Raw genomic sequence first — 221,373 nt, forward strand, 5'->3', positions numbered from 1 at the left:
GAGCGCCTCTTTCTCGTTGCCCTACGATGCAAACAACGACCAAAAGGCCGGCTTCGTCTGGCGTTAAATTCTGACTGCGCGACTCGACCATTGCAAACGCACGTGCCGTGATAGCTGACCCGATCAGCCCATCCACATTCCTCGCCTACCAAAGCGAAAATCTACAATGAACAAGCAGCACGATCCGAGCCCCGTCTCCAGGAAACGGATCTTCGCCTCTCGTTTCAAGTTCCCGCTCGCCTGACCACCTTCCTCGGCAATTGCGTGTGACGAACGATCGTCGGACTGATAAGAGTTTCGACCGATTCCATCGTAAGATCAGCTGATATGAAGATTCAAATGCGTTTGCGGCAGGTAGTGGCGATCAGTCTTTCGGTGCTTGTGACTGCATGTAACCAAGCAGAACCCCAACAGAGCGGGAAGGCGGCCAAGAGTGTGCCCAGCGAGGCCATTTCGTTCGATCTTGGCCCGTTCTTCTATGCCGAAACCGCCATGTACGACAACATGAGGTCTGCCATTGGGACCAGTTCAGGCGACAACTGGGTAAGAATGATGATCGCGCACCATGAAGGTGGAGCAGAGATCTCGAGGATTGCCCTTCAGCAAAATCCACCCCTTCGAATCGCTGATCTGGCAAGGAGAACCGTGAAGGCCCAGGAACGGGCTGCCGTCCAACTCGAAAAGCTGCTGCGCGATGGTCCGGTCAACATGGAAAGCGCTTTTATCTTCGTGAGCCCGATACAATCCATGCACGACGCGTCCATGGCTATTGATGGTTCCGATGTTTCCGAAATCTGGTTGCGAAAGATGATCGAGCACCATCGCGGCGCGATAGAAATGTCCAACGTCTTGTTGAGCCAACCCCGTATTCCAAAAAAAACCGTCACTGCCGTCGAAGAACTCAATAACGCGCAGCACGCCGACATGAAAGTGCTGGAGCAAGCACTCGATGATCAAAAATCGCAGGAACATCGCGGATCGCCATAACTCACATATTTCGGCGCCTAGGCGAACCCGAACCTCACGCTTTCAATGCTTCAACTCCCGGTAACGGCCTGCCCTCGAGCCATTCGAGGAACGCTCCGCCGGCAGCCGAAACGTAGCTGAAGCGTTCGGTAACGCCGGCTTGATTGAGAGCTGCAGTTGTGTCCCCTCCCCCCGCGACTGCTCGAAGCCGGCCAGTTTCTGCCAAATCGGCAACCGCGCGCGCGACCGCTATCGTGCCCTGGTCGAAAGGTGAAACTTCGAAGACCCCAAGCGGACCGTTCCAGACGAGAGTACGCACCTCCTGCAATTTGTCTTCAAAGAGAGCCACCGTCGCGGGACCGATGTCGAGAATCAGGTCATTTGCACCGACCTGATCGACCGACACCGTGCGTGTTTCAACTCCCGCGCTTAATTCGTCGGCGACAACCGCGTCGACGGGCAGAAGCACTGCGCAGCCCGCCGCTTTCGCGCGCTGGATCACCTGGCGCGCAGTGCCCAGCATCTCACTTTCGACCAACGATTTTCCGATTGGATGGCCTTGGGCTGCCAGGAAGGTGTTGGCCATCGCACCGCCAATACCGATGACTTGTACTTTGGCTACCAAATTGACGAGAAGATCGAGCTTGGTTGAAACCTTGGCGCCTCCTATGAGCGCGAATACCGGGCGATCCGGATCCTGGAGAACCAGTCCGAGGGCCTCGAGTTCGGCCTGCATAGCGCGCCCTGCCACCGCCGGAAGGATGTGCGCAATGCCTTCGGTTGATGCGTGGGCGCGGTGTGCGGCTGAAAATGCATCATTCACATATACATCGCCGAGGCTCGCGAACTGGGCAGCCAGTTCCGGATCGTTCGTCTCTTCACCCGGATGAAAGCGGGTATTTTCCATAAGCAGCACATCGCCCGGCGCGGTGCCCTCCAGAGCAGCCGAAGCGCGGCCATCGCGCCAGTCCGTCGCAACGAAGCGGACGGGCCTCGCGAGTATTGCAGACAGCGCGCTGGCGACCGGCTCGAGGCTCAAGTCCGGTGCGGCCATTCCCTTTGGTCGCCCCAGGTGAGAAAGAAGAACAACTTTCGCTCCTTTGTCGATCAGTTCGCGAAGCGTGGGAACTATACGCTTAATCCGAGTGACGTCCGTCACCGCCCCGTTCTCAACAGGAACATTCAGATCAACCCTGACCACGGCGGTCTTGCCAGCAACGTCGATGTCATCGAGCGTACGGAAGGATAAAACAGATGAGTCTACCATGGAAATGTTCTTCCTGAGGAATTGCCTATGGCTTCACAATGCGCCTCAGAACCACAAGCGAATGCCAACCACATAGTTTGTCACGCTTGGATCTTCTCCGGCAGCTCTGGCGTAATCGGCGCTCTTGCCCACCTTCCATTCCTGTTCAACACCGATATAGGGCGCAAACTCGCGCACAAACTCATAGCGCAGACGCAGGCCCAGCTCGGCACGGTCGAGGCCAGCACCGATACCGAGCTCAGGTATGTCCTGGGCCGACAGACTGAGTTCTGCGCGAGGCTGGAGGATCAGGCGCTGGGTAATACGCTGGTCCAGCTCACCTTCGATCCGCGCGGTGATGTCGCCCTTGTTTGAGACAAACGCTGCCGCATCAAGTTCGAAGAGATATGGCGCGAGCCCTTGCACGCCTATGACCGCGTGCGTCCGTTCGGGGCCAGTCAAATCCTGTCGAACACCAGCCTGAATATCCCACCTAGGTGCGATCGCATGGCTCCAGAGGGCCTGAACTTCCGCAGATTCCGGTTTCTCGCCGAAGTTGCCCTCGCCCTCACTCTTGAACCAGAACTTGTCGATATCGCCGCCATAGTAGCCCTGTACATCCCAGAGATAACCGTCCTTGCCTTCTCGCGCCCGATACTCGGCTCGATCAGCCTGAAACCAGTAAACAGGCACGCCGCTGACCTCACGCACGACGGACGCGCGCGACGCAGCCATTTTGTCCGCGCCAACAAATTCGTCTGCCGCAAATGCCGGGGCAGAAAAGGCTTCGGGCGGCGGTGGCCCCGCCGGTATCGGTGACTGATCGACCATCGATGCATGGTCCATTTTCGAAGCGTCCATGGGCGCTTCCTGTCTGGGCATGGGCACCGAACCATGATCCATTTGTGAATGAGCCATCGGTTCCTGGTCGACGGGCATATCCATTTTCCCGTGCTCCATTTCGCCGTGTTCCATCGCGGAATGGTCCATGACCTCCTGTTGTGCCGCTGTCGTTGTAGCAGCTGGGTCTGCAGGCTCTACCTGAGCGGCCGTGGCATGGTCATGTTGCTCCGCCCAGCCCGGCGCGGACAACGCAAGCAAGGGGAGCGAGAAGAGGATGGCGCGCTTCATCAGCCTTCTCCTCCATCGAGCGGCCGGACAGTGACGACCTGAAACATGCCGGTGTGCATGTGGTATATGAGGTGGCAGTGGAATGCCCAGTCGCCGGGTTCGTTGGCGGTCAGGTCAAATTGCGCACTACCGCCGGGCTGGACAATCACCGTGTGCTTGCGTGGCTGATGCATGCCGGGCGCCCCATTAACCAATTCAAAGAAATGCCCATGCAGATGGATCGGGTGCGCCATCATCGTATCGTTGACGAGCTTGACCCGGACTCTCTCATTAAAGGCAAAACGAATTGGGTCGTCAGTGACGGCGGAGAACTTCTTGCCGTCGAATGACCACATGTAGCGCTCCATGTTTCCAGTAAGATGAATCTCCTTGAGCCGGGTCGGTTGCCGCATATCCGGATTCATGCGCGCCGCTACGAGCTGCTTGTAGGTCAATACGCGATGCCCAACGTCCTTCAGACCGGTGCCCGGGTCGCCCATCCGGTCAACCGGGTTCATCGCCACCATGTCAATCCCGGGACCCACCTTGACATTGGGCGGAAGCAGGGACGTGTCGCGCATGGACATGGAGCCCATATCCATTGCGCCGCCAGCGGAGGCTTCGCCGTGATCCATGCCAGTCATAGATCCTGCCCCGCCCTGACTCATCCCCATGTCCGCCATGGTCAGAAGGGGCGGATCGCGGAGCGGCGGAACTTGCGCGCGCAGGCCGGGACGACTGGTCAGCATCGCCAGCCCCATGCCCGATCGGTCCATCGCCTCAGCGACAATTGTGAAAGCATCGCCAGCTCCGGGCTCGACGATGACATCATAGGTTTCCGCATTACCGATCTGAAATTCGTCAACCTCGACAGGGCGGACATCCTGACCATCGGCGGCAATGACGGTCATTGCCAGCCCCGGTATACGGACATTGAAAAAGCTCATCGCCGCACCGTTGATGAATCGCAGGCGTACCCGCTCGCCCGGCCGGAAAGCGAACTCCAGCCCGTCCTCGGGCCCGTGGCCATTGAGGAGATAGGTGAAGAGCGGCGCGGATACGTCCGAGATATCGGTCGGCATCATCCGCATGCGCGCCCACATCCGCCGCTCCGCACCGCTCAGTGGATAGTTGTCGGTCGCGGTGGTCTTCTGGAAGTTGAAGGGCGCATCGGCCACCTTCAGTTTTTTCATGATGGTGTGCGGATGCATCGGCGACCAGTCAGACAGCATGACCACATAGTCCCGGTCATAGCTATGGGCCTCCTCCCCGGCCGGATCGATGATGATCGGGCCGTAATGACCCATCGGTTCCTGCAGCGTATGCGCGTGCCACCAATAGGTCCCCGCCTGACGGATCGGGAATTCGTAGCGAAATCGCTCACCCGGCTCGACCGCAGCCATGGTAACGCCCGGCACGCCGTCCATCAGAAAAGGCACCAACAACCCATGCCAATGGATCGAAGTGCCCATCGAACTGTCGTTGACGAGATCGACGACCAGGTTCTGGCCCTCTTTCAGCCGCAATAGCGGTCCAGGAATTGTCCCGTTGACGGTAACGCCGGGTCCGCGACGAGTCCCTGTCGTAAACATGGCGTCCGCGACTGTCATCGTCTGGTAGTCACCTGAAAGGACGTCACTTCCGCGGCGGGCGAGAGTCCCGTCCAGCGTCCCGCGCGCCCAGGCAGGCATTGCGCCCACGAATCCCAGAGCGCCGAGAGAAGCTGTGCCGGCGGTCAAAAACTTTCGTCGATCAATTGATGTCATTTGCTATCTCTGGTCTGGCTGTTCTGGTTAATCTACGAAGGAAAACAGTCCGCCCCTCAAAATTTCTCGAACTTTTCCTTGAGAGAGTTTCGGGCGCGGTAGATGCGGGTTTCTACGGCCTTTTCACTGATGCCGAGAATTTGGGCAGCTTCGGCCTGGCTGTAGGATTCGAGCGCTACGAGCACAAATGGCTCCCTGAACTTTTGGGGAAGGAGGGATATCTCCCGTTTTACCCTCGCGAGCTCCTGACGGCTTACGAGCTCTCTCTCCTGGCCGGGACGATCATCAGGGATAACGTAGTCTTGCTCGCTGCCATCGATATGAAAGAACAATGCGAGCCTCCGCCTGCGCAGGCCATCGCGGCACTTGTTCATCGTGATGGTCGCAAGCCATGGCCCCAGGGGACGCTTCTGATCGAATTGTCGGAGTGCTAACCAAGCCGCCGCCAAAGCATCTTGCACAGCATCTTCGCCATCGGCCGAGTTGCCCATCATCCTCTCGGCCAGGACCAGCAGTCCGGGCGCGTAGTGGCGAGCAAGCTGGTCAAAGGCCGCACGGCCTCCGATCCTGGCTGATGCGACAATCCGCTTTTCATCTTCTAGCGTTTCGCCCCGCACGCCGATTCATTCTCGGGGTTCGCTGGTAAGGGCACTTCCAACCTGTCGGTCGAAGGCTTCCTGCTGCCTGGCGTTCAGCAGTGCCCGCATGTCGAAGACATGGCGGACAGTCGCCTTCTGAAGGTCACCCATTCTTTCGTGGACTGCATCGATCGCGGTACCGACCTTGGGGCCGTAGCGATGTTCATCATCCATCGCAGCAGCAAGCCCGGCATTGGCAGCTTGAAGCGACAACTCCAGGCGCCTCTTCTCAATCGCGAACTGAGCCTCAAGCGCTTCGAGGCGCGCATCCTGCTCGGCTGTCAATTGCAGCTCTTCATGGACGAAAGCGTGCAGACCCGCGCGATCGCTCTCCTCATTGAGCCAATGGTTCGTCGCAACGGCGCCTATGGATCCAGCAAGAATTGCAAGGATGAGGAGCGCGAGGACATAGAGCGGCGACAGTTTCATCGGCTGATATGCAACAAAGCTGCGGGGGACAGGTCGGCTCCTTCAACGATCGCATAGCGATGCTTTTGTGCCGCCGCTGGAACCCCGGTCGTCGCCATGCCCGCCCCAAGCCCGAGAGCAACAATACAAAACGCCGCCATCATTTTGTGCCGCGACTCTCTACCCTGCTGGAGTCGGCCAATCCGCTCCCAGATACCATCGTAAAACTCGGGAACGATGCTCTCCGGCATATTCTCAAGCGCTAGCTTCTGAAGAAGCCTATCGATTTCTCTATCGTCCATGACCCAGATCAATGCCGATTTGTTGCTGGTATTTATCATACGCAGGAATTGCACTGACCCCTCGAAAATTTTTCTTGAGGGATTTGCGCCCGTCATTCGTAGTTGATTCAGAGGCACCTGAAGCTTGAGGCCCAAAACCTCTTGACCTTCTGTGCAAGCAGTCTCTGATCTTCCGTGATTAGACCCATGGAGGATGAGCAAAAGTAGCGGCTTCGGAAAAGGGGTACGGCACCGAATGAGACGAGCAGTAAGAAAATATGCGGCAGGTGTGCTGCTAACCACGTTGGCGGCCTGCACGAATGTTGCGCAGGCGACCAGCTATACCATGCACCGCGATCCGCAATGCGGGTGCTGCGAAGCCTGGGCGGACCATGTCAGCGACAATATGGACGCCCGGGTGGCGACAGTGGACGAACCCGATATGAGCGCCTTCAAAGATGCGCAAAATGTACCGCAAGATTTGCGCTCATGCCACACTATGATCGTGTCGGGTTATGTCATTGAAGGTCATGTTCCCGCCGACGCGATCGCAAAACTACTCCGCGAGCGGCCGCAAGGCGTGGATGGTCTGGCGGTTGCCGGGATGCCACTTGGCTCTCCCGGAATGGAAATGGGCGCACAGCGACAGTCTTATGAGGTCATTGCCTTTGGAGACGCAGGACGCAGGGTCTTTGCAAGATACTAGCTCAACTGCCGCGTGAGGCGTTCCAAGAGGAAAGCCGTTGAAGAGCAACAAACAGCAATAGGCCAGCGGCAGGAACCGGAAAATTCTGAAATCCTGTCCTGTCCGAGTATCCATCGGCAATATTGCCTGGTTGAACCGAAGCAGGAGGAGATAGCATGTCTGAAATATCGATCGGGCGCGGCATCTGGATCTGGGGGTGGACGCTCAGTCTTTTCGTGCTGATCAGCTATCTTCTGTGCGTCGCCTTCGGCCTGCTCGTTCCGGGCCGGTTTCATATGGTGGAAGCCTGGGCTCCGCTCTTGCCAGGCTTCGAATGGCTCACTGTCGAGGGATTTTTAGCCGGTGCAGTCGGAAGCTTCCTTTACGGGTGGTACGCTGCACTTCTACTGGTCCCGCTGCACCACTTTTTCGCTCGAAGGTCCGCGGGACCGGACACATCCCGCGACCGTTGAAACGAGGACGGGAGCAATTAGAAATGGGATCAAGCAACGACGCTACTTTACAATTTCTGGGCGCCACCGGAACGGTGACCGGATCACGCTATCTGGTAGAAAAGGGCGGTCGGAGAATCCTCGTCGATTGCGGACTCTTCCAGGGCTACAAGCAACTCCGGTTGCGCAATTGGAATCCCTTCCCCATCCCGCCGCAATCGATCGACGCGGTGTTGCTCACCCACGCACATCTGGATCACTCGGGCTATCTTCCGGCGCTGGTACGTGATGGGTTCAGGGGAAGGATACATTGTACGCCCGCGACGGCCGAGCTTTGCGGACTTCTGCTTCCCGACAGCGGCCACCTGCAGGAAGAAGAGGCGCGCTATGCCCGCAGGAAGAGCTATTCGAAGCACAAGACCCCTTTGCCGCTTTACACGCAGGACGACGCGAACCGTGCGCTCGAGCAGATCGACGCTGTCGACTTCGGCAACGAGCTGGAGCTGGGAGACGAGCTAGAGGCGCGTTTCATTCGTGCCGGACACTTACTCGGGGCGGCGCAGATCAGATTACAGGCAGGTTCTCGAAGCATCCACTTCAGCGGTGATCTTGGGCGCCAGACCGATCCCATGATGCGTGAGCCAAAAGCATTCGAAGGCGCGGACATTCTCGTCAGCGAATCTACCTACGGCAACCGCAAGCATCCGCACGTGGATGCGGCGCAGGAGCTTGCCGACGTCATAAATCGCGTCTCAAAAAGGGGAGGCGTCATCGTCATTCCCGCTTTCGCGGTGGGTCGGATTCAGGGCGTCATGTTGCAGATCGCGCGGCTGCGCAACAGTGGCGCGATCCCCTACGTACCGGTCTACCTCAACAGCCCGATGGGGATCAGTGCTACCGAAATCTATCATCGCTTTCACGACGAGCATCGCGTTTCCTGGGAAGACTGCAAGGCTATGAACGATGTGGCGGAGAGGGTCCGAACTGTGGAGGAGTCGAAAGAGCTGAACCGCCGCAGCGGGCCGCTTATCGTCGTCTCCGCCAGCGGAATGCTCACCGGCGGCCGCGTCCTGCATCATGTCGCCAGTTTCGGTCCCGATCCCAGGAACGCTATCGTTCTAAGCGGTTTCCAGGCTGGCGGCACCCGCGGCGCCGCGCTCGTGCGGGGCGAGCGCACGCTGCGCATATTCGGGCGTGAACTCGAGATCGAGGCAGAGGTCGTCGAGCTTGGAAGTCTTTCGGGTCACGCCGACGCTGACGAGCTAATCGGCTGGATGCGCAAGGCTCCTCCACCGAAGATGACATACGTGACTCACGGCGAACCAGAAAGTGCGGATGCCCTGCGCTTTCGCATCGAGCACGAACTCGGATGGCGCGCTCGGGTGCCCGAGCATCTCGAGCAAGTCAGCATGCAGAGTCCGGCATGAAGAAGGATGTACACTCGCTTGCCCTGACTAGAGCCGGTATCGACACCTATCGCCAGCCGGTCGTCTACATGCGGGAGGATTGCGACCTGTGCCGCGCAGAAGGTTTCTCGGCGCTGACAAAAGTCGGGATCGTTCTTGGTGAGCGCTCGATCGTCGCTGCACTGAACGTGGTCACCGCCGCCGATTGGCTCTCACGTGAGGACGCAGGCCTGAGTGAGGCTGCATGGCAAGCGTTGAACGCTCAAGACGGCGATCTTGCGACATTCTTCCATCCGGAACCGGCGCAGGCGACCTCTTCCATTCGCGCGAAGGTTTATGGCCAGCGACTTGACGCAGCGGCATGCCAGGCGATCGTTTCGGACACCATTGGCCATCGTTTATCCGATCTCGATCTGGCCGCCTTCATTACCGCGTGCGCCGGCAATCGCCTCGACATCGACGAGACAATCGCTCTGACCCGTGCGATGAAAGAGGCTGGCCAGACTCTCGACTGGGGGCAAGGCCCTGTGCTCGACAAACATTGCGTCGGGGGTCTCCCGGGCAACCGAACGACGCCGATCGTCGTGGCGATTGTCGCGGCGGCAGGCTTTCGTATTCCGAAGACATCGAGCCGGGCAATCACTTCGCCTGCGGGGACGGCCGACACAGTGGAAGTCATGACTCCGGTCGCGCTGGATCTTGCGGCTATGCGCCGCGTCGTCGATTTGGAAGGCGGCTGTCTCGTTTGGGGCGGCAAGCTCGATCTCAGTCCGGCTGATGATCTCTTTGTCAGAATCGAGAGGCCGCTGGACTTCGACAGCGATGGTCAACTCGTGGCCAGCGTTCTGTCCAAGAAAGCGGCCGCCGGTTCGTCGCATGTGCTGATCGACATGCCCGTGGGTCCAACGGCCAAAATCCGCTCGCCCGAAGCGGCCCGTTCTCTCAGCCAACGATTGCTTGCCGTCGGCGATGCGCTCAATCTCAAATTGCTAATCCACCACAGTGACGGATCGGCACCGGTCGGCAGAGGCATCGGCCCGGCGCTCGAAGCGCGCGACCTGCTCGCGGTTCTGCGCCGCGATAAGCATGCGCCTCTCGATCTTCGCGAGCGTGCGCTCGATCTCGCCGGAGCGTTGTTCGACCTGATTGGCGATGACGCTCACCGTGGCCGTTCAAAGGCAGTCGAACTGCTCGATAACGGCGCGGCCGAAAGAAAGTTTTTCGCGATCTGTGATGCGCAAGGCGGATTTTCCGAGCCTGGCGCAGCAGCGCACCGCTTGCCGATCGTTGCGAGTTCCAGCGGCCTGGTTCGCGCCATAGACAACCGCCGCATCGGCAAGATTGCCAAACTGGCCGGTGCGCCGAATCGCAAGTTGGCCGGCGTTCTGCTCATGACCAAACCAGGAGTGCGCGTGGACCAGGGAGAAACCTTGTACGAGATCCACGCAGAAACCCCGGGCGAACTTGCCTGGGCGAAAGATTTTGCCATGGCAGGCCCTGAGCCTGTAATCCTTGAGAACCAGTCGTGAACACTGTGCTTGCCGCTTTTCCACAAATGGTCCCCTTGGGAGCGCAAATCGCCGCTGTTGCGGGTTTGCCATACTTCGAGATTGGCCTTCATCACTTCCCGGACGGAGAAAGCCTCGTCTCTTTTCCAGAGGAAATCGCCGGACGCGATGTGGCGATCCTGGCGACTTTACGCGATCCGGATACGCTCGCCCTTCCCATGCGCTTCGCGGCTGAAACCGCACGTGAACTGGGTGCCCGGCGCGTAGGACTAATCGCCCCTTACCTCGCCTACATGCGGCAGGACAGGCGGTTTGCGCCCGGGCAGGCAGTCAGTGCACCCCTATTTGCCCGTTTTCTCGAGCAAAGCTTCGACTGGCTGGTGACCGTCGATCCGCATTTGCACCGCATCGCCAATCTGCAGAATATTTTCACGATTCCGGCGCGGCGTGTGATCACGGCCCCCATCATTGCCCGCTGGATTGAAGACAATGTTCCCGATGCCATCCTCATCGGACCCGACAGCGAGAGCGAACAGTGGGTTTCTGAAGTAGCTGGTCTCGCTGGGCGCCCCCATGAGGTGCTGGCCAAGCAGCGTCACGGGGACCGCGAGGTCGAAATCAGCATCCCTACCAGCGCTGTGCTTCGCGGCGGGACCCCGGTGATCCTGGACGACATTGCGTCGTCCGGACGGACGATGGCCCAAGCCATCACGCGTCTCCTCGAGGCCGGGACGCGCGCGCCAGTCTGTATCGTAATCCACGCGGTGTTCGCCGGCGAAGCACAAGCAGACATCCGCGCCGCTGGCGCGGCGCGCCTCGTGACGACAAACAGTATTCCACACCCTTCGAATGCGATATCGCTGGCAGGCGCCCTGGCAGAAGCGATGACTACGCTGCTGCCGACTGCCGATTTTCCCCGCCGACGATCAGAAGGACCGGGGGCATGACCAATAAGAATGAGGTAACTGCCATGAACGATCACATTGAGCACGAAACGAAAAACGGCTCCGGCGATGTGGTCTTTACTTGCCCGATGCATCCCGAAGTACGGCAGACCGGCCCCGGCGACTGCCCCAAGTGCGGCATGCATCTGGTACCCGAAGATGCTGTGGAAGAGAGCGGCAAACATGCCTGTCACGGGCACGGTCATAGCGCAACGATTGCGCCTGCCGAGAAAGGTGGGCGCTACGACGAAGTTCCCCGGGACTATTCCGGCCCTGTCTATACCTGCCCGATGCATCCCGAGGTCCGGCAAGTGAAACAGGGATCCTGTCCGATCTGCGGCATGGGTCTTGAGCTCGAATCTGCCACGATGCAGGAAGAGGGGCCCAATCCCGAGCTCATTGATTTCACCAGACGGTTCTGGGTCGGTGCAATTCTGACTGTCCCTCTGCTCGTGCTCGCAATGGCACCGTATGTCGGCCTTTCGAGTATCCGCGCCTTTTTCGGCGATCGCACAGCCATGTGGCTGGAACTCGCGCTCGCCACTCCGGTCATCCTGTGGTCGGGCTGGCCCTTCTTCGAGCGTGGCTGGAACAGTTTCCGGACCTGGAACCTCAACATGTTCAGTCTGATATCGATGGGCGTTGCCGCCGCCTATTTGTTCAGCGTGGTCGCGCTTGTCGCGCCAGGGATCTTCCCGGATGGCTTTAGGGACGAGGAAGGTCACGTCGGGGTCTATTTCGAGGCAGCGGCGGTCATCGTCACGCTGGTTCTGCTTGGCCAGGTGATGGAGCTTCGCGCCCGCGAGGGAACGGGCAAGGCCATCAAGGCGCTCCTCGACATGGCGGCAAAGACCGCTCGAAGGATCCGCGACGATGGAAGCGAGGAAGAGGTGCCGCTTGAGGACGTCGAGGTCGGCGATCGTCTGCGCGTGCGCCCCGGCGACAAGGTCCCCGTCGACGGCATCGTCCTCGATGGCCGCAGCTCTGTCGACGAATCGATGATTTCGGGCGAGCCGGTCCCAGTCGAGAAGGTCTCCGGCGATCCTGTCACCGGCGCGACCATCAACGGAACGGGCAGTCTTGTCATCGAAGCGAGGCGCGTGGGGTCTGACACCATGCTCGCGCAGATCGTCGAGATGGTGGCCAATGCCCAGCGCAGCCGGGCACCGATCCAGAAATACGCCGATCGGGTCGCTGGGCTGTTCGTGCCCGCCGTTATGGGCGTCGCGGTTCTTTCTTTCATAGCCTGGGCCGTCTGGGGGCCTGTGCCTGCGCTTTCCTATGCCCTCGTCTCGGCTGTCGCGGTACTGATCATCGCCTGTCCCTGTGCGCTGGGCCTCGCCACGCCCATGTCGATCATGACCGCAACTGGCAGAGGGGCCCAAGCCGGCGTACTGATCAAAAATGCCGAGGCGCTGGAGCGGTTCGAAAAGATTGATACGCTGATCGTCGACAAGACGGGCACCCTCACCGAAGGCAAGCCCCGGCTCGTGGCCGTTTTGCCCGAAGCAGGCCACGAAGAGGTCCAGGTTCTGCGGCTTGCCGCATCGCTCGAGCGGGGATCGGAGCATCCCCTCGCCGAGGCGATCGTCAGGGGCGCGGAGGAGCGCGGAGTGCAAATGGCCGAGGCTTCGGAATTCGAGGCGGTAACCGGCAAGGGCGTCAGGGGCATGGTCGACGGCCGCCCTGTAGCTTTGGGCAACCTTGCGCTCATTTCAGATATGGGATTGGAGGCCTCGGCCTTTACCGACAAGGCCAATGCCCGCCGCGACGAAGGCGAAACGGTCATGTTTGTCGTGCTCGACGGCGCTGTCGCCGGACTCGTCAGTGTAGCGGACATGGTCAAGGAGACGACGCCGGCAGCCATCGAGGCGCTTCACCGTCTCGGTTTCCGGATCATTATGGCAACCGGCGACAACGAACGAACCGCGCGCGCGGTGGCCGGCCGGATCGGAATCGACGATATCCGCGCCGATGTGCTCCCACAGGACAAAGTCCGCATCATCGAGGAGTTGCAGGCCCAGGGACATAAGGTCGCGATGGCGGGTGACGGCGTGAATGATGCGCCGGCACTGGCGCAGGCTGATGTTGGCATCGCCATGGGGACAGGCGCGGACGTTGCGATCGAAAGCGCGGGCTTTACGCTGGTCAAGGGTGACCTCGACGGCATCGTCAGGGCCCGGCGGCTGTCGCGGGCAACGATGCGCAACATCAGACAGAACCTATTCTTTGCGCTGATCTACAATGGCGCGGGCGTGCCGGTCGCAGCGGGCATTCTCTACCCGTTCTTCGGCATCCTGATCGGTCCGATCTTCGCCGCCTTTGCGATGAGTGCTTCCTCCATCTCCGTCGTACTTAACGCACTGCGGCTGCGCAACTTGCGCTTCTAAGAGAGGACGATCCGATGCAGTCTCAACCGCGCAATCGCAATCTTCCACACCGATCCCGGCCCAGTACCAGCTTCTGGAAGTTGCGCGCAGGCGTGGCCGTCCTGTTCTTCCTTGCGGTTGGCGGACTGCTCCTTGCCTACGAGCACCGCGCGCATCTCTTTTCAGGCAGTAGCCTGCTGATCTTTCTCTTGCTGCTTTGCTCGCTCATGCACCTGTTTTTGCATGGCGGGCATGGTCATGGAGAACACGGGAAATGACCCACTATCCCGCTGCCTACGGCTTGTGGTTTCTGGTGTTCGGCCCGAGGTGCGTGCGCTTCGCGCGAATAGACGAGCAGAAAAGGCGGAATTCCTTTCCTGATGAAATCAGGAAGTACGCCACCCGCTCCCCGGCTCTTTTTCCAGGCCCCCGAGGGGGTTCGAGAGAGCTTTCTCCAGAGCCCATCTGCGGAACGGGGCGCAAATAGTTGGACCATACCGACGCCGATACGCACCAGGGCGGCCAAGCCGGCTATACGCCCGGATCGATTAGTTTGAGCGGTGCCGTCGCAATGGGCACGGGCGTCATGATCGGTGCGGGAATCTTCGCGCTGACAGGGCAGATCGCCGAACTGGCAGGACCGCTGTTCCCACTATCCTTCATCGCAGGCGCCCTGGTAACGGCCTTGGCGGCCTACAGCTACATCAAAATGTCGAACGCCTGGCCCTCATCAGGCGGGATCGCCATGATCTTGCAGAAGGCCTACGGTCCTGGCACCATCGCTGCAGCGGCATCGCTGCTCATGGCCTTGTCGATGGTCATCAACGAGAGCCTGGTCGCCCGAACCTTCGCCACTTATGCGCTGCGCCCCTTCGGTCTTGAACAAAACGGGGTTTTACTGGCCATAGCCGCACTTGCGCTGATCGTGTTTGCCTACCTGGTGAACGCGTCGGGCAATCGCTCGGTCAGCTTGTTCTCGCTGGTAATGTCGGCGATCAAGATCGGCGGGATTGCATTGTTCGCCATCGCCACAATTACATTCAGCGGGTTCGCCTCGGGTGCGTTTTCCGAGACCGCACGTTCAGCCGGCCCCCTCGATTTTGTTGCTTCGGTGGCTTTTTCAATACTCGCCTTCAAGGGCTTCACCACGATCACCAACAGCGGCGGCGAAGTCGTCAACCCCCATCGCAACGTCGGCTGGACCATCATGATCTCCATTGCGATCTGTGTGGTGACTTACCTCTTGGTTGCCGTTGCGGTCGGCTCGAGCCTGACGATCGCGCAAATTGTCGAGGCCCGCGACTATTCGCTTGCTGCCGCGGCCAAGCCCGGCCTGGGCCAGATTGGCTTCTACTTCACCGTTCTGATCGCCCTGACTGCAACAACCTCGGGCGTTATCGCGAGCGTCTTTGCCGTCTCACGGATGCTCACGATGCTGACCGAAATGAAGATGATCCCGCACAGCCACTTCGGCATGAGCGGGGGCATCCGCAGTCACATGCTCATCTACACTGTCGTCATTGCTGGCACCCTCGCCGTATTTTTCGACCTGTCCCGGATCGCCTCGCTCGGTGCGTTCTTCTATCTCGTCACGGATATGCTGGTCCATTGGGGCGTGTTTCGTCATCTGCGGCGTGAAATCGGCGCCAGAGCGTCTGTTCTTCTTTGCGCCCTTGCTGCCGATGCGATCATCTTGATCGCCTTTGCCGGAGTGAAAATCAGAACTGATCCCGCAATCGTGATCCACGCCGCAGCAGGCATGCTCGCCGTGTTTATCGGTGAGCGAGTGTTCCTGCGGGGAAAGAATAGTCCCGGCAATGGGACTGCTTGAATAATGTGCGCGATCAGATCGATTTTTAGACGAAGGCAGTATCTTATTATGATGGCACGGCTCCAGAGCCACGCAATTTCTCTGAGGGTGCTCTGGACGTATCGGGAGCGACTGCTTTTGCCTCGCAGTCAATCGGCCGAACGGCGGGTATGACGCTCGCCCTGCTCCTCGCCACGCTGCTGTTTCTCAGCTCGCTTGCTCTTCACCTTGGGATGATCCGCTGGGCTAAGCGTATTGCGCCACCTGACCAGGCGTGCAGTTTGACGCGCACACTGGCCGGCCAGCTCGTGGTGTTATTGAGCCATCTGTTAGTGGCCGGATTGTTCGCACTGGGTTTTGCTCTCGCTGCATCGATCGGTCTCGGCGGATTTGAGAAAGAAGTCAGCATGACCTCGATGGATTATTTTTATTTTTCGCTGATCAACGTCACAACTCTGGGTCTCGGAGATATTTATCCCACGGGGCACCTGAGGGTGGTCGCAGGCGTTGAGTCGCTAACGGGGTTTTTACTGATCAGTTGCAGCGCCCAGTATGTTTACAAGCTGATGAGCAAACAGGAGACGTAAAATGGCCCAAAGTCACGATCAACATAAGGAAGCTGGGGCTGGTGAAGACTACGCCCGCTTCATGGCGATGATCGCGACGTCAACAGTCGTGATGTTCTTCCTGATGTATGCAAACACCTACAGCGCCGACCACATCTTCTGGAGCGAAACACGTTTTTGGATGGCGTTTGTCATGGGTGCGGCAATGATGGTGATCATGCTGCTGTTCATGTGGTCGATGCACAAAAACAGGACGAAGAACTTTATCATCCTCAGCGTTGCCGCCGTGGTGTTCTCGCTCGCCCTGTGGCTGGTCCGCAGCCAGGAGACGATCGACGACGTCGAATACATGCAGGCAATGATCCCGCACCACTCGATCGCGATCATGACCAGCGAACGCGCGCATATCCGAGATCCACGGACACGAGAGTTGGCGAAGGACATCATCATCGCGCAGCGACGTGAAATCGCCGAGATGAAGTATCTGATTGAAGACATTCAGAAGAATGGTGTGAGAACAGGCAAGCGCATGCCCCGTCCGACTCAAACGCAGGCGGCGGTGCCGATTGTCAATCCGGTAGAGGAGAATTCCCAATGAACCGCCTCGCAACGTCTTGGGTCCTTACCGCAGCCTTCGCTCTCGGGGCCTGCAATCAGAACTCGGCCCCCGGCAATGACAAGGAAGCTAAGCTCGATCCGGCGCTGGCGCCGGCTCAGAAGATGGGCGCTGCCGAAGCGCTGTCCGGAATTGCCACCGGAGCAATCCAGCCCGAGACAATGAGCGACGCCGACGTCGCAAGTCTGGGCGGCTTGGCGGGCAAATGTACGATCCGGCTCACTGCGGTCGGCTTCCCCTCTTTCCTCTATGACGAATCCCAGAGAACCGGCGTAATCAAACTCAATGGTAAACTGATTCCACTTGCCTCGGTGGACGAAGGTGTTTTCCGGGACGGCGACCTCAAGGTCACGCTGCGGGCTGTCGACAAAGACTTTGGAGATGATGGACGGCGCGAAGCAGAGATGATCATCATGCTGCCACAAGCAGAAGATGAACTTGGCTTTCGCGGATATGAGGTCTGTCCCAGAACCTGAATTGCCACTGCTCTTTTCAGGCGCGCGTTTCCGCAAGGAAGCGGCGCACGAAGAGAGCGGTTTGTAGGGTTCCAAAGGGCCCGGATTTGTATTGAACCTGCGGCTCAAAACAGATCGCGGAAGGGAGAGTGACCATGGCACGAAAGACAGCAAGGGAGCATTTACCGAGTCTTACGTTTACGGCAGTTCTGCTCGGCGTATTGCTTCTGGGCGGAGCGGCGTTCGTATATTTCGGCATATACAATATCGCTGCCGACGATCCGCATACTCCATTTGTCTATTCGGTTCTCGATGACGTTCGGGACCGCTCCATCGAATCTCGTGCCGCCGACATCCAGGCTCCGGCTGATCTTTCGTCGGCGGATCGGATTGCGAGAGGCGCTGGCCTTTATCAGGAAATGTGTGTCAGCTGCCATCTTGGACCAGGTGTCGAGCCAAGCGAATTGAGCCAGGGCCTTTATCCCCAGGCGCCGAAATTGGCCGGCCAAACCGATCACTCCCCCGGCGAGCTCTTCTGGATTATCAAGCACGGCGTCAAGCTCACGGCTATGCCAGCCTGGGGCAAGTCCCATTCTGATCCGCTGATCTGGGATATGGTCGCCTTTGTCGGCAAGCTGCCGGGGATGTCGCCGGCTCAGTTCCAGGAGACCATCGCCAGCGCGCCGGCCGGGCACGACGAAATGATGGAGATGGGGTCGGACCACCACACAGAACAACAGGCGATAGAAACCGGCCCTCGGCAAGCGCAAGACGCAGTCGATCACGAAGACGCGGAGGGTTCGGCGCCGCATGGACATTGATGTGGCCCAACCATGAACTCCACTGCGCATGTCGCGGTCATCGGCGGCGCCTCGACAATTGAACGCAGGACGCGAGTTCAGCTCTTTTGTCAGGACCAGAGCTAGCGGATTTCCCTCTCGGCCAACGGCATCATGCCGAAAGGCCGGACGCGCAAGACGCAGCGTGACATGTTACCCAGACGATCATTCCGATCGACAATGAGCTGCCCGACCTTTGCCCAGATTCGGGCTTCGCTCTCGGCGGTCTATGACATGGCCAGCGCTTCGCAGATTCGGATGAAAACTTGTTCGTTCGCGAGCAAGACGGCCCAAACAATCTGAATGACGTTTACGGGGCGGCGGGCTGCGGTGTGATATGTCCGCCCTGCAGTTCGTCGAACCAGCCCAGCCTGCGCATCAGCAGTTTCTCGCATTCCAGAAGAAGCATCATTCCGATCCCCGCGACAATGATTGAGCCGAGTTCGAAGATCGATAGCGGCCTGCTTTGAAAGATGTCGTTCATCACCGGTAGGTAAGTAAAGACCAGTTGAGCCAGGAGCACAATGCCCACGGATATCAGCACCGCTTTAGTGCCCAGTATTCCACGCCAGCTGAAGGAGCTTACATGCAGATAGCGGACGTTGAACAGGTAGAAGATTCCCGCCACTACCAGCATGTTGACCACCATGGTTCGCGCGGTTTCCAGGCTGCGATCCATATCAAGAGCCACAAAGAAGACGCCAAGTGAGAGGCCGGCGAAGAGGAATGAAACCAGAATCACCCGCCACAGCATGAAGGATGAGAGCAGCGGCGCATCGGATCTTCGCGGCCGACGCTCCATCACTCCGCGCTCCGATGGCTCGAAGGCCAATGCCAAGCCCAGTGCGCTATCGGTGACGAGGTTGATCCACAGGATTTGCGTGGCCGTCATCGGCAAGGTGAAACCCACGAGAATCGCAAGGAGCACTGCAACAGATTCGCCGCCATTGGTCGGCAAAGTCCAGGCGATCAGCTTGCGGATATTGTCATAGACCGTACGGCCCTCGTGAACCGCAGAGACAATCGACGCGAAATTGTCGTCGAGCAGCACCATTTTAGCCGCTTCTCTTGAGGCTTCGCTGCCCTTCTGGCCCATGGCTGTGCCGACATCGGCCTGTTTGAGCGAAGGAGCATCGTTAACCCCGTCTCCCGTCATGGCAACAATGTGGCCCTGCGCCTGTAAAGCCTTGACGATGCGCAGCTTGTGCTCGGGGCTGGCCCTGGCGAAAACCGATACCTTGTCTACCGCATTGCGCAGTTCCTCCTCGCTGAGCCGCTCCACTTCGGTGCCGGTCATCGCTTTGGGCTCATCGGCGAGCCGAAGCTGCTTGGCGATCGCCAGCGCCGTGGCGACATGGTCGCCCGTGATCATCTTAACGTCTATTCCCGCTCGCCTACATTCGGCCACCGCATCCTGGGCCTCCTCGCGAGGCGGGTCGATGAAGCCGACAAGGCCGAGTGGTTCGACGCCGACCGTCAGGAGATCCGGGTTGATCGCGTCCTCCGCATCGTCCACCCTCTTCACTGCAAATCCGAGCAAGCGCTCGCCGGTCGCCGCCGCGGCAGAAATGCGCGTCTCCCATTCTTCGTTCAATCCCGGCTTGCCGATCATGCGCAGCACGGCTTCGGGAGCACCCTTAATGAACACGACATGCCCACCCTCCGGCGATCTGTGCAGCGTCGCCATGTAGCGATGCGACGCGTCGAAGGGGATCTCGTCGACTCGCGGCCATTCACCGCGCTCGCGTTCGGGATCAAGTCCCGCCTTCATCGCGAAGGCGATAAGCGCACCTTCCATTGGATCGCCCTCGACCGACCAGCCTTTCTCGCCTTGGTCGAGCCGCGCATCGCCGCACAAAAGACCGCCACGAGCGAGCTCCCGCACGGCTGGGATGGCATCTTCCAGACCGCCCTGGGTGGTACTCAGCTCTCCTTCGGGTGAGTAGCCGGAACCACTGACCTGAAGCTCCGTCTCGCCAGCAAACACCCGGCGGACCATCATTTCGTTGCGCGTGAGTGTTCCAGTTTTGTCGGTGCAGATCACCGACACCGCGCCAAGCGTCTCCACAGCCGGCAGCTTACGGATCACGGCGTGGCGTGCTGCCATCCGCCGCACGCCGATGGCGAGCGTGATGGTAATGACCGCCGGTAGGCCCTCCGGAATCAGGCCTACGGCAAGCGCCACCACCATTATCAGCGCTTCGCTCCATTCGAATTGCCGCATCCAGATCAGGAAGCCGAAAAGCAGGACCGCTCCCACCAGTATTACCCGGGTGAAGCGGGTGGCGAAGCGGTTGATCTGCCGAAGCAGCGGCGTAGAAAGCTCAGTCACTTCCTGCAGCATGCCGCTGATCTTTCCGATCTCGGTCGCCCGGCCCGTGGCGGTCACAACCGCTGTCGCCTGGCCGGTCTTTACCAGAGTGCCCGAAAAGACCATGCTGCTGCGGTCACCCAGCGCGGCCTCGGCCGGCACCGCGGTCGAGGCCTTGTCCGCGGTGAGCGATTCTCCGGTCAGCAGGGCTTCGTCCACCGACAGCGCGCGGGCCCGCACGATCCGCGCGTCGGCTGGCACCTTCTGCCCGGCTTCCAGTATCACAATATCGCCGGGCACAAGTTCCGCCACCTGAACGCTCGTTTGCTGTTCTTCCCGTTTGACTGCCGCCTGGTGCGAGATGAGATGTCCGATGGCGCGCAGGGCCTGCTCGGCCTTGCCTTCCTGAACGAAGCCCACAATGGCGTTGACCAGGACGACCATGGCGATCACCGCGCCATCAATGATGTGCCCGAGCATGAATGAGGCGAGTGCCGCGGCCAAAAGGAAATAGATCAGGCCGCTGTTGAATTGCGCCAGAAAGCGGCGCACCGGACCAATCCTAGTAGGTTCAGGAAGGCTATTGGGTCCCCAGGTCTCAAGTCTGCGCCGCACTTCCTCGCTGCTGAGCCCATCCATCCGGCTTTCAAGACGGGCAAGGCTTTGATCTGGGGAAAGCGCATGCCAATCGGCCGTCTTCGAAGGGGTCGATGAATTGCCGGCAGTGTTCACTTTGACCCCTATCAATGCCCGTACAGGTAGATGGCGTAGGAACTCAGTAGATAAACGGCGAGAAGTGACAGGCTGATCCAGCCAAGGAACCCGAAAAATCGGTTGCCGGGCCTATATAGCAGGCCGACGATGCACAATCCCGCCATGATTGAGGCCGCGAAGGCGGTCACCGCATGGGCCGGCGAGACGACGGCGAAGAACGAGTCCTGCGTATAGGCTAGGTCGTCGAGGGCGATGACCAGTATCGCGAAGAGATTGCTGCCGAGCAAATTGCCAATCGCCATGTCAGCCATTCCCATCCTCAAGGCGCTGATGGTGACGATTAGTTCAGGAAGCGATGTCGCTGCGGCAACGAGCAGAGTGCCGACAAAGCTGGTTTTCCATCCCATGACTTCGGCGATTTCGAGCCCGACGAAAGGTAGCCACGCTCCAGTTGCTCCAATGACGGAAGCTGACAGTATATAACGGATGAGTGCACGCTTCAGCGAAATGCCTACTTCTTCCTTGTCCTGCACTGGAGTGATCCGCTCGGGACGACGCTCATAGAAGAAGGCTGCGCGCATCGCCACGGCGTAGAGCACAAGGAGGAGTGGAGAATATACGCTGACATGACCGATCCGGAAGTTGAGGTCGCTACGAGCAATCAGTACCAGCGCCCCAACAAAGCTGATCAGAATGATCCCGAAGCTCGCGGTAAGGATATGGCCCTGGTCAATGCGCCGCCAGACTGGCGTATCGCGTGACAGAGCGTCGAGCAGCGCTAGCATGACCAGATTAAAGATGCAGCTTCCCAGCGCGTCGCCCATCGCGATGTCCGGCGCATCGGCGATGGTGACGGCGCTGATACCAGTGAACAGTTCTGGCAGGGATGTCGCGGTCGCCAGCATGACCAGCCCAACCCATGAAGCCGACATCCCGGTAAGTTGCGCGATTGCCTGGCCGCTGCGAGTCAGGACCGGTCCGGCCAGTCCGATCGCGAGGAGACAGAGGCCAAATTGGCCCCAAGGGAGAACGAATTGCATCAACAATTCATGGTCGCAAAGATAGCGTCTTGCGGCGCTTCGGTGCGAGCGCGAACAAGCGATCGATGGCTTTGGCAAAGACAAAGTCTGTACCCGGGGTCAGCTCCGCTGCGGAGCCCGCAGCCATTGCCAAGCGGAAGACGTCGACCGTCGGATTCATGGTCAGCGTGGCTATACTCTTCATGCAGATGGTCCATTTCGTCGCGCTGGTGAAGGATTGACATTACGCAATGAGATTTCTCTAAATCATGCGTCAATTCAGTTCCAGAATTGACTCCTCGTTGTAGCATTCGGATCCAAGAGCCGCTTTGCCTCTGGCCGTCGCTCTTGGATCCGGTCACGATCCATCTGTGAGGAAATTGCGCGGTTCGGCGCGGCCGAACGCTTCGATATTCGAAACAGTAGTTTCGATGATCCGCCGGCTAGCGGCTAGGGTATTGTGCGCATTGTGGTGCGTGACAATCACCTTACGGTGGCGAAGATAGGCCATTTTTCGTTGCCGGCGGGCTATACCCGAACGCAGCCGGCCGCCAAACCCAAGCTTGGGTCCACTGCTGCCCGCAATCAATGAGATCCTGGATTCGGACCGGGTGGCGCCGATAAAGCACCGGCATTCAGCGAAGCAGTCTTGAGCGGCTACGCGACGAGCATAGCTTCCGCGGTGGCTACACGGCGGTGAAAGAATATGTTCGGCTGTGGCCGGACGCGCGAGCGGGAGAAGTTCGTGCCGCTGGTGCACCCGCCGGACCACCCGCAGGCCTATTTTGGCGAGGTGATGGGCGTCATGGGCGGGGTGCGCCAAAGGCTCCGCTTCTTCTGCATGGATTTGCCGTAGTCGGATGCTTGCATCGTGAAGGCGAAACCAGCGGAGACGACCGAGGCGATTTCCGTGTGCAGGAGAGCATAATGGGCAAGAAGGAAGCCACCGCGACAATGGCCGAACTAGCATCTAAATGGCAGAAATTTCGCGAATCTGCCTGGCTTGGTGTAAGAAATCTCAGCCGCATGCGTCTGATAATAGTGAGTCCGCAGTGGGGCGTCCGAGCCATGAAATTGAAGCTTCGACAAAGGCATCATCCAATCACGTTGCCGCATATCGAATTGCGGTTGCGTGATCATCGCCACGATCGTCGGCTGTAATGGAACACGAACTTAATTCACTGACGCGCGTTGATCAATAAGGAGGCCCACCATGCAGACGTCCCGCGCCATTCCCCTTCATCCGGATGTCCATAATGGCAGCGGGCCAAGCCGGATCGTTGCCTGCATTGATCATACCGGGATTTCCGATCATATTCTTCCGCACGCCTTCGCCATGGGAGAGGCGCTCGGCGCGCCGGTCACGCTCTTGCAGGTTTTGGAGGCCCGGACGACGCAGGAGTTCCGGCCCGATCCGATAGAATGGGACATCCGCCGCCGCGAGGTGCGCGGTGTGCTAAAAAAACTGGCTGTGGCGCAAGATGAAGGTGCAGCCACCTATAATGTGGAACTGGTCGAAGGCGATTGTGCGGACGAGATCAACCGCTGGACGAAAGGAAAGCCGGAAACCCTGATCGTACTCGGTACGCGGAGTCGATGTGATAAGGCCAAATCGGGGCTCGGCAGCACGGCACGCAATGTGATCGAAGGCGCTACGGGTCCAATTCTTCTCGTTCCCGTTGCATCCAGATATGACCCGGCTCCTCGCTATCGCCGCTTGCTGGTCCCGCTCGACGGTTCATCTTGGGCAGAAAGCGTTGTCCCGCTCGCCGTCCGCATCGCTCGGGCATTTGATGCCGAACTTGTGCTAACTCATGTCGTGTCAGCACCCGAGTTAACCGGAAACAGCCCTCCCGAGCCTGAAGATATGGAACTGCGCGAGGGCATCGTGAGGCGCAACACACGGGCCGCAAACGCCCACCTTGATCGGGTCCGCAGATATATTGCCGACCAGGGCCAACGGGTTCGCGTCGTCTGCGTCCGCGGTGACGATGCACGGGTGAGTCTCGCCCGGTTGGTTCAAAGCGAGGGTGCCGATCTCGTTGTTCTGTCGGCACGTGGTCAGGGAGCACGTCGCGTTTCCGATATGCCCCATGGCACGGTAACCACTTATCTGACAACGCACTCGCCTGTCCCGATGCTCATCTTGCAAGCTGGTGGCCGTTATGAGCCACCGGAGGAGGAGCGTAATGGCCCCTATTCGCGCGAGCCGCAGATGGTATGACGGGTCAGGACGTAGACCCAATAGAGCCGGTAGAAACTGCTGCGCGGGACCTTGCGGAATGCCATTGTCTCGCACAAGCGCAACCGCGCGCAGTGGCTGTTTGGAGCAGGCTGGAGCGGGTGGGCGCATGGCTGCCCGACGTCCTCGCGGCAGCCCGGGACGCTGAGCCGGCAAAGATGCCCGCCGCCGAGTGGTTGCTCGACAATGATTATCATGTGCGCCGAGCAATCCTGCAGATCCGCGAAGATTTGCCTGCCAGCTTTTATCGCCAGTTGCCCAGTCTCGCCTCGGCCGAGGCAGATGGTTTTCCCCGCATCTTCACATTGGCCCATGGCGTATTGAGCGCGTCGCATCTGCAACTCTCCCCCACGACGCTCCTCCAGTTCGTGCTCGCCTACCAAGAAACAGCCCCGCTCACCATGGCGGAGATCTGGGCTTTCCCCACGATGCTGCGGCTCGCTTGTCTGGAAGTTCTCGTCACTGGGGTTTCGCGCGTATTCGACGCACTTGAGGCACCGTTCGAGGTGAGCAGTCTGGCTTCGGCATCGTCATCACTGGATGACACGGAATGCGTTTCACGAGCTCTTGCCAATCTCGCCGTTATCGAAACCATCCAGTGGAAGGACTTCTTTGACCGCACCAGTGTAATCGAAGAAATCCTGGCGCGTGATCCCGCCGGCATCTATTCGCGGATGGATTTCGATACGCGCGATGATTACCGGCATACGATCGAGCGATTGGCTAATCGCAGCCGTCAAGCGGAATGGGAGATCGCCGAGCGGCTGCTGATGCAATGCCGCCTGCAGAGCCCTGAGCGGGCTCGGGACCATGTGGGCTTTTGGCTCATCGGCGAAGGCCGCGCACAATTTGAAGACATGCTCGAGGTTCGCCCCTCTGGATTTGAAGCCCTCGGCCGCAAACTACTTCGTCACCCCACTGCGATCTACGCATCATCCGCTCTCACTGCAGGCTTGGCAGGTCTGATCGTACCGGCGCTCTATCTTGCCTACACCGGGGCAACGCTGCTGTTCTGGATTATCGGCATCGTGCTCAGTGCGCTGCCCGCCTCGATACTCAGTATCACTGTCGTCAACTGGATCGTTACGCTGCTGGTTCCGCCACGCAAATTGCCGAAGCTCGACTTCGAGGACGCGATCTCCCCCGACTGCGCGACGGCCGTAGTGATGCCCGTTCTCGTCGCCAGTGTGAAGGAAGTGCAGGAGCTGATTGAGCGAATCGAAAGCCATCGCTTGGCAAATCCCGATCCGCTCCTGCAGTTCGTTCTCCTGAGTGATCTTGCCGATGCCGATGTGGCCGAACTGCCGGGCGATATTGCGGTTGAACGGGCCTTGGTCGATGGGATCGAAGCGCTCAATCGTCGTTACAGGGCCCGGGATGGCGATGGGCCGTTCCGCCTTATGCACAGACGCCGTCTCCACAATCCCGCGCAAGGCTGCTGGATGGCATGGGAACGCAAACGCGGCAAGATCGAGCAGTTCAATGCGTTCGTATTGCACGGCGATCTAAGCCCCTTTCCAGTCCGGGCCGGTAATATCGACGCTCTCCGCCAGGTGCGTTTCGTAGCACCCATGGACGCGGACACGCGGCTGCCGCCCCGTGCCGTGCACCGACTGGTCGGGACCCTCGCGCACCCACTCAATCATGCCTGCTTCGATGACACCACCAACCGGGTCATCTCCGGATATACAATCCTGCAACCCCGCGTGGAAATCGCGCCCGTTGCCGCAGGCGACTCTAAATTCACACAGATTTTCGCGGGCGACACCGCGATCGACATCTATTCCCGGGCCGTTTCGGATGTCTACCACGATTTGCTCGGCGTCGGCATTTTCGTCGGCAAGGGCCTCTACGAGGTTGCCCCCTTCGAGCGCAGCCTCAAAGGGCTTGTTCAGGAAAACAGTATCCTCAGCCATGACCTAATCGAAGGTCTTCACGGCCGGGTCGGATTGACGAGCGACATCATTGTTTATGAGACATTTCCATCAAGCTATCTTGATTGGGTCCGGCGCTGGCACCGCTGGATACGCGGCGACTGGCAGCTTCTTCCGTGGCTCGGCCGAAAAGTTCGCGGACGCGAAGGCAAACGCATCGCCAATGGACTTTCGGGAATCGATCGCCTCAAGATATTCGACAATCTACGCCGAAGTCTCATTGCTCCAGGCACGCTCGCATTATTGATCGCAGGTTGGTTCTGGCTGCCGGGAAGGCCGTGGGCTTGGACGTTGCTCGCGGTGGCAGCACCCGGCGCCTATGTGTTGACCGACTTCGTCACCGGATTGGTGCGCCATGGCCTGACGCGAGGTTCGCTGCAACGCTTGACTGCCAATAGTAAGCGATGGGCGTTGGTGCTCGTTCTTCTGGTTAGTGACAGCGTGGTGGCGGCAAGCGCGGTTCTGCTCTCGCTCTGGCGACTTGCGTCACGCCGTCATCTGCTTGAATGGACATCGGCGGCCCATGTCAGCGCCAGTCTTGCCGATCAAAATCCACGGAGGGCGGCATGGCGTCAAATGTGGGGTTCACCGCTAGTTGCCGCGCTGGCTGCCGCGGGACTGGTCTTCTTCAATCCCGCCGCGTTGATACCGGCCGCTCCACTTCTTCTCGTTTGGCTTTTCGCGCCCGAAATCGTCTTGTGGACCGGTCGACCCATACGCCCTGCTGTCGAGGAAATCGATCTAGAGGGCAGCGTCTTTCTCCGGCGTCTTGCACGGCGCACCTGGCTCTTCTTCGAGACATTCGTTCGCCCTGAAGACAATTGGTTGCCGCCCGATAATTATCAGGAGCGTCCCGACGAAGACACCGCGCATCGGACATCGCCGACGAACATCGGGATGATGCTGCTGTCTTCGCTGACTGCGTGGAAGCTCGGCCATATCGGCCTCAATGAACTTGCCGCGCGGACGCGCAACACGCTTGCGACGCTCGATCGGCTCGAAACGTATCGAGGACACATTCTGAACTGGTACGAGACCCGCCATTTGGAGCCGCTGGAACCGCGATACGTCTCGACGGTGGATAGCGGCAATCTCGCCGCCAGTCTGATCGTCGTCAGTCAGGGCTGCCGGGAGGCGGTATCGAGTCCAGCGCTGTCGGCCAACATTTGGGACGGTCTGGGTGATACGCTTGATCTGCTCAACGAAGCTCTGGACGCGGCCGCTATTGAATTCGGAGATGAAGCCCGAATGACGCTGGCAAGGATGCGCGATGACACCAGCGCTGCGCGTTCATGCCGCAATTCATGGAACGAGAGTATCGAAGATCTTTCGACCCGCGCCTATCCACTTCTCGAAACCCATGTCCGCGATGCGATCAACCGCAGCAATGGCGTGGAACCTTCGCTGTTGCGTGGGGTGCAAAGCTGGCTCGAGCGGACGCGGCATCATCTTGATAATATGCAGCGTAGCGTAACGGAATTTTCCCCTTGGCAAGATTTTCTAAATCGCGCTCCCTCCCAATATGCCGCTTGGGCGGCGCAGATGAGGGATGCGCTTACCGCTGAATGCTCACTTCTGGAGATAGAGGCAGATTGCCAACAGGCGCGTGATTCACTCAGCCAATTGGCGTCAGGATCGGAAGCGGCAGATTGGATCAGTGGTCTGGATGAGGCGCTCGACCGCACCATTAAAGCGCATCGGCGGCTGCGCGAGGAGCTCGAAAACATCGCCAAACGTGCTGCGGCCTGGGCCTATGGGATGGACTTTCGCTTTCTGTTTGATGGCGGGGCCAGGCTTTTCCATATCGGCTACAATGTCAGCGCTGATCGCATCGACCCCAACCATTATGATCTGATGGCATCGGAAGCTCGGATCGCCAGCTTTTTCGCGATCTCCAAGGGCGATGTTCCGGTCGAGCACTGGTTCTTCCTTGGTCGCCCTATCACAAAACAAGCCTTGGGGCTGTCGCTCGTTTCCTGGAGCGGGTCGATGTTTGAATATCTCATGCCGAACATCTTTCTGCGCAGCGATCCGGCGACCTTGCTCGGACAAAGCGACCGAAGCGCCGTCGATTTTCAGCGCGCCTATGCGAAAACGCATAACGTTCCCTGGGGTATTTCAGAATCGGGCTTTGCCTCGATGGATCCCGAGCGCCACTATCGCTATCAGGCATTCGGTGTACCCGGTCTCGGGCTGCGTCGAGGCCTGACGAACGATCTCGTCATCGCACCTTATGCAACAACGCTAGCGCTCTCGGTGCGGAGCCACGCTGCGCTCGATAATCTGCGGACATTGGTAGGCCTTGGATTGCTCGGGCGCTATGGCTTTTATGAAGCGGCGGATTTTACGCCGGAAAGAGTGCCGACAGGGCGACATTTCAACATCGTCCGGTCCTATATGGCCCATCATCAGGGCATGAGTCTGGCTGCAATCGGGAATGCCCTCTTTTCAGATATCTTCGTGGACTGGTTTCATGCCGAACCCAGTGTTCGCACGTTCGATCTTCTCCTCAATGAACGCGTCCCCTGGGAACTGCCGCCCGCGATCTCCCGTGAGGAAGTTCCGGAGAGTCGCTCCGGCCGCGAGACCGCAATCCCGGCGCTCCATTCATGGGCTCCCAGACGATCGGACGGTCTTGCCCAGTGGCACACGTTGGGGAACGGCAGGCTCAACAGCCGGATCACCGCCAACGGCGCGGGCAGTCTATGGTGGCACGATTACGCGCTAACGCGCTGGAAACCCGGTTATGGAAGCGATCAGGCCGGTCTGTGGCTTTACCTGCGCGACGAAGACGAGGATCATCTGTGGTCGGTAACAGGCACGCCGGTCGATACTCATGACGATGTCCGCGTCGTGTTCCATGGGCATCAAGCTGAGTTCCATAGTCGTCAACATGATGTCGCTGTCGGCATGACGGTTGGCGTGCCTCCCGGCGATGATCTCGAAATCCGCCGAATCACGATAACAAATGAAAGCGACAGAAGACGTGTTCTCGAATTGACCAGCTATGCCGAAGTCATGCTCGCCCCGCCCCGGGATAGCGAACGGCATCCGGCGTTCAGCAAGCTTTTTATCGGCAGCGAAGCGCTTCCCGGTCTCAAATCTCTGCTCTTTACTCGTCGCCCGCGCAATCCGGACGAGCGCCCCCCGGTCCTGCTCCACCGTCTGGTTGCCGATGATCCCAAGGTGGCCGTCAAGGCCTTCGAGACCGACCGACGACGTTTTCTTGGGCGCAATGGACGCGCCGCAAATCCAGCGGCCATCACCAGCGCTGGCCTTTCGGGCACGGCGGGTTGGACGCTCGATCCCGTCATGTCCATACAGGCTCGGATCACGCTCGAACCCTTTGAGCGCTGCGAGCTGGCATTCGTCACAATTATCGCTGGATCACGTGAAACGGCGCTTCAGGTGAGCGAGCGTTATGCAACAGTCGACGCACTTGATTGGGCTATGAACGACGCGGCGCGCGAAATGGCCCTCAAAGCCTCGCGTGCTAGTCTTGGTCCAGATCAGCTGCCCGATGCCCAGGCGCTGCTTTCGGCGGTGTTGCAACCCCATCCCGCGCTGCGTGCGTTACCTGCAGCCGTCGCCTTGAATCGGTTTGGACAAGCGGGTCTCTGGGCGCTGGGGATTTCCGGAGACCATCCGATCCTGGCAGTGCGTGTCGGCGATGCGCAGATAACCGATGCGCTGCGTAGTGTCCTCGCCGCCTGGCTGTTCTGGAGCCGACAGGGGGTGACAATCGATCTCGTCGTGCTCCACATCGGCATTTCGGGCTATATCGAGCCCGTCAGGGATCGGCTGATCGAAGTCTTGCGTGATGGCAACGCGCACGAACTGCTTGGCCGTGATGGCGGTGTCCATCTCGTCGCCGTGGACCCCGCCCAAGCCGATCGGGCCGCGCTTGTGGAAGCGGCTGCCCATGTCCTGTTGGACGAAGCAGCCGGGTCGGTACGCGATCAGCTCGCCACGCTGTACGTTGCGCGGATCGAGAGTCCGAAGTTCGAGCCTGGAGGCCGAGCCAATTTCGATGAATCCCCCAAATCAGAGGGTGTCAGGCGTCCCAATACGTTGCAGTTCGACAATGGCCTGGGGGGATTCAGCGCCGACGGGACCGAATATATAATCCATCTGGAGGCGGGCGAAACGACGCCGGCACCATGGGCAAATGTCCTGGCGAATGACGAATTCGGTTCGATCGTCACTGAGGCCGGTCTGGGATTCAGCTGGGCGATCAATAGCGGTGAAAATCGGCTGACACCGTGGAGTAACGATCCGGTTGCCGATCCACAGACCGAAATCCTCTATTTGCGTGATGAGGAAAGCGCCCGGGTGTGGACACCGACCCCCCAGCCGGCCGGCGCTGATGAAACCTGCCAGATTCGCCACGGAGCGGGGTATACAATATGGACGCAAAACCGAGACGGACTTGAACAGGAATTGTTGGCTTTTGTCCCATCGGACGATCCGGTGAAAATTGTCCGGCTGCGGCTCCACAACAGCCTTCCCCGGCCTCGTCGGATCACCGCAACCTATTACGCCGAATGGCTGTTGGGCTCGATGGAAGCGCAGCCCAATTCGCTCCTTGTGACCGATTACGATGCCGCGGTTCACGCGATCATGGCAACCAACCGATGGAACAGCGAATTTGGTGAGCGGATGGCATTTCTGACGAGCAGCCGTCCACCGCATAGTCTGACGACGTCGCGCTCGGACTTTTTCGGTGACAAGGGCGATCTTGACTGTCCAGAAGCGCTGCGACGGTGGGATCTCGGCGGTCGTCAACAATCGGCTACCGACAGCTGCGGCGCGCTCCAGGTTCACCTCGATCTTACGCCGGGAGAAACCGCAGACGCCGTCTTTGTCCTCGGCCAAGGTAGCAACCGCGCGCATGCCCAAAAACTGGCCCGTCGATGGCAGGATGAAGGTGAAGTGGAGCGTGCGCTCGAGGCCCGCAAGCGCGGTTGGAACGAGCAGTTAGGCGCCGTTGAGGTGAGCACTCCCGACGCCGCCTTCGATCTGATGATCAATCGCTGGCTACCCTATCAGACGGTGAGTTCGCGCCTGTTGGCGCGCGCGGGTTTCTATCAGGCAGGCGGTGCATTCGGATTCCGCGATCAGCTCCAGGACGTGCTCGCGCTGGTTCATTCGGATCCGGCGCGCATCCGAAGCCACATTCTCACAGCGGCCGCACATCAGTTCGAGGAAGGCGACGTCTTGCATTGGTGGCATCCTCCGTTTGATCGAGGGGTGCGGACCCGCTGTTCCGACGACCTGCTCTGGTTGCCCTATGCCACGAGCAGTTATGTGGCCGCCACTAGCGATGAAACGATCCTGTCCGAAGACGTGCCGTTCCTGCAGGCCCCGGCGCTGGCGCCGGAAGAAAAGGACCGGTATGCGCGGTTCGGACAGACAAACTATGGCCGTACTCTGTTCGAACATTGCGAGCGGGCGTTGGAGCGCGGGTTCATCCGCGGCGAGCGCGGCCTGCCGCTGATCGGTTCAGGTGACTGGAATGACGGCATGGACCGTGTCGGCGAGCATGGCCGGGGAGAAAGTATCTGGCTCGCATGGTTTACGATCGCGACGATCGACGGCTTTGTCGGCCTTTGCAAACGGGTCGGGCGTACCGACCTGGTCGAACGATGGGTCGAGCGCGGTGCGGCGCTTAAGCGTGCCGTCGAGGATTCCGGCTGGGATGGCAACTGGTATCTGCGCGCAATCGATGACGAGGGGCGGCCCTGGGGCTCAGCATCCAATGACGAATGTCAGATCGATTCGATCGCTCAATCCTGGGCCGTCTTGTCGGGCGCGGGGGATCCAGAACGGTCGCGGTCAGCTATGATGGCCGCGATGCGCCATTTGGTCCGGGACGATGACCAACTCGTTCGCCTGCTCACGCCGCCCTTCGACCTCACGCCGCGCGACCCTGGCTATATCAAGGCTTATCCCCCGGGGATTCGGGAAAACGGAGGTCAATATACCCATGCTGCGGCATGGCTTGGAATTGCGCAGACAAAACTCAGGAACGGTGACGGCGCGATCGAGATTTTCAATCGAATCAATCCGATCAATCATACTTATTCATCGGACGCCTGCATTCGGTATTTGACCGAACCTTATGCCCTTGCCGGTGATGTTGCTGGCAGCGCACCACATACTGGCCGCGGCGGTTGGAGTTGGTACACAGGTGCTGCAGCGTGGACCTGGCGGCTCGGGGTTGAGCATATCTTGGGCCTGCGGCTCGTCGAGGGTCGTCTGGTCATAGATCCCTGCCTTCCTAAATCGTGGAAATCTTTTTCAGCGACTATCTCCCGGCCGACAGGATCGCTGAACATCACCGTTGAGGATCCCGAAGGTCTTGGCACAGGCAAAGTCTCGATTGAGATGGATGGCGAGCAGTTAACAGTTGAAAGCGTCGCTTTTCCTGACGACGGCTCAATCCATGAAGTTATCGTTCGCATATGGCCTATTCCTCACCAGACGAATCGACCTGATCGGTATGCAAGGACAGATATTACCGATGAAATTAGATGAAATCATAAAAAGCGCACGGCCGGATCGCGATGCCCTGGCGCTGACCGGCCCCCATCGAATATTCAAGTATTGCCTCTTGCAATTTCATCTATCCAGTCGTTGATCTCCGCTTCCACCCACACCGCACACTTCGGACCAAGCGATCGCGATTTTGGAAAGCGGCCTTCGCTCATGCGCTGATAGATGGCCGAACGCCGCAAGCCGACGCGATCCATGACTTCGGGCAGCCGCAAGAGCCGTGCCAGTGGGGGGACTTGCGGTAGCGCCTTGCCTTCAGTCGCGCCGCCATCAGTAAGCTGGGGATGTGCATTCATGTTCGGTCCTGTCGGGTCAATTCTCAGGGGTCCCCTCCGAGGTGAACTGGATCAGCGCGGCAGCGCCATCGAAATGTCGCGGTTGGTAATATCATCGATATGCTTGGCAAGCATGCGGGCGACGAGCTGCGAAGTTCCGTTCGCCCACCGCGGCCGCAAATCTTCCACGCGTCGCCCAAGCGTGCGCTCGAGTTGGCCCGGCAAGGCCGTGAAGAAGTCCTCAAGGAACTCCCCCATTTCGCTGCGCATCCATTCGCAGGCGAGATCCTCCTGACCTGCCAAGGCGAGGATCATGCTGGCGCGGGGAAAGGCGCCGCACACGTCGAGAACGCGCGCGGCCTCATCAAGTCCGATCGGCCGATCGCCGCGCATGACACGAAGCAACGTCTCGCGGTGGATACCCACTTCCCGAGCAATCTGGTGCTTGGGCTTGTCAGACGACTCGATCGCATGGGCAAGAATGTGCGCGAGGCTGGTGTTGGCTTGGCCTCGGAATGGCGCGGGCTGGTGCATCGACAATAACTCCAACTATGAAGAACTGAGTCGTAGCCATATCGCGCGTGATGCATGTAGGAAAATAAAAAGAACATTTACGGAACATATCGTTTCTAGGCGAATCATCCTCTAGCACCGAGTCGCCGACGATCGCCGCCACTCCTGTCGGGATCCGTCGACGCTAACCACCAAATAAACCGCTGTTTCTGCATATTATCGCCGACGCCGTCCATTCGATGCGTCCATATCCGTCCGCTGCATTGGCGCGACAGGCCATCCGACTTTCCTACATCCATTTCCTAGATGCATGTGGAACACACAGCGAACGTAAGAACGCTGAGTTCACCCCTCCAGATGGAGCTCCATATGCAGTCTCTCACCCTCTCCCGGCGTTCCGGCGCCACCGATCAAAGCCCCTCGAAGCTTGGGCGGGCCATGACCTTTGCAGTACCGCTTGCGGTCGCTGCACTGGCCGCCAGCGCCGCCTACGCGGGCGCCGACACGACCTTCACCCCTGCCCTCACGAAATTCACCGATTTCCTCGAAGGCTCGGGCGGCAAGATCATCACCGTCCTCAGCCTTGCAGGCGGCCTCATCGGTCTCGCCTCGGGCCGGTTCTCGCTCGGACAGGTCGCTGTTCCGGTCGGTGTCGGCATCGGCGTCGGCACGGGTGTTCCGATCGTCACCTCGGTCGTCACCGCGGTCATCTGACGCATCGGACGGGAAGGCGCGTCGCCATGGCAGACCCATATATCATCCCGCGTCGGCTCGACGATCCGGAGCTCATCGGCTTCTGGACCATCGACGAGTTCGCCGGGATGCTCATCCCCTTCACCTGGGGGATCCTAAGCCAGCATATCTTTATCGGCATCATCGTTGCCTTCGGCGCCTGGTTCGCGCTGCGAAAGGCAAAAGCAGGACGCGCCAGTTCCTGGGTAGCCCATGCCGCCTATTGGTATCTGCCGGCCGGATTGTTGGGCCTGAAATCGACGCCGCCTTCCCACTGCCGCCTGCTTGCCGGTTGAGGGGAGATATCCATGTTTGCCGACATTTCACACGAGCGTCAGCAATCGTTGCTGCGCCAGCGCAACCTCTTTGCGCTCACCAGCACGGGGCTTGGCATTGCGCTTGTCGTCGCCGTCAGTCTTGCTGCCACCCGCGACCGCGAAGTCGTGCTCCTGCCGACCCTCCCCAAGCAGCTCACTGTCAGCAGCGCGGGGGTCGACGCCGACTATCTCGAACTCGTGACCCGCGATGCCGCGCTCGTTCTCCTCAATCGCAGCCCCGAGGGCCTCGATTACTGGATGGACGAAATCCTGAAGCTCGCCGATCCGGCAAGCTACGGACGCCTCAAGGCCGATCTCGTCCGGATTGTCGAAGAGCAGCGGGGTTCGGACGTCACCCAGGCCTTCGTCATCCGCTCGATGACCGTCGACCCCAAGGGGCTGACGTCCGACGTGACGGGCACGCTCAAGACCTTTGTCGGCGCCCAGGTCATCGCGAGCGACGAACGCCGTTTCCGCTTCAACTGGACCTACCGGGGCCTGCGTCTCGCGCTGTCAGGCTTCAGCCAGTTGCCCCCCAAAGACCCATCGAAGGAGGCCCAGTGATGGCTTACCGACGCAAGACGCGCGCGTGGAGCCTGGCTCTTTGCGCCAGCACCATATTCGCATTTTCAGGGAGCGGCGCCCAGGCCGCCGACCAGTTCAAACAGGCTGCAGACGGAGCGAGCATCGAATGCGCCGTGTCGGCCCGCGAGCTGACGCGCTTCGCGCTCGTCGACGACCAGTTTGCCAGCGTTTCGAAGATCTCGACCGGCACGCCCTACAACGATTTTGCGGTCACCAACGAACCGCTGCGCGGCGACATTTATGTGTCGGTGCCCGAGACCTATGCGGCGCGGTCGATCAGCTTCTTCGCCACGACCAAGAAAGGCTTCGTCTACAAGGTTTCCTGCCAGGTCGAGACTGTCCCGGCAGTGCAGGTCTTCATCACCAACCCGGCGATCGCGACCAACAAGGCATCTGGCTGGGAAAGCGAAACGCCGCTGGAGACGAGCGCAGTGCGGCTCATCCAGGCTATGGCCAATGACCAGACGGTCGATGGCTTCGAAGTCAGGCAGTCCTCCGCCCTTCCGGCACGGGTCGGCGATCTCGAAATCCAGCTCATCGCCGATTACCGCGGCAGCGCGCTTGCCGGAAAGGTCATCCGCCTGGCGAACCGTGGCCGCAAACCGCTGACGCTAGCCGAAGCGGATCTCGCCTCGTCCCGAACCCTTGCGATCTCAATCGCCCAGCCAACTCTCCAATCGGGAGAGAGCACCGTCGCCTTCATCGTCGGCACGAACGGGGAGATCGGTCAATGAGCGACGCAGCCACCCCCTCGACCCCGGTTCAAGCCGATCCCGCATCGCCTTCGCCTGTGACCAGCCTCAACGCCAAGACCGCGCGGCGGCAGAAGCTTCTGCTTGGCTCCTTGGGCGCGCTCGCGCTTGTCGGCGGCAGCTGGTTTATTTTGGGAGGCGACGACGGCGCGAAGAGAGACGATCCCACCGCCGCCCAGACCATCGACACGGCCGGGCTCATCAATCGCGACCTTTCGCAGCGCGAATTCGTCGCAACCTACGGCAACCGTCTCGATGCCGTGACCCGCGAGCAGAAGGCCCTGAAGGACGCGAGCCTCCCGCGTGAGGAAATCGAAGCCCAGCTCGCCGCGCTCAAGGCTGAGAACCAAGCCATGCGGGTCGACGGCCAGGCCGCGATCGATGCGATCTCGGCTGAGAACGCGGATCTCAAGTCGCGCCTCGCCAGCCAGGCCGCCCCGGCAGCCGCAAGCCTGCCGCCACCGGCCTATGGCCCGCAGGCGGGTGGCTATGATGCGCGCGGTCGACCGCTTCAGCCTGCCCCTGCGGGTGCCGCGCTGGGCGCGGGCGAAACCGGCCTGCCCGGTCCCGGTGAGGTCAAACTCATGAGCTTTACCTCCGACAAGGCAGGAGCCAGCGGACTGAGGGCGGCTCGCCCGGAAGCGCCGCCGGTCGTGGTCGAGGACTCGCCGGACTATCTCCCGCCCAATTCCTATGCTCCTGCCAAGGTCATCGTCGGCGTCGATGCGTCGGCGGGGGTCGCGAGCCAGACCGATCCGCTTCCCGTGGTGCTGCGCATTACCGGTCCGGCGCGATCGGTCATGCAGAACGGCAAGGTTCTGACGACGCGGCTTCAGGGCTGCATCGTCAATGGCGCAGCACGCGGCGATCTATCGTCCGAGAAGGTCTATGTGAAGCTGGCGCGGATGACCTGCGACCAGCCCGGTGGGCGCGTTGCGGTGAGCGAGGTCAAAGGCTTCATCAGCTTTGCTGGAAAATCGGGCGTGCGTGGCCGTGTCGTCAGCCGCGAGGGCAGCCTTGTCAGCCAGGCTCTGCTTGCCGGGATTGTCGGCGGGTTCGGGCGCGGCTTTTCGGCGAACGCCAACAGCGTCTTCTCCGGCGTCACGACCAATGCCGATGGCAGCCGCTCGAAGCTCTCTGCCGGCGACATCCTCGGCGGTGGGCTCGGCCAGGGCGCTGCGGATGCCGCCGATACGGTCAGCAAATATCTGATCGAGCGCGCCGAACAATACCAACCCGTCGTCGAGATGCCGACCGGCATCGATGTCGAGATCGTCTTCCTCGACGGCGTCTACGTGAGGAACTCCCAATGACCCCCGCCACAAACGATCCAACCCCGACCAAGCCGCAGCGCTGGCTGCGACCGGTGGCGACCGCTGCTGCCGTCGTCGCCCTGTCAGCCGCAACGGGTTGGGGCGTGGCCAGCCTCGCTTCCCCGGCCCAGGCTCCCGACACGGCAAAGGTGCGCGCCGCGCTCAAGCTGCGCCTCCCGAAGACGCCGATCGACGCCATCACCTGCGATGGCCTTGGCGGCCTGTGCGAAGTCGCCTCGAAATCGACGCTGTTCTACGTCGATCGCGCGGCCAAATATCTGGTGATCGGGCGCATCTACGACATGGAGGCGCGGCAAGACCTGACGGCAGCCCGTCTCCTCGCACTCAACCCAGACTTGCTGGCTGCTGGTGCTGCACGGCGGAGCAATGCCAACGAAGAAAGCCAGCCCGCCCCGCGCGCCACCCCGCAGAAGGTATCGCTCGCTGGCCTGCCCGCGAACGGCGCGATCACCTGGGGACCAGCCAACGGCCCCAAGGTCGTCGTCTTCTCCGATTTCCACTGCGGCTACTGCAAGAAGCTCGAAGCCGAACTGAAGGCGATCGGCGCGCGCGTCGAGGAGCGGCCCATTTCGATCTTCGGGGCCGACAGCCGCCGCGATGCCGAACGGGTGCTGTGCTCGCCGCGCCCTGAGGTGTCCCTGCATATGGCCTATTCGGGTCTCGCCCTCGCCAATCCAAAGCCGTGTGACACGAGCGGGCTCGATGCCAACGAGGCCTTTGCCAAGGCCCATGGCTTCAACGGAACGCCGGTGATCGTACGCCCGTCCGACGGCGCGATCCTTGAAGGGTATCGCCCGGCTTCCGTGCTCCGCGAATTCCTCAAGCCCGCAAAAGCGGTCGCTCTCGCTCCGGCCAAGAAAGGATAATCGTCATGGGAATTTCCTACCGTATTCTCGCCTCTGCCTGCCTTGCCGTGCTGACCAGCGGCTGCGCCACCTTCGGCACCAATATCGAAGGCGATTTCACCTGCCGTGCTCCCAAGGGCGACTGCGCACCCAGCGAGGTGATCGATGCGCGCGCGACCAGGGATTTGTCCGCGACCGGACCGGTACAGGATAGCCTGCGTCCGCCTGTTTCCGTCGCGTCCGGCGATCAGGGCCGCACCTCCGAGCGGACGCTCAGGATCGTCTTTCCGGCGCACATCGATGAAACTGGAACGCTGCACGACGATGCTGTCGCCTGGGCGGTGGTCGAAAATCCGCGCTGGGCCGCAGAACTGCGCCGCAAGGCAGGCGAGGATACCGCCGCGCCGCTGATGCGGCAGCTCAGGCGCCAACTGAAGGCCGCACAGGCCAAGAGCGATCTCCTGAAGGAAACCACTACCCTTCCCCCGGCCGAACAGCCTGACGCCGAGACGTTCGATCTCGGTCAGCCCTTTCAGCCTTCGTCCTCGCTTGAGGACATCCCCTCTGCCTCGCCGCTGGTCCTCCCCTCCACGGCGCGCGAGGCGGTTGCCGGTGCGAGCGCACCGGCGGTCGAGGGGTTCGACATGGCGCAGCCCCCGCATGATCGAACCCCTCGGCCCTCTGCCGACAAAGCCCCGCTGATCTTCCCGACCATCGAGGCAATCGAGGCCGCCAAGAACGCCGCCAAGGCACAGAAGGAGCCCAAGTGATGGCCGAGAAACTCAAGACTATAGTTGACAGGCTCCTTACCGGGCTTCTGGGCGATGCCGAGCACGCTGAACATGACCGGCCTGCCTTGATGCTCGATCTGCTGTCGGACTGGCTCCCTTACCGGGTCTATGATCCGACGAGCCGGCTCTATTTCAACGCGCGCTCGAAAGGCTTCGTGCTTTCGGTTACCCCTCTGATCGGGGCGGACGAACGCACCGGCGAGATCCTCGGGTCCTTCTTCTCCGAGGGGCTTCCGGCAGGCGCTTGCCTCCAGGTCCTGCATCTCGCCTCTCCGCGCATCAGCCGGATCGTCGCACCCTGGTTTGCGCCGCGCTATGTCCAGGGCGGCGTCTACGAGGCGATTGCCCGACACCGTGCGCGTCGGCTCTACGGCCTTGTCTGGGAATCGGGCTCGCAGGATGCGCCCTTCCACGCCCGGCACCATCAGGTCATCGTTTCAGTCGGCGTGCCTGCCGCCAAGGCGGTCAGCAATGAGGATCTCAAGCAGACCCGCGACGGCCTTATTGCCATGCTGAAATCGCTCAATCTGGGCGTGGCCGAAGTCCAGCCCCAGCAACTGATCGCGATCATCGACGACCTGACTTCGCCGACCACCGCGCCGCAGGACGATGCCGTGCCCTATAATCCGAACGACGCGATCGCGGCCCAGGCGATCCGGCACGATATAGAGCTCGTCATCCACGAAGACCGGATGCGGCTCGTCACCGAGCGGTTTCGTGCGACGGGCAAGATCGAAGACGGCGTTCCCGAGATCGGCACAGTCTACCCCGATGCCTTCGACGTGCGGCATTTTTCCTCGCGCAACATGCCCCAGCGCTGGGCGCCGTGGGAATGCGCGCGGCTCATTGGCGACATGTTCACCGACAAGCTGCGCTTCCCCTGTCCGGCGGCGACGATGCTGTGCCTGGTCTATCCCGACCAGGAAGCCGCTTCGGCCAAGGCCGGCTTCAAATTCATGCGCACGACGAGCCTTGCCGGAACGCGCAGCGCGCGTTTCCTGCCCCGCATCGGCGAGCAGGCGGCCGAGTGGCAGCATGTGCAGTCCGAGCTGCAGGAAGGCCGCCGTTTGGTGCGGGTCTTCTATGGCCTGACGACCTACTCCCCGCTCGGCCGCGGGGACCGCGACGAACGCGCGATCAAGTCGATCTACAAGGCGGCGGGCTGGGATCTTGCCGATGAGCGCTATCTGCAGATCCAGGGGCTGCTGGCGGCCATGCCGATGACGCTGGCCGATGGGCTTGGCGCGGACATGGAGCGCCTCAAGCGCTTCAAGACCGTGCTCTCGACGACAGCGGCCAATATTGCTCCCATGCAGGGCGAGTATCTCGGCAGCGTCCATCCGCACCTGCTGTTCGTGGGCCGGCGCGGCCAGCCCTTCTTCTGGTCGCCGTTCGAGAACGATGCGGGCAACCACAATGTCGCGATCTGCGGCAAGTCGGGATCGGGGAAGTCAGTGCTGCTCCAGGAAATGTGCGCGGCGCTGCGCGGCGCTGGCGCGCAGGTCGTGGTCATCGACGACGGGCGCAGCTTCGAGCATTCGGTGAAGCTGCAAGGCGGCCGGTTCGTCGAGTTCACGATGAAGGCGGGCTTCTGCCTCAATCCGTTCTCGATGATCGACGGCGAGCGCGCGGCCGAAGACGAGGATTACCGGCTCGACTGCTTCGGCATGGTCAAGGCCATTGTCGGCCAGATGGCGCGGCACAGCGCAAAGCTCAATGACACCGAGCGCGGCCTGATCGATCGGGCGGTCAACATGGTCTGGAGCGAACGGGGCGTCGATGCCTCTATCACCGGCGTCGGCGAAGCACTGGCCGGTCTCGGCAATGAAGCCGCGAGCGATCTCGCCACCGCGCTTGCTCCATACATGACCGGCGGCACCTATGGCGCGTTCTTCGAAGGCCAGGCGAGCCTCGATCTCGACACCGATTTCACCGTCTTCGAGATGTCGGACCTTGCCACCCGCGAGGAACTGCGCAGCGTCGTTCTCTCAGCGATCATGTTCATGACCAGCCAGGCCATGACCCGCAGCCCGCGCTCGGTGAGGAAGCTGCTCTTGATCGATGAGGCGTGGTCGATGCTCAAGGGCGGCTCGATGGGCGAGTTCGTCGAAACCTATGCCCGCACCTGCCGCAAATATGGCGGGGCGCTGGCAACCGCGACGCAGTCACTCAACGACTATTACAAGTCTGATGGGGCGACCGCTGCGCTGGAAAACAGCGACTGGATGCTGATCCTCCAGCAGAAGCCCGAGACGATCGCCGATTTCAAGGCGTCGAAGCGCCTCGACATGGACGACCGCACCGAGACCCTGATCCGCAGCCTGAAGCGTTCGGGCAGCGATTATTCGGAAGTCTTCATCAAGGGCCCGGAGACCGAAGCCATCGGTCGGCTCGTCCTCGACGACTATTCGGCGACGCTGTTTTCAAGCTCGCCCCAGACCTTTGCCGCGATCGATGCCGAAGTTGCGCGCGGCCATCAGCTTGCCGACGCGATCGAACGGATCGCCTTTGCCAATCGCACCTGACTTCTCCCTCCATCCAAGGACATCCAAAACCGATGCCACTCCATCTCGTCACGCCGATCGACCGGGCCCAGGATGCCCGTGCCGACAGCGACAGCCTCGATCTGCCGGTCAAGGGCTGGCGCTCCCATGCCGCCGACCTTTGCTACATCGTGCTTCGCGGCAGCACCTTCCTCGCCTCGAGCTACCTCATGGCGCTCGGACTTCCGCTGTTCTTCTTCCTTCTGATTTCCGGCGGAGATGCCGGGGTCTTCTTCGCCCATCTCGCCAATATTTCGGACCGTTTTCTCGGCGCCGAGCAAGGCCGCCAGATCGGCTTCCTCGACGAGTTCAAGTTCGTCCTCATCGGTGTCGCAACGCTCGTCGTGGTCTGGCGCCTGCCGCGCTTCATCAACGATCTCGAGCGCGAGCTTTCGGGAGACAAGCTGTGAAGAACATATTGGCAACACATTCCCTGCGCGGCCGCATGGGTGCGGTGAACTGGACCGCCGTCGCGCTCGGTTTGAGCATGGTTGGCTCGGCGCTCTGGGGCGTCTGGGCCACCGACAAGCTGCTCGCGCTCGACAAGCGCGAAGTGGTGACCGTGCAGCTGAGCCGCATCATGGGCGACTTCATCGAAGCCGAAGCGCGCGCAGGCCGACCGCCCGAAGAAACCAAGATGCGCGTCCAGGCCTACCTCCAGGCGGTCGAAGCCTCGGTCGAACATCTGGGCCGCGAGGGCCGCACGGTCCTTGTCGCCGAAGCGGTGGTGGCCGGCAGCACGCCTGATCTCACCGAAGCCGTGCGCGCCGATGTCGCGCGCCGCGTGGGAGCCATTCCCGATGCGCGCCGCTGATCTTGTCCTCCACTCGCCAACCGGGCGGCGCCTCGCGCTGTGGGCAGGGCTTGGCGCGGCAGCGCTTGCGCTCACCTCGCTCGCCGCTTTCTCGAAGGACCATGCCCTGATGATCAACGCCAGTCCGAGCCTGCCTTACTGGGCGATTTGGCTCGATCGCGGCGCGCTGCCGCAGCGCGGCGAGATCATCCTGTTCGATCCGCCCGCCTCGCCGCTGCTCGAAAGGCACTTCGGCAAGAAGCCCAAGCCGTTCGGCAAGAAGGTGAGCGGAATGCCCGGCGACATCGTGACCGAGAAGGAGCGCAGCTTCTTCGTCAATGGCCGCAAGGTTGCGGTAGCCAAGCGCGCAAGCCGTTTCGGCGAGCCGCTGGCGCTCGGTCCGACAGGCGTGGTGCCTCAAGGCTGCTATTTCGTCACCACCGCGCACAAGGACGGCTTCGACAGCCGCTATGCGGCGATCGGGTGGATCTGCGCCAGGCGCATTCTCGGGGTCGGGAGGCCGATCCTGTGACACCGCTGCGCGCCGCCCCATTCCTCGTAGCCGGTCTTCTGATGGCCGCGCCGGCAAGCGCCCGCGACTACGGCCAGCAAGGCACGGTCTGGTCCGTGATCGAGCCTGACCTGCTCGAGCAAATCCATGCGCGTCTCACCCATCTCGAGAAGACCGGCGAGACGGCCAAGCTGGGCGAGGAGCTGAAGCGGCGCACGATCGCGCGGGTCAACCGCCCTGAGCCGGTCGCGGGGATTGATTCGGCGGCGGCGGCGCGCAGCTGGCGTTTCGATCCGACGATCAGCGTCGAGCGCGACATTGCCGACGACAAGGGCCGGGTGATCGTGGCGGCCGGAACACGAGTCAATCCGCTCGACACCGTACCGCTGCGTGTGCCGCTCGTCTTCCTCGACGGCGATGATCCTGAGCAGCTTGCCTGGGCAACCCGGCGCTATGCCAGCACCAGGGCCAAACTCATCCTCGTGCGCGGCGCGCCGCTCGAACTGATGAAGGCCCGCCAGCGCCGCTTCTATTTCGACCAGGGCGGCAACCTCGTGAAGCACTTCGGCATCCGCGCCGTGCCCGCAACCGTCGAGCAGCAGGGCCGCGTGCTCATCATCACCGAGCAGCCGGTTCGACCCAAGGAGCGTGCATCGTCATGAGCAGAAAAAATCGTGTTCTCACATGGATATGCTGCGCGCTCCTTGCCTGCAGTCTCAGCCTTGCTGCGGCTTCGCCAGCGCAGGCATCTGCCGGTCCGGGCCGCTGCACGGGCAAGTTCGTCAATCCGATCACCGACATCTGCTGGTCGTGCCTGTTTCCGATTTCGGTTGGCGGCCTGAAGATCTGGCCGTCGAGCCGTCCCGATACGAGCAATCCGACGCTTCCCGTTTGCCTCTGCGGTTTGCGACCGGGCATCGCCATGGGCTTCTGGGAGCCGGTGCGGCTTGCCGACGTCAGCATGAAGCCCTGGTGCTTCGTCAATCTCGGCGGGATGAAACTCGATCCCGGCTTCGACATCGGGTTCAAGTCGATGGCGGGACCTTCGGCCGTGGGCGGCGCGACGCAGTACAATTCGCAGTGGCATGTCCACTGGTATGCCTATCCGCTGATCTACTGGATGGAAATCGTTGCCGACTTCCTGTGCCTCGAGCAGGGCTCGGTCGACATTCTCTACATCACCGAGATCGATCCGCTCTGGCAGGACAGCGAACTTACCGCGATCATCAATCCCGAAGCGGTTCTCTTCGCCAATCCGCTCGCGCTTGCAGCCTGTGCGGCTGACTGCGTAGCTGCGACGGCAAAGCTCCCGACCGACGAACTCTTCTGGTGCGCGGGATGCCAGGGCAGCATGTATCCTCTGAATGGCAATGTCTCGGCGACGATCGGGCATGTCCAGGCATCGCGGCTCGCCCTCGCGCGCTTCTCCTACAAGCTCCACCGCGAACTCGTTGCCTGGGGCACGATGGGAAGCAAGGGGCTTTGCGGCAAGTATCTGATGCCGGTGATGAGGAAGCAGCAATACCGCTTCCAGGCCACCAATCCCAATCCGCAGACCAAGGGCCGCTACGCCTGCGCGCCCATTGGCGCCTCCACCACCTTCATGTCGGCAGGTCAGGTCTATCCCGCCATCGGCGAGGACATGGGCTATCTGGTCTGGCGCAAACGGAACTGCTGCGCGTGAGCGCCGTGACGGCGCAGAAAGGAAATATGTATGTAATACAACAACATATCCTTTCATCGTCTTGCTGACGAATGACCGGTGGCTGCGATGCCACCCCACCCGGCGGAAGGAGTCGGGGCGGAAGGGGGTCTCCAAGGTTTGCCGCGTTCCGGCGGTCGGCCTCAGAGCAGGAGACCTGAACTGTACCGGATGCGGCCCGTCAGCCGCAGGCCGGGCTACCACAGGATCTATGGTGAGATACAAGCGAATGACGTGTCTGAAGCCTCTTTATTTACAGTTGAACTCCCGATCACCTGACGGGGTGGGGAAATCGCGGTGTGAACCGGTTGGCGTGTTGCGCTGCCTTCTGGTGGGTGCTCGCAGAGCACTCGTGTGCGGGTCGTCCTTTCTTGTCCGCACGCCCGAGCCGCAAGGGGTTAAGCGTCGCACCTACGGGTCCAAGGTTGATCGTCGGAACACGGGAACCATCATCGCCCGCCTGCTTCGGAGCAGGCTATCCGCGGAGACCGGGGATGGGCGCTGGTGGGGCGGAGCCTGCGTAGTAGTCCGAGGGCGGGAAAGCCGTCCACATGGCGAAGGCAGGCAGGAAGCCGGTGGGCTGTCATGACGGAGGAACTACCAGTGGACTCTGGTAATCAGGCCGCACAGGTCTGGCTCCTCGGCGTTCAGCGAAAGCTCTACCAGTGGAGTCGGGAACACCCCGAAGAACCATACTGCGACTTGTGGAATTGGGTAACCGATCCCCGCAATCTGCAGATGGCCTGGAAAACGATTGCCGGTAATCGCGGCAAGCGCACTCCGGGAGTCGACGGGGAGACCGTAGCGAGAATTGCATCCGGTATTGGTGCCATGGAATTTCTGCGGAAGCTTCGCGAGGAGCTTCGGTCGGGCGGCTACCGCCCGTCCCCTGCACGCAGGAAATGGATCGCCAAGCCGGGCAAACCGGGGAAGTTCCGACCCCTCGGTATCCCTACAGTCAAGGATCGCGTGGTGCAGTGCGCGGTCAAGCAAGTACTGGAGCCGATCTTCGAGGCCCGGTTCTGGCCAGTCTCTTACGGGTTCCGGCCCGGACGGGGCAGTCAGGCCTGCCTTGAACATATCCGTGTGACCATCCAGTCGCGGGGCAGACCTGCGGCTGACGGTCGCCGACACAAAGCGCCGTACCAATGGGTAATCGAAGGCGACATTGAGGGCTGCTTCGACAATATCGGACATCACCCGCTGATGGAACGCGTGCGCCACGGCGTCGCGGACCGCAAGGTGAACCGGTTGCTCGTGCAGTTCCTCAAGGCCGGGGTTCTCGAGGATGTTTCGTACAGCCCGACAGACACCGGCACGCCGCAAGGTGGAGTGCTCTCACCGCTGCTGGCCAACATCGCGCTTGGCGTGATCGAGGAACGGTATCGGGACTGGGTAAAACGCCCCGAGGACCCACAGCTGAAATCCGATGGGATAAGGCTGGCGGCAATCAGGCGCGACAAGGATCGCAAGGCCGGGCGACCGGTCTTCTATCCCGTCCGCTATGCCGATGACTTCCTGATCTTCGTGTCGGGAACGGAAGCTGACGCTCTTGCCGAAAAGCAGGCGCTGGCAACCTACCTGCACGAAGCGATGGGTCTGACGCTCTCGCCCGAGAAGACGCGCATCACCGCGCTGACCGAGGGCTGTCGATTCCTTGGATGCCGCGTGAGGCTCAAATGGGACAAGCGGTTCGGGCTGCACGCCCGCATCGAAATCCCGCGCGAGCCGATCAACGGATTCAGGATACGGTAAATCAACTGGCCCGACGGCAGACGCTTCGGCGTTCGCTCAAGGCCATGCTTCAGGAACTCAATCCATACCTTCGCGGGTGGTCTGCCTACTACCGCTACTGCGTGGGGGCGAAGTCGATCTTCGCCAGTCTCGACTGGCATGTGCGGCAACGTCTCTGGCTGTGGCTGCGGGCCAAGCACAAACGTGTCCCCGGGAGGAAAATCGCATCGTGGCGCAGGCCGGGCATCGCCCATCCGGGCAGCAAGGTCTGGGCTGAAGGCAGCACGGAGCAATTCTTGATGAGCTACGTGCCAGTTCGGAGGTTCGATCTCAAATGGATGAAGAAACCCGAGTACGCCAAGGCTTCTGGAGAGCCGGATGCACAACGAAAGGTGCACGTCCGGTTCGGAGAGAAGGCGTGGGAAACTGGGCGTGGAGACACGCCGCAGCGCCCACGTCTTACTCTACTATGAAAATACTCCCTCATCTCCTTGTAATTGCGTCTATCACTTGCGCCGCCGCCATGGCGGGAGCCGCAGCGCAGACGAGCGAGCCAGAGCTCGATCTCGAAGCGATACGCGCCCGCGCCAAGGTCGAGGCGAGCGAAGTCGATGCGCTTGCCGCCAGTGCCCGCGCGCGCGCCGAAGCGGTCCTTAGCCAAGCCAATGCCAGCGCCGCCGAAGCCCAGGCGCACGGCAAGCGCTACACCGAGCAGGCGGCAAGAACCGCGCGGCCAGAAAGCGAGGACGTCTTCGACTTCGACAAGATGGTGGCCGACGCGGGCACCATGGCCAGCGAGGGCTTGGGTGAAGCACCCCGCTTCATCGCCTTCGCTTCGCTCTCGATGCCGCCGGCGGCCTTGCGCACCATGGCGGACGACGTCGCCCGTGCAGGCGGTGTGGTCGTGCTTCGCGGGCTGCCAGGAGGCAGCGCCAAGACCCTGACTGCGGCGCTCGCGAGAGTCGCAGCGGACGGCGGCAAGCTCGACGCGGTCGGCATCGATCCGCGCCTGTTTCGCGCCTTCGGGATCGAGGCGGTCCCCACCTATGTGGTGAGCAGCAGCGATTTCGATCTCTGCGATGGCTTCGAGTGCCGGACCCAGGTTCCGCCCCACGACCGGATGAGCGGCAATGTCAGCGTGTCCTATGCGCTCGAAACCTTCGCGCAAGGCGGTGGTCCCGGCGCCCTCCTCGCCTCCCAGCATCTTGCCCGCCTGCAACGGAGTGACCCATGAAGCGGCTTCTCCTTCCCCTTCTCTATCTCGCCTGCGCCTGTCTGCCGGCAAGCGTCTCGGCCCAAACCACGAGCGATGCCGCCAAGGCAGACGGCAAGGCGTTCGGGCGCGATCAGGCGGCCGCTGCGCAGAGCGCGGCGACGACCGACCCGGATGCAAACCGCGTTCCCAATTTCGGGGGAGTGCCGAACCAGTCGGGCTATTTCGACGATCCCGACCGGATGGCGCGTGAAGCCGCGAGCCAGGCAACGGCGAACACCGGCTACCGGACCATGCGCGATTCGATGGATCGCCGTGCGCAGTTCGCGCCCCAGGACCTCGACGCGGTTGTCGCGCGCAGCAATGTCATCAACGACGATCCGCTCTCCTACACGAGCGGCATGAGCATCAGCGGGAGCCAGGGCCGCTGCGTCCCCCTGCCTCCGGGAACCGGCACCGCAGCGCGCTACATGGCGACCTGCAATGTCGGCTATACCGCAACCCAAGAGACCAGATCCTGCCCGGTGACGCTGAATGCCACGATCGAGCAGCGGCAGGTCTATGGCTACTACTGCGTCGGCGGGAGCGGCGTCGATCCGGCGTCGATCTACAATTGCAATCGCTACCCGGCGCCGCAGTGCACGGTCACGCAGTCCTATCCGATCAATCTGTGCGATCCCTATCTCGGCATCTACTGGGGCTGCAACTCGGGCGACCTGCGCGTCGATCTCGTGAGCTGCACCGCGCCGATCGATGGCGCGACGCCCTACACCGTGACCGGCGAGAACGTCGTCACGACGAGCCGCGATGAAAGCCAGTGCGCGAGCCTTGCTGCGGACAATTCATGCCAGCAGGACACCGAGACCTGCACCGACAGCGATCCCGTCACCCGGATCGTCGATGGCATCGCGGTCACCCAGCCCTGCTGGGCATGGTCAAGCAGCTATACCTGCGCCGAACTTACGCAAGCCCAGGACTGCCAGACGCTGGAAAGCACGCCCGGCTGCTCGCTGGTGCGCGAAGACTGCCTTTCGGGTGAGCCCTGTCGGACCTGGGAGCGGGTCTATGATTGCCCGGTCCCGGACCAGCCTGCCGATACCAGCCAGTTCATCTGCGACGGCGACGTCTATTGCATCGATGGCTCGTGTGAGACGATCGAGCGCGAGGCCAATGACGAGTTCAAGGACGCGGTTGTCGCGCTCAACGCGATGGATCAGGCACGGCGCGAGTTCGATCCCGACACGCTCACCCTGTTTAAGGGCACGCGCAATAGCTGCTCGTCCAAGGTCTTCGGCGTGCTCAATTGCTGCAAGGGCAAGGGTTTCCCGCTCATTCCGGGTATCCAGCTGCTTGTCGCTCTCGGCTGCAGCCGCGAGGAAATGCTGCTTCACCAGCGCGATGCGCAAGGTCTGTGCGCTTATGTCGGGACCTATTGCTCGGACAGCTTCCTGGGCGTCTGCCTCACCAAGAAGAAGGTCTATTGCTGCTTTGAATCCAAGCTCTCGCGGATCCTGCAGGAGCAGGGCCGCCAGCAGCTGAACAAGCCCTGGGGCAAGCCCAAGACCGAGCAGTGCCTTGGCTTTACCATCGACGAGTTTTCGCGGCTCGATCTCTCGAAGATGGATTTTAGCGAGGTCTACGCCGAATTCACCGACGCCGCGCGCCTGCCCGACGAGCTCCAGGCCGCCACCGAAATCCAGCAGAAAATCGAGGACTATTATGCCCGCGCCAGCCAATAAGGCCGCCCGGCGGCTGCTTGCCGCCTTCCTCTCGCTCACCGCTGTTGCGCCCGCGCTCAGTGCTCCGGCACGCGGGCAGGAACCGCCGCTGGTCACGACCAGCGACAGCCAGGACAGCTTCTACTGCGAGGAGCGACGCCTTGGTTACTGGTTCTATTGCACCAGGCCCAAGCCGCCCGAAGGGCAGGAGGAGACATCCGAGCCTGCTCCGAGTGCGACGAGCCAGCTCGATGCCATCACCGCAAATCTGCGCGAACTGAAAGCCAAGGCGATCCTTGAGCCGACGCCGGCCAATGTGACGGCCTATATCCGCTTCCAGCGCGCCCAGCTCGACCGGGCATCGCTATTCAGCGATGTCTGGCAGCGGGCGATCTGGCAGGATCCTGATCTCGACTACACGCTCCAGCGGCCAGTCTCGACGCTTGGCAAGCGCCAGTGGCAGGACTCGCGCAATGCCGAACGCAATGCGGTGATGGCGCAGATCTCTGAACGCTACGGGCTGTTCTACTTCTTCGCCCAGAGCTGCGGCGCCTGCGAAGTCATGTCGCCGATCGTCCAGAGCGTCGCTTCGACCTGGCACATCGCGGTGCGCGCGATTTCGACCGACGGCGGCCCCTCACGCCATTTCCCGAATTACACGGTCGAGACCAATCAGCGCAGCCGCATGGGGCTCGAGCCCAAGGTCACGCCGGCGGTGGTGCTCTGGGATGCCGCCAAGGGCCAGCCCATCCCGATCGGCTACGGCGTGATGAGTGCCGACGAGCTTCAGGACCGCATTTACCTCCTCACATCGAAGGAAGCCGGACGTGACTACTAGGATGAAACGTGCCGTCGCCGCGATCCTCGCGGCCACCCTACCCCTTACGAGTGCATCGGCCGATGTCGGCAGTTCGATGGATTCGTTCCTCAATGATGTTGGCGGCGCCGCCAACGTCAACGGGCCAACCGCGTTCGAGGGTCAGTCGGCAGGCTATTACAGCCTCGGCAACGTCTGGACGCGCTTCCCGCAGAAGACGACCAACATCGCCAATCTGCAATTGCCGCGCGCCCGTGCGGGCTGCGGCGGAATCGACATCTTCGCCGGATCCTTCAGCTTCATCAACGCGAGCGAGATCGTCGCGATGCTGAAGGCTGTCGCCAACAATGCGGTCGGCTTTGCTTTCAGCCTGGCGATCGACACAGTTTGCCCGGAATGCTCGAAGATCATGCAGGAGTTCAGCCAGAAGGCTCAGCTCATGAACAACCTCAACATTAACTCCTGCGAAATGGCGCAGGGGCTGGTGGGCGGCATCTGGCCCAAGGGCGATCTGGCCGACAAGGCCATCTGCGAAGCGATCGGCAATTCGGAAGGCATCTTCACCGACTATGCAGCCGCCAAGCACGGGTGCGGCACCAAGGGCCAGCGGTCGAGCACGACGGCGCAGGGTTCGGGCAAATATGACGACGTCAATCCCGCCGTGGCGAGAAACTACACCTGGACGATCCTCAAGAAGTCCGCGTTCTTCTCGCCGAATGGCACCTTCGACGAGGAACTCGCCGAATATGCAATGACGCTGCTCGGCACGATCATCTATGTCCCGCCCAGGGATGATGAGCCGGGCAAGTTCGTGCCGATCGTCGGGGAAGCGTCCTCGACGCTGGTCACTTCTCTGCTCGATGGGACGAGCAACGGGAACGTCCTGATCTTCGACTGCGACGAGCCGGACAAGTGCCTTGATCCAGGCTTCAAGTCGCTCAGCCTTCCCGCGTCCAAGGCGCTGCGCCCGCGCGTTGCGGCCCTGATTGCCGGCATGATCCAGGCGATCCATGAGGATACCGCGATCACCGATGCACAGAAAGAGCTGCTCCAGGTCGCTTCGATCCCGCTCTACAAGATCCTGACGGTCCAGGCGGCCTATGGCCGCGGCATGCCGACCGACGATCGCGAGACACTGGCGGAGATCGCGAGCGTCGATCTTCTCTTCGCCGTCCTCGACCGGATCGTCAGCGAAGCGGGCCGCTCGATGTCGAGCTTCATCGGCGCGGACGAGGCCAAGATCGCGATGTGGCAGGGCCAGGTGAATGTCGTCAGGCAGGCACTCGCCGACAGGCAGGCGAACACGCATTTGAAGGTCAATGCCATCATGCAGATCATCGAGAAAACCGCGTTCATCGAGAACGTGCTCGCCGCCTCGATGTCGCCGGGCATGGCCGCCTCGCTCGACTGGTCGCGCGGTGTGCAGTCGCGCGCCCTTACCCACTGATCCCTTTCATCGCGCCGAAAGCGGCGGGAGCCCAGCATCATGGTCGAGATTTTCACAGTTGGCGGCGGCGACTACCTGGTCAATGTCTTTCAGGCGGTCGCCGCCTGGACGGGCAGTGGGGGCTACAAGAGCCTCCTGCAGGTCGTCATGGTCATGGGGCTTGGCCTCTCCGCCATTACGCTGGCGTTCAATCAGGACTGGCGGGCCTGGATCAACTGGTTCCTGGGCGCGACGCTGATCTATTCCTGCCTGATGGTGCCGCGGCTCGACGTCCATGTGACCGACCGGCTTAACCCCAGTCTCGCTCCCGCCAATGTCAGCAATGTGCCGCTGGGGCTTGCACTGATGGCGAGCTTCACGAGCCAGGTCGGCGACTACCTGACTGGCTCGGCCGAGGTGGTGTTCGGGCTGCCGGGCGATCTCAACTACTCGAAGAATGGCATGATCTATGGCGCACGGCTCTACGATGCCACGCGCTCCTTGCGCATTTCCGACCCGGAATTTGCGGCCAATCTCGACGAGCACTTCCGGCAATGCGTCTTCTACGACGTGCTGCTTGGCCGCTATTCGATGAAGGAGCTCGCCGAGACCAGCGACATCTGGACGACCATTGCGCCCGGCAGTCAGGCGCGGGCCCAGCGCTTCCTGACCCGCGACACCGGGACCGGTCAGGTGACATCCAATATCATCACCTGCCGCGAAGCCTATGATGCGCTGAACGCGCAGTGGGCCGGTTTGATCGACGGCATGGGGACGGTCTTCGGACGCCAGCTCTATCCCAACCAGACCGCCGCCCTCGCCAAGGCCAAGCTTTTTGCTGACCTGCCGGTGGCTTACCAGTACCTCACCGGGGTCTCGGCCAATGCGACCGAGATCTTCAAGCAGACGCTGACGATCAACGCGATGAGCCAGGCCATGCATTCAATGGCGGCCACGAGCGGCGCGGGCAACATCGACGTCTACGCCCAGACGCGCGCCGATATCCAGACCGAGCGGACCTATGGCTCGATTGCCAGCAACGCGATGAAATGGGTACCGCTCTTGAATGTTGTGCTGACCGTGCTGTTCTACGCCCTGTTTCCGGTCCTCTTCCCGCTGTTCCTGCTGCCCAAGACCGGGCCGCTGGCACTCAAGGGCTATGTGACAGGCTTCTTCTACCTGGCGGCCTGGGGACCACTGTTCGTAATCCTGCACATGATGCTGATGTACAAGGGGGCCTCGGACATGAGCGCGGTTGCTGGAAGCAATGGCCTGAGCCTCGCGAGCTTCACCGGCATGGCCGATGTGAACAGCGATATCGGGCTGCTCGCAGGCTATCTCATCGCCTCGGTGCCGTTTCTGGCCGGCGGCGTGGCCAAGGGCGCCATGGCGATTTCGCACCATGCGACAAGCTATCTCAATCCGAGCCAGAACGCTGCCGAGGAAGCGGCGCGCGAGGCAAGCACAGGCAACGTCTCGCTGGGCAATACGAGCTTTGAGAATTCGAGCGTTCTGACGCGTCAGTTCGCACAAGGGACAATCGCACCAAGCTTCACCTATGGCGCGGCGCAGACCCGCACGTTCAGCGATACGGGCTCGATGACGACGAGTTTCCCCGAAGCCAGCTATGACCAGCTTCCGAACTCGAGCTATCCCTTCACGCCCAGCCTCGGACAGGAGTTCACCTCGCGCCTGTCGACGATGGCATCGCAAGCCCGCTCAAACAGCGAGAGCTATGCGAACATTGCGACGGAATCGACCACCAGCGCGGTCACGAAGTTCCGGGAGCTGCGCAGCCAATTCAGCCGCGGATCGGCTTTCGAGAGCACAACCGGCACATCCAACTCCGACAGCATCCAGACCGCCTTCAACGAGGTCGACCAGGCATCGACAAACCTCCAGCGTCAGTTCGGCCTGTCGCGAAGGGCTGCTGACGACATTTCGACCGCTTGGTTCCTTGGGGGCGAAGCTGGCGCAAATGCTGGCGTTACTAATGGTGTTCTTTCGGCAAACGTAGGAGCGAAAGCTGGCGGTACCCGCACATGGACCGACAGCGATATCGGCATCGCTTCCGAGGACCGCTCACGCATCTTCGGCAGCCTCGCACAGATGTCGGACAGCCGGAACTGGTCGAGCACGCGCGACGGGTTTGTTCGCAGCGTCAGCACCTCGTCGAGTTCCTCGATTTCGTCGACCGCGAGCGGCATGAACGCTTCGCTAACCGAGGCGCAGAGTTACAGCCGCGAAGCGCGGCGGGCTGAAGAACTGGCAAATCGCCTTGAAAGCCAAGCGTCGTTCTTCGAAGGCAACAGCGCCGCAGGCAGCCTCAACCTGTCACAGGCCTACCGCGAATGGGGCTTGGTCGAAATCGAACGCAATCGCGACTTCTACGGCAATGTCCGGTTCGACGACCTGACGTTTCAGCTCAGTCCGGAAGGTCAGGCGCTGCAGGGCAAATTCATCGAAAGCTACGCGGAACAGCTGCGCGACGGGATCGAGGACAGGCTCGTACTGACGTCAGGGCAACCAATCTCTCGCCCGACAGTCTCAGGACCGGGATATGTCCGCAGTCGAGCCCAAATCGGTGGAGGGAGTTCAGGAAGCGTGCCGCAGGTGAACCCAGGCACTATTCACGACGAAGTGCTGCGCGCTCAGGATGCCGGTCGCCAACGGATCCGCGGACCCAGAGGCCGCCTTGATGCGGTTACCAAGGGCGCACAGGGTGCGAGCGCGGAGTCTGCCGATGAAGTGAAGGAATGGTGATCTACAGCCCAATCACCAGAGCCCGAACGAGGCACCTGCCAGGAACAAGAACACCGCCAAGATAACGGTCACACCGACAATTGTGAGCTTCCGCCCCAAGGGTCGGCCCAGGACTTCTTGATCCGATACTCCATCAGGCGATTGTCACGGATCGCTTGATCGAGTTCCGAGAAGCCCTCCCAACATTTTGGGCGCTGTGACTCTGCTGCATCGATATCGAATTTAGTCATGATCGCATTCATCTCGCCTCTCTTGAGAACATAGCAGAAACAGTGTCAGGGGACAGGAAATTCGACAGACGCCGATGGGCTCCTACCATAAGTAGGGCTCTCTCCTCTCGCATGGCGAGTGTTGGGGACGGTCCGGACACTCGACTGGCGTGACGGCCAAGGGCTGGCGCGGTTCACGAGAGCACGGCCCGCAAGGGCGCGGCATTAATCGGCAGGTAGTCGAGGGCGAAACGGGAATTTGCAATGCGGCAATAGTCGGACTGCCACGGGCATCAAGGTTTTCTGATCACCTTGGTCTTGTAGACAGTTTCTTTAACGTCGCCGACTGTGCGTTCGACACCGACCCACATATCTTTGCCGTCGCCATCGTATTTCGCGCTATCAGTGAGCTTCTTATACGAACGCGAGGAAATATAGACGCACCACGGATAGTTCCGCACATCGGAAAGCTTGGCCGAGAATGCCGGTGCTTTTCCTATCCAAATGAGATCGTTATTATTTCTGATGCCAGCGCGAACGGCGCGGGCCACACCCACGTCGATCCCTACGCAGTGGGTGATTTGCAAGTCGTTGTCGCGCACGGATTTAAATTTTTCCCGTGCTTTCGGCGCGATGATCTTTTCAACGACGTAGTCTATCTCTCTCGCGCAGTTCGCAGCGTTGCTGTTTGGCGTGTCTCCGATAAAGACCCCCATCACGCGATCACCGTCGAAGCTGCGAATCTCTCCGCCCCAGGCCCTGATGAGGCGGGTGGCAACGTCAAGATAGGCCCGGATAATCTTCGCCGTCGTTTGCCATTGGCAAACGCGGGCAAGGCGAGACGATCCAGCCAAATCGGCGTAGAGGAACACAGCATCGAGCTTCACGGCACCGTTGCGGAGCGTCACGCTGTCGGAATCCGGCACGGTACGACCCTCGCGCTCATCCCAGGCGACGGAAAAAATGTCATCGACGGAATCGCTCAACGTATCGACGAAAGAAGACATTCGGACCTCACATCAAGCAATCAGCGGGCGCGCCTGTCGGTGAACACGCCTTCCTTTTCAATGTGCTCCTTCGCTTCGATGCAGGCGTTGCGCACCGTGCGCTTCATTTCATCGTCGGAGCCGGTCCGATATCGCAACGTGGTCAAACCTGCGGCATCGCTCGGCAGACGAACGCCGTCATCGGCGCAAACCAGAAGCATTGATCGCCGACGCCCCAGCACACCGAGAGAAATCCCAAATTCGAGATGGACATTGTCACGAGCAACTTGATGGGTTTCGCCTCGCATGGTGAGGGTGTCATCCGCACCGACAACGGCAATCGTGAAGTCGGACGATTCAATCGCGTCCATCAGCGAGCTTATGGGATAATCGGAAATGCCGAATGTCCCTTTATCCCACAGTTGAACTGCAATTTCCTTGGAATCGAGATTTCGCACGATTTCATTCGCGACACCGATCTTCTCAGATGACGAAATCACGAAAATTCTAGGAATGTCATTTGTTTGCCCAATGCCCTTGTTTCGCTCGTCAAGCCGTCCTGCGACCACATCAAGCATCCGCTTCAAATAGGCAGGGCTATCGCGTGTAATCTCATCCAGCACAGTGCGCTTGAGGCGAAGTACTAGCGCCTCGCCGATCGCCGAAACGGTAGCCGTGCGAGGCCGCGCTGGGGATGTACCAGTAAGCTCCCCTACATGCGTACCAGCCTCGCGTACCGTCTGCGGACGCCCGTTGATGGTGATCTGCATCTTTCCGGCAAGAATGAGAAACAGGTCGTCGTCCCAGTCGCCTTGCTTGATGATGACATCGCCATCGGCAATTTCCTGCAACACCCCGGCGGCAACAATCTGTTCGGCAAGGTCCTTGTCATTCGCGACCAAATCCTGGCCGCAAACCGCTTCTATGAGCCTACCTTTTTTTTCGTCTCCACTAAATCTATCCAGCAATGCGCCCATAGTATTCTCCAATCCTTTCAGCGTAATCCGCACAACTTCATTTTACCGCAACAAGTTTCGCCCAAAGCGCGGGCATCCTGCCAGTATTTTTCAAGATGAAACTTCCTCTTCTGCTCACAAGAGACAAGTTCCAGCATTAGCGTCCGCTTCTTGCAATCCTTGCGCACAATCGGCCACTTGCGACGACTTTTGTGCTTGCACCCTCTTGGGCATGGCGCCCGACCGTTGATCGGGTTGCCCTTCTTGTCGAAAAAACGAAGATTGGGATCGGTGATCCATGAGGGCTCGCCCAGATAGGCGGCGGCGTATTCCTCTTCAAAGCCAAGCTCGCGTGCCGCGATGAGCGCCTTTTCGTGCCATTCGCCTGCACCGCCATGGTCGAGCGCGTGCGCTGGCGGCCAGATACCTGTCTTTTCGGCAATCGACTGGCAGCAAAGGTACTGTCTTAGTTGCTCCCACCATTGAATGGCCGTCTCGTCCGATACCACTTCGAGAGTATGCAGGCCCAGACAAAAGGTCTGATCGCGTTGTATGTGGCGTTCGGGACAACGGGCCGGGAATTTTGTGCCGGGAGATTCTTCCCTAACGCTGAGCGTCGAATATCCCTGTATGTGCAATTTGACGCCGGAGCCCGACCAGAGAGTGCCGGGCACATACGCTGTGCCTACAAGAAACAGCGACGACGATGTTTCTATCGAAAACCAGGCGGGGCATTTGCCTTCTAAATGACGGGATGGCATGGCCACTCACAGCTTCGCATGTGCCCTCATTGGCTCGGGTGCGTGCGCGCGCATCGGCTCCGCCTGCACAGACGAAACGTAAGGCGATGCCATTGTTCCCAGAAGCATTGCCGACGCATCATAATCCATGTTGGAAATGACGCGCTCACTCCCAAAGATTTGCCGAACGGCGGCAGGCGCAACCGCATAGGCCTTCTCGCCTATCGCGGTTTCCGTTCCTGTGCACCGGCGCTGTTCGTTCTCCGAAACGCAGGTGGCGCGGCTTGTCGCAGTCCTGACGCTGGCCGCACCGCGAAGCCCGATGCGGCAGATTGGTGTCGGGCCGAAGTCGATGCCGATGGCAAGGCCGAGGCCCGCGATACCTGGCAAGGCCATCTTGCAAAGATCGAAGGAGGAACGAATACCACCTGCCGCGTTCACTGAGGCACGGATGGAATCCATCGCGTTGGTCTCGCGAGAATTTCCCTCTGCGAGAAGTCCGTGCACACAATCGCCGACGAAACGCACTTTGCGGCCCCCAAAATCTTCCCGCAGCACAGCAGCCATCTCGGCGCGGAGCACATGCAGATTGGCAACGGCTTCAGCTACATTTCCGGTCTGGATGGCGTGATCCACATAGGCAGTGAAACCGTCGATGTCTGCGAATATCGAGGCCAGTGGCATGCGTATCGCGTTGCTGGGGGGATGCTCGGCAAACACGATGTCCTTGAGCGGCGGTTCCTTATGGTGAAAGCGGAAGGCTGCATCTGAAGCCTGCTCGGGATATTCGCGGCGCTTCATCTGAGTTTCAAAATCAATATAGGCTTTCGCCAGACGCGTGTCGGCATCGAATGTCTGGCCTCGGGCACTGACGCCCTCTTGCAGAAATCCTGTTTCCACGGCCTTTGCCAGAGCGGTGAAGGAAGTTGGCGCGTTCTGGTCTCTCGCGTGCTGCACACGATTGCTGAGAAAGATGCCTTCTTCGTCTCCGTCAGCGAGCTTGGCCGCATGGTTTGCAGGGCTACCGATGAAAAGGGGGTCGGGCTCGTCACGCTTGCCGCTATCGATTGCCACCGCCGGGCCGCTGTCTATGCCGACCCCCACCGCCGTTTGAAACTCGGGGAAATCGTTGCCGAGGCGTTCGACCATCTGGCGAAATGCCGCTGCAAAAGAGATTGCCTTGCGAATGCGCTCCGGTTCGTTCTCTCGCCCTTCGGGGGTGAGCACGACAGCATGGAGACGTGAGCCGTGGAAATCGACGCGCTGGATTTCGAATTCATCGATAAGGCTGTCGCAGGCACTGTAGTGTGTATGCAGGAATTCCAAAGCGCGCCGATGGCTCGCTTCGGTCTCAATGCCAGCGTCTTCAAGGACACCGTTGAAATCGATGAGGTTCGCATAGATATGCGCACCGTGCGTTGTGATGGCGCGGTTGCGGGGTACACGAAGAATTGCGAGCTTATCGTCGGTAAGCCCGCCGCTCGCCTTCAGAAGTCGCCTTTCACCCAGATACCGGGCAAAATCCTCGACGACAATTTCACCTTGCGGAACGGTCTCTTTGAACCGCTGGATGCGTAGTGCTGCACGTTCCTGATTCCAGGCCATTCTACCTCACTCTCCGCAGCATCACAGGCTGCGCTTCCATTGTTGACCGCAATCAGCCCTTTGGCGGATTGGGATCGTTGCCATGGCTGTCGCTGCTGGCGATGCGGCCATCCTTATTGTGGATGCGGAATTCGGTGCCCTGATTGCGGCTGATCTCGCGACCCCGATCGATAGCTTCCCGCTTGGTGTCCGCATGTACGCTCGCGCGTCCTGCTCCACCCCGTTTCACGTCCCATCCGCCGTTTGGATTTGGTACGACGTGGTGGGACTTTGGCCCTTTGCCCATGAGCTGTGCTCCGTAAAGCTCGCGAGGCACACATTATACCTCTACTCCGAACATGCTTGCACAGTTGCTATTCGGCAGTCAAGCCTATAAAATACCTCTACACCGAACACAGCAAGGCGGGAGAAGCGGTTTTGGCAAATATCCTTGGGGAAAAGATTCGTAAGTTGCGCAAAGAGAAAGGATTGACGCTGGACAAGCTCGCCGATTTAACGGGGTCGAGCAAAAGCTATATATGGGAGCTGGAAAACAAGAACCCTCCAAGGCCGTCTGCAGAAAAACTCGCAAAAATTGCCGAACAACTTGAAACGACAATCGAGTTTTTACTCGACGAAGGTGATGAACTCTCGCAGGAAGATGCGGCCGATGCGCGTTTTTATCGTCAATATCGAAAGATGGATTCCGCGACGAAGGCAAAAGTGCGTCAGATCATAAAGCTTTGGGATGAGGATACATGACCAAGAGCTGGTCGCCGCAACGCTGGGCAAACTCCATCACGACAATGCTCAATGCAGTGTACGGCGATGCACCGGAGCGTTTTCCGGTCAACATTCCACAGCTCGCCAAGGAATATTCAAAGCAGCGTTTCCCTGACGACCCGATCACGCTGGTGAAGGGTGCGTCCTTGCCGGGGTTCGATGGCGCGCTCTACCGCGCCCCATCGCCGAAGAAAGGTTGGGGGATCGTTTACAACGATGCGATCAGGTCGCCAGGCCGGATCAATTTCACGCTGGGACATGAGTTCGGTCACTACCTGCTTCACCGCCTTGCATATCCCGATGGGATGGAATGCGGCGACCAGGACATGGTGCGCTGGGACAGCGAATACGCACAGATCGAGCAACAGGCTAACGAATTTGCCGTCGGCCTGCTTATGCCTCTCGATGATTTCCGCAGACAAATCGACCCAAAAGCGAAACCCACCCTTGATGAGATCGGCGCTTGCGCTGCGAGATACGACGTTTCGCTGATAGCGGCGACGTTACGTTGGCTTCAATTCACCGAGCGCCGGTCCGTGCTCGTCGTTTCGCGAGACGGCTATGTTCTTTGGGCAAGATCGAGTGATCGCGCGCTCAAGACCGGTGCATATTTCAAGACGGTTGGCCGCCCACCGATTGCGGTGCCCGCTCTGTCCCTCGCCGCGCGCTCCGATCCTCTGAATAGCAAGGGCGCAATCGAGCATGGCGCAGACGTATGGTTGGCCGAGCCATGCGAGGAAATCGCCCTCGTCTCCGACCACTACGATTTCACGATCTCGCTGCTGCATCTTGGTCGAGCCGAAAAGCGGACGTGGATGGACGAAGACGAGGTTGAAGATTCCTTCGACCTGATGCGGCGCAAGTTGCGCATTGAGTAGGGGCGTGGGGCACGACAGCTTTGTCCCCAGATCAGGCCGGTCGGTCCACCGTGAGAGCTTGATGAACGAACGGAAGGTTTCGTGAAGCCGATTTGAACGGCTGAACGACGGCCATGGCGGCGGTGTCGGACGATATCCATTTCGCATGGCGCTTTACTGGCCCCATAGCATGGCGTGACATTGGCCAAGTTTGGCTTAGCGTCAGATCGAAATAAAGCGTGCTTGCTCCCGATCATATCTAAGATCAGTCACCGTCCCGTCGCTGATCCGGGCCACGAGTTCGTCGATCGCATTTAGCGGCACGAGAAACCATTCGCGGGGCTGGACGGTCTTGCCGAACCGGTCCCCAGCAGACAGATCAAGCCGCGCTGGAGAAAGAGCGCGGTGAATCAGTCCTTCAAGCTTGCTACGATTGATGTTGTAGAGCTTGTACTCGGCAACGACCTCGACATCGGCGAGTAGGAAGGTCGGGTCATTGCGGGCATTGGCGATCCGGCTTGCGATAGGTTGGCCCGTGACCCCGATCTTGTGGATCAGCTCGCGGTGCTGGTCCACGTAAGGGTGAGCTGACTTGCTCCGCAGGACGTAGATCGTGCCGCTGGCAAGATCATCCGGCTCGGCAGTATCGCCAAACAGAGGCCCAGCACTAAGCTCGGTGATGCGGCGCGCCGTATCGTCCCGGTACAGCGCTTTCTGGAAGGATCGCGACAGAACTGTCGCCTCGGTTCCGTTGTCGTAGATGACGCGGACACGGCGGTCCTTGCGCTCATACTGGGTAACGAAATCCTCGGTCGAGCCGGCGATATAGGCAAGCTGTCCGCCGACGATGAAGAAGTTGCCCGGCTGGATCTCCGCCAGGGTGACCTCGGTCTGATCAAGCACCTTGGCCTGCCGGGCTCCTGCCCTAAGGTCCGCCTGGGCCCGCTCGAACAGTCCCTTGAACTCCGCGAAATCCTTGCAAGGTTCACGGTTGGCGATCTCCTCGGCCGCCCGCTTCTCCGCGCGCGACGATACGTGGCGAAGTTGAGTAATGTCGTTGCCGGAACCGCTCGCGATGCCGAGTTCGGCGAGCAGGGCCTCGTCGTCGAGCGCCGCAGGTGCAGCCACAGGTGTCGCTCCGTCGAGAATGCCGTCGGCATCAAGCGGCGCTAGCAAGTCACGCGCTTCCGGCATGCCGCGAAGTTGGTCGAGACGCACGGCATAGAGCCGCTCAAAGATGTCGCGGTCGTCGCCATGCTGCGGCAACCGGCCATTGTCGGCAACGAAGCGCTGAATGTCCTCGAACCCCGCGACAATCCGCTCTTGCAGCGGCGTGAGCGCGCGCTGCACCTCGGGCGTCATGTCGACGCCAAGTTCCGCCAGCAGTTCGAGGTCGCTCAGTTCAGCCATCAGCGCCGGCCTGTGCAGCATGGCGCTGAAGGAAGGCAATGCCCTCGGCCATCTTGCGCTCCCAGGCGTCCTGCGAGATCAGCGAGGGCAGCCGACCACGCTCACGCTTGAACTCCAGCGCGCGCTCCGCCAGCGCCCGGGCATCCTCGTATGTCAGCTTGTCCTTCTTGGCGTTGATCACCGCCTGCACCTGGAGCAGCGTCTTCTCGTCCATGGCTTTGGCCATCACCGCTATGGTCGCGTCGAACGGATTGACATGATCGATCAAGTCGATGTCGAGGTCAGTGACGCTGAGCGCGAATTTGCGGACGCCGTCGATGAAGGCGGTGTTCGCCTTGATCTCGCCGTCAACGACGTCTCCACCCATCATGGCCTTGGCCTGCTGCGTCACGTTCATCGCCGCGATCGCATGTTGGCGCACGGCCTCTTGGTCTTCGGCGCTCAGTTCGGGATACTTCTCGCGGATGATCTTGCCCATCTTCAGTTGAGACAGTTCCTCGGGCACTACGTCAGGATCGAACATGCCGCGTTCCACCACCGACTTGTCCTGCACGAAGCTGGCAATCACTTCGTTGAGGTCCTCACGGCAGATCCGCGTCGCCTCGATGCTGGTCGGCAGCTTCAGGCCCTTGATCTCGAAATGCATCTGGCCCTGGGCGTTGATGCCGATATTAGTCTCGCCGGGCTTGTAGCCGTCTTCGCCGTAGTCGAACCCTTCCTTCGGCCCGGCATCCTTCGGCGTGAACTCGAACCGGGGCGCGAGCACCTGCTCCATCAGCAGGCTGGCAGCAATCGCCTTGAGGTAGTCGTTGATCGCATCGACCACGAGCGGATCGTCTGCCGCTGGCTCGGCAATCAGGTTGGTGAAGCGCGCCCGCGTCTTGCCGGGAGCGTCGCGGGTTGCGCGGCCGATGATCTGGATGATTTCGGTCAGGCTGGAGCGATAGCCGACGGTCAGCGCATGCTCGCACCAGATCCAGTCAAACCCTTCCTTGGCCATGCCAAGCGCAATGATGATGTCGACGAAGTCCCGGTTGGTCCGGGCTTTGGGCGATTTGAGCGAGGCCACGACCTTGTCGCGCTTGGCCGCGTCGTCGTCGACCAGGTCGGCCACCTTGATCGTACCGCCAGAAGCGGTGCGCACCAAATGGAAGCCTGTATCTGGATCGACGCCATGCCAGTCGCCGAGGTGGTTCATGATGTCCTCGGCCTCGCGGTGCTTGTCCTTGAGGCTCTCGCGCGAATTGACCGACGGAATGTGGACGATGGTCTTCACTGTCGGGTCGAGCAACGCTGAGATCTTGTCCGTGTAGCGGCCGATGTAAAAGCTGTAGCCGATGTCGAGCACCTTCAGGTGCTCATAGCCGTTGAGCTGCTCGTAATAGGTGTAGGTGACGGTCTCGAATTTCGCCTCATCTTCTGGCGCCAGCACGGGGATGGCATCGCCCCGGAAATAGCTGCCGGTCATGGCGACAATGTGGGCCTTGTCGCGCCCGATCAGCTGCGCAAGCTGGGCGCCAAGCCGGTTGCCAGCATCCGCCGAGACATGATGAAATTCGTCGATGGCAATGACAGTATCGTCGAAGGCCTCCACCCCAAGCTCGTCAAATGCGAAGCGGAACGTGGCGTGGGTGCAGACCAGCACCCGATCATCCCCGGCGAGAAACTCGCCGACGGCCTTGACCTTTGACTTGGCCACCTTGGGATCGTCCGCGCCGGGCGTGTTGCACAGGTTCCACTGGGGGGCGACCACCCAGTCGGCCCAAAAGCCGTGCTTGCTGAGCGGTTCGCTTGCAAAGCTCGCACCGATCGAGCGCTCCGGCACGCAGACGATCGCCTTCTTCACGCCCTGGTTTGTCAGCTTGTCGAGCGCGATGAACATGAGAGCGCGGGACTTGCCAGAGGCTGGCGGCGACTTGATCAGCAGGTACTGCTCGCCCCGCTTGTCATAGGCGCGGGCCTGCATCGGCCGCATGCCGAGTTCGTTCGCCCTAGCCGTCGCACCGGTGCCGGCGGGGCGGAAGGTGACCGTGGGAATGATATCGCCGTTTGCCATGCAGTTCAGGCCGCCTTCTTGCCGGTCATCTTGGTATAGAGCTCGAAAAGCTTCTCGAGCCGTTCGGTGTCGTTACGGAACTTCCGTCCAATATAGATCCGCTCCAGCACTTCGTCATTACGCTCATGTGCATGTCGAAGGTTGTCGGGCATCTTCGCGGGATCGTAGAGTTCGGCAATCGTCTTCGGGAAATGGGCCTCTCGCGCGAGAAGGATGTCCTCCGCGCAGCGGGTAAGGTCGGCCTTGCCTTGTTCAGTCAACGTGGTCGGTATCGGGAAAGTGTTCCATCCCATGGTATTGGAGTAGCGGTAACGCGTTTCCAACTTTCCGCAGACGGCGCCGACCCAAACGAGGTGCAGCCGGGAGGCTACAACTGAAAGGTTCCAGAGAGGCGCGTCGTAGATGGCGAGAGCCAGGTTAGATACCCGCACGTCCGGGGGCATCAACCCACACGGCAAATATTCACGACGTTCGGAAGAGACGCTTGGCACCACGATGGTGTGCCTGTTACCGATAATCGTCCGCTCGAACTTGTAGGGAGTGTCTAAACCGGCGCGCCCGCGTTCGCTACCGTTCAGCCGATACTCCCGGATCTTTGAAAGCCGTTCCGCGATCGGAGGAATTGAGAAAGCCAGTTCGGCCTGTTCGTCCGAAATCCAGAGGCAGTATCGCCGCAGGCCGTTAATGAATTCGGCCGAGCCCACGATCGGCCTAATCAGAGGCTTTGACTGCGGGTATTCATTCACAAGCGCTTGCATCTCGTCTGTCGAGAGCAAGAGGTTGCCCTGATCTCGCGGAATATTCCCCCCGAACATCACACCAACCTCTGAAATCGGCTCGGATGCCCTTGCCACGATGACGGTGTCGCCAGGCGACAGGTAGGGGTTGATGTTGGCAACCTCCTTTCGTGCCGCGTCGGAATAGATGAATTTCCGCCGTTCCTGGGCATCGGCGACGCCAACAATAATGCAGGTGACCTGCGCATTGCGGGCGGCGTTGTTGCCCCACATAAAGTTCTCGTGCGCAAAAAAGATGGCCTGTCCGTTGCCGAAAATCTTAGGCCAGATCAGCGGCACTTGAACCCCTTGGCAGATGGAGTTGGTGGATACGAAGGCAAAGCGTCCTCCGTGCCTGATGTAGTCTGACGCCTTCCAAAACCAGCCTGCTATATAGTCGACCGCGCGGACCTCCTGCTTTCCGGACTTAAAGGTCCGGAGATCGTCCTTCTGCTCCTTCGTCTGGTATTTGTCCCCAATATAAGGGGGATTGCCGCAGATGTAGGTCTCGCCGCCTTCATTCTCGAAGTCGATCTCAGACTGATCCAACGGTGTGCCAAACAGGTCATCGGCCTGCATACGGACCCCGGACCCGGCCGGCGGACAAAGTGCCAGCCAATCAAGTCGCAGCGCGTTCCCGTTCGTGATCCAGTTCTGGCTGTCGAGAGGAAGAAAATCGGCCAGAGCCTCCTTCTGCCCTCGATAAATCACGTCGCACTGGAACTCGGCGATAATCAGGGCCAGGCGCGCGATCTCGGCCGGAAAATCACGGAGTTCGATACCCCTGAAGTTGGTCAAGGGGATGGCCGACTTCCGGTTGGCGTCGCCTCGGCGCACGTTGATCTCGGCCTCGATCTCCCGCATCTGCTTGTAGGCAATGACAAGGAAATTTCCCGATCCGCATGCCGGGTCAAACACGCGGATGTGCGCCATGCGGTTGCGCAGATTGAGCAGTTTGCGGCCATTGTCGGCCGCGTCTTCGAGCGCCGCCCGCAGGTCGTCGAGGAACAGCGGGTTCAGCACCTTCAGGATGTTGGGCACGCTGGTGTAATGCATGCCTAGCGCGCCGCGCTCCTCGTCGTCGGCGACCGCCTGGATCATGCTGCCGAAAATGTCGGGATTGATCTTCTTCCAGTTCAGGTTGCCGATCTGGATCAGGTAAGCCCTCGCGATCCGGCTGAAGCGCGGCACATCCGTGTTGCCTGAGAACAGCTGGCCATTGACGTAGGGGAACACGTCCGCCCAGCGCGGCGTACCGGCTGCCTTGCGATAGCGCTCGTCCAGCTTACCTTCGTGCCGCGTGGGGGTGTCCATCGCCTGGAAGATCTGGCTGATGACCTCGTGTGTGTTGCTCGAATCCCGTGCGCTCATCTGCTCAATGGTCCGGGTGAACAATCCCTCACCGTTGAAGATGTCGGTATCCTCGGCGAAGAAGCAGAAGATCAGCCGGGCCATGAAGTGGTTCATGTCGGCCCGGCGCTCGGCCGTCGCCCACTCCGGGTTGTCCTTCAGCAGCTCGACGTAAAGCTTGTTCAGTCGGCTCGTCGCCCGAATGTCGAACGTACTCTCGCGGATCTGCTTGACGGTCGTAATGCCGGCAAGGGGCAGGAACAGGCCGAAGTGGTTGGGGAAGTCGGCAAAGGTACAGGCGACCGTTTCACCGGTATTGAGGTCTTCCGCCTGGAAATCCTCTCCATCGGTGGCAAGAATAAACTTGGCCTTGGCCGCGGCGGTCTTCGGACTTTCGCGCAGCGCCTTGAGCGCCTGGTCAACGGCCCCGACGTCACAGGTGGCGATATGGATGTTGCTACGCTGAAGCACGCCGCCCAGCAGATCGGACGCGTTTGAGGCCCCGCTACGCAGCTTCTTGAGCGTTGTGGCTTTATTTCCAAATGCTTCAAGGAACGCAAACGGGAACTCAGCCCGGTCAAAGGGAAGCTCCGCTAACTCCGAAATTGCCTGTTCGATCTCAACTGCATTCATGCGCCATCACTAGAACGTGAACGGGGGTGAGAACAAGCCGAGACCGCCTACGGTTCGCTTCTCGACGGCACGGTCATGAAGAGCTCTTCTCCATTAGAAATTGCCTCACCCGCTCCTGCGTCTTACGTCTCGGCCGGCGACCTTCGCGAAGATCCTGAACAAACCGTGGGTCCCCGACGGCCTGCCTACCAAACATGCTGGCCTTCGTACCGCTACGCGTCAAATAGCCCTCAATCTGGTCCAGGAGCTCCATCGCCTTCGACTCGCTTTCCGCTTGTGTTCTTGTTATGTTCTTATTAGGAAGGCTTCCTAGAGTCTAGGATCGAATTTCCTAGACGGATGCGATAGGACCCGCAGCGATGGAAGATGCACGCAAAGCCCTGGACGATCTGATCCAGCAACGAGGATGTAATTACTCCTCGATCTCCCGCCTTCTCGGACGCAACGCGGCCTACATCCAGCAATACATCCGCCGTGGCAGTCCCCGGCAACTGGACGAGCAGGACCGCTCCGTGCTCGCCCGCTTCTTCGGAGTAGACGAGAAGATCCTCGGTGCGCCCGAACGGCGATCCGGCCCGGTCGTCGAACTGGTCCATGTCCCGGTTCTCGATGTCGAAGCCTCGGCAGGGCACGGCGCTTTGGCCGAAATGGAATCCAAATGCGCCCAGTTCGGGTTCGACGAGAAGTGGCTGCGCCGTCTGACAGCAAGCAAGGCGACGAGCCTTTCGATCATCGCCGTGCACGGGGACTCGATGGAGCCAACGCTGCATGACGGTGATGAAGTCATGGTCGATCTCAACGATGGGCAGTCGCGGCTGCGCGACGGGATCTATGTGCTGCGCATGGATGACATGCTCAGCGTCAAGCGGGTGGCAATCGAGCCACAAGGCAAACGGGTCTCTGTGCTCAGCGACAATCCGGCCTATCCCAGCTGGCGTGGCCTGGAGAAGCGGACGATCAATATCGTCGGCCGCGTGCTTTGGTTCGGCCGCGCGCTTCGCTAGATAGCTCGCCAATGCTTGCCTTCCTCGCTGCCTCGATCGTCGCCGCCGGCCAGACCTTTACCTGCACGCCCACGCATGTGTGGGATGGCGACGGGCCCATATGGTGCGCCGAAGGCCCCCATGTCCGCATTGCAGGAATCGCCGCACGCGAAATGGACGGGACATGCCGGACCAATCAGCCATGTCCCGACGCGTCGGCTATCGAAGCGCGTGACGCTCTCGTCGATCTTCTTGGCGGCCCTCGCGGGACCATCTCGACAGGGCACGTCGTGGTTCGCGGACCGAGATTGACGTGCCGGTCGGAAGGATCGGCAGGCGGCAACCGGACGGCTGCCTGGTGCCGATTGCGGAACGGAGCCGATCTCTCCTGCTCGATGATCCAGACACGCACAGTGCTGCGTTGGGATCGCTACTGGAAAGGGCCTGCATGCCGCTAGGCCCGGAACTCTGTCTGACAGGCCGTCTTGCCGAAGGCCCCTTCGGACTTGAACTGCATTCGGGCGGCGGGGTGTGGGAGCTCGACACCGGGCGTGGAGCACGTCGGTTGCTCGGACGCGAAGTGGAAGTCTGCGGACGCCGCGCCGGGTTCAACGAGCTCATCTGCGATCAGATCTGGCCAGCAGGACAACCCCGCCCTCCCCGCTCCAAATTCAATATTGAACTTCTCCTGGCGTGCGGTGTCGTGGGCTACGGTTTGATAGCGTTCTTCCTCGGCCTTGTTGGACGTCTCGGCTGATGCTGAGCGATTGGGAACTCTGGGCCTGTGCCAACCAGGTCCTGAAGACCCATGGTGAGAATGCACCGCTTCATGTCGCCGAGCAGATCGGCGCGCTCGCGCTGGCAACGGACGAGGCGGGCATCGCCACTTGGAAAGCCATCGCCAAACGCGTTGCAGAGCTGATGGGGAAGGATCGCCCGACGCGCCTGCAATAAGCCAAAACGGCCTCAGCCAGGTCTCAATGCTGGTCAGCCCATCGGCGAGAGATCGCCCGGAAAGAGAGTGGGCTGAGAGCTCCTGCCTGCATTCGAGTCGCCTTCAATCTCCAAGCCCTGCATGCGCTCGACCAGATGGCGCGCGAGATCGACACGAGCATTACGCTGGGTTCGCGGGTCGTCAGCACCGAGCCCGACAAGCGTTGCTTCGGACGCAACCGCAAGCGCGACCTCGATGTGTGTGAACAGGATCTCATCGGCGATTCGGGACATAATCTGCATGAGAACAAAAACAGAACTCATAGTCAACCGGCGCCATATGGACCCATTCGGATCGCAGCTACGTCAGATCCCGATTTCGAAGGGCTTGGTGAGCGAGCGATCGAGTTCGGGCGGCTCGCGGGCCGGTTCTTGCGAACGATCAGGCGCCTTGCCCTTCGCCTGGCCCATTGCTGCCGCATCCCGCAGCTGATTGACCGTTTCGAGCGCCGAGCGTTTCATTCCCGGATTGCGCTCAACAGCTGCTTCGAGCTTGCCCGCATTGTCGACAAACAGGGTCAGACCATCGCGCAGACGGGTTATCGTCACGAGGAATGTCTGCTGGTTGGCAAGATTGCGTTCGCGGCTGTCCATGACGGCAATCCCGCGGTCGGAGGTCAGGCCCTGCGCCATGTGCGCGTTGAGCGCGTAGGCGAGGTCAAGACGCTCGAGCATGGGGTCGTCCAGCCCCAGCCGGTGTTCGGCGCCAAGGGAGGTTTTCACCATGACGCCCTTCGCATCAACCGCCACGATGCGCGCCTGATCGGCGTTGAGCAGTCCGCGCTTGTGATCCGTCGCCGTCCAGCGAATGCGGTCACCATCGTGGATTTCTAGTGGGCGAACCTCAAACAGACGCAGCGGATCCTGCTCACCTTGCGGTCGCATCTGGCTCGGCCGGAATTCAAAGCGCTTGCCCCGCTCGTTCTGCAGCATCACGCGTTCGCGGGTCGGATCGGTTTCGACCACGTCATAGCGGCCCTTCTGCAGCCCCTGCCCCCTTTGCCGGCGGTCGACTTCGAGCACCATGCCGGCCGCATAGCTGCGCGAATAGCGCATTTCCTCACGCGTCAGATTGACGCGCGACAGCACAGTGAGACCCAAGGAACCCGGTCCCAATTCGCCATTGGCCTTGAGCCCGATCTGGACGGCTTCATTCACCTGTCCGCGCAAGTTGCGACCCGAAGCATAGATAGCGGTCACCTCCCGCTCTGCAGGCGAAAGCGATAGCCAGGCCGCCGCGGCGTCGACGGCAGCTGTATTTCCCGACGCGACGACATGCGGGCCAAGATGGCGCAAGGCCTCGTCGATATGTCCACCTTGCGCTGCATATTGAGCTTCGCGCAGCGCCTTATCGCGGGCCCGGAGATTGGTGTTCATGATGGCGGTTTCGACGCCTGCCCGCTGCATGACGTCAAAGGGTTTGCCCGCATCGACAGCGCCCAATTGCTTCCTGTCCCCGATGCTGGCGAAGCGGTCTAGCTGGAGCAGGTTGGCGAGGCGCACGAGCTTTTCCTTGTCGGCATTGCCGACCATCGAGGCTTCGTCGAGTAGCACCACGGTGCCGCACAAAGACGCGCGTGCCTCGGCAAGCCTCGCCTGGTCTGCTCCTTCCAGAAGGCCCTGATGTTGGCGCAAGAAGCGCGCGACTGTCATCGAGGGAATGCCGGTGTCACGTTCAAGCATCTGCACGAGCGTGTTCTGGACCGCGAGCCCGAGTGCGGACTTGCCTTCCCCGCGCAAGATGTCAGCAACGGGCTTGAGAACGGTACTCTTGCCAGCGCCCGCCACACCCTGAATGGCGACAATTCGGTTGTGCGAGGCGAGAAGCAGGCGCCCTGCCCGCTCCTGCCCAGGGTTCAAGGTCAGGCCGTATTTGAGCTGGGAGAGAGCCTGCAGGCGCTCTCCGGCCACATCGGCTTCGACCACCGCAGTCCCATGTCCCCGCCCGCTTTCGATGGCCGCAATGATGCGCTGCTCGAGCCCAATCGCATCGCGAGTTGTGACAAGATTGCGATCTGCACCCTTGCCTTTTTGCAGGTGGCCTTGACGCAGCAATTGGTCGACGCGGTGTTCGATGTCGGTGAGCGTGGTGGGCAAGGCAAAGCCAAGCGCTGAGCGATAAATCTCGGTCCGCGAGAAGGCCGCCTCGCGCTCGCCCAAATGCCGGATTGCCGATGCGACAGCATGAACGGCCGCGATCTGTTCGGGCGTCCGGCGCCCCAAGTCGCGAGGCACAAGCGGGTCGCCCTGACGTAGCCCCAGACGCTCCGCAAAGGTCGCAGCCAGAAGGCGCGCGCGCTGGCCGATCGATCGGACCGAATTTCCAATTCCGGAGACGGAGCCAATGTCGGTGGCGGCCCGTGCATTGGCCTGTGAAATGACAAGCCTCGGATCAAAGCCCAACTTTGCTGCTGCCTCGCGCCATTGGTTCACGAGAGCCTGGCGGTCTGCCACCGGCCCTTTGTCCGCCCGGGTCATCAGATTGGCCGCGTTGCGCGCCGCGAGGCCCTTGCCTTCCATCGTCGAAAGCTTGTCGAGGATCTCGGCACGGCGCGAACTGAAGGCATCACGAACGGGTTTGGGAACGCCCACCGCTTCGAAATTGCCATGCTTGCCGTATTCGCCAACCTGGTATCCGAGCTTTTCTACCGCCAAGCGGAAGCGCGCCATGGTCATGGCGTTGAGCAGCGTGTTGTGCTCCCAGATCTTGTCATTTCTCAGCGCTCGCCATTTGCCATCGGGTCCCTGGGTGACATTGGCAATCACCGCGTGAAAGTGCGCGTTGGGCTCCTGATTGCGGTTCGTATCGTGCTGGAAAAGCCCGATCACGAGATTGCGCGTCGCGACCACCCGTTCCTTGCCTCGGACCTCCATGCGGGTTTCGGCGAGATTCTTCTCAGCCCAGGCCAGCGTCTCGCGAACGGCAGCGCCATAGGCATCGAGGATACGCCTGTCGCCGCCGACGAGGGCAAGGATGGACCAGCTCTTGGGCATCGAAAATGTGAGATCGGTGCCGGCGCGATGCGCCCGGTTATCGCTCCCGACACGGCTGCCATCGGGCAGCTTGCCCTTGAGTACGGCCTCAAATTGCGAGGCTTCGATTCCGCCTCGCAGTCCAAGATTCTCCGCACCCTTGCCAAGCCAATGACCAGATCTCTCGGCATCAGCGCGGGTATAGTAATTGTCGGCGGCAAAGTAGTTGGCAGCGCCGCCAGCGGTGCGGACATTGGCTACAGAGAGCATCAGGTCTCACTCCGCCAGACGGCGTCTGCCTCGTGCATCACAGTTCAAAATCGCCGAGATCGGGCCCTTCGTGCGATGGCTGATCCTGCTCGGGAACGCCGTCTTCGAGCATGAGCTTGCGGGCTTCTGTCTCTCGCTGGCGCTGGGCTATCCGATCGACGGCTTGCGGCTTGTCCGAGGGCGGATTGGACCGCGGTAAGTCGCTTCGGCGTCCCTCCTTCACGCTATTGGATGGATCCTTCTCATCGGGATGATCGCCTTTGCGGAGCGTCGCATTCGTCGGCAGCAGCGGACGGGAATTGCGCGGCGTTGCCGCGCGCCCTTCGGGCGACGATCGTCGCCGAAGACTGGACTTACCTGACACCTTCCTGGTGTCGTCGAGAACGTCCTTTTCGGCCTGTTTCGCCACCCGCTGGCGTGATTGCTTGGCATCAACATCCACTGCCGACTCTAGTGGAAGAGTACCTTGCTTTGGTACGACGGGCTTGCCCGCCCCGTCATCGTTCGACGAGGGATGTTCGCTCTGACTTGCGGGCGGATTGGCAGCCGTCTCGTCGCCTTCACTCTTGCCCTCGACCTGCCGGATTGGCTCTCGATCCTTGGCCCGACCGACGAAGACATGCGCGATTCTTTCCCGGTCTATCGGCTTCAGACGGACCGGCGCTGCTGGAAAGCCGTCGGGGAATTTGATGAAGCCTGACAGGCGCGGCAGGTTCATCAACTGGTCGGGCAGCAGCAAAGGCTCGATATGCTTGCGCGGCGTCAGGCTGACAGCGTCGCGAGCATTGTTGTAGCCATAGGTGTAGCCTTCTTCCATGTCGCGAACCTGGCGATGCCCGATGAAGTCGGAACACCAGGTGGCGGTCTCGCGGTCTGCCGTACCGAGGATCAATTTGGTCCGGGCAAGCGATGCAAGCGTCATCGCCATGTTCTCACCGTAGACCTCCTTGAGCTTGGCATAGGCATGGATGCCGGTGACGATCGCGCCGCCGAAATTGCGCGCTGTCTGCAGGCCTTTTTCGAGAGCGGGGAGCCGGTGAAGCGCGCCCAGCTCGTCGATGAAGAACCAGCATTTGAGGTCCTTGGTGCGCGGCATCGTCATCAGCGTATTCATTGCCGTATCGAGCCACAGCGTGAGCAGCTGCGCGCATACGCTCATGTCGACGTAGCGCGCGGAGATGAAGACCATCGAGCCACTTCTTTTGGCGTTAGTGCCTTCGTCGTCATGGGCGCCCTCCTCGATCCAGTCGCGGACCGAAAAGCGGTGCCCGGAAGTGGGCAGGAGCTTCAGCGCCTTGGCGTTCACGTTGAACACTGCCCGGATCGATTCCGCCATACGCGCGGCTTCAGGAGCAGTCAGGGGATCGGCGATCGTGCCTCGCATCATGGCGTGGACCCGCGAGAGATCAGCGGTCATCAGCTCGCGGGCAAGCGCAGCATTGGTGCCCCGCCCTTCGGCCACCAGTTTGAGGCAGAATTCGACGAACAGCGCACGCGCTGCGATAACCCAGAACTGCGCCTCCCCGCCCCCATCATGGGGCACGAGGGCTTCCGCTGCCGCCCAGAACTCACCTTCGGTGCGGCATTCGTCAAAGAGACTCCATTGCGGACAGCGCGCGTCGAGCGGGTTCAGAATGATGTCCCGGTCGGCCTGGTAGAAGTGTTCGACAAAAGCGCCGGTGAGGTCGAAGACGACGCAGCGCTGTCCCTTGGCGCGGGCTTCGGCAATCATGTCCGACATGGCGACAGTCTTGCCCATGCCGGTAGTTCCGATGAGCATGGCGTGGCTTTGTTCGAGCCGCCAGGGATAGACAACCGTCGCAAGATGCGAGGGCCGGTATGGAAATGCCGCAGACAATTCCTTGGGCGAACACAGATGCCACTTCCAACCCATGGCGCTCGAAAGCTCTCGGGCGCGCTCGCGCTGGTTGTGCCCGCGCAGCTCGTCGACCAGTTCCGGTAATGTCACGAGCATGGCACCGCGCTCATGCTTGCGCTCTTTCGAACGGCTGCCGAAGCGCGCTGCGAACCAGTAGAACAGCACGAAGGCCGGCACGAGAAGCAAGGCCGAACGCACCAGTGCATCGCCCAGCAAGTCCAGCAGATGATCCCACGCACGGATCACCGGCGGATAGGCATCGAGCATGATGATGGGGAGCTGGACGGTTCCTCCAAACCCTGTTTCGAGTGCAACCTGTTTGGCCGGATCGAACTCCATGAAGCCGTAGATGGCTGCATAAATTCGCATCCATACGAGGTAGGTTTCGTGATCGCTCAGCCCTGCCGAAATGGTCCACCAGCTAGTCCAGGAAATGCCGATGGCGGCGATGATCAGCGGCCCCTTGAGACCTGCTGCAAACATGAAGCTGAAGTGCCCGAGCAGCTGGCTTCCGCGCGTGAAGTTGACGAGGTTACGCTTCATCGGAACCTCCCTCGCCGGCGTTTACGGAGAGCCCCAGTTCCTTGCATTTGCGCGCGTAGGCTTGATGGGCTCGCTCACGCAGACCGTGATCGGCATGCCCTGCGAGAAGGGCATCGACGCCGACCATTGTGAACACTGATTGACGGCTGACGCGGTCCACCGATGTTTCGAGCTTGGATGCAAGATCATCATTTTCGCATGCCTGCGAAAGCAGCGACCGGATCCATTCGCTGACGCTGATATCGCGCCGCTTTGCTGCAGCACGAACCCGCTCAGCGAGCTCGACGGTGACATGTACCTGGAGAGATTTTGGCCGTGTCATGCACGGACTCCTTGTGGTCAGGAGCCCGGAACGCACTGCGAAAGGCGGTTATTGTCTAAATCAGAAACGAGAACATGTCAAGAACATGCGAGATGCGCAGGAATGCGCCATTTCTCACTGCATTCAATCGAATCCGATTGGCGAATTGGCGACCAATCATTTCTGATTGAGAAGCTGCCATTTTTGCAAAAATCCATCAACACGCTGTCTTTACAATCTTTTTTACCGCCTCCCGCTTGCGATTTGTCGCGTACGGTGTGCTCTTCCGTCCCCAGCTTAGAGGGTAGGTTCCAGTGTCATGACCAGCACGGGATCGGCGGTTTTAAAATCCCAAGACCAAGGGATGAATACCATGCCGCTCGATTGCCGATTGTGTTAAAGATTGATCGAGTCCGCCGGCAGGAAGAATGGTGTCGCGGGCATCCCACAGGGAGCATGGCTATGGCGGACGTAACACTGAGCGCGACACCCAAAGGCAATGGTTTCCAGGCAACCGTGACCTATTCCGACGGCGTGTCGATCAGTTCGGCAGAAGCCTTTCCGACGAAGGCCGAGGCCCTTTCAGCAGCGGCCATGAAGGTACTCGACATGCCCGATCGGCTCGAGAAATTCGATGCGTTGCACGCCGAGGGCTGATGCTGCCGGGAATGCTCGCGCGATACCTACGGGAGCGACAATACGGGACCCGAGCAAAAAGAAAGGAGGAAGCCCTGACGGACTTCCTCCTTGTGTGTAGCCTCAGAATTCATCGCTCAGCTTTCCGGGCACAGTGTCGATGACCCGGTCCAGCATGGCCTTGGGCAGTGCGCCGTAATCGCCCTCATCGACCGCGATGTAACCTGCCTCACCATCGGTCAGGACATATTGGGTGAAGTAGCTGTGAAGGGACCGGGCATGAGCCTTGTCGAGTGCGGCAAGAAAAGCTGCCTGATCTGCCTGGAATGAACCCTGCGCGATATTCAGTGAAGCGTACATGATCTTTCCTCCTGATGTTCGATGCGTCGCATCAGGAGCTGCGAGGATGTGGGTGACGGGCCGGGTCAGGGACCGCGCATAGCGCGGCCGCGAAGCGGCGATGGGGGAAACGATTTTTGCCGGGCTTGACCGGTAAAAATGGTGGGGCCCCGTCGTCCTTGACGCGGCCCCAAAGCCCGCATCACACTTGGACTTTCTGCGAGAGAGACCTCTCCAACGTCAGCGTAAAAAGCACTGGCATCGCGGCAAAAACCGTTTTCCTACATGGCTCCACGCTGGCACTGTCGCGCGTGGAGGGGACCAACGGCCAGCGAAAGGACAATCTGATGGCCAGGTCCAAACCGAGCGCGCGTAATGCGCTCAAGAAGCTGCGCGAGCAGCGCGAAGAACTCGACGCACAGGAGGCCAGGCTGCGCGAGGAAGCAGCCGGCGAACTGGGCAAGGTTCTTCTCGAATGCGGAGCCGAGACTATCGAACCTGCGCAACTGAAGCAGCTCATCCGCGCATCGCTCACCATCGGGATCGACGATGCTCTCAAAAGGCTCTCCCCCGCCTGACACTTCAACCGCGGCGGGGTGTGGGCTCGTTGCCCCGCCCCGCCGTTCACGCCTGCGAGCACAAAAAAAAGGCCCCGATGGCGCGAACCATCGGAGCCTTGTCGTTTGCGGGAGGCGCTCAGTCCTCATCGATGTCGGGCGCACCTTCATTGTTCGACGCTCGGCCTTTGGTGAGGAAGTCCACCTTGTCGGCGATGATCTCGCAGCCGTAGCGCTTGGTGCCGTCCTGGTCTTCCCACTGCGTATAGTGGATGCGCCCCTCGACCGTCACGAGCTGGCCCTTGGTGCAGTACTTGGCGACGTTCTGGCCGAGACCGTTGAAGCAGGTCACGCGGTGGAATTCGCTGTCCTTGGCGGTGTAGCCGTTTTCGTCCTTGTAGGTCTTGCCGTCCTTGCGGGCGGGACGGTCGGTGACGACCGAGATCGAGGTGATGTTGGTGCCGCCCTGGGTAGTGCGGGTTTCGGGGTCGCGAGCGATGCGGCCAACGAGGATAACGAGATTGGTCATGGTCTTTCTCCTGATCGAGCATTCCGGGTCCATCCCGGCTGCAAACCCGACTAGGAAGCGGCCACGGCGAAGCGCACCGAAGGGAAACCTCGATCTGGTTCGGGTGGTGCGGGCAGCCGGGCGCAGCCCGGCAACTCGGCCGTACCTGATCGGGGTTGCGCGTCTCGACGGGGATGCTTCAGGAAAGGTTTGCTTACAGGCCGGGTTGGTCCCGAGTGCATTGCACAGGCCAAGCCATGACTTTTCGCGTTAGCGGACTGCGACGTGCCCCCTGACATCGCCTTCCTCGAAGGCGACCTCATATCTCGACTACGAAAGCTCGTCCCGAAGACGACGAATGACCTCCTGAAAACGCACCGCCAGCACCAGTCTCGACAGCGCCAAGCGGCATAGGCTCGTCCAGACGTTGACCCCGCAACATCCAGTCTTGGGGTGTGATGAGGCGCCCCCAATCCGCAAAAGAAGGAATCGTACCCAAGTCCTCGCGGACGTGCTGCTCGCCTACAAGGCGAACGGGCACAACAGGGCTGTCGGCGTTGACGATAGTAGGCCCGAACAGCGTTTCGAGCATGAATATGCCTTCGGCATGGTGCCGAAGGGCCCGGTGCCGCGGATCAGCAAAGATCGCCTTCGACTGGTCAAACCATTGGTGGAGCGGCAGGTAATCTTCCACCACCCCTCCCCATTTCCGAACCGACGATAGGGCGTGATAATAGCAATGAGCCATCGCACTTCTCCTAGAGATCAGTCGAATGGTCGTCGGTCGCCGTGTAACGCAGCTGGCAGTCCAGAACGAAGCTCGGCGTAGCCACGTCGATGATCAGTTCGCCGCAAGCACCATCATTGATTTCCCATCCGGGATGATGGCGTTCGAGAGCAAGGGAGGTCAGTTGTTCGATGGCGGAATTGAGGCTCTGGTCGTCGCCTTCTCCAGCACAGTCGATCGTAACTTCGGGACACGGAACACTCGCCCCGACGGCGTCAGAGAAGACGCATTCTTCGACCGCACCGCTGTCGCCGCACCCATCGAAACGGATTTCTACGCGGGCAATTTCGGCATTCCGCAGCGGGGCAATGATAGCTGCCTTGAGCCGTTGGATTTCACTTTGTGCCTGCGCCGCGCGTTCGGCCTGGCGGACAGTAAAGTCCGCCATGATTGCCTGAAAATCAGTCATGAGATTTCTCCTGCAATGTGCGGGCAAGAACCGATCGTCTTGCCCACGATATCAGGCGATCTCTTTCCTCTGACGGGCTGCGCCAGCGCCGATGGCGCTGGCGCGATGCCGGACGCATCAGTCGGTAGCCTGAGCCGCGCGCTTGGGAGAAGTTCCAAGCGGACCGCGGCGATCGACGACGGTAATCCGACGGGATTTCGCTTCGATGACGAGGCGCTCCAGGACCCCGTTTCCGGGAAAGGCGACGACATAACGGGGGTCAAGCGAGAGCATACGCTCGTTGCGCTTGAAGCCTGCGCGTGCCCCCAGGCGCATGTCGAGAGAGAAGCTGATTTGCGGGATGTTGCGTCGTTCCGCCCATGAAGATGCCAAACGGTCAACGCCCTTGGTATCACCGCCGTGGACAAGAACCATGTCAGGAACCCGGTCGTGAACCTTGTCCAGAGTAGCCCAGACGTTGTTGGCAAAAGTGAGAGCGTCCTGCTCGTTTGGATGGCGTGTGCGGCCACCGGCAAATATCACCGGCGTACCTTCTGGCATGGCGGCGCGGCGCTTGGCTTCGGACCGGGCTCGGACGAACTCGCGCCCCTCGACAAGCGTGGAAGTCAGCATGGCGCTGTGATTGAAGCGCGAACTCGACACGGGCTTCCACGAGGAGCCGAATTCGTTGAGATAGAGGGCAGCGGCCACTTCGCGCATCTCTTCGAGAGCGATCATGGCCCCTTCGGCACACTGCGCACGCTCAACCTGGGTCTCGAGTTCATGGGTATGAATTTCGGATCCATCGGCAGTGGCCAGGAGCGCTCGGACTTCGTCGGTTGCGCGGTCAACTGCGGTCGATTTGCGGGTCGCGGAACGGTGGAAGATGTTGACGAACGCCCAGCCGAGGTCCTCGGCATCGGCCTCCAGCGCAGTCCCAGAGACCATCGCAAATAGATCGGACCAGACCGCTTCGAGCGTCTGGACGACCGCATCGTGGACTGGAAAATCATTGGTGGAAACTGGGGCAGGACCAATCGAAAAACCGGAAAGATCGAGGCCGGCAAGTTGGTCAGAAAATGATGAGTGCATGGGTATTGTCCTCCTGACTGGCGTGAGGCTGACGCACCCGCTCATGGCTGCGCCAGCGAGAGCCCGTCAGGGCCAGCTTGAGGCAGTCTCCGCACCCGACAGGGGAAACCCGCTTGGGCAGGCTGGCGCGGGCAGGCCAACGGCCCACAGGGCCGGGCCAACTCGGGCCTGCGCAAGCCGGGTTGCGGAAGACTGGCGGCTGGCCCAGGGCCTTTCTCGCATGGCTTCAGACCATGAGTGCAAAAGCAAGCTTCGTCAGGGAGGGCAGGCACCTCGCCACGGTCAAAGTGACTGGCGCATTCAGGCCACCCGTTTTGCGTAAACGCCTTCACCGTTCGACATGTGACCGAGGCAGACGTAGTCGCCGAACAACGCATCAAAACGCGGGGCGATCTGGGACAGCCAGCGTTGTGCTCTGGGCGATCTGGCCGTGCGCCAATCGGCATCCCAATAGGCGCCATCGTCACGCTCGACGATCCATACCGCAACCAGGCCGGCGTAAACCGACACGCCGAAATCTGCATAGGCATTGCGCATGAGGATGCGGTCTTCGCGGCCTCGCCAACCGTCGTGCGCGATCAGGGAAGGGAATGCCTGCCCTGCGCGCTCACGCAGATCCTCGCGGAGCCACTCATATTCGAAGTCCCAGTCGTCGTCGTTTTCGACTTCGAGCACAGTGAAGGCGACAATGGCCCCGTTGGGGTAACTGACCGATCGGCCCATGACACCCTCCTTCAGGCGGCCAACGCAGCGTCGGCAGACGCTTCGTCGGTATCATCGGCAGAGATCCGTCCTCCGAGTCTGAGCAAAAGCCTTGATGCTTCCTCAGCCTTCGCGGCAGCGGTGAGAATGGCACGGTCATCCTGCTTCAGGAGCTTGAGCCAGTGCTCGATATAGCTGGCATGGCTATCGAGGTGGGTGACTGGCAGACCGAGTTCAGCGCCAAGCATAGCGCTCGAAAGTTCGGCAATGAGTTCCTCGGCAGCGTAAGCTGCAGAACCAAATCGATTCTTGAGATTGCGGTCGAGGCGACTGGCATGGCCGGTCCAATGCGACAGCTCGTGCGCGAGCGTCGCGTAATAGTGGTCGAAGCCCGAGAAGAGATGCGCGGGCGGCATTGTCACCCGGTCAGCCACTGGCTCATAATAGGCTTCGTCGCCCTGATGCCGCAGCACGGCCGGAATACGGGCAAAGAATGAGTCGAGTTCAGCCTGACGGCCCTCGGGCTCTACCACCTCAAGCGTCGCGGCGGGATGGAAACGTTCCGGCAGACCTTCGACCTGATCAGCATTGAAAACCGGATAGGCCTTCAGCACACGACGATTTTCGTCGGTTTTTTCGCCGGTTTCGGGGGCTTCGACTTCCTTGGTGTAGCTCTTGTAGAAGATGGCGATGGTGGATTTTTCACCCTTGCGCACCTGTGCGCCCAGTTCTTTGGCCTGATTGTAGGTCATCCAGAACGGCGAGGCGTAACCGCACATGTCGGCAACCATCCAGAGCCAGAATACATTCATGCCGCGATAAGGGATGCCGCACGCCCGCAATGGGCGCGAGACTGGCACACCGCGCCATGGCTTGATCCACGGCTTCGTGCCTGACTCGAGGCGTGCGATGATTTCCTGGGTGATACGGGTAGCAGGCGACACTGCGCCGCTTTGTCCCTTGCGATAGGCCATGTTGGATCTCCTGAAATGGCCTGACGACAGTTCCGTCGGTCAGTGCCGGAGATCCCGGAGCCCCCTCCGCTCTCTTTCCATGAAGGAAGCGGCCCCCCGGCATGTGCCGGAGGACCGCTTCACGGTGGCGAGCAGCCGTTCCTGTCAGGAGGAGGTCAGGCGGCCAGCTCGCTCGGAGGCTGATTGTCGTCGTTGGCGACGAAATCCGCGTCGGGACTTTGCGCTTCGTTATCGGCAGGAATTTCCGGCTGGTCGGCAAAACGCATGACTTCAGGCACCCAGGCGAGGGCCCTTTCCCGAACTTCGACCTCGGTGATGTAGGTCCCCGCGAAGACGCGCTCGGCGCTCATCGCAAGATCGCCCTTTTTCACCGATGCGAAGCGTGAGGACAGTTCCAAACCGCCAACATCGGTGAGCGCATCAAGGATGACCTGCTTTGAGACGCGGTCGAAGTAGTTTGCCGCGGTCGGACGCCACCATTGCGCCATGTCAATGCCGATCGTGCTGCCCAGATGATCCTGAAACGTGATCTGACGTTCGCCTGCCATGTTGAGGCTCGCCTCGAGCGTGCGAGCGACGACGAAGCCGAGCCATGCTGCGCGGCTTTCATCGGCGAGTGCCCGAAACATCTTGAAGCGCGACGAAGCGTCTTCGCCAGATCGCCAACTCTCATCGAGACCCGAGCGCAGGTCCGCAAGGGATGCGCTTGCAGGCGCATCCTTCGCTTCGAACCCGACAATCGGACCCGCAGGGACGCCGCCACGCAGGGTCGTGGCCGCGCGTGACCGCCAGTCGTGGGTGTCGGCATCCGCGAGGGTGAAGACCATGATGTCGAGCGAAAGGCCGGGATCCGATGCCACGTGGAGCGCGAGCACGTCCCGACGTTGCATCGCAAGTTCGTCGACCAGACGCTTGGAAAGCGCTGCACGGCGTTTGCCATCACTGCCGACACTCGCCACGACTTCGACGACATCGTCGTCACCAACGACTTCGATATCGCGCTCGCCGTAGAACACCGGCTGGAGGACCGGTGTGCCGTCGCGCGAGAGAACGAGGATCATTCCGGCATCGGCCTTCAGTTCGGGCGCCAGCTCCGGGGGCTTTGCCCGAATGTCCTGGCATTCGCGTTCGATCGCTTCGATCGAAGCCTCGGCCGCGGCAACTGCTTCTTCGGCGCTGTCTTCGTCCTCAAGAATGGCCGCATGCTCGTCGTACGAGGCATCGAGCTCGTCAAGGCGGGCCAGTTCGGCGTCAGTCAACGGAGCCGACTCGGCCGGAAGGCGAATGAGGCCTTCGACGAGATCGTGACTGGCATAGGCGTCAAGCGTCGGCTTGACCCAGGCAAGGCCCTGCTCTGCTGCGAGCGACTTGGCGCGTTTCTCCATCTCCTCCGAGGCGAGGGTTTCCAGAAGCGCGACATCGACCCAGGACTCGCTGTCATCGTCGTCGAAGAGTTCGCGTTCGATCCGGCCACCTGCAGCGATATAGGCGTCGCGGCCAACAAGACGGGCTCGGGCGTCGCTGCCGCGAACCGTGCCAGAGAGCACCATGCGCCGGATGCTGTCGGCGCTGGGCGCATAATAACCCGAAGACGCCTGTTCATAGACGCGAGCCTGAATTTCCCGGTCGGAGGTCGCGCCGAAAGCTTTGGCGAGATCGAGAGTGATTTCACCGGATGCCAGAGCATCGAAGACGACAGGCGCGAGGGTCGCGAGACGCAGCCGGCCTTCGACGAAGCGGACCGTCAGTCCGAACCTGCGCGCGACATCTTCCGTCGAGGCACCAGCGTCAATAAGGGCAGCGAACGCCTGCGCTTCGTCGGCGGGGTTCATCGCGAGGCGATGGAAGTTCTCGGCCAGGCTCGTTTCGACTGCGATTTCCGCATCGTCATCAAGCACGAGGCAGATAACCTCGTAGCCCTTCGGAAGGACTTTCTCTTCGGCAAGCGCCAGCAAGGCGCACCGGCGGCGCTCTCCGGCTTCGACCTCGAATTTGCCACGAGCAGCAGGCCGAACGATGAGGTTCTGCAACAACCCATGGGCTGCGATGCTCGCTTTCAGTTCGGAATCTGCGGCTGGGTCACCGTGACGGCGCACATTGCGAGGGGACTGGACCAACTTGGCCAGCGGGATCGACTTGATCATGGAACATACTCCTGAATATGAGCACGGGCATCGACCTTCGACGCCCATTCGGCTCAAACAGAAGCAAGCCCCCTTCCCTCTCTATGACCGCGGGTGGGCCGATTGCGGTCGGCCCGTAATTGAGAGCGAAATGCCAGAAAGCTCACGTCGACGGGCGTGTGCGTTTCCTCCTTTCACCACGGGAGGTTCGAACTGAGGACGGCTCACAACGACGTGCCGCACGCGGCGACCAGGAAGAACGCGCTTATCCTGCCCACCCGGGCAGACCGGACACGCATGGAATTGCGGGCCGAACGCAGCCGTCTAGCGGATGACCTGCTCGCACTCCTCCGGCGAAAATACGTAAACTGAGACATGGCGAGGGAGAATGAAGGGTAGATGTCAGACAGCTAGTAACGAATTGGCCGCAGCCCCAACTCGTGCCAGCCTTCACATGTAATAGCGAAAGTCGGGCTGATCTCGCTCGGCATAGCTAACGTGCTTCAAAACCCGTCCGACTTCCCGCGCTGCTCGGATGGGGATGGGAAGTGCGTGATCGAATTGGGTCGAGTTCCAATTCATCTTGGTTAAGGCAAGGATTTCGGTAGCTATTTCGTCCAGCGAGGTTTCACATTCATAGGGCCGAAGCTGTAGTGCGTTGGGCATTCGTGCGCCCGGGTAGGTGCCGTAGTATGGGACGCTACCCCGCGTGTAGAGGATGCCGTCGTTTCCAATGCGGACGAAGCTCCCCCTGAGCGCGGGGTAATCACCTTCCCGGAAGAGGGCTACATGGCCACCTTCCGATACCCAAACCATATCAGTCATGGCGACGCGCATCTCTTCGATAGCTTCTGCGAAGCCACGAGATTCGCTATTCTCGAAGCGGGACGTCTTCAGAATGACGATCCGGGCCGGCATCGTGCGGTGATGCTCAAAATAAGTCTCAAGCGAGCGCTTGACGAGATCGCAAGCATCTGCGCGGGCCAGATAGGGGTGCTTTCCTGGCCGATCAGTACGAGCCCTCGCTCCGCGAAGGATCAGCCCTTTACCCCGCTCGTCAAACATCTGAGCGGTGCTTGTCCAAAGCCGATGGCCGTCCAGGTCCCGATAAAATCCGATACCAAGATAGCATGTTTCATATCCGTCGGATTTGGGTAGACGCCACGGCACGCGACCGGCCTTGTAGAAAATCGCGTTGAGCAGGTTCCAAGCCCGCGTAGCTGGGCCTTGCACCTTGCGCTCAGTGGTTTTCATCTTCCTGGAAAGCTTGAAGGCGTCATCCCAGACCGAAGGCCAAGCAATCTGCGTCGGCACGCTAAGGCTCAACGCCTTTGCCTTGAACAGATCACGGAAATTGAGCTCGGTAGGGCCGGCTTCCTCCTCATCATCGTCATCATCATCTTCGGACACGATGCTACGTGCGTTGACCACCTTTTCGATCAGAACTTTCGGTAGGGCGATGACGATCACCTCGGGACGCGAAGTGCCCTCAAGCAAAATGCGCGCCTGCGCGATCAGCAGATCGACAGCGGCGCGAACCGCTTCCTCGTGGTTCCTTATCGCAACAATCCTCTTTATCTCGGATTGAAGAACCGTCTGGCAGGCTTCCCGAGGCACTTCGAAGCGGCAGCGAAAGGGGTTCTGGTTTCCAAGCCCGGGGAAATCTGGATGCAAATTCCCCAGTTTTTCATTGTCGCTCGGGATACCTTGCATCGCGCGGTCGATGTATTTGGCAAACCCATCGACCGTATCAGATGTGCCTACCACTCCGATCCGAATCAGGTCGCCAGGCTTTGGCTGCAGAGGGCCGTGGCGCATCAATCCGACACGCGGGTCGAGGAACAGGCCGCCATCCCCAAATTCGAGATCTGGCTCGGGAATACAGCGAGTTTCGAATGTGAATGTCACACGCCTACTCCCAACTCGCCCTGTGTGGACTCATCGTCCTGAACCTTCATCCGTTTGGCGTTCGGATCTGTTTCGGACCAAGCGTTCTCAGGAACGGCCGCTTCCATGGCTACGGGTTCAACGACGTTGAATGTCAGAACCGGGCTGACTTCCTCGGCTTCTTGAAAAAGATCGAACTTCGCGTGCGGCTGAAGATCAATTCCTGAAAGCAGAAAACGGAACATCATCATCTGTCCGCGTATCGATCCGTTACGATCGAGCCTCTTCTTCCCAGCAAGGAGATCGGAGGCGAACCTATGAGGACGGAAACCGTCTTCGGTGAACACAAAGGTTGGGGAAATCGATAGAAACCAATTGCTTCCGATTTGCTGGAAGCGAGGTGAGAAAGCGTGGTGGCGAAGGTAGTTGACCTGTCCTTTGCGTTTTCCCTTCTTGTAGTCGTAAACTTGGACGACCGTCGCGGATGTCGTTTCGCGCAGGGATCGATAGAAATATCGCCTCTGCTGATACCTCTCTTCGGCCTTGAAATAGAAGAGCCGGGCTTTTCGGTCGAAAGCGAGGATATCCGAGAACTGTTCAGCCATTGTCCGGCGCAGCAGTTCGATCATCATCACCGCATCATCATGATCATCGCTAATCGACACGTCTTCCGTATCGACTTCCTCGACCGTGTCGATATCGACAATCGCTTCGAGCGGTGTACCTTCGGGATTGCGAAAGGACAGAAAACGGCGGCCGCGAATAACCCAATCGAAGTGATGGCCGTCAGCGCGCAATAACTCCGGAACCGCGTCACGGCCCGAGGCAAAAGGACTTTCGCCAACGAAGATCGATGAAGGCAGTCCGACGTGCATCAGATTTAGATGCGCTTGCTCGCCCACTCGAAGCGATGGGAGGAATGTGCCATCCTTACCGCGGCGGACTGCCATTGCAGCCAGGCGCTCGATCGAGCTGGAATCGAGGCGATCTCGATCCTTGCGAAATTTGAGGCGCCGTTCATCCCCTTCCTCTCCAGCCTCAACGTCGCGCCAATAGAGTGATCCGTCTTCCTGTCGGTAGAGGATCAGTGCGACAGGGAGACTGCAACGCTTCCAATAATCGATATCCTGCTGGCGAACGCTGTATTCAAACTCGTCGTCACTTTCGCCGACATATTTGGTGGACTTCGTCGTCTTCACTTGAACTGCGACGGTGAGACCGGTCATGGAGCGCGTAACGGGATCTCGAAATTCGATCGTCCCATCGATGCCCGTTTCCAGGCGCCCACGGCCTTCGAAAACGTGGCCGAGCTCAAGAATCTTGCTTTTGACTACGGTTTCACCCAACTCGCCAGTCAGCTGGTTGTCCGTGAGAGTCTTCATCGAAGGCGCCGCCATGAGAACATATCAAGAATATACGGTGCCGAGGCCTTCGTAGCAAGTTCTTGAAAACGCGTTTCCACCGCTAGGTAGGAGTGACGCCAAGGCCGCTTTCAATGCTGTGACGCGAAACAGAGATCTTAGGTAGGAAAAGGGAACGAGGGCAGAATCAAACAGTTCATTGACTGGTAACCTTCCGCAGAATATATCAACTGACGGAGAAAACCATGCAGCAGGCTTGCTACTACAGCCCGGCGGAACGCCAGCAGGAGAAGGAGCGTCAACGCGCTTCCGACGCCGACGACCTGCGTTCTGGCCGTATTTCGCGCGACGAGATGCGTGCCCGCAATGGTTTTTTCTCCTCGCTGGACATCGTCGAATCGTCGATCATCTGCGAAGAGGCTTTCGCCTGAATCAAGCAGTTCTACCTGCCAAGATCGTCTATGATCTAGCAAGCATCCTGAAATTGAGTGACGATGCCTTCATCGTCGGAGGCCAAGCGCTCAACCTGTGGGCAGAGCGCTACAGCCATGTAGCCGAGCTCGATGCCTACGGGCCCTACACATCCAAAGATATTGACTACTTTGGTCAGCGCGAAGCCGCAGAAAAGCTTGCAAACGCTCTTGGTGGTTCCGTTGCCATCCCCGACGCCGACAACCACACACCGCAGACGGCCATAGTGCATGCTGAGATCGATGGGCACCCGATTGAAATCGATTTTCTCTGGCATGTCATGGGCGTCGATGACGCCAAGCTAAAGAAGCAAGCCATCCAGATAAGAATGAATGTCAGGATGACTGAAGGGACGGCTGAGCTCCATGTCCCAATAATGCATCCCTTTCATTGCCTGCAAAGCCGCCTAGCCAACGTTGTCCAGCTCAAAAGGGAAACCGACCTGGCCCTTAATCAGCTCAACGCTTCACCAATTGTTCTGCGCGAATTTCTTCTCGAGCAATTAGATAATGGCCAAGGCAAGCACGTTACAGGCGTTCTTCAAGCCCTCTATGATTACCTTTCGAGCGACATCGTAGGCCGCAAGGCGCACAAGCACATGCGCAACGATCCTTCAGCGGTCCTCGATACATTCCAAAATGACGAGCGCCTTGACGAACGCTGGCGTGAAAAATCTCTGCATTCCATGCGAGCTTCGTTAGCCAGAAAGCGCACGGCATGGGGCATAATGACCGAGCGAATTAAAGAAGCATTCAACCGAAAGCGCGAGAACGCCCGATCTTGAGCCAATTTGATGTCAGCTTTCAAGGCCAAGTGCAGGTTATTTGATACACCTTTGAGGGGCGCAAAGTTGCCGGAGTCGCCGCAGCGCAAGCCGGATGTTGGATCTTCAGTCAGTGTCCACCACTCGAAACACGGCACCTGTTCCCGCGTCTCGAACCAGATCGACACCCGTTCCATCCCAGTGGTAGTCGAGGTGACGTCCCTGAGTGGGGTCGGATGCACAATCCGGGTAGAACAATCCGACACACTCACCACCCGAATGCCGGATGCTCGGATAGACAACACCTTCGGCCCCGTCCCCTTTGAGCGCAACAGCGAGAGCTTGCGATGCAGCATAGTTGTCGGGATCAAGCGCGGGATCGCCTGCGGCAAGGCTCCTGAGATCGTGAAAATCGGCGCTTACCGAAAGGATGATCTCACGGAACTGTGAGGTCCAGCCTGGCGCTTCTACAGTGCGAGCCATGAAGCGGGCATGGTGATGGATTGTCTCGAACAGCGCAGTTTCGAATGCATCCCCCGCGTATAGGACGCCGTAGGTCCCATCGGTGAAGCGACTAGGCCGGTCAATGCTGACATGCGTGAACGGGGCCATCAGATAGGATGCGCCGTTGCCCCCTACCCGGCGGTCAGCAGGTACTAGATCGAGATTGCCGATCGTCGCCATGATGCGGGGATTGGTTTTTTGCTCGGCAGAGATCAGCAGTGGCCAATCTGCGGGGTCTGCGATATCTTCGAACAGGTCGATCGGTGGAAAGGCACTGCGGATAATCCGTACAGCACCTTTCCACTCGACCTGGGCAACCGGAATCGCCTTGGGATCAATCACCAGGCACCACGTTCGGCATCAAGATAGCGACGCACCCGCATGATATCGGTCAGTTCGCCGCCAAGCATGACGTCGAGCGCACTCGCTCCGGCAAAGGCGGCGTTACCTGCCTTGATCCAGGCGTAGCCACGTTGGGCTTCGGAAAAGATGATCCTCAGCGCCTTGTGGATACCCATCAGGTTGGAGAGCCGCGCCGCTCCATCGCGCGAGACACGGCCCGCACCCTCAGCCTTCCATCGCCGGTAGGAGCGAACCGGCATGTCGAGCAGAGTCGCTGCCTGCTCGTCTGTGAGTTCCCATTTGCCGAACAAGTTCAGCACGGCGCGAAACATCGCCGATGCTTCCTCCTGAGTTATAGGATCGGGCCGGAAGGGGTGGGGGACGGTATCAACGGGTTGCAGTGCCAACATGAGCATTCTCCATATGGCATCATATATCACTTTAGATGCCAATTGGCAATATAGGTGTGCCTCATCCGACAAGTCCCGCCAAGACCGCCACCGCGCTCGTCGTCGGAACGAAAAGCCGCGTCTGATAGCGTATGATCTCGGTGAAGCACCCATGTGCCTTGTACCAGTCGAGGCGCGACGCCGACCAACCAGTCAGTTCGAGCCGCTGCGCGCCATTGACGAGGCTGCGCTTGAGCGTAAGCGCTTCGCGGCTTTTGATTTGCATCGGTCGCCCTGTTGCTAGCACAGCATCGACGATTTGCTCTGCCGAAAAGTCATGTTCGTCTTCGAGCCCAAGCGCCTGGCACAGTTCAGGCACGCAATGGAGCGGAACCTCCCGACCTAATAGCGAGCGTCCGTCTCGCGCCGAGATCCGGCTGACCCGAACATAGTCGGAAGGTAGTTTGTCCCACACCGGAAGCAGTAGGCCGGTTGCAAGATGCAGGCGCTCGCGCTTGTGATTTGATGCGGCGTCATCGACCTCCGCCTGCCACAGGCGCTGAAATTCGGTTGGATCCACCGTTTCCCAGTTGCTCTCCGCGAGTTGATCGGCGGTGATGTGCCCATGCTTCAAGGGACGGACAAGCTCGAAGCGGGCCACCCGCATACCTTCGTCTGTGAGCAGGCTGCGCGCTGGGACAAGCAGCCCGATCCGGCCTGAGCGCGTATTACGCAGAAGCTGCTGACGCGAACCTGAAAAGCCGTAGAGCTCCTCGAGGCGTTCGAGACGCAAAGGCTTGAGCGCGCGAGCGATCTCAAGTTCCAGGAGATGTGTAGTCGCACCCGACAGCGCATCGGTGCGCAGTAGCGTGTCGGTCAGCACCTCGTAATGCTCTACCGCAATGGTCTCGACCCCAATGTCGAGCGTGCCGGCCTGGCGTGCTGCATCTATCCGCGCTTCGACGAGGCCGAGAAACTCGTCAAATATGCCGTTTTGCAGAGCAATCGGCAACGCGAGGATGCGATTGAGCCAGCGCTGGATTGTTGGCAGATCATCTACCATCGCGCCGTCGGGCCCTTCGACCCTGAGCCCGCTCAATTCCTCAAACCGAGAAAGCGTAACGGCTTCCAGCTTGCCTTCGAACAACAGGCCGAACCAGCGGTGAAGCGCCTCCTTGGCGTATGTGCTCTCGAGATTGTCGGCAGGATCGAAGAGGTTCTGCCCACCCGTCTGGCGCTGCCCGCGGGTCAGTGCGCCGAGGCTGTCGAGCCGACGTGCAATGGTCGATATAAACCGACGTTCGCCACGCACATCGGTGGTCACCGGGCGGAACAGAGGGGCCGATGCCTGATTGGTGCGGTTGGTGCGACCAAGGCCCTGGATTGCGGCATCGGCCCGCCAGCCCGGCTCAAGCAGGAAGTGGACCCGGCGCATCTGGTTCTTTGCCGCAAGGTCGGCATGATAACTGCGGCCGGTGCCACCGGCATCGGAGAAAACCAGAATTCGTTTGGTCCCGTCCATAAAATCTCGCGTCTCGGCGACATTGGCGCGCGGAGAGCGCGACTGGAGCACCTGGCGTCCATCGCGTCCGACGATCAGGCGGCGGGTACGACCGGTGACTTCGGCCACCTGATCGACACCGAACCGTTCGATGATCGCATCGAGCGCCGTCGCGATCGGCGGCAAGGCACAGAGCTGTTCGATCATGCGATCGCGCGCGGCAAGCGCCGAACGGCAGAGAACAGGAGCACCGTTCTCATCACTCATCGGTTCGGACCGGGCATTGCCATTCTCGTCCGTGAACACCGCCATCAACCGAACCGGGAAGCTTTTGGTGAGGTAATCGACCACGTATTCTTTGCAGTCGCAGTTTATGTCGAGCGTCGCAGCCGGAGGCGCGGGATTGCGTCGGTTCGTCATGATTTTACTCCAGATAATTACCGGTCCTTCGACCTCAACATGTCGAAGGAACCACCATGCCAACAAGATCATTTGTGTCGTTTCAGCCTGCACCAAGCAGGGTTGGAGAGCCGCCCAGTACTAACGCCCTATTCAGTGCATTCCTCTCCTCTCTGTCGGTTGAAGAGGGAACAGCCTGTGCGGTCCTGTACAGCGCAGCGATCCGCCATTTTCTGTGTTGGCTGGGACTACGCGGGATTGCGCTCGGGACGGTTGATGATCGCATCGTGCGCCGTTTTGAGCAGCATCGATGCCGGTGCCCAAGGTATTCAGCGCAAGCGACAGCCTACAAGGCCGATCTTGCGGCGCGTGTCAGGCGCTTTGTCCGGTTTCTCGAAGACCAGGGTTACATCGACGTAGCCGATGGGATTTACGATCTCGGGCGTCATCTTGCTGACTATTCGCATATGATCGATGGCCTCCAACTCGCGAAGGGGGTGGCGCAAGCCTACCGTTCAGAGGCGGAGCACTTCGCGGCCTGGCTGCGGGTATCGCGATGTCCATGGACCGATGTCGATGACACGGTCACCAAACAGTATGCCGATCACGATTGTCGGTGCCCGGTTTTCCGCAAGCGCGGCAAGCTGACCACTTCCGGCAGGAAGCGACGGCGGCGTTGCACACGGCACTTCGTTGAGTTTCTTCGTGATCGGCGCGCCATCGCTCCGGTCGCGGTGAAGGTGGTCGAAGATCCGCAGGTCGCGGCATATGTCGGTTGGCTCAGGCAGGATCGAGGCGTGACCGACGAGACGATCCGGCGATACCGGGCAGAGATTGAGCGGCTGATGCCCATGCTCGGCGCGCCGGCACAATGGGATGCTGCCACTCTGCGAGATGCGTTCGAGCGTCGCAGCAAGGAGATCCCGGGATCGGCTTCGCTGCTCGCCACGATCATGAGGAGCTATCTTCGGTTTCTTATTGGCCGAGGCCAATGCCGCCCAGCGCTGCTGCACGCAATGCCTTCCGTACGGAGATACCGGCTTTCGGCATTGCCGCGCTACATCGACCCGGCAACGATCGAGAGGATCATTGCAGCCTGCCCGACAGGTCGGCCGGTGGAAGTTCGGGATAAGGCGATCATTCTCCTGCTTGCCAGACTTGGCCTGCGAGCAGGAGATATTCGGGATATGCGTCTCGACGATATCGATTGGCGATCCGGCCATCTGAAGGTCAAGGGCAAGACGCGTCGACCGGATCGTTTGCCATTGCCACAGGGTGTTGGCGACGCGATCTTGGCATATCTTGCTGCGGCCCGCCCGACGGCCATCGAAGCGCACCTGTTCTTGCGTTCGCAAGCCCCGTTCCGGCCATTCAGTTCGTCAGCCGAGATCGCCGGCATCGTTGCACGCACACTCGAGCGCGGCGGGATCGAAGGTCTGCCGACCGGATCGCACATATTCCGGCATTCGCTTGCAACCAACATGCTGCGCTCTGGTGCAGGCCTGGAGTCCATCGGGACCATCCTGCGCCACAGCTCGCCCGAGACCACCGCCATTTACGCCAAGACCGATCTGCCGATGCTCTTGAAGATCGCACAACCCTGGCCCGGAGACCTGTCATGATAAACGCACAGATTTCGCGGTACGTCGCTTTGCATCGCAGCCTCGGTCGCAAATTTTTCGAGCAGGAGCGCCTGCTTCGCAAGTTCGGCACCTACGCGACTGGCTTCGGAGACAGCCACACCCGTATCGACCGCATCTACGACTGGTGCCGAGCGACGACTTCGCAGAACACCGCGCGGACCGGCTTCACTTTCGTGCGCAACTTCTGCTTGTTTGCCCATGCCGAGGATCCAGCCAACCAGGTTCCGCCCGCCGGTGTGTTTGGCCGGGGGAAGCGTCCGCGACCAACGCCGCACATCATCCAACCGGAACAGGTCCGGGCGATCATGAAGGCGGCGCTCGATCTTCCGCCCAAGGGCATGATCAGTCCCTTCACCTATCATTACCTGTTCGGTCTGCTGGCGGCGACCGGTCTGAGGATTTCCGAAGCTCTAGCACTACAGTGCGACGATCTGGTCGAAGACGGTCTGATCGTCCGCGACGGCAAGTTCGGCAAGCAGCGCCTAATCGCCTTGCAGCCATCAATCCGTCAGGCTCTCGAGGCCTATCTCGCAACCCGGGCAAGGCTCGGTGCCACGGGCAACGATCTGTTCGTGACGATCCGGGGAAGAGCACCCCATAAGGTCCGCGCCCACGTCGTGTTCGTCAGGCTGGCGCGACAGCTCGGATATCGTGGACCAACCGGGACTGCAGGTATGCGGCTTCACGATTTGCGGCATACCTTCGCCGTACGCTCGCTCGAGTCCTGCTCGCCGGACCGGGACGCCGTGACGCATCACATGGCCGCGCTCAGTGTCTATCTCGGTCACACCTCGGTCGCCAACACCTACTGGTATCTCGAAGCCACGCCAGTGCTGCTGCGCGACATCGCTGCCGCGAGCGAGGATCTGTATCTGGGAGAAGCGGCATGACGGCGCTTGCTCCCCATCTCACAGCCTTCCTGCGCGAACATCTGCCGCGGGAACGCGCCGTAAGCCCGCATACGGTGAAGACCTATGCCAACTGCTTCGTCCTGCTGGTCCGGTTCGCATCCGATCGGCTGAAGCGTCGACCGACCGATCTCGAGATCGAGGATTTCGGCACCGACATGATCATGGCCTTTCTCGGCCATGTCGAGGTCGAGCGCGGCAGCTGTGTGCGGACCCGCAATGGCAGGCTCGCTGCGATCAGATCCTTCTTCCGGTACATCGAGTATCGGGTTCCGGCGTGTCTTGACCAGGCGCTTCGGGTTCGATCGATCCCCAGCAAGAAGGCAGACAAGACGCTGATCGATTATCTCGACCGGGCCGAGATCAAGGCATTACTCGACGCGCCCGATCCTCGGACACGGCTCGGTACGCGCGATCGCGCTATGCTGCACTTGACCTATGCAGCGGGGCTTCGGGTATCGGAACTCGTGTCGCTGCAACTGCGCGATTTCCCGGATCGATCGCTCTCGACGGTCCACATCATGGGTAAAGGCCGTCGCGAGCGGGTCTTGCCGCTATGGAAAGAGACCCAGTCCGCACTCCGCGCATGGCTTGTCATCCGTCCTGAGACTGAGGTCGCCGAGGTATTTCTCAACGCGAACGGGCAGCCCATCACCCGCGATGGCTTCGCATTCCGTCTCGCCAAACATGTCAACGCGGCAGCAAAGAAGCAGCCGTCGTTGCTGCGCAAACGAGTCACGCCGCATGTATTGCGTCATTCCTGCGCGATGCACACGCTCGCAGCGACAGGCGATATTCGCAAGGTCGCACTATGGCTTGGACATGCCAGCATCCAGAGCACCGAAACATATCTGCGCGCCGATTCAGAGGAGAAGCTGCGGATTTTGGCTGCGCATGGCGGGCCGGAAATCAGCCCTGGACGCTTCAAGCCGCCGTCAGACACTCTGATCGCCATGCTCAACGACGTCCGCAAGCGGGCATAGCCTTCGGCCACGCTGCCCCAACCGCACAATTATCTGGAGTAAAATCATGACGAACCGACGCAATCCCGCGCCTCCGGCTGCGACGCTCGACATAAACTGCGACTGCAAAGAATACGTGTAATGCTGAGCTCAACATTAGACGTATTCGCGAGGGGAGAGATCGATTTCGAGTGCTTCGCGTTCCGCATCGGAGAGATCAGCGAGGCGGCGGTTGAGCATGGCTTCGGCGGTCGAGACGAGTTGCACGACAACCGCGTTGCCGTCCGCAAGTGCCGCGTCGATTGCAGGCAGCAGGCTCGGCAGCTTCATGGATAGAAGGAGCTGCGCGAAGAAGCGCTGCTTGGTGCCTTCAAATACCGAAAGCGCAGCCGATTTGGCACCTGAATTCAGGGTATCGCCACTGTCAGTGTCGACGATCCGGGTTGCCTCGAGAGCCTCTCGCAGGTTGGCATGAATGATTGCTTATCGCGAGGAAGCGGTAATGCGGAGGAACGCGGCGTAGTCCTGCAAAGCTGCGGAACATTTCGCCACGTCCTTCACATTATTCTATAGGGTGTCGAGCCATCCCATCAGATTGGCATCTCGCTTCCACGAAGGTGGCACGTTGCTCGCCGCCGGGGCGCCAACCTGTTCCAGCGCCTTTCGTTTGGTCTCCAGATTGGCCTGAGCATAGTGATTGGTCGTATCGAGACTGACGTGCCCGAGCCAACTGCGGATGACGGTGATATCGACCCCGGCGGCAACGAGGTGGACGGCGGTCGCGTGCCGGAAGCTGTGAGGCGTAACGTGTTTTGACTGGAGGGTCAGCGTCGATTTCGCGGCTTGTTCCACGTAGGCGTTGAGCTTGAACCGCACCCCTGACGCCCCTAGCGGTTCACCGTATCGATTGACGAAGATCCGCTCATCGGGCGCACGCGGCTGTCGCTCCAGTAGCTTCCTGAGCAATGCCACGGTTTCTGGCCAGAGCGGGCAGATGCGTTCCTTGCGCCCCTTGCCGTAAAGACGCACGAAGTTCGGTGCATCGAACCGGATTGCTTCGGGACAGAGGTCAAGCGCCTCTTGGATTCGCGCGCCACTGTTATAGAGGAACGAGAGCAGTACATGGTCGCGCAGCCCTTCGAGTGTCGATCGGTTGGGCTGGGCGAGGATGGCCTCGACCTCCTCGGGCTCGAGGTAGCACGGCGCGGAGGTGGGCTCCCGCTTCAACGGAACAGCCAGGACCTCTGAGCACTGCGCGATGTATTCCGGATTCTTGTCCGCCACGAAGCTGAAGAAGCTGCGGATGGCGGCCAGTCGGCAGTTCCGCGTGCCGATCGTGGTCTTGCGGCCATGCTCGGTATGATGAAGGAACGCGCGCACCTCGCCGGCCGAGACGTCGGTGAGCGTCAGCCGCGCGACCCCGCAGCCTTTTCGCTCCGCGACGAACCGAAGCAGCAGCCGCCAGGTGTCGCGATAAGAGCGGATCGTGTGGATTGACGCGCTGCGCTGCTCGGCCAGCCACTCCTGGAAGAACGCCCGCAACAACGCGGGCAATGGATTGCCTTTCCTCATGGCCGCGCCTCCGTGACAAGGCACGGGGCGCCGAGCGCGCGGAACCGTTCACTGGCTTCCTGCAACAGATCCTGCGTGACGGTGATGTAGACCAGCGTGGAGTGGAGATCCCGGTGCCCCATGTAGGTCGAGAGGAAGTGCAGTTTTTCCTGAGGGTTAATGCCGGACCGGTACCACTGGAGGATGCGGTTCACCACCATCGAGTGACGAAGGTCATGGACCCGCGGCCCGGTCCGGCCCGAAGCGGGCTTGAGCCCAGCACGGCGCATGACGTTGGTAATCATTGTCGTAACCGCCTCGGGCCTGTAGCGGTCATTTAAGTGGGCATGCCAGAACAGCCCTGATTTCGGGTTCTGTGGGCCGCCAGCGCGCCGCCTCGCATCGATGTACGCGCGCAGTTCGACCGCGACACTGTCGGATAGAGGCAAGATCCTGGTCTTGTAGAACTTCGTTTCCCGGATCGTGATCGTGCTTGATTGCAGGTCCACGTCACCAAGATCGAGCCATGCCAGCTCGCTTCGCCGTAGCCCGGCACAATAGGCCAGCATGATCATGGTGTAGAGGGTCAACGGCCGCAGCGGAGCGTCCGGCGACGGATAAGTCCGTGCGGTATCGAGCATACGCCGAACGTCAGCCGGGCTGAAGATATGCGGTTGCCGATGCTCCCGCGCTACTTCCCGCTCTGGCCGGGGATTGAAGCGCTTTGGCGGGATAGTCGGATCGAGGCGGAACCGCGCCTTGGTCAGGATGCGCGCCAGCTTCTGGCATTCAGCCGCGTGGTTGCGGGTCGGCTTGGCAGCCGCCCAGCTCGCAATCATTGCCTCAAGTGGTTGCTCCGCGAGGTCGGGACGGGCCTGAAGGAACCGATCGAACCGCAGCAGCCAGTGAGCCTGCGCTTCATATTGATATCCCCGGCTGCGCATCAGCATGACATGGTCTTGCATGAAGTCACCCAGCACGCTGCCGAAGGGCGCAGGCCGTCGTAACGCGGCCAAGGATTCGTCGGGATTCGGGGAAGCCAAGGCCCGCCAGATCGGCTTGCTTTGCTTGACGTTGTACCGACGGCGAAGTGCAGCAACAGGGTTGTCGGCGATCAGCCCGATTTCGACGAGGTGGTCGAGGAAGCGGTCGACAATGCAGACCTGATTGAGCAGCGTCGACAATCGCCAACGTTTTTGCATCTCCTTCAGCCAGGCGTCGAGCATCTGCCGGTCCACCGCCGGATGCCGGCGGGCAACATCTTCGAAGGTGCAAAGGAACCAGCGATATGTCGGTACGCTTCCCGGCCGGAACTGCGATTTTACCAGGAAGGCGTCGACGACGGTGCGATCGGGATCGTGCCAGGCGCTCATGACAGCACCTCCATTCCAGGCACCTCGAGTGCCACGGCTCGGAGATCATCTGTTGCCAGTTTGAGATAAGTATTGGTGGATTCGGTGGATCGATGCCCGAGCACGTCGCCGATGATCTTTTGCGGGACCGATGCCCGCAGCATTTCGACCGCACGTGCGTGGCGAAAGACATGCGGCCCCCGCTTTCCTGCTGGCACTACGCCTGCGGCGGCCAACCGACCGCGGATCATGCCGTACAGGTTCGTCATTGCGATATAGGGTGCGCAGGATCGGACGAAGATTTCCCGCACTTCAACCTGGGGCCGCCCAAGGCGCAGATAATCCAGCAGCGCTTCACCAACAGTCACCATTAGCGGCATGTACGAGTACGCGTTGGTCTTGGTGTGGCAGATCCGGAGGGATTCTGCGCGCCAGTCCACGTCATCGAGCCGAAGGCGGCATATCTCACCTTCGCGCAGCCCATACGTGGCAAGCAGCTGAAGTATCGCATAATCGCGTAGTCCGCGTGGCGATCTGTCCTCCTGCGTTGTCGCCAGAACCGCGGCGATTTGGCTCCTTTCCAGCGTCGACGGCACATCTTCGTAGGCATAGAGCATGGGGCCGATGATGTGTGGCGTCAGATCGGTCGGGATGCGACCCGTCCGATGCAGATGGCGAACCACCGAACGGAGACGCTCAGCGACATCGGCCAATGATTTGCGCCGTAAACCAGGCGCGCGCATGTCCATGTAGAGATCGATGTCCACGATGCTCAACGTTTCGAGGCTGGCGGCACCGGCCCGGTCGAACTGCCATCGCAGGAAGTTTCGCGCCTCCCACATCAGCGCCGCAATGGACGCGCTTGCCAAACCGCGCTCCTCGCGCAGCCATGCCTCGTATTCGCGGCAAATTTCATGTCGATGCTCGTCATCGGGACCGATCATTTCTGCGTCCGGGGGCCAATTGCCTTGAGCAAGCCGGAGGAGCTTGGCGATCGCGGTGCGGGGCAACATGTGCCAACGCGCACTGGGAGGCCGACCGTACTGGATCTCAAAATCCTGAACGCATAGCCAAAATACTGATCGACCTGCTGCGGCGTCACAGTCTCGACCTGTATATCGCACTCGGCCAGATAATCGAGAAACGCGCGGGCGTAGAGACGGTGGTTCGCCACGACCACGGGATTGTAATTCTGTGTGGTGAGCGAATTCGAGAGTTCGGTGATCAACTCGTCATGCAACTTCAACATGATTGCCTCCTCAGCTGGTCCAGGGACCGCCGAGGTTCGCAACCAATATAATGCGCAGCAACTGCGCACACTATCATGGGAATTCGCCGGTTACGCCGCGCTCCTCCGCATTACCGCTTCCTCGCGATAAGCAATCTTATGCGCAGCTCGCCATAATACCGCCCAGGCGTCTGCATAGGCGTCATAAACCGCTACCTGGTCGGAGGTCAGGCAATGCTCGAGAATCTCGTACTCAACTCCGGCGAATGAAAGTGCCCTCGCCGCGTACAGTCCGAGTGCCTTCAGATCACGGGCGACCAGTTCCATTGCAGCGATACCGCCATCGCGGATATCTGCGACGAAGGCTTCGCGATTGGCAAAAGCCGTCTCGGGACCCCACAGGCCAAGACGGGTGGCATAGGCGAGATTATTGACGTCGGATGCCCCGGTCGCCGATGCGTAGAGCACGCGGGCGCGCGGCAACAGATTCTGGATGCGAACACCGGCAATGCCCTGTTCCGACCCTTTGACCTTACCACGTGAGCCTTCCCCGCCAGCGGCGTTGGCCATCGCATGGGCTTCGTCAAAGACGATGAGCCCGTCGAAGTCCTCCCCTGCCCATTCGAGAATCTGCTCGAGCCGGGTCGCATCGCTGCGGCCCGAGCGTAGTGTCGGATAAGTCACGAAGAGTATGCCCTCGCGCATCCCGATCGGGACACCGAGCTTCCATTGACCAAGGGGCTGAACGTCGATGGGAAGGCCGCCGAGGGCGCTCCAATCGCGGCGGGCATCTTCGAGCAAAGCTTCGTTCTTGGAAATCCAGATGTGGCGCCGTTCACCCCTCACCCACCGGTCGAGGATGACGGAAGCGACTTGCCGGCCTTTGCCTGCACCAGTTCCGTCACCAAGAAAGTAGCCCATGCGGTAGGCGTGCCCCTCGGCGCTCGCCTTCAAGGCGCAGCCCTTGTCGTCGGGCTCAAACCGGCCCGGCAGATCGCGGGCATGAGCGCTTGCGGCATAGATCAGGGTCTCGGCCTGCGCAGCGGATAAGGCGCCTCCAGCAATGATGCTCGAAGGAAGCTGAGGCACCACTTCGGGCACGGGTGCGGTTATCGAACCCATCGCGACAGATTCGACCAGCTGCGTCGGATGCGGGACAGCATCTGCAATCGAGATCCGGCTCGGTCGGTAAGGCAAATAATGCCCAACCTGGCTTTCGATCGGCGCAGGTGCTTCGAGCGGAGTAAATTCAAGCGGCAGGATCGACGCCGCTGCCGCGGCTGGATGGATCTTAAGTGGAACCGGTTTCGTCCTGTTCGCCACCAATCGAAGCGGCAAGGCTGGCTTGGTGCCGATGCTGGGTTCGGCGGGCAGGCTTACCCGGTCAGGCAGCATATCGATCAGCAAATGAAGCTCGACAAAGTTTGCCGGCTGGGCGATGATCGGGCTGTTATCATCCTCAGCCTTGTCGAGAACCACGAGCCGGGTTGAGATAGAGGTGCCCTGCTTGACGAAACCGCGCTCGATCGTCGCGTTGAGACGCAACGAGACGGGACCGGCGATCCCGACAAGAAACTTCGGAAGCTCGAACCATTCGGGCATCACTGCGACCAGGCGGCCACCGGGCAGAAGGCGCTTCCAGGCAGAACGCAAGTGCCGATCGCCAGTGCGACTATCGTGGCCCCTCTCGATACCGTGTGAATAGGGCGGGTTCATCAGCACCACGCTCGGACCCACGTCGGGCGTGAGAAGTTCGTCGATCAGTTCCCCGTCAAATCCCGTGACTGTCGCCTCCGGAAACACGGTGCCCAGGCATTCGCGGCGCAGCGGCGAAATCTCGTTGAGAGCTAGACGCGAAGTTGTCTTTGCTGCCCATACGCCCAGCATCCCGGTCCCGGCCGACGGCTCGAGAACCAGTTCATTGGCAGAAATCGCGCATGCCTTTGCAGCCATCCAGGCCAGACGGGGCGGCGTCGCGAATTGTTGCCACTCGATCTGCTCATCGCTCCGGTTGGACTGGGTCGGGACCAGACCTTCAAGGCGCGTGAAAGCCTCATCGGCAAAGCTGGATGACATTGCAGGTGAGAATTCGGTTGCCTGCGTCAGGAACAGCACCTGCGCCAATTCAAGTGCGGCATGGGCATCACGTACGGACCAGCGTCCTTCGGCGTCGCTACCGCCGAAGTGATCGGCCATTGTTGCATTCACAGTGAGCCGTGAAATTGCTTGATCTGCAGCGAGCCGCGCGGCCAGCGCCCTCGCCGCTGCCAACACTTGCGGCTCGGCGGGATCGGAGAATGCGAAAGCGGTATTTGCGTGTAACATGAGAGACCTCCTGAAGAGGCCCTGGGTTTGTCCGGGTGTCCGTTCGGATGGATCCGCCCGGGGGCCTCACAAGGCCCCAAGCCCGCTTTCCTCTCACCGACATTCAGACCGCAGCTCGGACTGAGCGCTTGAGCACATCATTCCAGTCGTCGCCGGTTAGCTCCGGACGCCTGGTGACAATCAGCCGCCCTTCGCAAGCGTAGGCCTCTCGCGCACGCTCTTCAGCAAGGTGCCCGCCCGCATCATTGTCGACAAAGAGATACAGCTGGCGCACCGATTCCGGGATTGTGGCCAGGCCGAAGCGTTCGTTTCCTAGCGTCGCCCAGCAGGGAACATTGAACATTTGCATCGCTGAGAGGGCCGTTTCGTTTCCTTCTGCGAGGCCAAGGCGTCCCCCATTCGGGTACGCGAAACGCACCGCGCCAGAACCGGGGCTGCCTAACGCACGCCTGGGCTGATCGAAAGAAGCCAAGCTGGTTTTGTCGAGGTCAAGGAAGGAGCGGTGCAGCGCCAGAATTCCGGCATCATTGCGCACGGCCGCCACCATCGCGGGTAGAAACCGGACAGCACCCTTTGGCCCCAGCGGCATATGCGGGTGGAAACGCAGCTCCGGCGAAGAAATCGTGATGCCTCTGGACACGAGGTACTTTTCGGCGGGGCTGCCAGCGATGGTCGACGCCTCACGCCAGAGCCTCAGCGCATTGCGATTGGCGACTTCCTCGCGCGGTTCGGCCACGATCGGACCACTCGTGCCATCGAACAGATCCGCAATTCGTATTCCGAGCCCGGCCATGGCTTCTATCACCGCCTCGTTCGTGCAGCCGGCAAAGCAATGAACAAGAATTGCGCGCTTTCCGAGTGTGATGCTTAGCGAAGGAGTGCGGTCGTTGTGGGCCGGGCAGCAGCACATTCCGCGCGAACGCGACCAGGCACCGCCCAGCTGCTCGACTATCTTGCGGGCGCGGGTTTCCAGTTGCAGACCTTGGAACTGGGATGATCGGTGTTGGTGCATTGGGGCATCTCCATCGTAACGTGCCTCCAACCGCGCAGCCTCCGCTCTGCGTCGCTGACGTTTCATTTTCCTACATCAGCTGTTCTCTATATGTTCTTTCACGATTCGACCACCAAAGGATTCGGGAATGAGACTGAAATGGGCAGTAGTTGCAGGGGCAACGACAGGATTTGGGTCCGTCCTCCCCGCTCACGCGCAGGAGATGGAGCCCCCTCTGATGACCGTTGCCTCGGAGTTGACGACCGACGGCTTCCGCGTTGCAGAAGGGACTGATGGCTTCCTTCTCGTCGAACATGGCATTTGGAGAAAGCCTCCAACGGCCTCGCCCGAGCCGCCGGCTACCGATGCGGGTCGAACCTATCTGCCCTATCGATATCCAAAGCCCCAAGGCAGCGCGCCATCGGGATTCCGTCGGGCAAGCTACCTTCCTCATGTTTACGCTGCTGAGGCTCAATACTCGCTACCAAGCGGCCTTCTCGACGCTCTTGTATGGACGGAATCACGATATAACCCGATGGCCATCAGCAAGGCCGGGGCCGCAGGTTTGGGGCAATTGATGCCAGGGACAGCGCGGGACCTTGGCGTTTCAAATCGCTTCGATCCCAAGGCGAACATCTTGGGTGCGGCCCGATACCTACGCCAGATGCTTGACAAGTTCGGGGTAGTTCATCTGGCCCTCGCTGCCTACAACGCAGGTCCAGGTGCCGTCGAGCGCGCAGGCGGTATTCCTCGCAATGGCGAGACGCCGGCCTATGTGCGCGAAGTGCTGCGCCATTGGCGTTTTTGAACGGGGGGTGTTGTGAGCGCGGGTCGAATACGCGTCTCGGGAATTTTAAGCCGCGGTAGACGCGGGATGTTCCTGACCACGACAGACGAAGTCGTCTGGATCATCGAGAGCGAAGAACCCGAATGCGAATTCGTCGGATCAGCGGTGATTGTCGAGGGGGTTGTTGCAGGTCGAGATCGTTTGCGCGCAGACTGGATTGGACCGGTCTGATCGAAGCCATAGTTATCAGGCTGCGCGCTTCCCTGCCTTCTTGATGTCGATCACCTTCCCGCCGCTCAGATAGTCAGCCCAGTCCTGCATCATCCGGCGCCGAGGAGCCAGGTATTCAGCGGCATTGTAAGCTCCACGCACGTCGTTTTTCTCCGAATGCGCGAGCTGTAGTTCGACCCAATCCTCATGGTATTTCCTGATCCACATGGGCGGCTTACCGAACTCGACCAACTGCTCATTGGCCCAAGTGCTCGCCAAGCCCCGGAAGCCGTGTACGGTTTGGCGGCTGTGGTATCCGAGGCGATAGAGCGCGTAGATCATTGTGTTCTCTGAAAGCGGCTTGTTCGGGCCGTTGCCCGGGAAGAGAAACTCGCCAGGCGCTGCTGCTATCATGGATTTCGCGATGTGCGTTGCCTGCTGCGAGAGGGGTACCAAATGCTCTCGTCCCATCTTCATTCGCTCGGCTGGTATCCTCCAGACAGGTGATTTTCCGCACAGGTCTTCAAACTCGGATTTGGCGGCGAAACGCAGTTCCTTGGTTCGAACCCAAGTCAGGAGCGCAAAGAGAACTGCGTCACGGGTGATCGCGGACCGTCGTTCGCCCTCTTCCTGGTAGGCATGCAGCTTCTCGATGAATCCGGGCAACTCGCTGAGCGGCAGCCGGCTCATATGCTTCACTCTTGGTCGCGGCTTTAGAGCCCCGCGCAAATGCGTCGTCGGATCGTTCGAGGCCAGACCACACGCGATTGCGAACTGGAAGACTTGCCCCACCCCTTGTTTCGCACGCCGGCTGATATCGAGCGCGCCTCTTGCTTCGATCTTGCGGATCATTGCCAGGACGTCGGGTGCCGTGATTTCATTCACGAGTTTCTCGCCGATGACTGGAAAGACGTCCCTTTCCATGCGCGACCAGACGCGTTCGGCGTGCGCGGCATTCAACGCGCTTTTTCGATTTTCATGCCAGCGCTTTGCGACCTCGAAGAAGGTGGCTCCTTCCTGCGAGATCACTTCTCCCTTGGATTTCATTGGATCCTTGCCCTCGGCTAGCAACGCCTTTGCGGCTGTGCGCTTGTCGCGCGCGGCAGCTATCCCGAGATCTGGGTAAGCGCCGAACGAGAGCAACTTCTCCTTGCCCGCGAAGCGGTACTTCATCCGCCATAACTTTGACCCGTTCGGCTGTACGAACAGGAATAAGCCCTCCCCGTCGGCCATCTTGTAGGCGCGCTCGCGTGGCTTGGAATTTCGGGCCTGAATCTCCGTGAGAGGCATTGGGGGTATCGCTCCTTTCCGATACTCCGCGAAAATACCCCCAAAATACCCCCACACCAAATCTGGCTGCATGTGGAAGACCATGGGCGCATGCGGACGCGAATCACCCGCAACCCTCTGCTTTTCTTTCGATTTTTGGAAAAATGCGGAAGCTAGTGGAAGCTTCCGGATCAAGGAATGGTAGCGGAGGAGGGACTCGAACCCCCGACACGCGGATTATGATTCCGCTGCTCTAACCGGCTGAGCTACTCCGCCATACCATATGGCCTGTTCCGGCCGCCCCGGTTTGCCCGGTGCAGGCCGCGTCCTTTAGGGGGGAGGTCGGGATCGGTCAACACCTGAAATGACGAATTATCCGCGAAAAGGAATCGTCCTGATTTCGCGCCACAAGCCGTCTTCCCAGGCATAGAGTCCAAAGCCGCGGAAACGGAAAGCGAAGGGCTGCAATTGGGGGGCCAGTTCGGCTTGCAGGGCCCTCGCCGCTTCGCCCGTAACCTTGTTCTGGATCGTGATGTGAAGACGCAGCGGGCGAGCGTCCTGATGCGTCAGCAGGCCATGCATGCGTTCAGCGATCACGCCGTGCAATTCGACCACCTCGGGAGACTCGAGCGCAAGCGCCGTGCCATGTCCCAGCTTCATCAGGCCGGTCATGCGAGCGCTCGGCGGCGGGCTTGCGGAGAGGTCCTTGAGGACCTGCACAAGTTCCTCCTCCACAGTGGCCGGCAGAGCGTGGAATAGCGTGACATGAGCCCGCAGGCGATTGCGTTCGGGCGGGTAGTGGGCGCGGCGCAGGCCATCGGCCCACGAGAGGACGTCGCCCGGGAGTTCGGCCGTGACCAGCAGGGGCGCGCCGGGCTTGCGCTCGGGACTAAGGGCTTGTCCGGGCAGGTTCGCGCCGATGGTGGCCTCCTTGGGGTGCGCGCCGTCAGCGGCGCGGCCGGCAACCTAGCGCATCAGGCGTCAGAGTTCACCGCGCTGGCGACGGATCGCGAACCACTTCTTCACGTTGTCGTTATGCTCGGCCAAAGTCGCGGCGAAAGCATGGCCCCCGGTACCGTCCGCAACCATGTAGAGCGCATCGGTCCTGGCCGGATGCAACACAGCCTCGATCGAAGCGCGGCCGGGATTGGTGATCGGATGCCTGGGCAGGCCGACCATCGTGTAGGTATTGTAGTCGTTGACCGCCTGGATTTCCGACTGGAGGATGCGGCGGCCCAGCGGCTTGCCCCTGGTGATCGGGTAGATGATCGTCGGGTCCGCCTGCAAGAGCATGCCTTCGCGCAGCCGATTGGAATAGAGGCCGGCCACCATGCGCCGCTCGGAAGCCTTGCCGGTCTCCTTCTCGACGATCGAGGCGAGGATCAGAGCTTCCTCGGGCGTCTTCACCACAAGGTCCTTGCCGCGCTTGCCCCACTCCTCCTTGAGCGTGCGGGTCATCGCGGCCTGCATGCGGCGCAGAACGTCCTCCCGGCTGTCGCCCGACTGGTAGGCATAGCTGTCGGGCAGCACCGAGCCCTCTTCGGGCACCGGCACTTCGCCGGTCAGTTCCGGCGTCGCCATCAGCCGCTCCTGCACCATGATCGAGGGCATGCCCTCGGGGATGGTGACATAGCGGCGGATCACGTCATCGCTGGTGATGATGCCGAGCACCCGCGAGGGGCTGGCATGGGCGGGGATGGCGAACTCGCCGGCCTTGATGGCGCCGCCGCCGCCGAAGATCCGCGCACGCAGCGCGAAGCCGGAAGCGGAGCGGATCACGCCCTGCTCTTCCAGCCTTTCCGCAACTGCCGTCAGGCTGGCGCCCGCAGGCACGATGAAGTTGCGGTCCTTCTCCAGAGGGCCGGAACCGAACCAGCCGCCCAGGAAGCTCCAGAGAGCCAGGAGGACGGCCGCGGCAAGCACCGCGGCCAGAACCCATCCGCGCCGGGACATCATCGGCCCGTCCGCTCCATCGGCTATCGCCTCAGTCGATCTTGCGCATCACCAGGCTGGCGTTGGTACCGCCGAACCCGAAGCTGTTGTTGAGCACGGCGCGCACTTCGCGCTTCTTCGCGGTGTGCGGCACAAGGTCGACGCCCTGGCAGCTCTCGCTCGGGTTATCGAGGTTGAGGGTCGGCGGCACGATCTGGTCGCGCAGTGCGAGGATGCAGAAGATCGATTCCACCGCACCAGCACCGCCAAGCAGGTGCCCGATCGCCGACTTGGTCGAGCTCATCGAGACATCGTTGATGGCATCGCCGAAGAGGCGGCGCACCGCGCCAAGTTCGAGCTCGTCGCCAAGCGGGGTCGAGGTGCCGTGGGCATTGATGTAGTCGATGTCCTTGGGCTCGACGCCTGCCTTGCGCAGCGCCATCGCCATCGAGCGGTATGCGCCCGAGCCTTCGGGATGCGGCGCGGTGACGTGGTAGGCGTCGCCCGAAAGGCCGTAGCCGATCACTTCTGCATAGATCTTGGCACCGCGGGCCTTGGCGTGCTCGTACTCCTCGAGCACGACGACGCCAGCGCCCTCACCCATGACGAAGCCGTCGCGGGCCTGATCGTAAGGGCGGCTGGCCTTGCTCGGATCGTCGTTGAAATTGGTCGAGAGCGCGCGGGCCTGCGCAAAGCCGGCAATGCCGATCGGACAGATGGTGCTTTCCGCGCCGCCCGCCAGCATGATGTTGGCATCGCCGTCCTTGATCATGCGCGCCGCGTCGCCGATCGAATGGGCACCGGTCGAGCAGGCAGTGACGACCGCGTGGTTCGGGCCCATCAGGCCGTACTTGATCGAGACCTGACCCGAGATCAGGTTGATCAGGCGGCCGTGGACGAAGTGCGGCGAGACGCGGCTCGGGCCCTTCTCGGCCAACACGAGCGATTCGCTTTCGATGCCCGGCAGGCCGCCGATGCCCGAACCGATCGAGCAGCCGGCCATGAGGCGGGTTTCCTCATCCATGTCGGCAAGACCGGCGTCTTCGATCGCCTGGCCCGCGGCATCGATGCCGAAGACAATGAAGGGATCGACCTGACGCTGGACCTTGTGGTCGACGCGCTTGCTGGCGTCGAAGCCATATTCATGATCGGCCGGCTTCACTTCGCAGGCGATACGGCATTTCTGGTCCGAGGCATCGAACTTGGTGATCGGCCCAGCGCCGCTCTTGCCGGCGAGGATATTGGCCCAGGTGGTCTCAACATCGGCACCCAGCGGGGTGACAAGACCAAGTCCGGTAACGACGACGCGACGCATTCATGCTCTCCAAAAATGCAGTTGGCCGGTAATGCATCTGGCCAGGGAAATTCAGTTGGCCGAAACGGCAACAGGCCCGCCCCTTAGAGGTCGAGCCTGTCGATATCAATCCGGGTTCCGGTATCCCGCCCCCTGACATCAGTCAGGGAAGCGGCGAAACCGAAGGACTGGCTCAGCCCTTGTTTTCTTCGATGTACTTGATCGCATCGGAAACGGTGCTGATCTTTTCAGCAGCATCGTCCGGGATCTCAACGCCGAACTCTTCTTCGAAGGCCATGACCAGCTCGACGATGTCGAGGCTGTCTGCGCCCAGATCGTCGATGAAGCTTGCTTCTTCGGTCACCTTGTCGGCTTCGACGCCGAGGTGCTCAACGACGATCTTCTTAACCCGATCGGCGGTATCGCTCATTTGAATAGACCCCTTCTCAATCCGGAGGATAAAATCTCGAAAGTCGCCCTAATGACAACGAGTCGAGCTGGCAAGCCTCCCGCTGAACTTAGGAGGATGTCGGCAAGGTGACATACCCCCTGTTATCCACTGTCCAGGCGGGATTCCAGGCAATTTCCCAGGCATGGCCGTCCGGGGTCGGCCTATCCATCTCAGGCGGACGTCAGCCTATCAGCCTGCGTCGGGGGCGACAACGTGGCCCGGCGTGGCAGCGGCGGGCTTCACCGCATCGACGACGCGCAGGTGCAGTTCGCGAAGCTGCTTCAGCTCGGCCGGGGACGGCGCGCCCATCAGCAGGTCTTCGGCGCGCTGGTTCATCGGGAACAGCGTGACTTCGCGCAGGTTCTGCGCGCCACACAGGAGCATGACGATGCGGTCGACACCGGCCGCCATGCCGCCATGCGGCGGCGCGCCATACTGGAATGCACGGTAGAGGCCGCCGAAACGATCCTCGACGTCCTGCTTCGACAGGCCGACCTTCTCGAAAGCCGCAACCATCAGCTCAGGGCTCTGGTTACGGATCGAGCCGGAAGCGATCTCGTAGCCGTTGCACACGAGATCGTACTGGAACGCCTTGATCGTGAGCGGGTCCTGCGAGGTCAGCGCTTCCATGCCGCCCTGCGGCATCGAGAACGGGTTGTGCGCGAAGTCGACCTTCTTGTTGTCCTCGTCCCATTCGAAGAACGGAAAGTCGACGATCCAGCACAGCTCGAAGCGGTCCTTGTCGATCAGGTCAAGCTGCTCGGCGACGCGGGTGCGGGCGAGACCGGCGAGCTTGGCCGCCTGCTCTTCCTTGCCGGCAGCGAAGAACACGCCGTCGTTGGGACCAAGGCCCAGTGCCTCGATCAGCGCCGCGGTCTTGTCCTCGCCATGGTTCTTGGCAATCGGGCCGCCGGGGACGCCGTCCTTGATGTTGATGTAGCCCAGGCCCGAGAAGCCCTCGCCGCGGGCCCAGTTGTTCATCTCGTCGAAGAACTTGCGGCTGCCAGCGCCCGCGCCCGGCGCCGGGACCGCGCGGATCGTACCGCCGTTCTCGACGATGCCCGCGAAGATGCCGAAGCCCGAGCCCTTGAAGTGCTCGGTCACGTCCTTGATGACGATCGGATTGCGCAGGTCCGGTTTGTCCGAACCGTAGTCCAGCATCGCCTGGGCATAGGGAATGCGGCGGAATTCACCCGAGGGGGTGACCGGCTTGCCCTTGGCGAACTCGGCAAAGACGCCCTGGATCACCGGCTCCATCGTTTCCCAGATTTCCTCCTGGGTAACGAAGCTCATCTCGAGGTCGAGCTGATAGAACTCGCCCGGCAGGCGGTCGGCGCGCGGGTCCTCGTCGCGGAAGCACGGCGCGATCTGGAAGTAGCGGTCGAATCCGGCAACCATCAGCAGCTGCTTGTACTGCTGCGGCGCCTGCGGAAGCGCGTAGAACTTGCCGGCGTGAATGCGGCTGGGCACGAGGAAGTCGCGCGCGCCTTCGGGCGAGGACGCAGTGAGGATCGGCGTCGAGTACTCGGTGAAGCCGATGCCTTCCATGCGGCGACGCATGTCCGAGATGATCCTGGTGCGCGTCACGATGTTGGCGTGCAGCGTCTCGCGGCGCAAGTCGAGGAAGCGATACTTGAGGCGGATGTCCTCCGGATACTCCTGCTCACCGGCGACCGGCATCGGCAGTTCCTCGGCCTTCGACAGCACCGTGGCGCTGCGCGCATAGACCTCGATCTCGCCGGTCGGCAGGTTCGGGTTCACCGTTGCCTCGGTGCGCGCCTTCACGTTGCCCTCGATGGTCACGACGCTTTCGAGACGCAGCGAATCGAGAATTTCGAGCGCGGGGCTATCCGCATCGGTCACCACCTGGGTGATGCCGTAGTGGTCGCGCAGGTCCACGAAGAGAACGCCGCCGTGGTCACGCTTGCGATGTACCCAGCCGGACAGGCGGACGGTCTGGCCGACATCGGCCGCAGTCAGGGCGCCGCAAGTGTGGGAGCGATAGGGATGGGTCATGGCGTGGTCGCGCTTCTTCTCAAGAAAACTGGTTGCAAGCGCAGCCCCCTAGAGGACTGCCGCCACGATTTCCAGATGGCGTTTGCCCTGAGCCGATTTCCGCCCTCGCCCGCAGGCCCGCAAGATGCCGGGGCGTTACCCGAAATTAATCTCGTAACCCGAAATAAACGATTGCACTTCTATCTGCGATCCTACGGGTCATCAGGAGAGAATAACATGCTGGCCGAAATCACGATCGACGGAATGGTCGATGAGGAATTCCGCCATGCCATCGAGGTCCTGTTGCGCGAAGGCCAGGCCGAACAGGCGGAAACCTGGCTGCGAAGCCGAATCGCCCTGGTCAGCGGCCCGGGACTTCCTCTGCCCGAACGTTTCCCGCAGATCACCTCCGCAGACCTCCTGATCACGGGATGGGAAGACATCGCCGGACGACTGGCGCACCTGGACGCGCTGGGCGCGCCGATCACCGCCATCGGCATCGACCTCAGCGACCCGGGCCACATCGGCCTCTCGCCCGACCCTTCCGGCCTGATGCCGCCGCACGTCGAGACGCATTACTACAGCGATGACGCCTGGCCTTTCTCGCGCAGCGACCGCGCTTCGCTTCTGGGCGGCTACGTCGGCGCCGCAAGCCGCTGGACGGATCGATTTGTCGAAGTGGACGACACGATCGGCATTGCCGGCATCGACGATCTCTACGGCGCAGTTTTCGCGCTCGAGCAGCGCTGCCGTCCCGGCGGCGACGCCAGCGAAGAGGAACGCCGCGCCTATATGCTGGGCGCCAGCTTCATCGCCGTCCTTGCCCATATCGCCGTCCGCGACACGGCCATGCGCGATGGCCTGCCGCGCCCCATGGCGGTGCTGGTCGGCAGCAACGAATCCTATCCTTTCGTCGCGGCTCCCGCCGTGGCCGCGCCCGATGCCTTCGTCTGCGAGCCGGCACTGCAGCCTGCGCCGATTGCCGGCCCCGCCGCCGATGCGGCTGGTCTCGGCTACGGCAGCTTCGCGCCCGCGACTGGCCAGCCTGCGACCGGCCCTGCGGAACTTTTCGAGGACCACCGCCCGCTCGAGGAAACCGCTGCTCTTCTGGAGCTTCGCGAACTGGCCGATCCCGGCGTCGATCCGGGCCTCGAACCCGAAGGATGGGAACCCCCGGAAGTCCCGGCGCACACCACCGGAACGCAGTTGCGCAGGCGAATCGTCACTCCCGAAAGTATCGCCGAACTCGAAGCCTTGGAAAAACCGAGCCTCTTTCAGAGACTATTTCGTCGCAAATAGTGGGGGAGCCTTCCCCTAAACCTTATCCGAGAGCGTTGATCCTGCGTCCTGTTAGGCGTAACGCCGCTGTTCAATGATCATTCATCCGCTCATAACCCAGACCGAAGATCTCGCTGCCCTGTGTGAACGACTGGCAAAATCCGATTTCGTCAGCGTCGACACCGAATTCATGCGCGAGAACACCTATTGGCCCGAACTCTGCCTCGTGCAGATCGCCAATACGGAGGAAGCTGCCGCGATAGATCCGATGGCCGAAGGCCTCGACCTGTCGCCGCTGCTCGACCTGCTGACCGACAACGAGGAAGTCCTGAAGGTCTTCCACGCCGGCGGCCAGGACGTCGAGATCATCTTCAACGCCACCGGTCGCACCCCGCACCCGATCTTCGACACCCAGATCGCAATGATGGCGATCAGCCAGTCGGAGCAGATCGGCTATTCCAACCTCGTCGAATCCTGGCTCGGCCTGACGATCGACAAGGGCGCGCGCTTCACCGACTGGTCGCGCCGCCCGCTCACCGAGCGGCAGATCGAATATGCCATCGGCGACGTCACCCACCTTTCCAAGATCTTCCCGAAGATCCTCAAGCGCCTGATCAAGACCGGGCGCGGGGCCTGGCTCAATCAGGAAATGGAAAAGCTCGCCGATCCGGACAATTACCGCAACGATCCCACCCAGGCCTGGAAGCGGATCAAGGCGGCAGGGCGCAACCCGACCATGCTCGGCCGCCTCAAGGCGATCGCCGAATGGCGCGAGCATGAAGCGCAGGGCAAGAACATCCCGCGCGGCCGCATCGCCCGCGACGAAACCCTCGCCGACCTGGCCAACCACCCGCCCAAGCAGCAGTCGGACCTCGCCAAGGTGCGCGGTCTGTCGCAAGGCTGGAAGGACAACGAAATCGGCAAGCGCCTGATGGCAACGATCGCCAAGGCCCAGCCGCTTCCCGACGACGAGATGCCGCCGCGCGCACCCCGCGGTGCTCCTCTCGGAAAGGAAGGCGCCCTGGTGGCAGACCTGCTCAAGCTGCTGGTCAAGATCCGCGCGCGCGAGATCGACGTGGCCGCCCGCCTGCTTACGCGCAGCGATGAACTCGAACTGCTCGCAGCCGGCGTGCGCAAGAACCTGCCGATCCTGCAGGGCTGGCGCTACGAGGTCTTCGGCAAGGATGCACTGGACCTGGTAGAGGGCAAGCTGGCCTTCGCGGTCGAGAACGGCAGGCTCAAGATGACCCACGTCGATGACGAGGTGCCGCAGGAAGCGGCCACGGAAACCGGCGAGATGGCGACGGCGGAGGACGAAGGCGGCCAGGCCACCGGATGACCGTTTACCAGCCCACGCTCAAGCAGCTGCAGTATCTCGTGGCCCTGCATGAGCATGGGCACTTCGGACGCGCAGCCGAGGCCTGCTTCGTGTCGCAATCGACGCTTTCGGCAGGCCTGCGCGATCTTGAGACGCTGCTGGACGTGACGCTGGTCGAGCGCACCAAGCGCGCGGTGCGCTTCACTCCGCTGGGCAATGCCGTCGTCGCCAAGGCCCACCGCATCCTGCGAGAGACCGAGGAGCTTTCCGAACTCGTCCAGTCGAGCGGAAAGCCGCTCTCGGGCGAAGTGCGCATGAGCGTGATCCCGACGATAGCGCCCTTTCTCCTGCCCCGGATGCTGCCCCGCCTGCGCCGCGAAAGGCCCAACCTCAAGCTGTTCCTGCGCGAGGAGCCTAGCGCAGCCGCCATCGAATCGCTTCACCACGGCCGGGCCGACTGCGTGCTGCTGGCCCTGCCCTACGCAACCGGCGAAGTGGAGAAGGAGACGATCGAACTCGACGCCTTCTACGTCGCCTTTCCGCACGACGATCCGCGCAATCCGCCAGAAGAAGTCGCTCCCGACGTCATCGACGAGAACCGGCTATTGCTGCTCGAGGACGGGCATTGCCTCAAGGACCATGCGCTGGCTGCCTGCAACCGTCCGGAGCTGCGCGCCAGCGCAACGATGATCGGTACCAGCCTGCACACGCTCGTGCAGATGGTCGATAACGGCCTCGGGCTGACGATGCTGCCGGAGATGGCGCTCGACGCAGGCATCCTCAACGGCACCAACGTCGTGGCCCGCCCTCTCGTCTCGCCCAATGCCAACCGCGAGATCGCGCTAGTCTGGCGCAAGAATTCCCCGCGTTCGGACGAATTCCGGATGCTGGCGGACGAATTGCGGGCGGGATAGTCCTCCCGGACTGCACTTTGCGATAACGCGTATGGCGACGACGGCCTGATCGGCCCGCCGCATCAGTCCATGTGCTTGAGGCCGACGCGCATGTAGTCCCAGCCGGTGATGATCGTCAGCGCCGCAGCCGCCCAGAGCGTCGTCAGGCCCACGGTATGCGGCAGGTTGATCTCGATTCCGGCGAAGGGCACGTTCCACCAGGGCATCGCTCCGCCGAGAATCAGCGCACCGAGCGAAACCATCTGGAAAGTCGTCTTCCACTTGGCGAGCTTGCTGACCGGAACCGAAACCTGAAGCGGCCCGAGGAATTCGCGCAGGCCCGACACCGCGATTTCGCGCACGAGAATGATCAGCCCGGCGATGACGTGCATGTCGCCCACATAGGGTCCGCGCAAGATGCCCTGCGCCGTCAGCACGAGGATGACTGCAGCCACCATGATCTTGTCAGCGATCGGGTCGAGGAAGATCCCCAGCTTCGATACCGTCCCGCTCGAGCGGGCGAGATACCCATCGAAATAATCGGTAATGCCCATGAGGCAGTAGAGCCCGAAGGCAAGGCCATATCCGAACTCCCACTTCGGCCACCACAAGAGAAATGCCAGAAGCGGCACGGCCAGGATGCGGGACAGCGTGAGGAGATTCGGCAATGTGAGCATTCAGGCAATCCCCATAGCCGGGAACGCAGGAAGGAATAAAGTGCCGATCAGGGGTTGTGCCCCTCGCCCACCGCTTTAAGTGTCCGCGCACCAGAATTTGAGGCCGGTTGCAGATCAACAGATGACAACTACGTCAAAACTCATTCGGGCCCGACGTTTCCTTCCGCTGTTCGTCACCCAGCTTCTCGGCGCGTTCAATGACAACCTGTTCAAGAACGCGATGGTCCTCTACGTGGTCTACAGCGTCTACAACTCCGAGGCCGACGAGGCCCGGTTCAGCGCGCTGGCCTCTGCGATCTTCATCATTCCCTTCTTCGCGCTTTCCGCCCTGTCCGGCCAGCTTGCCGACATGCGCGACAAGGCGAAGATCATCCGCATCATCAAGTTCTGCGAAATCCTGATCATGCTGGTGGGCGGCGCCGGACTGGCGCTCGCCTGGCAGGGCATCGGCCTGCACACCATCGCGATTCCGCTGATGCTTCTCGCGCTTTTCGCGATGGGCATACATTCGACGTTCTTCGGCCCGATCAAGTACGCCATCCTGCCGCAGCACCTGCGCGATGGCGAAGTACTCGCCGGCACCGGCCTCGTCGAGGCGGGGACCTACATCGCAGTCCTGGCCGGAACCATCGTCGCCGGCTGGATCAGCGTCGATGCCGCGGCGATCAGCGTCTTCGTGGTCGCCTGCATCGGCTATATCGCCGGGCGGCAGGTCCCGCCCGCACCGCCGATGTGCAAGCCCGAACCGCTCGACTTCCATATCTGGCGCTCCTCTATCCAGCTCGTGCGCACGACGATGCAGGACAAGCGGGTGTTCCTGGCAATCTGCGCGATCAGCTTCTTCTGGGCGATCGGCACTGTCCTGTTCATCCAGTTCCCGCCGCTTGCCAAGAATATCCTGGCTGCCAGCAAGGAAGTCGCCAGCCTGTTCCTCGTGATGTTCTCGGTCGGCGTCGCCATCGGCTCGATTGCGATCAACGCCCTGCTCAAGGGCACGGTCTCGGCCCGTTTCTCACCGCTCTCCGTGATCGGCATGGGCCTGTTCCTCTTCGCATTCGAAACCGTCTGCAGCGTCTGGACGCCCGGCGGCGCACCGGGCGAACTGATGGACGTGGCGACCTTCGTCTCGCAGCCGCTGGCAGTGCCGCTGTTGCTGACGCTGCTCGGCATCGCCGTGTGCGGCGGCATGTTCGTCGTGCCGCTCTATGCCTTCCTGACCACTTTCGTGGACAAGTCGCAGACCGCGCGCACGGTGGCCGCCAACAATATCGTCAATTCCGGCGCAATGGTGATGGGCTCGCTGCTCACCGGCCTGCTGACCCTGCTCGGGCTCGCGATCGTACAGCAATTGCTGGTCGTGGCGCTGTGCTGCGTCGCTTCAGCCTGGCTCGGCTACCTGCTGTTTCGCGCAGAAAAGGCCGCAGAAGCGGCCTGACATCAATCCCTTTCCCGGGAAGATCTGCCCTCAGGCGATAAAGACAAGCATCGCGACGAGCGATGCGCAGTAGGCCTGCAGGAAGCTCTGCCAGTCCCCGCCCGTCATCTTCCAGCGCAACCTGGCAAGGGCATTGTCCTGTTGCACCTCCTGATCCAGCGGCGCCAGGCGCACATGGGCAGGAAGCGAGCGCCGGAACGGATGCCGGGCGGCTTCATCGGTCAGGACAAGGGCGCGTCGCTTCATGGCTTTCATGAAGCGGAAATTAAGACTTTGTATACTTTTGCCGCAAGCAGCTTGTCGCGCCCCTCCCAAAACGGGACGGCTCACGCGAGCGTGTGCAAGCCCGGCACAGCGCATTGGCGTACAACGCAAAAGGGCCGCCTTGCGGCAGCCCTTCAACCGGTTTCCTTGCGGAACCTGCATGCGACCTAGACCTTGTCGCCCAAAGCGCCCTTCACCTTGCCCTTCAGGTTCTGCATCTCGCCCTTCTTTTCTTGGGCCTTGCCTTCGGCTTCGAGTGAAGGATCGTTGCGGGATTGGCCTGCAGCCTGCTTGATGTTGCCGGCTATTTCGTTCGCGAGGCCCTTGGCCTTGTCCTTGAGTTCACCCATCAAATTATCTCCTTGTTTCAGCGGAATAAATTTCCCGCCGTCACAAGGGTAGAACGGGCAGACAGGCCATCCGGTTGCCATCGGCGCGCCCGGCCGTGGCTGAGACGCGACCAATCAACCGGATGCCCGGTCAGCCTCCCGACTTGGCGATGAGGTAGTCCCATTCCTCTGGCGTGATCACCGCAACCGAAAGCCGCGAGAGCTTGACCAGCTCGATCTCCGCCAGTTCGGGATCGGCCTTGATCTCCTTGAGCGTAACCGGGTTCTTCAGCTTGCGAACCGGCTTGACCTTCACGGCCGCCCACTTGCCTTCCGGATCGGTGGGATCGGCAATCCCCGATTTGCTGATCGTGACGATGCCGACAATCTCCTTGCCGATGTTCGAATGGTAGAAGAATGCCTCGTCACCCACTTCCATCGTACGCAGGTTATTCGCCGCACGGTGGTTGCGCACGCCGTCCCAGGTACCTTCGCCCTCTGCGACGAGGTCATCCCAGCTGTATGCGTCGGGTTCTGACTTCATCAGCCAGTAGCGCTTCGCCATCTTTCGCCTTTCCGTTTCGACTAAATCCCAGAAACAAATTAGGTAGGCCGCATAACGATTCACTACGGAATGCACCACCATGGACCTTGCCGAAATCCCCGTCCTCAGTCTCGACACCGACCGCGAAGCCCTGCCCGCGCTCATCGGCGAGAGCTTTCGGACTTTCGGTTTCGCCATGGTGCGCGATCACGGTATCGCCCCGGATCTGATCGAGCGGGCCTGGGACCTGACCCGAGAGTTCTTCGCGCTGCCGGTCGAGACGAAGATGCGCTACTTCAAGGCGGGCCAGGGCGGGGCGCGCGGCTACACGCCGTTTCGCACCGAAGTCGCCAAGGGCGCGACGGAGAAGGACCTTAAAGAGTTCTGGCACATCGGGCGCGACCTGCCGGAAGGCTCCCCGCTCGGGGCAACCATGCCTCCCAACGTCTGGCCCGCTGAAATCGAAGGCTTCCAGGAAACCTTTACCCGCCTTTACGCCGCCTTCGACATTGTCGGCGCCGAACTGCTCTCGGCCATCGCCATCGATCTTGGCCTCGATGCGCGCTGGTTCGACCCGGCCATCAAGGATGGAAACTCGGTCCTGCGCCTGCTGCATTACCCCCCGGTCAGCCATGACGCGGGCGGCGCGATCCGGGCCGGTGCGCATGAGGACATCAACCTCATCACGCTTTTGCTTGGCGCAGAGGAGGCCGGCCTCGAGCTGCTTGGCAAGAATGGCCAGTGGCTCTCGGTGGCGCCGCCCGAAGGGGCGATGGTGGTCAATATCGGCGACATGCTGCAGCGCCTGACCAACCATGTCCTGCCCTCCACCACGCACCGCGTGCGCAATCCCGATGGAGACCGCAGCGCGCACAGCCGCTTCTCGATGCCGTTCTTCCTGCACCTGCGCAGCGATTTTCCCTTCGTCACCCTGCCCCAGTGCATCACTGCGGAAAACCCGGATCGCTATCCGCAAGCGATCACTGCCGACGAGTATCTGCAGGAGCGGCTGCGGGAAATCGGACTTATCGCATGATAACAGGAAGTTGAGAGGCCTTGATCGGGTACGGTGACAAGGCCCCTCCACGACAATAACGGCAGGCTTTACGGAAATTTCAGCTTAATCCCGTAAAAACCCGAGAACATTCCAGTTCAGGGGGATTCTTTCGGTGGTAGCAACCAAGGTGGCAGACATTCAGGACGTCTGCGCCGATCACGCAGAGGACCGTCAGATCGACGTCGTTGCGCTCGGCATTGTCACCGCCGCGATCCTCCTGTTCGTCGCGACCGGGAGCGAAGTCGGCCCTGCCGTCGTGCGCTCGATCCTCGAGCGCGGACCCGGCCCCGACAACTTCATCCTCAATGCCTTCCTGCTCAACATCGCGATCATCATCTTCGGCTGGAGCCGCTATCGCCAGCTGTGCGACGAGATCAAGCTGCGCAAGCGCGCCGAGCGGCAGGCCCGCCTCCTGGCCGAGACCGATCCGCTGACCGGCTATCTCAACCGCCGCAGCTTCAACACCGGCGTCGCCAAGCTCCTGGCCGACAACCAGGCCGAGGATCGCGCGGTCGTGCTGATGATGATCGACCTCGACAACTTCAAGCAGATCAACGACTACAACGGCCACAAGACCGGTGACCTGCTGCTGCAGGAATGCGCACGCCGCATTTCGGCCAGCCTGCCTCAGCAGGCGATCGTCGGAAGGATCGGCGGTGACGAATTCGCCGTCGCCCTCGCCTTCGACAAGGGTCGTGACGAGATCCTCGACCGGGTCGCCGAATCCCTCGTCGACCGGATGAGCCGCCCGATCGCCATCGAGGCGCTGCGGCTCGAAGTGACCGCCTCGGTCGGACTCGCCCGATCCGACCTGCTGGGCATCGACGAGGAATTGCCCGATGCGCGCACGCTGCTCGAGCGCGCCGACATCGCGATGTACCATGCCAAGCGCCGCGGCCGGAACAGCTACTACTGGTTCGAAGCGCAGATGGCCGACGAAATGCGCTTTCGCAGCGAGATCGAACACGGCATCCGCCAGGGCATCCCGCGCCAGGAATTCGTGCCCTTCTACGAACAGCAGATCGACCTGCAGACCGGCAAGCTGATCGGCTTCGAAATGCTCGCACGCTGGGATTCGCCCAAGTTCGGCATCGTCGCACCGGACCTGTTCATTCCCATCGCCGAAGAGATCGGCGCGATTGCCGACCTGTCGGAAAGCGTGATCTCGCAGGCGCTCGAAGATGCCAAGACCTGGGACGACCATCTCACCCTCTCGGTCAACATCTCGCCCCTGCAGCTGCGCGACCCCTGGTTCGCCCAGAAGTTGATCAAGCTGCTGATCGAGGCGAAATTCCCGCCGCACCGGCTGGAGATCGAAATCACCGAATCGTGCCTGCACCAGAACATCGGCCTGGTCCGCTCACTGATCACCAGCCTCAAGAACCAGGGCATCAAGGTCAGCCTCGACGATTTCGGCACCGGCTACAGCTCGCTTGCACAGCTGCGCAGCCTGCCCTTCGACCGCATCAAGATCGACCGCAGTTTCGTCTCCAGCCTTGTCGACAACAAGGACAGCGCCGCCATCGTCAATGCCATCGCCCAGCTCGGCAAAGGGCTGGACATGCCGATTACGGCCGAGGGTATCGAGAACGGAGCGGTCCTCGAGCGGCTGATGGAATTCGGCAGCATCACCGGACAGGGCTATTACTATGGCAGGCCCCAGCCGGCCCGCGAAGTCAGCGAATGGCTGGGCGGCATCGAACTGATCGCCAACCGCCAGTTCCTCGAGAGCGAACTGCCGCAGTTGCGCTGCGCCGCCTCGCAGGAAGTGCCGGCCCCACAGCCGGAAGCGCCGGACGCCCCTTCCGACCCTGCGATCAAGCCCGCAAAGCGCGCCTGAGCAGCGCCTTTTCGAAGCATCACCACTGGACCTGAGGCCCGCCAGCGCATAGATCGCGCGCCATGCGGATCGAATTCACCAAGATGCATGGGCTGGGCAACGACTTCATCGTGCTGGACGCGCGCGAACGCGCCCTGCCGCCGATCGACTCCGCCGCCGCATCTGCCCTTGCCGACCGCCACACCGGCATCGGCTGCGACCAGCTGATCCTGCTCGAGCCCTCCTCCGAGGGGGATTTCCGCATGCGCATCTTCAATGCCGACGGCAGCGAAGTGGAGGCTTGCGGCAATGCTACCCGCGCAGTCGGCCTGCTGCACGGCCAGCCGGCCCGGATCGAGACGCTGGGCGGCCTACTCCACGCCTCCCCAAGCGACAGCGGCATTTCCGTCGAAATGGGCAAGCCCCGCTTCGACTGGGACCGCATTCCGCTTGCCTATGCGATGGACACCCATTCCATGCCGGTCGGCTGGGATGAGCTGACCGATCCCATCGCCGTCAACGTCGGCAATCCGCACGTGATCTTCTTCGTCGCCGATCCCTATGCGGTCGAAATGGACCGGCTCGGCCCGCTGATCGAGACCGACCCGCTGTTCCCCGAGAGGATCAACGTCAATGTCGCTGCAGTGACCGCACGCGACGCGATGACCCTGCGCGTGTGGGAACGCGGCGCCGGCCTTACCCGCGCCTGCGGCACCGGCGCCTGCGCGACGGCCATCGGAGCGATGAAGCGCGGCCTGGTCGATCGCCGCGTCACCGTGACCCTTCCCGGCGGGCCGCTCGTCATCGAATGGCGCGAGGACGGCGAGATCGTCATGACCGGTCCGGCGACCGAGAGTTTCCGCGGCTCGTTCGATCCGGCCGATTACGGGATGCCTGCGGGCGGGACCAAGGTTTGACGGTCGAAGTCCATTCCCTCGGCTGCCGCCTCAACATCGCGGAAAGCGAATCCCTGCGCGGCCTGCTCGGCGAGGCGCGGGATCTTGTCGTGATCAATTCCTGCGCCGTGACGGCCGAAGCGGTGCGCCAGACCCGGCAAGCGATCCGCCGCGCCCGCCGCGCGCGGCCCGACGCGCGCCTTATCGTCACCGGCTGCGCCGCCGAAGTGGAGCGCGAGATGCTGGGGCAGATGCCCGAGGTGGACGGCCTCGTTGCCAACACCGCCAAGCTCGATCCACGCGCCTGGAACGTGCCTGCTGCCCCGCCCCTTCGCGCAAAGGGTGGCTACACGCGCGGCTTCGTGCAGGTGCAGAACGGCTGCGACCATGCCTGCACCTTCTGCGTGATCCCGCAAGGCCGTGGTCCGAGCCGTTCGCGCAGCGTGGCCGAAGTGATCGAAGACATCGCCGTGCATGTCGATGCGGGAGTGGGCGAGATCGTCCTTACCGGCGTCGACCTTACCTCCTGGGGCAGCGACCTGCCCGGCGCTACGCGACTGGGTGCACTGTGCGAAGCGATCCTGGCCCGCTTCGCCGCCCTGCCCCGCCTGCGCCTGTCCTCGATCGACGGCGCGGAAGTGGACCCCGGCCTGTTCGAGCTGCTTGCGCATGAACCGCGCATGATGCCGCATGTGCATCTTTCGCTGCAGCATGGCGACGACCTCATCCTCAAGCGGATGAAGCGGCGCCACAGCCGCGCCGATGCCATCGCGCTTGTCGAAGGGCTGCGGGCCCACCGCGGCGATCTTGCCGTGGGCGCGGACATCATCGCCGGATTCCCTACCGAAGACGAAGCGGCGCACGCCAACAGTCTCTCGATCGTCGAAAGCCTGCAGATCGTGCACGGGCACGTCTTCCCCTACTCGCAGCGACCGGGTACCCCGGCCGCTCGCATGCCGCAGGTCAGCGCGCCGCTGATCAAGGCCCGTGCCGCCGAACTGCGTGCGGCCATCACCCGCCAGCGCGACACTTGGCTGGAAGGCCTTGTCGGCAAGGCGCTGACGGTGCTTGCCGAGAAAGGCGGGACCGGCCATGCCGAGAACTTCGCGACCGTGCGCCTTCCCGAGGGCACGCAGCCCGGCGCACTGCTACGCATCACGCCTGGAAAGGCAGTCGAAGGAATACTGGAAGTATGAGTGACGAAGGCGCCCCCAACGACGCCTGGTCCGAACGCCTCTTCGGAGGCTTTCGCAAGACCTCCGAACGGCTGACCGGCAACCTCGCCGGTATCGTCGGCAAGACCCGCCTGGACGATGGCCAGCTCGACGACATCGAGGACGCCCTGATCATGTCGGACCTCGGCCCGCGCGCCGCGGCCCGCATCCGCGAGCGGCTCGCCGAAGAACGCTTCGAGCGCGACGCCGATGAGCGCGCGATCATGGAAGTCGTCGCGCGCGAGATCGCCGACATCCTGCGCCCTGTCGCAAGGCCGCTCGACGTGGTGGCTTTCCCGCGTCCGCAAGTGATCCTCGTGATCGGCGTCAACGGATCGGGCAAGACCACGACGATCGCCAAGCTGGCGCACCTGTTCCAGGAACAGGACTATTCGGTCATGCTGGCAGCGGGCGATACCTTCCGTGCCGCGGCCATCGGCCAGCTTGGCGTCTGGGCCGAACGGCTGGGCGTTCCCATCGTCAAGGGGCCCGAAGGCGGCGATCCGGCTTCCGTCGTGTTCGATGCGGTCAAGGCTGCGACCGACCAGGGCATCGACGCGCTGATTGTCGACACCGCAGGACGCCTGCAGAACAAGCGCGAGCTGATGGACGAGCTGGCCAAGATCCGCCGCGTCCTGGGCCGCCTCAACCCCGAGGCCCCGCACGACGTGGTCCTGGTGCTCGATGCCACCAACGGTCAGAACGCGCTGTCGCAGATCGAGATCTTCAAGGAAGTCGCGGGCGTCTCCGGCCTGATCATGACCAAGCTGGACGGCACCGCACGCGGCGGCGTCCTCGTCGCAGCGGCCGAGCAGTACGGGCTTCCCATCCATGCCATCGGTGTCGGTGAAAAGATCGACGACCTGCGCCCCTTCAACCCGGACCTCGTGGCCCGGGTTATCGCCGGAATCGCCTGATGACCCAAGCATCCCCCGCCAAGGCCGAGGAAAAGCCGCGCAGCTCGTGGCTCAACCTCGTGGTCGACTACGGACCGCTGCTGATCTTCTTCCTTGCCTACCGGCACTATTCGCCGGCTGACAGCGAGGACAGCATCGCCACTGTAGCCGCCGTCATCAAGGGCACGCTGGCCTTCATGGCTGCCACCGTGATCGCCCTCGTCGTCTCCAAGTGGCGGCTGGGCCATATCTCGCCGATGCTCTGGCTGACGACGGTGCTGATCGTAGGCTTCGGCGCGCTGACCGTGATCTTCCACGATCCGCTGTGGATCATGATCAAGCCGACTGCGGTTTACCTGATGTTCTCCGGGGTACTCTTCATCGGGCTTTGGCGCGGCAAGCCGATGCTCAAGTATCTTCTGCAGTCAGCCTTCGAGGGTCTGGACGAGACCGGCTGGATGAAACTCTCGCGCAATTGGGCGTGGTTCTTCCTGTTCCTGGCCGTCCTCAACACCGCGCTCGTCTATGCCAAGCACATCGGGGTCATTACTTTCGATACGTGGCTGCAGGCCAAGCTCTGGGGTTTCACGGTGATTTCCTTCCTCTTTACCTTCTCGCAGCTGCCCATGGTGCTCAGGCACGGCATGGGCGAAACTGCGAAGGAAGAGCTGATCGAGAATCCCCCGCACGACTGAGCCTGCGGGAAGGTCCTCCTCCCCATCCCATGATTTCATGTGACAAGTCGTGCCGGAATCGCGATAGTGCGTTGCCGGTCGCTGACTAACGCCAACAGCAGGGGGGCCGGCGCAAGAACATAAAGGGGGATGCAATGGCGAAACTGTTCGGAAACCTGAATCTCGTCCTGGGTGTAGGTATCGCGCTCGCGATCCTGATCATGCTGGCCTTCGCGCCATACTCACCGGTCAATCTCAATTCGGTCTTCCGCTGGCTCCACGTCTTTTTCGGGATCCTGTGGATCGGCCTGCTCTACTATCTCAACTTCGTGCAAGTGCCGCTGATGCCGTCGATCCCGGCGGAGCAGAAAGGCGCGGTCACCGGGCACATCGCGCCCAAGGTGCTATTCTACTTCCGCTATGCGGCGCTGTTCACGGTCATCACCGGGCTCGTCGTCGCGTGGGCCAGCGGCTACCTCGTCCAGGCGCTCAGCTTCGCGGGCGTTGGAGCCGTCGCGCTGATCGGCGTGGGCATGTGGATGGCCCTCGTCATGGCCTTCAACGTCTGGTTCATCATCTGGCCCGCCCAGAAGAAGATCCTGGGCATCGTCGAAGCCAGCGCCGAGGAGAAAGCCGCCGCCGCGCCGCGCGCGCTGATTGCCAGCCGTCTCAACACGCTGCTGTCGATTCCGATGATCTACTGCATGGTCAGCGCCAACCTCGGCTGATCGGTCACCGGAAACGCAAAGGGCGGGCCTGCCTTCGCAGCAGGTCCGCCCTTTTTGCTGTCCTCTCAAGAGGGAAGACGGACTGCGCGATCAGATCTCGAGCTGGCTGCCCAGTTCGACGACGCGGTTGGTCGGCAGGCGGAAGAACTCCATCGCACTGGCCGCATTGCGCATCATCCAGGCAAAGAGCTTTTCGCGCCAGATTGCCATGCCCGGCTTGGCCGCCGGAAGCAGCGTCTGACGGGAGAGGAAGAAGCTGGTCTTCATCATCTCGAACGGAGCGCCGCAGATCTGGGTATTGGCCAGCGCTACGGGGATATCGGTCTCTTCCATGAAGCCATAGCGCAGCGTCAGGCGATAGAAGCCCTGCCCGAGGTCCGAAACCTCGTAGCGCTCGCTTGCCTCGACATAGGGGACATCGGCCACTTCGACGGTCAGCACGACAACGCGCTCATGCAGCACCTTGTTGTGCTTGATGTTGTGCAGCAGCGCCGAAGGCACGCCGACATTGCTCGATGCCATGAAGATCGCCGTACCCGGTACGCGCGCGGCGCTGCCGTGCGCGCTCTTGGCGAAGACGTTGAGCGGCAAGGCGGCCTCGGTCATGCGCAGGCGCATGAGGCGGCGGCCCTTGTTCCAGGTCGTCAGCAGCGTGAAGGCAATACCGCCGATCAGCAGCGGGAACCAGCCACCGTCCGCGATCTTGGTCGCGTTCGCAGCGAAGTAGGCACCGTCCACGATAAAGAACGTCACGATGACCGGGATCGCCAGCCACAGCTTCCAGCGCCACAGCACGATCAGCAGAACGGTCATCAGGCAGGTGTCGATGAGCATCGCACCGGTAACCGCGATACCGTAGGCCGAAGCGAGGTTCGACGAGTTCTGGAAGACGAGGACCAGCACGATCACGCCGGTCATCAGCGCCCAGTTCACGAAGGGAATGTAGATCTGGCCGACTTCGTGCTCGCTGGTGTGACGGGTCGAGAGGCGCGGGATGAAGCCAAGCTGCATCGCCTGGTGGGTGATCGAGAACGCACCCGAGATCACCGCCTGGCTGGCGATGAACGTCGCGCAGGTGGCCAGGATGACGAGCGGCAGGCGCAGGTATTCCGGCGCGAGGTTGAAGAACGGGTTCTCCATCGCCTCTGCCGCCGAAGCATCGTCCAGGCCGAGAATCATCGCCGCCTGGCCGAAGTAGTTGATCAGCAGGCAGGGCATGACGAAGCCGAACCACGACATGCGCATCGGGCCGCGCCCGAAGTGGCCCATGTCCGAATAGAGCGCTTCCGCGCCGGTCACGGCCAGCACGACCGAGCCGAGAGCCAGGAAGCCGAGCATCTTGTCGGTCAGGAAGAACTGGATCGCGTACCACGGGTTCAGCGCGACGAGCACGCCGGGCATCTGCACGAGGTGATAGATGCCCAGGATCGCCAGGACCGAGAAATAGATCACCATGACGGGCGCGAAGAGCGCTCCCACCTTGGCCGTCCCGCTTTTCTGCAAAACGAACAGGCCAATCAGCAGGACCAGCGCAATCGGCAGGACGAGCGGCGCCAGGCGCGATTCGACGACTGTCAGGCCTTCGACCGCCGAGAGCACCGAAACCGCCGGGGTAATCATCGAGTCGCCATAGAACAGCGAGGTCGCAAAGACGCCCAGCAGCACGACTAACCCGCCGTAGCGAGATTTCTTGATGTGGCCGGAGATCAAAGCAACAAGGGCAAGGCTGCCGCCCTGCCCCTTGTTGTCCGCGCGCATCAGGATACCCACGTACTGGATCGAGACGACCAGCGTCATCGACCAGAAGATCAGGCTGACGACGCCCAGAATGTGCAATTCGTCGATGGCCAGCGGGTGCGGGCCGACGAACGTTTCACGAAAGGCGTAGATCGGGCTGGTACCGATGTCTCCAAAAACGACGCCGATCGCCCCGAAGGCGAGCTTGGCGACGTTGTTGGAACCATGACCATGGCCCCCGGGGACTGGATGCGCGGAAGATATCGCCGGATTGATTACCGACGGGGTTTCAGCACCACGACCCGATTGTTCATCACTCATTCCTGCGCCCCGTCATGGACTGGATAAGCCATCTCGCAGCTGCGGCAAGGGGTGGCCGTTAGCAGCATGCAGAGACCCAAGCAACGATAGTTAAATCAGGCTCAGGGGGTTGACTGACCCGAAGAGGGACCTTGCCCACCCGATTGTCCGGCAAGGAACGCCTCCAGCTTGGACAGCTGATCCGCCAGAGGCGCGCGCCAGGGAGCATCCTCGGGCGCGCGTTCGAGCAGGTCGGACCACAGCTGGCGAGCCTCGGCGTAGCGACCCGACTGGGCAAAAGCGAGGCCCAGGAAGAACGGCGGGCCCGGCGCATCCGGGTCCGACAGGGCCGCCTTGCGGAAGGCATAGAGCGCCGCGGGCGTCAGCAGCCCATCGGCATGGGAGACCAGCGCGTTGCCCATCGCCAGCCATGCCTCGGTGTTCTTGGGATCGGCGTTAACCGCACCGCGCAGAACCTCGGCAGCATCGCCGTAACGGCCGTTTCGCGCCAGTCCGTCGGCAATCACGACCCAGCGATCGCTCGGCGGCAGGCTGCTGTCGCTGACCTTTCCGCGCGCATCGACCATCGCCGCTGCGTCCTTGGAGACCTGCTCAGACGCCGCCTTGGGCGCAGCGGGCAGCCCCGGGCTTGCCTGCGAAGCGTAACCGGCAATGCCCAGGACGAGCGCGGCGGCGATCGCTTCCCAGCCGCTGCGCGGCGCCTTGAGGACAAAGGCAATGCCTATGAAGGCGACCACCGCCAGAACGACGACGAGGACCCAGGTCATTGTTCCCCTCCCCTGCGAAAGCGCCGGCGCAGCAACAGCACGGCCAGCAGGATGAGAAAGGCAGGCACAGCAAAAAGCGGCCAGGTGAGGCTGGTCAATTGCGGGGCGTAGCTGACGTAATCGCCGTAACGTTCGATCAGCCAGCCGCGAATCGCCTCGGGATCTTCGCCTGCAGCGATCCGTTCCCGCACGAGCGAGCGCATCGAACCGGCAATCGGCGCATCCGAATCGGCAATGGACTGTCCCTGGCACTGCAGGCAGCGCAGCGTCTCCATCAGCGCCTGCGCCTTCTCCTCCTTCGCCGGGTCTTCCAGCTGGCGATAGGCATAAGGCGCGGTGGACTGCTCTTCCTGCGCCACGGCCGGCCCAGCGCACAGCAGGCCCAGAGCGGCCACGATCAGCGCGAACAGGCGGTGGGGCAGGCGAAGACAGACTGGCAGGCGGCTCACTGCGCGGCCTCCTTCAGCTTGTCGAGAATCATCGGGACATGTTCGGGACGGATTTCGCCGATGTGCTGGTAGCGAATCACGCCCTTGCCATCGATCACGTAAGTCTCCGGCACGCCAGAGGAGCCGAGCGCGAGCTGGACCTTGCCGTCATCATCGGCACCGATTCGCTGGAACGGATCGCCATGTTCGGCAAGGAAGCCCTGCAGCGCCTCGGTCGTGTCACGCACGGAGATGCCTTCGATCGGGACCCCGGCCCTGGCCAGTGCCGCCAGTTGCGGTGCCTCGACGCGGCAAGGCAGGCACCAGCTGGCAAAGATGTTCAGGAGGTGCGGCGAACCATTGGCGAATTGCCGGCTGTTGAGCCCGGGACGACCGGGCAATGCCGGCGGAAGCTGGAACTCGGGCATGGGCTTGCCAACCAGTGTGCTGGCCACGTTGCGGTCCGCCGGACGATAGAGCCCGATCATGACGAGCGCGACGAAGGCCACGAACAGCACCAGGGGCAGCCAGATCGCCCACTTGGGGGCCTTGGGAGGCGTTGGCTCGCTCATCGGCACTGACTCTCGCGCCTGTCGGCAATCTTGTCACGCGCGATGAGGCGGCGCAGGTCGCTCTTCACGCGGCCGATCAGGGCCAGCACACCGCCCAGGGCAATCAGCAGACCCCCCAGCCAGATCAGCGTGACAAAGGGTTTCCACCACAGGCGAAGCTGCCAGCGACCGTCTTCCGCTTCCCCGCCCAGAACCGAGTAAAGCTGCCCGTTCCAGCGCGTCAGCAGCGAAGATTCGCTGGTCTGCTGCGGGGGCGCCCAAAAGCTGCGCGACTGCGGCCGGGCGATGACCGGGGCCGAATCCTTGTACCGCACCTTCAGTTCCGCCTCGAGCGCGGTCCAGTTGGGGCCGGCCACCGGTTCGACCCGTTCGAGGCGGACAAGCCACGGACCGACCTGCGTCGTCTCGCCGGGCCTCACCGCAACCAGCTTCTCGACCGAGAAGGCGCTCTCGCTGCTCATGCCGAACAGCGCCACGGCAATACCGAAGTGTGCGATCACCATACCCCACACAGGCAGCGGCGTGCGGCGCAGGTTGCGTTCGCGCAGCGGCATCAGGCTTGCCCAGGCAAGCCCTGCGGCCAGCGCCAGGCCGATGAACGGCAGGAATGCGACGCCGCCGATGACCAGCAGCGCAATCACGCCTGCCGCAACCAGCATGGCGGGGATCACCAACCGCTTGCCGACCCGGGAGAAGGCATCGCGCCGCCAGCGCAGCAGCGGACCGACCGCCAGGACCATCAGCATCGGCACGGCGAACAGGGCGCTCATCGGGTTGAAGTACGGCGGCCCCACCGAGACCTTTGCGCCCATGGCCTCGGCCACCAGCGGATAGAGTGTCCCGAACAGGACGATGCCGAGAATCGCCGAAAGCATCACGTTATTGAACACCAGCGCGCCCTCGCGGCTGACGACGGCGAAGCGTTCGCCCTCGGTCACGGTTGCTGCGCGCAAGGCGAAAAGCGTGAGCGCCCCGCCAATGTTGATCGCCAGAAGCGCGAGGATGAATGTCCCGCGCTCGGGGTCGACGGCAAAGGCATGGACGCTGGTGAGAATGCCCGAGCGCACCAGGAAGGTGCCGATCATCGACATCGAGAAAGCCACGACGCCCAGCATGATCGTCCAGGCGCGCAAGGCATTGCGCGCGGCGAGAACGCTGGCCGAATGCAGCAGCGCGGTCGCCGCCAGCCAGGGCATGAGCGAGGCGTTCTCGACCGGATCCCAGAACCACCAGCCGCCCCAGCCCAGTTCGTAATAGGCCCAGTAGGAACCGGCGGTGATACCCACCGTCAGGAAAATCCAGGCACCCATCACCCATGGGCGCATGGCGCGGGCGAAGGCCGGCCCGACCTCACGCGTGACCAACGCGCCGATTGCGAAGCTGAAGGCCACCGAAAGGCCGACATAGCCGAGGTAGAGCGTGGGCGGGTGGAACGCGAGGCCAAGGTCCTGCAGCAGCGGATTGAGGCCGTTGCCCTCCGCCGGAACCGGCGAGAGGCGTTCGAACGGGTTCGAGGCGATCAGCAGGAAGGCATAGAAGCCGAGGCTGACGAAGGCCTGTCCGGCCAGCGTTGCCAGCATCGTCGGCTCGGGCAGGCGCCTCTCGATCAACGCAACGAAACCGCCCGCCATGCCCATGACGGTGACCCACAGGAGCATCGAACCCTCGTGGTTGCCCCAGGCACCGGCGATCTTGAAGACCAGCGGCTTCATCGAATGCGAGTTCATCGCCACCAGCTTCACCGACAGGTCGGTGACGGCAAAGACGTAGATCAGGCACAGGAACGAGACGAGCGCGAGCAGCCCCTGCACGACCGCGACCGGGCGCACGACGCCGCCCAGCGCTTCGCCGCGCCGGGTCAGGCCAAGCGCACCGGCAACGAGCTGCAGCGCGGCGAGCGCGGCGGCAAGCCAGAGCGCTGCGAGTCCGAATTCCGCGATCACTGCGTTTCCGCCACGATCTTGTCGGCCTGCGCTGCAGTCATCTCCTGCATCTCGCGCGGGACGTAGTTCTCGTCATGCTTGGCCAGCAGGTTGTCGGCAATGAAAGTCCCGTCCTTGCCCATCCGGCCTTCGGCGACGACACCCGACCCTTCGACGAAGAGCGAGGGGACGATGCCCTTGAAAGTCACCGGCACGCGCGCCTTCCCATCCTCGACGACAAAGGCGATGGTCACACCGTCGCCCTCGGTCTTGAGCGAGCCCTTCTCGACCATGCCGCCAAGGCGCACGGCGCGGTCGGGCGCTGGCGGACTGGCGACAATCTCGTTCGGGACATAGAAATAGCTCGCCTGATTGCGCAGCGCCCAGGCCGCGAGCAGGCCAGCGCCAATCAGCACGACCAGCGCGAGGACGAGGAGGACCAGCCTCTGGTGTTTCGCTTTCACGGCCATCAGCGCTGCCCCCGCGCCTTGTCGCGGCGGGCCTCGGCCCGCTTCATCGAGATCAGCGACCAGGCAATCATCGCAAGCGTCGCCCCGACGCCCACGGCGTAGGACGCGATCACGAAAGTCCAGGCATCCATTGCCTCGCGCATCAGATAATTGCCTCGCTCATCCCGTAAATGCCGTTTGTCTTTATCAGAATGCCGCTTCGCTCATCGCCTTGCGGCGCAAGCGGGCCTCTGCCTGCTGGTCGGCGAGAATGGCCCGCATCCGGGCCAGCACGACGCCGGCAAATATCAATGTGAAACCCAGGGTAGCGGCCAGCAACGGCCACAGGAAGGCCCCGTCCATCGCCGACTTGCCCATGGTGATGCTCGGCGGTTGGTGCTGGCTGTTCCACCAGATCACCGAATAATGGATGATCGGAATGTTCACCGCCCCGACCAGCCCGAAGATCGCCGGTGCCCGGGTATGCCCGCCGGCGCTGGCCTCGCTTGCCTGCGACAGCGCCATCCAGCCGAAATAAAGAAACAGCAGCACCAGCATGCTGGTCAACCGACCGTCCCAAACCCACCATGTCCCCCAGGCCGGACGCCCCCACAGAGAACCGGTTATCAGGCAAACCGCGGTAAAGACCGCACCTGGCACCGCGCAGCCGCGCGCGGCGATCCCGGCGAGCGGATGACGCCAGACCAGTTCGCTAAAGCTGGCCGCGGCAATGCCCATCCAGCCTGCCATGCCCAGCCAGGCAGCGGGAACGTGAAGGAAGACGATGCGCACGGTCTCGCCCTGCAGGCGCTCCGGCGGGGCGCGGAACAGCCCCCAGTAAAGCGCGACCGTCGCGATGACGACTCCGACGCCCATGCAGAGCGGCATCAGCCAGCGGGCGATGCGCAGAAAACGGGCAGGATTGGCAAAGCCGTGCATGACAGGCGCGTTCTATCGACAGACGCGCGCGGGGCAAGTGGACTTAGGGTCCACGCTGCAGATTTTCACCCGCATAGTGCCAAACCGCTCAGGCAAAGGAAGAAAATGGGGCGATCGATGGGGTTCGAACCCACGACCTCCGGTACCACAAACCGGCGCTCTAACCAACTGAGCTACGATCGCCACACCGGGACAGGGGCAATGACGCCTGTCTCCGGAAAGCCGCCCGGAACGCTGCAAGCAGCGATCAGTGCGGGAGCGCGCCTTTGCACAAGGGAGGCGATCTTGCAAAGCAAAAATTCGGATCGATGCAAGACTCCTGCAATTTTCCCGCGACAAACGTGCCGCTAGTGTCCGCCCCATGACGGCTCCAGGCGAATCATCCGGCGCTGCCCTCTTACGTACGGGCATGCAACGCTTCCCTTCCTCGCGGCTCGAACTCTTCGTGAAGCGCGATTTCCTCGACACTGCGCAGTGCGATGCCCTGATCGCGCTGATCGAGGCGGAACACCGGCCCTCGACTGTCGCCAACTACAACGGCGACGACGTTTTTCGCACCAGCTCCACCTGCGACCTGTCCCCCGACGTTGGCGCCGTGGCCGCCCTTGCCCGAAAGCTCTGCGATATTTCCGGCATCGACCCTGCCCATGCCGAACCCTTGCAGGGCCAACGCTACGAGGTCGGCCAGGAATTCAAGGCCCACACGGACTATTTCGAGCCCAACAACAGCGATTTCGAAAAGTACTGCAGCGTTTCCGGCCAGCGCACCTGGACCTTCATGATCTACCTGAACGACGTGGATGCCGGCGGCGCCACGCGCTTCAAGGTGATCAACAAGCTGATCCAGCCCGAACGCGGCAAGCTCGTCGCCTGGAACAACCGCCGCCCGGACGGCAGCCTCAATCCCGCCACCCTGCACCACGCAATGAAGGTGCGTCAGGGCCGCAAGTACGTCGTCACACAGTGGTTTCGGGAACGGCCGTGGAGTTGAGCCGAGGGGGAGCTAGTGCCCTCCCCCGGCCGAACATCGCTTATTTCGGCGCGCTGATCACCGCGCAGGCGATGCGTCCGCCCGCAGCGCCCGAGGGCTGGCTCTTGTAGTCGTCCGCACCGGCGTGAATCACCAGGGCCGAACCATCGGCATCCTCCAGAGACTTCGGTCCCGGCGCGAGCGTGACTCCGGTATTGAGGATCTGCGTTTCGAGCACGCCATCGGCGCCCACGTGCTGGTTGGGCATATCGCCGCCGTGCGGACCGCCCTCGACCATCAGGCCATGCATGGCACCCCCTGCGGCAAAGTGCCCGCCCGCAGTCGCGAACTTTTCCGCAGGCTGGCACACGCCCTTCTCATGGAAGTGGAAGCCATGCTCACCTTCGGGCAGCCCCTTGATGTCGGTCGAGACGAGAACGCCGGTCGGGGTGTCCTGCAGGGTCACCATCCCGAGCGCTTCGCCGTCGAGCCCGATCACGGTCGCATGGACCGCGGGCGCAGCCGCTTCGCCGTGATTGTCGGCCAGGGCGGCATGCGCACTGAGAGCCGCTGCGCACACGGTTAGGGTTCGGACGGTACGGATCATCGGTATTCTCCCTTTGGGGCCGGTAAGTCTTGTCCTGACAGGACGCCGCGGACGAGGCACTTCCTCAAGTCGCAAGCGACCCGTCCGGTTCCTGTTAAAGGCGCGCGCCGTCGGGCTGCGCGACGTTCCCCAAGCTAGGCCGATCAGCCTGAAAGGCAATTACCGACAACAGCTTGGCATTCCCGAACATGGCCGCCGGACCTGCTTGGCACCCCCGGCGCCAAGCGAATGCGCCTCAAGTGGGAACTGAAACAAAAAAGGCGGCCCTTGCGGACCGCCCTTCCGTGTGTTCGCGATGGAACCTTCGCTCACTTCTTCTTGAGCGAGAGTCCGCCGAAACGCTTGTTGAACTGCGCGACGCGGCCGCCTTCGTTGACGCGCTGCGTGCCACCGGTCCAGGCCGGGTGCGAAGTCGGGTCAACTTCCAGGACCAGCGTGTCACCTTCCGAACCCCAGGTCGAGCGGGTCTGGAACTTGGTGCCGTCGGTCATCTGGACGGTGATCATGTGGTAGTCGGGGTGCGTATCGGCCTTCATTTCGAATCTCTTTCGCATATGGCCGGTTCCGACCGGCCTGCCTTGGAAAGCGGCGCGCTTACAGCGAAGCGGGCCGAAATGCAAGTGGGAGTGGGGCTTCCCGTCCGTGTGCCCATCCCGCTGGCGGGAGAGCCGACCGGAAGGCCCCATCCCGAAAAATCAGCTGTCGGCGATCATTGCCGTGAAGTTCACTTCACAGGTGACCTTGTCGCCGATCGACGCCTTGCCCCAGAACTTGCACACGCGCGAACGCTTCTGGACGAAGCCGGCGCGCAGGTCGAGCAGGTTGCCGGGGGTTACGGGATTGCGGAACTTCGCGTCCTCGATCGCCATGAAGTAGACCAGCTTGCCGGTCCCGGCGAGGCCGAGGGACTCGATGGCAAGGATACCTGCCGCCTGCGCCAGCGCCTCTATCTGGAGAACGCCGGGCATGATCGGACGGCCCGGGAAATGTCCCTGGAAGAAATCCTCGTTGAAGCTGACGGCCTTGACCGCATGGATCTCCTCCTCGGTGAAGGAGACCACGCGGTCGACCAGCAGCATCGGGTAGCGGTGCGGAAGCGCCGCCAGGATCTTCGCGGTATCGTAGACCTGTTCGGTCGTCTCGCTCATGTCCTGCCCCCGATCAGCTCTTAGCGTCCGGTCGGCTGGGCAGCCGTGCTCGGCGCAGCCTGGCCCTGGGCGGCGGCCTGCTGGGCACGCGCTTCACGGATCTGGCGCGGTTCCCAGCCCGAGGGCGGGACAAGCTGTGCAGACGGAATCGAGGCGTTCAGCTCGTTCAGGATGTCCTGGTTGAGGTTGTAGGCGCTGCCGTTGACGGCAAGGATCGCGTCCGGCGAAAGCAGGATCGAGATCTTCTTCTTGGCCATCGCGGACTTCACCGCTGCGTCGAGCTTGTCCTCGATCTGCTCGTTCACATAGGCCTGCGAAAGACCCACCGGCGCGAGGATGCGCTGGATTTCCTGCTTGCCGCTTTCCTGCAGCTGCTGGATCTGGGCGGCCTGCTGCTGCAGCGCGGCCTGGTTCGGCTTGGCGACCTGACGGTCGGCGTTGAACTTGTCGATCAGCGGCTTGAGCTGCGCATTGAGCGCTTCGCTGCGCTGCTTGGCCTGGTCGTACTGCGCCTTGTAAGTCGTCTCGCGCTGCTGCTCGGCGGTCTTGAAGGCGTTCGAATTGGCGATCACGGCATCGAAGCTGGCAATGGCGAGGCCCTGAACGATGGTGCCGCCGTTCTTGTCCTGCGCAAGAGCGGGCTGAGCAGCGACGGTAACCAGCGCCAGGCTCGAGGCCAGCGCGGCGGACTTGAGAAGAGTCTTCATCAGAATTGTGTTCCCACGTTGAAGGTGAATGCCTTGGTGTCGTCGCCCTTCTCCTTGAGAAGGACCTTCGAGAAATCGATCCGGAACGGACCGAAGGGCGAATTCCAGTTCACGCCGATACCCACGGCAACACGCGGCTTCCAGGTGTTGCCCAGGTACTGTTCGGTGAAGTAGCTGGTGCTGCCGGCAGGGTCGCCATTCGGCGTGGTCGTTGTGCCGGTGATGTTGTTGTCGGCGTCGCGCGTATAATAAAGCTGGTTGCCATCGGAATCGCGCTGCTCGATGAAACAGCCATCGCTACAGTTGAGCGTGTCCGGCGTCTTGGTACCCCAAACTGCGCCTGCATCGACGAAGATGGATGGGCGCAGGCCCATTTCGCGGGCCCCGGAACCGAGCGGAATCTCCATCTCACCGCGGGCCTTGTAATAGTACTTGCCGCCGAGTGCGTCGTCGGAATCGTTGGACGCGGTCGTGTTCTCGTCGTCAACGGCGCCGCTGTAGTACTGACGGATAACGCGCGGACCGACACCGCGGATACCGAAGCCGCGCATCTGCGGCTCACCCAGGTAGAAGCGATCGGTCAGACGCACGCTGTCGCCGCCGTAACCCTTGATCACGCCGCCTTCGCCCTGAACCGAGAAGACGAAACCACCGCCGAGCGGCCAGTACTTGGCCGCGTTGGCACGCAGGCGAGCGTACTTCACGTCACCGCCCAGCCCGGCGATATCGAGGTTGATCGATGCGGTTTCGCCCTTGGTGGGACGCACGCGGTTGTCGAGCGTGTCGTAGATCAGCGACATGCCGACGATCGAACTCAGGCGCTTGCCGATGGCTTCGCACAAGTAGCGGCCGGCACGCAGCGGATCGCACGCGAAGTCGCCATTCTGGTTGACCGAGTAGAACTGGCTCTTGCTGACCGAGATGTCGTCATAGTTGAGCGTATAGCGCCCGACTGCCGTCAGGTACTCGGTCAGCGGCACGCCGGCGCGGACCTGGAAACCGGTGGTCGACTGCTGGTAGTTGGTCTTGCGGCTGGAATTGTAGTAGTTGAAGCTGTTGTAGTCGCGGCGATAGATGTCGACGCCCAGCGACACGTTCTTGTCGAACAGGTACGGCTCGACGAAGCTGGCCTCGACGCTCTTCGAGTAGCGCGAATAGCTGCCCGATAGGCCGACCGTCTGGCCGCGGCCGCGGAAGTTGCGCTGGCGGATCGAGGCCTGGAAGATGAAGCTCTCAAGGCTCGAGAAACCGGCCGAGAGCTGCAGCTCGCCGGTCGGCTTTTCCTCGACGTTCGCTTCCAGGATGATGCGGTCGTCGGCGCTACCGGGTTTCTGCTCGACCTCGAACTTCTCCTGGAAGTAGCCGAGCGACTTGATGCGGTTGGTCGAACGCTTGACCTGCAGCGAGTTGAACGCGTCGCCTTCGGCCAGACGGAACTCGCGGCGCACGACCTTGTCCTGGGTCAGCGTGTTGCCGTTGATGTCGATACGCTCGACATAGACGCGCGGCGCTTCCTGGATGACGAAGGTCAGACCCATGGTGAGGTCGTCCTTGTTGCGGTCGTACTGCGGCCGCACGTCGGCGAAGGCGTAGCCATAGGCACCGGCGGTGTCGTTCAGGCTCTCGATCGTGTCTTCGACGAGCTTGGCGTTGTACCAGTCGCCCTGCTTCATCGGCAGGTTCTTGGTCAGGCGCTCGCCGTCGAAGTCGCGCAGCTGGCTTTCGACCTTCACATCGCCGAACTTGTAGCGCTGACCTTCCTCCACCACGTAAGTGATGATGAAGTCCTTCTTGTCCGGCGTCAGCTCGGCGACCGCGGAGACGACGCGGAAATCCGCGTAGCCCTCGGTCAGATAGAACTGGCGCAGCTTCTGCTGGTCGAACGCCATGCGATCGGGATCGTAGCTGGTGCTCGAGCTGAAGATGCGGGTGAAGCGCGCCTGCTTGGTCACCATCTCGCCGCGCAGCTTGCCGTCGGAGAAGTGCTCGTTGCCGATGATGTTGATCTGGCGGACCTTGGACTTGTCGCCCTCGGTGATCTCGAAGACGATGTCGACGCGGTTCTGGTCGAGCATGACCATCTTCGGTTCGACCGTCGCTGCGTAGCGGCCCTGGCGTTTGTAGAGTTCGATGATACGGGCGACGTCGGCACGGATCTTGGAACGGGTAAAGATCTGGCGCGGCGCGACCTTGATCTCGGGAAGGATCTTGTCGTCCTTGATGCGCTTGTTGCCCTCAAGGATGATGCGGTTGACGACCGGGTTTTCCTTCACCTGGATGGTGACATTGCCGTTATCGTTGGAAATCTGGACGTCGGCGAAAAGCTCGGTCTCGTAGAGGTCCTTGAGCGCAGCGTCGGCCGATGCCTTCGAGTAAGGCTGGCCGATACGCAGCTTGATATAGGAGAGGACCGTCTGTGGCTCGAGACGCTCGGCACCGGTCACCTGGATCGACTGGATCGTCTGGACAGGCGCAGTCTGGCTCGAGGCCGCATCGCCGCCCGCATCCTGAGCGAAGGCAGGCGCAGGCAATCCGGCAAGGATCGTGGTGCCGAGAAGCACGACTGCGATCTGCGAAGCACGGTGGGCGTCAGTGCCTCGAACCATTTCCAATCCCATCATTCTACGCAAAATCCTGTAATCGATATCGCGAGACTATCTGCCGTCGGCGACAAGACATGAACCCGACCGCTAACCTGTATGGCAGGCAGTCGCAGCCATCTGCCCGATGGATGGCTTGCGATCAAGCAGCCAAACCCGGCAAGATTGTGATCGCGAGTGAATTCCTCCTGGCTATCCCCCGAAAATCGGGAGAGACGCCACATCATTGACCGTTACGAAGACCATCAGGGCCAGCACCAGTGCCACGCCCGTCCGGATCGCCCACTCCTGACTGCGCACACTGAGCGGCTTACGACGGACCGTTTCGGCCGCGTAGAAAGCCAGGTGCCCGCCGTCGAGGCCAGGGATTGGCAGGAGGTTGATGAATGCCAAGTTAATCGAAATCAGCGCCGCGAAACTGATGAAATCCTCCCAGCCGAGGGAGAACTGCTCACCCGAATATTTGGCGATCTTGATCGGTCCGCCAAGCTCCTTCACCGAGCGTTCGCCGGTGAAGATCTGGCCGATGCCGGTTACCATCATCTTCATGATGCCGAAGGAATTCTCGAAGCCGAGCTGCACCGCCTCAGCCGCGCCGACCGGCTCGATCTCGCCGAACCCGGCCTTGATCCCGAGCTGACCGACAGTGACCTTGTTACCCTTCTCGTCGACCGCCTCACCCCTGCCCAACGTGACCGGGAAGACACGGGTCTGTCCGTCGCGATTGACCACGACCGAGATCGTATCACCAGCGCGCGGCTGCACGAGTTCGGGAATCTGGGTGAAGCTGCGGATCTCGTGATCGTCGATGGCGGTAATGCGGTCGCCTACCTTCAGGCCGCCCGCCTCCGCGGCAGAATCGCCGAAGAAGCCCCCAACCGTGGGCACCGCGAAATCGATGCCCAGATCGCCGATGCGCGACTGGTTCCCGAAGCTATCGCTGACGGTCCGGTCGGCCAGCTTGACCGGTAGCGAGATATCGCGCCCGTCACGCCGGATGCCAAGCGTGACAGTCCGCCCCGGAAACGGGACGATATGCTCGGGCAGGTCGGAAATCGTGGCGACCTTGTCGCCATCGACGGCGACGATCTTGTCGCCGATTTCCACGCCGGCCGCCTGTGCCTGCGAATCCTGGGTGAACATTGCCACTTCCGCCGGCGATACGATCTTGCCGTGGGCGAAGTTGAACGCAGCGATGATGGCGACGGCGAACAGCAGGTTCGTCAGTGGCCCGGCCAGCACGATCAGCGCGCGCTGCCACAGGGGCTTCACATGAAATGTCTGGGCTCGCTCCTGCGGGGTCAGCCCATCCTCGGCGGCCGTTGGGGCGCTGGCGGCATTCATGTCGCCGGCGAACTGAACGTAACCGCCCAGCGGCAGCGCCGAGAGCTTCCAGCGGGTTCCACGCCTGTCGGTCCAGCCGGCGATCTCCTTGCCGAAGCCGATGGAGAACGCGTCGGCCTTCACACCGAACAGCCGTCCGACGAGGTAGTGTCCCAGCTCATGGATCAGCACAAGCGGGCCAAGCACGAGCAGAAACGCGAAGATCGTCGTCAGCAGGTTGGGTGAACCGGTCAAGTCAGGCAGCCTCCATCAATATCCGCGCCCTTGCCCGCGCTTCCCCGTCGACAGCCAGCACTTCGGCAAGGCCGGTCGGCGCGGGCGGCGCGAAGGACCCGAGTACGTCTTCCACATGTGCCGCAATGCGGGTGAACCCAATCTGACCGTTCAGGAACGCGGCAACGGCGACTTCGTTCGCGGCGTTGAGAACGGCGGGAATGCCGCCCCCTGCCTGCGCCGCCTCACGCGCAAGGCGCGTGGCCGGGAAGCGCTCTTCGTCCGGCTTGCGGAAGGTCAGTTCGCCGATCTCGGCAAGATCGAGCGGCGCACAAGGCGTGTCCATACGCTCCGGCCAGGCCAGGGCCGATGCGATCGGCACCCGCATGTCCGACGGGCCAAGCTGGGCCAGCGTCGAGCCGTCGCGATACTCGACCATGGAATGCACGATCGATTGCGGGTGAACGATGATGCGCAACCGGTCGAGCCCGACCGGAAAGAGGTAGTGCGCCTCGATCAGTTCGAGGCCCTTGTTGAACATCGTGGCGGAATCGACGCTGATCTTGGCGCCCATGTCCCAGTTGGGATGCTTGATCGCCTCGGCCGGAGTGGCGCGAGACAGACGCTCCCACGACCAGTCGCGGAACGGGCCGCCACTGGCAGTCAGGGTGATCCAGCGCACATGCTCGGCCGCATTGCCCTGCAGGCACTGGAAGATGGCGTTGTGTTCGGAATCGATCGGCAGGAGCGTCGCGCCATGCCGGGCCACCGCCGCGGTCATGATTTCGCCCGCCGAAACGAGCGCCTCCTTGTTGGCAAGCGCGATGACACCGCCCCGCTCGATCGCGGCCATGGTCGGGGCCAGGCCCGCACAGCCGACGATGGCAGCCACGGTAAAGTCCGCGCCGCGCCCCGCCGCTTCTGCCAGCGCAGACGCGCCGCCAGCCGCCTCGATCCCGCTGCCGGACAGCGCATCGCGAAGTTCAGGCAATTTCTCTTCGTCCGCGACGACCGCGATGCTGGCGGAAAACTCCCGCGCGAGCCTCGCCAGTTCGGCGACATTGCCGTTGGCGGTCAGGGCCTCGATGCGCCAGGCATCCCGATTGCGCCGGAGCAGGTCCAGCGTCGAGGCGCCAATCGAACCGGTGGCGCCGAGAACGGAAATGCTGCGCATCATCACGAGCCCGGTTGAAACAGGATCATCAGGCCTAGCACGAAAAGCACTGCCAGCAAGCCATCAACGCGATCGAAGAATCCACCATGTCCGGGAATGAGACTGCCCGAATCCTTCACCCCGGCGCGCCGCTTCAGCCAGCTTTCGAAGAAATCCCCACCCTGCGCGCAGATCGCGAAGAGAATCCCGGTCATCAGGCAGGTGGCGAAAAGCGGGACCACGCGGGCTCCGAGATACCAGCACGGCTGCATGCCGAAGCAGGACACTTCCTCGACCGCCCGGCCCGCCTGGGTCAGGGAAATCGCGCCGGAGCGCCAGAGCATCGCTGCGCCGAACAGGACCAGAGTCGCAGCCGCTATCGCACCGAACAGTCCGGCCCATGTCTTCGAGGGGCTGATGGCCGGAGCGACCTTCGGCCCTCCGAAAGTCCGTCCGGCAAAATAGGCGCCGACATCGACCGCAATGACACCGCAGACGACCGTCAGCAGGGGCGCAAGGGTAAAGGCCGGATTGCGCAGGAACAGCAGCATGGCCGCGCAGGTGCCCACATAGAACATGCCGGCAAAGTTCCAGAAGCCGCGCTCCGCGGGGTTCTGTGTGCCTGCGCGGGTCAGCCTGACCCACTCCCACAGCACGCCCACAGCGATCGCGCAGACGAAAGCGGTCCATATCGGGCCGCCCAGCCAGATCGCGAGACCCGCGACAGCGACCATCACGACGGCGGAAATTGTCCGCACCCGCAGATCGGATTTCTTTGGAGCATCGCTCACGTCAGCATCCCCTGCCCCGCATCGTCACGCAGGGTCCCTTTTCGTGTCTCGTTCCGAGCCGCGCAGACCGATCCGTTCAGCGCCCGCCATAGCGACGCTCACGGGTGGTGAAAGCCTCGAGGGCGTCGCGCAAGTGCTCGGCCGTGAAGTCCGGCCACAGCACGTCGGTGAACATCATTTCGGCGTAGGCCGCCTGCCAGAGCAGGAAGTTCGACAGCCTCACTTCGCCGGAAGTCCGGATCAGCAGGTCGAGCGGCGGCAGGTCCGCCGTATCCAGTTCGGCGGCGATGGTCTCGGGCGTGATCGGTCCCTTGGCCGCAGCCCTGGTTGCCGCGCGGGCGATCTCGTCCTGCGAACCGTAGTTGAGAGCAACGGCCAGCGTCGTGCCGGAATTGCCGGCAGTACGAGCGATCGCCTTCTCCACCAGTTCGACAACATCGGGCTTGAAGGCCTTGTAATCGCCGATGATCTTGAGGCGCACCCCGGCCTCGGCGAATTCGTCGAGATCGGAAAGGATGAACCGTTTCATCAGGCTCATCAGGTCCGAGACTTCTTCCTCGGGGCGGCGCCAGTTCTCGGTCGAGAAGGCATAGAGGGTGAGCGCTTCGAGACCCATCTCACGGGCGCCGCGCACGACCTTGCGCACGGCCTCGACACCGCGCTGGTGCCCCAGCGCGCGCGGCATCAGGCGCTTCTTCGCCCAGCGCCCGTTGCCATCCATGATGATGGCAACATGGCGCGCCCTTACGGGTTCGGCCTTGCTCATCCCATACGCCTCGATCCGGACCGAACGCGTATCCTCACTTGTTGAGGATTTCCTTTTCCTTGTGCGCCAGCGCGTCGTCGACGGCCTTGATCTGCTCGTCGGTCAGCTTCTGGACTTCGGCCTCGGAGCGCTTGCGCTCGTCTTCCGAAATTTCCTTCTTGTTCTCGTCGGCCTTGAGGGTTTCCATGCCATCTCGGCGCACGTTGCGGATCGCCACGCGGGCCTTTTCGGCATACTGTCCGGCCAGCTTGGCGAGTTCCTTGCGGCGCTCCTCGGTCAAATCGGGGATTGGCAGACGCAGCGTATTGCCGTCGTTGATCGGGTTGAGGCCGAGGCCCGCCGAACGGATCGCCTTTTCTACCGGGCCGATATTCGACTTGTCCCAGACCTGCACCGAAAGCAGGCGCGGTTCGGGCGCCGAGATCGTCGCGACCTGGACGATCGGCATCATCGCTCCATAGACCTCGACATTGATCGGCTCCAGCAGCGCGGTGTTGGCGCGGCCGGTGCGCAGACCGGAGAGGTCGTGCTTGAACGATTCCACAGCGCCGTGCATGCGGCGTTCGAGGTCGGCCTTGTCGTACTTGGCCATGGCTATCAGGCTCCTTTCTGGACGATCGTCTGCGTGCCCTCACCCGCGAGGACCTGGGCAAGGTTGCCCTTCTCGCGGATCGAGAACACGACGATCGGAATCGAATTGTCGCGGCACAGGGCAACGGCGCTGGCGTCCATCACCTTGAGATTGTCGGCGAGGACAGTGTCGTAATCCACTGTCTGGTAACGCTTTGCTTCGGGATTGGTCTTGGGGTCGCTGTCATAGACCCCATCGACGCTGGTTCCCTTGAGCAGCGCATCGCAGCCCATTTCGGCGGCTCGCAGGGCGGCGCCTGAATCGGTGGTGAAGTAAGGTGCGCCAACCCCGGCGGCGAAGATCACCACGCGTCCCTTTTCGAGGTGGCGTTCGGCCCGGCGGCGGATCACCGGCTCGCAGACCTGGTCCATCTGCACTGCCGACTGCACCCGCGTCTCGACGCCGAGCTGCTCGAGCGCGTTCTGCATCGCCAGCGCGTTCATGACGGTCGCCAGCATGCCCATATAGTCGGCCTGGGCGCGGTCCATGCCCTTGGCCGCACCGGCCATGCCGCGGAAAATATTGCCCCCGCCGATCACCAGGCAGATCTCCAGCCCGGTCTCCTTGGCCGCCTTCACTTCCTTGGCCAGTTCGGCCACGAATTCCGAGTCGATGCCGAACTGCTGCTCCCCCATAAGAACCTCGCCCGACAGCTTCAGCAGGACGCGTTTATAGGAGGGATTGCTCATTGGCCGATTTTCTCACGCAGGGGGATGAACGGCCATCGCATTAGGGGGCGGCGCGCGGATTGCCAAGGGGCGAGCTTGCGCAAATGCGCCTCGCCGCGACCCGCACCTCGATCGTTTCGACTGATCGCCGCGATCTCGATGCAAGATCGGGCGCAGCGCCTACCCGACCTGCCCCTGCAGGATCAGGCCGCCGCGCTGCGAGGATTGCACGGCAAGCCGCTCGCGCTCGCTCAGAGAGGAAAGATCAATGTTAACCACCCCCGGCACATCGCCTCGTCGGGCGCATCGTCCTGGTCGATCACGCCATGTTCGCTGACAAGCAGGCGCGAGACACGCTGCGAACACGAGTTTCATGGACAAGAAGTCGAACATGCCCGTGTTACAATGCAGCAGGTGGAGCCTCAACGAGAATGGGCCGGGAAGCGATCACTTCCCGGCCCATTCTGCTAATTCCCGAAGGAAGCTGGCTGAAATCAGCCCGCAACCGCCGCGGCGACTTCGGCTGCGAAGTCCGACTCTTCCTTCTCGATGCCTTCGCCGAGCTGGAAGCGCACGAAGTCCTTGAGGACGATCTTCGTGCCGGCTTCCTTGCCGGCCTGGTCGACGACCTGCTGAACCGGGGTCTTGTTGTCCATGACGAAGACCTGGCTGAGCAGCGCGTTTTCCTTGGCGTACTTGGCGATCGCGCCTTCGACCATCTTTTCCTGCACGTTCTCGGGCTTGCCCGATTCGGCGGCCTTTTCCTTGGCGATCTTGCGCTCACGCTCGATCAGCTCGGCATCGAGATCGTCGGCGTTGAGGGCCAGCGGGAAGGCAGCGGCGATGTGCATCGCAATCTGCTTGCCCAGGCCTTCGAGGACCTCAGCCGAAGCGTCCGACTCGAGAGCAACGAGGACGCCGATCTTGCCGAGGTTCGGAGCGGCCGCGTTGTGCATGTAGGGAACGATGAGGCCCTGCGAGACTTCAACGGTCTTCATGCGGCGAACCTGCTGGTTCTCACCGATGGTGGCGACGTTGTTGGTCAGCGCGTCGGCGACAGTGCCGCCGTTCGGGTAGCCAGCAGCCTTGAGCGCTTCGACGTCGTCACCGGCAACGCCCAGGGCGACTTCGGTGGTCTTGCGCACGAAGTCCTGGAACTGCTCGTTCTTGGCGACGAAGTCGGTTTCCGAGTTGACCTCGACGGCGACGCCCTTGGTGCCGGTCACGGCAACGCCGACCAGACCTTCGGCAGCGGTGCGGCTCGACTTCTTGGCAGCGGCGGCAAGACCCTTGGCGCGCAGCGCGTCGACGGCGGCTTCGATGTCGCCGTTCGATTCGTCGAGAGCCTTCTTGCAGTCCATCATGCCGGCGCCGGTGCGCTCGCGCAGATTCTTCACGTCAGCGGCGGTGTAGGCCATCGCTTTTATCCTTCTTCAGTAATTGACAGGCGCGCCGGGCCCGATGGACCCGGCGCGCGACATTTCAATGACGAAAATGCCGATTGCGTCGGGCCGATCAGGCCCCTGCGGTTTCCGCAGCGGCTTCGGCGACCGGCTCTTCCATGGCGCCGATGTCGGCACCCGAGTCGACAACCGCGTTCTGGCCACCCTTGGTCGCAGCCTGGGCGATCGCTTCGCAGTAGAGGCGAACAGCGCGGCTGGCGTCGTCGTTGCCCGGGATCGGGAACGCAATGCCTTCGGGGCTGACGTTGGTGTCGAGCACGGCGACGACCGGAATGCCGAGGGTGTTGGCTTCCTTGATCGCCAGGTCTTCCTTGTTGGCGTCGATCACGAACATGACGTCCGGAATGCCGCCCATGTCGCGGATACCGCCGAGCGAAAGCTCAAGCTTGTCACGCTCACGGGTCAGCTGAAGGACTTCCTTCTTGGTCAGACCGGCCGTGTCGCCGGCAAGCTGCTCTTCAAGAGCCTTGAAGCGCTTGATCGACTGCGAAATGGTCTTCCAGTTGGTGAGCATGCCGCCCAGCCAGCGATGGTTGACGAAGTGCTGACCGCAGGCGCGGGCGGCCTGGGCGATCGGCTCCTGGGCCTGGCGCTTGGTGCCGACGAAGAGCACCTTGCCGCCGGCCTGCACGGTGGCCGAGACGAAGTCGAGCGCGCGGGCCATGAGCGGCACGGTCTGCGACAGGTCGATGATGTGGATGCCGTTGCGGGCGCCGAAGATGTACGGCTTCATCCGCGGATTCCAGCGGTGGGTCTGGTGGCCGAAGTGAGCGCCGGCCTCGATGAGCTGCTGCATGGTGACGACAGGAGCCGCCATAAGTAAATTCCTTTCCGGTTGCACCTCTGGAAGGCTGGAACCGTGCGGCCGGGCAAGAAGCCCCTCGATCCGCTGCGGCACCGGTATGTGCGCCTTCCATGTGGATTTGCCCTCCGCGATCTGCCGGGAATCGACAGGCACCGCTCAGGCGGGGCCGCCCATAGCCCTCTCCACTCGAGAAATCCAGCGCGAAATTGCGCCGGAACCGCTGTGCCTCGGCCAACTCGCCTCGGGAACGGAGCCAGGTCTCGGGGACAATCCCATGTCCGCTGTCCTAGTTCACGCTCCCAAGGGCAACCCGAAATGCTCCATGCTCAAGCCGCCCGATCGCGCTGCATGCAGAAACAGGCTTGACTTGGATGGAACAAAATAAGAACAAGGGCTGCAAGGAACATTGGTAGAACAGATTCGTTATTTCCACAAGCTGTCCACAGCCCTGTCCCCTCACGGGATCGGGCGCTGGCCCTGAAAGGAAGATGGTCATGACTGCATTTGCCGCTTCGCTCTTCACCCTTGGCGCAATCGTGTCGCTCTGGGTCATCGCCGCAAGCTGGATGCGCCACGGCCGCAAGGCATTCGCGCTCCGGGCGCAGCTTCATGCTTGCCCCGGTACGCTGACTGTCTCGTGGAAGATGATCGAGCGGGTGCCGGTTCCGGCCCTTGCCGCGCTCAGGACGGATCGGAAGGTGCGTCCGGCTCGTCGCCAGGCCCAGCGGCCGGCACTGGTTTGGCCTGGCCTTGAGCACGCCGCCTGACCTTGGCGTAGGACGCGATTCCCAACGGGATCAGGGCAAGATAGCCCAGCGTGATCACCGCCAGAGTGTACCAGGGCTCGGTCAACAGCGCCGCCACGGTCAGGCCGACCACCGCGATGAGGCCAATGCGCAAGTCGCGCGGGGGCTGCATCTTCGACCAACTCAGGGTGGGCACGCTCGAAATCATCAGGAAGGCGATGAGGACCATCCAGATGCTGACGGCAACGTCATTGGCGAATTCGGGAATGCCGGTCGCGATCCACAGGTAAATCGGCAGGAAGGCAAGGCCCGCACCCAGCGGTGCGGGAACGCCGGTCAGGAAGCCCGCCTGCTTGTGCGGCTGATCGAGCATGTCGAGGCGCGCATTGAAGCGCGCGAGGCGCAGCACGCAGCAGATTGCAAAGGCAAGCGATGCGATCCAGCCCAGGCTGGGCAGCTGGTGGAGCGTCCACAGATAAACGATCAACGCCGGGGCGACCCCGAACGAAATCGAATCTGCCAGGCTGTCGAGCTCGGCCCCGAAGCGGGTCTGGGCGCGCAGCAGCCGGGCTGCACGGCCATCGATGCCGTCGAGCAGGCCGGCTAGAATCACGGCCTGCACCGATTTCTCGAAATCCCCGGCAATCGCAAAGCGAATCCCCGTCAGGCCGGAACACAGTGCTGCCGCAGTGATGGCATTGGGCACGATCGCCCGCATCGAGAGCCCGCGCGCAAGCCGGCGGCGCGGCGAAAGCCGATCCTCGGCAAGCGGATCGGGCTCATCGATCACTGCGCAACGCCCTCGATCACGCGGGCTTCGGACACTTCGGCAAGGACGGTTTCACCGGCAACGATGCGCTGCCCCATGAGAACCTTCGGCTCGGTGCCGGCGGGAAGATAAACGTCGACGCGGCTGCCGAAGCGAATCAGTCCGACGCGCTGGCCTGCGGCGAGAATGTCGCCCGGCTTGACGAAAGGAACGATCCGGCGCGCGACCAGACCGGCAATCTGCGTGAAGCAGATGCGCAGGCCATCGCCGCGTTCGATGAGGATGTGCTGGCGCTCGTTCTCTTCGCTCGCCTTGTCGAGATCCGCATTCATGAACTTGCCGGGGATATAGATCACCCGCCGAACGGTGCCGCCGATCGGCGCGCGATTGATGTGGACGTCGAACACGCTCATGAAAATGGAAACGCGCGTAACCGGCTGCGTATCCATTGGCTTCGCGCCGCTACCGTCTTCCATGGTTAGCTCACGCGGCGGCGCAACCTTCTGGATCAGCGTCACGAGGCCATCGGCCGGCGCAACGATCGCACGCTCGTCCTGCGGCGTCACACGCACCGGATCGCGGAAGAAGGCCAGTACGCACAAGGTGAGCACGGCAAGCGGCCAACCGACCAACGGACCCAGCAGCAACCAGCCTGCCACCGCGATCACCCCGGCGATGCCGCCGAACTTGCGACCTTCGGGATGGATGGAGGGCCAGCGCCACGAAGCTTCGCCGCGACCTTGGTTATCGAGAATATCTCCGGGCATGGCTCTCTTCTAGAAGTGCTCGTCGGATACCGCAATGCCAAGGAATACCGTAGCTTCCCTGGAGGGGTATCGCCGATGTCGGTGATGGGGAAGCTGGTGGTGGACAGGGCTGGATTCGAACCAACGTACGCTTGCGCGGGCAGATTTACAGTCTGCTGCCTTTAACCACTCGGCCACCTGTCCACACCAGTTCTGGCTTGCGGGAAAACCCGCTTTGGTGAGGCTCCCGGAAGGAGCCCGTTGCCGAGGAGCCGCGCCTTTGCCGAAGCGAGCCTTGCCTGTCAATGGGGTGACTGGCAGGAGCGAAAATAGTTTTTTGTTGAAAGGACATTTCATGAGTAAGCGCGGCGATCATCAGGGCGGTGGAAAACCAGCCCGGGCCCTACGTGGAAGGGCCGGCCGCATGAAAAACGGGCGCGGTAGCGGACGTGCTTCCTCGGGCATGGTTCGCCTGTGGGGAAGACATGCCGTTGAAGCCGCTCTCAAGAATCCCGACCGCCATCACCGCAAATTGTGGGCCACTCGAGAGGGCGTTGATTCGCTCGACGGCGAATTACCCACCGATTTCACGGTCGAATGGGCACAGCCCGCCGACCTTGCCCGGCTCGTCGCCCGCGACGCGCCACACCAGGGCCTCGTTCTCGAATGCGAACCACTGGATGATGTCTTTCTCGCCGATGTGCTCGACGGCGACCCGGCACGGCCCGTTCTCGTGCTGGACCAGGTCACCGATCCTCATAACGTCGGCGCGATCATGCGCTCGGCCCTCGCCTTCAATGCCTGCGCCATCGTCACGCAGGACCGTCACGCTCCGCCCGAATCGGGCACTCTGGCCAAATCGGCCTCCGGCGCGCTCGAAACGCTGCCCTGGGTACGCGTGGTGAACCTGGCCCGCGCGCTCGAGGAGATCGCCGAAGCCGGATACTGGCGACTCGGCCTGGATGGTGAAGCGGAGGCCACGCTGGCCGAAGCCCTCCCCGCCGGTCCTGTCGCGCTCGTGCTCGGCGCTGAAGGCGACGGAATGCGCCACAACATCGTCCAGCACTGCGACGCCGTCGCCAAGCTGCCGATCAGCAGCGAGATGGAAAGCCTTAACGTCAGCAATGCCGCTGCCATCGCGCTTTACGCGGTGGCGACGCGCTGACTTGAGAAAATCAGCCACAGCTCTGAAACCAGGGGGAACAGAGATGCGACACTTTGCAATGTCCAAAATACACGGCCGCAGAGCGCTAACCGCGCTGGCGGCCGGGGCCCTCACCCTGCTGCTGGCCGCGTGCATCTTCGCGCCCGGCAAGTTCACCTCGCAGCTCGACGTGCGCAAGGATCGCAGCTTTGCGTTTCGCTACACCGGCGAGATCCTGATGATGCCGCTGATGGAGGCGTCGAAGAAGCAGAACTTCGAGCCGGAGACCTGCTACGAAGAAGACAGCTTCGACGAGCGCAAGTGCACCGACGACGAGATCGCGCAGCAGAAGCAGGAATGGGAAAAATCGCGCGAGGAAAGCAAGCAGAAGGACGCGCAGGCCGCGCAGATGCTGCTGGGCGGCATCGACCCGAGTAACCCGGAATCCGGCAAGGCGATTGCCGAGAAACTGCGCCGGCAGGCCGGCTGGAACAAGGTCGAGTATATCGGCAAGGGCAAATTCGATGTCGACTTCGCCATCGAGGCCCGTCTCGACCATGACTTCACCTTCCCGACCTTCGAAGGCATGCCGATGACCAATGCCTTCGTGCAACTCTCGCTGCGCCAGGACGGCACAGTGCGGGTCGACGCCCCCGGGTTCGGTCCGGCCAACAGCCCGGGCGCGATGGCGGGCATGATGTCGGGCATGGCCAAGGGTGCAGCGGGCGGGGATGACGGACCGGCCACGCTGGCGGATGGTACCTTCACTATCCGTACCGATGCGCAGATCCTTGCCAACAACACCGATGAAGGCCCCAAGGCCGCTGCAGGAAGCACACAGTCGCTGACCTGGCAGGTCAACCCGCGAACGCCTGCAGCCCCGACAGCCCTGCTCAAGCTGGCGCCCTGAAGGCGAAAGGGTCCGGTGACGCCGTGCGCTACCGGACCCTGTCTGAACCTGGCTTTGGACACTGCGCTATCGCGGCGTCGAAGAACCAATAAGAAACGCCGCGCTGACCCTGGGGTCGGCGCGGCGCAATCTTTTCAACCTGTGAGGCGAACAGGCTGGCCGTCTGGATTAGTTGACGGCGTCCTTGAGGCCCTTGCCAGCCTTGAACTTCGGCTGAGCCGAAGCCTTGATTTCCATGGGCTCGCCGGTGCGCGGGTTGCGGCCGGTCGAGGCCTTGCGCTTGGCAACCGAGAAGGTGCCGAAACCAACCAGGCGGACCTCGTCACCCTTCTTCAGCGCGCCGGTGATGGCGTCGAAGACGCCTTCAACGGCCTTGGTCGCATCGCTGCGGGTCAGACCGCTGGTGTCGGCAACTGCGCTGATGAGATCGTTCTTGTTCATTATGGGTACCCCCTAACCTTTCAGTGGAACCGGATGTGATGGGATAGTTGAATCGCCTCTTGAATGGCCCGGGAATTGAGCGGGTTTTCTCTGCCGTGTCAAAGGCAAAACAGGCGAAAAACCCGCACTTAATCGCGTTTTTCCGCCATTCTTGTGACGAATTGCGATTGTGCAGCGCAACATCGAAGGTGTGGCGACATTCCGACTCGCTGCGCCAGTGCAAACCTTGCGGGGTCAAAACCGAAAGATCGCAACCGCGGCATTCGGCGTAACCCCGATTCGGGTGTTAACATCCTGTAATCTGGAGCCCTTGCCACGGACCCGCAGGATTGCAGGAGCGCGCAAAAAAGGCGGTCCGAACCGAACCGCCTCTCAAGCTGCCTGCCGCAAGACAGGCAATGTGCCGATGCTTACGCGTCGGCGCGAACGTCGCGGCGCTCGGCGATGCGGGCGCGCTTACCGGTACGACCACGCAGGTAGTACAGCTTGGCACGACGCACGACGCCGCGGCGAACCACGGTGATCGAATCGATGTTCGGCGAGTACAGCGGGAAAACGCGTTCCACGCCTTCACCGAAGCTGATCTTGCGGACGGTGAAGTTCGAACCCATGCCACGGTTCGAACGCGCGATGCACACGCCTTCGAAGTTCTGGACGCGAGTACGGGTACCTTCGACGACCTTCACACCGACGCGGACGGTATCGCCCGGACGGAACTCAGGGATATCCTTGCCGGCCTTGGCAATTTCCTCGGCCTCGATCTGCTGAATCAGGTTCATGAACCCAAATCCTCATCTTTGTGCCGCGCGCCAGAGGCAGACTGGTCCCGAGCGCCCCTATGACGCTCCCAAAGGTCCGGTCTGCGTAACCGTGTGTCTTCCTCCGCCTTTTGTTTCCGCCAGGCGGCGATCTTCGCATGATCCCCCGATCGCAGCACTTCAGGGATCGTGCGCCCTTCCCACTCGGTGGGTCGGGTATAGTGCGGATACTCGAGAAGACCGTCCTCGAACGATTCCTCGGCCCCGCTGGAAGCCGCGCCCATTACGCCGGGAAGCAGGCGAATGCAAGCGTCCAGCAGCATCAGGGCCGCAGGTTCTCCGCCAGACAGGACGATATCGCCGACCGACACCTGCTCCACGTTGCGTCCCTCGAAGATCCGCTCGTCAAAGCCCTCGAACCGGCCGCACAGGATGGTCACGCCCGGCCCGGCCGCAAGCTCGCGCACCCGGGCCTGCGAAATCGGGCGGCCGCGCGGCGTCATAGCGATCACCGGGGCCTCGGGGCTGAGGCTGCGCGCATGGTCGATGGCGGCGGCCAGAACGTCGGCCTTGAGAACCATGCCCGCGCCACCGCCGGCAGGCGTATCGTCGACCGTGCGGTGCTTGTCCCTGGCGAAGTCGCGGATCTGCACCGTCTCGATCGACCACTTGCCTTCGGCCAGTCCGCGCCCGGCAAGCGAAATGCCGAGGGGGCCCGGAAACATGTCAGGATAAAGTGTGAGGACGGTGGCCGCGAATGTCATGGCCGCGGCAAAGCCCAAATCGGCAGCGCGGGCAAGAGGCGCGGACGCGAAAATGTCACAAGGGCTTGAAGATCCGGTCAGGCAAGAGACCGCGACAGGCTTCGAGTTCCTCCAGCAGCCATTCGCGCAGGCGCTCGATCTTGCGTACCCCGACGCGGTTGACCGGATGGACCAGCCAGTGTGCGCTTCCCGGCATATAGAGTGTATCGAAGGGCTGGATCAGCCGCCCGCTCTCCAACTCTGCCTGCCAGAACAGCGGGGACATCAGAGCCACGCCGTAACTTTCCCGGACGATGCTCGCTTCCTGGGACTGGTTGTCCATGACGATGCCGCGGCGCGGCGCGAGCTTCGCTTCCACCCCGGCAGCAGCGAACCACCCGGCCCACCCGGCATCGTTCGGCGCGAGCCGCTCGGCGCGCAGGAGATCCTCAGGCCTGCCGATCGCATTCGCCTCAAGGAATTCGCGCGTGCAGATCGGCGTGAAGTGCTGCCGGAACAGGAACGTGCTGCGCAGCCCCTCCCAGACGCCGGAACCCGCGCGGATCGCCACGTCGAAAGACGAATTGCCCAGATCGATCGTCTCGTTCGCCAGCGACAGGCGCACCGCCAGGTCCGGAAAACGCATCTGGAAGCGGCCGATGCGCCCGCTCAACCAGACGCTGCCGAGCGAGATCGCGGCATTGATCGCAAGGACCTCGTGATCCTCCTCCCTCAGCGCCGCGAAGGCGTCCGCCATGCCGGCAAAGGCTGCCGTGACGGCCGGGAGCAAACGGTGCCCCGCCTCGGACAGGCGCACCCTGCCCTTCTCGCGCACGAAAAGAGAGCGGCCAAGACGATCCTCCAACTGGCGCACCTGATAGCTGACCGCAGCCTGCGTCATCCCGAGTTCCTCTGCCGCGCGCGAGAAATTCTCGAGGCGACCTGCGGCTTCGAAGGCGCGCACGGCACTGAGCGGAGGAAGCGGTTCCATGCTGCAATCATAAGCCAGCCTTATACCCTTCGCCAGTCCTTTTGTTGGCTTCGCAGCGCTCCGGGGAGCATCACGATCGGGTCAGAACAACCCTCCAGGCAAGGAGCAGAACCATGCAGGACGATCACTTCATCAGGAATTGGAACGCCAGCCGCATCAGCTTCACCGGCGAGCGCACGCCGGCACTGTCGCGGCTGGTACGCCGCTTTCATCGCCGCCCTCAAGCCAAGGATGCAATAGGCAAGGCTTATGGAGCCTGCAAGGAAACGGCACTTGCCCGCAAGGCCCGCCTGACCGGCATCGCCCTAATCGGGGGCATGTCGGCCGGAACCAGCCTCGCCGTGCTTCTGCTTGGGCTTGCCGCGATGACTTACCCGCTGGCCGGTCATGCCGTCAGCGCTGCGCAGGCTGGTTGCGCAGGCACCCTGGCCTGAAACGGCGCACTGGTGCGCGCCAGGGCGTTGGTCAGTTCGGGGAAAACGAAGAAGGCCGCGCACGGTGCGCGGCCTTCCCCTGTTCATTCTTCCGCAAAAGCGGCGGCGATCACCAGCTTCTCGTGATCCCATTCGGGCACGGCTGCCTCGATCATCGGCACCATGAAGCGGCGGCGCTTGCCATCTTCGCCAGGAGGTCGCTCGATCTCGACGACGTCGCCGGCTCCGAAGTTCTCCACCGCGACACAGGTACCCAGCGCTTCACCCGTATCGGAAACCGCAGCCAGACCGATGAGATCCGCGAAGTAGTACTCGCCATCCTCCAGCTCGGGCATCGCCGAGCGAGGCACGGTGAGCGCGGTACCGCGCAACTTTTCGGCGGCATTGCGGTCGGCGACTTCCTCGAAGCGGGCGATAGCACCGCCCTTTCCGTCATCGCGCAGCTTCTTGAGCGTAAGGGTCGAATCGTTGAAGGCGCGGTAGCGCTTGAGCGCCGCCACGCCTTCACCGAACAGCTTGAGGCGGACTTCGCCCGTCACGCCGTGGGCGCCGGAAACGGCAGCCAGCGTGACGGTGCGGTCGTTATCAGCCACAGGTCGGTCCTATGCGGACTCAGCCCTCGGTCTGTTCCTCGGTCGCTTCGGCAGCGGGAGCTTCTTCGGCAGCCGGTGCTTCCTCGGCGGGTGCTTCTGCAGCAGCCTTGGCAGCCTCTTCGGCCTCACGCAGCTTCTCGGCCTTTTCTTCGGCGCGATCCTTGGCCTTCTGGCCCGGCTCACCCTTCTGCGGGTTGCTGGTCGCGGCGCGTTCCTTGATGCCGGCCTTGTCGAGCATACGGGCAACGCGGTCGGTCGGCTGGGCGCCAACGCCGAGCCAGTAGCGCACGCGGTCTTCGTTCAGGCGAACGCGGTTCTCGTCGTCCTTGGCGAGCAGCGGGTTGTAGGTGCCAACCTGCTCGAGATACTTGCCGTCGCGCGGAGCGCGCGAGTTGGACACGACGACCTTGTAGTACGGGCGCTTCTTGGCACCACCGCGCGAAAGACGGATAGCTACGGACATTCTTCTACCTTTCTGTCAAATTCTGTAAAAATTACTTCTTCAAAAACTTGCTGAGATCGGGCTGACCGGCTCCGCCGAGCCCTGGCAACCCGCCCGCGCCGGGACCGAGGCCCTTACCGCCGAGACCCGGCATGGCGCCGTCGAGGCCGCCCTTGCCGAACATCGCGGCAAGCCCCTTGAGGCCGCCCATCTTCTTGATCTGCTTCATGGCCTTGGACATCTCCATGTGCATTTTCAGCAGCTTGTTGACGTCCTGGACCTGGGTACCCGAACCATTGGCGACGCGGATCTTGCGCTTGGCGTTGAGCAGCGCGGGATTCGCCCGCTCCTTGGGCGTCATCGAACCGATGATCGCGTCCATGCGCAGCAGGACCTTGTCGTCCATGCCCGACTGCTGCATCGCCGCCTTGGCCTTCTTCATGCCCGGCATCATCCCGGCCAGCATGCCAAGACCGCCCATGTTCTGCATCTGGCGCAGCTGGGTGCGCAGGTCGTTCATGTCGAACTTGCCCTGCTCCATGCGCTTGGCCAGCGCTTCGGCTTCCTCGACCTTGACCGATTCGGCGGCCTTCTCGACGAGGCTGACGACATCGCCCATGCCAAGGATGCGGTTGGCAACGCGGCTCGGGTGGAACACCTCGATCGCATCGGCCTTTTCACCGGTACCGGCGAACTTGATCGGCTTGCCGGTAACCGCGCGCATCGAGAGCGCGGCACCGCCGCGGGCATCGCCGTCCATGCGGGTCAGCACGACGCCGGTCAGATCCACTTCGCCCGCGAAGCTCTGCGCGACGTTGACAGCGTCCTGGCCGGTCAGCGAGTCGACGACGAGCAAGGTCTCACGCGGGTTCGAGATGGCGGCAACCGCCTTCATCTCGTCCATGAGCTGCTGGTCGACGTGGAGACGGCCGGCGGTGTCGAGCAGGAGGACGTCGATCGCCTGCAGCTTCGCCGACTGCATCGCGCGGGTGGCGATCTCGGTGGGCTGCTGTCCGGCGATGATCGGCAGGGTGGCAACGCCGACCTGCTCGCCCAGAACCTTGAGCTGTTCCTGGGCAGCCGGACGGTTGACGTCGAGCGAGGCCATCATCGCCTTCTTGCCGTGCTTCTCCTTGAGCAGCTTGGCGATCTTGGCAGTGCTGGTGGTCTTGCCCGAGCCCTGGAGGCCGACCATCATAATGACGACCGGCGGAGAAGCGTTGAGGTCGAGCTCCGGCGTCGTATCGCCGCCGAGCATTTCCACCAGGGCGTCGTTGACGATCTTGACGACCTGCTGGCCCGGCGTGACCGAGCGCAGGACCGACTGGCCTACCGCCTTTTCAGTGACCTGATCGACGAAACGGCGAACGACCGGGAGGGCGACGTCGGCCTCGAGCAGCGCGATGCGCACTTCGCGCATGGCATCGCGAACGTCCTGCTCCTTGAGCGCGCCGCGACCACGCAGCTTGTCGAACACGCCGCCGAGACGATCGGAAAGGCTGTCGAACATGGCCAAACTCCACTTTTGGCAAGCCATCGGCCTGCCAGAACGCCGAAAACGCCGGTAGGCGAAACCTCGCTGACCGGCGTGTCGTGACAATTACGCGAAAAACGCCGGCGGACGAAACCTCGTCGGCCAGCGTATCGCTATCACGCGAAACTCATATGTCGAAATGGTGGAGCCGAGGGGGATCGAACCCCTGACCTCTACAATGCCATTGTAGCGCTCTCCCAGCTGAGCTACGGCCCCGTCCATTTCAGCAGATCGAGCCTGGGAGGTTCGATCCGTTTCCCTTGCGTCAACCTTCGCTTCCGCTTGGGAGGCCGCCCTCTAGTGGGGGCATTCCCGGTTGGCAAGAGAGAAATTTGCGAGCGCGGAATTTTTTTGTCCGCGCTCGCCAATTCCTTCACGCAGCGCGCTTACTCGTCGCGATCGTCGTCGTCGCCACCGCCGCCGATGCCGAGATCGTCGTCGCCGCCGAGGTCGACGTCGTTGTCGGGCGAATCGCCGTCGTCATCGATGTCGAGATCGTCATCGGCCAGATCGGAATCCTCCTGCTCGGGGGCTTCCTTCTTCTGGACTTCCTCATAGGGAATCGGCTGCTTCGACTTCAGCACCGGTTCCGGATGCCACTCGTTGCCGCACTCAATGCAGGTAACCGGGTCGTCCTTGCCCAGGTCATAAAAGCGCGTGCCGCATTTCGGGCAGCCGTGCTTGGCGCCCCACTCAGGCTTTGCCATGAAACGTCCTCATCTTTCCGGCCCGAAGGAGCCGGGCGTAAATTCCGTGTCTTGATGGTGGGACAGGCGCGCAAAATCAAGCATGCCGGCCGCATCAGGGCGCGCGCCTTGCCATAGGCGGCCCGCGCTGTCAAAAGCCGCGCGATTTTGCAGCCCCTGATAGTCCGAAAGAAGTTCCATCGTGAGCCACGCCGACGCCGCCGCCATGCGCCCCCGCCGCTTCCTGCCAACCGGCCCGCTCAAGGGCAGGATTCGCGTCCCCGGAGACAAGTCGATCAGCCACCGCTCCATCATGCTGGGTGCGCTGGCCGTGGGTGAAACCCGCGTGACCGGCCTGCTGGAGGGCGAGGACGTGCTGGCAACGGCTGCAGCGATGCGGGCGATGGGCGCCTCGGTCGAACGCGTCGGCAACAGCGAATCTGGCGGCGAATGGGTAGTCAACGGCGTAGGCGTGGGCGCCCTGCTCCAGCCCGAGGCCCCGCTGGACATGGGCAATTCGGGCACTTCGACCCGCCTGCTGATGGGCCTGATCGCCAGCCACCCGATCACCGCCACCTTCATCGGCGATGCCAGCCTGTCGAAGCGCCCGATGGGCCGCGTCATCACGCCGCTCTCGCAGATGGGCGCCAGCTTCGAAGCGAGCGAGGGCGGGCGCCTGCCGCTGATCCTCAAGGGGACGTCGCCCGCGGTGCCGATCACGTATCGCCTGCCGGTCGCCTCTGCGCAGGTAAAGAGCGCGGTCCTGCTCGCGGGCCTGAACACGCCGGGCAGGACGACGGTCATCGAACCCGTACCCACGCGCGACCATTCCGAACGCATGCTCAAGGGATTTGGCGCGCAGCTCGAGGTCGAAGTCGAACCGGACGGCACGCGCATCATCACCGTGACCGGCGAAGCGGAACTTCGGCCGCAAGTCATCGACGTGCCGGGAGACCCCTCCTCTGCCGCGTTCTTCATCGTGGCCGCCCTCCTCGTTCCCGGCAGCGAAGTGCTGATCGAGAATGTCGGCCTCAATCCCACGCGCGCAGGCCTCGTTTCGGTCCTGCGCCAGATGGGCGGCGACATCACCGAGGTTAACCCGCGCGAAGTGGGCGGCGAGCCGGTCGCCGACCTGCTCGTCAAGCACTCGGTCCTCAAGGGCATCGACGTCGATCCGGAGATCGCGCCCGCCATGATCGACGAGTTCCCCGTCCTTTTCGTTGCTGCCTCGCTGGCCGAGGGCAAGACGACCACGAGCGGTCTCGACGAATTGCGTGTCAAGGAATCGGACCGCCTCGCCGTCATGGCCGCCGCGCTCACGGCAGCGGGTGCGCGCATCGAGGAGCGCGAGGACGGCCTCGTGATCGAAGGCACCGGCGGCGAAGCGCTCCCCGGCACGGAGGCGGCGATCGCCACGCACCTCGACCACCGAATTGCCATGTCGATGGCCGTGGCTGGCCTTGTCAGCCGTGGCGGCGTCGAAGTCGACGATACCCGTCCGATCGCCACCAGCTTCCCGGTTTTCGAATCGATGCTGGCCGGGCTGGTCGCATGATCCTGCCCATTTCCTCGCAACTGGCGAACGTCATCGGCTTCGCGGGGACGGCCTGCATCGTCTTCGCCTATGCCTACATCACCGGCCGCGAGAGGCCGAACCCGTTCGTGCAGCACGGCGTGAACCTGCTGGGGGCCTGCCTGCTGACGATTTCGCTGCTGGTAAACCTGAACCCTGCCTCGCTCGTGCTCGAGGGTTTCTGGGCCGCCATCGCAATCTGGGGCCTCGTCAAGGCCGTGCGCGATCGCTCGTCCGGCACCCGGGCAAGGCAGAACTAAGCAATTCGGTAACCAGCCTCGCGTAGGGTCCCTTCAGAAGCAGGGGACTTTCGATGCGACTGGCGCGACCCGGCGACGGGGACATTGTCAAGATGGCCGCTCACGCGGTCTGGCGCATGCGGCGTGCGATCGCCCAGGCCCCGCTACTTCTGCTTGTCCCCGCAACGCTGCTGATCGCTGCGCTCACCGCCCCGCTCGGCGTGCTTGTGCCGCTGCTCGCCTGGCTTGTCCGACACTCCTGGAACTACGAAGCCGAACTGACCGAGCTTTATGGACGCGACAGCCCGGAACTGGACGATATCGCGCGCTGACCTTGCCTAGCCTCGCGTGAAAGGCCAAAGGCAGCGCCATGATTATTGCCGTCGACGGACCAACCGCCTCGGGCAAGGGCACCATTGCCAGGGCCCTCGCCGCTCACTTCGGACTGCCGCATCTCGATACCGGCCTGCTCTACCGTGCCGTGGGCCGCCAGGTCATGCTGAACGGCGGCGACCCCGACGATGCCGAAGCCGCCCTTGCCGCCTGCGCCTTCCCCGACAGCCTGCTCGACGATCCCGAACTGCGCTCCGAAGCGACCGGGGGCCTTGCAAGCCGCGTTTCGATCCACCCACCGGTGCGCAGCGCGCTCTACGAACGCCAGCGCGCCTTCGCCCTGCAGCAGGGCGGCGCGGTGCTCGACGGCCGCGACATCGGCACCGTCATCGCCCCCGAGGCGGACGCCAAGCTGTTCATCGACGCCTCGGTCGAAGCCCGCGCCCAGCGCCGCTTCCTCGAAATGCAGGACCAGGGACGCGAGGTCTCGCTGGAGGCCATTGCCACCGACCTTGCCGCGCGCGACGAGCGTGACCGCAATCGCGCGGATTCGCCGCTCGTGGCGGCGAATGACGCAGTGCTGATCGACACATCCAGCCTGCGCCGCGAAGAGGCCATCGCCGCTGCCATCGCCGCCGTCGATGCGGCCATGGATCGCGCCCACGCCTGAAGGCCGCGCAAGGCCCCATTTCCCTTGCATTTTGCTCCCCCGGGGCGTAGTGGCCGCCGGTCCGATGGGTCCCTGCGACCTTGAGGACGCCGTGACCGGCATTCGGCCGCCGCGGCAGTTCGGCCCTTTGGCCCGGTCATCGCATGGGGCGATGAGCGGAGAAAAGACCGGCGGATTCAACCGCCTGGCCGGAAAAATCGTTGAACAGGAAAGACCTGATAATGGCTACTTCTGCCAATCCGACTCGCGACGATTTCGCGAAAATGCTTGACGATCAGCTCGGCGGCGTCGCCGATGACGGCTTCGAAGGCCGCGTCGTCAAGGGTACCATCACCGCCATCGAAAACGACAAGGCCGTCATCGACGTCGGTCTCAAGAGCGAAGGCCGCGTGCCGCTGCGCGAATTCGCGCGCGGTGAAGCCGAGCACGGCCTGAAGGTCGGCGACGAAGTCGAAGTCTATGTCGACCGCGTCGAGAACGCCGAAGGCGAAGCGATGCTGTCGCGCGACCGCGCCCGCCGCGAAGCCGCATGGGACAAGCTCGAGAACGAATTCGGCGAAGGCAAGCGCGTCGAAGGCGTGATCTTCGGCCGCGTCAAGGGCGGCTTCACCGTCGACCTCGACGGCGCCGTGGCGTTCCTCCCCGGCTCGCAGGTCGACATCCGCCCCGTGCGCGACGTCACCCCGCTGATGGACGTGCCCCAGCCCTTCCAGATCCTCAAGATGGACCGTCGCCGTGGCAACATCGTCGTGTCGCGCCGCGCCGTCCTCGAAGAAACCCGCGCCGAACAGCGCAGCGAGCTGATCGACAAGCTGAGCGAAGGCCAGGTCATCGACGGCGTCGTCAAGAACATCACCGACTACGGTGCGTTCGTTGACCTGGGCGGCATCGACGGCCTGCTCCATGTCACCGACATGAGCTACAAGCGCGTCAACCACCCGAGCGAAGTGATCAACATCGGCGACACCGTCACCGTCCAGATCATCCGCATCAACAGCGAAACGCAGCGCATCTCGCTGGGCATGAAGCAGCTCGAGAGCGATCCGTGGGAAGGCGCGGCCGCCAAGTACCCGGTCGGCGTGAAGTTGAGCGGCACCGTCACCAACATCACCGAATACGGCGCCTTCGTGGAACTGGAGCCGGGCATCGAGGGCCTCGTCCACGTGTCCGAAATGTCCTGGACCAAGAAGAACGTCCACCCGGGCAAGATCGTTTCGACCTCGCAGGAAGTCGAAGTCATGGTGCTCGAGGTCGACTCCGACAAGCGCCGCATCTCGCTCGGCCTCAAGCAGGCTCAGCAGAACCCCTGGGAAGCCTTCGCCGAGAAGCACCCGGTCGGCTCGCAGGTCGAGGGCGAAGTCAAGAACGCCACCGAATTCGGCCTGTTCATCGGCCTGGACGGCGACGTCGACGGCATGGTCCACATGTCGGACATCGCATGGGGCATCTCGGGCGAGGACGCCCTGGCCCTGCACCGCAAGGGCGAGCAGGTCTCGGCCGTGGTTCTCGACGTCGACGTCGAGAAGGAACGCATCAGCCTCGGCATGAAGCAGCTTGAGCGCGGTGCTCCGGCCGCCGGCATCGCCGCTGCTGGCAGCACCCTGCGCCGCGGTGAAACCTGCACCGTCACCGTTCTCGAAGTCCGCGACGGCGGCCTGGAAGTCCAGGCTGGCGAAGATGGCGCCACCGGCTTCATCAAGCGTTCGGACCTCGGCCGCGACCGCGACGAACAGCGTCCGGACCGTTTCCAGGTCGGCCAGAAGGTCGATGCCATGGTCACCGGTTTCGACCGCTCGAAGAAGCCGAACTTCTCGATCAAGGCCCGTCAGCTGGCCGAAGAGAAGGAAGCGGTCGAGCAGTACGGTTCGTCGGACTCGGGTGCGTCGCTCGGCGACATCCTTGGCGAAGCGCTCAAGAATCGTTGATTCTCGGGCGTCCCGTCCGGGACACCGTAACCACATCACCAAGGGCCCGTCCGGAGCGATCCGGGCGGGCCTTTGCTTTGTGCAGGGCTTCAGATTACGGACATCGTCGCTACATTGATCCGCAGGAGAGATCCCGATGCTCGAAGTCCACCAGTTTCCCTGCCTGTCCGACAACTACGGCTTCCTGCTGCACGATCACGATAGTGAGGAAACCGTCTGCATCGACACGCCCGATGCCGACGAGTACCTGCGCCAGGCCGGCAAGAAGGGCTGGCAGATCACGCAGATCTGGAACACCCACTGGCACCCCGACCACGCCGGCGGCAACGAGACGATCAAGCGCGTCACCAATTGCTCGGTCACTGGCCCCAAGGCGGAAGCCGACAAGATCGCGGGGATCGACCGCATGGTCGGCCAAGGCGATGTCATCAGGATCGGGGACCGCAAGGCCTGCGTCATCGACGTCGGAGGCCACACGCTTGGCCACGTCGCATATCATCTGCCCGGTGCCCGGATGGCCTTCGTCGGCGATTCGGTGTTCGCCCTGGGATGCGGCCGCATGTTCGAAGGGACCCCGGAGCAGTTCTGGACCAGCCTCAAGCGGGTAAAGGCCCTGCCGGCTGAAACCATGCTCTACTGCGCACATGAGTACACTGCCGCCAACGCAAAGTTCGCGGTCCATGCCGATCCCGACAACGCCGAGCTTGCCGGCTATGTCGAAGAGATCCTGAAACACCGCGCCAACGATCAGCCCACTGTGCCGATGAAGCTGGAACGCGAGCTGGCGACCAATCCCTTCCTGCGCGCCGACAATCCCCGGGTGCAGGCCCGTTGGGGCGGCGGCGATGCCGTGGCCACCTTTGCGGCCCTCAGGCGCGCCAAGGACGATTTCAGGGGGTGATGCCGCCCCTTCGGGTTCGGCGCGCCTCCGGCAAGGCCAGGGGCATGTCAGCGCGCCGGGCCGCTTGCGGCAGCGATTAACGCTTCGCGCGGCCTGAATACCAATTTGAGACTACGCCATCTTGTCGCTTTCCTTGCTTTCGCTTGTTTGATCCAATCGGGAAACAAGAAACAGGGAGGCGTAAATGGCACGATCTTTACGCGTGTTGACCGATGAAGGAGAGCGGCTCCCCGAGCCCGCTACGTCGTTCGACGTGACCGCCGAGCTTGGCAAGCTGCTGGTAATGCTTCGCGAAGTCTGTCCACCCAATGCCGATGTCAGCTTCGACTTCGACGGGCAGCTCCACGTTCGAATCGATGTGCGGCAGGTCGAGGAAGTCCGCCTGATCCAGTCGCTCCTGCCCAGCGTCGGCGTGGGCCTGTTCGACAACATCAGCCATGGCCGTACACCGCACAGGCCATTCTACCACCGCATCAGCGCCGTGGTGATCCACTAGGCTGGTGCGCGTATCCCGTTGGCTGTCCTCACCCCGATCTTGATCCGGAAGCCTGCCCGTTCGGGAAGAAGCAGCGGAAAAACAGAAGCCCCAACCAGTTCGGGGATAACGTGAGTGCCCAGCCGATAACGCGGCGAAACGGCCCGGGCACGGACAACAAAAAAGCCCCCGCGAAGGCAGGGGCTTTCTTGTTTTTAGATCGTGGAGCCGCGCTCAGATAGAGCCGATGGCCTGATCCACGAATGCCTTGTCGGCAGTGGCCGAATGGTTCGCCTTGATCAGTACCCGGGCCGAAGCGGCAGCAGCGGCAGCGGCCCGGTTCTGCAGATCGGTCACGGCAGCACGCTCGGCGGCACCGATCTTGTCCTGCGCCATCTTCTCGCGGCGCACGATCACATCGGCGGAGTCCTTCTCGGCCTTGGCGACGATCGCCTCGGCTTCGTGACGGGCGTGATCGATCATCGCCGCCGCGTCCTTTTCGGCGTTGGCGATCTTGTCGGCATACTCCTTGCGCAGGGCTTCCGCCTCTGCGCGAAGGACCTTGGCCTCTTCGAGCTGCGCCTTGATGTCGGCGATCCTGGAATCGAGGCCGCCGGCGATCATCCTGGGCAGTCCCTTCCACAGGGCGATCAGGATCAGCACGATCATTGCCGAGCTGACGACCGCAACCGGCGGTGCAACGCCCAGCAGCAGAGGTTCGGCGTGGTGCTCCACGGCGGCGTGGGTGTCCTGGGCTCCGGTGACTTCAGCGGCCTCGTGGGCAAGGCCCTGCTCGACCGAGGGGGAGACGTTCTCAGCCATGGACCAGGTTCTCCTTCACGGTCGCACGAACCGCGGCATCGTCGAGAGACAGGCCGGCGATGCGGCTGACGATATCGCGGGTGGCGTCGGCGGCGACGTCCTCGATCTCGGCGGCAGCCGACTTGCGGGCCTCCGCGATACGGGCTTCGGCTTCGGCCAGCTTCGTGTCGATCACGGACTGGGCGGCGGCAAGACGCTGCTCGGTAGCGGCAGCGGCCTTGGTGCGGGCCTCGGCGATCAGGGCCTGAGCCTCGGCGCGATTGGTGTTCTCACGCACGCGCCATGCTTCCTCTTCCTCATTGGCCTGCTTGCGCGCGCGCTCTGCAGCGATGAGGTCGTCGGAAATCTGTTTGTCGCGCTGCGCAACCGTATCCATCACCTTCGGCACCATGCCCCGTCCGACGACGAAGAAGGTGAAACCGAAGAAGACCAGCAGCCAGAAGATCTGGCTGGAATAGGTCGCGGCTAGCTGTTCGATCTGAGGCATTGGTCAGCCCTGTCTCGAGGTGGCCGGTAAAAAACTTGCCCCCGCGAGCCGGCCGCTTCACCAAAGGGCGTTGGCGGCCGGTGCGGGGTTTGCGCGCGATCAGGCGAAGATCAGCAGCGCGGCAACAACGAACGAAAGCAGACCGAGAAGCTCGGCACCGGCGAAGCCGATGAAGAGACGGCCCTGCTGCGCGTCGGCAGCACCCGGGTTGCGCAGCGCGCCTTCGAGGAACTTGGCGAAAACGCTACCCACGCCGATCGAAGCGAGACCGCAACCGATAGCGGCGAGACCAGCACCAAGCAGCTTTGCAGCTTCTGCGTCCATTTCAAAAACTCCCTTTGGTAAACTTGAAGGATAAAATCAGTGAAGGTTCTCTGCGTCGTTCAGATAGACGCAGGTGAGAAGAGCGAACACGTAGGCCTGGATGCCGGCCACGAGCAGTTCCAGCGCGCAGATGCCGACCATCAGCACGAAGCTGGGCAGACCGGCAATGGCGAACAGGCCGATGTTGGCGTTGCCCGAGCTGATCACGAAGCTCGAAAGCACTTCGAGCAGGACGTGGCCGGCCATCATGGCGACGAAAAGTCGCAGGCCAAGGCTGAACGGACGCACCAGGAACGAGATGAGTTCGACGAAGAAGATCGGAACAACCATCACCACGGGCGTGCCGTGCGGCACGAAGAGCGAGAAGAAGTGCAGCTTATGCTTCACGAAGCCGACGATGAGCACGATCGAGAACGACAGGATCGAGAGCACGCCGGTGGCCGAGAAGTGGCTGGTGAACGTGAAGGGATGCAGGCCGATCACACCGAGCGGCAGCAGGCCAAGGAAGTTGGCGAAGAGAATGAACATGAACAGCGAGAAGATGTACGGAACGTACTTCTTGCCGTTCGGGCCGACGTTGGCGGCCAGCATTCCATCGACGAAACCGGTGAAGGTCTCGACCGCCATCTGCCAGCGACCCGGCACGAGCTGGCGCTTGGCGCCGCCCGCAACGAAGATCAGCAGGGCGACGGTGGCGATAGCCATCCACAACGCACTGTTGGTAAAGGCGATGTTGTAACCCGCGATATTCCAGCCATCCGAGCCGAACAACGGCTGGATGCTGAACTGATGCATCGGATCGACCTTCGCTTCGGCTGCCACGCGAATTTCCCTGTCGCCAATGAACGACAGCGCCCTGTTCACCCCCCGTTGGGTCAATTCGGGCGCTGGTTCGAATTCCTTATAATATTTCTGAAGGCAACGAAGATTCCGAAGAACAACATCACCAACAGTCCCCAGGGCGAGGTCCCGGCAAAGTGATCAATCACCCAGCCAAGGAACAAGCCACCGGCAACACCTCCCAGCAAGTCGGCCAGGACGCGGTTTCCGGCGCGATAGCTCGCATCCGATTCCGCGCCTCCAACCGGCTTGTGACGCTGCTCTTCCCGCTCACGAAGGGCCTTGAGCCTTTCGTCCAGCGAATCGATGCGGGCGTCCTCACCGACAGGGTCCCGTGCGTTTGGCTCGTCGCTCATGCCTTCCCCCTTCGTGTTTGCACTCTATCGTGCACTCAACCCGGTTCGATCGACACAATCAACGGCTGCCCGCCGAGGGCGCCGCCCCCTTAGGGTGGGGGATTTGCCGAGTCAACCGTACCGCGCGTGGCACTCTTCAGTTGCAGACACAGTATCCACGCCCATCCGTGGGATGCGCGCAAGAAGCCTAGTACCAATTGCCGGTGCCGGAGCAATAGCGCATCGGCGATACACAGGGCATCGTTCAAGTGAAAAGGGGCCGCAAGGCGCGTTTGCCTTGCAGCCCCTTCACCAATTCGAATCACGAATTCCCGACCGGCCAGGCCGCCCGGAAAAGAATTACGGACAGCGCGGATCGCGAACCGGTGCCCCGCCGTCGCGGGTCTTCCACGAGCCATCGGGCGCCTGATACTTTTCACCGGGCCTGGTTTCGAGAATCAGGCGGCACGCGGTCGCGAAGGCATATTCCTCGATCGTGCTCTTGCCTGCGGCCTTCTCGGTGTAGACGGCGCGGCGCTTGTTGTTGAGATCCTTGACCATGGCGCGAACGTCCGGCGAAGCATTGCCGACCACGCCGAGGTAACCATCGGTCTGCTCACCCACCTGCCCCGCAGCGCGCGCGGCGGCGTAGGCCGGGTCGCGATTCTGGGCGAAAGCCGCGCTACCGGCGCCCAGCGCCAGCATGGCACCGGCGATGCCGAATGCGGCGACAGACTTGCGGAACAGACTTGCCATCAGAAAATCTCCGGGTTTTCGTCGATCGTATTGGCTGCATCCGCCGCCAACTTGTAGATCACTTCCTGCCTGATGTTGATGTTCAGCTCGATCACGATCGGCTTGTCGGGCGCGGAAACATTGATGCGCCCCCCAAGCGCCGGGACCGTGCCCAACACCACCATCGCGGCGCATGCGGCGCGCCAGCCGGACCGGGGCCTACCCTGCTGCATCGTCAACTCCCCTCGGCCGAACATGGCGGGGTATGTTGCAGCCGGAACGCTTCCGGTCAATTCGCAGGATTTCATGGATTATTCTCGCTGACTGGAGGCTGAATGGCGATGGATGGAGGCCGCGGCCTCACTTTCCCGTCCCGGTCGATCAGACCGAGCGTTCGCGGATCGGTGAGATAAGTCGGATCGTAAAGCGAGCGCATCGAGCCGAACAGGCTGAAGAACGGCGCCTTGATGTTGAGAATGAAGCGAATCGGCAGCTTGGCAACCTGCCTGGTCAGGAAGTTGCTCTTGGCCCCTGCCCCCTGGCTCAATCCGTCGAAGCTGATACGGGTCACGATCTCGCCGGACAGGGAACCGCCGAGGCCGATCTCCATGCTCTTGTAGTCGACCGACCTGAGGGCATTGAAGGCGAAGTTGCCCATCGCCGAGAGGTCCTTGTAAGTCAGCGCGCCGATGTAGGAGACATTGCCGCCCGGCTCGCGCGACTTGAGGTAGCCGTTCTCGATCCGTCCGCCGTCCTCGTCGAAGACCAGCGGCAGTTCGCCGTCGAACACGCCGGATGCATTGATGTTCGAAAGATCCAGGTGCTGGACGAAAGTCGCCGCGTCGAGCCCGGTCACCTTGAGTGTGTAGTTGCGCGTCTCGGCAACGCCGATGCGCATGCGCGCAGGTTCCAGCGTAAGCGTGCCGTCCATGAACGGCCAGTGCGCACCGTTCACCACCAGCAGATAGTCGGGCTTCATCTCGAAGGAGAGGACGCCGTCGTTCACCTCTATGCCCGGGTTGATCGAGGCGATCCTGAGCTTCTGGTCAGGTGCCGTAACAAGGCCGAGCAGGTCGGTGAAGCGCACTTCGCCGGAAAGCCCCTTCACCGGGCCGAAGGCGGCGGCGAAGTCCACGCCATCGGTTGCAAAGCGGCCGCGGCTGCTCACGCCCGCCTCGTTCCAGTCGATGCGACCGGTGCCATGCACGGATCCTTCGAGATTAGAGACCACGCCCAGCGCGAGATGGGACAGTGTGTCCGCCTGCAGCGATTTGTCGAAAGTGATCCCCCTGACCGTCAGGTCCGCGTGACCGCTGGCATCCATGAGATTGTGAACAATGTCGGCTCGCACGACCTCGCGATCCGAGCGCGGCTCGCGCATCACCGCTTGGCCAGTGATCACATTGTCGGCAAGACGCAAGGTGGCATCGCGGGCGACAACCGGCTCGAAACGCGCCACCTTCTCGCGGTCGACCAGCGTGAAGCTCGCCTTGTCGATGGTCAGGACACCATCGGCGTAGCGCCAGTCCCCGGCCGTCCGATGGAGGTCGAGCGGCACCGCATAGAGCGCGACGTCCGCCTCATCGAATGTCCCGCCGATATCCTTGCCCACGAGCGCATCGAGGTGGGTCACCCTGAACCGGGAAGCGCTGTCGGCAGCCCCCAGTTCGACATCGAGTGCTTCGGCCGAGACGGCGCCGGGATTCGATCCCTTCTGGGCGTAGCCGATGGCTCCGCTGGAGAGGCGGATCGGGGTTTCGCCGAGGTGTCCGGCGAGATCGAGTGAAGGAACGCCGGCAGCCACCTCGAATCGGCCGGACCGGCTACGCAAGATCGGGCCTCCCGCGGCAGGGCAGACTTGCAGGCTCCGCTTGTCGATCGTCAGGTTGGCAAAGGCGAGATGGTCGAAACCGATCGTCGTGCACCGCGGCCAGACGCTCAGATCCCCGTTCGCCGCCCAGTCGCCATGGACCGGCAGGATCAGGTTTTCGGCGCTCCCGCCCGGCAAGGCGCCGGTCAATCGGGCGCTGCCGGTAAAGCCGAAACTGCCGCCCGGCGCCTGCACCAGATCGAGCGCGGGAACAGCAAGGCGCGTGTCGCCCGCGCGGTATTCGGGCATCTCGACATGCATCGAAAGCCCGCCATTGTCGCTGGATTCCATGCGCCCGGCGATCCTCGGCAGGCCCTGCCCGCCAGTCGCGAAATTGCCGGTCAGGCGCGGCGCACTTCCGGAGAACATGGCCTGCACGCGCGAAAACGTCAGCAAGGCCTTGCCGCTGCCGCCCCGCACGGAGCCGCGCGGGACGACGAGGCTGATACCCTCACGCGAGTGCCGCAGGATCAGGCTCGCTTCGAGAGTGCTCCCCCGCGTCTCGCGCTGGAGCGCCTCGCGGACCTGGCTTGCCACCGGCCCCAGAAAAGTGCCTTCGCCCGAGTGCGCGGCATCGGCAAGGGACCGGTCAAGCTGTGCGCCCAGCGCCAGCCCCTTGCCCGAAAGTTCGCTTTCGACGTCGATCCGCTCAAGGCCGGCATTCGAACGCACCCGGCCGTCTATTCCCAGGCTGGCCATCCGCGCCTGCGGCGTCGCCAGACCGCGCGCGGTAAGATCGTAGCGGGCGTTGAGCGTCTGCTTGCGATAGCTGACCTGCGCCTTGCCCGAAGCCCCGTCGAAGCGGTTGCTGGCGTAGTGGCCTTTCCCGGCCGTCAGGCCGATGCTGCCTTCACCGCCGTCGAGCGCCTTGTCGAAAGTGAAGTCGATCTTCGCTGCGGAGTTGGCGAGCGCCAGATCCTGATCCGCGCAATCGAGGCTCGCGAGCCGCAAGGGCCCGGCGAAGCGCGGCCTTTGCGAGGCTATCGAAATCTTGCCGTAAAGACTGGCCTTGCTGGTTTCGCAGCCAGCCATGGTCAGGCCGGGCGCCACTGCCGCCAGTTCGCCTGCGAACCCACCGCGCAAAGGCCCCTGCCCTGCGATCCGCACCCCGATCCGGCCATGCTCGCTCTCGACCAGGCCGCGTCCGTCGACGATCTTCAGATCGTAGTCCGGCATCGCGAAAGGCTCCTTGCCTCCCGTGAACAGCACCTTGTCGAGCGCGCCGAAGCTGGGACGATTGCCATGCATCGTCCCGTAAAGGCGCGGCTTGACGATTGTGATCCGGCCGATCCCGGGAATGCCCCAGTTCAGGCGCGTCCGGACGCGAATTTCCTCGATGGTCAGATCCGGCCTGTCCGGATCGCCGATCGACAGGTTGCGGATCACCTGTTCCGAGGGACCGATGCTGACGACCTCGTAGCGTGCGGGCAGGCCCAGCGAATCGAGTTGGCTCGCAATGAAGTTGTCGGCAATGTCCTCACGCAGGAACCAGACGGTCCCGCCGGCCACCGTGGCAAGCGCCAGAACGCCTGCCAGCGGCGCGCGCCAGCGACGTCGCCGCCGGGCTTCGCCCGGTAGCGGTTCAGGTGTTTCGATTCCTTCGACAGGCTGGTCTTCGTCTTGCGCCATCCGCTCCATCACTTGCGCTGGCCGTGCCGGAAAGGCAATTGTTTGTGCAGGATATGCCAGACCAAGCCCCACTCTTCGATGAACGCGGCACCGATTCCGGCGACGGAATGGCGCATCGCGAGGCCCCGCGAGAAAGCACCAAGGCGAGCGGCAACGATCCGGCCGGGCATCGCGCGCGCCTTCGAAGGCGGCTGATCGAGGGCGGGGACGAGGCTCTGGCGGATCATGAGGTCATTGAACTCCTCCTGATGCAGGCCGTTCCCCGCCGTGACATGAAACCGCTGGCGCGCAGCCTGCTCCAGCGCTTCGGCTCTCTGGCGGGGGTTCTGCAGGCTGCGCCGCGCACGCTCGCCGCTCATCCGGGCATGGGCGAAGCGAGTGCCGTCGCCCTGCGTATCGCCACAGTCGCCGCCACGCGCCTGGCGCGGCAGAAAGTGCGCGAGGCGCCGGTCATAGGATCGTGGCAGGCCCTGATCGACTACCTGACCATCGACATGGCCCATCTCACCCTCGAACGCGTACGGGTGCTCTACCTCAATGCGAAGAACATGCTGATCCTCGACGATCTCGTCGGCGAAGGCTCGATCGACGAGGCCGCGATCCACCCGCGCGAAGTGATCCGGCGAGCGCTGGACCTGGGCGCGACGGCCTTGATCATCGTCCACAACCACCCGTCCGGCTCACCCGAGCCCAGCCGCGCCGACATCGATGTGACCAACCGCATCGCCGAGGCCGGCAGGCTGCTCGGCGTCACGGTCCACGATCATGTCGTCATCGGCCGCGAGGGCCACGTCAGCCTGCGCGCCAAAGGCCTGATCTGAGATGTGCGTCGCCGCCATCGCCTGGGACGCGCACCCAGACTGGCTCCTTGTCGCCATTGGCAACCGGGACGAATTTCACGCCCGTCCGGCCGCTCCGCTCGCCCCCTGGAACGATGGCAGCGGGATCATTGCCGGCAAGGACCTGCTGGGGGGCGGGACCTGGCTCGGCCTCAGCGAGGCGGGCCGCTTTGCGCTGCTCACCAACCACCGCGTGCCGGAAGGTTCCCGTCCCGGCAGGCCAAGCCGGGGAAAACTCGTCACCGACCTGCTAGAAGGCCGGGAGCCGGAGGGCCTGGGGCAGATGAATGCCTTCAATCTGGTCGAGGCCGACCACGGCGAAGCTCGGTTCCACACCAATTACCCACGTCTGGAAAGCCGCCGCCTGACGCGCGGGATTCACGGCCTGTCGAACGGCGGCTTCGACGTTCCATGGCCCAAGACAGTCCAGTTGCAACAGGCCCTCGCGGCGTGGCTGAAGCAATCCGCTGCGGAGATCGCACCGCTGCTCGCCAGCCTGCGGTCGGATACGCCGCCCGCCGAAACGGCACCGATCGAGAACGGGCCCGAGCCGCAATCTGCACCGGTTTTCATCCGAAACGAAACTTATGGCACCCGCTGCAGCACCGTGGTGACTATTGCGCGAAGCGGGCATGGCCTGATCCACGAACGCAGCTTTTCCGCCACTGGCGAGGTTACCGGGGACAGATCCGTCACCTTCCGCTGGCCCCTCGATTGACCCCGCGCTGCGCATGGACCAGCAATTGCGCATCACCTGTGAAAACTTTTCTTTTCTTGCGCATCGGCGGTTTGCCGGTAACTCCTCGCCCCAGGGAATGCATTCCCGGGTGCGGCGTGTAGAACAGGGATAACGATGATCTTCGGAATCGATGCGGGTTCGCCGGCCGTGATGGCCGTGCTCCTGCTGCTGCTGTTCCTGGCCTTCGCATTCGAGGTGGCTGCGCCCGAAGTCGTCGCTCTCGTGCTGGTCTCCGTCCTGCTCCTGCTGGGCGTTCTCTCGACCGACGACCTGCTCGATTCGATGGGCAATCCCGCGCCGCTGACCATCGCCTGCATGTTCATCGTCTCGTCCGCCATGGTGCGCACCGGCGCGCTGGACCTGATGGCCAGCAAGATCACCGGGCTGGGCAAGCGACGGCCGACACTGGCCATCGCGGTTTTCCTCGCGACGATCGCGACGCTTTCGGCGTTCACCAACAATACCCCGCTGGTGATGATGATGATCCCGGTCGGCATGGCGCTGGCCAAGGAACTGCGGATCACACCGTCGAAGATCCTGATGCCGATTTCCTTTGCGGCGGTCCTTGGCGGCACCGTAACGCTGCTGGGCACCTCGACCAACATTCTGGTGGACGGCGTCGCCCGCAAGGCCGGCCTTGCGCCCTTCTCGATCTTCGAGATCGCTCCGGTCGGCGCGGTCGTGGCGATTGCCGGCGTCATCTGGCTGGCAATCAGCCACCGCCTCCTGCCCGACCGCCAGACCGTTGCCGGGCTCACCACCCAAGGGGAAAACAAGCGCTTCATCGTCTCGATCTTCGTCGAGGCGGGATCCCCCTACATCGGACAGAACCCGCGCGAGATCGATCTTCTTTCGCGTTCCGAGCGCCGGCTGGTCGACGTCCTGCGCGACGACCAGTCGCTGCGGCGCGATTTCGATCACTGCCAGCTGGAAGAAGGCGACATCCTTGTCGTGCGCACCTCGGCGGCAGACCTGATGACCATCAAGGAGCGCGGCGACCACGCTCTGACCGATTCATCGGCCGATCCGCATGTCGTGCAATTGTCCTCGCGCAACTCGGTCATGGTCGAGACGTTGCTTGCCCCGGGCGCGGGCATCATCGGCCATACCTTGGCCGACTTGCGACTGCGACGCCGCTACGGCGTCTATCCCATCGCGCTGCACCGCAAGGGCACCAATCTGCAGAAGCGCTACGAGGACGTGCCGCTGCAGGTGGGCGACACCCTGCTACTCGAAGGCGCACAGGAGGACCTGCGCAGGCTCGTCGAGGACCAGCAGCTTGTCAACATCGCCGAGCCGACGATCCGCGGTTTCCGGCGCAACAAGGCCTGGATCGCGGTCGCCACGATGCTCGGCATCGTCGTGGCCGCCTCGTTCAATCTCATGCCCCTGGCAGGTCTTGCGGTGCTGGGCGTCGCAGTCGTGCTGGGCTGTCAGTGCGTCGAACCCGATGAGGCGTTCAAGTCCGTCGACTGGCGCATCATTGCCCTGATCATCGCCATGCTTTCGATCGGCACTGCGCTGGAAAAGACCGGACTGGTCGAATTGGTCGTGCATCTGGCCACCCCCTGGCTCGGAACGATGGGCCCGATGGTGGCGCTCGCGGCGATCTACCTGCTCAGCCTGGTCCTGACCGAACTGGTCACCAACAACGCGGTGGCCGTGGTGGTCACGCCTATCGGGATCCATCTTGCCCAGGCGCTGGGCGTCGATCCACGCCCCTTCGCGGTCGCGGTGATGTTCGCCGCGTCGGCCAGCTTCCTCACCCCTATCGGCTACCAGACCAACACCCTTGTCTATGGCGCCGGCGGCTATCGCTTCTCCGACTTCTACAAATACGGCTTCCCGCTGACGGCGCTGGTCACGGTCACCACGCTGATCATGATTCCGCTGATCTGGCCGCTCTGACGCGACAGTCCGTCAGGTCAGGTTGAGCCGGAACGCCGCCAGCCGCGCTACGGCCTCGTCGAGAATCGCGTCAGGCTTGGTAAAGCAGAAGCGCACGATGTGCTCGGGCCTGCCCTCGCCTTCGTAGAGCGCGGAAACCGGGATCGTGGCGACGCCGGCCTCGCGGATCGCGCGCTCTGAGAAATCGCGGTCGCGAATGGGCAGGCCGGAAGCAGCCAGATCGACGCAAAGGAACCAGGTCGCCTGGTTGGGCAGAACGGCGAATCCCGCCCGGTCCAGTCCTGCCATGAGCCTTGCGCGCGAAGCGGCCCATGCAGCGCGCTGATCGTCCAGCATCGCGTCGGGCAGGGTAAGACCTTCGGCCACGGCCCATTGCAGCGGCGGTGCGCTGGCATAAGTCAGGAACTGGTGGGCCCTGGCCAGCCCAAGGCCGACATCGCCCCTGCCGATCATCCAGCCGATCTTCCATCCCGTCACGCCGAAGATCTTGCCTGCCGAGCCGATCTTCACGCAGCGCTCGGCCATGCCGTCGAACTGCATCAGGGAACGATGGCGCTTCGCGTCGAAGCGCACCTCCTCCCAGACTTCGTCGCAGATCGCGATGAGATCGCGTTCGACGCAAAGGCGCGCAATCGCCCCCAGTGCCTCCTCGCTCGCCACGGTCCCTGCCGGATTGAGCGGATCGTTGAGTATCAGCAGCCGGGTCCGCTCGGTCAGCACCGCCTCTATTGCCGAAATCTCGTAACGGAAATGAGGCGGCACCAGAGGCACCGAAACGGGCACGCCCCCGGCTCTGAGGACCATCGGCGCATAGGCATCGTAGGCCGGCTGGAACAGCACGACCTCGTCTCCGGGCCGGACGAGCGCCAGCAGCGATGCGGCAATTGCCTCTGTAGCTCCGGAAGTTACGGTCACATCCTGAGGATCGACCTCAAGCCCCTGACGCCGCGCGTAATAGCCGCAAACCGCCTCGCGCAGTTCAGGCAAGCCCGCGCCGGGAGGATACTGGTTCGACTTCTCGCGCAAGGCGCGCACCGCCGCCTCGATCACCGGTGCGGGACCGGGACCATCGGGAAAGCCCTGCCCCAGGTTGATCGCCCCGGTTTCGCGCGCGAGCACCGACATCCGGTCGAACACGGTCCTTTCCATCTGCGCATAGACGGGATGGACCCGGCTGGACGACATCATGACTCAACTGCTCCTTTACCGGGGGCGGGACGAATTGAAGACCGGAGCGATAGCTTTCAAGCTGCCCAAAAGCACCTGTCCCTGTCGCCCCCGGGCGCCTTACCTTCAAACCTTTCGCGCTGCGAGCCCGTCTCAGCCTCCTCATTTAATTCCATGAAATCGAACAGGAAGCGCCGGTTCACCCTCCTGCCAGCGCCGGGCTATGAACATGCCTTTCTGGAACTTGATCTGCGTTCAAGCGTCTATCGCCTTGAAGCTGGACGATTCGATGCAAGGGACCTCAATGCGAATCGCCCTGGCAATGACCGCAAGAAAGATAAGCAGCCCGGATCGGCAGGACCGTTCCCTGCCAACCCCATGGGGACTGACTTGAGCAAGATCAGCCGATTCACCGAACGCCTGCCGCTGCTGAGCGGCATGCCGCCGGTGCAATATGGCGTGACGCTTGCGCTGTGCCTGCTGGCCCTGCTGCTGCGCTGGGAACTCGATGGCGCTTTCCCTCCGGGCTACCCTTATCTGACGTTCTTCCCGGCTGTCATCATCACCTCGTTCCTGTTCGGCCCGCGCCCGGGCATCGTCGCGGCCGTGCTCTGCGGCCTGTTCGCGTGGTATTTCTTCATCCCTCCGCGTCTCTCCTTCCACGGCGACAGCGGAACTGTGACCGCGCTGCTGTTCTATGGCGGTGTGGTCGCAGTCGACATCGGCCTCGTCCACCTCATGCAGGCCGCGAACCGCAGGCTGCTCGATGCACGGGAGAACGTGCGTGAGCTGGCAGAAGAGCGTGGGCGGCTTGCCGATCGCAGCGAACTGCTGTTTCAGGAAATGCAGCACCGGGTCGGTAACAACCTGCAGATGATCGCGGCGGTCCTGTCCCTCCAGCTGCGCGGACTTAACGAACCGAGCGCACGCAACGCCCTGTCCGACGCCGTCTCGCGCCTTCAGGTGATCGGGCGAATCCAGCGCCAGCTCTACCGCCCCGATGGCGATCTCATGCCGCTCGACAGCTTCATCCGCGAAGTCGTGGGCCAGTTAATGGTCTCGAACGGCAGGCCCGGGATCGCGTGCAACATCGAAGCGGACTCCGGCATCGTCCTCAGGCCCGGGACTGCCGTTCCGCTTGCCCTGATTCTTTCGGAAGCGGTGGCCAATGCGCTGGAGCATGGGCTTTGCGAGCGCGAGAGTGGAACGATTCTCGTGAAGGTCCTCCAGCGGGACGACGACATCCTCCTCTCTGTCGAGGACAATGGCGCCGGTCTGCCCGACGGGTTCGACCTCGAAAAGGCGGACAGCGTGGGCCTGCGCATCTCGCGGCTGCTCAGCCAGCAACTGGAGGGCCGGATGATCCTGGAAAACCGCGGTTCTGCGCCCCATTCGAGCGGCGCGCGGATGACGATGGTCCTGCCTGCCTCGCAAATGCGGGCGCCGGAGAAGGCCCTCCCGTAACATATGGCAGGGCAACCGCCTGCAACGACCTGTCGATTCGATCAGTCTATACGGCTTCGCTAACTTGCGATTCAGCCATCCGCGCTTACATTGGCGGACGAAAGGACGGTTTATCCGACAATGAACGACGACCAGCCCAACGGCAATCCCTGGGTCAAGAGCCTCCTCGTCTGGGGTGGCATCTTCCTTGCACTGCTCATGGTGGTTTCCATGTTCAGTTCGCGCAGCGACGCTGGCCCGATGATTCCCTATTCCGATTTCCGCGCCAAGGTTGCCGAAGGCAGCGTGATGGCGGTCGAGATCGGCGAGGAACGCATCGATGGCCAGATGAAGAACGGCGACACATTCTCCACCGTGCCAGTTCCGGGCGACACCACCCTGACGCAGCTGCTCCAGGCCAATGACGTCAAGTATGCCGGCAAGGCGCCCGAGGAAGGCAACCTGCTGGTTTACATCCTGGCCCAGACCCTGCCCTTCCTGTTGATCGTCGGCATTGCATTCTTCGCGCTGCGCCAGGTTCAGAAAGGTGGCGGCTCGGGCGCGATGGGCTTCGGCAAGTCGAAGGCGAAGCTGCTCACCGAACGGTCGGGCCGCGTTACCTTTGCAGACGTCGCGGGCATCGACGAAGCGCGCGAGGAACTGGAGGAAATCGTCGAGTTCCTGCGCGATCCCTCGCGCTTCTCCAAGCTCGGCGGCCAGATCCCCAAGGGCGCGCTGCTGGTCGGCTCGCCCGGTACCGGCAAGACGCTGCTCGCCCGCGCCATCGCGGGTGAAGCGGGCGTTCCCTTCTTCACCATCTCCGGTTCGGATTTCGTCGAGATGTTCGTGGGCGTGGGCGCCAGCCGTGTGCGCGACATGTTCGAGCAGGCGAAGAAGAATGCACCTTGCATCGTCTTCATCGACGAAATCGACGCCGTGGGCCGTCACCGCGGCCATGGCCTCGGCAATTCGAACGACGAGCGCGAGCAGACGCTGAACCAGCTGCTGGTCGAGATGGACGGCTTCGAGGCCAACGAAGGCATTATCATCATCGCCGCCACCAACCGTCCGGACGTGCTCGACCCCGCGCTGCTGCGCCCGGGCCGCTTCGACCGCCAGGTCGTCGTGCCGGTTCCAGACATCGAGGGCCGCGAGAAGATTCTCGAAGTGCACATGAAGAAGGTGCCGCTTGCCCCCGACGTCAATCCGCGCGTCATCGCCCGCGGTACGCCGGGCTTCTCGGGCGCGGACCTCGCCAACCTCGTCAACGAGGCCGCCCTGCTTGCCGCGCGTCGCAACAAGCGTCTCGTGGCCATGCAGGAATTCGAGGACGCCAAGGACAAGGTCATGATGGGCGCGGAACGCCGCTCGATGGTCATGACCGACGACGAGAAAAAGATGACCGCCTATCACGAGGCCGGCCACGCGATCGTCTCGCTCAACGAAGAAGCCTCGGACCCGATCCACAAGGCAACGATCATCCCGCGCGGCCGCGCGCTGGGCATGGTCATGCGCCTGCCGGAACGCGATTCCTACTCGTATCACCGTGACAAGATGCTCGCGAACCTCTCGGTCGCGATGGGCGGCCGCGTCGCCGAGGAAATCATCTTCGGACACGACAAGGTCTCCAGCGGCGCCTCGTCGGACATCCAGTATGCCACCAGCCTGGCCCGCAACATGGTCACCAAGTGGGGCATGTCCGACAAGCTCGGCCCGCTGCAGTACGAAGAGCAGCAGGAAGGCTACCTCGGCATGGGCGGCTCGCATCGACTGATGGCCTCGGACGAGACCAACAAGCTGATCGACAGCGAGATCCGCCTGCTGGTCGACACGGCCCATGCGCGCGCCACGCAGATCCTCAACGAGAAGAACGAGCAACTGCATCTGCTCGCCAACGCCATGCTCGAGTACGAGACGCTCTCTGGCGACGAGATCAAGCAGCTCATGGATACCGGCGAGATCGACCGGCCCAGCGAGCCGAGCGGCAAGGGCAAGCCCGCGCGCGTGGCTGGGTCCTCGATTCCCAAGGCCGGCAAGCGCTTCTCCGGAGGCACAGCGCCGCAAGGGGCCTGATCCAGCGGATAGCGTACCGCGGTTTTCCCTCGGGAAAATGCAGGAGGGGGCGGCGAGCAGAGATGCTCACCGCCCCTTTTGCTTGCCTGCACGCTTCGGGCCGACCGCCTATTTGCGGCGTTCAGCCAGCTTGCGCTCGATCGCATTCCACAAGAGCGCGAACTGCTTCGCAGCCGGACTCTGGGGCGCGAAAGCCCCGACGGGCTGCTGGCGAACCGCGCTTTGCTCCACTACGCTGGCATAGGGGATGGCAGGCCAGTTCGGATGCTCCTTGAGCACTTCACGGTGTAGCCCGCGCCGCAGGTCGAGCATCGAGAGTACCGGCAGGATCGGCGGATGCTTGCGGGTATTGCCCGCGATCTCCCGAACCACGAGATCGAAGGCCCGCGACGAAAGCGGCGATGGCGGCAACGGCACGATGACGAGATCCGCTGCGCGCACGACCTGCGCGCTCACCTCGTTCATCACCGGCGGGCAATCCAGGATGATACGATCGTAGTCGGTCGCCAACTGCGCGGTAAGCTTGGCGAGACGCTTGCGCTTGCCGATCTGGATGAGCTTGGTGTCGAGCGCGCGCAGACTCTCGTCGGCCGGCAGGACATCGATACCATCGATGGTGGTATGCTGGATCAGCCGCTCGGGCGATTCTTCTTTCGAGAAGACATCTTCGGCAAGGCGCGATCCCGTGGGCTCGAGGTCGAACAGGAAGGCCGAGCCCCCTGCTGCATCAAGATCCCACAGCAGGGTGCGATTCCCGGACAAGTTGGCCGCGCACCACGCAAGATTGGCGGCGAAGGTGGTCTTACCTACGCCGCCCTTGACACTGTAGATGGCGATTGTCGCACCGGAGGGCTTCGCCCTCCCGGATGATCTGGCACTGGTGCTGCCGGCTATGCGGGGCAGTGTACGTTTCTTTCCACTCACCCCGCAGAGACTTGCCGGTCAACCAGTTCCAGTCAACCTTTGACTATCAACCGTCGTAATCGCCGCCGATCGAGGTGTTGCGGGTCGGCGCCGATGCCGTGATCCGCAGGGCCTCGGCCGACTGGCTGAGCGAGCCGACATCGTCCATCTCGTCATCGTCGTCAGGCAGGACGCGCTGCATCGAGGTGATGAGCGTTTCCTTGAGCTCGGCGGGACGAACCGTCTGCTCGGCGATTTCGCGCAGGGCAACAACCGGATTCTTGTCACGGTCGCGGTCGACGGTCAGCTCCGCACCACCTGAGATCTCACGCGCACGCTGTGCGGCAAGCAGGACGAGATCGAAGCGGTTGGGAATCTTGTCGACGCAATCTTCGACAGTAACGCGCGCCATGGGCACTCCGTAAGAATCTGCTGGTTCGGAAAGGCCGTCCAATAGGCAGATGGGCCGGGAAAGTCAAGAAAACGCGGGGGAGGCGCATTTAGGCCCCTTCCCTGTCAGCCCAGTTCCCCGCGCGAAGCCTGCAGCGCCAGTCGGGCCAGCTCTGGAAAGGCCTCGGCGCATTCCTTCGCCTGTGCATTGGCTGCGGTGCTGCGGATCCCGCGGCCCTTGATGCCGCGGAAGATCGCGGCGAGGCGGAAGAAGTTGAAGGCCATGCAATAGCGAGCCCGGCATGTCCTTGCGCCCGGCGCGCCGGCAATAGGCCGCGACGTAGTCCTTCTCGCTGGGCATGGCCCCGCGCGGGACCGGCTCGCTGGGCATCAACTACGACGCGCCGGTGGGCGACTACTTGCACGCGGGGCACGAAGAATTGTCCGCAATGCACGAAACCCTGCCGGGGTCTGGCTGGTTGTCCAAGGGAAACACGGAGATTTCCCTCATGCCCAGCATCAAGTCCGCCAAGGTTGCCGACGTCATCGTCGAAACGCTCGAGCAGGCTGGCGTGCGGCGATGCTACGGCGTCCCGGGCGACACACTGAACCACGTCACCGACGCAATCCGGCGCAGCGATATGCGCTGGATTCACGTCCGCCACGAGGAGGCCGGCGGCTTCGCAGCCGGCGCCGACGCGATGCTGACCGGCGAACTGGCCGCCTGCGCGGGATCGTGCGGGCCAGGCAGCCTGCATTTCATCAACGGTCTGTTCGAAAGCCACCGCAACCGCGCACCCGTGGTGCTGATCGCCAGCCAGATCGTGCGCGACGAACTGGGGTTCGACTTCCCGCAGGAAGTGGACTTCCGCCAGGTCTATGCCGCGTGCAGCGTCTTCTGCGAGGAGATCCGCACACCCGCGCAGGCCCGCCGCAAGACGGCCATGGCAGCTCAGGCCGCTCTGGCCAGGAAAGGTGTCGCCGTCCTGATCGTGCCTGCCGACGTATCGCAGGCCGATGCTCCCGAGGAGCCGCCTTTCCTCGTCCACAGGTCGCAGCCGCGAACCCTGCCTTCGCAAGCCGAACTGCAGACCTTCGCCGATGCTCTCAACGACGGTGGACGTATCGCCATCTACGGTGGGTCGGGCTGCGAGGCAGCCCACGCGCAAGTCCTCGCCCTTGCCGCAAAGCTCAAGGCTCCGGTCGCCCACACCTCGCGCGCCAAGGACTTCCTCGAGCACGATAATCCCAACCTCGTCGGCATGACCGGCATATTCGGATCCGAAGCCGGCTATCACGCGCTGATGGACTGCGACACGCTGCTGCTGCTCGGCTGCGACTTCGCCTGGCGCCAGTACTATCCCGACAAGGCTACGATCCTGCAGATCGACATCGACGGCACCCATCTGGGCAGGCGTCACCCCGTCGACCATGCCGCGGTGGGCAATGTGCGCGATACGCTGGATGCACTGCTCCCGCTGGTCGACGAATGCGCGGATCGCGACTTCCTCGATGAATGCCTCAAGCATCGCGAGCGCGCAGTGAGCGAGCAGGAGCGGCACGCCAAGGCCGATGACGATCACGCCATTCATCCCCAGTACCTGACCGAGACGATTGCCCGCCACGCCGATGTCGATGCGATCTGGACCGCCGACGGCGGCTCACCGATGGTCTGGTGCCTGCGTCACGTCCCCTCGACGGGGCGCAACCGTACCATGGTCTCGCTGACGCACGGGACGATGGCCAATGCCATGCCGCAGGCGCTGGGCGCAAAGGCCGCATTCCCGGATCGGCAGGTCATCTCGCTATCGGGTGACGGCGGGCTCACCATGCTCCTGGGAGACCTGCTCACCGCCGTGCAGGAGGACCTGCCTATCAAGGTCTGCGTCTTCGACAATTCCTCGCTGGGATTCGTGGAACTGGAGCAGAAGGTCGAAGGGCTGCTCGATGCCTATACCGACCTCAAGAATCCGGACTTCGCCCGCATGGCCGAAGTCATCGGCTTCTGGGGACGCCGCGTCGAGAAGGCGAGCGACCTAGACGCGGCAGTCGCGCAATGGCTGGCCCATCCGGGCCCGGCCCTGCTCGATGTCGTCACCGACCGCTACGAACTGGTCATGCCGCCCAAGGTCGAGGCAAAGCAGGTCTTTGGCACTGCGCTCTATTCAGCCAAGGCGGTCCTGTCCGGCCGCACCGGCGATGTCGTCGATCTGGTCAAGGGCGCACTGTCCTGACTTTCGCAAAGCGCACTGGAAATGCGCGCCGAAACGAAGAGGGACCCGGGTTCCCGCCGGGCCCTTTCCTTCATGCGGCAGGTCGACTGCTTCGAGAGCCCCTGGGTGGGCGCCGGCTTTGGAGAAGACTGCGGAACGAACGGCTCTTGAACAGCCACCTGCCGTCGATCTTGATGCACGTGTCCTCATAGAGGCCGCGATGCAGACGGTCTGCCCATGGCCGGGACATAGCGCGGCAAGACCGCACTCAAGGAACTTTGCACCAAGGTCATGGCGATGTGCAATGTCGCCAGCATCGACCGGGTCGAGACGACCGCAGGCAAGAACCACGCCGTGACACTTCTTTCGTTTCGCTTTGCCGACCCGAACCTTGCGCCGGCGGAGCCAGGCGGGGTATTCAAGTTGCGCAATGGCAAGTGCTGCGAGATCAAAACCTGCGACTACGATCCTTCGGTCTTCCATGCCGCATCCAGGGCCAAGGCAGCCGCAAGCGCGGCCTGACCTGCTCGGCCCCTCAGTCAATCGGCGAGCGAGATCATGAAGGCAGTCTATTACTTCGAGAACGGCGGGCCGCAGGTCATGCAATATGGCGACCTGCCCGACCCCGAGGTCGGCCCCGGGACCGTGCTCATCGCCGTCGAATGGGTCTCCATCGAAGGTGGCGACCTGCTCAACCGGCTGGTCGCGCCGCCGCCCTCGACGCCGTTCGTTCCCGGCTACCAGGCTGCAGGAACCGTTATTGCCGCGGGGTCCGATGTCACCCGCTTCAAGGAAGGCGACAAAGTCGTGGGCTTCAACTGGCACGGCAGCCATGCCGAGCTTTTCGCAGTGCCCGAGCATTACGCCTATCCCGTGCCCGAAGGCATGGACTTGCGGCAGGCGGCAACCATCCCGGTTCCCTTCGGCACCGCGCATGACTCGCTGTTCCAGTTCGGGCAGATGCAGCCGGGCGAATTCGTCCTTGTCCAGGGCGCGGCAGGCGGCGTCGGCCTTGCTGCCGTACAACTTGCCAGTCAGGCAGGCGCGGTCGTGATCGGCACGGCATCCAGCCACGAACGACTGGAACGGATCGTGCCTTTCGGCCTTCACCACGGCATCGACTACCGCACGGAGGACATCGCTGCGCGGTGCAAGGAGATCACCGGGGGCAAGGGCATCGACCTCATTCTCGACCTTGCCGGTGGACAGGGCAAGGATGCCCTCGTCAACGCGATCCGCCCGCATGGCCGCTACGCCGTCATCGGCGCCGCCACGGGCAACCTGCCCAGCTTCGGGTTCTTCGAACTGATCCGAAAGGCGATGCACGTCTACGGCATTTCCTTCGGCCGCGAGATGCATACCGAACGCGCCCACGCCCTGCTAGCCGACATCGCCCGGCGCATGGCCGAAGGCAATCTGCAGATGCCGATCGACGCGGTGTTCGATCTCGCCGACGCGGTCGCCGCGCATCGGCATGTCGCCGAGGGCCATCCCTTCGGCCGCGTGCTCATGAAAGTCAGCCGTTAAATCGTGAAGCCACAGCCGGAGGTGCGCTTGCCCTGCGGCTTCGCCAGACACCGCCTTCGATAATCGTGCGCGCTAGGCGCCGACCTTGCCCGCGTAACGATCGGTCGCGCGAATGAGGCGGTCGAGGATGCCCGGTTCGGAATAGGCGTGGCCTGCCCCTTCGATGAGGTGGAAATCGGCCTCCGGCCAGGCGTTGTGCAGCGCCCAGGCGTAATGCGCCGGACACGGCATGTCGTAGCGGCCATGAACGATAGTGCCCGCAATAGGCTTGAGCTTGCGCGCATCGCGCAGCAGTTGACCCGGTTCCAGCCAGCAGTCGTTGACGAAATAGTGCGTCTCCAACCGGGCGAAGGCCAGTGCGAAATGGCCGTCGTCGTGCTGCGCCGACATCGCGGGGTCGGGCAGCAGCGTAATCGTTTCCCCCTCGAACATGCTCCAGGTCCGGGCGGCGGAGATCCGGTCTTCCACCGGCCCGGTAGTCAACCGGCGATGATAGGCCCGCAGGATGTCGCCCCGCTCGGCTTCGGGAACAGGCGCGATAAGGCGCTCGTACTTGTCCGGGAACATCTGCGAGACGCCGAACTGGTAGAACCAGTCGAGTTCGTCCTTGGAACACATGTAGATGCCGCGCAGGACCAGTTCGCTCACCCGTTCGGGATAGGTCTGCGCATAAGCGAGGCCGAGCGTCGAGCCCCAGGATCCGCCCAAGACGAGCCACCGTTCGGCGCCGACCAACTCGCGCAGCCTTTCGATGTCGGCCACCAGGTGCCAGGTCGTGTTGTCGTCGAGGCCGGCATGCGGGGTAGAGCGGCCACAGCCGCGCTGGTCGAACAGCAGCACATCGTAGAGATCGGGATCGAAGAGGCAGCGGTGCGCCGGCGCGATCCCGCCACCGGGACCTCCGTGCAGGAACACGGCGGGCTTGGCGCCTGGCGTACCGCAGCGCTCATAATAGATCGAATGGCCCTCGCCCGTGTCGAGCATGCCGGTGTCATAAGGTTCGATGGGGGGATACAAAGTGCGTAGCATGGCGCCATCCTGCGCCATCGCCGTGCAAATCGCCAGATCGAAACCCACGACCCGGCGAGCGCCGGGCGACCGGTAATCCTAGCCGGCCCGGCGCGCTTCATCGCCTGCAGACGCGCGGTCGACGGGCCGCTCCAGCGGCAGTCCCAGGATTGCGAAGGCCGCGACGATCGAACCGAGCCCGATGGCAGCTGCGACCAGCGGAAGACTGAAACCGCTCGCGAAAAGGAACCCGGCCACGACCGGTCCCAGCGCTGCACCGCCGCGTCCCAGGCCGATGACGATGCCGGTGCCCCCGGCCCGCAGCCGCGCCGGATAGGCCGCCGCGATCAGGGCATAAAGACCGACTACGGCGGCATTGGAGAAGAACCCGGCAATAGCCGCAGCCCGCTTGAGCGGATCGAGGCCGCCCGTCGTCAGGCCGAAAGCCGCGATCATCAGGAAACTGAGCACGAGTATCGCTACCATCAGCTTGCGCAGCGGCATGCGCGTGGCCAGCAAGCTGAACAGCAGCGAACCGGTCATCCCGCCCACATTGGCCCAGACGAGCACGCCGCCGGCCGCAGAAGGCTCGAAGCCCATGTCGACCACGATCTTGGGGATCCACTTGAGGATGAAATAGAACGCGGTCATGTGGAAGAAGTAGGCAACGGTCAGCAGGATGGTGACCCGGCGCATGTCGCCCTTGAACAGTCCCTCTCGGTCCGCCCTGCCGACGGCTTCGACCGGCGGCACCATCTCGACGACCCGGTGGCCCAGCCGACGCAGCGACTTGTTCACCCTGCCCAGCGCTCCCCCGGGACCGAACCGGCGCATCGAAAGGTCGATCGATTCCGGCAGGACCAGCAGGACGACCGGCAGGAAGGCAATGGTCATGCCCGCACCCAGCCAGAAGATGTCGCGCCAGGTTCCCTCGACAAGCAGGCTCGAGGCGATGCCGCCGCCGACGATCGCGCCCAGCGGATAACCCGCTGCCATGATCGCCACGGCAGCAGAGCGATAGCGTGCGTTCGACGCTTCTGCGACGATGGCGTTGCAGCAGGCCAGCATGCCGCCGATCCCCAGTCCGGTGATCAGGCGGATCACTGCAAGCTGGACGATGCCGCCGGACAGTGCCGCCGCCGTCATGCCTGCGGCCATCACCAGCAGGCTGGCTATCACCACGGGAATGCGGCCCAGCCGGTCCGCCGCCATGCCCAGCAGGATGGAGCCGACCGACATGCCGATCAGCTCCATCGAGAGGATGAGACCAAGGGCAGCGCGGTCTACACCCCAGTCGGCCGCGATACCCGGAGCGGCAAAGCTGATCGAAAGGACGTCGAAGCCATCCAGTCCGTTGAGCAGCACGCACAAGGCCACGACGACGATCTGCCGCCAGGTCATGCGCCCCGAATCGACGATCTCACGCGGATCGGTTACGCTTGATGCCATCTGCTTTTCTCTCCCGCCCGCGGGCTGGTCCTGGTGTCTGTCCGGATCGGTGGCGCTCTTAGCGCCTGCCCTCAGATCGGGTAGTGGCCACCCTCGGTCTCCACTGTGATCCAGCGGGTCTCGGTGAAGCTGTCGATGCCCTGACGCCCGCCGAAGCGGCCGTAGCCCGACGCGCCGACCCCGCCGAACGGCATTTGGGGTTCGTCATGCACGGTCGGTCCATTGACGTGACAGATGCCCGCACGGACCTGCCGCGCCAGCTTCATGCCGCGCGGGATGTCGCGCGTGAAGATGGCGGAAGACAGGCCGTATTCGCTGTCATTGGCAAGCGCCACGGCATGGTCGGCGTCCCTGGCCCGCACTATCCCGACAACCGGCCCGAAGCTCTCGTCGCGAAACAGCTTCATGTCCGTGGTCACGCCGTCGATGACATGAGCCGGCATCAGCACACCTTGCGCCTCGCCACCGGCCAGCTGCCGGGCACCCTTGGCGAGCGCATCCTCGATCAGCGCGAGGCAATGGTCCACCGTCTTGCGATCGACCACGGCGCCGAGCGGTGTCTTGCCCTCGCGCGGATCGCCCACGGCCATCGAGGCGGCCTTCGCGGCGAAGCGCTGCGCGAACTCATCGGCCACCGCTTCGACCACGATGATGCGCTCGGTCGACATGCAGATCTGGCCCTGGTTCATGAAGGCACCGAAAGCGGCAGCCTTCACCGCCTCGTCGAGATCGGCATCTTCCAGCACGATAAACGGCGCCTTGCCGCCCAGTTCGAGCAGGCAGGGCTTGAGATGTTCAGCCGCCCGCCTGGCGATGATCCGGCCCACCGCCGTAGAACCGGTGAAGTTGATGCGGCGGACCTCCGGAGCGTCGATGAGCGCGCCGACGACTTCGCCGGCATCGGCAGGAGCGTTGGTGACGCACTGTACGAGACCTTCGGGGAATCCCGCCTCGGCAAAGGCCTCGACAATCAGCCGGTGCGTTTCCGGGCAACTCTCGCTCGCCTTGAGAATGACAGCATTTCCGCAGGCCAGCGGAACCGCAATGGCGCGCACGCCCAGAATGACCGGCGCATTCCATGGGGCGATGCCCAGGATCACCCCGACCGGTTCCTTCACGGCCATGGCAATGCAGCCCGGCTTGTCCGAAGGAATGACCTCGCCGGCGATCTGGGTCGTCAGTGCAGCAGCTTCGCGGACCGTTCCTGCAGCCAGCATGACATTGAAACGCGCCCAGCCCTCGGTCGCGCCGATTTCTCCCATCATGGCATTGACGAAACTGTCAGCCCGCGCCTCCAGCGCGTCCGCAGCGCGGTTCAGTACGGCACGCCGCGCGTTGGGCCCCATCGCCGCCCATTCGGGTTGCACGGCGGCCGCGGAAGCTGCGATCGCCGCCATATCCCCGGCCTGCATGGCTGTCGCAGCCGAAGCGATTTCGCCGGTTATGGGATTGATGCGCTGAAAGTCCATTTGTCGTGTCCTTGATGTGGAAAAAGGAAGGCCCGGCCCTGCCTTACCGGCAGGGCCGGGCCATGACGCTCAGGGAAGAGCGCCGGGGGGTAAAACGTCAGAACGCATAGCCAACCTGCATGTACCACGCGCGCGGGCGGGCGTAGATCACCTCGGCGTAGCCCAGGGTCGCGAGCGAGGCGTTGCCCTGAACCTTGTAATGCTCGTTGAAGAGGTTCTGGACACCGGCCTGCACGGTCAGCCCCTTGCCGTCCTGCGCCAGGGTCAGCGAGGCGTTGGTCACGGCATAGTCGCCCTGCTCGATCTCGGGAACGCTGCCGGTGATGAAGGTGGTCTTGGTCTGGTAGCTGACGTCCACGCGCGGAGTCAGCGTCCAGCTTCCCAGCAGGACCTCGTAGCCGATGCCCAGATTGCCCTGGAAGGAAGGCGTGAGCGGCAGTTCGTCACCCGGAGCGATCGTCGCGGTCGCGCCCGGAATGTCGGTGACCGAGCGGATCTGGTCGTCGAGATGGCTGAGTCCGGCATCGATCTGCAGGCCCCAGGCCGTATGGTAGCTGAACTCCGCCTCGAAGCCCTGCATACGTGCCTTGCCGGCATTGAACAGCAGCGGCACGACGCCCTGGCGGAAGATGAGCTGGATATCCTTGTAGTCGGCGCGGAAGGCCGCAAGGTTCAACCGGACGTCGCCAAGGTCGAACTTCGCACCCACTTCATAGCTGGTAACCTTCTCCTCGTCGAAGGGCACCGGCACGAAACCCGGCGGCGGCGCGTTGTAACGGGTATTGAAACCGCCCGACTTGAAGCTGTTGGCATAGGAAAGATAAGTGCTCAGCCAAGGCGTTACATTGTAACGGATGCTCGCCGAACCGGTCAGCGCCGAGAAGCTCTTCCGATAGGGCCGGTAATAGATATAAAGCGGCCCACCGTCTGGAATCGCCTCGGTCGGCAGTGGATCGGGGTCAGGCAACGTGGAGGGGAAAAGGCTGCTGACATTGCCGATGTAGGACTTCTTGTCCTTCGTATAGCGCGCGCCGACAGACAGTTCGAGATCGTCGGTGAGTTCGTAGGACACCTCGCCGAAGGCTGCGACGGAATCGGTCTTGAGGTCGGAAAGCTGGAGATCGCGGCTGCCCGGCCCACCGGCAAGGACAGAGGATATGACCGGCGGCGACGGCGGGAAAGCAAGAAGAACCGTGGCCCGTTCGAAGCTCTTCTCGTTGTAGTAGAATCCGCCCAGGATCATGTTCAGCCGGTTGAAATCGAACTGGAACTGGAACTCCTGGCTGAATTGTTCCGAATTGGTGGTCAGGTCGGTAGTCAGGATCTCGAACGGGGTGTTGTCCGCATCGCGAACGCCGCGTGATTTCGTCTTGCGATAGGACGTGATCGACTTGAAGCTCAGCCAGTCCGACAAGGTCGCCCGCGCCGTCGCGGCGAGGCCCCAGGTTTCCGACGTGCTGGTGACGGGCGCCGTGCCGCCATTCGTGAACTTGCCCAGGGCCTGCGCGTCGTTGGCGCAGCGCGCGTCAGCCGTAGCAGGCACGAAAGGCGCCCCGAAACGCGGATCGCCGGGGGTCAACGGCGCGAACGGGATGGTCGCGCCGGGACAACCCGCACCGACGCTGACGATGGCCGGCACCGGCGCGGTCTCATTGATACCTGCGAATACGAAGGGCGCGCCGTTTTCGTCGCGCTTGTTGTAATCGCCCCGAATAAACAGGTCGAAATCGCTCGACGGCTCCCACTTGATCGAACCGCCAAGGCTCCAGGAATTGTCGTTACCCAGATCGCGGCCATCGAAGATACGGGTGACATAGCCATCGCGCTTGCGGAAGCCGCCCGAGACGCGCGCCGCGACCGTCTCGCCGAGCGGCAGATTGAGCGCCGCAAAACCTTCGCGCAGGTTGTCGTCACCGATGCGCACGCGGCCTTTTCCGCTGAATTCGCCAAGCACCGGCTGCTTGGTACGCACGAGGATTGCGCCGCCGATAGTATTGCGGCCGAAGAGCGTGCCCTGCGGGCCGCGAAGCACTTCGACCCCGGCAATGTCGCCGAAGTCGATGGCACCGCCAACGGCCCTGCCGACATAGACTTCATCGATGTAGATGCCGACGCCCGGATCGACTGCGGCAGTCGGGTCCAGCTGGCCAATACCGCGAATGAACACGACGGTCGCGGCGCTGGTGCCCGACAACTGGCCGGCCGACTTGAACTGAAGGCTGGGAGTGACCCGCTCGAGGTCTTGAGTTTGCTGGATCTGCCGGGTTTCCAGCATTTCGGCAGATAGCGCAGTAATCGCGACCGGAGTTTCCTGAAGGCTTTCCTCACGCCGCCTTGCCGTTACCACGATGATATTTGCTTCACTCTGGCCGCGCCTGGCCTGCGTTTCGCCCTCGCCTTCCTGTGCCAGCGCGGTGGAGGACAGTCCCGCTGCCGCGACCAGCGACAGGCAGGTCGACGCCGCATAGATTCCACGCATGATTTTCAAATGCCTAGCCATGCCCAACTCCCTTAAATGACGGGCTTTTGCCCGAGGATGCGCTTGGATTGCGCAGCATTCTGTTATAATTTATAGCTATATATTATAGTGATAATCTTCGCAGTGCAAGACCAAAACCCGTCGATTGGCTTGACAGTGATCGCTTCGTTGTGAACGAGCATTAACATGGCCGCCCTCGACAAGGCGCAAGGAGACTCCGATACCGTGGCAGACGATTTCACCGACCCGCTCGAAATGCGGCCGGGTTACCAGCTGAAGCGCGCCGCAGCTGCTGCCATGAGCGATCTGAACGAGCGCCTTGCGGTGCTCGACCTGCGCCAGGTGGACGCATCGGTCATGCTCATGATCGATGCGATACCCAATGTCATCGCCAGCCACATTGGCCGCGTCCTCGATATCAAGAGCGCCAACATGGTGCCCCTGCTGCGCCGCCTCGAGGAGCGCAGACTGATCGAGAAAGTCCCGCTGGACGGCAAGTCGCACGGACTGCACCTCACCGCCGAAGGCGACGTCCTCCTGGTCGAGGCCCGCGCGATCCTCGATCAGTTCGAGATCGACCTGATGGAACGCATCCCTTTCCAACATCGCGAGCATCTCGCTCCGGCCTTGCGGGCAATCTGGCATAGCGTGGACTGACCGCCGGCCGCCTTCTCAGGCGACCAGCATCAGCGCATCTAGAACCGAGAGGCCCTTCCCTTCCTCATAAAGCATGACCGGATTGAGATCGATCTCGAGAATCCGGTCATTGCCCTGCATGACCTTGCCGACCGTCTCGACCAGCCGCGCCAAGGCTGCAACATCGCGCGGCGCACTGCCACGAAATCCGCGGAGCAAGGGCGCCTGTGCAAGCCCGTGGATCGCCTCGGCAATGGCCTCTGCGCCCTGCCCGGGGGTAATCAGCGTAACGTCGCCCAGGACTTCGGCGGTAACACCGCCGAACCCCACGAGCACGACAGGCCCCCATTCGGCATCGCGCTTGGCACCGACGATCATCTCCGTGCCAGGCCGCCCCATCGCTTCGATCAGCACGCCGTCCAGCACGATCGAGGCATCGTAGCCAGCCACCGCTTCGTGCATGGTCGCCCAAGCCTCGCGAACCGCAGCTTCGCCTTCGAGTGCCAGCCTGACGCCGCCTGCATCGCTCTTGTGCCCCAGCGCAGCCGCTTGCGCCTTCATCGCGACGCGGCCACCAAGTGCCGCCGCGGCAGCGACCGCCTCATCCGCACTTGCCGCGAACCGACCTTCGGGAAAGGCGATCCCGGCAGACGCCAGCACCTGCTTGGCGCGATATTCGGGGATCGTGCCGGACTCCAGTTGCGCCAGCGGCATGGGATCGATGGCAGTGTCACCGCCCGGCCGCCTGCGATGGGTCAGCCGCGCTATCGCCCTCAGGGCGCGCTCGGTGCTGGGGAAGCAGGCAATGCCCGCTGCGCGCAGGCGCGCAAGCCATTCGCGCGGCACCTCGGCGCCCTCGTCCAGCCCTGCGAACACGACCGTCTTGCCGCCTTCACCCCCTTCCAAGGCCTCAAGCACGGCGGGGAACTTCAGCGCACAGGTGGTCGGATCGGTCTGGATCAGACCGACGAGGATCGCGCCGACCCGTTTATCGGCGAGCAGAGCCGCGATCGTCTCGGTATAGATCCGAGGCTGCGAGAGGCCCATGGCCGTGATGTCGAGCGGATTGGAGACCGGAACGAATTCGGGCAAGGCAGCCCGAAGCGCCGGACTGTCGGCATCGGCAAGCCCGGCCAAGGCCAGGTTCAGCTCCTCGGAGAGATCGAGCGTAAGGGCCTTGAATGCTCCGCTCTCGCCCAGAACCGCGGCTCCCGCTTCCGGCAAGGCCGACGAACGCACGGCGATCTCGGAAACGTCGGCCAGTTCCTCCAGCGTTTCGGCCATGATGACCCCGGCCTGCTCGACCTTGGCACGCATAACCTTGTAATCGCCGGCCATGGCGCCGGTGTGGGTCGCGGCGCTTTCCCGCGCGGCACTCGAGCGCCCCGGATGCAGCAGGACCACTTCCTTGCCCGCGGCACGCAGGCGCTCCACCACCTGCAGGAAGGCCTGCGGTTTACGGAAATGCTCGACGATCATGGCGACGATCTTCGTGTGCGCATCGTCGATCAGCCATTCGAGATAGTCCTCGACCCCGCTCGCCGCCTCGTTGCCGGTCGAGACGGTATAGCTGATACCCAGTTCGCGCGACTGCAGCATCGTGGCCAGCACGGCCGCCATCGCTCCACTTTGCGAGACTACCGCGATGCCGCGCCCCTCCGGCGGGCGGCACTCCGTCTCCACGAATGTCAGCGGCACCTTGTCGACGTGATTGACGCAGCCAAGGCAATTGGGGCCTTCGACGACGATGCCGTGCCGGGCGGCGATCTCGGCAATCTCTCGTTGCTCGGCAAGGCCTTCCTCGCCGTCTTCGGCAAAGCCGGCCGAGAAGATCACAGCCGCGCCGACGCCGCGCTCGGCCAGCCCCTTCAGCGCCGGGAGAATGCCTGCACGTGGAATCGCAAGCACCGCGCAATCGACGCCTTCAGGCAAATCCTCGATTCCGGCGAAGCACTTGCGCCCGCCGATTTCGCTGCGCTTCGGGTTGACGGGGTAAATCGCCCCGTCGAACCCGTTGCGCTCGAGATTGGCCAGCATCGAGGAGCCCAGTGCGCCGGGCTTGTCGGATGCGCCGACAACCGCGACGGATCGCGGCTTGAGCAGCCTGTCGATATTCTTGGAGCGATCCATGTCTCGCACCTCTCTCACGTATCGCTGTTCAGTCGAGCTTGCTCTTGTCGAAGGCGCCAAGTCCCGGCTTGTAGGATTTTTCGTCGAGGAACTGGCGGGTCGCTTCCTTGCGGCTCTGCTTGCCGCCGAAGTCGTTCAGCGCTTCCTGCGCCCGCACGAGATAGTCCTCGGCGTTGTCGTAAGTCATTTCGCGGACCCGGCGGATCGCCCACTTGGTGGCGCGAAGGGCATTGGTGTCCTTCTTCTTCAGACTGTCGCAGACTTCCTGCACGCGGGCCCTGAGCTTGTCGTCCGGCAGACACTCGTTGACGAGACCCCATTCCGCGGCCTGTTCGCCAGTCAGGTTCTCACCCATCATCGCGTGGTACATGGCCTTGCGGAAGCTGAGCAGTTCCGCCGCAACCTTGCTCGCCCCGCCACCGGGCAAGATCGCCCAGTTGATCTCGGAAAGACCGAACTGCGCGCTCTGCGCACAAAACGCGAGGTCGCAGGCGAAGAGCGGACCGTAGCCGCCGCCGAAGCACCAGCCGTTGACCATCGCGACCGTCGGCTTCTCGTACCAGCGCAGGCGCTCCCACCAGCCATAGGCTTCGCGCTGGGACTGCCGGATGGCGCCGATACCCTTTTCCTCGTTCATGCGGAAATATTCGAGCAGGTCCATGCCTGCAGACCAGGCTACACCTTCGCCGGTAAGGACGAGCACCTGCACGTCTTCGCGAAATTCGAGGTCCTCGATGACCCGCAGCATCTGGCGATTGAGCTTGGGGCTCATGCAATTGCGCTTGTCGGGGCGGTTGAAATAGACCCATGCGACGCCGTCCTCGATTTCGTAGCGGACGGTTTCCTCTTCAGGACGCGGATCTGGTTGTGATGGCGTAGCCATGGATCATCTCCCTATGTTGCCGATTAAACCGGCCGGAACGACTGATCGATTAACTCTCAATTTTGCTATATGCAATAGCTATCTTCCATATCAATCTGTCCGGACAACAGCATACATGTTGCCGGACGCAATTGCATCGGCCCGAGATTCCTCAAGGAACCTGGCACATCAGGCAGTAAAAACGACGAGCCGCTTCCGGCCTGGAGGCGATGCATGCCTGCAGGCGTACAAACGCAAGCGGCGCCCGGGATTGCCCAGGCGCCGCGTTTTCTTGCCATTCATGTCAACAAGAGCTTCAGATCGCTTCAGGCGGGTGCGGCGCAGCCATCTGCACGCGGATCGGACGCTCCCTCGAACCGCCCGTCGCCATGGGCGACGACCGCCCCTGCATGCCCCATTGTGTCCGAATAGTCCGGCAAGCGCTCAACACGGTGCCCTGCCCCGGCAAGGCTGTCGAACAGGGCCGCTGGAAAACGGCTTTCCAGCTTGAGCGTCGCCGACTCCTCGCCCCAGGTCTTGCCGAGAAGCCAGCGCGGCGCCGATATGGCCTCCTGAAGCCCCTGGCCGAAAAAGGCATAGCGGGAAAAGATGGCAGCCTGCGTCTGGGGCTGTCCGTCCCCGCCCATCGTTCCGTACGACATCACCCGGCCATCATCGAACAGAGCGAGGGCGGGATTGAGCGTGTGAAATGGCAAGCGTCCCGGAGACAGGCGGTTCGGCCCATCGGTCAGGGTGAAGCTGCTGCCCCGGTTCTGCCAGAGCACGCCGGTGCCATCCACGACCACCCCCGATCCGAATTCCCAGAATATGCTCTGAATAAAGCTGACGACCGTTCCATCGCGGTCCGCAGCCCCCATCCAGATGGTATCGCCTGTCGATGCCTCCACCGGCCAAGGCAGGGCGCGCGCCGGGTCGATCCGGCCCGCCTCCTGGGCGAGAAAGGCAGGCTCGAGCCACTGGCGCGGATCGATCGCCATGAAGGCAGGATCGCCGACGTGGGCGTCACGCAACAGAAACGCACGCTTGGTCGCCTCGACTGCGGCATGGACATGGGCGAAGCTATCCCGCTCACCCAGGGCAAGCCGGTCCATCAGGGCGAGGATCATGAGCGAGGCAACGCCTTGCGTCGGCGGCGGATGATTAAACAGGGTCGCCTTGCCGCAGCGGACCGACAGGGGCGCGACCCGCTGCGCTCGCTGGCTTTCCAGGTCGGCAAGGCGCAAGGGTGACCCGGCGCCCTCGAGGCCCTTGGCCAGACTGCGCGCGATGTCCCCGCGGTAGAAGTCATCGAGTCCCGCTTGCGCGAGCCGTTCCAGCGTTGCCGCCAGTTCGGGTTGCCTGAGCACCTCACCATGGCCCGGAGCCTTTCCGCCGGGCATGAATGTCCTGGCAAAGCCGGGCTGGGGTTGCAGTTCAGCGACCTTCGCCGTGGTCAGTTCATGTTGGCTGCGCGTTACGATGATCCCCTCGCGCGCATGGGCTATGGCCGCGGCGAGAAGGTCGCGGAGCGGCAGGCCCGGCTTGGGCATGAGGGAAAGAGCTTCGGCCCAACCGGAAATCGTGCCTGCCACTGTCAGTGCAGCCGGTCCGCCGCGCGCGGGAATGGAGGTGCCTTCGTAGAATGAATCGGTGGCGAGCATCGCCGAGCGGCCGCACCCGCTGATGGCGACGGGGGCTTCTCCGGGGCGATGAATGAGCCAGAAGCCATCCCCGCCAAGGGCATTCATGTGGGGATAGACAACCGCGATCGTCGCTGCAGCCGCCACCATTGCCTCGATGGCACTGCCCCCTGCACGCAGGATATCGCGCCCGGCCTGCGCCGCCGCACCATGCGGTGCGCTCATCATGCCATGCCGGCTCCAGGCGCTATTCTGCATCGATCTTCCTTTCTTCGCTGGCGATGCGGCAACCGCCTCGCCAGATTTCTCTTTGCCTGGGGCGAGCGACCACCGCTTCCGCAACGCTCTGCGCATTCAGGACGACGAAATCGGCTGGCATTCCTTCGGCCAATCCATAGTCGCGCAGGCCAAGCGCGCGGGCGGCATTGCCCGTCACCATGGCAAAGGCGAGCTCGAGCTCCTTGTCGGTGTAGAGCCCGGCGCGATAGCCGACCATCATCGCCCTCTCCAGCATGTCGGCGTCACCGTAAGGCCACCAGGCGTCGCGCACGTTATCGCTTCCCGAAAACAGCAGGACGCCTTCCTGCGCCAGCGCCGCAACCGGCGGGCATGGCTGCGGGCCCGGTCCGTTCGTCATTATCGCAACCCCGGCGCGCGCCAGCAGCGCTCCGGTCCGGCGGGCCACATCGAGCGGCACGTCGCCCAGTGCATATGCGTGGCTGACCGTCACGCGGCCGCCCATACCCAGCGCCTGGGTACGCTGCGCAATATCTTCAATCTGCGCTATGCCGACCATGCCGAAATCGTGCAGGTGGATGTCGATCGGCACGCCCTTGCGGTCAGCAATCCCGAAGACGATATCCAGATGATCGTCCTGCGCACCGTCGAAGCCGACCGGATCGATACCGCCGACGAGGTCCGCACCAGCATCGACCGCGGCCGACAGCAGATCCGCCGTTCCGGGATCGGACAGGATGCCGCTCTGCGGGAATGCCACGATCTGGACCGTCATCGCATCGGCCATGGCCTCGCGCAGGTCCAGCAAGGCCTCCACATTGGAAAGCCCCGCCTTCATGTCGACGTCGGCATGGGTCCGCAGGTGAAGCGTGCCATTGCCCAGAGCCAGTTCGGCCAGCGCCATGGCGCGTTCCCGCACCGGACGGGCATTGGCAAGCGCCGCTTTCTCGAAGGCAACCCGCTCACGAACGTCGAACGCGCCGGTGCAGGCTCGATGCGGCTGCCAGTCGCCGGGCAGGAAACTCTTGTCGAGGTGAATGTGCCCGTCGATGAAAGGCGGCACGACCAGCCGCCCTGCCAGATCGTGCACCGCCCCTGCCACGAAGTTGGGTGCAGCTGCGCACAAACGCTTTATGCGGCCATCGGCGATGCCGATCGCCAGGGGTGAGCCGTCCGCTAAGCGGCCGTTGATTAACCAGTTGTCCATGATCCGATCCCGTGGCGGAGCTGCGATTTCTTCGCGAAGTGCCTACCCCAAACGTCACGGTCAAGACAATTGCGTGCAATCTCAAATTTAATTGCATGCAATCTTGCGGACATTTTGAATGCGCCATAGAAGCCGCGCCATGACGCATCCTTCTTCCGGTCCATTCGATCTTGTCGTTCACGGTGCCATCCTTGCCGACGGAAGCCGCATGGCACTCGGCATCAAGGATGGGCGCTTTGCAGCTATCGCACCTTCGCTGCCCCCCGCTCCACGCGAGATCGACCTGGGCGGGCGCCTCGTATGCGGTGGCCTTGTCGAAACACACCTCCATCTCGACAAGTCCCGCCTGATCGACCGCTGCGGCTGCGGCCATCCCAGCCTGGCCCATGCAGTGAAAGCCGTGGCCGAAGCCAAGCGGAACTTCACGGTGGAAGACATCTATCGCCGTGCCGCGGCAACGCTCGAAGCGTGCATCGGCCATGGCACCACGCATATTCGAACCCACGTCGAAGTCGATCCGCGGGTGGGCCTGCGAGGGCTTGAAGCGATGATCGCCCTGCGCCGCGACTATGCCTGGGCTATCGAACTCCAGATCTGCGCCTTCCCGCAAGAAGGGCTGACCAACGATCCCGGCTGCGAAGCACTCCTTTTGGAGGCGCTCGAAAACGGCGCGGATCTGCTGGGCGGCGCCCCATACATGGACGCGGCCCCTCGCGAACAGCTGCAACGCCTTTTCACTTTGGCCAGTGCATACGATGTCGATCTCGACCTGCATCTCGATTTCGACCTCGATCCAGAAGGATCCCAGATCGGCGACCTGTGTCGCCTGACCGCCCAGCACAAGCGCGGCGGCCGGGTGGCGATAGGCCATCTCACGAAGCTGGCAATGGTCTCGCCACTCAATCGCATCCCGTACCTGCAACGCCTGGCGGACGCCGGAATCGCGGTCAGCACTTTGCCGGCGACCGACATCTACCTGCTCGGCAAGGAGCTGGGCGTGCATGCTCCCCGCGCTCTTGCACCGGTACATGCAATGGTCGATGCCGGCATCTCATGCGCGATCTCGACCAACAATGTCCTCAACCCCTTCACACCCTTCGGCGATTCCTCGCTGCTGCGGCTTGCAAATTTTCACGCCAACGTGGCCCAGCTCGACAGCAAGGCGGCCATGGACAGGAGCTTTGACATGATCTCCACCATGGCCGCACGGTGCATCAATGCCGACTACGGCATCGGCGTGGGCCGGGCTGCGACTTTCGTGGCACTGGATGCGGCTTCGCCCGAACAGGCCATACGGGAAATCGCGCCTGCGCTGCTCGGCTATCGCAACGGCCGTCGCAGCTTCACCCGAGCGCAAGTGGAGCTTCATCATCCCGAACATCGCCGGCATCGCGAACACCGGGAACACCGGGAACACCGGGAACATGGGCATGATCGCGAACTGTGTTTGTCTGAAGCCGAGTACTGCTGATGGAAAAGGACCAACCGAACAAGACCGATCGATCGGAAGCCATTTATCGCGCCCTGCGCGAGGCGATCATCGAACAGGCGCTGGAACCCAGGACCAAGTTGTCCGAAGATCGCATCGGCCAGCAATTCGGCGCCAGCCGAACGCTTGTACGTCTCGCCCTAGGCCGGCTCGCCAATGAAGGCCTCGTCACTCTCGAGCCCAATCGCGGCGCTTACGTGGCGCTGCCCGAATGGGACGAAGCGGCAGAGCTGTTCGAAGTACGCACGGCCCTTGAGCGCATCGCAATCGAACGAATTGCCCGCAGCGCCGACATGGATGCGATCAGGCAACTGCGCTGTCACATCGAGGAAGAAGCAGCGGCAGCGGCGCTCGACGACCGCAGGAAGTCCATCCGTCTCGCAACGGAGTTTCACATTCTTCTGGCCGATCTGGCGCGAAGTCCCCTGCTGTCCGGCTATATCGCGCAACTCGCGTGCCGCTGCGGGCTACTCCTCGCCCATCATGACCCGACCCATTCGGCAGACTGCGCGGTCAGTGAACACGGCGCCATCATCGACGCACTGGAACAGGGCGATGCCGAGCGCGCGATCCACCTGTCGGACGCGCATCTTGGCGGGGTCCTGAACCGGGCCCTGGAAGGACGACCGCCTTTGGAGGGGCAGGATCTCGACCAGATCCTTGGCCCCTACGCCGAGCGGGTTCTGGCACAAGGATCGAAGAAATGAATATCGATGAACCCGAAGCACTCGCATCCCTGACCGAGGCGAGCGATGCCTATGAGGCCGCCCTGCAGGACAACGACCTCGATAAGATGGACCAGCTGTTCTGGGACGATTTTCGCACGACCCGCTTCGGCGTGCGCGAAAACCTGCATGGCATCGCGGAAATCCGCGAGTTTCGCATTCAGCGTCCGGGTGGAGCGCCCGCCCGCGACAATCTTCGCCGCACCATTACCGTGTTCGGCCCCGATCATGGCCATTGCGCCATCGAATTCCGCTATCGGGGCAACGGTGCACTTGGGCGTCAGACCCAGATGTGGGTCCGCCTCGACGGCGCCTGGCGCGTGATCGGCGCGCACATCTCGCTGCTGCCCGCCTGAGTGAAGGGGCCGCAGCGGCCCCGCCCACTTTCCGACCAGTCCTCCCGACGACAGGCAGGCCCCGCCCCGGGATCGCGAGGAGCAGCTTGCCCGCGCGCCAAAGGATAAGACATGACCCTGTTCGGCATCACCTTCGACCGTTTCCTCGGCGCGCTGCTCGTAGCGATCATCGCCGCCATAGCCCTGCCCTCGCTGGGCATGTCAGGCGGGCCGCTGCATGTCGATCTCATCTCGAAGTACGGCGTGGGACTTGTCTTCTTCCTCTACGGCCTCACGCTCGACCCAGCGCGAATGCGGGCGGGACTGGGCCACTATCGCCTGCACCTCATCGTCCAGACGACGACCTTCATCCTCTTTCCGCTGATCGTCCTGGCCTTGCATGCTCTGGCCGGGCCAGCGTTGACGCAAGAGGCGTGGACCGGATTCTTCTTCGTGGCAGCCCTGCCCAGCACGGTATCGTCCTCGGTCGCGATGGTTTCGCTGGCCCGGGGCAATGTCCCTGCCGCGATCTTCAACGCCACCCTGTCCAGCCTGATCGGCGTGTTGGTCACGCCCGCCCTGATGGCCTGGTACCTGTCCCAGTCGAGCATGCCGCTGAACCTTGGGAATGTTCTGATCAAGGTCGTGGGGCTTGTCGTAATGCCCATTCTTTTCGGCTCCATCGCCCAGCGCTGGCTGGCGGGATGGGCCATGCGCAACCGGAAGGTCATCCAGCTTGCCGATCGCGGCGTGATAACCGCCATCGTCTACAACAGCTTCTGCGATTCCATCGCGAAGGGCGTGTGGAGCGCCCACAATGCCGACCTGGTGGTGAAGATCGTCATCGGTGTCATCATTCTCTTCGCGATCGTCTATGCGCTCACGAACGCGATCTGCAACGCCCTGGGCTTTTCCCTGGAAGACAGGATCGCCTGTACTTTCTGCGCGTCGAAGAAGTCGCTCGCCACCGGCGCGCCCATGGGTGCGATCATGTTTGCAGGCCAATCGGCCTTCGGCATCCTCATCGCCCCCATCATCCTCTACCATTTCTGCCAGTTGGTCATCACCAGCATCATCGCCTCACGCTTCGCTTCCCGGGCGGCGGATCAGTAACAGGCAAGCGGACCGAGCGCCGCCGCAGGCGCCGCGAGCCTGCCCTCCTCCCCTGAAGGGCAGGCCGCGAACGAGGCAATCAACCGAGCAGGCCTTCCAACGCGGCTGCAGTGGCCAGAAGCGTCTCGTCTTCGCCCCGACGAGCGAGCAGGCATAGCCCCAGCGGCAAGCCCTCGACACTTGCCACGGGCAAGGACACGGCGGGCAACCCGGCCAGTCCGGCGATGCACGTCATCGCGATCGTCCTGTCTCGCAGGCTCTGCTTTTCCGGCGCCGGCAATTCGAGCTGCGGCGCAGCCCCCGATGCCGTCGCGAAAGCGAGAACGCCGCCGGGGGGGACATGCTTCTCGAAGGCAGCGAGAATCTGTTCGGCCGCCATGTCCGCCAGATTTGCACGAGCGGGATCGGCCTTCGATGCCATCTCGAAGCGCAGGCCAATGCCCGGGCCGAACTTCGGCTTGTTACCCTCGATCCACTCACCGTGGGTTTTCCAGACCTCGACCGGCTGGCGGGCCAGGAACGCGTCTTTCCATTCCTGGAGACGCCCGTCCGCAAAGGAAGTGCGAACGGTCTCGATGTCGAGATGCTTCGCGACTGCCTTGACCGCATCGTCAACGGCATCGGCCGCGTTGCGATCGGCAAGCGCGAGTACGTCCGTGGCAACCACCAGACAGCGCGCGGCCGGCTTTTCGGCAAAGTCCGGCAGGAGCGGGCCGGTCGCCCTGGCAAGCCATGCTCCGCTCGATGCCAGCACGCCTACCGCGTCGAAGCGCGGTGCCAGCGGCACGAGACCGTCGACCGGAACCCGGCCATGCGTCGTCCTGATGCCGAATATACCGCAATAGGAGGCCGGCACGCGGGTCGATCCACCGGTATCGGTTGCCATGGCATAAGGAACCAGCCCTGCGGCGACCGCCGCGGCAGATCCGCTGGATGACCCACCGGGAATACGGCCGGGCGCCCTTGTATTGAGCGGGGTGCCGTAATGGACATTCGTACCCGACAGGCTCAAGGCGAGTTCGTCGGTATGGGCGATACCGATGACATCGGCGCCCGCGTCCAGCCACTGCTGAACGGCCCAGGCGTTGGCGGTTTCTACCGGCGCCTGTTCCAGCCAAGTCGGATTGCCGGCGCCGATGCCGTATCCCGCCACCGCGAACAGATCCTTGATTACCGTTTGGGAACCGGCCAGCGCCCCTGAACCGCTGCCACGCGCCAGGTGCGCCGGGCCCATCCGCAAGGCGCGGCAATGGTCCTGCGCCAGTTCCAGTTCGTTGATCATGTTATTCCCCGATATTGAGCGAAGGCCGACCGGGCGAAGAATCGACACCGACGATCTACAAGATCATTTTATGACGTATTTTTATGCGGTTGCACAAGTTGAAGGCAATGACGTGTATCGTCAGAAAGAGTCCTTGGATTCAGCATTCCACAGGACCTTGCCGTTCGCGAGCTTGATGGAGATCACGCTGCCCATCGACGAACCGTTGCGCATTGGGTGCATCGTCACGCTGATGCGATCTCCGGCCTTCAGTGTCTCGCGGTTCCAGCCCTTGCGCGCGATGATGTTGGGGGCATGGCATTCGCCCGCCCACTTGACGACTTCGCCGTCCGGCTGGCGCAGTTCCATGTGGATCCACACATGCGGCATCTGCCAGCGGAACTGCTCGACCGTGCCGACGACGGTTATCGTCTTTGCGTTGTCGAACATGGCGAAGCTGTGATGGGCGCCAGCCGTCGTCGGGGCAAGGCTGAGGCCGAGCGCGGCCAGGGCGGTTAGAACCGAAGTCGGGCCCACGCGCTTCATTGCGCGCCGTACCACGGGGTGCGGGACAGATTCAGACATGTTTTTTTGCTCCACGAATTGCTGCCGCGCGGTCCGCAGGCGACGGGCAAGATACGGCCCGCGCCCCGAAAGCGCGAAGAGGGACGCCGTCAGAGAAAGCCGATCCAGCGGCCGGCAAGGATCGCACTGATCCAGAACACGATCGACGCACCACCCGAAATCTTCATTGCCGGGCTGGCCAGGGCATCTCCGCCCGCCAACTGCCACCGCTTCATGGCGTGGCTGTGGAAGAACAGGACATTGAGCGCAGCACAAACCAATACGACCAACTTGATGCGAAAGGCGGGGTTCTCCGCGAACATCATCGCGGACGAGATGAACATGAGTACCCCGGTAATCAAAGCGAGTGCAAATACACACCAGGTGAGCGGCAGAACTTCATCCATGACCGACTGCACGGCGCGGCGCTGGAACACGAGCCCGAGGATCCGCAGGTCGACGATCCAGATACTGCCGACAACCAGCGCGATGGCTATGACGTGCAGCGTTTCAAGGGTGGGATAGGCCCAGCTCGATTCACGGACGAATTGCGCCACGCCAAGCGACTCCAGGTCGGAAAGGAAAGACAAATCAACGCTTCCCATAAGGCAACTCCTGCATTTGGCCGCCAGAAGGCACCGGTTCAGACATAAGCGATCCAGCGCCCGGCAAAGATGATGGAAGCCCAAAGAACGATGGTCACCGCAGCCAGCGCCTTGCCGCCGGCTTCGCGCCGAAGATCATCGCCCCGGCGCACGACCAGGACGACTGCGGCCATGATCGCTGCGACCAGAACCATCTTCACCTGGAACAGCGCATTGGTCAGCTCGCGAGCGGGCTCTCCGATGACGAGAACGATGCCGGTGAGAAGCAGCACCAACCCTGCATAAAGGCCGACGAGGCCGGATCGGCGCATGACCGACGGCGACCGGTCGTCTGCCGGGGCCAGGCCGAGCAGGCGCAGGTTGATCATCAGCAAGGCGCCCGAGAGCGCCGCGATGGCGAGAATATGGACGCTCTGGACAAGTGGCGTGACCCATAGATGATTGGCAATGAATGCGCTCGCCGAAGTCTGCGCTATTTGCTGGCTGGCTTGCTCGAACATCCGGGAAACCTCGTCCTAAACTGTGCAACACACCCTAGTCGAGGAGAGCGCGATCCGCTTTCAGATAGGGTTTGAAGGTCTTCACGAATCGTTCGCGATGCAGATCGCCTGCGCTTGTGCAAAAGATGGAGCAGCAGCAGGAGGCCCCGACCTTCCCGCTAGCACCCGCAAGTCAACGCAAGTCACGCATCGGAGCACAATCCATGCCTTCCGTCATTTCAAAGGCGCCCCCCCTTGCCGTGGGGCTGGCGCTCGTCCTCGCGCCGTCGGCGCAGGCCCAGGACCTTCCCATCGAAGGCATGTGGAACTACCGTGTATCGGAATGGACAGACGGCGCTTCGGTGCCCCAGCCCGAATTGACTCAGGAAGCCAAGGATCTCCTCGCAAGGAAGAAGGCTGCGGAGCGCTCCGGGTACACGCGAAGTGTTGCGAGCATGATCTGCCTTCCTATCGGTTTTCCCGGCGTCATGTTCTTTCGCACGCCGATACAGATTCTCGCAGGAGCCGGGCGGGTTGCGATCACTGCCGAATCCGCCATCGAGCCGCGAACGGTGTACTTGGACATCCCGCACCCGGATGTGTTGGATCCGTCATGGTACGGCAATTCCGTCGGCCACTGGGAGAGCGGCGACCTGATCGTCGACACGGTCGGTCTCAACGGCCGCGGCAAGCATCACGGGATCTGGCAGGTGGGGCGCGACCTGCCCGGCACCAGTGACCAGGCGCATATTGTCGAGCGCTTCCACGTCGAACCCGATGGCCAGGTCCTGACCATGACAATGACGGTCGAGGATCCGGTCTACTATGCAAAGCCGTATTCGGTGACCGTGCATTACGACCGCATGCCCAATGACAGCCCGCGCTACGAGGCTGTATGCGAAGTCGATTTCGACGCCCTTGCGAAAGTGGACCTCGAGGCGATCAAGGACATCGATGTCGAGGCCGAGCGGATGCTCGATCCGAACATCCAGTACAACCCTATCGACAGCTCCAAGTAGACACCTGCGTGCGCCTCCATCCGGCCTTTCCCCGCAGTAAAAGTCCTGTCGGGAAAACGGCTGTCGAACCGCAACTCACTGGGCTGCAGCCCCTATCGTTGATGAGGAAATCCATGAAGAAGATCAGCAGCCTGGTTGCCATCGGCCTGGCCCTTTCGTCGCCGGCCGCATATGCGCACCATTCCTTCAACATGTTCGATTCGAGCAAGTACGTCGAATTTGACGGCGTGGTCAAAACCTTCACCTGGCGCAATCCGCACGTGATGATCACGGTTCAGGCAGGTAACAAGGTCTGGACGGTCGAATGCTCCACGCCGAACATCATCGGCCGCAAGGGCTGGAGCCCGACAGTGATGAAGGCGGGTGACAAGATCCGTTTCCGAATCCATCCGCGCAAGGACGGATCCGACTACGGCCTCGCCGTCTCGGCAAGGCTGCCGAACGGCACGATCATTACCGACAAGCCCTGATCACGGCTGCCACACTAGCGGAACTCCCATGCCGACCCCCAATTCAGGCCAAGGCTCGACTGCAATCGAAGCGACGGACCTATCTACCGCCTCTGGATCTGCGGCAAGCGGCCCGGCGGGCGCCGCCCGCGTTGTCGCTCGCTGCGACATGCTCAAGCACGCACCCTTCAGCGATTCCAGCGATCAACTGTTCAGACCCTTCCTTGGCGAGGCGCATCACGCGACCATCCTGCAGGTAATGAATTGGGCGGTCCAGGCCGGGATGACAACACGTCTCGACGGTATCGGCAATGTCGTTGCCCGCTACGAAGCAACCGCGCCCGGCGCCCCCGCAATCCTCATAGGATCGCATATCGACAGCGTGAGGAACGCCGGCGCGTACGACGGGCCGCTGGGCGTCCTTCTCGGGATAGATCTGGTTGCGCGGTTCCACAGCAAAGGCGAACGCTTTCCCTTTGCGCTGGAAGTCATTGCATTCGGCGACGAGGAAGGATCCCGCTTTCCTTCCTCGATGATGTGTTCCCGGGCCGTGACGGGCGCGCTTGACGCGGAAGCGCTCGATATTCTCGACTCTGAGGGGATCAGCGTCGGCCAGGCGCTCGAGACGTTTCCCCGGATCGCCGGTCAGGAGCTGACGGACCACAGGCTCGACCAGTCCCGTCGCAGCATCGACGAACTTGTCTGCTTCGTCGAAGCTCATATCGAACAGGGCCCCCTGCTCGAGGCGATCGACGAAGCCATCGGCGTCGCCACCAGCATAGCCGGCCAGCAGCGTTACCAGGTGACCTTTTGCGGGCAGGCCGGCCATGCCGGTACGACTTCGATGCTCCTGCGCAAGGACGCGCTTGCCGCTTCGGCCGAAGCCATACAGCTGATCGAGAATGTCGCAACCAGCTTCGGTGAAGACTTGGTGGCCACGGTGGGTCAAGTCGATGCGCGGCCGGGTGCCGTCAACGTGATCCCGGGCCAGGTCGCCTTCACCTTGGATATTCGCTCCGGCGACGACGGGCTGCGCAAGATCGCGGCCGCCCGGATCCTCGAAGGCCTCGGTGCCATTGCAGAGCGCCGTGGCATTGCCGTCGACCACGATCTGGTCCAGGACCTGCCCCCCTCCCCCTGCGATCCCGAACTTATCGAGTTGATGGTCGAAGCGGTGCGCAAGACCGGAAGTTCCGGTCGAAAGATGGTTTCCGGGGCAGGACATGACACGATGGTGATGAGCAAGTTCATACCTTCGATCCTGCTTTTCATCCGGTGTCTCAATGGCATCAGCCACAATCCAGCGGAAAGCGTCACAGTCGAAGACGTCGACCAGGCGCTCGATGCCCTGGAGCACTTCATCCGTTACTTCCCTTACGATCCGGAGCAGGCGCCGGGCTGAATACACTGTCTCAGGATTTCCAAGCATCATCCTGAGTGGAACGGCGTCCCGAAAGGGGCGCCGTTCTTTTTTTGAGGCAACTGGTCCATGTGCGCAAGCCCGGCCCGGTCGGCACCCGAAGTTCTCCGCCGCCATTGCTCCGCGGCAAGGCGTCCATTTCATTCCCGGTCCGCGCTGGATCGGCTTCGTCCCGGGGCCGCTCGCTGAGAGCAAGAGAGCATTCGCCACGGCATGACCTCTGGCCGTCTTACTCCCCCATCCCTCACGGCCACGATGTGCTCCAGGCACCAGAGCCCCACTCGAATTCGACGCAAGGCGAGGCAAGCTGACTGCGCCCGTGCAAAGCCCGAGAGGTACCGTTCCCGCCATGCCGGGCGGACTTGCGCCAAACCACCGCTACCGCCGCGGCAACCGCCAACGCCACCGTCTCCGTCTCCGTCTCCGTCAAAAACAGCCCATGGGTTCGAGGGAACCGGGCAGGCACAAAAAACCACGCCACCGGGTGAACCCGATGGCGTGGAAGAGGGAATATTTCGCATGTCTCGCTCCGGCGAACCGGAAGCGATTGTGCCTAGATCATCAGAACCGCGCGTCCAGGACGACGCCCAGGGTGCGCTGCGCCTCCGGATTGAGCACGTTCACGAGACTTCCAACATCGAAACCACCCAGTTCGATTGCCGAAATGTAGTACTTGTCGAAGAGGTTTCTGGCGAAGAGGCCGACGCGCCAGCTGCTGTCCTCGGCACCGATCCCCAGATTGACGTTGACGATACCGTAGCCGTCCACGCGGGTGTTGGGATCGACACCATTGGTGTAGAAGTCGCTGCGATAGAGGTAGTTCGCCGCGGCATCGACAGCCAGGCCCGCGCCTATCGGCTTCTCGATGCTGGCGGCAAGCGTGAAGTTCCACTTGCTGGCATTAGGTGCTGGCGAACCCTTGGCCTGAATATAACTCAGGTCGGTTCCGGGAACGGTATAGCAGGCCCCGGCTACGTTCGGATCGTCTGTAGTCGGAAGCGGAATGGCTTCATATTCGGAGTAGCAGGCCGAAAGGAAGTCAGTGTACTTGGCATCCTGATAGGTACCGTTGGCCGTAAGCGTCAGGCCCTGCAGCGGCATGACCGAGAATTCCGCCTCGATACCCTGGGTCTTCATCCCGCCCGCATTGCCGGTAACGAAACCCGGCGGAAGAAGCGTAAGATCGGGCACGTTCGTCTGGAAGTTGCGGAACTTCTCATGGAATGCCGTCAGGTTGAACAGCAGGTTGCCGTTCAGCCAGGTCGTCTTGATGCCGGCCTCGTACGACCGGACGGTCTCCGGATCAACGATCCGCGCCGATGAGCCGGCAACCGCAATCGCCAACGGCCCCTTGTAACCGCGCGCAGCCGTGAAATAGGCCATCACATCAGGGGTAAAGTTGTATTGCAGGCCAGCCCGCCACGAGAAGTCGGTATTCGAAGTCTTGGCGCTACCGGGCGCGGACATGGTGCCGGTAAGCGGATAAATGTTTTCAACTTCTTCCGTGTAGAGGCTGGACGATGCCTTGTCACGCGTGAGGCGTGCACCCAGGATCGCCTTGAAGTCGTCCGTCAGATTGACAGTACCGTCCAGGAAGCCGGCAATGCTGTCGACCGAATATCTGAGATGATCGCGCCCGCCGCTAAAGGAAAGCTTCGCATCCGGGCCGTAAAGCATCTCGGCCAGACCGCCGAAGCTGCCGCCGAACATGGTGACTTCCTTCGTACTGCGGTGATAATAGTAAAGGCCGGACACGAAGTCGATGAACTGTCCCCCAGCCGAACTGAGACGCAATTCCTGAGAGAACTGGTCGCTGCGCACACGCACGGGACCCTCTGCGGCGGAGATCGGCGTATTCGCGAAAGTCGCGAAGGCATTGCGGGCCAGCATGCGATAGCCGGTCAGCGATGTCAGCGTGTAATCACCGAAGTGATAGTTCAGCTCGACCGAACCGCCACCGACGCGATTCTCGTGGAAGCTTTCGCTTGCAAGGCCGGTTTGCGTGTTGTTGGGTCCGGGTTCGATACCGTAATCGAGAATGCCGAAGCCGGGCGGAATGGCTCCGCTGCCCACGCCCAATGCGCGGTAGCTGGTAAGAAACGACGGCGTCCTGTAGAACCGGCGGTAATCGACGCTGGCGAACAGGTCGAAGTCCGCGCTCGGGGCCCACATGAGCTTGCCCTTGACGCCCACCTGATCGGAGCTGCCCGCCTTTTCCTGGCGCACCGGGTTCCATGCCCAGCCATCGCGGTTCTGATAGGAAGCGACGCCCATGACCGCCAGGGTGTCGGTCACCGGCACATTGACGCGATAGCTTGCGTTGGTGTCGTCGTAGGAACCGTAGGCTGCGTGAACCACGCTGTAGGTCCGGTCCGTCGAAGGGCGTTCGGTAGTAATGTTGATGACGCCCGCAGAAGCATTCTTGCCAAATTGCGTGCCCTGGGGCCCACGCAGGACTTCAACGCGCGATACGTCGCTCAGGTCACCGCCAAGATCGTTTACGAAGCCATAGACAATGCCGTCCACGACAAGCCCGACCGTCTGCTCGGTGGCTGCGTCGAAGCTGGCAGTCCCGACGCCGCGCACATTGAAACCCGAACCGCCGCTGGCGCTCACCTGAACGCTGGGCGAAAGGTATTGAAGGTCGGACGGATCCCGGTAGCTCGATTTGACGAATTGTTCAGCGCTGATTGCCGTCACCGCGATCGGCACATCCTGAAGCTTCTGTTCACGGCGCGTTGCCGTAACAACGATGTCGAGCGATTGGGCCGTGTCTGCCTTCGGCGCTTCCTCTGCGGCGAATACCGGCTGCGCCAATCCAGCCAGGCTCGTCGAGAGAGCCAAAGCAACTGCTTTTCTTCCTGTCATGATTCAAATTTCCCCGCTGCTTGCCTACCACGCCATACGGCTTGACGTGGGATGCGAGCGAATGCCCGCTGCGCCGCAGCATCTTCCAACTGACGTCAAACTTCTCGCTCATTTGCTTTGAAAGTATTTCGGCTCAAAGCGGCAGAAACGGCGGTTTTCCAGATACTTCAAAGCACAAGTGCACCCACTGGCGGGAGACGGGATCCTGCCAGTGGGCGCTTGGGGTCAATCGATCGGGTAGCCGGGCCACCCGGCTTTTACTTGGCTGTAGGATCGTCTTTCCAACCGACCATGCACGGACTTTCCCAAAGTTCGGAATCTTCCGGCAGGCGATTGTAATGGCGCACGATCTTGTAGGAGTCTGTCAGGTACCGCGGATCATGCAGCGTCATTTCATCGACAAGGACCTTGCCGTCTTCGCTCAGGCTGATGCGCTCGGTCAGCCGGGTCGTGGCCGAATGCACAGCGTTGCCGAAACGGAACGGAAAGCCGGTGTCGTTGAAGTTTTCCGTTTCAACCACCAGCGTCTCACCTTCCCAATGACCTATCGAGTAGCCGTTGTACATCGGAGGCAGGCCTTCCGTTGCCTTCGTACGGTTGAGGTAGATGGTGCGGGCCAGCGGACTCATTTCGGAAATGATCGTTATGCGGCCCGGAGTCTCGAGAATTTCGAGCGGAAATTCGGAAAGCATCATCCCGGGCACACCCACAGGCTCGCATACTTGCGTTTCATCGTCGATGACCTTGCCGGCATTCTCTTCGGCCTCGCGCTTCTCGACCATCGCCCTGGTCTCGGGCTTGTAAGGCGGCTCCACCTGGCCCTCGAAATCGTTCTGCTCCATGAACCACATGCCCGTGAGGCCGGTGATGGTAGTGGGCTTGCCCGCAGGCTGGGCCTGCGCAGTCGCGATCGACATGCCTGTCAAACCTAGGGCGAGGATTCCCTGCAGCGCCAGACTACCCCGCTTGTTGCAATGTAACTTCATCGTAGTTCCTTTTGTGGTCGACCGGCGATCGGGCGCCGCACTGCCTATGCCATGACGGAAAGCACCGGGATGTTCGCCCTTCCCGGCCTTCGGTGGACATACGCCCCGCTTGCGGAAACGTAGCATCGCTGATCCCGTGCGTTTTTCAGATAGCTTTTGAAGGTATTTCGGCGGGACGGGAGCGATACCCGGCCTTCAGTTGCGATCCTTGTTGAGCAGCCAGTTGAGCGCCACCGCCGAAATCGTGGCAAGCACAATGCCCGAATGGACGAAAGGCTGCAGCGGCTGCGGGAGAGAGGCGAAGATGCCTTCCGAGACGAGCGGCACCATGCCCATGCTCAGCGAGACGGCAAGGATCGTCTGGTTGTGCGGATTTCCCGAAAGATCGACCTTGCCGAGAATACGCACCCCGGTTGCGGCGATCATGCCGAACATGACCAGCCCCGCCCCGCCCAGCACGAACGAGGGGATCGATGCGATGGCAACGGCAAGTTTGGGACTGAGAGCAAGGCCGAGCATGATCACGGCCCCCGTGGCGCACACGAAACGCGAGCGCACGCCGGTGATCGCTATCAGTCCGATGTTCTGCGAGAACGAAGTATAGGGAAAGGCATTGAACAGACCGCCGATGATCGTGCCCAGACCATCCGCGCGCAGGCCTCGCGTCATCAGCGCACTGTCCATCGGCTTTCCGACGATCTCCGAAACGGCGAAGAACATGCCCACGGATTCGACCATGACGATGATCATCACGAACATCATGCTGACTGCCGCCCCCAGTTCGAAGCGAGGCATGCCGAAAACAAGCGGCGGCGTGAAACCCACTATCGCCGATTCACCGACCGCCGAGAAGTCCGTCATCCCCATAGCGGAGGCAACTCCGGTCCCCACGGCGACGCCGATCAGGATCGCGGCATTGCGCACCATTCCCCTTCCGAAGCGCAATACCGCGAGGATGAGGGCCAGGACGAAGAACGACATCGCGGCGTGAGAGGCATCGACTTCACCGCTTCTCCCCTGACCGACGATCCAACCCACGCCGATGCCGATTAGGGATACGCCGATCACAAGTATGACGGTACCGGTCACCACGGGTGGGAAGAATCTTGCAATCTTGCCGAGCACAGGTGCGATCAACAGTCCGAAGACGCCTGCGACGAGAACCGCGCCGCAGATGACCTGAAGGCTGTGTTCCGGCCCATGGCCTGCGGCGATATTGCTGTTGGCGATCGCCAGCATCGGACCGATCGAGGCGAAGGTAACGCCCATCATGATCGGCATGCGCAGACCAACGCCCTTGATTCCAATGGTCTGGAGCAGTGTGACGAGGCCGCACCCGAACAGGTCGGCACTAACCAGAAGCCCGATCTGCGACGCCGTGAGGCCCAGCGCATGACCGAGCACGAGGGGTACCGCAACGGCGCCTGCGTACATCACCATGACGTGCTGCAGCCCCAGAACGGCCAACTTCGAAAATGCGGGAACTTCGTCCACCGCGCCCGGATCGGGCTCAACCGCGTCAGCTAGCGGCTGTACGGGCATATCGGATTCCATGAGCATCAGACCTGGGCCTCCTTTGCGCCAAGCCTAGCCGTTGTTATTCACCGGAGCGCGATATGAGGTTGGCGGAAGTGGCGTAAAGCACTGTTCTGAAGTAGGAAATTGGTTGTCGACACCATTCCTAATCAGGACAGAAAATGCCACAAGCCACACCCGCCAGCAGCGAGGTTAGCGCGCGCCGATTTTCGTTTCCAGCCATCGGGCGCAAGAAAGTGAGCGCGGCGTTCGACGGAGGCCGATTGACCTCGGACGGCGGAGTTCTGCTACTGGCGCAGGCGGAGCGCGAGATGCGGATTTGCGCACAGCTCGCCGGCTGCATTGCCGATCCGCGCGCCCCCTCTCGGGTGATCCATGCACTGGACGACATCCTGCGGGCACGGGTCCTGGCGATCTGCTGCGGCTACGAAGATGCCGACGACCTTGATGCTCTGCGCGATGATCCCGGCTTCCGCCTGGCGCTGGGCAAGCTGCCGGGGGCGGGCGCGGGCCTTGCCAGCCAACCGACCATGAGCCGCTGGGAAAACGCGCCGTCCACGCGCGAACTGGCGCACATGATGCAGGTCATGATTGGCATCTACTGCGCCAGCTATCCCAAGCCGCCCAAGGCGGTGACGTTGGATGTTGATGACACCTGCGATGTCGTTCATGGCTACCAGCAGCTGTCGTTCTGGAATGGTCATCACGGCGAGCGCTGCTTCCTGCCGATCCATGTCTACGACACTGCGACCGGCCGGCCGGTCGCGATGCTGCTGCGCACCGGCAAGACACCTTCGGGCGCGGAGGCCGCAGGGCATATTCGCCGCCTCGTCCGGCATATCCGTCGACACTGGCCGGAAACGCACATCACCATCCGCGGCGATGGGCACTATGGCCGCCCCGAGGTCATGGCCTTCTGCGAGGCGGCCGGCGTCGACTATGTGTTTGGTCTGCCGACCAACGCTGCGTTGCGCGCCGATCCGGTAATCGTCGCGGCCGCCGATGCCTGTGCGGTCAAGCGCGCCGAAGAAGGCCGGGTAATCCTGCGCCACTATGCAGAGACCCACTATGGCGCGAAAAGCTGGAAGTGCCAGCGCCGCGTCGCCGCCCGGATCGAGGCGAGCATGCTCGGCATGGACATCCGGTATGTCGTCACCTCCCTGGCAGGCGGCTCCGCCGAGCACATCTACGACACGCTCTACTGTGCTCGCGGCCAGGCCGAGAACCTCATCAAGATGCACAAGACCCAGCTTGCCAGCGACCGCACCTCGTGCCGCTCGGCCAATGCCAACCAGATGCGCCTCATCCTCCACACCGCCGCCTACTGGCTGATGTGGCGCATCCGACAAACCATCCCGAAAGCCGCGTCGCTGGCCACTGCAGAGTTCGCGACCTTGCGCCTGCGGCTCATAAAGGTCGCCGCCCGCGTCATCGAAACCGCCACGCGCATACGCGTCGCCTTCGCCTCAGCATGCCCTGACGCCAGCACGTTCCGCGCCGTCGCCGCCGGGGTCAGGCTCGCACCGACATAGCCAACGCGGCCGCGCCGCCGAGATGCCGATCCTGCCCTTCAACCCCGCAAACCTATCGAACACCCGCGGTGAAAAAGACGCAGCGAACCGGCTCGCCCCCTTCACTCTGCAAGCCCAAACTCAGCACCAGCGCTCACGGAAATAGAGATCCGGTGAATAGGACGGGCTAGAGCGCTCGTCCGGATTTGGCCTGCTATTCGGACATGGATCAATTTCAACGAAATTTTCACGATGCGCGGTCAATCGCGCGCCTAACGGCCACTTCGGGGCAAGCACTGCGATCAGAATGTGAATTTTGCCCCGACCTTGACCGTGCGCGGTTCGACTACCCGGCTGAGGACACCTTCGATGGGCCCGCCTGCATCGTAGGCGGGGATGTAGGACTCGTAGAAGTAGGCAATGTCCTTGTCCCGGCTATCGAGGATATTGAGCACTTCTCCGTAGATCTCCCAATGCTTGCCCTTCCAGGCCGCGCGCCCGTTGACGACCGTGCTTCCCTGGTTGCGCACGCTGTTGTCCTCGATCAACGGATAGGGGCCAAGATGGCGCAAGCGCAGACTCGCCTCCCAGGGATCGAGAACAAGCGCCACACCGCCGGACGCCGCATTCTCGAAGGCATTGGGAATACGCTCTCCATTGTCGAAACGCGAATGGCTGGCAGTGTAGTTACCGTCGAGCGCGAGCCAGGACAGCGGCCGCCAGAACGCGACGATCTCATAGCCATGCCGGTTGCTCGCCCCGCTGGGTTCAACGGCATTTGAATCGCCAACGAAGCGCAATTCGCTGCCGACATCGAGCCACCAGTACGTGGCGGTCAGCGAGAAACCGGAAAGCTGCAGACGGCCTCCCAATTCCTTGCCGGTGCCCCGCACGAGAACCGGGACAGGCAGCTCCAGGTTCACCGCGCCGCGAACGTCATTCGAATGAAAACCCTGCCCCCAGTTCGCATAGACTTCGAACTGCGGCATGACTCGATACGCGGCAGAGAACTTGGGCGAAACTATCGAATCGTGGCCTTGCCCCGTGCCCAGCGCTTCGGCTTGCGGATCGTGGGCGCGCACGTCGTAGCGATAATAGTCGCCGCGCAGACCCGCCGTAAGACGCAAGCCATCAAGAGGTCGCCACGTGGCCTCAGCGTAAAGCGCGCCGGAGAGTTCCTCGACATGATATCGCCCGAGCGATTGCAACAACACGCGCTCCTCAGTGCGATCGACACCGACCTTGCCCATGTTGTCATAACGGTTCTCGGTACCCGCCGTGAGGCTCAGGGCCGTGCCGAGGTCCCATTGCCTGCGCGCCGACAGGCCGACGATCCAGCGCCGGTCGAACTGCCGGATCTGGGCGCTGGTCCCGTCAGGTTCTGCATAAGTCGGGTTGGAGAACATCGACCAGTCGTAATACTGCGCGTGAAGGTTCGCGCTCCAGTCCGGCTGCGTCACCGCGATGTTGCCGACGACGCGCAGCGTGCGCCCGCGAGCACTGGGATCAGGCGAGCAGAAGACGTCGGGACAGACTGCCGATCCGACGATCCGCTCGGGGATCTGCTCGGTAGGACGCCATGTCCCGCTATAGCCATGGAGCGAAGCCGCCACGTCGCCTTCGCCTGCAGGCATGAGGTATTTCGCAAAGCCCGAATAATGCCGCAGGCGTTCGGGTACCTGCCAGGGTCCGTCATAGCGCTTGGCCTGCGCGACCAGCGTGAGATCGCCCGGCCCCAGGTCCCGGAGCGTTCCGCCCGCGGCCAACCGCCGGGAACCGAACGAACCTCCCTCGAGCGCAATCCATGGCCGATCATACCCATCGATCGTGGTCATGTAGGCCGCGCCCGCCAACGCGAAATCGCCTCCATCCGCGCGATAGGGCCCCTTACGGAAATCCTCGCGCGCGACAATCTCGGGTATCAGCCCATTGAGATCCAGGTAGCCCTGCCCGTGACCGTGTGTCCGCAGGTTCATCTGCACGCCATCGACGTATGTGGTGAAGTCCGACCCGTGATCGAGGTTGAAACCACGCAGGAAATACTGGTTGGCCTTGCCGCTGCCCGAATGCTGCGCAGCGACCATTCCGGGTACGGCCTCGAGCAGCTCGGCAACGCGCAGCAACGGGCGCACCAGCAGGTCGGAACCGGCGACACTGCCTTCGCTCGCCGCATGCGCAACACCGATCTTGGCTTCACCACGACCGAACACGACGATTTCATTGCCCTTGCCGGGAACCGCTACAGCCCCTGCCGACTGCATCACCGGGGCTGCATCAGCACCGCCTGCCTCTGCGGCAAAGGCCGAGGAGGTGACAAGCGCTGCTCCTCCTAAAGCGACACAGGATGAGATGGCCTTCGAATACAAGGCACGGCGAGAGGTCATGGAGCATCCTTCCGGATTGTATCGACAGGGCGAAGGCGAAATGCCGCGCGGTGGCGTCGGCCGCATCTTGTGCAAGCTCTGAAATGACAGGTCTGACTTCGGGTTGACGGTCTAGCTGCCCCGATAAGTCGAATATCCATAAGGAGAGACAAGCAGCGGAACGTGATAATGTCCCGACGCCTCGGCTATGCCGAAATCTATGGATACAACGTCCAGAAACGGTGGATCGGGAAGGATGATGCCAAGACCGCGAAAGTAGTCTGCCACCGCGAATGTCAGCCGGAAGCGTCCGGTGCCGACAGCGGGTAGCTTCCCGCAGCGGCCGTCTGCATCGGTGGAACCGGAGAAGAGGATCTCTCCTTCCACGTTGGAAAGCGCGATGGAGACGCCGGCCGCCGGGCGTCCGTTCACAGTGTCGAGAACATGGGTCGATAAACTGTTCACGCCGCATCCTCCCGCTGCTCAGGGCATTCGCCCATGAATTCGGGTTCATCATAGGCGAGAAAGTCGGCGATCAGGGATTCACGGTCGTCGAGGAAGAGTTGATCGGCCACGCCGCGAACCAGTCGCGGCAGTGCCGTCTGCAGTCCCGAAAGCGCGGACGCCGAAAGCCCCAAGCTGGCCAGCGCCGAATAGTTGAAGGCGAACAGTCCGTGCAAAACTTCGGGATTGCTCCCTTTTCGCGGCAGGAATTCGAACGCCGGCCCGAGGTAGGGATGGGCATCGACAAGCGGATTTGCCTTGCCCTCCGGCGCGCGATGGACGTCCGACCAGCGGGCAATGGCATCGCTCACCCGGGCAAGTTCCGGACGTAAAGCGGGATCGCTGAGCAGACCGGTCGACAACACGAGGAAATCGAATGCGAATGTACCGCGCGGCGTGGTGACCAGCGCCTGGGCTCCCTGCGCTTTCACCGAGAGCCACGGCGAACCGAGATGCAGGCTGAAACCGGGCCTTGCCGCAGCGCGGCTGAAGGTATCGTTCGTGGGTGGCTGGTTATGCCCGAGGAAGGCCGAAATGACGGCGTATTTCTCGGAATCGCTCAAAGAGGGATAACGCGCGGTAAAACCTACCCGCTCCATGAACCGGATCGGGTTGATCCGCGGCAGTTGCTTTCGCCGCATGTGCACCTCGACCGAACCGACGCCTTGCGAAAGCGCGGCATTGGCATTGTCGAAAGCCGAAGCGCCGCCACCGAGGATGGCGATGCGTTTACCCGTAAGCGCAGCGTAATCGATGGCTTCGCTGGTATGAGCGTAAAGGTGGCGCGGCAGAGCCTGCGAAACCATCGGAGGCGTATGCCATTCGCCGCCGCCCTGGATGCCTGTGGCAAGGATCACCTTGCGGGACAGCAGAAATGAGCCGTCGGCGAGCCTGAGGCGATGGAGCCCCTTCCCGATCGGCTCGATCAATTCCAGCCTGGTGTCGTTGCGCACAGGCAGGTTGAGAACGCGGCGATACCAGCGCAAGTAGGCCATCCAGTCCTCTCGCGCGATTTTGTCGACCTGCGCCCAGCCTTCGGCACCGTGCTGGGCCTCCCACCAGGCACGGTAAGTCAGCGCCGGAATTCCGAAATCGATCGGCGTGAGATCCTTGGGCGTGCGCAGGGTAATCATGCGCGCATAGGTTTCCCAAGGCCCCTCGAAACCGGCCGGATTCTCATCGAGCACAAGGATATTGCCGATCCGCTCGCGCATGAGGCCAAAGGCTGCGGCAAGGCCGCTCTGCCCGCCGCCGACGATGACGACATCATGCACGTGCCCTTCCGGATGCGAGCGCGGCCGGGTCCAGTCGTGTCCGCCATAACCGGTCAGAAGCAACTGGCGCGCCAGATCCGCCTCGAGGGCTTCGAGACCGGCGGGGCCGGTGGACAGGCGTATTTCACTCATTGCCCGTCTTCCAGCCTGAGGCGCACAATCTCCCCGATCTGGGCAATTGCAATGGCGATCTCCTGCTCGCGGCCGTTCCCCAGCCTCTCCCTCATGCTCGACAGGATCCCGGCCTTGTTGTTCAGCCTTGCACAGATGACGAAAGGGAAGCCGAAACGCGCACGATAACTCGCGTTGAGGGTCTGGAATTCCTCGAATTCTGCAGGAGTCAGTCGGTCCAGCCCGGCTGAGGCCTGCTCAGCTGCCGATGCCGCGGTCAGGGTGCCATCGATCGCAGCCTTGCCCGCAAGTTCAGGGTGCGCGCGGATCAAAGCCAGCTTCTCGTCGATGTCCGCCTCGTGGACAACTGCCATGAGATCTGCGTGACGGTCTCCCGAAGAGGGGCGGCCATCGGCGCGCTCTTCGATCCAGGGACTGTGTTCGAAAACTGCGGTCATAACATTGTCCATTTGAAGGTATCGTTGATGGGGACGATTTCCCGCTCGACGCGGCCGGGTTCCGCACTGCCTTCCGCAAGCCCGTCGATCGCCAGGGGCCCTTCCTCACCCTCGAAAGCCATCGGGGCTCTCCTGATCGTCAGATCGTCGCTGCTCATGCGGGGTGCTCCGCAATCCAGTGACGCGCGATATCGATACGCCTAGCGACCCAGGCATCGCCGCTCGCCACGACATGATCGATGAACCGCGCGACCGCGCGGGCGCGCGCCGGATGGCCGGCGATGCGCGCATGCAGGCCGATGGACATCATCCTGCCGCCCTCATCGCGCAATTGATCGAAGGTGTCCCGCAGGTAGCGGAAGAATTGCTCGCCCTCGGTAAATCCGTTGAGCGCGACCATCTTCATGTCGTTCGCATCGAGCGAATAGGGCACGATGAGCTGCGGCTTGCCGTGATGCCGGCTCCAGTAGGGAACATCGTCGGCGTAGCTGTCCGCATCGTAGAGGAATCCTCCTTCCTCCGCGATCAGGCGCGCCGTATTGGGTGAAGTACGCCCCTGATACCAGCCAAGCGGACGTTGCCCCGTGACCTGCGCGTGCAGCGCGATAGCCTGTGAGATGTGCGCACGTTCGACGTCCTCAGGCACGTTCTGGTAGTCGATCCAGCGCAGGCCGTGGCTGGCGATTTCCCAGTCGGCCGCCAGCATTGCCTCTACCGCATCCGGGTTCATCTCCAGCGCCCGTGCAACACCGAATACGGTTACCGGCAAACCACGCTGCACAAACAGGCGGTGCAGTCGCCAGAACCCGGCGCGGCTGCCATATTCGTAGAGGCTTTCCATCGCCATCGCGCGGTCGGGATGGCTGACGGCACCGACCATGTCGGAGAGAAAACATTCCGAACCGGCATCGCCGTTGAGCACGCAGTTCTCCGCGCCCTCCTCGTAATTGATCACGAACTGCACGGCGATCCGGGCCCCGCCGGGCCACTTCGCCTCTGGGGGAGTACAGCCGTAGCCGACGAGATCGCGAGGCTGGCTCATGCGTCCCATGCTTCCAAAGCTGCAGGAACCGCCTCGCCCATTGCAACCGGATGTCCCTGTGCGCGCAGGCACGCCTCAAGCGCTCCAAGCGTGAGCAGGACCTTGTGCTTCATCGCGTTGTAACCCATCGCTCCAAGACGCCAGATCCGCCCTTCCAGTGGCCCGAAGGCCGTGCCGATCTCGATCTCGAAGTTCGTGCGCATGGCGTGGCGGATAGCCTCGCCGTCCACGGTCTCGGGAATATAGACGCCGGTGACGTTGCTCATGCGGTAGCTGTCGTTGCCGAACAGGGTCAGACCCATGGCACGCAGGCCGGCAGCCATCGCCCGGCCGGCCGCGCGATGCCGCGCATAGCGCTTTTCCAGGCCTTCGCCCAAGGCGATGCGGGCGCATTCTCGTGCAGCATAAAGCATCGAAGTCGCCTCGGTATGATGATTGAGGCGCTTTTCGGACCAGTAGTCCATGATCATCGCGAGATCGAAATAGTTGGAAGGGATCCGCGGCCCGTGACCATCCACGATGTCCTCGCGCCGGATGCCTTTCTCGATGTGCCTGCGCCGAAAGATATGCTCCGCCGCCCGGTCCGAGATGGTAATCGGAGCGGAACCCGAAGGACCGCCCAGGCACTTCTGCAGCCCCCCGCTCACGACATCGACGCCCCACCGGTCTGCGGCGATCTGCATTCCGCCAATGGTTGCCGTGACGTCGACATAGCTGAAAGCGCCTGCGGCCCTGCAAAGCGCGCCAAAGCCGTCGAGCGGCTGGGCCATCGTCGTCGAGGTATCGCCGTGAACGGCAGCGACAAGGCGCGGCGATGTCCGCTCGATCGCAGCAGCCAGAGTTTCCATCGGCACGATCTCGCCCCAGGGCACATCGATGGTCTCGATGCTGGCGCCGATGCGCGAGAGGATCTCGGTCAGCAACAAACCGAAGCGCCCCGAATTGAGCACCAGAACCTTGTCGCCCGCTGCCACCAGACTGACCAGCGCCGCTTCGATGCCGGCCCGCGCTGTTCCGTCGATCAGCATCGTCCAGCGATTGTCGGTTCCGAAGATCGGTCGATAGAGCGCCATGACCTGATTCATGAAATCGGTCATCTCGGGATCGAACTGTCCAAGCAGATCCGCAGACATGGCTCGCAAGACGCGGGGATGCGCATTGATCGGGCCAGGCCCCATCAAGAGCCGTTGGGGCGGATCGATTTCGCCAAACAACAGGGGATCGAGTTCAGGCAACCTGTTCAACTCCGATTCTCAATTGAATTTGCGGTCAGACGGCATCGCAGGCGCGCCGCCAGTCGATGCATATGAATGATAATGGCAAGCGCAGCAGGTCCGATCGCGGCCGGTCATCCTTGACCCGCCTCGGAAGGAGATGCGGTCGGCTCCGGACCTTCGAGTTGCGGCGCAAAGCGATAGTGGCACGACACGCAAGCGTCGTTAACACTCGCTCCGGCGGCGAGGAAGGCATCCTCATCGCGTACTTCCGCCGCCTTGGCGACCTTGGCAGCCGCAGCCTGCAGTGCTTGCGCCTTCTTCGACCACATCGGATCATCGACGCGGTAGGGTGCCTGCTGAATAGTACGGGCCAGTTCGCCGACCGTTAGAGCGTCGCTCTCGGCATCCTCCCACTCCTCGTCAGTGCGCGGGACCGTTGAATGCGCACCCGTGCCATCGGAGACGAAAGCCTGCCAGTTCCACATCTGGATGGCATTGCGCTGCATGACATGGGCCATCAGCTCCTGCAAAGACAGGTCGCTGCCCATGACCGCCGCGTCCTCTGCAGCCCCCCGTTCCGCAACAGCCCCGCCATTCGATACACTGCAACCACAGACGGCGAGCGATGCGGCAAGGAACAAGCACGTCGGACGAGGCCGCGGCAAAACAATGCGTTCAAGCAAGGCAATCATCGATGAGGCTCCCTCAATGCAACGCCAAGCAGCTGACCCCCGCGGCTTCGGGAACCGGCATCTTCGGGGATCGCGAAGTATCCGCGCTGCGTGCTGGCTTCCGATCCACCGGAACCACCGCTCCAGATGCGGCCTTGTCCCGATCGACCTTGCGACCTCACCGTCATACGCGCTGGACGTGACATCAGCATCGCCGTAATTCAGGAAGGACTTTCCGACATTATCGAAGAATGGCGAAGCCGCGTCCGTGGACTTGCGCCCGGCTCGTCAAGTTCCGAACCTGACGACCTTTCCGCTCCCTCCGAAATGGGAGACGTCCGGAAGCAGAGACTTCTGCTCAGCCATGAAATCGATGAAGACCCGCAGTTTTGCCGGCACCAGGTTGCGGTGCGGATACATCAGCATCAACTTCACCGGTTCCGGCGGATAATCGGCCAGCACCACTTCGAGATTCCCGCTGCGGATATGCTCCGCCACTTCCCAGTAGGGCTTCATGACGATCCCGCCGCCATGCAGTGCCCACTCGGTCAGGACGTCGCCTTCATCAGCGTCGAAGTCACCGGTGGCCGGGACCGCGACGACACCATCGGGCGCCTGCAGGCGCCAGCGCACCTGGGGGCTTCCCGGAAACCGCAACACGAGGCAATTGTGGTCGATAAGCTCACCCGGCTCGCGCGGCCTGCCCTTGCGGTCTAGATAATCGGGAGAGGCACACAGGACCCGCTCGCAATCCTCGAGGTTGCGCGCAATGAAACTGCTGTCGACGGGATTGGCCATGCGAATTGCTATGTCCACTGCTTCATCCAGCAAGTCGATGAGCCGGTCAGACAGACGCAGGTTGACGCGAACCTTGGGATAGCGTTCGTGGAACTGGACAATCAAGGGGCCCAGAATGCGGCGCCCGAAACCGATGGGGGCGGTGACGCGCAGCGCACCAATCGGTTCTCCGCCCGCCGTGGCGATACTGCTCTCGGCGCGTTCTATCGCCTCCAGCACTTCCAGTGCATGTTCGTAGAAGACGAGCCCTTCCTCGGTGGGATGCAAAGCCCGCGTTGTCCGATTAAGCAACCGGGCCCCAATCCGGTTCTCGAGCTGCATGATCCGGTGACTGGCAGCCGCCGGCGTCAAGTGCAGGCTTCTTGCCGCAGCGGAGATGTTCTTCATCTGCACTGCGCGCACGAATATCCGTAGTTCACTACTCATTTGAAGCGCCCCCGAAGTTCTGACTGTCGTCGAACGCCCCCTGCGATCATTAAATTTTTCTTGGTTATGCCATTGTCATTGTGCACTTGCAACATAACGCAACAAGCTTATGCGCCCCACCTCCAAGACAAAGTCATAGCATTGTAATTTATGGATTTTAATCGAAAACAAGGCTCATGATGACGCCCGTTGGCAGTTGCGCGGCGCCAGAAGTTCCTATGAAAGATCTTCAACGCAATTTTGAAATTGCGCCGATTGCCCCGCGCTCTTGATCGTTGCGAGGTGCCCCCCAACCGTAGGCATTTTCCAGGACAGGGTCGCTCCGGAACGCTTCGATGACGGCCGAGATCAGGCGCTTGTCGGCACCCGATCCGATCTTCACCGAGACGCCCTCGATCTCCTGTTCGACGACACTTGCCTAGGAGCGCCGGGGCTGGCGCGTTCGTATGGACTGGCGAACCGGTTGGCTCTCCGGCTCTGGATTGATTGCAGCGGGGACAAATGCCACAGATGCTGACGAGACTACGGGCAAGGCCAGACCCCGCTCATCCAACCGCTTGCGAAACTCGCGCCGTCACATGAGCAGTTGCGACGGGCTCGTTCCGTGCCTGCGAGCCAATGCACTGACCGTCTCTTCTCCGCAATAGCTCTCTGACGTGGTGCTGGAAATCTGGACAGGGTGTTAAGCTCATCCCGACCTAAGGAATGGACGGGAATGAAGAAGACGAGAAAGCGCTACAGCGCGGAATTCAAGGCGAAAGTTGCGATGGAGGCGATCCGTGGTGAACTGACGCTGGCGGAACTGGCTGCGAAGCACGGCGTCCACCATACGATGATCGGGGGATGGAAGCGTCAGGCGGTGGACGGGATGGCCAGCCTGTTCGACGGCGGTGAGCAGGCGTCGAAGACGGAGACCGAAGCGGAAATCGAGAAGCTGCATGCCAAGATCGGGCAATTGCTGGTGGAGCGGGATTTTTTGGCGAAAGCCTCCGGTCGATGAGCGCGGGCCAGAGGCGATTGCTGATCGAGCCTGCTCACCAGCGCCTGTCGATCGCGGCGCAGTGCCGCCTGCTGTCGATCAGCCGGTCTTCCTATTATTATACGCCTGCGCCTCAGAGCGAGGAGACGCTGGCGCTGATGCGGGTAATCGACGAGACGTTCATGGACTGTCCGTGGTACGGCAGCCGGCAGATGGTGCGGCACCTGCAGCGGCTTGGTCATGCGGTGGGCCGCCGCCGGGTACGACGGCTGATGGCGCAGATGGGGCTGGCGGCGATCTACCAGCGCCCGCGCACGAGCGATCCGCACCCGGAGCATCGGATTTATCCCTATCTGCTGCGGGACATGAAGATCGAGCGGCCCAATCAGGTGTGGTGTGCGGACGTGACATATCTACCGATGCGCCGAGGCTTCCTCTATCTCGTTGCGATCATGGATTGGGCCACCCGCAAGGTGCTGGCCTGGCGATTGTCCAATACCATGGACGCGGCTTTTTGCGTCGAGGCTCTGGAGGATGCCATGGCCCGCTTTGGCAAGCCGGACATCTTCAACACCGATCAGGGCAGCCAGTTCACTTCGCAGGCCTTCACCGGCGTGCTGCGGGCG

The 221,373-nt window shown here is 62.1% G+C and carries 210 protein-coding genes, 4 tRNA genes and 5 pseudogenes (1 of these 219 cut by a window edge); 93 read left to right on the top strand and 126 right to left on the bottom strand.

What is annotated here, in order from left to right; genetic code table 11:
• Window positions 1-327 precede the first annotated feature (327 nt).
• Window positions 328-987: a DUF305 domain-containing protein gene (locus JI59_RS04765; RefSeq protein ID WP_038575548.1), complete on the top strand. Its 660-nt coding sequence runs from the start codon at window positions 328-330 to the stop codon at window positions 985-987.
• Window positions 988-1,021: 34 nt separating this feature from the next.
• Here the strand turns inward: JI59_RS04765 and JI59_RS04770 are convergent, their stop codons facing one another.
• The 6 genes from JI59_RS04770 to JI59_RS04795 are packed head-to-tail and all read right to left on the bottom strand — an operon-like array spanning window position 1,022 to window position 6,571.
• Complete coding sequence (locus tag JI59_RS04770; RefSeq protein ID WP_007013920.1) at window positions 1,022-2,233, bottom strand: phosphoglycerate kinase; 1,212 nt, start codon at window positions 2,231-2,233, stop codon at window positions 1,022-1,024.
• A 45-nt stretch (window positions 2,234-2,278) separates the two neighbouring features.
• Window positions 2,279-3,343 carry a copper resistance protein B gene (locus JI59_RS25580; RefSeq protein WP_007013919.1) on the bottom strand — a complete coding sequence of 355 codons (1,065 nt, stop codon included), beginning with the start codon at window positions 3,341-3,343 and terminating at the stop codon, window positions 2,279-2,281.
• A complete protein-coding gene (locus JI59_RS04780; protein WP_038575551.1) occupies window positions 3,343-5,088 on the bottom strand; it encodes a copper resistance system multicopper oxidase in 1,746 nt (581 codons plus the stop codon). Before JI59_RS04780 ends, JI59_RS25580 begins: the two co-directional genes overlap by 1 nt.
• A gap of 56 nt (window positions 5,089-5,144) precedes the next feature.
• Window positions 5,145-5,705 (bottom strand): RNA polymerase sigma factor, encoded by a 561-nt coding sequence (locus JI59_RS04785; protein WP_038575553.1) that lies wholly within the window; start codon window positions 5,703-5,705, stop codon window positions 5,145-5,147.
• A gap of 6 nt (window positions 5,706-5,711) precedes the next feature.
• Window positions 5,712-6,155, bottom strand: a complete 444-nt coding sequence (locus tag JI59_RS04790; RefSeq protein ID WP_038575554.1) for a periplasmic heavy metal sensor — start codon at window positions 6,153-6,155, stop codon at window positions 5,712-5,714.
• Window positions 6,152-6,571, bottom strand: a complete 420-nt coding sequence (locus JI59_RS04795; protein ID WP_138921424.1) for a hypothetical protein — start codon at window positions 6,569-6,571, stop codon at window positions 6,152-6,154. Before JI59_RS04795 ends, JI59_RS04790 begins: the two co-directional genes overlap by 4 nt.
• A gap of 100 nt (window positions 6,572-6,671) precedes the next feature.
• On the opposite strand from JI59_RS04795, the gene JI59_RS04800 reads away from it, so the two are divergent.
• The 12 genes from JI59_RS04800 (at window position 6,672) to JI59_RS04855 (ending at window position 18,047) form a co-directional block, all read left to right on the top strand.
• Window positions 6,672-7,121 carry a DUF411 domain-containing protein gene (locus JI59_RS04800; RefSeq protein WP_038575559.1) on the top strand — a complete coding sequence of 150 codons (450 nt, stop codon included), beginning with the start codon at window positions 6,672-6,674 and terminating at the stop codon, window positions 7,119-7,121.
• Window positions 7,122-7,276: 155 nt separating this feature from the next.
• On the top strand, window positions 7,277-7,573 hold the full coding sequence (locus tag JI59_RS04805; RefSeq protein WP_007013913.1) for a hypothetical protein: 297 nt from the start codon (window positions 7,277-7,279) through the stop codon (window positions 7,571-7,573).
• Window positions 7,570-8,979, top strand: a complete 1,410-nt coding sequence (locus JI59_RS04810; protein WP_238532569.1) for an MBL fold metallo-hydrolase RNA specificity domain-containing protein — start codon at window positions 7,570-7,572, stop codon at window positions 8,977-8,979. The genes JI59_RS04805 and JI59_RS04810 overlap by 4 nt, the downstream gene beginning before the upstream one ends.
• Window positions 8,976-10,487 carry a thymidine phosphorylase family protein gene (locus JI59_RS04815; protein ID WP_007013911.1) on the top strand — a complete coding sequence of 504 codons (1,512 nt, stop codon included), beginning with the start codon at window positions 8,976-8,978 and terminating at the stop codon, window positions 10,485-10,487. The genes JI59_RS04810 and JI59_RS04815 overlap by 4 nt, the downstream gene beginning before the upstream one ends.
• The gene (locus JI59_RS04820) at window positions 10,484-11,413 is read left to right on the top strand and encodes a ribose-phosphate diphosphokinase (protein ID WP_202946093.1); all 930 of its coding nucleotides are present in this window, start codon (window positions 10,484-10,486) and stop codon (window positions 11,411-11,413) included. Before JI59_RS04815 ends, JI59_RS04820 begins: the two co-directional genes overlap by 4 nt.
• 23 nt (window positions 11,414-11,436) lie before the next feature.
• Complete coding sequence (locus JI59_RS04825) at window positions 11,437-13,800, top strand: copper-transporting P-type ATPase (protein ID WP_007013909.1); 2,364 nt, start codon at window positions 11,437-11,439, stop codon at window positions 13,798-13,800.
• A 92-nt stretch (window positions 13,801-13,892) separates the two neighbouring features.
• A complete protein-coding gene (locus tag JI59_RS04830) occupies window positions 13,893-14,057 on the top strand; it encodes a DUF2933 domain-containing protein (protein WP_007013908.1) in 165 nt (54 codons plus the stop codon).
• 209 nt (window positions 14,058-14,266) lie between these two features.
• Window positions 14,267-15,610 (top strand): APC family permease, encoded by a 1,344-nt coding sequence (locus tag JI59_RS04835; RefSeq protein ID WP_007013907.1) that lies wholly within the window; start codon window positions 14,267-14,269, stop codon window positions 15,608-15,610.
• 149 nt (window positions 15,611-15,759) lie between these two features.
• Window positions 15,760-16,176 carry a potassium channel family protein gene (locus tag JI59_RS04840; RefSeq protein ID WP_038575565.1) on the top strand — a complete coding sequence of 139 codons (417 nt, stop codon included), beginning with the start codon at window positions 15,760-15,762 and terminating at the stop codon, window positions 16,174-16,176.
• A 1-nt stretch (window position 16,177) separates the two neighbouring features.
• The gene (locus JI59_RS04845; RefSeq protein ID WP_007013905.1) at window positions 16,178-16,753 is read left to right on the top strand and encodes a DUF305 domain-containing protein; all 576 of its coding nucleotides are present in this window, start codon (window positions 16,178-16,180) and stop codon (window positions 16,751-16,753) included.
• Window positions 16,750-17,247: a DUF6692 family protein gene (locus JI59_RS04850; RefSeq protein WP_007013904.1), complete on the top strand. Its 498-nt coding sequence runs from the start codon at window positions 16,750-16,752 to the stop codon at window positions 17,245-17,247. Before JI59_RS04845 ends, JI59_RS04850 begins: the two co-directional genes overlap by 4 nt.
• Before the next feature lie 134 nt (window positions 17,248-17,381).
• Window positions 17,382-18,047: a c-type cytochrome gene (locus JI59_RS04855; RefSeq protein WP_138921423.1), complete on the top strand. Its 666-nt coding sequence runs from the start codon at window positions 17,382-17,384 to the stop codon at window positions 18,045-18,047.
• A 328-nt stretch (window positions 18,048-18,375) separates the two neighbouring features.
• On the opposite strand, the gene JI59_RS04860 is transcribed toward JI59_RS04855, so the two are convergent.
• Genes JI59_RS04860 through JI59_RS26675 form a run of 3 tightly spaced genes read right to left on the bottom strand, consistent with a single transcriptional unit; the run spans window position 18,376 to window position 22,290 of the window.
• Complete coding sequence (locus tag JI59_RS04860) at window positions 18,376-21,108, bottom strand: cation-translocating P-type ATPase (RefSeq protein ID WP_007013901.1); 2,733 nt, start codon at window positions 21,106-21,108, stop codon at window positions 18,376-18,378.
• Between the two features lie 11 nt (window positions 21,109-21,119).
• The gene (locus JI59_RS04865) at window positions 21,120-22,130 is read right to left on the bottom strand and encodes a sodium:calcium antiporter (protein ID WP_007013900.1); all 1,011 of its coding nucleotides are present in this window, start codon (window positions 22,128-22,130) and stop codon (window positions 21,120-21,122) included.
• 7 nt (window positions 22,131-22,137) lie between these two features.
• Window positions 22,138-22,290 (bottom strand): hypothetical protein, encoded by a 153-nt coding sequence (locus JI59_RS26675; protein WP_203226082.1) that lies wholly within the window; start codon window positions 22,288-22,290, stop codon window positions 22,138-22,140.
• A 300-nt stretch (window positions 22,291-22,590) separates the two neighbouring features.
• Between JI59_RS26675 and JI59_RS27565 the strand changes: the two are divergent.
• The 4 genes and pseudogenes from JI59_RS27565 to JI59_RS04880 all read left to right on the top strand — a co-directional run.
• A pseudogene (locus JI59_RS27565) lies at window positions 22,591-22,962 on the top strand (IS21 family transposase); the annotation flags it as partial.
• Window positions 22,963-23,036: 74 nt separating this feature from the next.
• Complete coding sequence (locus JI59_RS26680; protein WP_138921422.1) at window positions 23,037-23,270, top strand: hypothetical protein; 234 nt, start codon at window positions 23,037-23,039, stop codon at window positions 23,268-23,270.
• Between the two features lie 52 nt (window positions 23,271-23,322).
• Entirely contained in the window at window positions 23,323-24,333 is a 1,011-nt protein-coding gene (locus JI59_RS25585; protein ID WP_007013896.1) for a universal stress protein, read from the top strand.
• 92 nt (window positions 24,334-24,425) lie between these two features.
• Window positions 24,426-32,822: a GH36-type glycosyl hydrolase domain-containing protein gene (locus JI59_RS04880; RefSeq protein ID WP_203226083.1), complete on the top strand. Its 8,397-nt coding sequence runs from the start codon at window positions 24,426-24,428 to the stop codon at window positions 32,820-32,822.
• A gap of 62 nt (window positions 32,823-32,884) precedes the next feature.
• Here JI59_RS04880 and JI59_RS04885 read toward each other — a convergent pair whose 3' ends face one another.
• The gene (locus JI59_RS04885; protein ID WP_007013894.1) at window positions 32,885-33,136 is read right to left on the bottom strand and encodes an AlpA family transcriptional regulator; all 252 of its coding nucleotides are present in this window, start codon (window positions 33,134-33,136) and stop codon (window positions 32,885-32,887) included.
• Between the two features lie 51 nt (window positions 33,137-33,187).
• On the bottom strand, window positions 33,188-33,649 hold the full coding sequence (locus JI59_RS04890; protein ID WP_007013893.1) for a transcriptional regulator: 462 nt from the start codon (window positions 33,647-33,649) through the stop codon (window positions 33,188-33,190).
• 348 nt (window positions 33,650-33,997) lie between these two features.
• On the opposite strand from JI59_RS04890, the gene JI59_RS04895 reads away from it, so the two are divergent.
• From JI59_RS04895 to JI59_RS04985, 20 genes are all read left to right on the top strand, one after another.
• Window positions 33,998-34,342 carry a TrbC/VirB2 family protein gene (locus tag JI59_RS04895; RefSeq protein ID WP_038577026.1) on the top strand — a complete coding sequence of 115 codons (345 nt, stop codon included), beginning with the start codon at window positions 33,998-34,000 and terminating at the stop codon, window positions 34,340-34,342.
• A gap of 26 nt (window positions 34,343-34,368) precedes the next feature.
• Window positions 34,369-34,656: a type IV conjugative transfer system protein TraL gene (traL, locus tag JI59_RS04900; RefSeq protein WP_007013892.1), complete on the top strand. Its 288-nt coding sequence runs from the start codon at window positions 34,369-34,371 to the stop codon at window positions 34,654-34,656.
• Between the two features lie 12 nt (window positions 34,657-34,668).
• Window positions 34,669-35,241, top strand: coding sequence for a type IV conjugative transfer system protein TraE (locus JI59_RS04905; protein ID WP_007013890.1), 573 nt, complete (start codon window positions 34,669-34,671; stop codon window positions 35,239-35,241).
• On the top strand, window positions 35,241-35,996 hold the full coding sequence (locus tag JI59_RS04910; protein ID WP_038575567.1) for a type-F conjugative transfer system secretin TraK: 756 nt from the start codon (window positions 35,241-35,243) through the stop codon (window positions 35,994-35,996). Before JI59_RS04905 ends, JI59_RS04910 begins: the two co-directional genes overlap by 1 nt.
• Window positions 35,993-37,327, top strand: coding sequence for a TraB/TrbI/VirB10 family type IV secretion system protein (locus JI59_RS04915; protein WP_007013889.1), 1,335 nt, complete (start codon window positions 35,993-35,995; stop codon window positions 37,325-37,327). The genes JI59_RS04910 and JI59_RS04915 overlap by 4 nt, the downstream gene beginning before the upstream one ends.
• Window positions 37,324-38,214: a DsbC family protein gene (locus tag JI59_RS04920; protein WP_007013888.1), complete on the top strand. Its 891-nt coding sequence runs from the start codon at window positions 37,324-37,326 to the stop codon at window positions 38,212-38,214. Before JI59_RS04915 ends, JI59_RS04920 begins: the two co-directional genes overlap by 4 nt.
• 5 nt (window positions 38,215-38,219) lie before the next feature.
• Window positions 38,220-38,963, top strand: a complete 744-nt coding sequence (locus JI59_RS04925) for a hypothetical protein (protein WP_007013887.1) — start codon at window positions 38,220-38,222, stop codon at window positions 38,961-38,963.
• The gene (traC, locus tag JI59_RS04930) at window positions 38,963-41,509 is read left to right on the top strand and encodes a type IV secretion system protein TraC (RefSeq protein ID WP_038575569.1); all 2,547 of its coding nucleotides are present in this window, start codon (window positions 38,963-38,965) and stop codon (window positions 41,507-41,509) included. The genes JI59_RS04925 and traC overlap by 1 nt, the downstream gene beginning before the upstream one ends.
• Window positions 41,510-41,541: 32 nt before the next feature.
• The gene (locus tag JI59_RS04935) at window positions 41,542-41,937 is read left to right on the top strand and encodes a hypothetical protein (protein ID WP_007015842.1); all 396 of its coding nucleotides are present in this window, start codon (window positions 41,542-41,544) and stop codon (window positions 41,935-41,937) included.
• On the top strand, window positions 41,934-42,341 hold the full coding sequence (locus JI59_RS04940; protein ID WP_013832771.1) for a type-F conjugative transfer system protein TrbI: 408 nt from the start codon (window positions 41,934-41,936) through the stop codon (window positions 42,339-42,341). Before JI59_RS04935 ends, JI59_RS04940 begins: the two co-directional genes overlap by 4 nt.
• Window positions 42,328-42,852, top strand: coding sequence for a S26 family signal peptidase (locus tag JI59_RS04945; RefSeq protein ID WP_052117799.1), 525 nt, complete (start codon window positions 42,328-42,330; stop codon window positions 42,850-42,852). Before JI59_RS04940 ends, JI59_RS04945 begins: the two co-directional genes overlap by 14 nt.
• Window positions 42,849-43,493: a type-F conjugative transfer system protein TraW gene (gene traW, locus JI59_RS04950; protein ID WP_007013886.1), complete on the top strand. Its 645-nt coding sequence runs from the start codon at window positions 42,849-42,851 to the stop codon at window positions 43,491-43,493. The genes JI59_RS04945 and traW overlap by 4 nt, the downstream gene beginning before the upstream one ends.
• Complete coding sequence (gene traU, locus JI59_RS04955; RefSeq protein ID WP_052117841.1) at window positions 43,490-44,515, top strand: conjugal transfer pilus assembly protein TraU; 1,026 nt, start codon at window positions 43,490-43,492, stop codon at window positions 44,513-44,515. Before traW ends, traU begins: the two co-directional genes overlap by 4 nt.
• Window positions 44,516-45,136: 621 nt before the next feature.
• On the top strand, window positions 45,137-46,288 hold the full coding sequence (locus JI59_RS04960; RefSeq protein WP_203226084.1) for a reverse transcriptase domain-containing protein: 1,152 nt from the start codon (window positions 45,137-45,139) through the stop codon (window positions 46,286-46,288).
• Complete coding sequence (locus tag JI59_RS27300) at window positions 46,213-46,740, top strand: group II intron maturase-specific domain-containing protein (protein WP_203226085.1); 528 nt, start codon at window positions 46,213-46,215, stop codon at window positions 46,738-46,740. The genes JI59_RS04960 and JI59_RS27300 overlap by 76 nt, the downstream gene beginning before the upstream one ends.
• A 50-nt stretch (window positions 46,741-46,790) precedes the next feature.
• Window positions 46,791-47,501: a type-F conjugative transfer system pilin assembly protein TrbC gene (trbC, locus tag JI59_RS04965; protein WP_007013885.1), complete on the top strand. Its 711-nt coding sequence runs from the start codon at window positions 46,791-46,793 to the stop codon at window positions 47,499-47,501.
• The gene (locus JI59_RS04970) at window positions 47,498-49,219 is read left to right on the top strand and encodes a conjugal transfer protein TraN (protein ID WP_007013884.1); all 1,722 of its coding nucleotides are present in this window, start codon (window positions 47,498-47,500) and stop codon (window positions 49,217-49,219) included. The genes trbC and JI59_RS04970 overlap by 4 nt, the downstream gene beginning before the upstream one ends.
• Window positions 49,200-50,036, top strand: coding sequence for a conjugal transfer protein TraF (locus tag JI59_RS04975; RefSeq protein WP_007013883.1), 837 nt, complete (start codon window positions 49,200-49,202; stop codon window positions 50,034-50,036). Before JI59_RS04970 ends, JI59_RS04975 begins: the two co-directional genes overlap by 20 nt.
• 1 nt (window position 50,037) lies before the next feature.
• Window positions 50,038-51,462, top strand: a complete 1,425-nt coding sequence (locus JI59_RS04980; RefSeq protein WP_007013882.1) for a conjugal transfer protein TraH — start codon at window positions 50,038-50,040, stop codon at window positions 51,460-51,462.
• 39 nt (window positions 51,463-51,501) lie between these two features.
• Window positions 51,502-54,204 carry a conjugal transfer protein TraG N-terminal domain-containing protein gene (locus JI59_RS04985; protein ID WP_007013881.1) on the top strand — a complete coding sequence of 901 codons (2,703 nt, stop codon included), beginning with the start codon at window positions 51,502-51,504 and terminating at the stop codon, window positions 54,202-54,204.
• A gap of 12 nt (window positions 54,205-54,216) precedes the next feature.
• On the opposite strand, the pseudogene JI59_RS04990 reads toward JI59_RS04985, so the two are convergent.
• The 6 genes and pseudogenes from JI59_RS04990 to JI59_RS05015 form a co-directional block, all read right to left on the bottom strand.
• A pseudogene (locus tag JI59_RS04990) lies at window positions 54,217-54,446 on the bottom strand (hypothetical protein).
• A 260-nt stretch (window positions 54,447-54,706) separates the two neighbouring features.
• On the bottom strand, window positions 54,707-55,420 hold the full coding sequence (locus JI59_RS04995; RefSeq protein ID WP_007013879.1) for an adenylate/guanylate cyclase domain-containing protein: 714 nt from the start codon (window positions 55,418-55,420) through the stop codon (window positions 54,707-54,709).
• Between the two features lie 20 nt (window positions 55,421-55,440).
• A complete protein-coding gene (locus JI59_RS05000; protein ID WP_081473994.1) occupies window positions 55,441-56,376 on the bottom strand; it encodes a TIR domain-containing protein in 936 nt (311 codons plus the stop codon).
• Between the two features lie 17 nt (window positions 56,377-56,393).
• Complete coding sequence (locus tag JI59_RS26685; RefSeq protein WP_337999250.1) at window positions 56,394-57,116, bottom strand: E2 domain-containing protein; 723 nt, start codon at window positions 57,114-57,116, stop codon at window positions 56,394-56,396.
• A gap of 6 nt (window positions 57,117-57,122) precedes the next feature.
• On the bottom strand, window positions 57,123-58,700 hold the full coding sequence (locus JI59_RS05010; protein ID WP_007013876.1) for an adenylate/guanylate cyclase domain-containing protein: 1,578 nt from the start codon (window positions 58,698-58,700) through the stop codon (window positions 57,123-57,125).
• Between the two features lie 52 nt (window positions 58,701-58,752).
• Window positions 58,753-58,986 carry a DUF2188 domain-containing protein gene (locus JI59_RS05015; protein ID WP_038575574.1) on the bottom strand — a complete coding sequence of 78 codons (234 nt, stop codon included), beginning with the start codon at window positions 58,984-58,986 and terminating at the stop codon, window positions 58,753-58,755.
• 56 nt (window positions 58,987-59,042) lie between these two features.
• Here JI59_RS05015 and JI59_RS05020 point away from each other — a divergent pair, with 56 nt between their 5' ends.
• Window positions 59,043-59,441, top strand: a complete 399-nt coding sequence (locus JI59_RS05020; protein WP_239000591.1) for a helix-turn-helix domain-containing protein — start codon at window positions 59,043-59,045, stop codon at window positions 59,439-59,441.
• Window positions 59,438-60,340, top strand: coding sequence for an ImmA/IrrE family metallo-endopeptidase (locus JI59_RS05025; RefSeq protein ID WP_007013873.1), 903 nt, complete (start codon window positions 59,438-59,440; stop codon window positions 60,338-60,340). Before JI59_RS05020 ends, JI59_RS05025 begins: the two co-directional genes overlap by 4 nt.
• Window positions 60,341-60,541: 201 nt before the next feature.
• On the opposite strand, the gene JI59_RS05030 is transcribed toward JI59_RS05025, so the two are convergent.
• From JI59_RS05030 to JI59_RS05040, 3 genes are read right to left on the bottom strand one after another with little or no spacing between them, the layout of a single operon-like run.
• Window positions 60,542-61,729, bottom strand: a complete 1,188-nt coding sequence (locus JI59_RS05030) for a GIY-YIG nuclease family protein (protein ID WP_038577037.1) — start codon at window positions 61,727-61,729, stop codon at window positions 60,542-60,544.
• Window positions 61,722-63,785 carry a DEAD/DEAH box helicase gene (locus JI59_RS05035; protein WP_007013871.1) on the bottom strand — a complete coding sequence of 688 codons (2,064 nt, stop codon included), beginning with the start codon at window positions 63,783-63,785 and terminating at the stop codon, window positions 61,722-61,724. The genes JI59_RS05030 and JI59_RS05035 overlap by 8 nt, the downstream gene beginning before the upstream one ends.
• Before the next feature lie 5 nt (window positions 63,786-63,790).
• Window positions 63,791-66,544, bottom strand: coding sequence for a class I SAM-dependent DNA methyltransferase (locus JI59_RS05040; RefSeq protein WP_007013870.1), 2,754 nt, complete (start codon window positions 66,542-66,544; stop codon window positions 63,791-63,793).
• Window positions 66,545-66,903: 359 nt separating this feature from the next.
• Here JI59_RS05040 and JI59_RS05050 point away from each other — a divergent pair, with 359 nt between their 5' ends.
• Genes JI59_RS05050 through JI59_RS05060 form a run of 4 tightly spaced genes read left to right on the top strand, consistent with a single transcriptional unit; the run spans window position 66,904 to window position 68,481 of the window.
• On the top strand, window positions 66,904-67,548 hold the full coding sequence (locus JI59_RS05050) for a S24 family peptidase (protein ID WP_007011047.1): 645 nt from the start codon (window positions 66,904-66,906) through the stop codon (window positions 67,546-67,548).
• Window positions 67,549-67,559: 11 nt separating this feature from the next.
• The gene (locus JI59_RS26105) at window positions 67,560-67,985 is read left to right on the top strand and encodes a thermonuclease family protein (RefSeq protein WP_007013869.1); all 426 of its coding nucleotides are present in this window, start codon (window positions 67,560-67,562) and stop codon (window positions 67,983-67,985) included.
• Window positions 67,976-68,284: a DUF5818 domain-containing protein gene (locus JI59_RS27305; RefSeq protein WP_038577039.1), complete on the top strand. Its 309-nt coding sequence runs from the start codon at window positions 67,976-67,978 to the stop codon at window positions 68,282-68,284. The genes JI59_RS26105 and JI59_RS27305 overlap by 10 nt, the downstream gene beginning before the upstream one ends.
• On the top strand, window positions 68,284-68,481 hold the full coding sequence (locus JI59_RS05060; protein WP_007013867.1) for a DUF6961 family protein: 198 nt from the start codon (window positions 68,284-68,286) through the stop codon (window positions 68,479-68,481). Before JI59_RS27305 ends, JI59_RS05060 begins: the two co-directional genes overlap by 1 nt.
• Before the next feature lie 33 nt (window positions 68,482-68,514).
• Here JI59_RS05060 and JI59_RS05065 read toward each other — a convergent pair whose 3' ends face one another.
• From JI59_RS05065 to JI59_RS05080, 4 genes are all read right to left on the bottom strand, one after another.
• On the bottom strand, window positions 68,515-68,754 hold the full coding sequence (locus JI59_RS05065) for a hypothetical protein (protein WP_007013866.1): 240 nt from the start codon (window positions 68,752-68,754) through the stop codon (window positions 68,515-68,517).
• A 72-nt stretch (window positions 68,755-68,826) separates the two neighbouring features.
• The gene (gene mobF, locus JI59_RS05070; protein ID WP_007013865.1) at window positions 68,827-71,763 is read right to left on the bottom strand and encodes a MobF family relaxase; all 2,937 of its coding nucleotides are present in this window, start codon (window positions 71,761-71,763) and stop codon (window positions 68,827-68,829) included.
• A gap of 37 nt (window positions 71,764-71,800) precedes the next feature.
• The gene (locus tag JI59_RS05075) at window positions 71,801-74,185 is read right to left on the bottom strand and encodes a type IV secretion system DNA-binding domain-containing protein (RefSeq protein WP_007013864.1); all 2,385 of its coding nucleotides are present in this window, start codon (window positions 74,183-74,185) and stop codon (window positions 71,801-71,803) included.
• Complete coding sequence (locus JI59_RS05080) at window positions 74,175-74,507, bottom strand: ribbon-helix-helix protein, CopG family (RefSeq protein ID WP_007013863.1); 333 nt, start codon at window positions 74,505-74,507, stop codon at window positions 74,175-74,177. The genes JI59_RS05075 and JI59_RS05080 overlap by 11 nt, the downstream gene beginning before the upstream one ends.
• Before the next feature lie 441 nt (window positions 74,508-74,948).
• Here JI59_RS05080 and JI59_RS05085 point away from each other — a divergent pair, with 441 nt between their 5' ends.
• Window positions 74,949-75,143 (top strand): dsRNA-binding motif domain-containing protein, encoded by a 195-nt coding sequence (locus JI59_RS05085; RefSeq protein WP_007013862.1) that lies wholly within the window; start codon window positions 74,949-74,951, stop codon window positions 75,141-75,143.
• Between the two features lie 102 nt (window positions 75,144-75,245).
• On the opposite strand, the gene JI59_RS05090 is transcribed toward JI59_RS05085, so the two are convergent.
• Window positions 75,246-75,482: a hypothetical protein gene (locus JI59_RS05090; protein WP_007013860.1), complete on the bottom strand. Its 237-nt coding sequence runs from the start codon at window positions 75,480-75,482 to the stop codon at window positions 75,246-75,248.
• A gap of 326 nt (window positions 75,483-75,808) precedes the next feature.
• Between JI59_RS05090 and JI59_RS05095 the strand changes: the two genes are divergently transcribed.
• Window positions 75,809-76,039 carry a DUF6437 family protein gene (locus JI59_RS05095; protein WP_038577042.1) on the top strand — a complete coding sequence of 77 codons (231 nt, stop codon included), beginning with the start codon at window positions 75,809-75,811 and terminating at the stop codon, window positions 76,037-76,039.
• A 118-nt stretch (window positions 76,040-76,157) separates the two neighbouring features.
• Here JI59_RS05095 and JI59_RS05100 read toward each other — a convergent pair whose 3' ends face one another.
• From JI59_RS05100 to JI59_RS05145, 10 genes are all read right to left on the bottom strand, one after another.
• The gene (locus JI59_RS05100; protein ID WP_038575578.1) at window positions 76,158-76,547 is read right to left on the bottom strand and encodes a single-stranded DNA-binding protein; all 390 of its coding nucleotides are present in this window, start codon (window positions 76,545-76,547) and stop codon (window positions 76,158-76,160) included.
• A gap of 298 nt (window positions 76,548-76,845) precedes the next feature.
• The gene (locus tag JI59_RS05105) at window positions 76,846-77,274 is read right to left on the bottom strand and encodes a DUF6915 family protein (protein WP_038575579.1); all 429 of its coding nucleotides are present in this window, start codon (window positions 77,272-77,274) and stop codon (window positions 76,846-76,848) included.
• A 10-nt stretch (window positions 77,275-77,284) separates the two neighbouring features.
• Window positions 77,285-77,722, bottom strand: a complete 438-nt coding sequence (locus JI59_RS05110; RefSeq protein ID WP_007013857.1) for a DUF6878 family protein — start codon at window positions 77,720-77,722, stop codon at window positions 77,285-77,287.
• A 117-nt stretch (window positions 77,723-77,839) separates the two neighbouring features.
• Window positions 77,840-78,793, bottom strand: a complete 954-nt coding sequence (locus tag JI59_RS05115; RefSeq protein ID WP_007013856.1) for a DUF2493 domain-containing protein — start codon at window positions 78,791-78,793, stop codon at window positions 77,840-77,842.
• A complete protein-coding gene (locus JI59_RS27310; protein WP_203226086.1) occupies window positions 78,774-78,941 on the bottom strand; it encodes a hypothetical protein in 168 nt (55 codons plus the stop codon). Before JI59_RS27310 ends, JI59_RS05115 begins: the two co-directional genes overlap by 20 nt.
• 152 nt (window positions 78,942-79,093) lie before the next feature.
• On the bottom strand, window positions 79,094-79,516 hold the full coding sequence (locus JI59_RS05120) for a hypothetical protein (RefSeq protein WP_007013855.1): 423 nt from the start codon (window positions 79,514-79,516) through the stop codon (window positions 79,094-79,096).
• 11 nt (window positions 79,517-79,527) lie between these two features.
• The gene (locus tag JI59_RS05125; protein ID WP_007013854.1) at window positions 79,528-80,469 is read right to left on the bottom strand and encodes an ArdC family protein; all 942 of its coding nucleotides are present in this window, start codon (window positions 80,467-80,469) and stop codon (window positions 79,528-79,530) included.
• A 155-nt stretch (window positions 80,470-80,624) separates the two neighbouring features.
• Window positions 80,625-82,613 (bottom strand): ParB/RepB/Spo0J family partition protein, encoded by a 1,989-nt coding sequence (locus tag JI59_RS05130; RefSeq protein WP_007013853.1) that lies wholly within the window; start codon window positions 82,611-82,613, stop codon window positions 80,625-80,627.
• Between the two features lie 429 nt (window positions 82,614-83,042).
• Window positions 83,043-84,500, bottom strand: coding sequence for an argonaute/piwi family protein (locus tag JI59_RS05140; protein WP_007013852.1), 1,458 nt, complete (start codon window positions 84,498-84,500; stop codon window positions 83,043-83,045).
• On the bottom strand, window positions 84,497-85,861 hold the full coding sequence (locus JI59_RS05145; protein ID WP_160289725.1) for a DUF4365 domain-containing protein: 1,365 nt from the start codon (window positions 85,859-85,861) through the stop codon (window positions 84,497-84,499). Before JI59_RS05145 ends, JI59_RS05140 begins: the two co-directional genes overlap by 4 nt.
• Window positions 85,862-86,085: 224 nt before the next feature.
• On the opposite strand from JI59_RS05145, the gene JI59_RS05150 reads away from it, so the two are divergent.
• Entirely contained in the window at window positions 86,086-86,271 is a 186-nt protein-coding gene (locus JI59_RS05150) for a hypothetical protein (protein WP_007013849.1), read from the top strand.
• A 53-nt stretch (window positions 86,272-86,324) separates the two neighbouring features.
• Window positions 86,325-87,095 carry a hypothetical protein gene (locus tag JI59_RS05160; RefSeq protein ID WP_007013850.1) on the top strand — a complete coding sequence of 257 codons (771 nt, stop codon included), beginning with the start codon at window positions 86,325-86,327 and terminating at the stop codon, window positions 87,093-87,095.
• Between the two features lie 105 nt (window positions 87,096-87,200).
• On the opposite strand, the gene JI59_RS05165 is transcribed toward JI59_RS05160, so the two are convergent.
• The 3 genes from JI59_RS05165 to JI59_RS05175 all read right to left on the bottom strand — a co-directional run bounded on the left by JI59_RS05165 (window position 87,201) and on the right by JI59_RS05175 (window position 90,077).
• Window positions 87,201-87,920: an RES family NAD+ phosphorylase gene (locus JI59_RS05165; protein ID WP_007013848.1), complete on the bottom strand. Its 720-nt coding sequence runs from the start codon at window positions 87,918-87,920 to the stop codon at window positions 87,201-87,203.
• Window positions 87,917-88,330 (bottom strand): MbcA/ParS/Xre antitoxin family protein, encoded by a 414-nt coding sequence (locus tag JI59_RS05170; protein WP_038577047.1) that lies wholly within the window; start codon window positions 88,328-88,330, stop codon window positions 87,917-87,919. The genes JI59_RS05165 and JI59_RS05170 overlap by 4 nt, the downstream gene beginning before the upstream one ends.
• Before the next feature lie 61 nt (window positions 88,331-88,391).
• The gene (locus JI59_RS05175) at window positions 88,392-90,077 is read right to left on the bottom strand and encodes a strawberry notch C-terminal domain-containing protein (protein ID WP_420845486.1); all 1,686 of its coding nucleotides are present in this window, start codon (window positions 90,075-90,077) and stop codon (window positions 88,392-88,394) included.
• Between the two features lie 599 nt (window positions 90,078-90,676).
• On the opposite strand from JI59_RS05175, the gene JI59_RS05180 reads away from it, so the two are divergent.
• The 3 genes from JI59_RS05180 to JI59_RS05190 are packed head-to-tail and all read left to right on the top strand — an operon-like array spanning window position 90,677 to window position 93,743.
• Window positions 90,677-91,831 (top strand): tyrosine-type recombinase/integrase, encoded by a 1,155-nt coding sequence (locus tag JI59_RS05180; RefSeq protein WP_337999266.1) that lies wholly within the window; start codon window positions 90,677-90,679, stop codon window positions 91,829-91,831.
• Window positions 91,828-92,742 (top strand): tyrosine-type recombinase/integrase, encoded by a 915-nt coding sequence (locus JI59_RS05185; protein WP_006832488.1) that lies wholly within the window; start codon window positions 91,828-91,830, stop codon window positions 92,740-92,742. The genes JI59_RS05180 and JI59_RS05185 overlap by 4 nt, the downstream gene beginning before the upstream one ends.
• Window positions 92,739-93,743, top strand: a complete 1,005-nt coding sequence (locus JI59_RS05190) for a tyrosine-type recombinase/integrase (RefSeq protein WP_007015829.1) — start codon at window positions 92,739-92,741, stop codon at window positions 93,741-93,743. Before JI59_RS05185 ends, JI59_RS05190 begins: the two co-directional genes overlap by 4 nt.
• 135 nt (window positions 93,744-93,878) lie before the next feature.
• Here JI59_RS05190 and JI59_RS28175 read toward each other — a convergent pair.
• From JI59_RS28175 to JI59_RS05215, 6 genes and pseudogenes are all read right to left on the bottom strand, one after another.
• Window positions 93,879-94,205: pseudogene (locus tag JI59_RS28175) on the bottom strand (strawberry notch-like NTP hydrolase domain-containing protein); the annotation flags it as partial.
• An 84-nt stretch (window positions 94,206-94,289) separates the two neighbouring features.
• On the bottom strand, window positions 94,290-95,294 hold the full coding sequence (locus tag JI59_RS05195; RefSeq protein WP_009823939.1) for a site-specific integrase: 1,005 nt from the start codon (window positions 95,292-95,294) through the stop codon (window positions 94,290-94,292).
• The gene (locus JI59_RS05200; RefSeq protein ID WP_009823940.1) at window positions 95,291-96,646 is read right to left on the bottom strand and encodes a tyrosine-type recombinase/integrase; all 1,356 of its coding nucleotides are present in this window, start codon (window positions 96,644-96,646) and stop codon (window positions 95,291-95,293) included. Before JI59_RS05200 ends, JI59_RS05195 begins: the two co-directional genes overlap by 4 nt.
• Window positions 96,643-97,874: pseudogene (locus tag JI59_RS05205) on the bottom strand (site-specific integrase). Before JI59_RS05205 ends, JI59_RS05200 begins: the two are co-directional and overlap by 4 nt.
• A gap of 90 nt (window positions 97,875-97,964) precedes the next feature.
• A complete protein-coding gene (locus tag JI59_RS05210; RefSeq protein ID WP_038575589.1) occupies window positions 97,965-100,178 on the bottom strand; it encodes a strawberry notch family protein in 2,214 nt (737 codons plus the stop codon).
• Window positions 100,179-100,281: 103 nt separating this feature from the next.
• Complete coding sequence (locus JI59_RS05215) at window positions 100,282-101,190, bottom strand: DUF7146 domain-containing protein (RefSeq protein WP_007013845.1); 909 nt, start codon at window positions 101,188-101,190, stop codon at window positions 100,282-100,284.
• Window positions 101,191-101,317: 127 nt separating this feature from the next.
• Between JI59_RS05215 and JI59_RS05220 the strand changes: the two genes are divergently transcribed.
• Together JI59_RS05220 and JI59_RS27315 are read left to right on the top strand one after the other, a co-directional pair.
• Window positions 101,318-101,977, top strand: a complete 660-nt coding sequence (locus JI59_RS05220) for a lytic transglycosylase domain-containing protein (RefSeq protein WP_038575591.1) — start codon at window positions 101,318-101,320, stop codon at window positions 101,975-101,977.
• A 12-nt stretch (window positions 101,978-101,989) separates the two neighbouring features.
• Window positions 101,990-102,187, top strand: coding sequence for a DUF5818 domain-containing protein (locus JI59_RS27315; protein WP_046902796.1), 198 nt, complete (start codon window positions 101,990-101,992; stop codon window positions 102,185-102,187).
• 15 nt (window positions 102,188-102,202) lie between these two features.
• Here the strand turns inward: JI59_RS27315 and JI59_RS05225 are convergent, their stop codons facing one another.
• The 7 genes from JI59_RS05225 to aspS all read right to left on the bottom strand — a co-directional run bounded on the left by JI59_RS05225 (window position 102,203) and on the right by aspS (window position 109,128).
• The gene (locus JI59_RS05225; RefSeq protein WP_038577050.1) at window positions 102,203-103,456 is read right to left on the bottom strand and encodes a tyrosine-type recombinase/integrase; all 1,254 of its coding nucleotides are present in this window, start codon (window positions 103,454-103,456) and stop codon (window positions 102,203-102,205) included.
• A gap of 178 nt (window positions 103,457-103,634) precedes the next feature.
• Window positions 103,635-103,711 (bottom strand) — tRNA-Met (locus JI59_RS05230).
• Window positions 103,712-103,807: 96 nt separating this feature from the next.
• Window positions 103,808-104,356 carry a 2'-5' RNA ligase family protein gene (locus tag JI59_RS05235; protein ID WP_338042179.1) on the bottom strand — a complete coding sequence of 183 codons (549 nt, stop codon included), beginning with the start codon at window positions 104,354-104,356 and terminating at the stop codon, window positions 103,808-103,810.
• 60 nt (window positions 104,357-104,416) lie between these two features.
• On the bottom strand, window positions 104,417-105,391 hold the full coding sequence (gene mltG / locus JI59_RS05240; RefSeq protein WP_007013840.1) for an endolytic transglycosylase MltG: 975 nt from the start codon (window positions 105,389-105,391) through the stop codon (window positions 104,417-104,419).
• 28 nt (window positions 105,392-105,419) lie between these two features.
• The gene (gene fabF / locus JI59_RS05245) at window positions 105,420-106,682 is read right to left on the bottom strand and encodes a beta-ketoacyl-ACP synthase II (protein ID WP_007013839.1); all 1,263 of its coding nucleotides are present in this window, start codon (window positions 106,680-106,682) and stop codon (window positions 105,420-105,422) included.
• 172 nt (window positions 106,683-106,854) lie between these two features.
• Complete coding sequence (locus JI59_RS05250; RefSeq protein ID WP_007013838.1) at window positions 106,855-107,091, bottom strand: acyl carrier protein; 237 nt, start codon at window positions 107,089-107,091, stop codon at window positions 106,855-106,857.
• 210 nt (window positions 107,092-107,301) lie between these two features.
• Window positions 107,302-109,128 carry an aspartate--tRNA ligase gene (gene aspS, locus JI59_RS05255; protein ID WP_007013836.1) on the bottom strand — a complete coding sequence of 609 codons (1,827 nt, stop codon included), beginning with the start codon at window positions 109,126-109,128 and terminating at the stop codon, window positions 107,302-107,304.
• Window positions 109,129-109,344: 216 nt separating this feature from the next.
• Between aspS and JI59_RS25590 the strand changes: the two genes are divergently transcribed.
• The 3 genes from JI59_RS25590 (at window position 109,345) to JI59_RS05270 (ending at window position 112,617) form a co-directional block, all read left to right on the top strand.
• Window positions 109,345-110,406, top strand: coding sequence for a hypothetical protein (locus JI59_RS25590; RefSeq protein ID WP_007013837.1), 1,062 nt, complete (start codon window positions 109,345-109,347; stop codon window positions 110,404-110,406).
• Window positions 110,407-110,479: 73 nt separating this feature from the next.
• Window positions 110,480-111,724, top strand: a complete 1,245-nt coding sequence (rnd, locus tag JI59_RS05265) for a ribonuclease D (RefSeq protein WP_007013835.1) — start codon at window positions 110,480-110,482, stop codon at window positions 111,722-111,724.
• Entirely contained in the window at window positions 111,721-112,617 is an 897-nt protein-coding gene (locus JI59_RS05270; protein ID WP_007013834.1) for a hydrogen peroxide-inducible genes activator, read from the top strand. Before rnd ends, JI59_RS05270 begins: the two co-directional genes overlap by 4 nt.
• Before the next feature lie 62 nt (window positions 112,618-112,679).
• Here JI59_RS05270 and pgsA read toward each other — a convergent pair whose 3' ends face one another.
• Window positions 112,680-113,273 (bottom strand): CDP-diacylglycerol--glycerol-3-phosphate 3-phosphatidyltransferase, encoded by a 594-nt coding sequence (gene pgsA, locus JI59_RS05275; RefSeq protein WP_007013833.1) that lies wholly within the window; start codon window positions 113,271-113,273, stop codon window positions 112,680-112,682.
• A gap of 121 nt (window positions 113,274-113,394) precedes the next feature.
• Here pgsA and JI59_RS05280 point away from each other — a divergent pair, with 121 nt between their 5' ends.
• The gene (locus JI59_RS05280; protein WP_038575594.1) at window positions 113,395-114,708 is read left to right on the top strand and encodes an acyl-[ACP]--phospholipid O-acyltransferase; all 1,314 of its coding nucleotides are present in this window, start codon (window positions 113,395-113,397) and stop codon (window positions 114,706-114,708) included.
• A gap of 30 nt (window positions 114,709-114,738) precedes the next feature.
• Here JI59_RS05280 and JI59_RS05285 read toward each other — a convergent pair whose 3' ends face one another.
• From JI59_RS05285 to JI59_RS05295, 3 genes are all read right to left on the bottom strand, one after another.
• Window positions 114,739-114,963, bottom strand: a complete 225-nt coding sequence (locus tag JI59_RS05285; protein ID WP_007013831.1) for a hypothetical protein — start codon at window positions 114,961-114,963, stop codon at window positions 114,739-114,741.
• 176 nt (window positions 114,964-115,139) lie between these two features.
• Entirely contained in the window at window positions 115,140-115,322 is a 183-nt protein-coding gene (locus JI59_RS05290) for a CsbD family protein (protein ID WP_007013830.1), read from the bottom strand.
• Between the two features lie 130 nt (window positions 115,323-115,452).
• Window positions 115,453-115,866 carry an EVE domain-containing protein gene (locus JI59_RS05295; RefSeq protein WP_007013829.1) on the bottom strand — a complete coding sequence of 138 codons (414 nt, stop codon included), beginning with the start codon at window positions 115,864-115,866 and terminating at the stop codon, window positions 115,453-115,455.
• Between the two features lie 79 nt (window positions 115,867-115,945).
• On the opposite strand from JI59_RS05295, the gene JI59_RS05300 reads away from it, so the two are divergent.
• The 7 genes from JI59_RS05300 to JI59_RS05330 all read left to right on the top strand — a co-directional run bounded on the left by JI59_RS05300 (window position 115,946) and on the right by JI59_RS05330 (window position 123,129).
• Window positions 115,946-116,881 carry an isopenicillin N synthase family dioxygenase gene (locus JI59_RS05300; protein ID WP_007013828.1) on the top strand — a complete coding sequence of 312 codons (936 nt, stop codon included), beginning with the start codon at window positions 115,946-115,948 and terminating at the stop codon, window positions 116,879-116,881.
• A 148-nt stretch (window positions 116,882-117,029) separates the two neighbouring features.
• Window positions 117,030-118,742, top strand: a complete 1,713-nt coding sequence (locus tag JI59_RS05305; protein WP_007013827.1) for a putative bifunctional diguanylate cyclase/phosphodiesterase — start codon at window positions 117,030-117,032, stop codon at window positions 118,740-118,742.
• A gap of 62 nt (window positions 118,743-118,804) precedes the next feature.
• Complete coding sequence (dapF, locus tag JI59_RS05310; protein ID WP_007013826.1) at window positions 118,805-119,638, top strand: diaminopimelate epimerase; 834 nt, start codon at window positions 118,805-118,807, stop codon at window positions 119,636-119,638.
• Window positions 119,635-120,813, top strand: coding sequence for a MiaB/RimO family radical SAM methylthiotransferase (locus tag JI59_RS05315; RefSeq protein ID WP_007013825.1), 1,179 nt, complete (start codon window positions 119,635-119,637; stop codon window positions 120,811-120,813). The genes dapF and JI59_RS05315 overlap by 4 nt, the downstream gene beginning before the upstream one ends.
• On the top strand, window positions 120,810-121,748 hold the full coding sequence (ftsY, locus tag JI59_RS05320) for a signal recognition particle-docking protein FtsY (protein ID WP_007013824.1): 939 nt from the start codon (window positions 120,810-120,812) through the stop codon (window positions 121,746-121,748). The genes JI59_RS05315 and ftsY overlap by 4 nt, the downstream gene beginning before the upstream one ends.
• Window positions 121,748-122,422 (top strand): inner membrane-spanning protein YciB, encoded by a 675-nt coding sequence (locus JI59_RS05325; RefSeq protein WP_007013823.1) that lies wholly within the window; start codon window positions 121,748-121,750, stop codon window positions 122,420-122,422. Before ftsY ends, JI59_RS05325 begins: the two co-directional genes overlap by 1 nt.
• Before the next feature lie 134 nt (window positions 122,423-122,556).
• Window positions 122,557-123,129, top strand: coding sequence for a urate hydroxylase PuuD (locus tag JI59_RS05330; protein WP_007013822.1), 573 nt, complete (start codon window positions 122,557-122,559; stop codon window positions 123,127-123,129).
• Between the two features lie 90 nt (window positions 123,130-123,219).
• On the opposite strand, the gene JI59_RS05335 is transcribed toward JI59_RS05330, so the two are convergent.
• The 9 genes from JI59_RS05335 to JI59_RS05370 form a co-directional block, all read right to left on the bottom strand.
• Window positions 123,220-125,187 carry a potassium transporter Kup gene (locus JI59_RS05335; protein ID WP_007013821.1) on the bottom strand — a complete coding sequence of 656 codons (1,968 nt, stop codon included), beginning with the start codon at window positions 125,185-125,187 and terminating at the stop codon, window positions 123,220-123,222.
• A gap of 101 nt (window positions 125,188-125,288) precedes the next feature.
• Window positions 125,289-125,954: a tetratricopeptide repeat protein gene (locus JI59_RS05340; RefSeq protein WP_007013820.1), complete on the bottom strand. Its 666-nt coding sequence runs from the start codon at window positions 125,952-125,954 to the stop codon at window positions 125,289-125,291.
• On the bottom strand, window positions 125,951-126,403 hold the full coding sequence (locus JI59_RS05345; protein ID WP_007013819.1) for a cytochrome c-type biogenesis protein: 453 nt from the start codon (window positions 126,401-126,403) through the stop codon (window positions 125,951-125,953). The genes JI59_RS05340 and JI59_RS05345 overlap by 4 nt, the downstream gene beginning before the upstream one ends.
• Window positions 126,400-126,954 (bottom strand): DsbE family thiol:disulfide interchange protein, encoded by a 555-nt coding sequence (locus JI59_RS05350; RefSeq protein ID WP_007013818.1) that lies wholly within the window; start codon window positions 126,952-126,954, stop codon window positions 126,400-126,402. Before JI59_RS05350 ends, JI59_RS05345 begins: the two co-directional genes overlap by 4 nt.
• Window positions 126,951-128,897: a heme lyase CcmF/NrfE family subunit gene (locus JI59_RS05355; protein ID WP_007013817.1), complete on the bottom strand. Its 1,947-nt coding sequence runs from the start codon at window positions 128,895-128,897 to the stop codon at window positions 126,951-126,953. Before JI59_RS05355 ends, JI59_RS05350 begins: the two co-directional genes overlap by 4 nt.
• Window positions 128,894-129,346 carry a cytochrome c maturation protein CcmE gene (ccmE, locus tag JI59_RS05360; protein ID WP_007013816.1) on the bottom strand — a complete coding sequence of 151 codons (453 nt, stop codon included), beginning with the start codon at window positions 129,344-129,346 and terminating at the stop codon, window positions 128,894-128,896. The genes JI59_RS05355 and ccmE overlap by 4 nt, the downstream gene beginning before the upstream one ends.
• Window positions 129,346-129,489 carry a hypothetical protein gene (locus JI59_RS27320; protein WP_007013815.1) on the bottom strand — a complete coding sequence of 48 codons (144 nt, stop codon included), beginning with the start codon at window positions 129,487-129,489 and terminating at the stop codon, window positions 129,346-129,348. The genes ccmE and JI59_RS27320 overlap by 1 nt, the downstream gene beginning before the upstream one ends.
• 43 nt (window positions 129,490-129,532) lie before the next feature.
• Window positions 129,533-130,264: a heme ABC transporter permease CcmC gene (gene ccmC, locus JI59_RS05365; RefSeq protein ID WP_007013814.1), complete on the bottom strand. Its 732-nt coding sequence runs from the start codon at window positions 130,262-130,264 to the stop codon at window positions 129,533-129,535.
• A 106-nt stretch (window positions 130,265-130,370) separates the two neighbouring features.
• Window positions 130,371-130,447: transfer RNA gene (locus JI59_RS05370), tRNA-His, on the bottom strand.
• Between the two features lie 178 nt (window positions 130,448-130,625).
• Between JI59_RS05370 and JI59_RS05375 the strand changes: the two genes are divergently transcribed.
• On the top strand, window positions 130,626-131,255 hold the full coding sequence (locus JI59_RS05375; protein WP_038575597.1) for a prolyl hydroxylase family protein: 630 nt from the start codon (window positions 130,626-130,628) through the stop codon (window positions 131,253-131,255).
• A 40-nt stretch (window positions 131,256-131,295) separates the two neighbouring features.
• On the opposite strand, the gene JI59_RS05380 is transcribed toward JI59_RS05375, so the two are convergent.
• The 13 genes from JI59_RS05380 to rpsB all read right to left on the bottom strand — a co-directional run bounded on the left by JI59_RS05380 (window position 131,296) and on the right by rpsB (window position 144,142).
• Window positions 131,296-131,841: a superoxide dismutase family protein gene (locus JI59_RS05380; protein WP_038575599.1), complete on the bottom strand. Its 546-nt coding sequence runs from the start codon at window positions 131,839-131,841 to the stop codon at window positions 131,296-131,298.
• Between the two features lie 308 nt (window positions 131,842-132,149).
• Entirely contained in the window at window positions 132,150-132,377 is a 228-nt protein-coding gene (gene rpmE / locus JI59_RS05385; RefSeq protein WP_007013811.1) for a 50S ribosomal protein L31, read from the bottom strand.
• Between the two features lie 159 nt (window positions 132,378-132,536).
• Entirely contained in the window at window positions 132,537-132,989 is a 453-nt protein-coding gene (gene fabZ, locus JI59_RS05390) for a 3-hydroxyacyl-ACP dehydratase FabZ (RefSeq protein ID WP_007013810.1), read from the bottom strand.
• Between the two features lie 20 nt (window positions 132,990-133,009).
• Window positions 133,010-133,696, bottom strand: a complete 687-nt coding sequence (locus JI59_RS05395) for an OmpH family outer membrane protein (protein ID WP_007013809.1) — start codon at window positions 133,694-133,696, stop codon at window positions 133,010-133,012.
• A complete protein-coding gene (bamA, locus tag JI59_RS05400) occupies window positions 133,696-136,317 on the bottom strand; it encodes an outer membrane protein assembly factor BamA (protein ID WP_007013808.1) in 2,622 nt (873 codons plus the stop codon). Before bamA ends, JI59_RS05395 begins: the two co-directional genes overlap by 1 nt.
• A 171-nt stretch (window positions 136,318-136,488) precedes the next feature.
• Complete coding sequence (gene rseP, locus JI59_RS05405; protein ID WP_007013807.1) at window positions 136,489-137,874, bottom strand: RIP metalloprotease RseP; 1,386 nt, start codon at window positions 137,872-137,874, stop codon at window positions 136,489-136,491.
• Window position 137,875: 1 nt separating this feature from the next.
• Window positions 137,876-139,027: a 1-deoxy-D-xylulose-5-phosphate reductoisomerase gene (locus tag JI59_RS05410; protein WP_038577056.1), complete on the bottom strand. Its 1,152-nt coding sequence runs from the start codon at window positions 139,025-139,027 to the stop codon at window positions 137,876-137,878.
• Window positions 139,028-139,029: 2 nt separating this feature from the next.
• Complete coding sequence (locus JI59_RS05415) at window positions 139,030-139,797, bottom strand: phosphatidate cytidylyltransferase (protein ID WP_007013805.1); 768 nt, start codon at window positions 139,795-139,797, stop codon at window positions 139,030-139,032.
• Window positions 139,798-139,873: 76 nt separating this feature from the next.
• Window positions 139,874-140,563: a polyprenyl diphosphate synthase gene (uppS, locus tag JI59_RS05420; RefSeq protein ID WP_007013804.1), complete on the bottom strand. Its 690-nt coding sequence runs from the start codon at window positions 140,561-140,563 to the stop codon at window positions 139,874-139,876.
• Between the two features lie 34 nt (window positions 140,564-140,597).
• Window positions 140,598-141,155 (bottom strand): ribosome recycling factor, encoded by a 558-nt coding sequence (gene frr, locus JI59_RS05425; RefSeq protein WP_007013803.1) that lies wholly within the window; start codon window positions 141,153-141,155, stop codon window positions 140,598-140,600.
• A gap of 5 nt (window positions 141,156-141,160) precedes the next feature.
• The gene (gene pyrH, locus JI59_RS05430) at window positions 141,161-141,883 is read right to left on the bottom strand and encodes a UMP kinase (RefSeq protein WP_007013802.1); all 723 of its coding nucleotides are present in this window, start codon (window positions 141,881-141,883) and stop codon (window positions 141,161-141,163) included.
• Between the two features lie 473 nt (window positions 141,884-142,356).
• The gene (gene tsf, locus JI59_RS05435) at window positions 142,357-143,280 is read right to left on the bottom strand and encodes a translation elongation factor Ts (protein ID WP_007013801.1); all 924 of its coding nucleotides are present in this window, start codon (window positions 143,278-143,280) and stop codon (window positions 142,357-142,359) included.
• Between the two features lie 97 nt (window positions 143,281-143,377).
• A complete protein-coding gene (gene rpsB, locus JI59_RS05440) occupies window positions 143,378-144,142 on the bottom strand; it encodes a 30S ribosomal protein S2 (RefSeq protein ID WP_013832683.1) in 765 nt (254 codons plus the stop codon).
• 482 nt (window positions 144,143-144,624) lie between these two features.
• Here rpsB and JI59_RS27325 point away from each other — a divergent pair, with 482 nt between their 5' ends.
• Window positions 144,625-144,897, top strand: coding sequence for a hypothetical protein (locus tag JI59_RS27325; RefSeq protein ID WP_138921414.1), 273 nt, complete (start codon window positions 144,625-144,627; stop codon window positions 144,895-144,897).
• On the opposite strand, the gene pssA is transcribed toward JI59_RS27325, so the two are convergent.
• The 3 genes from pssA to JI59_RS05455 form a co-directional block, all read right to left on the bottom strand.
• Window positions 144,812-145,666: a CDP-diacylglycerol--serine O-phosphatidyltransferase gene (pssA, locus tag JI59_RS05445; protein ID WP_007013798.1), complete on the bottom strand. Its 855-nt coding sequence runs from the start codon at window positions 145,664-145,666 to the stop codon at window positions 144,812-144,814. The genes JI59_RS27325 and pssA overlap by 86 nt on opposite strands.
• The gene (locus JI59_RS05450) at window positions 145,663-146,412 is read right to left on the bottom strand and encodes a phosphatidylserine decarboxylase (RefSeq protein WP_007013797.1); all 750 of its coding nucleotides are present in this window, start codon (window positions 146,410-146,412) and stop codon (window positions 145,663-145,665) included. Before JI59_RS05450 ends, pssA begins: the two co-directional genes overlap by 4 nt.
• Before the next feature lie 97 nt (window positions 146,413-146,509).
• Window positions 146,510-146,595 (bottom strand) — tRNA-Tyr (locus JI59_RS05455).
• A gap of 220 nt (window positions 146,596-146,815) precedes the next feature.
• Here JI59_RS05455 and rlmB point away from each other — a divergent pair.
• Both rlmB and JI59_RS05465 read left to right on the top strand, forming a co-directional pair.
• Entirely contained in the window at window positions 146,816-147,556 is a 741-nt protein-coding gene (rlmB, locus tag JI59_RS05460) for a 23S rRNA (guanosine(2251)-2'-O)-methyltransferase RlmB (RefSeq protein ID WP_158511850.1), read from the top strand.
• Window positions 147,557-147,614: 58 nt separating this feature from the next.
• Window positions 147,615-148,445, top strand: coding sequence for a hypothetical protein (locus JI59_RS05465; protein WP_007013795.1), 831 nt, complete (start codon window positions 147,615-147,617; stop codon window positions 148,443-148,445).
• A 168-nt stretch (window positions 148,446-148,613) separates the two neighbouring features.
• Here the strand turns inward: JI59_RS05465 and JI59_RS05470 are convergent, their stop codons facing one another.
• The 4 genes from JI59_RS05470 to JI59_RS05485 form a co-directional block, all read right to left on the bottom strand.
• Window positions 148,614-148,886 carry an HU family DNA-binding protein gene (locus JI59_RS05470; protein WP_007013794.1) on the bottom strand — a complete coding sequence of 91 codons (273 nt, stop codon included), beginning with the start codon at window positions 148,884-148,886 and terminating at the stop codon, window positions 148,614-148,616.
• Between the two features lie 410 nt (window positions 148,887-149,296).
• A complete protein-coding gene (rplS, locus tag JI59_RS05475; protein ID WP_007013793.1) occupies window positions 149,297-149,665 on the bottom strand; it encodes a 50S ribosomal protein L19 in 369 nt (122 codons plus the stop codon).
• On the bottom strand, window positions 149,662-150,408 hold the full coding sequence (gene trmD, locus JI59_RS05480) for a tRNA (guanosine(37)-N1)-methyltransferase TrmD (RefSeq protein ID WP_038577058.1): 747 nt from the start codon (window positions 150,406-150,408) through the stop codon (window positions 149,662-149,664). Before trmD ends, rplS begins: the two co-directional genes overlap by 4 nt.
• A 55-nt stretch (window positions 150,409-150,463) precedes the next feature.
• Window positions 150,464-151,378, bottom strand: a complete 915-nt coding sequence (locus JI59_RS05485) for a LysR substrate-binding domain-containing protein (RefSeq protein ID WP_007013791.1) — start codon at window positions 151,376-151,378, stop codon at window positions 150,464-150,466.
• A gap of 113 nt (window positions 151,379-151,491) precedes the next feature.
• Here JI59_RS05485 and JI59_RS05490 point away from each other — a divergent pair, with 113 nt between their 5' ends.
• A complete protein-coding gene (locus JI59_RS05490) occupies window positions 151,492-151,812 on the top strand; it encodes a hypothetical protein (protein ID WP_007013790.1) in 321 nt (106 codons plus the stop codon).
• Window positions 151,813-151,895: 83 nt separating this feature from the next.
• Here the strand turns inward: JI59_RS05490 and rimM are convergent, their stop codons facing one another.
• The 6 genes from rimM to JI59_RS27065 form a co-directional block, all read right to left on the bottom strand.
• Complete coding sequence (gene rimM / locus JI59_RS05495) at window positions 151,896-152,405, bottom strand: ribosome maturation factor RimM (RefSeq protein WP_007013789.1); 510 nt, start codon at window positions 152,403-152,405, stop codon at window positions 151,896-151,898.
• Window positions 152,406-152,424: 19 nt separating this feature from the next.
• Window positions 152,425-152,868 (bottom strand): 30S ribosomal protein S16, encoded by a 444-nt coding sequence (rpsP, locus tag JI59_RS05500; protein ID WP_007013788.1) that lies wholly within the window; start codon window positions 152,866-152,868, stop codon window positions 152,425-152,427.
• 31 nt (window positions 152,869-152,899) lie between these two features.
• Window positions 152,900-154,357, bottom strand: a complete 1,458-nt coding sequence (ffh, locus tag JI59_RS05505) for a signal recognition particle protein (protein WP_007013787.1) — start codon at window positions 154,355-154,357, stop codon at window positions 152,900-152,902.
• A gap of 164 nt (window positions 154,358-154,521) precedes the next feature.
• Window positions 154,522-154,597: transfer RNA gene (locus tag JI59_RS05510), tRNA-Ala, on the bottom strand.
• A gap of 170 nt (window positions 154,598-154,767) precedes the next feature.
• Window positions 154,768-155,088, bottom strand: coding sequence for a TIGR02300 family protein (locus tag JI59_RS05515; RefSeq protein ID WP_007013786.1), 321 nt, complete (start codon window positions 155,086-155,088; stop codon window positions 154,768-154,770).
• Between the two features lie 9 nt (window positions 155,089-155,097).
• Window positions 155,098-155,268, bottom strand: coding sequence for a hypothetical protein (locus JI59_RS27065; RefSeq protein ID WP_007013785.1), 171 nt, complete (start codon window positions 155,266-155,268; stop codon window positions 155,098-155,100).
• Window positions 155,269-155,293: 25 nt separating this feature from the next.
• Between JI59_RS27065 and aroA the strand changes: the two genes are divergently transcribed.
• The 7 genes from aroA (at window position 155,294) to JI59_RS05550 (ending at window position 161,204) form a co-directional block, all read left to right on the top strand.
• The gene (gene aroA, locus JI59_RS05520; RefSeq protein WP_038577061.1) at window positions 155,294-156,622 is read left to right on the top strand and encodes a 3-phosphoshikimate 1-carboxyvinyltransferase; all 1,329 of its coding nucleotides are present in this window, start codon (window positions 155,294-155,296) and stop codon (window positions 156,620-156,622) included.
• On the top strand, window positions 156,619-156,900 hold the full coding sequence (locus JI59_RS05525) for a CBU_0592 family membrane protein (protein ID WP_007013783.1): 282 nt from the start codon (window positions 156,619-156,621) through the stop codon (window positions 156,898-156,900). The genes aroA and JI59_RS05525 overlap by 4 nt, the downstream gene beginning before the upstream one ends.
• 53 nt (window positions 156,901-156,953) lie before the next feature.
• Entirely contained in the window at window positions 156,954-157,211 is a 258-nt protein-coding gene (locus JI59_RS05530; RefSeq protein ID WP_007013782.1) for a hypothetical protein, read from the top strand.
• Window positions 157,212-157,249: 38 nt separating this feature from the next.
• Window positions 157,250-157,882 carry a (d)CMP kinase gene (locus JI59_RS05535; RefSeq protein WP_007013781.1) on the top strand — a complete coding sequence of 211 codons (633 nt, stop codon included), beginning with the start codon at window positions 157,250-157,252 and terminating at the stop codon, window positions 157,880-157,882.
• 221 nt (window positions 157,883-158,103) lie between these two features.
• On the top strand, window positions 158,104-159,807 hold the full coding sequence (gene rpsA / locus JI59_RS05540) for a 30S ribosomal protein S1 (protein ID WP_007013780.1): 1,704 nt from the start codon (window positions 158,104-158,106) through the stop codon (window positions 159,805-159,807).
• A 136-nt stretch (window positions 159,808-159,943) separates the two neighbouring features.
• Window positions 159,944-160,708: a hydroxyacylglutathione hydrolase gene (gloB, locus tag JI59_RS05545; protein ID WP_007013779.1), complete on the top strand. Its 765-nt coding sequence runs from the start codon at window positions 159,944-159,946 to the stop codon at window positions 160,706-160,708.
• Window positions 160,709-160,892: 184 nt separating this feature from the next.
• The gene (locus JI59_RS05550; protein WP_232512673.1) at window positions 160,893-161,204 is read left to right on the top strand and encodes a hypothetical protein; all 312 of its coding nucleotides are present in this window, start codon (window positions 160,893-160,895) and stop codon (window positions 161,202-161,204) included.
• Between the two features lie 213 nt (window positions 161,205-161,417).
• Here the strand turns inward: JI59_RS05550 and JI59_RS05555 are convergent, their stop codons facing one another.
• The 8 genes from JI59_RS05555 to JI59_RS05590 all read right to left on the bottom strand — a co-directional run bounded on the left by JI59_RS05555 (window position 161,418) and on the right by JI59_RS05590 (window position 168,225).
• Entirely contained in the window at window positions 161,418-162,005 is a 588-nt protein-coding gene (locus JI59_RS05555; protein ID WP_007013777.1) for a F0F1 ATP synthase subunit B family protein, read from the bottom strand.
• The gene (locus JI59_RS05560) at window positions 161,998-162,492 is read right to left on the bottom strand and encodes a F0F1 ATP synthase subunit B family protein (protein ID WP_007013776.1); all 495 of its coding nucleotides are present in this window, start codon (window positions 162,490-162,492) and stop codon (window positions 161,998-162,000) included. The genes JI59_RS05555 and JI59_RS05560 overlap by 8 nt, the downstream gene beginning before the upstream one ends.
• Window positions 162,493-162,591: 99 nt before the next feature.
• Window positions 162,592-162,816: a F0F1 ATP synthase subunit C gene (locus JI59_RS05565; protein ID WP_007013775.1), complete on the bottom strand. Its 225-nt coding sequence runs from the start codon at window positions 162,814-162,816 to the stop codon at window positions 162,592-162,594.
• Between the two features lie 36 nt (window positions 162,817-162,852).
• A complete protein-coding gene (locus JI59_RS05570; RefSeq protein WP_038577069.1) occupies window positions 162,853-163,638 on the bottom strand; it encodes a F0F1 ATP synthase subunit A in 786 nt (261 codons plus the stop codon).
• A gap of 53 nt (window positions 163,639-163,691) precedes the next feature.
• Window positions 163,692-164,012 carry an AtpZ/AtpI family protein gene (locus tag JI59_RS05575; protein ID WP_007013773.1) on the bottom strand — a complete coding sequence of 107 codons (321 nt, stop codon included), beginning with the start codon at window positions 164,010-164,012 and terminating at the stop codon, window positions 163,692-163,694.
• A gap of 339 nt (window positions 164,013-164,351) precedes the next feature.
• On the bottom strand, window positions 164,352-164,747 hold the full coding sequence (locus tag JI59_RS05580; RefSeq protein WP_007013772.1) for a YdbL family probable chaperone protein: 396 nt from the start codon (window positions 164,745-164,747) through the stop codon (window positions 164,352-164,354).
• Window positions 164,747-164,959 carry a YnbE family lipoprotein gene (locus JI59_RS05585; protein ID WP_081473992.1) on the bottom strand — a complete coding sequence of 71 codons (213 nt, stop codon included), beginning with the start codon at window positions 164,957-164,959 and terminating at the stop codon, window positions 164,747-164,749. The genes JI59_RS05580 and JI59_RS05585 overlap by 1 nt, the downstream gene beginning before the upstream one ends.
• A gap of 71 nt (window positions 164,960-165,030) precedes the next feature.
• Complete coding sequence (locus tag JI59_RS05590) at window positions 165,031-168,225, bottom strand: intermembrane phospholipid transport YdbH family protein (RefSeq protein WP_052117946.1); 3,195 nt, start codon at window positions 168,223-168,225, stop codon at window positions 165,031-165,033.
• A gap of 53 nt (window positions 168,226-168,278) precedes the next feature.
• Between JI59_RS05590 and radC the strand changes: the two genes are divergently transcribed.
• The 3 genes from radC (at window position 168,279) to JI59_RS05605 (ending at window position 171,711) form a co-directional block, all read left to right on the top strand.
• Entirely contained in the window at window positions 168,279-169,046 is a 768-nt protein-coding gene (radC, locus tag JI59_RS05595) for a RadC family protein (RefSeq protein ID WP_038577075.1), read from the top strand.
• A gap of 1 nt (window position 169,047) precedes the next feature.
• Window positions 169,048-169,782 (top strand): NRDE family protein, encoded by a 735-nt coding sequence (locus tag JI59_RS05600; protein WP_007013767.1) that lies wholly within the window; start codon window positions 169,048-169,050, stop codon window positions 169,780-169,782.
• A gap of 135 nt (window positions 169,783-169,917) precedes the next feature.
• Window positions 169,918-171,711, top strand: coding sequence for an SLC13 family permease (locus JI59_RS05605; protein ID WP_007013765.1), 1,794 nt, complete (start codon window positions 169,918-169,920; stop codon window positions 171,709-171,711).
• Between the two features lie 12 nt (window positions 171,712-171,723).
• Here JI59_RS05605 and JI59_RS05610 read toward each other — a convergent pair whose 3' ends face one another.
• Complete coding sequence (locus JI59_RS05610) at window positions 171,724-172,899, bottom strand: aminotransferase (protein ID WP_007013764.1); 1,176 nt, start codon at window positions 172,897-172,899, stop codon at window positions 171,724-171,726.
• A 369-nt stretch (window positions 172,900-173,268) separates the two neighbouring features.
• On the opposite strand from JI59_RS05610, the gene JI59_RS05615 reads away from it, so the two are divergent.
• Together JI59_RS05615 and ftsH are read left to right on the top strand one after the other, a co-directional pair.
• The gene (locus JI59_RS05615) at window positions 173,269-174,342 is read left to right on the top strand and encodes a sensor histidine kinase (RefSeq protein WP_238532566.1); all 1,074 of its coding nucleotides are present in this window, start codon (window positions 173,269-173,271) and stop codon (window positions 174,340-174,342) included.
• Between the two features lie 120 nt (window positions 174,343-174,462).
• Window positions 174,463-176,394 carry an ATP-dependent zinc metalloprotease FtsH gene (ftsH, locus tag JI59_RS05620; protein ID WP_007013762.1) on the top strand — a complete coding sequence of 644 codons (1,932 nt, stop codon included), beginning with the start codon at window positions 174,463-174,465 and terminating at the stop codon, window positions 176,392-176,394.
• A 108-nt stretch (window positions 176,395-176,502) separates the two neighbouring features.
• Here the strand turns inward: ftsH and JI59_RS05625 are convergent, their stop codons facing one another.
• The 3 genes and pseudogenes from JI59_RS05625 to JI59_RS26115 form a co-directional block, all read right to left on the bottom strand.
• Complete coding sequence (locus tag JI59_RS05625; protein WP_238532565.1) at window positions 176,503-177,318, bottom strand: ParA family protein; 816 nt, start codon at window positions 177,316-177,318, stop codon at window positions 176,503-176,505.
• 46 nt (window positions 177,319-177,364) lie between these two features.
• A complete protein-coding gene (rpoZ, locus tag JI59_RS05630) occupies window positions 177,365-177,709 on the bottom strand; it encodes a DNA-directed RNA polymerase subunit omega (RefSeq protein ID WP_007013760.1) in 345 nt (114 codons plus the stop codon).
• Window positions 177,710-177,813: 104 nt separating this feature from the next.
• Window positions 177,814-178,048: pseudogene (locus JI59_RS26115) on the bottom strand (phosphotransferase family protein); the annotation flags it as partial.
• A 148-nt stretch (window positions 178,049-178,196) separates the two neighbouring features.
• Here JI59_RS26115 and JI59_RS05635 point away from each other — a divergent pair.
• From JI59_RS05635 to JI59_RS05645, 3 genes are all read left to right on the top strand, one after another.
• Window positions 178,197-179,921, top strand: coding sequence for a thiamine pyrophosphate-dependent enzyme (locus JI59_RS05635; protein ID WP_038577081.1), 1,725 nt, complete (start codon window positions 178,197-178,199; stop codon window positions 179,919-179,921).
• 270 nt (window positions 179,922-180,191) lie between these two features.
• A complete protein-coding gene (locus tag JI59_RS05640) occupies window positions 180,192-180,422 on the top strand; it encodes a hypothetical protein (protein ID WP_007013757.1) in 231 nt (76 codons plus the stop codon).
• Window positions 180,423-180,458: 36 nt separating this feature from the next.
• Window positions 180,459-181,427 carry a quinone oxidoreductase family protein gene (locus tag JI59_RS05645; protein ID WP_038575607.1) on the top strand — a complete coding sequence of 323 codons (969 nt, stop codon included), beginning with the start codon at window positions 180,459-180,461 and terminating at the stop codon, window positions 181,425-181,427.
• A gap of 72 nt (window positions 181,428-181,499) precedes the next feature.
• On the opposite strand, the gene pip is transcribed toward JI59_RS05645, so the two are convergent.
• From pip to JI59_RS05665, 4 genes are all read right to left on the bottom strand, one after another.
• Window positions 181,500-182,456, bottom strand: a complete 957-nt coding sequence (gene pip / locus JI59_RS05650) for a prolyl aminopeptidase (RefSeq protein ID WP_038577084.1) — start codon at window positions 182,454-182,456, stop codon at window positions 181,500-181,502.
• Between the two features lie 78 nt (window positions 182,457-182,534).
• Entirely contained in the window at window positions 182,535-183,884 is a 1,350-nt protein-coding gene (locus JI59_RS05655; protein ID WP_007013754.1) for an MFS transporter, read from the bottom strand.
• A gap of 71 nt (window positions 183,885-183,955) precedes the next feature.
• A complete protein-coding gene (locus JI59_RS05660; protein ID WP_007013753.1) occupies window positions 183,956-185,353 on the bottom strand; it encodes an aldehyde dehydrogenase in 1,398 nt (465 codons plus the stop codon).
• Window positions 185,354-185,450: 97 nt separating this feature from the next.
• Complete coding sequence (locus JI59_RS05665; RefSeq protein ID WP_052117843.1) at window positions 185,451-187,832, bottom strand: TonB-dependent receptor; 2,382 nt, start codon at window positions 187,830-187,832, stop codon at window positions 185,451-185,453.
• 186 nt (window positions 187,833-188,018) lie between these two features.
• Here JI59_RS05665 and JI59_RS25595 point away from each other — a divergent pair, with 186 nt between their 5' ends.
• Window positions 188,019-188,489 (top strand): hypothetical protein, encoded by a 471-nt coding sequence (locus JI59_RS25595; RefSeq protein WP_007013751.1) that lies wholly within the window; start codon window positions 188,019-188,021, stop codon window positions 188,487-188,489.
• Window positions 188,490-188,504: 15 nt separating this feature from the next.
• Here JI59_RS25595 and JI59_RS05675 read toward each other — a convergent pair whose 3' ends face one another.
• From JI59_RS05675 to JI59_RS05690, 4 genes are all read right to left on the bottom strand, one after another.
• Complete coding sequence (locus tag JI59_RS05675) at window positions 188,505-190,598, bottom strand: acetate--CoA ligase family protein (protein WP_007013750.1); 2,094 nt, start codon at window positions 190,596-190,598, stop codon at window positions 188,505-188,507.
• 28 nt (window positions 190,599-190,626) lie between these two features.
• Complete coding sequence (locus JI59_RS05680) at window positions 190,627-191,481, bottom strand: p-hydroxycinnamoyl CoA hydratase/lyase (RefSeq protein WP_007013749.1); 855 nt, start codon at window positions 191,479-191,481, stop codon at window positions 190,627-190,629.
• Window positions 191,482-191,786: 305 nt separating this feature from the next.
• Entirely contained in the window at window positions 191,787-193,358 is a 1,572-nt protein-coding gene (locus JI59_RS05685) for a gamma-glutamyltransferase family protein (RefSeq protein ID WP_038575612.1), read from the bottom strand.
• Window positions 193,348-194,544, bottom strand: coding sequence for an amidohydrolase family protein (locus JI59_RS05690; protein ID WP_007013747.1), 1,197 nt, complete (start codon window positions 194,542-194,544; stop codon window positions 193,348-193,350). Before JI59_RS05690 ends, JI59_RS05685 begins: the two co-directional genes overlap by 11 nt.
• 139 nt (window positions 194,545-194,683) lie before the next feature.
• Between JI59_RS05690 and JI59_RS05695 the strand changes: the two genes are divergently transcribed.
• From JI59_RS05695 to JI59_RS05710, 4 genes are all read left to right on the top strand, one after another.
• On the top strand, window positions 194,684-196,015 hold the full coding sequence (locus JI59_RS05695; RefSeq protein WP_238532564.1) for an amidohydrolase family protein: 1,332 nt from the start codon (window positions 194,684-194,686) through the stop codon (window positions 196,013-196,015).
• Window positions 196,015-196,740, top strand: a complete 726-nt coding sequence (locus JI59_RS05700) for a GntR family transcriptional regulator (RefSeq protein WP_007013745.1) — start codon at window positions 196,015-196,017, stop codon at window positions 196,738-196,740. The genes JI59_RS05695 and JI59_RS05700 overlap by 1 nt, the downstream gene beginning before the upstream one ends.
• A complete protein-coding gene (locus tag JI59_RS05705; RefSeq protein WP_007013744.1) occupies window positions 196,737-197,114 on the top strand; it encodes an AtzH-like domain-containing protein in 378 nt (125 codons plus the stop codon). The genes JI59_RS05700 and JI59_RS05705 overlap by 4 nt, the downstream gene beginning before the upstream one ends.
• A 111-nt stretch (window positions 197,115-197,225) precedes the next feature.
• Window positions 197,226-198,206 (top strand): bile acid:sodium symporter family protein, encoded by a 981-nt coding sequence (locus JI59_RS05710; protein WP_007013743.1) that lies wholly within the window; start codon window positions 197,226-197,228, stop codon window positions 198,204-198,206.
• Window positions 198,207-198,285: 79 nt separating this feature from the next.
• On the opposite strand, the gene JI59_RS05715 is transcribed toward JI59_RS05710, so the two are convergent.
• The 4 genes from JI59_RS05715 to JI59_RS05730 form a co-directional block, all read right to left on the bottom strand.
• Window positions 198,286-199,488, bottom strand: a complete 1,203-nt coding sequence (locus JI59_RS05715) for an amidase (RefSeq protein ID WP_007013742.1) — start codon at window positions 199,486-199,488, stop codon at window positions 198,286-198,288.
• Window positions 199,489-199,608: 120 nt separating this feature from the next.
• Window positions 199,609-200,052: a DUF6152 family protein gene (locus JI59_RS05720; protein ID WP_038575614.1), complete on the bottom strand. Its 444-nt coding sequence runs from the start codon at window positions 200,050-200,052 to the stop codon at window positions 199,609-199,611.
• An 89-nt stretch (window positions 200,053-200,141) separates the two neighbouring features.
• Window positions 200,142-200,636: a DUF6644 family protein gene (locus JI59_RS05725; protein WP_007013740.1), complete on the bottom strand. Its 495-nt coding sequence runs from the start codon at window positions 200,634-200,636 to the stop codon at window positions 200,142-200,144.
• Between the two features lie 38 nt (window positions 200,637-200,674).
• A complete protein-coding gene (locus tag JI59_RS05730) occupies window positions 200,675-201,136 on the bottom strand; it encodes a DUF6644 family protein (protein WP_007013739.1) in 462 nt (153 codons plus the stop codon).
• Window positions 201,137-201,339: 203 nt separating this feature from the next.
• On the opposite strand from JI59_RS05730, the gene JI59_RS05735 reads away from it, so the two are divergent.
• The 3 genes from JI59_RS05735 (at window position 201,340) to JI59_RS05745 (ending at window position 203,985) form a co-directional block, all read left to right on the top strand.
• A complete protein-coding gene (locus JI59_RS05735; protein ID WP_238532563.1) occupies window positions 201,340-202,134 on the top strand; it encodes a hypothetical protein in 795 nt (264 codons plus the stop codon).
• Window positions 202,135-202,247: 113 nt separating this feature from the next.
• Window positions 202,248-202,604, top strand: coding sequence for a DUF6152 family protein (locus tag JI59_RS05740; protein WP_038575615.1), 357 nt, complete (start codon window positions 202,248-202,250; stop codon window positions 202,602-202,604).
• Between the two features lie 28 nt (window positions 202,605-202,632).
• Window positions 202,633-203,985, top strand: coding sequence for an allantoate amidohydrolase (locus tag JI59_RS05745; protein WP_007013736.1), 1,353 nt, complete (start codon window positions 202,633-202,635; stop codon window positions 203,983-203,985).
• A gap of 579 nt (window positions 203,986-204,564) precedes the next feature.
• On the opposite strand, the gene JI59_RS05750 is transcribed toward JI59_RS05745, so the two are convergent.
• The 3 genes from JI59_RS05750 to JI59_RS05760 form a co-directional block, all read right to left on the bottom strand.
• On the bottom strand, window positions 204,565-206,871 hold the full coding sequence (locus tag JI59_RS05750) for a TonB-dependent receptor (RefSeq protein WP_007013735.1): 2,307 nt from the start codon (window positions 206,869-206,871) through the stop codon (window positions 204,565-204,567).
• 257 nt (window positions 206,872-207,128) lie between these two features.
• Window positions 207,129-207,788: a hypothetical protein gene (locus JI59_RS05755; protein ID WP_007013734.1), complete on the bottom strand. Its 660-nt coding sequence runs from the start codon at window positions 207,786-207,788 to the stop codon at window positions 207,129-207,131.
• Window positions 207,789-208,052: 264 nt separating this feature from the next.
• Entirely contained in the window at window positions 208,053-209,417 is a 1,365-nt protein-coding gene (locus JI59_RS05760; RefSeq protein ID WP_007013733.1) for a nucleobase:cation symporter-2 family protein, read from the bottom strand.
• A 137-nt stretch (window positions 209,418-209,554) separates the two neighbouring features.
• Between JI59_RS05760 and JI59_RS05765 the strand changes: the two genes are divergently transcribed.
• Complete coding sequence (locus tag JI59_RS05765; RefSeq protein ID WP_007015846.1) at window positions 209,555-210,925, top strand: IS1380 family transposase; 1,371 nt, start codon at window positions 209,555-209,557, stop codon at window positions 210,923-210,925.
• Window positions 210,926-211,206: 281 nt separating this feature from the next.
• Here JI59_RS05765 and JI59_RS05770 read toward each other — a convergent pair whose 3' ends face one another.
• From JI59_RS05770 to JI59_RS05805, 9 genes are all read right to left on the bottom strand, one after another.
• A complete protein-coding gene (locus tag JI59_RS05770; RefSeq protein WP_238532562.1) occupies window positions 211,207-213,165 on the bottom strand; it encodes a TonB-dependent receptor in 1,959 nt (652 codons plus the stop codon).
• Window positions 213,166-213,399: 234 nt separating this feature from the next.
• Window positions 213,400-213,732, bottom strand: coding sequence for a hydroxyisourate hydrolase (uraH, locus tag JI59_RS05775; protein WP_038575617.1), 333 nt, complete (start codon window positions 213,730-213,732; stop codon window positions 213,400-213,402).
• A complete protein-coding gene (locus JI59_RS05780) occupies window positions 213,729-215,177 on the bottom strand; it encodes an FAD/NAD(P)-binding protein (protein ID WP_007013730.1) in 1,449 nt (482 codons plus the stop codon). The genes uraH and JI59_RS05780 overlap by 4 nt, the downstream gene beginning before the upstream one ends.
• The gene (gene uraD, locus JI59_RS05785; RefSeq protein ID WP_007013729.1) at window positions 215,174-215,614 is read right to left on the bottom strand and encodes a 2-oxo-4-hydroxy-4-carboxy-5-ureidoimidazoline decarboxylase; all 441 of its coding nucleotides are present in this window, start codon (window positions 215,612-215,614) and stop codon (window positions 215,174-215,176) included. The genes JI59_RS05780 and uraD overlap by 4 nt, the downstream gene beginning before the upstream one ends.
• Window positions 215,611-215,772 (bottom strand): hypothetical protein, encoded by a 162-nt coding sequence (locus JI59_RS27070; protein WP_007013728.1) that lies wholly within the window; start codon window positions 215,770-215,772, stop codon window positions 215,611-215,613. Before JI59_RS27070 ends, uraD begins: the two co-directional genes overlap by 4 nt.
• Window positions 215,769-216,656, bottom strand: coding sequence for an allantoinase PuuE (gene puuE / locus JI59_RS05790; RefSeq protein ID WP_038577099.1), 888 nt, complete (start codon window positions 216,654-216,656; stop codon window positions 215,769-215,771). Before puuE ends, JI59_RS27070 begins: the two co-directional genes overlap by 4 nt.
• Complete coding sequence (locus JI59_RS05795; RefSeq protein WP_052117950.1) at window positions 216,653-217,834, bottom strand: pyridoxal-phosphate-dependent aminotransferase family protein; 1,182 nt, start codon at window positions 217,832-217,834, stop codon at window positions 216,653-216,655. Before JI59_RS05795 ends, puuE begins: the two co-directional genes overlap by 4 nt.
• Before the next feature lie 170 nt (window positions 217,835-218,004).
• Complete coding sequence (locus JI59_RS27585) at window positions 218,005-218,421, bottom strand: cytochrome c (protein WP_038575621.1); 417 nt, start codon at window positions 218,419-218,421, stop codon at window positions 218,005-218,007.
• Window positions 218,422-218,832: 411 nt separating this feature from the next.
• Window positions 218,833-219,768 (bottom strand): LysR family transcriptional regulator, encoded by a 936-nt coding sequence (locus tag JI59_RS05805; RefSeq protein ID WP_081473990.1) that lies wholly within the window; start codon window positions 219,766-219,768, stop codon window positions 218,833-218,835.
• Window positions 219,769-220,483: 715 nt separating this feature from the next.
• Here JI59_RS05805 and JI59_RS05815 point away from each other — a divergent pair.
• Window positions 220,484-221,373, top strand: a protein-coding gene (locus JI59_RS05815) for an IS3 family transposase (RefSeq protein WP_085997526.1) whose coding sequence is annotated in 2 segments (ribosomal slippage) — window positions 220,484-220,748 and window positions 220,748-221,373 — 1,173 coding nt in all; it runs 282 nt beyond the window's last position. Because the reading frame shifts where the segments join, the coding sequence is not laid out codon by codon here.

Origin of the sequence: Novosphingobium pentaromativorans US6-1 (assembly GCF_000767465.1) — a bacterium.
GTDB lineage: Bacteria > Pseudomonadota > Alphaproteobacteria > Sphingomonadales > Sphingomonadaceae > Novosphingobium > Novosphingobium pentaromativorans.

What these genes read in the sequence shown, in the direction of transcription:
- mltG (WP_007013840.1), bottom strand. Translation starts at nt 105,391, where the DNA reads ATGATGTCCCGGCGCGGATGGGTTCTGGCCGCGGTGCTTGCCGCGGCC.
- JI59_RS04800 (WP_038575559.1), top strand. Translation starts at nt 6,672, where the DNA reads ATGAGACGAGCAGTAAGAAAATATGCGGCAGGTGTGCTGCTAACCACG.
- JI59_RS27300 (WP_203226085.1), top strand. Translation starts at nt 46,213, where the DNA reads ATGGGACAAGCGGTTCGGGCTGCACGCCCGCATCGAAATCCCGCGCGA.
- rlmB (WP_158511850.1), top strand. Translation starts at nt 146,816, where the DNA reads ATGAAAAACGGGCGCGGTAGCGGACGTGCTTCCTCGGGCATGGTTCGC.
- JI59_RS05295 (WP_007013829.1), bottom strand. Translation starts at nt 115,866, where the DNA reads ATGGCGAAGCGCTACTGGCTGATGAAGTCAGAACCCGACGCATACAGC.
- JI59_RS25585 (WP_007013896.1), top strand. Translation starts at nt 23,323, where the DNA reads ATGCAGACGTCCCGCGCCATTCCCCTTCATCCGGATGTCCATAATGGC.
- JI59_RS05465 (WP_007013795.1), top strand. Translation starts at nt 147,615, where the DNA reads ATGTCCAAAATACACGGCCGCAGAGCGCTAACCGCGCTGGCGGCCGGG.
- JI59_RS04915 (WP_007013889.1), top strand. Translation starts at nt 35,993, where the DNA reads ATGAGCGACGCAGCCACCCCCTCGACCCCGGTTCAAGCCGATCCCGCA.
- JI59_RS26680 (WP_138921422.1), top strand. Translation starts at nt 23,037, where the DNA reads ATGGGCAAGAAGGAAGCCACCGCGACAATGGCCGAACTAGCATCTAAA.
- bamA (WP_007013808.1), bottom strand. Translation starts at nt 136,317, where the DNA reads ATGATGGGATTGGAAATGGTTCGAGGCACTGACGCCCACCGTGCTTCG.
- JI59_RS05585 (WP_081473992.1), bottom strand. Translation starts at nt 164,959, where the DNA reads ATGCAGCAGGGTAGGCCCCGGTCCGGCTGGCGCGCCGCATGCGCCGCG.
- JI59_RS05555 (WP_007013777.1), bottom strand. Translation starts at nt 162,005, where the DNA reads ATGGCTGAGAACGTCTCCCCCTCGGTCGAGCAGGGCCTTGCCCACGAG.
- JI59_RS05380 (WP_038575599.1), bottom strand. Translation starts at nt 131,841, where the DNA reads ATGATCCGTACCGTCCGAACCCTAACCGTGTGCGCAGCGGCTCTCAGT.
- JI59_RS05780 (WP_007013730.1), bottom strand. Translation starts at nt 215,177, where the DNA reads ATGAGTGAAATACGCCTGTCCACCGGCCCCGCCGGTCTCGAAGCCCTC.
- JI59_RS05740 (WP_038575615.1), top strand. Translation starts at nt 202,248, where the DNA reads ATGAAGAAGATCAGCAGCCTGGTTGCCATCGGCCTGGCCCTTTCGTCG.
- JI59_RS05655 (WP_007013754.1), bottom strand. Translation starts at nt 183,884, where the DNA reads ATGGCATCAAGCGTAACCGATCCGCGTGAGATCGTCGATTCGGGGCGC.
- JI59_RS05090 (WP_007013860.1), bottom strand. Translation starts at nt 75,482, where the DNA reads ATGTACGCTTCACTGAATATCGCGCAGGGTTCATTCCAGGCAGATCAG.
- JI59_RS05725 (WP_007013740.1), bottom strand. Translation starts at nt 200,636, where the DNA reads ATGGGAAGCGTTGATTTGTCTTTCCTTTCCGACCTGGAGTCGCTTGGC.
- pyrH (WP_007013802.1), bottom strand. Translation starts at nt 141,883, where the DNA reads ATGAGCAATCCCTCCTATAAACGCGTCCTGCTGAAGCTGTCGGGCGAG.
- rnd (WP_007013835.1), top strand. Translation starts at nt 110,480, where the DNA reads ATGATCATTCATCCGCTCATAACCCAGACCGAAGATCTCGCTGCCCTG.
- JI59_RS05015 (WP_038575574.1), bottom strand. Translation starts at nt 58,986, where the DNA reads ATGGGCAAAGGGCCAAAGTCCCACCACGTCGTACCAAATCCAAACGGC.
- JI59_RS05100 (WP_038575578.1), bottom strand. Translation starts at nt 76,547, where the DNA reads ATGACCAATCTCGTTATCCTCGTTGGCCGCATCGCTCGCGACCCCGAA.
- JI59_RS04765 (WP_038575548.1), top strand. Translation starts at nt 328, where the DNA reads ATGAAGATTCAAATGCGTTTGCGGCAGGTAGTGGCGATCAGTCTTTCG.
- JI59_RS05600 (WP_007013767.1), top strand. Translation starts at nt 169,048, where the DNA reads ATGTGCGTCGCCGCCATCGCCTGGGACGCGCACCCAGACTGGCTCCTT.
- JI59_RS05030 (WP_038577037.1), bottom strand. Translation starts at nt 61,729, where the DNA reads ATGGCTGAACTGAGCGACCTCGAACTGCTGGCGGAACTTGGCGTCGAC.
- JI59_RS04780 (WP_038575551.1), bottom strand. Translation starts at nt 5,088, where the DNA reads ATGACATCAATTGATCGACGAAAGTTTTTGACCGCCGGCACAGCTTCT.
- JI59_RS05765 (WP_007015846.1), top strand. Translation starts at nt 209,555, where the DNA reads ATGCCACAAGCCACACCCGCCAGCAGCGAGGTTAGCGCGCGCCGATTT.
- JI59_RS04905 (WP_007013890.1), top strand. Translation starts at nt 34,669, where the DNA reads ATGTTTGCCGACATTTCACACGAGCGTCAGCAATCGTTGCTGCGCCAG.
- JI59_RS27325 (WP_138921414.1), top strand. Translation starts at nt 144,625, where the DNA reads ATGACTGCATTTGCCGCTTCGCTCTTCACCCTTGGCGCAATCGTGTCG.
- JI59_RS26105 (WP_007013869.1), top strand. Translation starts at nt 67,560, where the DNA reads ATGCTTGCCTTCCTCGCTGCCTCGATCGTCGCCGCCGGCCAGACCTTT.
- JI59_RS25595 (WP_007013751.1), top strand. Translation starts at nt 188,019, where the DNA reads ATGGCCGCCCTCGACAAGGCGCAAGGAGACTCCGATACCGTGGCAGAC.
- JI59_RS05350 (WP_007013818.1), bottom strand. Translation starts at nt 126,954, where the DNA reads ATGAGCGAGCCAACGCCTCCCAAGGCCCCCAAGTGGGCGATCTGGCTG.
- JI59_RS05200 (WP_009823940.1), bottom strand. Translation starts at nt 96,646, where the DNA reads ATGAGCGCCTGGCACGATCCCGATCGCACCGTCGTCGACGCCTTCCTG.
- uraD (WP_007013729.1), bottom strand. Translation starts at nt 215,614, where the DNA reads ATGACCGCAGTTTTCGAACACAGTCCCTGGATCGAAGAGCGCGCCGAT.
- JI59_RS05115 (WP_007013856.1), bottom strand. Translation starts at nt 78,793, where the DNA reads ATGCACTCATCATTTTCTGACCAACTTGCCGGCCTCGATCTTTCCGGT.
- JI59_RS05515 (WP_007013786.1), bottom strand. Translation starts at nt 155,088, where the DNA reads ATGGCAAAGCCTGAGTGGGGCGCCAAGCACGGCTGCCCGAAATGCGGC.
- JI59_RS05805 (WP_081473990.1), bottom strand. Translation starts at nt 219,768, where the DNA reads ATGAGTAGTGAACTACGGATATTCGTGCGCGCAGTGCAGATGAAGAAC.
- radC (WP_038577075.1), top strand. Translation starts at nt 168,279, where the DNA reads ATGCCAGACCAAGCCCCACTCTTCGATGAACGCGGCACCGATTCCGGC.
- fabF (WP_007013839.1), bottom strand. Translation starts at nt 106,682, where the DNA reads ATGCGTCGCGTCGTCGTTACCGGACTTGGTCTTGTCACCCCGCTGGGT.
- JI59_RS04850 (WP_007013904.1), top strand. Translation starts at nt 16,750, where the DNA reads ATGAACCGCCTCGCAACGTCTTGGGTCCTTACCGCAGCCTTCGCTCTC.
- JI59_RS05610 (WP_007013764.1), bottom strand. Translation starts at nt 172,899, where the DNA reads ATGATGTCGTCCAGCCGGGTCCATCCCGTCTATGCGCAGATGGAAAGG.
- JI59_RS05010 (WP_007013876.1), bottom strand. Translation starts at nt 58,700, where the DNA reads ATGGCCTGGAATCAGGAACGTGCAGCACTACGCATCCAGCGGTTCAAA.
- JI59_RS05300 (WP_007013828.1), top strand. Translation starts at nt 115,946, where the DNA reads ATGGACCTTGCCGAAATCCCCGTCCTCAGTCTCGACACCGACCGCGAA.
- JI59_RS05035 (WP_007013871.1), bottom strand. Translation starts at nt 63,785, where the DNA reads ATGGCAAACGGCGATATCATTCCCACGGTCACCTTCCGCCCCGCCGGC.
- pgsA (WP_007013833.1), bottom strand. Translation starts at nt 113,273, where the DNA reads ATGCTCACATTGCCGAATCTCCTCACGCTGTCCCGCATCCTGGCCGTG.
- JI59_RS05710 (WP_007013743.1), top strand. Translation starts at nt 197,226, where the DNA reads ATGACCCTGTTCGGCATCACCTTCGACCGTTTCCTCGGCGCGCTGCTC.
- JI59_RS05680 (WP_007013749.1), bottom strand. Translation starts at nt 191,481, where the DNA reads ATGGCTACGCCATCACAACCAGATCCGCGTCCTGAAGAGGAAACCGTC.
- JI59_RS05560 (WP_007013776.1), bottom strand. Translation starts at nt 162,492, where the DNA reads ATGCCTCAGATCGAACAGCTAGCCGCGACCTATTCCAGCCAGATCTTC.
- pip (WP_038577084.1), bottom strand. Translation starts at nt 182,456, where the DNA reads ATGCTACGCACTTTGTATCCCCCCATCGAACCTTATGACACCGGCATG.
- JI59_RS04925 (WP_007013887.1), top strand. Translation starts at nt 38,220, where the DNA reads ATGGGAATTTCCTACCGTATTCTCGCCTCTGCCTGCCTTGCCGTGCTG.
- JI59_RS05285 (WP_007013831.1), bottom strand. Translation starts at nt 114,963, where the DNA reads ATGAAAGCCATGAAGCGACGCGCCCTTGTCCTGACCGATGAAGCCGCC.
- JI59_RS05535 (WP_007013781.1), top strand. Translation starts at nt 157,250, where the DNA reads ATGATTATTGCCGTCGACGGACCAACCGCCTCGGGCAAGGGCACCATT.
- JI59_RS04910 (WP_038575567.1), top strand. Translation starts at nt 35,241, where the DNA reads ATGGCTTACCGACGCAAGACGCGCGCGTGGAGCCTGGCTCTTTGCGCC.
- JI59_RS04815 (WP_007013911.1), top strand. Translation starts at nt 8,976, where the DNA reads ATGAAGAAGGATGTACACTCGCTTGCCCTGACTAGAGCCGGTATCGAC.
- JI59_RS05550 (WP_232512673.1), top strand. Translation starts at nt 160,893, where the DNA reads ATGGCACGATCTTTACGCGTGTTGACCGATGAAGGAGAGCGGCTCCCC.
- JI59_RS04970 (WP_007013884.1), top strand. Translation starts at nt 47,498, where the DNA reads ATGAAGCGGCTTCTCCTTCCCCTTCTCTATCTCGCCTGCGCCTGTCTG.
- JI59_RS04980 (WP_007013882.1), top strand. Translation starts at nt 50,038, where the DNA reads ATGAAACGTGCCGTCGCCGCGATCCTCGCGGCCACCCTACCCCTTACG.
- JI59_RS26685 (WP_337999250.1), bottom strand. Translation starts at nt 57,116, where the DNA reads ATGCCATCCCGTCATTTAGAAGGCAAATGCCCCGCCTGGTTTTCGATA.
- JI59_RS05120 (WP_007013855.1), bottom strand. Translation starts at nt 79,516, where the DNA reads ATGGGCCGATCGGTCAGTTACCCCAACGGGGCCATTGTCGCCTTCACT.
- JI59_RS05700 (WP_007013745.1), top strand. Translation starts at nt 196,015, where the DNA reads ATGGAAAAGGACCAACCGAACAAGACCGATCGATCGGAAGCCATTTAT.
- JI59_RS05660 (WP_007013753.1), bottom strand. Translation starts at nt 185,353, where the DNA reads ATGGACTTTCAGCGCATCAATCCCATAACCGGCGAAATCGCTTCGGCT.
- JI59_RS25590 (WP_007013837.1), top strand. Translation starts at nt 109,345, where the DNA reads ATGCTGGCCGAAATCACGATCGACGGAATGGTCGATGAGGAATTCCGC.
- JI59_RS04790 (WP_038575554.1), bottom strand. Translation starts at nt 6,155, where the DNA reads ATGAAACTGTCGCCGCTCTATGTCCTCGCGCTCCTCATCCTTGCAATT.
- JI59_RS05145 (WP_160289725.1), bottom strand. Translation starts at nt 85,861, where the DNA reads ATGAAGACTCTCACGGACAACCAGCTGACTGGCGAGTTGGGTGAAACC.
- rpmE (WP_007013811.1), bottom strand. Translation starts at nt 132,377, where the DNA reads ATGAAGGCCGATACGCACCCCGACTACCACATGATCACCGTCCAGATG.
- JI59_RS05210 (WP_038575589.1), bottom strand. Translation starts at nt 100,178, where the DNA reads ATGTTACACGCAAATACCGCTTTCGCATTCTCCGATCCCGCCGAGCCG.
- JI59_RS04805 (WP_007013913.1), top strand. Translation starts at nt 7,277, where the DNA reads ATGTCTGAAATATCGATCGGGCGCGGCATCTGGATCTGGGGGTGGACG.
- tsf (WP_007013801.1), bottom strand. Translation starts at nt 143,280, where the DNA reads ATGGCCTACACCGCCGCTGACGTGAAGAATCTGCGCGAGCGCACCGGC.
- JI59_RS27305 (WP_038577039.1), top strand. Translation starts at nt 67,976, where the DNA reads ATGCCGCTAGGCCCGGAACTCTGTCTGACAGGCCGTCTTGCCGAAGGC.
- JI59_RS05665 (WP_052117843.1), bottom strand. Translation starts at nt 187,832, where the DNA reads ATGCGTGGAATCTATGCGGCGTCGACCTGCCTGTCGCTGGTCGCGGCA.
- JI59_RS05105 (WP_038575579.1), bottom strand. Translation starts at nt 77,274, where the DNA reads ATGGCTCATTGCTATTATCACGCCCTATCGTCGGTTCGGAAATGGGGA.
- JI59_RS05770 (WP_238532562.1), bottom strand. Translation starts at nt 213,165, where the DNA reads ATGCAGTCGGCAGGGGCTGTAGCGGTTCCCGGCAAGGGCAATGAAATC.
- JI59_RS04890 (WP_007013893.1), bottom strand. Translation starts at nt 33,649, where the DNA reads ATGCACCAGCCCGCGCCATTCCGAGGCCAAGCCAACACCAGCCTCGCG.
- uppS (WP_007013804.1), bottom strand. Translation starts at nt 140,563, where the DNA reads ATGAGCAAGGCCGAACCCGTAAGGGCGCGCCATGTTGCCATCATCATG.
- JI59_RS05685 (WP_038575612.1), bottom strand. Translation starts at nt 193,358, where the DNA reads ATGCAGAATAGCGCCTGGAGCCGGCATGGCATGATGAGCGCACCGCAT.
- JI59_RS05410 (WP_038577056.1), bottom strand. Translation starts at nt 139,027, where the DNA reads ATGCGCAGCATTTCCGTTCTCGGCGCCACCGGTTCGATTGGCGCCTCG.
- JI59_RS05225 (WP_038577050.1), bottom strand. Translation starts at nt 103,456, where the DNA reads ATGCCTCTCACGGAGATTCAGGCCCGAAATTCCAAGCCACGCGAGCGC.
- JI59_RS05705 (WP_007013744.1), top strand. Translation starts at nt 196,737, where the DNA reads ATGAATATCGATGAACCCGAAGCACTCGCATCCCTGACCGAGGCGAGC.
- rpoZ (WP_007013760.1), bottom strand. Translation starts at nt 177,709, where the DNA reads ATGGCGCGCGTTACTGTCGAAGATTGCGTCGACAAGATTCCCAACCGC.
- JI59_RS05530 (WP_007013782.1), top strand. Translation starts at nt 156,954, where the DNA reads ATGCGACTGGCGCGACCCGGCGACGGGGACATTGTCAAGATGGCCGCT.
- JI59_RS05675 (WP_007013750.1), bottom strand. Translation starts at nt 190,598, where the DNA reads ATGGATCGCTCCAAGAATATCGACAGGCTGCTCAAGCCGCGATCCGTC.
- JI59_RS04985 (WP_007013881.1), top strand. Translation starts at nt 51,502, where the DNA reads ATGGTCGAGATTTTCACAGTTGGCGGCGGCGACTACCTGGTCAATGTC.
- JI59_RS05735 (WP_238532563.1), top strand. Translation starts at nt 201,340, where the DNA reads ATGCCTTCCGTCATTTCAAAGGCGCCCCCCCTTGCCGTGGGGCTGGCG.
- JI59_RS05690 (WP_007013747.1), bottom strand. Translation starts at nt 194,544, where the DNA reads ATGGACAACTGGTTAATCAACGGCCGCTTAGCGGACGGCTCACCCCTG.
- JI59_RS05565 (WP_007013775.1), bottom strand. Translation starts at nt 162,816, where the DNA reads ATGGACGCAGAAGCTGCAAAGCTGCTTGGTGCTGGTCTCGCCGCTATC.
- JI59_RS25580 (WP_007013919.1), bottom strand. Translation starts at nt 3,343, where the DNA reads ATGAAGCGCGCCATCCTCTTCTCGCTCCCCTTGCTTGCGTTGTCCGCG.
- JI59_RS05525 (WP_007013783.1), top strand. Translation starts at nt 156,619, where the DNA reads ATGATCCTGCCCATTTCCTCGCAACTGGCGAACGTCATCGGCTTCGCG.
- JI59_RS05095 (WP_038577042.1), top strand. Translation starts at nt 75,809, where the DNA reads ATGGCCAGGTCCAAACCGAGCGCGCGTAATGCGCTCAAGAAGCTGCGC.
- JI59_RS05645 (WP_038575607.1), top strand. Translation starts at nt 180,459, where the DNA reads ATGAAGGCAGTCTATTACTTCGAGAACGGCGGGCCGCAGGTCATGCAA.
- JI59_RS05185 (WP_006832488.1), top strand. Translation starts at nt 91,828, where the DNA reads ATGATAAACGCACAGATTTCGCGGTACGTCGCTTTGCATCGCAGCCTC.
- JI59_RS05375 (WP_038575597.1), top strand. Translation starts at nt 130,626, where the DNA reads ATGACGGCTCCAGGCGAATCATCCGGCGCTGCCCTCTTACGTACGGGC.
- JI59_RS27585 (WP_038575621.1), bottom strand. Translation starts at nt 218,421, where the DNA reads ATGGGCAGCGACCTGTCTTTGCAGGAGCTGATGGCCCATGTCATGCAG.
- puuE (WP_038577099.1), bottom strand. Translation starts at nt 216,656, where the DNA reads ATGAGCCAGCCTCGCGATCTCGTCGGCTACGGCTGTACTCCCCCAGAG.
- JI59_RS05290 (WP_007013830.1), bottom strand. Translation starts at nt 115,322, where the DNA reads ATGGGTGAACTCAAGGACAAGGCCAAGGGCCTCGCGAACGAAATAGCC.
- JI59_RS05250 (WP_007013838.1), bottom strand. Translation starts at nt 107,091, where the DNA reads ATGAGCGATACCGCCGATCGGGTTAAGAAGATCGTCGTTGAGCACCTC.
- JI59_RS05335 (WP_007013821.1), bottom strand. Translation starts at nt 125,187, where the DNA reads ATGAGTGATGAACAATCGGGTCGTGGTGCTGAAACCCCGTCGGTAATC.
- JI59_RS05050 (WP_007011047.1), top strand. Translation starts at nt 66,904, where the DNA reads ATGGAAGATGCACGCAAAGCCCTGGACGATCTGATCCAGCAACGAGGA.
- JI59_RS05000 (WP_081473994.1), bottom strand. Translation starts at nt 56,376, where the DNA reads ATGGGCGCATTGCTGGATAGATTTAGTGGAGACGAAAAAAAAGGTAGG.
- JI59_RS05130 (WP_007013853.1), bottom strand. Translation starts at nt 82,613, where the DNA reads ATGATCAAGTCGATCCCGCTGGCCAAGTTGGTCCAGTCCCCTCGCAAT.
- JI59_RS05695 (WP_238532564.1), top strand. Translation starts at nt 194,684, where the DNA reads ATGACGCATCCTTCTTCCGGTCCATTCGATCTTGTCGTTCACGGTGCC.
- JI59_RS05075 (WP_007013864.1), bottom strand. Translation starts at nt 74,185, where the DNA reads ATGAAGCGTAACCTCGTCAACTTCACGCGCGGAAGCCAGCTGCTCGGG.
- JI59_RS04995 (WP_007013879.1), bottom strand. Translation starts at nt 55,420, where the DNA reads ATGTCTTCTTTCGTCGATACGTTGAGCGATTCCGTCGATGACATTTTT.
- traL (WP_007013892.1), top strand. Translation starts at nt 34,369, where the DNA reads ATGGCAGACCCATATATCATCCCGCGTCGGCTCGACGATCCGGAGCTC.
- JI59_RS05085 (WP_007013862.1), top strand. Translation starts at nt 74,949, where the DNA reads ATGGCGGACGTAACACTGAGCGCGACACCCAAAGGCAATGGTTTCCAG.
- JI59_RS05195 (WP_009823939.1), bottom strand. Translation starts at nt 95,294, where the DNA reads ATGAGGAAAGGCAATCCATTGCCCGCGTTGTTGCGGGCGTTCTTCCAG.
- JI59_RS05080 (WP_007013863.1), bottom strand. Translation starts at nt 74,507, where the DNA reads ATGACACGGCCAAAATCTCTCCAGGTACATGTCACCGTCGAGCTCGCT.
- JI59_RS04865 (WP_007013900.1), bottom strand. Translation starts at nt 22,130, where the DNA reads ATGCAATTCGTTCTCCCTTGGGGCCAATTTGGCCTCTGTCTCCTCGCG.
- trmD (WP_038577058.1), bottom strand. Translation starts at nt 150,408, where the DNA reads ATGACATTCGCGGCCACCGTCCTCACACTTTATCCTGACATGTTTCCG.
- rpsB (WP_013832683.1), bottom strand. Translation starts at nt 144,142, where the DNA reads ATGGCGGCTCCTGTCGTCACCATGCAGCAGCTCATCGAGGCCGGCGCT.
- JI59_RS05590 (WP_052117946.1), bottom strand. Translation starts at nt 168,225, where the DNA reads ATGGCGCAAGACGAAGACCAGCCTGTCGAAGGAATCGAAACACCTGAA.
- JI59_RS04825 (WP_007013909.1), top strand. Translation starts at nt 11,437, where the DNA reads ATGAACGATCACATTGAGCACGAAACGAAAAACGGCTCCGGCGATGTG.
- JI59_RS05180 (WP_337999266.1), top strand. Translation starts at nt 90,677, where the DNA reads ATGATCGATGGCCTCCAACTCGCGAAGGGGGTGGCGCAAGCCTACCGT.
- JI59_RS05640 (WP_007013757.1), top strand. Translation starts at nt 180,192, where the DNA reads ATGGCGATGTGCAATGTCGCCAGCATCGACCGGGTCGAGACGACCGCA.
- JI59_RS04945 (WP_052117799.1), top strand. Translation starts at nt 42,328, where the DNA reads ATGCGCGCCGCTGATCTTGTCCTCCACTCGCCAACCGGGCGGCGCCTC.
- JI59_RS05580 (WP_007013772.1), bottom strand. Translation starts at nt 164,747, where the DNA reads ATGGCAAGTCTGTTCCGCAAGTCTGTCGCCGCATTCGGCATCGCCGGT.
- JI59_RS05340 (WP_007013820.1), bottom strand. Translation starts at nt 125,954, where the DNA reads ATGACCTGGGTCCTCGTCGTCGTTCTGGCGGTGGTCGCCTTCATAGGC.
- JI59_RS05150 (WP_007013849.1), top strand. Translation starts at nt 86,086, where the DNA reads ATGCAGCAGGCTTGCTACTACAGCCCGGCGGAACGCCAGCAGGAGAAG.
- JI59_RS05280 (WP_038575594.1), top strand. Translation starts at nt 113,395, where the DNA reads ATGACAACTACGTCAAAACTCATTCGGGCCCGACGTTTCCTTCCGCTG.
- JI59_RS05745 (WP_007013736.1), top strand. Translation starts at nt 202,633, where the DNA reads ATGCCGACCCCCAATTCAGGCCAAGGCTCGACTGCAATCGAAGCGACG.
- aspS (WP_007013836.1), bottom strand. Translation starts at nt 109,128, where the DNA reads ATGACCCATCCCTATCGCTCCCACACTTGCGGCGCCCTGACTGCGGCC.
- JI59_RS05490 (WP_007013790.1), top strand. Translation starts at nt 151,492, where the DNA reads ATGCAGGACGATCACTTCATCAGGAATTGGAACGCCAGCCGCATCAGC.
- rpsA (WP_007013780.1), top strand. Translation starts at nt 158,104, where the DNA reads ATGGCTACTTCTGCCAATCCGACTCGCGACGATTTCGCGAAAATGCTT.
- JI59_RS05220 (WP_038575591.1), top strand. Translation starts at nt 101,318, where the DNA reads ATGAGACTGAAATGGGCAGTAGTTGCAGGGGCAACGACAGGATTTGGG.
- JI59_RS26675 (WP_203226082.1), bottom strand. Translation starts at nt 22,290, where the DNA reads ATGAATCCGACGGTCGACGTCTTCCGCTTGGCAATGGCTGCGGGCTCC.
- JI59_RS05730 (WP_007013739.1), bottom strand. Translation starts at nt 201,136, where the DNA reads ATGTTCGAGCAAGCCAGCCAGCAAATAGCGCAGACTTCGGCGAGCGCA.
- JI59_RS05065 (WP_007013866.1), bottom strand. Translation starts at nt 68,754, where the DNA reads ATGTCCCGAATCGCCGATGAGATCCTGTTCACACACATCGAGGTCGCG.
- JI59_RS05715 (WP_007013742.1), bottom strand. Translation starts at nt 199,488, where the DNA reads ATGATCAACGAACTGGAACTGGCGCAGGACCATTGCCGCGCCTTGCGG.
- ffh (WP_007013787.1), bottom strand. Translation starts at nt 154,357, where the DNA reads ATGTTCGACAGCCTTTCCGATCGTCTCGGCGGCGTGTTCGACAAGCTG.
- JI59_RS04855 (WP_138921423.1), top strand. Translation starts at nt 17,382, where the DNA reads ATGGCACGAAAGACAGCAAGGGAGCATTTACCGAGTCTTACGTTTACG.
- JI59_RS04935 (WP_007015842.1), top strand. Translation starts at nt 41,542, where the DNA reads ATGCCACTCCATCTCGTCACGCCGATCGACCGGGCCCAGGATGCCCGT.
- JI59_RS05175 (WP_420845486.1), bottom strand. Translation starts at nt 90,077, where the DNA reads ATGAGTGATGAGAACGGTGCTCCTGTTCTCTGCCGTTCGGCGCTTGCC.
- JI59_RS05720 (WP_038575614.1), bottom strand. Translation starts at nt 200,052, where the DNA reads ATGTCTGAATCTGTCCCGCACCCCGTGGTACGGCGCGCAATGAAGCGC.
- mobF (WP_007013865.1), bottom strand. Translation starts at nt 71,763, where the DNA reads ATGCTCTCTGTAGCCAATGTCCGCACCGCTGGCGGCGCTGCCAACTAC.
- JI59_RS27070 (WP_007013728.1), bottom strand. Translation starts at nt 215,772, where the DNA reads ATGAGCAGCGACGATCTGACGATCAGGAGAGCCCCGATGGCTTTCGAG.
- JI59_RS05060 (WP_007013867.1), top strand. Translation starts at nt 68,284, where the DNA reads ATGCTGAGCGATTGGGAACTCTGGGCCTGTGCCAACCAGGTCCTGAAG.
- JI59_RS05635 (WP_038577081.1), top strand. Translation starts at nt 178,197, where the DNA reads ATGCCCAGCATCAAGTCCGCCAAGGTTGCCGACGTCATCGTCGAAACG.
- JI59_RS05330 (WP_007013822.1), top strand. Translation starts at nt 122,557, where the DNA reads ATGGCGAAACTGTTCGGAAACCTGAATCTCGTCCTGGGTGTAGGTATC.
- JI59_RS04975 (WP_007013883.1), top strand. Translation starts at nt 49,200, where the DNA reads ATGCCCGCGCCAGCCAATAAGGCCGCCCGGCGGCTGCTTGCCGCCTTC.
- JI59_RS04770 (WP_007013920.1), bottom strand. Translation starts at nt 2,233, where the DNA reads ATGGTAGACTCATCTGTTTTATCCTTCCGTACGCTCGATGACATCGAC.
- rpsP (WP_007013788.1), bottom strand. Translation starts at nt 152,868, where the DNA reads ATGTCCGTAGCTATCCGTCTTTCGCGCGGTGGTGCCAAGAAGCGCCCG.
- JI59_RS04895 (WP_038577026.1), top strand. Translation starts at nt 33,998, where the DNA reads ATGCAGTCTCTCACCCTCTCCCGGCGTTCCGGCGCCACCGATCAAAGC.
- JI59_RS05040 (WP_007013870.1), bottom strand. Translation starts at nt 66,544, where the DNA reads ATGAATGCAGTTGAGATCGAACAGGCAATTTCGGAGTTAGCGGAGCTT.
- JI59_RS05750 (WP_007013735.1), bottom strand. Translation starts at nt 206,871, where the DNA reads ATGACAGGAAGAAAAGCAGTTGCTTTGGCTCTCTCGACGAGCCTGGCT.
- JI59_RS04845 (WP_007013905.1), top strand. Translation starts at nt 16,178, where the DNA reads ATGGCCCAAAGTCACGATCAACATAAGGAAGCTGGGGCTGGTGAAGAC.
- JI59_RS05215 (WP_007013845.1), bottom strand. Translation starts at nt 101,190, where the DNA reads ATGCACCAACACCGATCATCCCAGTTCCAAGGTCTGCAACTGGAAACC.
- JI59_RS05025 (WP_007013873.1), top strand. Translation starts at nt 59,438, where the DNA reads ATGACCAAGAGCTGGTCGCCGCAACGCTGGGCAAACTCCATCACGACA.
- JI59_RS04920 (WP_007013888.1), top strand. Translation starts at nt 37,324, where the DNA reads ATGACCCCCGCCACAAACGATCCAACCCCGACCAAGCCGCAGCGCTGG.
- JI59_RS05795 (WP_052117950.1), bottom strand. Translation starts at nt 217,834, where the DNA reads ATGGGGCCTGGCCCGATCAATGCGCATCCCCGCGTCTTGCGAGCCATG.
- JI59_RS05485 (WP_007013791.1), bottom strand. Translation starts at nt 151,378, where the DNA reads ATGGAACCGCTTCCTCCGCTCAGTGCCGTGCGCGCCTTCGAAGCCGCA.
- gloB (WP_007013779.1), top strand. Translation starts at nt 159,944, where the DNA reads ATGCTCGAAGTCCACCAGTTTCCCTGCCTGTCCGACAACTACGGCTTC.
- traC (WP_038575569.1), top strand. Translation starts at nt 38,963, where the DNA reads ATGGCCGAGAAACTCAAGACTATAGTTGACAGGCTCCTTACCGGGCTT.
- JI59_RS05450 (WP_007013797.1), bottom strand. Translation starts at nt 146,412, where the DNA reads ATGCCCGGAGATATTCTCGATAACCAAGGTCGCGGCGAAGCTTCGTGG.
- JI59_RS05605 (WP_007013765.1), top strand. Translation starts at nt 169,918, where the DNA reads ATGATCTTCGGAATCGATGCGGGTTCGCCGGCCGTGATGGCCGTGCTC.
- traU (WP_052117841.1), top strand. Translation starts at nt 43,490, where the DNA reads ATGAGCAGAAAAAATCGTGTTCTCACATGGATATGCTGCGCGCTCCTT.
- JI59_RS05125 (WP_007013854.1), bottom strand. Translation starts at nt 80,469, where the DNA reads ATGGCCTATCGCAAGGGACAAAGCGGCGCAGTGTCGCCTGCTACCCGT.
- JI59_RS05760 (WP_007013733.1), bottom strand. Translation starts at nt 209,417, where the DNA reads ATGCTCATGGAATCCGATATGCCCGTACAGCCGCTAGCTGACGCGGTT.
- JI59_RS05270 (WP_007013834.1), top strand. Translation starts at nt 111,721, where the DNA reads ATGACCGTTTACCAGCCCACGCTCAAGCAGCTGCAGTATCTCGTGGCC.
- ccmE (WP_007013816.1), bottom strand. Translation starts at nt 129,346, where the DNA reads ATGGCCGTGAAAGCGAAACACCAGAGGCTGGTCCTCCTCGTCCTCGCG.
- ccmC (WP_007013814.1), bottom strand. Translation starts at nt 130,264, where the DNA reads ATGCACGGCTTTGCCAATCCTGCCCGTTTTCTGCGCATCGCCCGCTGG.
- rplS (WP_007013793.1), bottom strand. Translation starts at nt 149,665, where the DNA reads ATGAACCTGATTCAGCAGATCGAGGCCGAGGAAATTGCCAAGGCCGGC.
- JI59_RS05575 (WP_007013773.1), bottom strand. Translation starts at nt 164,012, where the DNA reads ATGAGCGACGAGCCAAACGCACGGGACCCTGTCGGTGAGGACGCCCGC.
- JI59_RS05170 (WP_038577047.1), bottom strand. Translation starts at nt 88,330, where the DNA reads ATGTTGGCACTGCAACCCGTTGATACCGTCCCCCACCCCTTCCGGCCC.
- frr (WP_007013803.1), bottom strand. Translation starts at nt 141,155, where the DNA reads ATGGCCAAGTACGACAAGGCCGACCTCGAACGCCGCATGCACGGCGCT.
- dapF (WP_007013826.1), top strand. Translation starts at nt 118,805, where the DNA reads ATGCGGATCGAATTCACCAAGATGCATGGGCTGGGCAACGACTTCATC.
- JI59_RS04885 (WP_007013894.1), bottom strand. Translation starts at nt 33,136, where the DNA reads ATGAATGCACATCCCCAGCTTACTGATGGCGGCGCGACTGAAGGCAAG.
- JI59_RS05470 (WP_007013794.1), bottom strand. Translation starts at nt 148,886, where the DNA reads ATGAACAAGAACGATCTCATCAGCGCAGTTGCCGACACCAGCGGTCTG.
- JI59_RS05190 (WP_007015829.1), top strand. Translation starts at nt 92,739, where the DNA reads ATGACGGCGCTTGCTCCCCATCTCACAGCCTTCCTGCGCGAACATCTG.
- JI59_RS05110 (WP_007013857.1), bottom strand. Translation starts at nt 77,722, where the DNA reads ATGACTGATTTTCAGGCAATCATGGCGGACTTTACTGTCCGCCAGGCC.
- JI59_RS27065 (WP_007013785.1), bottom strand. Translation starts at nt 155,268, where the DNA reads ATGGAACTTCTTTCGGACTATCAGGGGCTGCAAAATCGCGCGGCTTTT.
- JI59_RS27320 (WP_007013815.1), bottom strand. Translation starts at nt 129,489, where the DNA reads ATGCGCGAGGCAATGGATGCCTGGACTTTCGTGATCGCGTCCTACGCC.
- JI59_RS05395 (WP_007013809.1), bottom strand. Translation starts at nt 133,696, where the DNA reads ATGAAGACTCTTCTCAAGTCCGCCGCGCTGGCCTCGAGCCTGGCGCTG.
- JI59_RS04840 (WP_038575565.1), top strand. Translation starts at nt 15,760, where the DNA reads ATGACGCTCGCCCTGCTCCTCGCCACGCTGCTGTTTCTCAGCTCGCTT.
- fabZ (WP_007013810.1), bottom strand. Translation starts at nt 132,989, where the DNA reads ATGAGCGAGACGACCGAACAGGTCTACGATACCGCGAAGATCCTGGCG.
- ftsY (WP_007013824.1), top strand. Translation starts at nt 120,810, where the DNA reads ATGAGTGACGAAGGCGCCCCCAACGACGCCTGGTCCGAACGCCTCTTC.
- ftsH (WP_007013762.1), top strand. Translation starts at nt 174,463, where the DNA reads ATGAACGACGACCAGCCCAACGGCAATCCCTGGGTCAAGAGCCTCCTC.
- JI59_RS05755 (WP_007013734.1), bottom strand. Translation starts at nt 207,788, where the DNA reads ATGTCGATCGCGACTGCGCAGGCCCAGCCTGCGGGCAAGCCCACTACC.
- trbC (WP_007013885.1), top strand. Translation starts at nt 46,791, where the DNA reads ATGGCGGGAGCCGCAGCGCAGACGAGCGAGCCAGAGCTCGATCTCGAA.
- aroA (WP_038577061.1), top strand. Translation starts at nt 155,294, where the DNA reads ATGCGCCCCCGCCGCTTCCTGCCAACCGGCCCGCTCAAGGGCAGGATT.
- JI59_RS05325 (WP_007013823.1), top strand. Translation starts at nt 121,748, where the DNA reads ATGACCCAAGCATCCCCCGCCAAGGCCGAGGAAAAGCCGCGCAGCTCG.